The sequence below is a fragment of the Halomonas sp. KO116 genome, from assembly GCF_000734975.2.
Classification (GTDB): Bacteria; Pseudomonadota; Gammaproteobacteria; order Pseudomonadales; family Halomonadaceae; genus Vreelandella; species Vreelandella glaciei.
In genome coordinates this window covers 2,702,917-2,933,602 of record NZ_CP011052.1, presented here as the reverse complement: position 1 = coordinate 2,933,602, position 230,686 = coordinate 2,702,917, and the positions used below count along the sequence as shown (strand labels likewise).

Below are 230,686 nucleotides of genomic sequence, written 5' to 3'. Positions count from 1 at the left end.
CGTGGTGGCGGAAGGGCCAATCATTGCGGTCAAACAGACCGACAGTTTGCTGGCGCAAATGGATGACTGGAACCAGAAAACCCACGGCGATTCAGGCTTAGTTGCACGGGTGAAAGCCAGCCAAGTGGAAACCGCTGAAGCTGAGCAGCAAACCCTGGCATTTCTGCAGCAGTACGCGGTGGCGGGTTCGTCGCCCATGTGCGGCAATAGCATCCATCAGGATCGACGTTTTCTGGAGCGTGAGATGCCTGCGCTGCTCAATTTTTTCCACTACCGCAATCTCGATGTGTCGACATTGAAAGAGGTGGCCAAACGCTGGAACCCCGGCGCGTTGGCGGGCTTTAGTAAGCAGAATGTGCACTTGGCCATGGACGATATTAAAGAGTCGATTGCTGAGCTAGCCCACTACCGCAGTACGTTTTTGCGCGTTGAGCAGAGCAGTGACGAAGAAGAGTAGTTAAAAAGAGTCGTTAAGAAGGGTAGTTAAAAAGCGTCGTTAAGAAGCGCAGGTATCGGTAGCAATGCGCTCACCGCGCTTCCTGCGTTGCTCCTCAAGCGCCCAGGCAACATGTTCACGGACAAGAGGGCTTGGGTAAGCGCGGCGTGACCATAATGCGGCTTCTACGGCCTCACTCCAGGGTGCGTTGCCCAGGCCAATGGCTATATTGCGTAGCCAGCGCTGGTAGCCAATGCGCCTAATGGGGCTGCCAGCGGTTTTATCTAGAAACTCCGCTTCGCCCCAGCCAAACAGGCTAATAAGCGATGCGCGGTCTAGGTCATGGCGCGGCGCAAAGTCATCTTCCTGGGTGATATGGGTAAAGCGGGTGAAAGGGCAGACCAGTTGGCAGTCATCGCAGCCGTAAATACGGTTGCCCATGGCGCGGCGATACTCGACCGGAATCGCGCCGTGTAGTTCGATGGTGAGATACGAAATGCACTTGCGGGAGTCGACCACTTTATCGTCAACGATGGCGCCGGTAGGGCAGGCGGTGCGGCAAGCGCTGCAGCTACCGCAGTGTTCGTGCTCAAACGGTGCGTCAATGGGGAGCGGCAGGTCGGTATACAGTTCGCCCAGAAAGAACAGCGAGCCCGCTTTAGGGTTGAGCAGCATGGCGTTTTTGCCAAACCAGCCGAGCCCCGCTTTTTGGGCCAGGGCGCGCTCCATGACTGGCGCTGAGTCAACAAAAGCGCGGTAACCAAAGTCACCGACTTCTTGCTCAATTTTTTTTGCTAGTAGGGCTAACCGTTTGCGGATTAGCTTGTGATAATCACGCCCCAAGGCGTAGCGCGATACATAGGCGCGGCTGGGCTGACCGAGCACCTTGGTGCTCTCCACTTCGGCGGGGAGATAATCCATGCGTACGCTGATAATGCGTTGAGTGCCGGGTTCGAGTTCCGCAGGGCGAGTGCGCTTAGTGCCATGCTTGGCCATAAAGCCCATTTCGCCGTGGTAGTCCTTTTCTAGCCACGCCTCGAGATGGGCTTCATGAGCCGACAGCTCAGTATCGGTGATGCCCACCTGCTGAAAGCCCAGCTCTCGCCCCCAGGTTTTAATCAGGTCGGCAAGGCGAGCAAGTTTCTGGTCAGTCATTGCACCATCAGAACGTGCAAAGGCAGTGGAATTCGACATAGTCAATCAACAGCAAGGCATTAAGCGCGCTATGCTAACGCATTGGCAGCCATCAAAACATGTGAAAGGAGCGATCGTGACGGTCCCGAGTACTTCCATGCTACGCCCTCTATATAAATCCGCCCAGGTGCGGGAACTGGATCGTCGCACCATTGCCGGCGGCATTGATGGTTTTGCGCTAATGCAGCGCGCTGCTTCAAGTGCCTGGCACAGTTTCCGCTCCCGCTGGCCACAAGTGCGCAGTTTAACCGTGATGTGTGGGAGTGGTAATAACGGTGGCGATGGTCACGTGCTGGCAGCGCTGGCCATGCAGTCCGGCCTTAAGGTGCAGCGAATTACGCTGAAGCCCCTAGTCGAGCTAAGCGGTGATGCGGCCCGTGCAGCAGAATTGGCAACATCTGCGGGGGTGGGCTGCGAAGAGTGGCACGCTGGCATTGAGCTCACCGGCGAAGTGATTGTCGATGCGCTGTTGGGGACCGGTTTGACCGGTGAGGTAGAGGGACGCTTCAAGCGTGCTATCGAAATGATCAATGCCGCGCATCGGCCGGTACTGGCGATTGATACTCCCTCAGGATTAGTCGCAGACACCGGTGCTGTATTGGGTATTGCTGTTAAAGCCGCCTGCACGGTGACTTTTATTGGCGATAAGGTGGGGTTGCATACAGGGGAGGCGCCAGCCTATACCGGCGAGATCGATTTTCGCCCCTTGGGCGTCAAAGCCCAGCCCTATTTCGACATTCCCCCCACGGCTTGGCGTCTGGATGATTCGCTACTGGCCGATGCCTTTGCGCCACGCCTGCGCACTAACCACAAAGGTGATATGGGGCACGTACTGGTGATGGGCGGCGCACCCGGTTTCGGTGGCGCTGCGCTGCTGGCCTGCCAGGCCGCCGCGCGCTTGGGGGCAGGGAAAGTAAGCTTGGCGACGGCCCCAGAGCATATCACTGCGAGTTTGGTGCGTTGCCCGGAAGTGATGGCCCATGGCGTACGCGGTGGCGCCGAGGCCGCAGAGCTGCCTAATAACGCTGACGTTGTAGTAGTGGGGCCCGGGCTGGGTCAGGCTGCCTGGGGGCAGGCGGTGCTTCAGAGTGCGCTTCAGTCAGATGCGCCACTGGTGGTGGACGCTGATGGGCTTAACCTGTTGGCGCGTCAATGGCCGGATGTTCGCCGCGATAACTGGATATTGACCCCGCACCCTGGTGAAGCCGCACGACTGTTGGGCTGTGAGGTGGCCGATATTCAGGCAGATCGACCTGCCGCTGCCCAGGCACTGCAACGCGCCCGGGGTGGCGTGGTAATCCTAAAAGGCGCGGGCAGTTTAATCGCTGGCCCCAGTGGCTTGGTCGTGTGCCCTTACGGCAACCCGGGCATGGCCAGCGGCGGGATGGGCGATGTGCTTAGCGGCATGCTGGGAGCGCTGGTTGCGCAGCGCGGTGAGGTGGAGTTTAGCGCCTGGCTAGCCACGATGGTGCACGCGTTAGCGGCTGATCGAGCGGCAAAGCAAGAAGGTGAGCGTGGCCTGCTGGCCAGCGATCTGGCATCCTATGCGCGAAAATTGATTAATCCGTGAAGGCAGCCCACATGCAGGTGCAATTAGACAACGAAGAAGCCCAGGTCGCCTTTGGCGAAGCACTCGGGCAGGTGTTGCAAGGACGCGGGCTGGTGTATCTGGAAGGTGAGCTGGGAGCCGGTAAAACGACGCTAACCCGCGGTATCCTGCGTGCTTATGGCCATCGAGGGACGGTTAAAAGCCCCACTTACACGCTGGTCGAGCCTTACGAGCTGGGTGCCCAACGGGTTTATCATCTAGATTTGTACCGCTTGTCAGATCCAGAAGAGCTTGAGTTTATCGGTGGTCGAGACATGCTGGCCGACGATGCGCTTAGTATTGTTGAGTGGCCCAGCCGAGGGGAAGGGTGGCTGCCAGCTCCTGATATCGCGCTGGTGCTTGAAGTGGCCGCTCAAGGGCGCTTAGCCTCATTAACAGCGAGCAGTGATCGGGGCAGGCGTATGCTGGCATTATTGGAAAGTAAAGTAGGCAAGGTAAGTTCCGACCATTTGGGCAACGGTGTGATTCAATGGAAATAAAGGGCATAGCGGCACGTGTATCTTGTTTGTTAGCCGCCAGTTTTTTTGCCCTGGCGGCGGTTAATGTTCAAGCGTCCAGCGTGGAAAGTATGCGTCTTTGGGCGGCGCCGGATCATGCCCGGCTGGTATTTGATCTGTCCTCTGCCACGAATGCCAACGTGTTTTCACTAGAGAACCCTGCGCGGTTGGTGATTGATTTAGATGATACTCAAATGGACACCGATCCCAGTACGCTGCCTTTGCATGACAGTGCGATTACCTCGGTGCGTACTGGCACGCGAGAAAGCGGCGGCCTTCGGGTAGTGCTTGAGCTCAATCGAGAAATTGAGCCGCGTCACTTTACCCTGACACCTAACGACCAGTACGGCCACCGGCTGGTCGTTGATCTTGAGTATCCCGGTGAGAGCGCCGTCGAGAACCCGATCGATCCTATCGAGGCGATGATTCGAGATCAGGAAACTCAGGCCCAGCGAGCATCTGCTCAAAGCCAACTACCCAGCAGCGCAGCGTCGCCTAGTGACCCAGCCCCGGCAGAGGTCCAGGAAGCCAAACCGCATCCAAGGCGCGATATTATTATTGCCGTGGATGCCGGTCATGGTGGCGAAGACCCTGGGGCAATTGGCCCATCAGGTACCCGCGAAAAGGACGTAGTGCTGGAAATTGCCCGGCGCTTAGCCGCGCAAGTCAACGGCACCGAAGGCTTTAAGGCCGTGCTGGTGCGGGATGGAGACTACTATCTAGGACTTCGTCAGCGCACCACGTTGGCCCGTGAGCAGAAGGCTGACTTCTTTGTCTCCATACACGCCGACGCCTTTACCAGTCCAAGGCCACAAGGTAGTTCGGTCTATGCGCTCTCCCAGCGTGGTGCCACCTCGGAAACCGCTCAATGGCTGGCCGATAGCGAGAACCGTTCCGATCTGATCGGCGGTGTCGATGGCAACCTCTCTTTGCGCGATAAAGACCAGGTGCTGCGCGGCGTGCTCCTGGATTTGACCATGACCGCCACCTTAAACGATTCGCTGTCTATCGGCGGGCAGGTGTTAGAGCAACTAGGACGGATTAATCGGCTGCATAAGTCTCGCGTTGAACAGGCTGGGTTTATGGTACTGAAATCTCCGGATATACCCTCGCTGCTCATTGAGGTTGGCTTTATTTCCAACCCGGATGAAGAGCGTCGTCTGCGCGACCCAGTCCATCAATCGGGGCTTTCGCAGGCTATTTTCAGCGGCTTGCGTGAGCATTTTGAACGCTACCCGCCACCGGCCAGCCTGCTTGCTTGGCAGCGTGATAATCAGCGTCGCCCTGCGGGTAACGAATACCGTATTCAGTCGGGGGATACCCTCTCTGCGATTGCCGTACGTCACGGCGTGCCGGTTAATCAATTGAGGCAGGCCAATGAATTGAACGGTGACGTGATTCGCGTTGGCCAAGTGTTACAGATTCCCCGTTCATGACTAATCGTTCATGAGGTTTCAAGTTGACTGATATGACCGCTACCGCGCCGCGTATTCATGTGCTCGACCCACGGTTGGCCAACCAGATTGCCGCTGGTGAGGTGGTTGAGCGCCCTTCGTCGGTGACCAAAGAGCTGATTGAAAACGCCATTGATGCAGGTAGCCAGCGTATCGAAGTGGAGATCGAGCAGGGTGGCGCGCGACTGATTAAGGTGCGCGATGACGGGATTGGCATTGGCGAAGAGGATTTGCCGCTGGCCCTGGCCCGCCATGCCACCAGTAAGATTGGCAGCCTGGAAGACTTAGAGGGCGTTAGCTCGCTAGGCTTTCGCGGCGAGGCCTTGGCATCAATTAGCTCTGTCTCACGGCTGGAGCTGATCTCCAATGCCGAAGATGACCCCCGCCATGGCTGGCGGGTGGTCGCGGAAGGGCGGGGAATGGAAGCCAGGGTTACCCCCGCGCCACACCCACGGGGTACTAGCGTCGGCGTGCGCGACCTGTTTTTTAATACCCCCGCCCGGCGCAAGTTTCTGCGCACTGAAAAGACCGAATTTGCCCATGTGGAAGAGGCGTTTCGCCGTCAGGCGCTATCGCGTTACGACATCGCCTGGGTATTGCGCCATAACCAAAAAGTCATTCATCAACTACCCGCCGGCCATTCTGCAGCGGCCCGTGAGCGGCGTATCGCCTCGCTGCTGGGCAAAAATTTTATCGAGCACGCCCGCTATATCGAACGCGAAGCGGGCGGTTTGCGGCTAAGCGGCTGGGTGGGGCTGCCCACCCACTCCCGCTCCCAGGCCGACCAGCAGTACTTTTTTGTCAATGGACGCGTAGTGCGCGACCGCTTGGTGGCCCATGCGGTGCGTCAGGCGTATCGCGATGTGCTGTTTAACGGTCGGCATCCGGTGTTTGTGCTCTATCTGGAGCTTGATCCAGACGTTGTGGACGTAAACGTCCACCCCACCAAGCATGAAGTGCGCTTTCGTGATGGTCGTATGGTTCACGATTTTCTCTATTCGAGCCTCCACCACTCCCTGGCGTCCGCTAAACCCGCCGAGACCCCAGGGGAGGGGGGGGCGAGGTGGCTGACACGTCAGGCGCATTGGCACAGGGCGCGGCTTCAGAAGCGAACGCTGAACAGCCCCGTTGGCAGCAGCAGGGGATTGCGCTGACCCACTCGCCGGATCGTCACCCTGGTGCAGAGCGTGTGCGCCGCTTTATGCAGGGTTATCAGGCGCTCCATCCCAATCACGAAGAGACGCTGTTAACACCGCAGACGAGCGCTCCTGGTGAGCGAGGTAGCGAGGTGCGTGAAGCGCCCCTGTCCATGCCCGACAACGATCCCACTGCACCACCGCCGCTGGGGTTTGCGTTGGGACAGTTGCACGGCATTTATATTCTGGCTCAAAACGCTGAGGGGTTGGTGCTGGTGGATATGCATGCCGCTCATGAACGAATTGTCTATGAGCGTATGAAAACACAGCTAGCGGCTGCTAAAGGATTAGATGCCCAGCCGCTGCTAGTGCCGGTTTCTATCGCCGCTAGTCGGGCAGAAGTGGCGACGGCTGAGAGCGAGCAAGAGGCCATTGCCAAGCTGGGCATTGAGCTGGATGTTGCCGGACCGGAAACACTGCTGGTGCGCCAGTTGCCAGCGTTGCTCTCTCAGGCGGACCCTGAGGCTTTAGTGCGACAAATGCTAGAGGAGTTGGCGCGCTATGGGCGCACTCATCAGGTCGAGGCGCGGCTACATGAGCTACTCTCTACCATGGCGTGCCATGGCAGCGTACGTGCTAATCGGCGGCTTACGATCGACGAAATGAACGCGCTGTTGCGCGACATGGAGCGCACGGAGCGCAGTGATCAGTGCAATCACGGCCGACCCACCTGGACACAGATGGGGCTAAAAGCACTTGATCGGTTGTTCTTAAGAGGCCAATAGCAGCATGACGAACGACAATTTAATTTCTGAAAAATAGTGGAGCACTACCCGCGCATGGCTGATACGCGCCCTTGGGCAATTTTTTTGATGGGTCCGACTGCGGCCGGGAAAACCGATACCGCGATCGCGCTGCATGAGCGCTTAGGGCATGAACTGATCAGTGTTGATTCAGCTATGGTGTATCGCGGTATGGATATTGGTAGCGCCAAACCTAGTGCCGCTGAACTTGCTCGCGCACCCCATCACTTGATTGATATCCGCGATCCTGCAGAGCCCTATTCAGCGGCTGACTTCCGTGAAGATGCGATAGAGCTGATGCGACAAATCAGCGCGGCGGGCCGGGTTCCTCTATTGGTTGGCGGTACCATGCTTTATTACAAGCGGCTGATAGAGGGGGTGGCCAGTTTACCTTCTGCTGATCCGGTCATACGGCAACAACTTGAAACACAATGGCAATATGAGGGGCTGGAGTCGCTGCATAAACGGTTGTCCGAAGTGGATGCAGTTTCTGCTCAGCGTATCCATCCCAATGATCCTCAACGCTTAATACGTGCGCTAGAAGTGTATTATGCCAGCGGTCGGCCAATGAGTGAGTTATGGGCGGAGCAACAGCCTGAAACCTTTCCATGGCGCGTGTTGTCGATAGCGTTGGCACCTAGTGATCGTGCCCTTTTGCACCAACGTATCGCTAAGCGCTTTGAACTAATGATGGATGAGGGCTTGATAAATGAAGTCACTGCCCTCAAAAAGCGTAATGACTTACATTTAGGCCTACCGGCGATGAAGAGTGTTGGTTATCGTCAAGTGTGGGAGTATCTGGAAGGTGAGTATGATTACGCCACGCTTGTAGAGCGGGGTATAATCGCGACTCGCCAGCTCGCAAAGCGTCAGCTAACGTGGTTAAGAAGCTGGCCATCGCTTGAATGGGTGGATTCGCAGCACCCTGACGCGCTTGATAAGGTGTTGAAACTCGTGCGTGAAAGCGGTGCTTAGCGTAAGATAGTTCTTCAAGATAGTAATTTAGTAAGCGTATGTTTTCGAATGGCCACTTGGCCTTTTCGACAACATTAGGCCTTTCGGGCAAAAAGATTGCGGCGTAGCACTAGTAGGGCACGCCATTTGATAATTAACCCCAACGACAGTTTTAGGGAGAGCAACATGTCCAAAGGGCAGTCCCTTCAAGACCCGTACTTGAACATTCTGCGCAAAGAGCGCATTCCGGTCTCCATCTTTTTGGTCAACGGCATTAAGCTTCAGGGCCAGATCGAATCGTTTGACCAGTTTGTTATCTTGTTGCGCAATACCGTCAGTCAGATGGTTTATAAACACGCTATTTCTACGGTGGTTCCGTCTCGTAACGTACGCTTGCCTGCGCAAGACCCGGCAGAGCAAGACGCGGAGATTTAACACTGCTGGATAAGCAAGAGATTCCACGAGGTATTGATTGTTTTTCGAACGCCCAGACGCCGGTGAAACGGCAGTTCTTGTTCATGTCGATTTCCATGATGAGCAAAAACGTGAAGACCCGGGTGAGTTTCTAGAGCTCGTGCGCTCTGCGGGTGCAGAGCCTGCGACTCTACTCACTGCCAGCCGCCACCGGCCTGACTCACGTACATTTATTGGGTCAGGAAAGCTGGAAGAGTTGCGGGCACTGCTCGCGGCTCACGCGGCAGAATTGGTGATCTTCAATCACAGCTTAAGTCCCTCTCAAGAGCGCAATGTTGAGCAAGAGCTCAAGTGCCGAGTGCTTGACCGTACCGGTCTTATTCTCGATATTTTTGCGCAGCGGGCGAGAACGCATGAAGGTAAGCTGCAAGTAGAGCTTGCTCAGCTTGAATATATGTCGACTCGCCTAGTGCGCGGGTGGACGCACCTTGAGCGCCAAAAAGGCGGGATTGGCCTGCGCGGCCCGGGCGAAACTCAGCTTGAAACCGACCGACGCCTGCTGCGTGGACGGATTAAATCGATTCACAAGCGGCTGGATAAAGTGCGCAGCCAGCGCGACCAGAATCGTCGCGCCCGTGCTCGCGCTGAAATCCACAGTGTATCGCTGGTGGGCTATACCAACGCGGGTAAATCGACGTTGTTCAACGCGTTAACTAACTCTGATGTTTATGCCGCTGATCAGCTGTTTGCCACACTAGACCCAACGCTTCGGCGGCTTGAAATTGAAGACGTCGGACCTGTGGTAATGGCGGACACCGTCGGGTTTATCCGTCATTTACCGCACAAGCTGGTTGAGGCGTTTCAAGCAACCCTTCAAGAGGCTTCAGAAGCGTCGTTGCTGGTACACGTGATTGATGCAGCAGATCCTGACCGCGAATTAAATGTGGAGCAGGTGGAGCTAGTGCTAAAAGAGATTGGTGCAGATGATGTGCCAGTGCTCAAAGTCATGAATAAAATTGATAAGCTCGACAGCGTGCCGCGTATTGAACGTGATGGTCATGGTGTGCCAGAGGTGGTTTGGCTCTCAGCGCAGCAGGGCCAGGGGCTAGAATTGCTTCATGAAGCACTGACTGAACGCTTAGCAAACGATGTGATTGGCTTCTCGCTGACACTTAATCCTGAGCAAGGTAAGCTGCGTGCTGGTCTTCACGAACTGAATGCAGTTCGTGAGGAAGCTTTTGATGAGCAGGGACATTCGGTGCTGGATGTGCGCTTGCCGCGGCGCGATTTTAATCAGTTGATGGCTCAGTTAGGCGAGCGTGCCAATACTTATTTACCGGTAGCATTACGTGAATCCGATGAGTGGTAGGCTGCTTATTACGAATCTTAAAGCGCTGCTTGTATTCTGCTTTGTATAAAAATGGTACAAGGTTTATAGAGCAATAATATCAAAACGCAAATGCTATCGTTTAAAACGTTGGCATTTGCGTTAGCGAATACCTTAGTGGAGACGAAGTATGGCCTGGAATGAGCCTGGTGGTGGCAACCAGCACGACCCTTGGAGTAGTGGCGGCCGACGCGGTGGAAATGATAATGATGGAAACCGTGGCAGTAATAATGGTGGCAACAACGGCAATAAAGGAGGTAACAACCAAGGCCCTCCTGATCTGGATGAAGCGCTGAAAAAATTTCAGGATAAGCTCAACAGTATGCTGGGTGGCGGTAAAAAAGGCGGCAGCAAAAAAAGCGATGGTGGTGGCGGTGGCGGTAAAAGCCGTAACCCTTTCGCTTTGCCTGGCTTACTGATTATTGTTGCGCTGGCGATTTGGGCTGCGATGGGTTTTTACCTAGTCGACCAATCCGAGCGTGGTGTTGTGCTTCGTTTTGGCGAATTCCAGGGCATAGTAGAGCCCGGCCTGCAGTGGAATCCGCCATTGATTGACGAGGTGCGGATGGTGAATGTGACCCGCGTTCGCTCATTGACACAAACGCAGTCCATGCTGACCCGCGATGAAAACATTGTTGAAGTTGAAATTTCAGCACAGTACCAAGTTGCTAATCCCCGTGATTTCGTTCTAAACGTGCGTGATCCCGCTATCTCAATCGAGAATGCGTTGGATTCGGCGCTGCGTCACGTGGTGGGCGGTACTGATATGATCGATATTCTGACCTCGGGTCGTGAGATCCTGGGCAGCTCTGTCTCTAGTCGCCTGCAGTCCTATCTTGATAACTATGGTGCTGGTATTCGTTTGCAAACCATCAACATTGAGTCGACATCTGCGCCTGCGCCGGTAATTGATGCCTTTGATGACGTTATCCGTGCCCGTGAAGATCGTCAGCGTACGATCAACGAAGGTATGGCTTACGCCAATGCGATTATCCCTGCTGCCCAGGGTCAGGCCCAGCGTGTGGTTGAGCAGGGCCAGGGTTACCGTGAGTCGGTAGTGGCTGAAGCGCAGGGTCAAGCCAACCGCTTTAACTCGCTACTCTCCGAGTACGGTAATGCGCCGGATATCATGCGCGAGCGTATGTATCTAGACACAATGGAAGAAGTGTTTAGTAATTCGCCGAAAGTACTGCTGGATGTGAGCGAAAACGCCCCCTTAATGTATCTCCCGCTGGATCAAATGCGCGGCGGTACTAGTGGCAATCGCAGCAATTCATCGTCGAGCGATAGTGCGAACAACAGTGATGACTCGTTAGACCCTGATGTGTTGGAGCGTTTGCGTAGCACCCAGGGCAGTTCATCATCGAATACCAATAGTAGCTCCATCCGCAGGGAGGGCCGTTAAATGATTAATAATCGATCCCTGCTAATCGTTGGTGGTCTGGCTGCCGTTGCGTGGCTGGCGAGCAACACTCTGTACGTGGTAGACGAAACTGAACGCGCCGTTAAGCTGCGTTTTGGTGAAGTCATCGAAGAGAATATTCAGCCTGGTTTGCACGCAAAAGTGCCGATCGCGCAAACGATTCGTAAGTTTGATACGCGTTTGCTAACGCTGGATACCGATACTAGCCGTTATCTGACGCTTGAGCAGAAAGCGGTGATCGTTGACTCCTACGTTAAGTGGCAAGTTATTAACCCAACGCGCTACTACGAGGCGACGGCTGGCGATGAGCTGATGGCTATTCGCCTGATTCAACCGCGTGTGGATGAAAGCCTGCGTAATGAGTTTGGTCGTTTGAACCTGCAAGAGATTATTGCCGAGCGACGTGATGATCTGATGACAGGCCCCACCGCCGAACTCGACGAGTTGATGCGTGAGGAATTAGGTGTAGCTATCCGCGATATTCGTATTAAGCGGATCGACCTGCCTGAAGACGTCTCGGCAGCTGTTTTTGAACGTATGCGTTCCGAGCGTGAGCGTGAAGCTCGCGAGTGGCGTGCTCAAGGTCAGGAAGAGGCTGAGCGTATTCGGGCCAATGCAGATCGCCGCCGCCAGGTGTTGCTTGCGCAAGCCAATGAGCGCTCAGAAACCCTGCGCGGTGAAGGTGATGCCCAGGCGGCTGCGATCTTCTCTGAAGCGTATGGTCAGGATCAGGAGTTCTTTTCCTTCTGGCGCAGCCTAGAAGCTTATCGCGAAAGCTTTGCTGACGATGGCAATCTGATGGTGCTGGAGCCAAATAGCGATTTCTTCCGCTATTTGCGTAACCCAGAGCCGAAAGGAAGCGACAGCGACAGTGAGTAAGTAGCGTTTGACCGGTATTCCTCGTCTCGTCATTCATAGGGCTTGGCGGGGTTTATCCGGCCAATAAACGTGATAGAATTTATCAACCGGGCGTCGCCCGGTTTTTTTGTGGCCCTCATTTAACGCTGGCGTCGGCAATCATATTGCTTCGTTACTGCTTGAGTTTGTTGGGCCTTCATCGTCTTGCAGGATTGTTCACATGACCATCGCTGACCGCTGGCTACTGCCCGACGGCATGGATGAGGTACTTCCGCCTCAGGCAAGCCGCATGGAAGAGCTGCGCCGCGCGCTGCTCGATCTTTACCATTGCTGGGGCTATGACCAAGTAATGCCGCCGCCGGTTGAGTTTCTGGACTCCTTGTTAACAGGTACGGGTACAGATCTCGATCTACAGACTTTTAAGCTGACCGACCAGCTAACCGGCCGCATGATGGGCGCCTCCGCTGACGTAACGCCGCAAGTGGCGCGCATGGATGCCCATTCGCTTAAGCGACAGGGGCCAGTGCGCCTTTGTTATTGCACCAACGTATTGCGTGCAAAGGCGGATCAGCACCAAGGCGGGCGTAGTCCCGTGCAGGTAGGTGCTGAACTGTTTGGCCATGCTGGGCTTGAGGCTGACAGTGAAATTATTCACTTGGCGCTGGCCAGTATGAAAGCGGCCGGCGCTCAGGAGATCCACCTAGCGCTTGGGCACATCGGTATTTACCGCAGCCTAGTTGAAGCAGCAGCTCTCAGTGATGAGCAGGAAAGCGCGCTATTTGAAGCACTGGCGCTAAAATCGCCTACCCAATTAGCACAGCTTGTAGACGCTAGTGTTAGTGATCCGGCATTAGCGGATATGCTGTTGGCGCTTGGTGAGCTGCATGGCGGAGCGGATATTTTAAGCCAGGCGCGCGAGCGTTTTGCTGGCGCACCTGCCTCGGTCACGGCGGCATTGGATCAGTTGGATGCGCTCTATCAAGGCGTACTGGCACGCTTTGATGTGTCGCTCTACTTTGACTTGGCTGAGTTGCGTGGCTATCAATACCATACCGGTATGATGTTTGCCGCCTACGTGCCGGGCTATGGGCATGCGCTTGCTAAAGGCGGGCGTTATGACGATACAGGGCGTGCCTTTGGTCGCGCTCGCCCCGCTACCGGTTTCTCGATGGATCTTAAACAACTGGCGTCGTTGGCGCTGGCTGCCCCGAGTTGCGGTAGTATTTGGGCACCCGCCCAGCAGGATGAGTCGCTCAACGCTGCCATTGTTGCACTGCGTGAGCAAGGGGAACGCGTGATTCAAGCGCTGCCTGGGCAGCGTACTGGGCCGGCGGAGCATGAATGTGACCGCCGTCTTGAGCTTATCAATGGTCGTTGGCAGCCAACGGCCCTGACACAAGAGACGAGTGCATCATAATGGGTAAGAATGTCGTAGTGCTGGGCACCCAATGGGGTGACGAGGGCAAAGGTAAGATTGTTGACCTGTTGACTGAATCAGCATCCGCCGTGGTGCGTTTCCAAGGTGGTCACAATGCTGGCCATACGCTGGTCATTGACGGTGAAAAAACCGTTCTTCACCTGATTCCTTCCGGCGTTTTGCGTCCAGGCAAAACCTGCGTGATTGGTAATGGCGTGGTGCTTTCACCTGAAGCGCTGATCAAAGAGATCCGTGAGCTGGAAGCTAAAGGCGTACCGGTGCGTGAGCGCCTGCGTCTTTCACCCGCTTGCCCGCTGATCCTGCCTTATCATGTGCGCCTGGATCAGGCCCGTGAAAAGGCCCGTGGTATCGCTAAAATTGGCACCACCGGCCGGGGCATTGGTCCCGCCTACGAAGATAAAGTGGCACGCCGTGGCCTGCGCTTAGGCGATATGCTTCATCGCGAGCGCTTTGCTTCCAAGCTGGGTGAAGTGCTCGACTACCATAACTTCGTGTTGGTGAATTACCACGGCGAACCGGCAGTCGACTTCCAGGAAGTGCTGGATACCGCGATGCAAATGGCGGAAGAGCTTCGCCCAATGGTCTGCGACACCGTCAGCATGGTGCACGACCTGCGTAAAGCCGGTGAGAACATCCTATTTGAAGGTGCTCAAGGCTCGCTGCTGGATATCGACCATGGTACTTACCCTTACGTCACCAGCTCGAACACCACTGCAGGCGGCACCGCCACTGGTTCTGGCGTCGGTCCGCTCTATTTGGATTACGTGCTGGGTATTACCAAGGCATATACCACTCGCGTGGGTTCAGGCCCATTCCCCACTGAGCTATTTGACGTTGATGGCCGCCACCTCGCCGAGCGTGGCCATGAGTTTGGTGCCACTACTGGCCGTGCACGACGCTGCGGTTGGTTTGACGCCGTAGCACTGCGTCACGCGGTGCAGATCAACTCGGTCTCTGGCATCTGCTTGACCAAGCTGGATGTACTGGATGGACTGGAAAATATCCGCGTCTGCGTTGGCTATCGCAGTAAAGATGGCGACGTGCTGGATAATCCTGTGGATTCGGAAGGCTATGAAGCTGTCGAACCGCTTTATCAGGATTTACCAGGCTGGAAAGAGTCCACGTTGGGCGCTAAACGGGTCGAAGATTTGCCTGCCAATGCCCGCGCCTACATCAGCTTCCTCGAAGAGCAGGTGGGTACGAGTATTGACATCATTTCTACTGGTCCAGACCGTATGGAAACCATCGTGCTGCGTAACCCGTTCGATAGTTAATAACGGTTCAAGCTGGCTATTAATGAGCAGATGAGCAAAAGGGGCAACGGAGTTGCCCCTTTTCTGTATGTATCAGCTTATATTTAAAAGTCGATGCCACGGCGCGCTTGTAAGCCGTTATTGAAGGCATGACGAACTTCCTGCATTTCGGTCACCGTATCGGCCATGGCGACTAGCTCGCGATGGGCATTTCTTCCCGTAATAATCACCGTCTGTTCCATCGGGCGTTTCTCCAGCGCTTGTTTAACGGTTTCAATGTCCAAGTAACCAAACTTGAGCATATAGGTAATTTCATCAAGCACCACCAGATAGATCTCTGGGTCCGCTAGCATACGCTCGGCGTCTTGCCATACTGCGTGGCACGCCTCTGTATCCGCTTGGCGATTCTGGGTGTCCCAGGTAAAGCCGGTGGCCATTATCGCCACCTCAAGATTGGTGTCTTCCTCTAGACGGTTACGTTCGCCGCACTCCCAGAGACCTTTAATAAACTGCACCACGCCAACTTTATAGCCATAACCCAAGGCACGGGTGACCGTCCCCCAGGCTGCGGTGGTTTTGCCTTTGCCGTTACCGGTATTAACAATGATTAGGCCGCGCTGCTCGTCGGCACTGGCGACTTTCTCATCTACGCGTGCTTTCAACTTCTGCATGGAGGCTTTATGGCGGGTCTCGCGGTCACTCATGATGTCTCCTGGAGGTAACGTTTTTTAAGATGGCAAGAAGCTTGTCGCGCTAGCCTAAGTCATCTAACAGGGGTTGAACATCTTTTTGAAGGGCTTGAAGGATAACTTTTGTATAGATTTAGGTGAGTGATAATCAAGTTTTGGTTCAATAAAACAGGCTTCAACACCGAAAAGAACAAGAGATAAACAACAGAATTGGCCCCTAGGGGGCTGGCTGCTCTAGAATAGGTGGTCATGTCTTGTCAGGAATTACATCATGCCTTCATTTGATATTGTCTCAGAGTTCGATAAGCACGAAGGTGCTAACGCCGTTGACCAAGCTAACCGAGAAGTGCAGTCGCGTTTTGATTTTAAAGGCGTCGATGCAAGCTTCACTTTGGAAGGCGACAAAGTGCAGCTAGAGGCGGAAGTTGATTTCCAGCTTAAGCAAATGCTTGATGTGCTGCGAGCCCGTCTTATCGCCCGTGGCATCGATGCCCGCTGTATGGACGTTCAAGACCCGGTGCTCTCTGGCGTGAAAGCGCGCCAGGAAGTCGCTTTAAAGGAAGGGCTCGATGCGGCGGAAGCCAAAGATGTGGTTAAGCGCATCAAAGCTAGCAAGCTCAAAGTACAGGCACAAATTCAGGGTGAGAAGGTGCGGGTAACGGGTAAAAAGCGCGACGATTTACAGGCTGTTATGACACTGCTGCGGGGCGAAGAGGGACCGGATTTGCCGCTCCAGTTTGATAACTTCCGCGATTAGCAGGGCAGCGCCACTTGCCGCCGTCACCCGGTGTTAACTATATAAATATTCGTTTTATACAGGAGTCACGCACTATGTCTGATCCGCAGCCGGTTTATTTAAGCGACTACCAGCCACCCGCCTACCGGGTAACTCATACCGAGCTGACGTTTGATCTTGACCCCGCCGCGACCCGTGTGAAAGCGCGACTGTTGATGGAGCGACATGCGAAGGCTGACGCGAATGCGCCGCTGGTATTAAACGGCGAACATTTAAAGCTCATCTCCTTGTCAATGGATGCAACGCCGCTGAATGAATCCGCGTATCAAGTAGATGCAGAGACCCTAAGTATTGCCAATGTTCCAGAGCGGTTTGTGTTGGAGAGTGAGGTAGAGATCGCACCGCAAGAGAACACGGCGTTAGAGGGGCTTTATCAGTCCAACGGTATGTACTGTACTCAGTGCGAAGCCGAGGGTTTTCGACGTATTACCTTTTACCCCGACCGCCCGGACGTAATGGCGACCTTCAAGGTCACGGTGATCGGCGATCAGCAGCGTGAACCAGTATTACTGGCTAACGGTAACCCGTTAGAGCGCGGCGAGCTGGAAGGCGGTCGTCATTTCGTCACCTGGCAAGACCCGCATCCCAAGCCCTGTTACCTATTCGCGCTAGTGGCAGGCAACCTGCATCGCGTAGAAGATCACTTCACCACCATGAGCGGGCGCGAGGTCACGCTGCAACTTTGGGTGGAACAAGAGAACCTAGATAAAACTGAACATGCTATGGCCTCGTTGAAACGGGCCATGGAGTGGGATGAGCAGGCGTATGGTCGTGAGTACGACCTGGATCTATTTATGATCGTGGCCGTTAATGATTTCAATATGGGAGCGATGGAGAATAAAGGGCTTAATATCTTTAACTCCGCCGCGGTGCTGACGCATCCCCATACCGCTACCGATGCCGCCTTTCAGAATGTTGAAGGCATCGTTGCCCACGAATACTTTCATAATTGGTCGGGCAACCGTGTCACCTGTCGCGACTGGTTCCAGCTTTCGCTGAAAGAGGGCTTTACGGTCTTCCGTGATCAGTGCTTCTCGGCGGATACCAATTCTGCACCGGTTAAGCGCATCCAGGATGTCTCCTTTTTCCGCACGGCACAGTTTGCCGAAGATGCTGGTCCTACGGCGCATCCGATTCGTCCCGACCACTTTATTGAAATTACCAACTTCTACACCCTGACTATTTATGAGAAGGGGGCAGAAGTCGTACGCATGCTGCGTAATTTAGTGGGGGAAGAGAATTTCCGTCGCGGCTCAGATCTTTACTTTGAGCGATTCGATGGCCAAGCGGTGACGATTGAAGACTTTGTAGGCTGCATGGCGGAAACCTCCGGCGAAGAGTTAAGCCAGTTTATGCGTTGGTACTCCCAGGCAGGTACGCCGGATATTGATGCTCACGGCGAGTATGACTATGTGCATGGCGAATATCATTTAACGTTGCGACAGCGCACGCCCGCGACACCAGGCCAGCCGGATAAACTGCCGCTGCATATTCCAGTACGTATGGGGTTAGTCGGTACAAAATCAGGCCAAGACCTAACATTAACCCTCAATGGCGAAAAAATAGGCAAAGATGCCGTTATTCACCTACGTGATGATGAGCAGACCTTTGTCTTTACTGATGTCGCTGAAGCGCCGGTGCCGTCTTTACTGCGTGAATTTTCAGCGCCCGTTAAGTTGCACTTCCCCTATTCACGAGAAGATCTGGCCTTTTTGTTGACCCACGACAGCGATGGCTTCAACCGCTGGGATGCTGGCCAGCGCTTGGCGCTCTTGGCGTTGGATGACTTAATTGCTGCCCACCGTAATAGTGTCGAGAAGGTGATGGACAGCCGTGTTGTTGATGCCTTTAAAACACTTCTGAACGGCCCAATGAGCGATAAGGCGGTATTAGCTGAAATGCTGACACTTCCTTCAGAAGCCTATATTGCTGAGCAGCAGCCTATTGTGGATGTCGACGCCATACACGCGGCACGTGAATTTGTGCGCCAGTCGCTGGCGTTAGCCTTACGCGAAGAGTTTATGGCGGTCTATGAGGCCAATGTGACAGAGGAGCCCTACGCTCCGACGCCTGAGCAAATTGCCCAACGTAGTCTGAAAAATGTGGCGCTCTCCTATCTCATGTCGATCGAAGATGAGCAAGGTTTGGTACTATGTGAAGCGCAGTTTTCCGCTGATCATAATATGACCGATGTTCGTCAAGCGCTGACGTTACTGGTACACAGCGATCGCGATGATTTGGCCTCACCAGCATTGAAATCATTTGGCGAAAAATGGGCTCATGATCCGTTAGTGATGGATCAGTGGTTCACCATTCAAGTTTCACGCCCGCAGGAAGATGTGCTTGAGCGCGTGAAGTACCTGATGCAACATCCCGCTTTTTCACTTAAAAATCCCAACAAAGTGCGTGCCCTCATTGGGGCATTTGCCCAGAACCGAGTCAATTTCCACCGCTTAGATGGTCAGGGCTACCAGCTGCTGGCCGATGTGGTGATTGAGCTCAACCGGCTTAATCCAGAAATTGCCGCGCGGCTTATCACGCCGCTAACGCGCTGGCAGCGTTTTGATGAAACCCGCCAAGCATTAATGCGGTCTCAATTAGAGCGTATTAAGCAAGAGCCGCTATCTTCTAATGTATATGAGGTGGTCGAAAAAGCACTGGCATAATGGGCAACAGCAGTTAACCAAGGAAAGGAACAACAACGGTGACAGATTCGCAGCAACACTATTTACTTATTATTAATGGTAAATCTGCCGGTAACCCGGCATTGCGTGAAGCAGTCAATGAACAACGCCAAGCAGGGATGCAAATTACTGTTCGAGCTACCTGGGAAGGGGGCGACGCTGCTGATATTGCTGAGCTATCTGACGCCATGGGTATTACGCATGTGATTGCCTGCGGTGGCGATGGCACGGTTAGTGAAGTCATGAACGGGCTGATGCGTTTGCCCCATGATCGTCGGCCGGTATTAGGTATCGTGCCATTAGGCAGTGCCAATGATTTTGCCACTTCAGTTGGTTTGCCATTAGAGCCAGGTCCTGCTTTAGCCGCCGCAAGAGCGCTAAGTGCCTACCCCATTGACGTTGTGCGTGTGACGGCTGGTGCGGGTGGTGAGTCCGCAACCAGCTACTATATCAATATGACGACCGGGGGATTTGGCGCTGAAATTACCTCATCAACGCCGAAAACCCTAAAGCGACTATTGGGGGGCGGCGCCTATTCCCTGATGGGCGCGCTCAAAGCATGGCGACACCGTAGCTATCGCGGCACGCTGCATTGGGATGAAAAAGAGGAGAGTGCATCGCTACTGTTGCTAGCGCTAGGCAATGGCCGCCAATCAGGTGGAGGGCAGGTGCTGGGGCCACGGGCCAAGCTTGATGATGGTCGTCTGGATGTGCTTCTGGTCAAGGACTTTCGTTCGGTGACAGAACTGAGCAAGCTGATTAGCGAGCTGCAAAATTTTCCCTCTGAGGGGCGGTTTGTGCGCTATTTCACCACGACTCAACTAACGCTGACGACACAGGCAGGTGATCCGCCTTGGCCATTAACGCTGGATGGTGAGGCGCGCTGTTATGACCATTTTTGTGCCGAAGTAGTGCCTCTAGCGTTGCGTGTGCTGTTACCAGAGGAGTGCCCCTTACTCTCTTCCAGCAACCGGCCTTAACTGGTTTGACTCAGATTTTAAACGTTATAAAGGAGAAGTATCTAATGGCAAATCGCGTGTGGATACCTGCAGTTGCCGCAATGGCTCTACTGCTGAGTGCCTGCGGTGACTCCCAGGAAGATCCCACCATAACACCAGATGATAATTCTGAGGTGACGGATGATGAAGCAGTGCGCGAAGAGGAGTCCCCAGCAGCGGCTGAAAACGCGGCAGAAATGTCTAGCCCCGAAGAAGTAGAGGATGACATTGAGGCACAGCAAGCCGCTGAAGAACTTGAGCAAGCGGAAGCTCTACTTGAAGGTAGTGACAGCCAGAACGGTGATAATTCTGCTGCTGATGCTGCGACGGTAGAGGCCGAAGAAGATACGCTGGCAGCCGACCCTGACGATGTGCTCAATGAGGAAAGCGCAATGCCGGGGGAAGCAACCCGTTCTGATGTCGATGAGATGATTGCCGAAACTGAACGCCGCTTTGAAGAAGCGGAAAAACGCCTTGAAGAGCAGTTTCAAGAGGTAGATCAGCAGGCGCCCACGTTAGAGCCGATGGAAAATGAAGATTTCTCGTCTAGCTGGGACGAAGACAACAGCTTGCCAGAGCGAACGCCGCTGGAAGATAACCGTGAAGCTACCGACGTTGAGGCTTTGATTGAAGATACAGAGCGTCGCTTTGAAGAAGCGCAGCAGCGTCTTGAAGAGCAGTTTCAGGAACTGGAGAGTCGAGAGGCCGAGACTGGCCCAGCGATCGAGTCAGACGCGAGTGATAGTGATATAGGCGCTAGTGAGATGGATGAGCTTGATACCAGTGAAGATAGCCAATCAGCTAATCGCAATCGTGAGGAATAAACAGTTGCGGCTAAGCTGAGCCTTAAAAATCAGCCATAAAAAAGGCCCGCGTTAGCGGGCCTTTGTCCATCCGGTAGCAATTAAGCTGGGCGGATGTTGGAAGCCTGAAGGCCTTTTTTACCCTGAGTCACTTCAAAGCTGACTTTTTGACCGTCTTGCAGGGTCTTGAAGCCTTCAGCTTGAATTTCGGAGAAGTGGGCGAACAGATCGTCTCCGCCGTCATCAGGAGAGATGAAGCCGAAGCCTTTAGTATCGTTGAACCACTTAACTGTGCCAGTTGCCATTTTCTATTTCCTTAACGTGCTTAATATTCAAACGGGCAACTCAATTGTCCACCCGCTACAATTACTCTAGATGCAAACGCGGCTGTCGTCCAGCCACATACCTAAGATTTTTTATTTCTTTGCGAGCAAGCACAAATGATGCAGTTGGGTTTTGTTGATGCGCAGTTTATTTCCTTTCTGGTGGCGATCACGCTGCTCACGATTAGCCCAGGAGTCGACACGCTGCTAGTCATCCGTAACACGGCTCGCGGAGGCATTCGCGATGGTGTGACTACCAGTGTAGCTATCTGCTGTGGGCTGTTTATTCATGCCACCATCTCTGCGTTAGGCATCTCGCTTATTCTGCTGCAATCAGCCTGGGCGTTTCATATGTTGAAGCTGGTGGGGGCGGGGTATTTGATTTGGTTGGGGGTCACCAGTTTATTGGCAGCACGGCGAGGGCAGCCGCTGCCCGTTAATGGCGTACTAAAAGAGGCGCCTGCTGTTTCTCGCTGGCAGCCGGTTAAAGAGGGATTTTTGTCCAATGTGTTGAACCCCAAAACCGTGGTGTTCTACATGGCTTTTTTACCCCAGTTCATCGCTCCTGGAGACCCAGCGCTACTGAAGTCGCTATGGCTGGCGGGGGTGCACTTTATCATTGCCAATATTTGGCAAATCAGCGTGGTTATGATGGTGGGAAGTGCCGGCAAGTGGTTGGCTAACGCACGTTTTGCGCAAGTTCTAAATGCCGCTACGGGCAGTGTATTGGTGGTGTTTGGTATTCGGCTGGCATTAACACAGCGCCCGGTATAAACCGGGCGCTGGTAATGTGACGAGTAGAGAAGTGCTTAGCGGCGGGCGAGGAGGGCTCGGTCGTAGCGTACCTGCTGTTCGTTATCGCTTAGCAACGAAACGCCTTCGCTATTGCCGCCGTTGGCGAGACTCTCAAAAATCACCCGATAGCTAAGCACGGCCTGCACATAGTCGCGGGTTTCGCGGAAGGGGATGCTTTCCACAAATAGGTCAAATGCCTCTACGCCATCACCTAGCCATTGGTCAACGCGGCCAGGGCCAGCGTTATAAGCCGCAGCGGCTGCTAAGCGATTGCCCTGGTAGCGTTGCAGCTTGTCACGCAAGTAGGTGCTTCCCAAGCGGATATTTAGCTCTGGGTCGAGGACGCCGTAAGGGCCAGGATCACTAATGCCGAGTTCGCGGCTGACTTGGCTGGCGGTGCCAGGCATTAGCTGCATTAATCCACGCGCCCCTGCGGGTGAAAGAGCGTTAGGGTTGTAAGCGCTTTCACGCCGGGTAATGGCCATCAGCAGGTACGGGTCTACGCCAGTGAGGCGACCCCAGTGCTGAAAGCTGTCGTGATAGGCCTGGGGGAAACGCCAATCCAGGGCGTCCCACATTTCAGCGGCAATGGTGGTCTGCACCAGGCGTGCATGCCACTGCTGCTGAGCGGCGTAGTCGGCTAGCGCTCGTGCCTGTTGCGGCGAACCGCTCTGCACCGCGTGCAGCCACTCACTGTTGGCGAGCCCATCCTCGCCAATGCGTAGCAAGGCCTCGGTGCGCTGAACGGCGGGGAGTTGCGCTATACGCTGGCGCGACGCTTCGTCAAAATGATTGCGCTCAAGGTTCAACTGATAGGGTTGGCCGAGCTTTTCTGCTGCTGCAAAGCCGTAAAAACTGCGATCCTGCGCAGCCTGCTGGTAACGTGCCTCGGCGGCCGCCTGATTGCCAAGCTGCCCATTGGCGCGGCCCAGCCAATACTGCCAACGGCTATTTTCCTGCTGAATAGCGGGCATTTCGGCAATCCAGTAGAGCACGCCGTTCCAATCACGGCTAGCCAGCGCATGGCGGACACGCAGCTCTAACACGCGCTCGCTCTCAATACTCGGTAGTACGCCGTCAACCCAACTTAGCGTGCCCGGTACATCGCGCACCAGGGCGTAAAAAGCCAACTCTTCTTCAATGGCTGCACGGTCGCTGGGCAAAAGGTTTAAACGCGGCGAGAGCGACTGCCAAGCGGCAAGTGCTGCCGAGGTGTCCTCGCGGGTAAAGCGCTGCATGGCGGCCCTGTAGAAGCTTGCCGTGGCGGTACACTCCGGGCCCAGGCAGGCGGGCGCCTGGGTAATTGCGCTGCTGCGCGCGGTAACACTATCCACAGTGCCTAGTGCGGTTTGCCATTGGCCGCTTAATAGCCCGCCAAGATAGCTTGATAGGTTTGTTTCTCCCGCCTGCCAGGCGAGCATCTTGCGTTCCCAAATAGCCGTGGCATCGATAGTGCCGTTGGCCCGCAGGCGCTCAAATAGCGGGTCGCAAGCGTTGGGCTGCGAGCTGCCTACGCGCCATAAAGCTAACCCCGCCTGGCTCGCCTGCTGAGGCTGCTCATCCAGCAGCGCCGTGTAGTAGTAGCACTGGCGAGCGGTGCCTGCTGGTTCGCCATCGGCCACCGCGAGAAGGTCACTATAGCGCCCTGCGTGTCCATACTTTGCAATCGCTTGCCCACGCAGCCACCCCGCTAGGGGAGAGTCTGCGTGCTGGTCGATAAATTGATGCACGCGATTAGGGGAAACGTTAGGCAATTGCCCCCTCAAACGGTGGTATTCCACGTAGCCGCGCAGCGGGTGGTTTTCAATTGAGCGTTCATCAATCTGGGACCACTGCTGCTCCCTTGCGGCAGCGAGCGCATCGCGTAACTCACTATCGGATGCGGCCCACGAAAACGCAGGTAATCCCGCCAGCAGTGCTGTACACAGCACGCGGGCGGTATGGCGAAATGGCGAAACCAACATGGTGCTCTCTCTCTATAAATCGATGTCACTTAGTCTGGGTTCAAGTCAGCCCATTTAGTTTGCGGTGTACCCGCTATACTGAACGAATAGTCGCAATCATGATCTGACAGCCCAGATACTCAAAGGATTTAATGTTAATGGCTCCATTATCCACTTGGTGGTTGCTGCGTCGACTCAAATCCCGCGTTTGGGCGACAAAACGTATTGTGCGCGCTTTAAAGCTATTTATCCCTATGACGCGTGATGTGGTTCGCGGCGATTTTCGGCCGATTCCCTGGTCGGCCTTCGGCATGATGGCATTAGCGTTGGGCTATTTGGTAATGCCGTTCGACCTGATTCCCGATTTTTTGATGCTAATCGGCGTGGTAGATGACGTGCTGATTGTCGGCTGGTTGCTTAATCGTATTGATCAGCGCCTGGAAGGCTATCGGGCCTGGAAATATACCGATCCCGATATAACGCCTTCTTGACCCCCGCGGCTTGTTAACCCCTGTGGCTGGTTAACCAGGGTTGCTTGAAAAATCGCTGCCTATCCCCATATCTACTCCACGAAACCATTTTATCCCGCTGCATGTACACGCAGAGGGATGTGACTCAACGTGATTGATAAGGGCTAAGCGCATGACTACAGCTACCCACGAACAAGCAACTGATAAATCAACTAACCACGAAGAAACGCTCGGCTTCCAGACGGAAGTTAAGCAACTGCTTAATTTGATGATTCACTCCCTGTACTCCAACCGGGAGATCTTCTTACGCGAGCTTATCTCAAACGCCGCCGACGCCTGCGATAAGCTGCGCTACGCGGCCCTCGATAACGATGCGCTCTACGAAGGCGACAGCGAGCTACGTATCGAAATTGAGCACGATCGCGATGCCAACACCATCACTCTGCGTGATAACGGTGTCGGTATGAACCGCGAAGACGTAATCGCCAACTTGGGTACCATCGCCCGCTCTGGCACCGCCGAGTTTCTTAAGCAGCTCTCCGGTGAGCAGCAGAAAGACGCCAAGCTGATTGGTCAGTTCGGCGTTGGTTTCTACTCGGGGTTTATCGTTGCTGATGAAATTTCGGTGCGCACCCGCAAAGCGGGCACGCAAGCTTCCGAAGGGGTTGAGTGGCGCTCGAAAGGGGAAGGTGAGTTTACCGTTGCCGATATCGAGCGTGCTCAGCACGGTACGGAAATCACTCTGCACTTGAAAGAGGACGCCAAAGAGTTTGCTGACGACTATCGCCTGCAGGGCTTGGTTCGTAAGTACTCGGATCATATCGAAGTTCCGGTGCGCATGCCGAAAACCGAAACGGCGAAGGACGACGAGGGCAATAGCATCGAGGGTAGTGAAGTGACTACCTGGGAAACCGTTAACGAGGCGACAGCGCTGTGGTCGCGTCCCAAGAGTGAGGTTTCCGACGACGAGTACAAGGCGTTCTACAAGCACGTTGCCCACGATTTTTCTGACCCGCTGACCTGGAGTCACAACAAGGTCGAAGGCAAACTGGAGTACACCAGCCTGCTTTATGTGCCGGGCCGCGCGCCGTTTGATATGTTTGACCGCGACGGCGCCCGGGGCGTTAAGCTCTATGTGCAGCGCGTCTTTATTATGGACGACGCCGAACAATTCCTACCGCTCTATCTGCGCTTTATCAAAGGCGTGCTGGATACCCGCGAGCTGTCGCTAAACGTATCCCGTGAACTGCTCCAGCAAGACCCCAACGTCGATAAGATCAAATCGGCGCTTACCAAGCGCGGCTTGGACATGCTGAAAAAGCTCGCTAAGGATAAAGAGCAGTATCAAACCTTCTGGAATACCTTCGGCAGCGTACTGAAAGAAGGGCCGGGTGAAGATCCGTCTAACCGCGAGAAAATCGCTAGCTTGCTGCGCTTTGCCTCAACCCATACCGATACGGCTACCCAAGAGCACGCGCTGGCGGACTACGTAGAGCGTATGAAAGAGGGTCAGCAGAAAATTTACTACGTGGTGGCTGATAGCTTCAATGCGGCAAAAAATAGCCCGCATCTGGAGATCTTCCGCAAAAAAGGCATCGAAGTTCTGCTGCTGTCTGACCGTATCGATGACTGGCTGATGAGCCATCTGACTGAGTTCGATGGCAAAACCTTTGCCGATGTGGCCAAGGGTGAGCTTGACCTCGGCGATGTAGAAGACGAAGCAGAGAAGAAAGCCCAGGAAGAGACCGCTAAAGCCAAAGAGGATCTGGTGAAGCGCGTTAAAGAGGCGCTGGGCGATGGTGTGCAAGAGGTGAAAGTGACTCACCGCCTCACCGATTCGCCGGCCTGCGTCGTGCTTCCTGAGCATGAGATGGGCTACCAGATGCGCCGCATTATGGAAGCTGCCGGTCAGCCGCTGCCCGAGGTGAAGCCGATTCTTGAGCTTAACCCCAGTCATGCGCTGGTAGCACGTTTGGAAGGTGCTGAGGGCGATCTCTTTGCCCAGCTAGCTTATATCCTGCTGGATCAGGCTATCATCGCTGAGGGTGGCCACTTGGATGATCCGGCTGCCTACGTGAAGCGTTTGAATAGTGTGCTAACTGCTTAACAGGACACACTACGTAAATGACGGCCCGCTTGGTTACCCCAGCGGGCCGTCTGTTTTGGTAAAGTAAGGGTATACGTTCTGCAGGACTGACTAGGACATCATCATGGCTGAGCAGCAAACCAACGTCGCAGTGCCAATCAACGTAGCGGTACTGGGGGGCGGTAGTTTTGGTACGGCGCTAGCGAGCATTGCCGCCGATAATGGCGCCCGCGTTCGCCAGTGGATGCGTGACGAAACGCTGGTCACGCAAATTAACCAAGAACATCGTAACGGGCGCTATCTGCCCCACTACGCAATGAATCCGGCCGTGGAGGCCTCAACCGACCTTCAAGCCGTACTGGCTGACGCGGAGCTAGTACTCATCGCGATTCCCTCAAAGGCTTTTCGCAGCGTGGTGCAGGCGGCGAAAGCGTGGTTGAGGCCTGAGCAGATACTGGTTAGTACCACCAAAGGGATCGAACAGGAAGGCTTTTTACTGATGAGCCAAGTGCTTGAGCAGGAAACGGGCTTTAGTCACATTGGCGTGATTGCGGGGCCCAATTTGGCCTCTGAAATTGCCGATAAGCAGTTAACCGCGACTGTGATTGCCAGCGCGGATCCGCTCACGCGCACCCGCGTACAGCAGGTATTGGGCTGCCGTTACTTTCGTGTCTACGCCAGCGACGACCGCCATGGTGTTGAACTGGGCGGTGCACTGAAAAATATTTATGCGATTGCCGCCGGTATGGCGGCAGCGCTGGGCATGGGTGAAAACACCCGCAGTATGCTGATGACCCGCGCCTTGGCCGAGATGAGCCGCTTTGCCGTCGCCCGGGGGGCTAACCCGATGACCTTTTTAGGGCTGGCAGGAGTGGGTGATTTGATCGTTACCTGCTCGTCTAACCTGTCGCGCAATTACCGGGTCGGCTACGCTATGGGTGAAGGACGCACGCTGGAAGAGGCTGTCGATGCCCTTGGTCAGGTGGCTGAAGGGGTAAATACCGTTAAGCTGGTATGCGCTAAAGCAAGCGAGATGGGGGTTTATATGCCGCTGGCGGAAGGCCTCAATCACGTATTGTTTGACGGTGTGCCTGCCCAGGAGATGGCGCGTACCCTAATGATGGGTGAGCAGAGTAGCGATGTGGAGTTTATCCTGCCCCGTGAAGCCGTGCAGCAGGCCCATCGAGACCAAGCTCCTCACAACCAGGTTTCTAAGGACCAAGTTTCTAAAGACAATGGAAGCAGGAATGCCTGATGTGCTGATTATGCGCCATGGTGAGGCCGCGCCGGGCTATCCCGACCAAGCGCGCCGACTAACGCCCCACGGCGAGCAGGAGGCCGGAAAAATGGCGCGTTGGCTGACTGAGCGCGTGGCTGATGGGAAGCTGTTTATGCCGAGGATTTATGCCAGCCCCTATGCGCGCGCGCAGCAAACCGCGCAAAGGCTCTGTGAGGCGCTGGGAACCTCGCTGGAAACGCTGGATTTTATCACTCCAGATGGCTCGCCCCATGCAGTAAGCGACTGGCTGCTTGAACAGCCTGAGAGCACACCGATTATGCTGGTTAGCCATATGCCGCTGGTGGGCGATTTAGCGGGGCTGTTGGTAGAGGGTAGCCCTGCCCAAGGCATTGTTTTTCCTACCGCCGCCATTGCTGAGTTTGAAGCCGAGGTCTGGGCGGCAGGCTGTGCGCAGCTGAAGCGTTTTACCCAGCCGAGCCAGCTTTGATGGCCATAAAGACGAAAAAGCGGCTGCCGGGGCAGCCGCTAGTAGTTAGCAACTTTCAGATAAAATTACCGTTACAACAGCGCGTCGAGCTTCTCTTTTAGCAAGCCATTCACCTGTTGCGGATTGGCGGTGCCACGCGATGCTTTCATTACCTGACCGACAAAGTAACCGATCATTTTGCCGCGTTTTTCCGGCTCCGAATCACGATACTGGGCGACCTGGGCGGGACTGTCGGCGATCACTTGATCAATCATCGCTTCAATCGCGCCAGTATCCGTTACTTGTTTGAGCCCTTTAGCATCAATAATATCGTCGGCGGACTCGCCCTGGCCATTCCATAGCGCCTGGAAAACCTCTTTTGCCGCTTTGCCGTTGATGGTGTCGTCCAGCACGCGACTGATCAGCTCGCCTAGCTGGCGCGCCGAAATCGGGCTGTTGGCAATGCTCAGGTTTTCGCGATTAAGGGCGCCGGAAAGCTCGCCCTGTACCCAGTTAGCCGACTGTTTGGCATCGCCACACTCGTTATGCACGGCCTCAAAAAACTCGGCCATATCGCGGCTGGCTGAAATGACATTAGCGTCATAAGCAGAGAGGCCCAGCTCGTTTTGGAAGCGTTCGCGCTTATCGGCAGGCAGTTCAGGCAACTGGCTGCGTAAGTGATCCAAGTAGGCTTGATCAAGCACTACCGGCAGCAGGTCAGGGCAGGGGAAGTAGCGATAGTCGTTGGCTTCTTCCTTGGTGCGCATGCTGCGGGTTTCATCGCGATCTGGGTCGAATAGGCGCGTTTCTTGAATCACGCTGCCGCCATCTTCGATCAGTTCAATCTGCCGCTCAACTTCAAACGCAATCGCACGTTCGACGAAGCGGAAAGAGTTAACGTTTTTAATCTCTGCGCGCGTCCCAAAGGCTTCCTGGCCTGTGGGGCGTACTGAAACGTTAACGTCGCAACGCATTGAGCCTTCCGCCATATTGCCGTCAGAAATGCCCAGGTAGGTGACGATCGAGTGAATCGCCTTGAGATACGCCGCGGCCTCTTTCGCGCTACGCATATCGGGCTCTGAAACGATTTCCAGCAGCGGTGTGCCCGCCCGGTTCAGGTCAATGCCGGTCATGCCATGAAAATCTTCATGCAGCGACTTGCCGGCATCCTCTTCAAGATGAGCATGGTGAATGCGGATACACTTGGTGCTGCCATCTTCCAGGGTAATCTCAATGTCGCCAGGCCCCACGATGGGGTGGTGCATCTGGCTGGTCTGATAGCCCTTGGGTAGGTCGGGGTAAAAGTAATTCTTACGGTCAAACACCGACACTTCAGCGATATTCGCATGTACTGCCAAGCCGAACTGGACGGCCATCGCCACCGCCTGTTCGTTAAGCACCGGCAATGCGCCGGGCAGGCCTAAATCGACCGCGCACGCTTGGGTATTAGGCTCAGCACCAAACGCCGTTGAGGCACCGGAGAAAATTTTTGAACGCGTTGCGAGCTGAACGTGGACTTCAAGCCCAATCACGGTTTCCCATTGCATTAGGCGTACTCCTCGGCAAAGGCAGGACGTTGTAGGTGCCAATCGGTCGCTTTTTGAAACTGGTGAGCGACATTCAGCAACTGCGCTTCGGCAAAGTGGGTGCCAAGAATTTGCAGCCCCACCGGTCGACCATTGGAAAAGCCAGCCGGTACGCTGATGCCGGGGATGCCCGCCAGATTCACCGCGATGGTGTAGATGTCCTGAAGGTACATTGATACGGGATCTTTTTTAGCGCCTAGGTCGAAAGCTGGCGTGGGAGAGGCCGGGCCCATCAGCACATCCACATCTTCAAAGGCGTCTAGGAAGTCCTGGCGGATCAGGCGGCGTACTTTTTGCGCCTTGGTGTAGTAGGCGTCAAAGAAACCTTCCGACAGCGTGTGGGTGCCGATCAGGATGCGCCGCTTGACCTCTTCACCGAAGCCTTCAGCCCGCGAGCGGGTATACAGATCAATCAAATCGTGGGGATTGTCGCAGCGATGGCCAAAGCGCACACCGTCGTAGCGCGACAGGTTCGAAGAGGCTTCGGCAGGGGCGATAACGTAGTAAGCCGGAATCGCATAGTGGGTGTGCGGCAAGCTGACCTCGCGCACCGTCGCGCCCAGGGATTCGTACACTTTCACTGCTTCGCGGACGGCCTTTTCAACATCGGGATCTAAGCCATCGCCAAAATATTCTTTAGGTAGGCCAATCTTTAAGCCTGAGAGCGGGGCGTTAAGGCTTTCCACATAATCCGGTACGCCGCGGGTGACGCTGGTGGAGTCGCGTCCATCGTGACCGGCAATAACGCCCAGCAGGTGTGCGCAATCTTCGGCGCTGCGCGCCATGGGGCCTGCCTGATCAAGGCTTGAAGCGTAGGCAATAATGCCAAAGCGTGAAACACGGCCGTAAGTAGGCTTTAAACCAGTGATGCCGCAAAACGCCGCCGGTTGGCGGATGGAGCCGCCGGTATCGGTGCCCATGGCGGCAGGTACCAAGCCAGCCGCGACCGCTGCCGCGCTGCCGCCGGAGCTGCCGCCCGGCACCGCGGTCAAATCCCAAGGGTTTTTGACCGGGCCGTAGTAGCTGTTTTCGTTGGACGAGCCCATGGCGAACTCATCCATATTGGTTTTGCCCAGACTAATCGTGCCCGCTGCGTTCAGCTTTTCAACGACGGTGGCATTGTAGGGGGCGATAAAATTATCCAGCATTTTTGAGCCGCAACTGGTTTTTACATCGCGAGTACAAAAAATATCTTTAAGGGCCAGAGGAATGCCTACCAGCGGCCCTGCAGTGCCCGCCGCCCGGGCGTTATCGGCTATTTCAGCATGCTTCAGCGCTTGCTCAGCGGTCACGCTGATAAAACTGTTCAATTTGCCGTCAGCTTTTTCAATGCGCTGCAAATAGTGAGCGGTCAGCTCTCGGCTTGAGAACTCGCCGCTTTTTAAGGCAGCAGCGAGTTGCGTTAATGTTTTCTCATACATGACCCGGAAGCTCCGTTCAGGGGCGAAAAAAAGAGGCGGTGTGGGTGGCTCGGGTTAGCTCGGCAACGTTGTTATTCAACGACGCGAGGCACCAGATACAAGCCGTTTTCCACTGCCGGAGCACAGCGCTGAAAAGTGTCGCGCTGGTTAGATTCGGTGACTTCATCGGCGCGCAGTCGCTGGGTTGCATCTAAGGGATGGGCGAGCGGCTTAACGCCTTCAGTATCAAGGCTTTGTAGCTGGTCGACCATGTCCAGAATCCGGCTTAGGTCTTCTACAAAGCCGCTGGCTTGGTCATCGCTGACGGCGAGTCGGGCCAAGTGAGCGGCCCGGCGCACATGAGATTCTTCAAGCGCCATGATCGATATTCCTCGTAAACGTAATTGAACAATATCCGCTTTAAGCGGTATACATACCGATATCAAAAAAACGTCTTGTGTCGCAGACGTGGAAAATAGCCGCAAAAGGTACCACATATTGGCCTTAACGGGCAGTATTAGGCACGACTCGTGCTTGCTGCCAGGGGGTTGCGGTGATACCGTTTGCATCCGCACAGGGTTCCCGGTCTGCACTAGGTAACAACATCCATGTTTAAACGTTTAAGGGGGCTGTTTTCCAGCGATCTATCGATTGATCTGGGTACGGCCAACACACTGATTTATGTACGCGGTCGCGGCATCGTGCTTGATGAGCCGTCCGTGGTTGCTATCCGTCAGTCAGGCAATATGCGCAGCGTCGCGGCAGTCGGTACTGATGCCAAGCGAATGCTGGGGCGTACGCCTGGCAATATTACGGCAATTCGGCCGATGAAAGATGGTGTGATTGCCGACTTCACCGTCACCGAGCAGATGCTTCAGCACTTTATCCGCAAAGTGCACCAGAGCACCTTTTTAACCCCCAGCCCACGTGTGCTGGTATGCGTTCCTTGCATGTCAACGCAAGTCGAACGTCGGGCGATTCGTGAGTCAGCGGAAGGTGCTGGTGCTCGCGAGGTGTTCTTGATTGAAGAACCCATGGCCGCGGCTATTGGTGCGGGTCTTCCGGTTGATGAAGCGCAAGGGTCGATGGTGGTCGATATCGGTGGTGGTACCACTGAAATCGCGATTATTTCACTTAATGGCGTGGTCTATTCCGAGTCTATCCGGGTGGGCGGCGACCGCTTTGATGAAGCGATCACCGCTTACGTGCGTCGTCACTACGGTAGCTTGATTGGTGAAGCGACGGCTGAGCGCATCAAAGAAGAGATCGGCTGCGCCTACCCAGGGGGTGAGCTACGTGAAATTGATGTGCGTGGCCGTAATCTGGCTGAAGGTATCCCGCGTAGCTTTACGCTCAATTCCCACGAAATCCTGGAAGCCTTGCAGGAAACGCTGGGTTCCATTGTGGCAGCGATCAAAAGCGCGCTTGAACAGTCGCCCCCCGAGTTGGCGTCCGACATCGCCGAGCGTGGTTTGGTGTTAACGGGTGGCGGTGCTTTGTTGCGCGATCTGGATAAACTCATTGCTGAAGAGACAGGTTTGCCGGTGATTGTGGCGGAAGATCCGTTGACCTGCGTTGCTCGTGGCGGTGGTAAAGCGCTGGAAATGATTGATCAGCACACCTTTGAGTTGCTGTCGAGCGACTAATCGCAGCGGTTAATTGCAGGGGGGATTGCCTATTAAACCGCTGTTTTCGCACGGGCCACTGCCGGGCTATCGGCTGTTTTTTTGCGTGTTGGCTGCTAGTGCTTTGATGTTTGTCGATCAGCGTTTCACGCGTATGGAACAAGTGCGTGCGCAACTATCGACAGTTGTTGCCCCTGTCCAATGGGTGGTTAGCGTGCCTAGTGACCTGTTGAATTGGGGGTCGCTGGCGCTTTCTGATCAACAGGCACTGGTGGATGAAAACCGGCGTTTGCGTGAGCAGATTCTTACCCTTTCCCATCGTGGTCAGCGAATGGCGAATTTAACAGCGGAAAACAGTGAGCTGCGCGAATTGCTGAGGGCCGCTGAGCGTCGTGATATTCCTTATATCACGGCGGAGCTTTTATCGCTGGATAATGACCCTTTTAGTCATCAAATGGTGGTCAACCGTGGGCATCGTAACGGCGCCTACGTGGGGCAACCGGTTATCGATGCCTCTGGTTTGGTGGGGCAAATTACCGCTGTCTCTGCCTACTCCAGTCGCGTTCTGCTATTGGCGGATGCCAGTCATGCCTTGCCGGTCCAGCTAAACCGTAATGGGTTACGCTTTATTGTTCAGGGGGCTGGGCGTTACAGCAGTGTTAATGTGATGCATGTCCCCGATACGGCGGATATTCGTGAGGGTGACTTGCTAACCACTTCAGGGTTAGCGGGGCGTTTCCCGCCGGGGTACCCCGTCGCACGCGTAACAGAGGTTTTCCACGACCCTGGACAGCCCTTTGCGCGTGTAACGGCCGAGCCCATGGCGCAGTTACAACGCTCGCGCCACTTCTTGCTGCTTTTCCCGCCTCCGCGTGTGGAAGTGGAACAGCATGCATGGGATGAAACGCTGAATATCTCGGCAGAGGCGTTACGCTCCTCGCTACGGCTTGCTAATCCCGATCAAGAGGTGCCCTGATGGCGCGTGCACCGGTTGTGCCTATTTTAGCTATTTGGCTAAGCCTGCTATTGGCGTTATGTTTGCAAGTCATGCCGCTGGCCGATGGCTGGCAGGTATATCGGCCTGAATGGCTGGGACTTATGCTAATTTACTGGTGTATGCGAACTCCCGATAGAGTCGGCGTTTTTCATGGCTTTGTACTAGGCATTTTGATGGATTTAATTGAAGGCACCGCGCTGGGGCAGCATGCCCTCATCTATTCGCTCTTAGCGTTTCTTTGTGCATTGGTATACCCACGCTTCCGGGCTTATTCACTGGTACAACAGTCGGCTCTCGTGTTGGTGTTGCTCGGCTTAGTGCAGCTCGTCGCGCAGTGGCTGCGCACCATCGTGGGTGATTTTTCGATTCACCTGGCCTTTTTAATTCCCTCGCTGATCAGTGCACTTTTATGGCCGTGGCTGTCTACCATGTTCCAAGCATTTGAGCGTCGGTTGGCCGCTTCATGACTGCGCCTGTCTTATGCTTAGCGTCTGCCTCACCACGCCGTCGGGCCTTGCTGGAATCTATTGGTGTGTCTGTCACGGTTCACCCCTGTGGTATTGATGAGACACCGCTGGTTGGTGAGTCGGCTCAAGCGTATGTACAGCGCTTAGCGATTGCCAAAGCCAAGGCGGCAACCCCCCTTACTGACTTACCTACGTTAGGTTCAGACACCGCTGTCGTCGTTGATGGACGAATTCTAGGTAAACCGGTGGATGCCGAGCAGGGGGCTGATATGCTGCGGCTGCTTTCTGGTAGGCAGCATGAAGTGTTGACCGCCGTGGCGGTGAGTGGGCCTGAAGGTATGCTCTCCTGCGGCGTGACCACCCAGGTGACCATGCGAGAAATAGAAGCACATGAGATTGCTGCCTACTGGCGTACCGGCGAGCCCGCTGATAAGGCAGGTGGGTACGCAATACAGGGATTAGCAGCCATATTTGTAAAACAGATTCATGGCAGTCATTCGGCGGTGGTAGGGCTACCACTGTTTGAGACGACGCACTTGCTACGCCGACAGGGAGTCCCCATCTGGCAGCGCATTTAACTCCCCTTGGATGAGAGCGCCGCCTAGATCGCTGGCAAGGAATACGTCAACCAATAAGGAATTTTGCATGAGCGGTGAAGTTCTCATCAATTTAACGCCAATGGAAACCCGCGTCGCGCTGGTTGAAAATGGCGTTTTGCAAGAGGCACTGATCGAACGTTCCCGTCGGCGTGGTATCGTGGGCAATATCTACAAAGGCAAAGTAGTGCGTGTGCTGCCTGGAATGCAGGCTGCTTTTGTTGATATTGGCTTAGAGCGGGCGGCGTTTATTCATGCCCATGAGGTAATGCCGCCTGGTACGCCCCCAGATGAGCAGCAAACTATCGGTCAGCTGCTTCACGAGGGGCAGGCGCTGGTGGTCCAGGCCACTAAAGATCCTATTGGTAGCAAGGGAGCGCGCTTAACCACGCACCTGTCGATCCCTTCCCGTTATTTGGTCTACATGCCGGAATCGCCACACCATGGCGTATCGCAGCGTATTGAAGATGAGCGTGAACGCGAGCGCTTAAAGACACTACTGGATAGCAGTGTGGCAGAGCAAACGCTGGAAGTGACGGGCGGCTTTATTGTTCGCACCGCCGCTGAAGGGGTGGGCGATGAAGAACTGAAAGGCGATATGTATTTCTTGTTGCGTCTATGGCGCAAGGTGAGTGAGCGTAAAGTAACCGCGACGCCACAAAGCGTGATTTATGATGATTTACCGCTCTTTATGCGTACGCTACGTGACGTGATGCGCGACGATATCGAAAAAGTGCGTATCGACTCACGAGAAAACTTCGTCAAGTTGGTAGAGTTTGCTGAAGAGTTTATGCCCGATGCGGTCGAGCGTATTGAGTACTACCCCGGCGAGCGCCCCATCTTTGATCTCTACAGCGTCGAAGATGAGATCCAGAAAGCCTTGGGGCGTAAGGTACAGCTCAAGTCTGGTGGCTATTTGGTCATTGACCCCACTGAGGCCATGACCACCATTGATGTGAATACCGGTGGTTATGTGGGGCACCGCAATCTTGAAGAGACGATTTTCAAGACCAATCTTGAAGCAGCGACGGCGATTGCTCGCCAGCTTCGGCTGCGTAATCTGGGCGGCATTATCATTATCGACTTTATCGATATGAGCGATGTTGAGCATCAGCGCCAAGTGTTGCGGGTATTGGAAAAAGCCTTAGAGCGCGACCATGCTAAAACCAAGTGTACCGGCGTCACCGAGCTTGGCCTTGTTCAGCTTACCCGGAAACGCACCCGGGAGAGCCTAGAGCAAACGATGTGTGAAGCCTGTCCTACCTGCAGTGGACGGGGGACGCTGAAAACGCCAGAAACCGTCTGCTACGAAATCTTTCGTGAGATTCTGCGCGAAGAGCGTGCTTATAGCGCTGAAACTTATATGGTGCTTGCCTCGCAGTCAGTCGTTGATCGTCTATTAGATGAGGAGTCAGCTGCGGTAGCAGACCTGGAGACATTTATTAATAAAACGATCCGCTTCCAGGTTGAACAGCACTACTCCCAAGAGCAGTACGATATTGTGTTGATGTAATCATGCTGACTCGTTCGCTGGTGCGTTGGAGTTTGCTAATAGTGGCCTGGCTTCTGGGCAGCACGGCCGTGCTGCTGTTGCTGCTCCGTCTGGCGATCAGCCAATCCGATACCCTTACTCCCCGCATCGAAGCGCTCCTTGAAGCACGCATTGGCGTGCCGGTAACCATCGAACGCCTATCACTTGCTCTCGCCCGAAATGATCTGCTGCTACGCCTTGATGGGATAAACGCGGAAACTCCCGATGGGCAAGCGCTGTTTTCCCTTGAACATGCAGGACTGCGTTTGGATACCTGGGCGTCGCTTGTCAATATGGCGCCGATTTTTAGCGATGCGCGCATCAGCGGTATACAGTTTCACCTCTATCAAGGTTCGGGGGCGGCTTTGGCGTGGCCCGAGCCCGCGGAGTTACCGCTACTGATAGCGGCAGACCCTGACGTGGACCTGGCTACAATTGATAGCTGGGCGGGCTTGATTTTGCGCCAACGTCTGTGGGTGGATGACACTCGCGTAGTGCTGCATGGTAAGCAAGATACTGTGATGCTGCATGCTCAGACGCTGCTGCTGACAGGTGATGAGCGGCGAACGCGGTTAGAGGGTGCTATCAATATCGCTCAATCGATAGAGCAGGCTCGCGATAGAGACCTTCCTGCGGCGGAAATGAAGGTGGAGATGCAGCCCGGCCGACGTGGTTTTAGCGATTTTTCGGCAGCACTGCAGCTGGATATTCAGCTTGATCAATTAGTCGTGCTGGCGGATATGTTCCGACCTGATCATGCCGCTTATTTAGAACAGGCCGGGGGCAGTGCTCGACTATGGGGGCGTTGGAGCGCCGGGCGCATTGAGGAAGCCCGTGTTGCCGTCGACGTTCCACAGTTAACGCTACGCCACCAAGTCCAGTACGCGGTGTTAAGAGACATTAAGGCCAATGGCTTGTGGCAGCGCGACGGCGAAGGGGGCGAGGCGTGGCTAAGCGGCGACGCTGATAGCGTAGAGTGGGCACAGCCACCTGGTGGTAATGTAGGGCCCGCATTGCCTCGTTACTGGCACGCTACCCATCAGCCGGGACAATGGGAAGTGCGCACCAGTGCCTTTGAGCTCGCCTCACTGACCGCTTGGCGCGACTATGTATTGCTCCCTGAGTCCGTGACGCGAGTATTGCAAACCCTCGCCCCCCGAGGGCAGGTCGAGGGGTTGCACGTTGGGCAGCAGGATGGTCGCTGGGGAGTAGATGCAGCGCTCACGGGCGTGGAGGTGTCGCCTTGGCAGCAGGCCCCAGGCGGCGGCCCGTTGGACGCCTGGGTACAGGCGCGTGATTTTCGCGGCCGCGTTCTGTTTAGCAGTAATGGCGATAGTGCCCTCTATTTCCCCGAATTCTTTGCCGCTCCCATGCAGTTAAGGCGTGCCGAAGGGGAGGTAGAGTGGGTATACGATGGCCCTAATACCATGGTGAGTGGCAAGAACCTCAGCGTTGACTGGGATGGCGCTCAGGTGTCGGGTGGTTTTGGTTTAGTCACCGGTAATCAGCGTGGCCATTTTGGCTTAGATCTAGATTTTAGTGAGGTGGACGCGCTAGATCGACCACTGGCTCAGTGGCTGCCGCTTAGCGTGATGGGTGAAGGGCTACGCGATTGGCTGCTCAACGATATCGGTGGCTATGTCACCGAGGGGTCGTTACAGCTAAGCCAACCCTTAGGAAAAACGGTAACCACTGAGGATTTTACCGCCACACTTGCGCTGGCAATTACACAAGGCCATTTGCCGATTGCGCCAGGCTGGCCACGTCTTGATGACGTTGAAGGTCGTCTAAAATGGCAAAATAAGGTGTTAGAGGCTGAAGTTGAACATGCCCAAAGCCATGGCGTTACTGCTTCAGAGGGTGAAGTGGTGATGGAGAATAAGATACTTAATCTATCGGGTCAGCTGCAGGCGGATGGTTCAGCGTTAACGACCTTTTTACAGGCGATGCCCGATATTGACCTTTCCCCACTGAGTGATTTGCGCGTAACGGGCGATATTAATGGCGATATTGCCTTGTCGCTACCGCTGGAAACGCCTGATGCGCTGCAACTGGAAATCAATGCCTTGCCACGCTTCTCCGAAGTGGTTTACCAGCCGTTGGGTTTACGGCTTCAGTCGGTCCAGGGTGATCTCGCTTGGCTGCAGGACGGAGAGAGCAGCGGGCTGGTGGGTGACGCCAGTGGCCAACTGCTAGGCGGGCAAATAGCCGCCGATATTCACACCCAAAACGACAGGATACAGTTGCAGGGTAATGTAGCGACCTCTGCACTTTTTGAGCTTGCTGGATTAAATGACAGCCAAGGGCGTCTGCCGTTAGAAGGGCAGCTACAGTGGCAAGGCAATGTCAGCTTAATGCCCACGCCAATCCTGCGCCTGGAAAGCCGTTTACTCGGTGTCACCAGTTATTTACCGGCACCCTTTGCCAAGTCGGCCCAGCAGCCATGGCCCTGGAGCGTGACGGCTGACATTGAAGCGGGACAGATCGAAAGCCGTTTGGCTGATATTGCTTCCGCGCGACTTCAGCAGCGCAATGGCTCTCTTGCCGGGTCGCTATATCTAGGCAATGAGGCAACGCGCACGCACACTTGGCCTACGCAGGCCGGGTTAAGCATTGATGCCGATATACCGCGTATTGACCCGCTGGCTTGGCAGCAGTCGATTGCACCGTTAATGGCAAACGGTGCGTCTACGCCCAGCAGTGGTAACGGCCAGGTGCCCTTAACGGTAGCGTTAACGACACCCTGCGTGGTTTATCAAAATGAGTGTTTAGGCAGTCTTAGTGCCACCGGTGGCATGAACGATGACCTCATTGATATGGATTTAAGCGGAAATCTTGTGACCGGGCGCTTACAGTACAATGCACAATCGCCGCAGCCCTTGGATATGACGATTGAAGCGTTGTCACTTGATCGTTTGCTGGCGTTAGCTAACAAACAACATGACAGTGATGCGCCTACGCCGGACTCCTGGATGCAAGCGGTTAAAACCCAGCGCGAGGCGCCAGCCGCCATTCCCGATTGGCTGGCCGATGTGCCTAATGGGCGATTACGGTTAGCCGAAATTTCCATGGGACCACGCCGTTTCGGTCCGTTGACGGCCTACTGGCAAACCGATGGAGAGCGCTTTTCTCTCACTCCGGTTGGTTTGACCTTGGGCCAGCTCTCCGCGCGAGGCGAGCTGCACTGGGAAGGTAACGCCGCTTCCAGTCACACCCGTGCGGATATCTCAATTCAAGGCGGGGATATCGGCACCGCCCTTGAGCGCCTAGACCAGCCTGTGGTCATGCGCAGCCGCAGCACCGATGTGGTGGCCTCGCTGGATTGGCCGGGCGCCCCCTGGCAACTGGCGTTAAGACATGCCGATGGCTATATCAGCACCGACATTCGTGATGGCAGCTTCGTTACCCTGGAATCGGCACCGGCGCGCTTAATCGGCTTGCTCAATTTCGATAACATCTTACGACGGCTGCGCTTGGATTTTTCTGACGTTACCGGCGAGGGCACTGCATTTGACCGGGTCAACGGTACCGCCGATGTAACCGGTGGACTGCTAATACTTCGCGGCCCATTGCAAATTGACGCCCCGGCCACCACCCTAACGTTGACAGGCAACGTCGATCTTGTAACGCGTGAACTTGACCAGCGGCTTGGCGTCACACTGCCAGTAACACAAAGTTTGCCGATCGCGGCCATTGCCGTTGGTGCGCCCATCGTCGGCGGCGCGCTATTCCTCGCCGATCAACTGTTTGGCGACGCCCTAGATCGCGCCACAACGCTTCATTATCGCGTGCGAGGCCCTTGGACCTCGCCGCAGGTTACTTTAGAAGGCCCCCAATGACCGCATATAAAAGTGATGTAGATACCGCTGCAGCCATCCTGTTAACTCCCGGAGGGTTGGATTTAGACGCTCTGGAAACAGGGCTAGGCTACGCCATGGGCGCGGGTATTGACTACGCCGACCTTTATTTTCAGCGGACTTGGCAAGAGGGCTGGGTACTGGAAGATAGCGAGGTAAAAGAGGCCAGTTATAATATCGATGGTGGTGTCGGCGTGCGTTCGCTGGCGGGTGAAAAGACTGGTTTTGCCTATTCCAATCAAATTACCGCCGATGCATTAATGGATACCGGCCGCACCGCGGCTGGCATTGTGCGCAGTGGTAAGTGCTTGCCTGGGCAACTGGTTAGTCCGGTGTCCGCTATGTCGCGCTATGCAGGGATTGATCCCTTGGCTGGCCTGAGTGCTGAAGAAAAAGTCGCCATGCTGAAACAGGCTGACCGTGTGGCGCGTGCTGCCGATCCCAGTATCAGTCAGGTGAGTGCCTCCTTGTCGGGCACCTATGAAGTGGTGTTGGTGCGGGCGAGTGATGGCACGTTGGCAGCCGATATTCGTCCACTAGTGCGCTTCAATGTCAGCGTGATTGCAGTTAAGAATGGGCGTCGCGAACGCGGCAGCGCCGGTGGCGGCGGTCGTTACTCCATGGCTAAACTGCGCGATGATCAAGTGGCAGAGCATTACGCCATAGAGGCTGTGCGTCAGGCATTGGTCAACCTGGAAGCCGTCGATGCACCCGCAGGGCAAATGCCCGTGGTGTTGGCATCCGGCTGGCCGGGGATCTTGCTGCATGAAGCGGTAGGGCACGGCCTGGAAGGTGATTTTAATCGCAAGGGCAGTTCCGCCTTTGCCGGCAAAATGGGCGAGCGCGTGGCCGCTAAAGGCGTCACTATTGTCGACGATGCGACGATAGCGGATAGCCGTGGCTCCATGAGCGTGGATGACGAAGGGACGCCGGGTCAGTATACGCCGCTTATTGAAGACGGCATTTTAACGGGCTATATGCAGGATAAGCTCAATGCCCGATTAATGGGCATGGCACCCACAGGAAACGCGCGGCGTGAATCTTTCGCCCACTTGCCGATGCCACGCATGACCAATACGGTCATGCTGGCTGGTCAGGATGAGCCTAGCGATATTATTAAAAGCGTTAAGCGTGGCATTTATGCGGTCAGCTTTGGCGGCGGCCAGGTGGATATTACCTCGGGTAAATTCGTGTTCTCCGCCAGCGAAGCCTACCTCATTGAGGATGGCAAAGTGACGGCACCGGTGAAAGGAGCCACGTTAATTGGTAACGGCCCAGAAGCGATGCAGCGGGTATCCATGATTGGTCATGATATGGCGTTGGATACTGGTATCGGCGTGTGCGGTAAAGAGGGGCAGGGCGTGCCGGTGGGTGTCGGCCAGCCCACCCTGAAATTGGATGAGCTGACCGTTGGCGGCACGCAGTCTTAAAAAGCGTTTCTTAAAGCGCTAAGGTTTCGCGAAGGTGTTTGAAGAGCTTACGCGAGCTGGTCGGTGGTTTGCCCTGCTCGCGTTCCCGCTGGGCGTTGCGAATTAATTGACGCAGCGTTTGGCGGTCCGCATCGGGATGCTCCGCCATAAACAGGTCAACAGCATCATCGCCTTCGTCAATTAAGCGTTCACGCCATTTTTCGAGCCGGTGAAACGCGTGGTCGCGCTGTTCCTGCTCTTGATCAATAGAGTCGAACACGCCTTGGATGGCGGCGAGGTCCTCTTTACGGATAAGTTTTCCGACGTACTGCATATGGCGGCGGCGGCCTTCATGAGAACGAATGCGTGAGGTTTCCTCGATAGCGCGCAGCATATCGTCAGAAAGGGGAAAGCGGGCGCGCTCTGCCGGTCGCATGGCGATTAACGTTTCCCCAAGTGCCTGTAAGGCATGCATTTCGCGTTTGAGTTGCGACTTGCTTGGGCGTTCTTCCTGCTCTTCTACTTCAACGGGGTCGGGACGTTGCTTACGCATAGTGTGGCTCACAGATAAAATTCGTGGCGGCATTATACCAGCTGCGAGTACAACATTGATTCGCCGATGACACTCTCTTGAAAGACTTCGGTTGAGAGACATTCGGTTGAGAAAGGAGGCCATATGGCACAGGCATTTGATGCATCCGCGCAGCAGTCGTTACTGATCGCGCGGGCCGAAGAGGCACTAGCGCTGGCAAAGCGCTTGGGCGCGGATGCTGCCGAAGTAGGCGCAAGCGTCGATCAGGGAATGGGTGTTAGCGTACGCCAGGGTGAAGTTGAAACGGTTGAGTTATCCCGTGATCAGGGCATCGCCGTGACGCTTTACGTAGGCCAGCGTAAAGGTAGTGCCTCATCAACGGATGCTAGCAGTGCCTCGATCCAGGCTGCGGTAGAAAAAGCGCTGGCGATTGCCCGCTATACCGGAGAAGACCCGGCCGCCGGGTTAGCCGATGCATCGTTGATGGCCGCCGAGTTACCCGATCTGGAAGTGCACTACCCCTGGGCACTCACAACCGATGAGGCGATCGAGCTAGCGCTTGCTTGCGAGCAGGCGGGGCGTGATGTTGACGGTATCTCGCAGTCGGATGGCGCTTCACTTTCGAGTGGTGAAGGCGTGCGCGTTTATGCCAATAGCCACGGTTTCCTCGGGACGCAGAAAGGCAGCAGCCATTCGCTTTCATGCATGCTGATTGCCCAGGATGCGAGCGGTATGCAGCGCGACTACGACTACACTTCTGCACGCGATCCCAAGGCATTGCGTGGCCCCGCCGCAGTGGGGCGCGAAGCTGCCGAACGTACGCTGCGCAGGCTTGGTGCAAAACGTCCGCCCACGGGTACCTTTCCAGTGCTGTTTGACCCATCACTGTCCAGTGGTTTGATTGGTCATTTACTGAGTGGTTTAGCCGGTGGTGCTTTATATCGTCAAGCCTCGTTTCTGTGTGATCGGCTTGGCACGCCGCTGTTTCCCGATTGGTTTAGCCTTGAAGAACGTCCAATGGAAATCGGTGCCACAGCGAGTTCGCCGTTTGATGGCGAGGGTGTGCAAACCCGTAATAATCGTTTTATCGATCAGGGCAGCATTGCCAGCTATATGCTCTCTTCCTACAGCGCTCGTCGGCTGGGTATGCAAACCACGGGCAATGCTGGTGGGGCACGTAATGTGCGTTTAGTGGCGCCACTGCAATCCCGTGACAGTCTATTAAAAGAGATGGGCCGGGGTATTTGGGTAACCGAACTGATGGGGCAGGGCGTTAACGGCGTGACCGGTGATTACTCACGTGGCGCAGCAGGGTTTTGGGTAGAGGATGGAAAAGTACAGTACCCGATCGAGGAGTTTACGATTGCCGGGAACCTGGAGCGGATGTTTGCCGGGTTAGTGGGAATTGGCGATGACACCGATACCCGTGGCAGTGTTCACACGGGTAGCTGGTTAATTGATGCCATGACCGTAGCGGGAGATTAAAAGCTACTGATCTTCTTCAAAACGAGCATCGAACAGCGCTTGAATAGCATCAAGTGCCTGTTCGGCGTCATCGCCTTCAGCATTGATGGTTAGCTCGGTACCGCAAGGGGCGGCGAGCATCAGCAGTGACATGATGTTGGCGGCGTCAGCGACCTGTTGCTGTTTTTGAACACGTATTGTCGCCGTGAACTGTTGGCCGCATTTTACCAGTTTGGTCGCCGCGCGTGCATGCAGGCCGCGTTGATTGGTAAGTGTGAGAATTCTTTCTGGCACCCTGGTTCCTTTTCGCCGAGTGGTGTCATTAATGGATAGAAGCGCTTAAGACGTTGCTTGCTGCTCGTCGGTCTGGGAGGTGCTGGCAGGCGGAGCAGCTGGCTGCTCATTTAATGTATACTGCAAGCCTAACTCGCGATGACGTAATTGAATTTCGCCCATACTGTGTACTAATCGCTCTGCTAGCTGTTCAACCATATAGACCGAGCGGTGTTGCCCACCGGTGCAGCCAATCGCAATAGTCATGTAGCTACGCTGGCTATCTTGGTAAGCGGGTAGCCAGCGCTCAAGCCAAGCCTGAATATCGTTACTCATGGCGTCTACGATGGGATAACCGCTTAAGAAGGCCACTATGTTCGCATCGCGGCCTGTGAATTGGCGTAGCGTTGGGTCCCAATAAGGGTTTGGCAGGCAGCGCACGTCGAAAACCAAATCAGCATCCAGCGGTACACCGCGCTTATAACCAAACGACTCAAGCGTCAGCGTGAGCTTATCGCGCCGCTGATGGGCGACCTGGTCAGTAATGCGACGACGTAAATCGTGAACCGATAGCCGTGAAGTATCGATCAATAAATCAGCCAGATCACGTATATCGTGTAGCGTCTCTTCTTCTTTATTGATGGCTTCTTCAAGTGTCATTTCGCTGTCGCGCGTGAGCGGGTGGCGACGACGAGTGGCGGAGTAACGCTCAAGCAATATGCGGGCGTCTGTGGTCAAATAGATCACTTGAAAAGCAATATTGCGTTGCCGCAGCTCCTCTAACATAGAGGGCAGTCGCTCTAGCGCGCCAGGCAAGTTACGTGCGTCAATGCTGACCGCCAAATGGGCTCGGTCGCCCTGGTCGCGTAGTTCGTCCACCAACGAACCCAGCAGCATGGCAGGAAGGTTATCAATCGCATAATAGCCAAGGTCCTCGAGCGCTTGTAAGGCGATAGATTTACCTGACCCAGAGCGGCCGCTAATGATCACAAGTTGCATAGAGTCTCTCTTTGCTTTGATCAAGCTGCGTTAAGGGGGTGAGCGCAAATCAACCTGCCGTTGAGTACCGCTTGGCAGGCTTAGGCCTTCAGGAGATTGTTTGCTCACGAATTTTAGCGGTAAGCAACTCAAGTAGTTCGCGCTGGCTGCCTGCTTTACGCAGCTTCTGACGCGTATCTGCATCGTTCATGATGGTCGCTACCTGGCCGAGCAGAGAGAGATGTGTGTCATCAGCCTCTTCTGGAACTAGCAATACAAACACCAGATCCACCGGGTCGCCGTCGATAGCATCAAAATCAATTGCTTCTGCGAGTTTTAAAAAACCAGCGATTGGGGCAGAGCAGTGAGGGCTACGCGCGTGGGGAATAGCCACGCCGTTACCAATCCCGGTACTGCCTAAGCGTTCACGGCCAATTAAACGGCTAAACACTTCTTGACTGTCCAGACTGGGGATATTTTGGGCAATAAAGGTGCTGAAAAACTCCAGCACCCTTTTTTTGCTGCCCCCGGGGACGTCAAAGAGAACACGTTCCGGGGGGAGTATGGTTTCCAACGTCATTGAATTAACGCACGCCTGCGCCTTGGGCGCGAGCTTGTGCTTTTTCCTTATGTTTAACGAGTTGACGATCAATTTTGTCCGCTAATGCGTCAATTGCGGCGTACATATCACTGTCTAAGGCTTCCGCATGCAAATCTGCTCCTGCTGCGTGCAGTGTACAGGCTGCCTGTTGGCGCTCTTTCTCCACAGATAAGGTGACTTGCACCGTGGTTATATTGTCGTAATGGCGCTCTACACGTTCAAGCTTTTCATTGACATAGTCACGCAAGGCGTCAGTCAGTTCTACGTGATGACCAGTGATATTAACTTGCATTGACGTACTCCTTATCCATCGGACTGTACTTCGATTGTAACCCTTTTTGCCGCGTTGCAAAGCCCTTGTCGAGAGTTTCCCTAAAACGTTGATTTGTGCTAGCGCAAACGACGTCGCTCGCTAGAGGAGGGAATGCCCATGGCTTCACGGTATTTAGCCACCGTTCGACGCGCTACTTGAATTCCCCCCTCTCCTAATAGCGTGACTAAGCGGCTATCAGAAAGCGGCTTGCCTGGCGGCTCCTCTTGAACCAATTTCTTAAGCCGAGCGCGGATAGCGGTGCTTGAATGGCTGTCACCATCCTGGCCGCTGACTTGGCTTGAGAAAAAGTATTTGAGTTCAAATACGCCGCGAGGCGTATGAATAAATTTCTGAGTGGTCACCCTGGAAATAGTCGATTCGTGCATTTCCACGGCCTCGGCGATATCGGCCAATATGAGCGGCTTCATGGCTTCTTCGCCGTGTTCTAAAAAGCCAATTTGCCGGGTGATAATCTCGCGGCCAACGCGCAGTAGCGTATCGTTGCGGCTAGAGAGGCTCTTGATCAGCCAGCGCGCTTCCTGCAGGTGTTCTTTTAAAAACTGATTATCCTGACTTTTATCCGCACGCTTTATTAAGCTGGCGTAGTCGGGCTGAATGCGCAGTCTTGGCAATGCCTCAGGATTGAGCTCTAAGTGCCAGCCTTCGTGGTCATGGCGTACGACCAGGTCGGGCGTTACGTAACTATCATCGGTATCGCCATAGGCGCTGCCTGGGCGTGGATCAAGGCTACGAATAAGGAGAATGACATCAGCCAGCTGGTCATCATCGAGTCCCAGGCGGCGTTTAAGTAAGCGCATGTCATCTTTGCCTAGTGCTTCCAGAAACTGCCGTACTAAGCGGCGGGCAGGAACCAGCAACGGCGTGTCATCGGGAAGAGTGGCCAGCTGCAGCATCAGGCACTCACGCAGGTCGCGGGCGAATATTCCTGTTGGCTCAAATTGCTGAAGCTTAAGTAGAATGGTTTCTACTTCGCGCTGGCTAAGCCCATCGACGCCTTGGGCGCGAAGCCCTTCACGGATGTCGTTGAGCGGCTGGGTTAAATAGCCATTAGCATCTAGCGCGTCGATAAGACTTTCTGCGACAAGTTGCTCTCGCGCGCCAAAATCAGTCATGGCGAGCTGCCACTGCAAATGCCCATGAAGACTCTGGCCAGCCGCTTGGCGCTCAAAATCAGGTCCTTCGCTGCTGGTGCCGCCGTGACTGCCCATATCTTGGTAGGTATCAGACCAGTCACTATCTACCGAGAGCTCGGTGGGAATGCTCTCTGACCACTCTTCCTCTTTGGGCTCGCTGGCAGCCTGTTCGCCAAATTCATCCTCTTGTTCCAGCATGGGGTTGGCATCTAGGGCCTGCTGAATTTCTTGTCGTAAGTCCAGCGTTGATAGCTGTAACAGGGCAATGGCCTGCTGCAGCTGAGGTGTCATGGTCAGCTGTGTGCCGATGCGCAGTTGAAGAGAAGCTTTCATGACCATCTGAGAACCACTCGTTAATCAGAATGCTCCACCCTAGTGCGAGTAGGTCTCCGGTGCAAGTGCAATAAGCATGCCATTGGTAGTAAAGTTGTTGGAGAGCGCTAATTAGACGTGAAAAATAAGCTAGAGGCGGAAATCGGCGCCTAGATAAACCTCTCGCACTTTCTGGTTAGTGAGTATCGAGGCTGGAGAGCCGCTGGCGATGATTTGACCATCGCCTACGATGTAGGCGATGTCACAAATATCCAGGGTTTCGCGCACGTTGTGGTCGGTGATCAGTACGCCGATGTGGCGCTGCTTTAATGCCCGAATAATGGTTTTGATCTCGCCCACCGAAATGGGGTCTACGCCAGCAAAGGGTTCGTCCAGCAGAATGAATGCGGGTTCTGTCGCCAGTGAGCGAGCAATCTCCACACGCCTGCGTTCACCGCCTGAAAGGCTCATGCCCAGGTTGTCGCGAATATGGGTAATGTGAAAATCTTCAAGTAGCGCTTCCAGGCGCTGCTCGCGGTCGCTACGGCTGAGCTTTTTGCGCGTTTCGAGTATCGCCATAATATTATCGGCAACCGATAATTTACGAAAAATAGACGCTTCTTGCGGAAGGTAGCCGATACCCGCCGCAGCGCGTTCATGCATTGGGGCGCGGGTTAGATCTACATCGTCGATACCCACTTTGCCAGCATCGGATTTCACCAGCCCCACAATCATATAAAACGAGGTGGTTTTACCCGCGCCGTTAGGGCCCAGTAAGCCCACAACGCTACCTTGGGAGATCTCTAAATTGATGTCTTTAACGACTCGGCGTCGCTTATAGCTTTTGGCCAAGTGGTGGGCATATAGGGTTTTGATTGGCGTGGTGTCTGTAGTTGCCAAGGCTTGGCTCCCTATTGTTCGGGCTGAAGCGTCATACGTATGCGCTGGGTTTCGCTGCCGTCAACGTCAGAGCGGGCCTGAATGACTTCACGGTCAATAAAATACTCAAGGCGACCGCCGGTGAAGGTGTCTTCTTGTTGCGTTAATTCGGCTTGGTCGATCAGCTCAACGCGGCGTTCAGCGACATGATAAATAATGCGCCTTGCCCACCCTTCCGTAGGGCCTTCTTGCCCTTCAGCTTGATGACGTAAGTAGGCGCGCTCACCGGTGGAGGTCGCGCGGGAGAGCTCGCCTGCCTCGTTGCGTTCGATCTCTACTCGCTCGCCACGTAATTGCATTCCGCCTTGGCGAATATCGACATTGCCTGTATAGACAGCGGTTCCCGCTCGCTGGTCAAGGTCTAAGCGGTCGGCTTCGACTTCTACCGGGGCCTGGCTGTTTTGGGCCAGTGCCGAGAGCGGTACCGCAAGGGCAAAAAGGGCGCTATATAGCAGTGATTTCATGGCAAATCCTGTTAGCGTTGCGTGGCCGGAGGGTGCGTGCCACGCACATTATCAGTTAAGCGCACTTGGCTTTCGTTAAGCCAGACGTCCATGCGCGACGCGTTCATTTGCTGGGGTGGCTGTTGTAGCACTACCGGTGTTTCACTCCATGCATGCTGGTTTAGCCCGTCATAGTGCAATAATTCGGTATCTAACTGCCAACCTTCATCCGGTGCGATCAGGCGAGCAGAGCCTGACATCAGCAAGACCTGAGTGGACGTGTTAAGCGTGCCTACATCGGCGCTAGCCAGCCACTGGCGGTTTTCGCTGTCGTATAAAATAGCTTCGGGCTCTTCCGTCCAGGTTTCACTACGCTGCGGCGTATGGATCAGACGTGAGGTTTTAAGCGCCTGTAATACGCTGCCCTTATCACCGAAAAGGGTGATCTCAGCGTTTTCCAGGACGTGGCCTGGCTCCTGGGCCTGCGCTCCAGGGTCAATGGCCGTGTCTTGAGGCCCCTGTGGGTCAAGCCACACCAGTAAAGCCCCCAAGGCTACCACCAGCCCGGCTAACCAAACGCGTACTTTTATCTGCTTCACCATTAGGTGCGACCGTGAAGGTAGGTGTCTAGCACCGCGCCCCAGTGCCCTTGAGATTCAAGCAGTGTGTCACAGATTTCACGTACCGCGCCGTGGCCACCTAGTCGTTCCGTGGTCCAGTCGGCGTGGGTGTGCATGTAATCTGGCGCATTAGGGACGGTAATGCCGACGCCGCAACGCTTAATAGCGGCCAAGTCAGGCAGGTCGTCACCACAGTAGGCCACCTGCTCTAGCTCTATATCGAGACGCTGACAAAGCCCGCGCAGGGTAGCAAGCTTGTCTTCACAGCCTTGATGGACCAGGTTGATGCCCAGTGATGCGGCGCGCTGGCTCACCATGGGGGAATCGCGGCCCGTCACTAGCGCTACATGTATGCCCACTCGCTTAAGAAGCTTCAGCCCATGACCATCCTGAGTATGAAATGCTTTGATTTCGATGCCGTCAGCCTGAAAGTAGAGGCGGCCGTCGGTCAGTACGCCGTCAACATCCAACGCTAATAGGCGCACGCGGCGGAGTCGATCAAGTAGCGCATTAGGTAGGGTCATAGAACCTCCATATCATTAAATTCGTAAAGCGGGTCGGTAACATTGCTGAATGACGCCGCTGGCTTAAATAACGCCGCTGGCAAGCAGGTCATGCATATGTAGCGCCCCGATAGGACGCTGTTGTTCATCCACCACCGCTAGCGCCGTAATGCGGCTCTCTTCCATGATGCGTACCGCTTCCGCCGCCAGAATATCGGGGCCGATGCGCTTGCCCGGCCGGGTCATAACATCGTCAACGATGACATCGCGCAGGTTGTGGAACTGATCGAGCGTACGTCGAAGGTCACCGTCAGTGTATACCCCGGCTAGGCGGCCATCGCTATCCACTACGCAGGTAAAGCCTAACCCTTGACGGGTAATTTCCAATAACGCGTCGCGCAGTGGGCTACCCAGGGGGACTTGGGGCAGGCGCGCACCGTCATGCATAAGATCTCTAACGCGCAGCAACAAGCGTTTGCCTAAGCTGCCGCCAGGATGGGAAAGAGCAAAATCTTCAGCGGTAAAGCCACGCGCTTCCAGCAGCGCCACAGCCAGAGCGTCGCCCAGGGCGAGCGCCGCCGTTGTGGAACTGGTGGGTGCCAAGTCGAGCGGGCATGCCTCACGCTCTACGCCGCTGTTCAGGTGCGCATCAGCGTGTTTAGCCAGCGTGGAGTTGGGGCGGCCTGTCATACTGACTAGCGGCGTACCCAGGCGTTTAAGCAGCGGTAAGAGCGCAGTGACTTCGGCGGTTTCACCCGAATTAGACAGCGCCAATACCACATCGGAACGGGTGATCATGCCTAAATCGCCGTGGCTGGCTTCACCAGGGTGAACGAAAAAAGCTGGCGTGCCTGTGCTGGCTAGTGTGGCCGCCAGCTTACCAGCGATATGCCCCGACTTGCCCATGCCGGTCACCACCACGCGGCCTTGGCAGGCGAGAATTAGCTCGCAGGCACGGTCAAAACTTTCATCTAGTTTGGCTTGAAGGCCGCCAATGGCTGCCTGCTCAATTTGTAGCGTACGCAATGCACTTTCGCGTAGTAGGCTGGGTGGAGCGAGAGGCTGGCGCATAGCGTTTTCTCTTAATCATTGAACATATAAAAAGGAGTAACCACCAAGAATAACATCTCGGCACCCTTTATAGGCAGTAGTTGGGGACGTTAGCCCAGGCGCGTTTTGACGATAAGGCGGTCTGCTACGGGTTCGCTATCAATAAACGGGTAGGCCAGTGGAAACACTCAAGCGTTTCGTCGTGTCTTGTAGCGTTATAGTACAATGTTTGATAATGTTTTAGAAACACTGTTTTATAACCGCGGTAGCCGCAAGTAAGGTATGATGGCTGACCCAAGTGCGCCTCGTTAAGAGTCAACTGATCCATGATAGATGCTCCATTTATTGACATTCAAGACCTCCATTTTTCACGTGGCGATCACGAGATTTTTCGCGGCATAAATATGACGATTCCGCGCGGCAAAGTAACCGCGATTATGGGGCCAAGCGGTACTGGTAAAACCACGCTACTCAAGCTAATCGGCGGACAGTTGACCCCAGAGCGTGGGCGGATAGTGATTGATGGGCAGGATGTTCATCGGCTATCTCGTAAGGCGCTATTTACGTTACGTAAGCGGATGGGAATGCTATTTCAAAGTGGCGCGCTGTTTTCCGATTTAGATGTATTCGAAAACGTTGCTTTTCCGTTACGCGTACATACTGATCTGCCTGACACCATGGTGCGCGACCTAGTGCTGCTGAAGCTGCAGGCGGTCGGGCTGCGCGGCGCGCGTCACTTGACGCCCGCAGAACTGTCGGGAGGCATGGCGCGGCGGGTCGCTCTGGCTCGTGCCGTGGCGCTGGACCCGGAGTTGATCCTGTATGACGAACCTTTCGTTGGTCAGGACCCCATCTCTATGGGCGTTTTAGTGCAGCTTATTAAGCGCCTTAATCAAGCGCTGCAACTCACCTCTGTGGTGGTGTCTCACGATATTAAAGAGACTCTGAGCATTGCAGACTATCTCTACTTGATTGCTGATGGTCAGGTGGTTGCCCATGGTACGCCGCAAACCTTAGATACAAATCAAGACCCCAGAGTTAGCCAGTTTATTCATGGCGAGCCCGATGGCCCAGTGCCGTTTCACTATCCCGCGGAGGCGTTTTATCGCGATATTTTGGGCGAGCCCCCGATGACAAAGACAGGCTAATGGCTTCAATGCAGGGTAAATACAGGGCAAGGACAAATGCAGTCAAAACTTTCTAACGGCACCGCGCGTATTACCCGATTGGGGCGTCGAGGGTGCGATTTAATGGAAGCATTAGGCCGTGCGGGGGTGTTTCTGTTCCAGTCCGCTGTGGGCGTGCCATCCCGTGAGGGTTGGCGATTATGGTTGCATCAGATGCATTTTGTCGGCGTGCTTTCACTTGCCATCGTGTTGGTATCTGGGCTATTCATCGGCATGGTGCTGGCACTGCAGGGCTATACCATTCTGGTCGATTTCGGCGCTGAGCAGGCGCTTGGGCAGATGGTGGCGCTGTCACTGCTGCGTGAGCTTGCGCCTGTGGTGGCCGCGCTGCTGTTTGCAGGCCGTGCGGGCTCAGCATTGACCGCTGAGATTGGCTTGATGAAAGCCACCGAGCAGCTCACCAGCATGGAAATGATCGGGGTTGATCCGCTGCGTCGGGTGGTCGCTCCGAGGCTGTGGGCGGGCTTTGTGTCGCTACCCATTCTAACCGTAGGTTTTAGTGTGGTGGGTATCTGGGGTGGCTACTTGGTGGGCGTCGAGTGGTTGGGCGTTTTTGAGGGCTCTTACTGGAGCAACATGCAGGCCAATGTGGCTTTTGTCAGTGATATTGGTAACGGCATGATCAAAAGCGCTGTGTTTGCGTTGGTGGTGACCTGGATTGCTGTCTTTCAGGGCTACGACCTGGTGCCGACCTCAGAAGGCATATCTCGTGCTACCACACGCACGGTAGTGTATTCATCGCTTGCAGTACTGGGGCTTGATTTTGTGTTGACTGCCGTCATGTTTGGCGGCCTTTAATGGGTGGAGCAGTTTCATGAGACGCAGTAAAACCATGGAGTTCGGTGTTGGCCTGTTTATGATTGCTGGCATTTTGGGACTTGTATTCCTCGGCTTGCGTGTTAGTGGGCTGACACTCTCCGCGCCCGCTCAGTCGTTTCAGTTGGAGGCGAATTTTGCCAATATTGGCAGCTTAAAACCTCGCGCCCGGGTCACTATGGCGGGGGTGACGGTGGGGCGCGTTGAATCTATTGAGTTGGATACACAGTGGTTCGATGCACGGGTGGTGCTAAGCCTGGACAGCGAGCTGGAAGGCCAGCTCTCCAGAGACACGATAGCGTCTATTCTTACTGCCGGCTTGTTAGGCGAGCAGTATATCGGCCTTAGCGTAGGCGGTGACCCGGAGGTGCTGGAGGAGGGTGACACGATTCGTGATACCCAGTCGGCGTTGGTGCTGGAAGAACTTATCCAGCAATTTGTGTCCAACATGGCAAGTAATTAATGTTTCAAATAACGCGGCACGAACCCAGTGCATTAACGGGTCGGGAGATAATGGTTATGAAGGGAGTAAACGGGATGGTGAGTCGTTGGTTGCTGGTGGGTATGATCATGGTGGGATTAGTGGTGCCGCTACAGGCCCTAGCTCAGACCCAGTCCCCTGAAGCATTGGTTCGCGATAATGTTGAATCGCTAATGGAAGACCTTGAGGGTCGTAAAGATTATTACGCTAATAATCTGGGTGAGCTTGAGGCGTTAGTAGATAGAAATCTCGACCAAGTGGCTGATTTTCGCTATATCGGTGCCAGTGTGATGGGTAACTATTTCCGCAACGCCACCCCAGAGCAGCGCAGCCGTTTTGCCGATGTATTTCGTCAAACGTTGATTGATACCTATACCCGTGGACTGGTGACATTTGATTATGATGAGCTGCGAGTGCTGGATGCCCAGCAAGCACAGCGCTATGACGATCAAGCCAGTGTCGCGATGGAAGTGGTGGCGAATAGCGGGCAAGTATATCCCGTGAGCTATAGCTTAAGGCTTTCTAATGGCGATTGGCGGGTGGTCAATGTGATCGTAAATGGCATTAACCTGGGCTTGACGTTCCGCAATCAATTTGACCAAGCCATGCGCGATAACAATCGCGATTATGATGCTGTCATCGACGGTTGGTCGCCTGAGGTGGGTGTTGAAGAGCTTGAACAGGGAGGCGATGCGTGACAACGCTTTTTTCGGGTCCCGGTGTCACGGTGGATGCTGAAGACGCTACCTTGCAAGTAGTTGGTGATGTGGATGTGACGTTGGCGGCCGATTTGGCCGCCAGTGGCGTTGCTTGGCTCAAGCAAGCCGAGTTAACTTCACTAACACTGGATTTTAGCCGCGTTGAAAAAGCCAGCAGTGCTGCCATCAGCGTGCTGTTTGAATGGTTGCGCGCGTGTCGGCAGCGGGAAATCAAAGTTCAGGCTATCCGCTTTTCAGCCCCTCTACGCCGACTTGCCTCATTAGCCGAACTGGATGCATTGATTGATCATCCCTCAGCGACTTTGGCTGTTTAAAGCTACGCCATCGCCAAGCGCGCTGCTTTTCTTTATTATGTCGACCCAATTACGTTTATTGATATCGACGACCCCAAAGGAGTTTTTTGCGCCATGCAACCCAACGAGGTAAAAGCACTGCTTGAATCCCGTATTGACGGATGCCAGTTCCATATTCAGGGTGAAGGCTGTAATTTTCAGGTGATTGCGGTTGGCGATGCCTTTGAAGGTCTCTCTCCAGTCAAACGTCAGCAGCTCGTCTATGCTGCTCTCAGTGATGAGATCGCCTCTGGCGCGCTCCACGCCATCAGTATCAAAACGTTTACTCCGGCGCAGTGGCAAACTGCACCGGAAAACGTCCAGTAACGGTCGCTCCATGGATAAATTAATCATTACCGGCAATGGTTCGGTAGACGGTGAAGTGTGGGTGAGCGGTGCCAAAAATGCAGCGTTACCCATCTTGTGTGCCAGCCTGTTGGCCGACGGCCCCGTAGTGATTGGTAATTTGCCGCACCTGCAGGATATTACCACTACCTTAGAGCTGCTTGGTCGTATGGGGGTTGAGCCGGTAATGGGTGAGAAGCTGAGTATCCAGTTAGATGGGTCTCAGGTGACCCAATGCCACGCACCTTATGAGCTGGTCAAGAAGATGCGTGCTTCCATCTTGGTGTTAGGGCCGCTGCTTGCCCACTTCGGTAAAGCCGATGTGTCGCTGCCCGGTGGCTGCGCGATTGGTTCGCGCCCGGTGGATTTGCACATTCGTGGTTTAGAGGCCATGGGTGCTGAAATTCGCGTTGAAGCGGGCTACATCCGTGCGCGGGTCGATGGCCGCCTGAAAGGCGCGACGATTTACTTTGATACCGTGACAGTAACCGGTACCGAAAACCTGTTGATGGCAGCGACGTTGGCCGATGGCAAAACCATTCTAGAGAACGCTGCCCGCGAGCCAGAAATCGTCGACTTGGCAGAGTGTTTGATCAAGATGGGCGCTAAAATCAGCGGCCAAGGTACTGACACTATTACCATTGAAGGTGTTGAAAAGCTGCACGGCTGCGAACACGATGTCATGCCCGACCGTATTGAAACGGGCACGTTTCTGGTAGCCGCGGCCATGACCGGCGGACGAGTGAAGGTTAAGCGCACCCGGGCGGATATCCTGGATGCGGTCATCGCCAAGTTGGAAGAGGCGGGTGCTGAGATTACCAGCGGTGACGATTGGATTGCTCTGGATATGCACGGCAAACGCCCGAAGGCGGTGAATATTCGCACGGCGCCTTACCCTGCGTTTCCAACCGATATGCAGGCGCAGTTCGTGGCTATGAACGCAGTGGCCGTGGGGCACTCTCGAGTAGTCGAAACGATCTTCGAGAACCGCTTTATGCACGTTCAAGAGCTTAATCGCATGGGCGCCAATATAGTGCTGGAAGGTAATACCGCATTAATAGAAGGGGTCGAGAAGCTTTCCGGCGCACCTGTCATGGCGACCGATCTACGCGCTTCCGCTTCGCTGGTGATTGCAGCGATGATGGCCGAAGGCGAAACCCTGGTCGATCGTATCTATCACATTGACCGTGGCTACGAGTGCATCGAAGAAAAATTGCAGTTACTGGGCGCGCGCATTCGCCGTATTCCTGGCTAAGCCATGCAACTAAGCTCGCTTGCTACTAATTCTGCATGCTATTAACCACTGGCCTAAACGATGAGTAAGCAACTGATTTTAGCCCTCTCGAAGGGCCGCATTCTTGAAGAAACGCTGCCACTGCTGGCCGATGCGGGCATCACGCCCGCCGAGGATCTGAGCAAAAGCCGTAAGCTGCTGTTTGACACTAACTTGCCAGACGTCAAGCTGGTGATTATCCGCGCAACCGACGTGCCCACCTACGTTCAGTTGGGGGCAGCCGATGTCGGTATCGCTGGGAAAGATGTACTGCTTGAGCACGGCGCTGAAGGGCTTTACGAGCCGCTGGATTTGGAGATTGCTCGCTGTAAGTTGATGACAGCGGGCGTTACCGGCCAGTTGCCTGCGCGAGCCCGGCGCCGTGTAGCCACTAAGTTTGTGAATGTGGCCCGTCGCTATTACGCCGAGCAGGGCATTCAAGCCGAAGTGATCAAGCTTTATGGCGCCATGGAGCTTGCGCCCCTGATGAACCTGGCGGATGAAATTGTCGATATTGTTGATACCGGCAATACATTGCGGGCGAATGGTATGGAGCCGCGTGAGCTAATCGCCCATATCAGCACCCGACTAGTGGTGAATAAGGCGGCCATGACCATGAAGCATGAGCGCATTAAGCCGTTATTGGCTCGCCTAGACAGCGCGGTCAAAAAGCGTCAGGCACAGCTTGCCGAATGACATGAGGTGACCCATGAGCGAACCACGTAATGCCACCATTTCACGCCTGTCGACAAGCGATGCAGACTTTCACCATCAGCTGGATGCGCTGTTAGATTGGGAAGGGGTGTCAGACAAAGCAGTTCAGGCACGCGTAGAAGAAATTCTTGCTAGTGTTAAACAGCGAGGCGACGCCGCAGTAATTGAAGCTACCAACCGCTTTGATCGGCTTTCTGTTAGCTCAATGGACGAATTGCAACTCACACCGGAACAGTTGAAGAAGGCATTTGATCACCTGCCTTCTGAGCAGCGAGAGGCGCTTTCCAGTGCTGCCGAGCGCATTAAGCAGTACCACGAGCGCCAAAAGCCCAGCTCCTGGCAATACGAAGAGGCTGACGGCACGGTGCTGGGGCAGAAAGTCTCCCCACTGGATCGCGCCGGTATCTATGTGCCGGGTGGAAAGGCGGCTTACCCCTCTTCGGTGCTGATGAATGCGATTCCTGCCCATGTGGCCGGTGTACGTGAAATTGTCATGGTAGTGCCTACGCCGGATGGCGTGCTCAATGAGTTGGTATTGGCTGCGGCCCACCTGGCCGGGGTCGATTATGTATTCACCATCGGTGGGGCTCAGGCGGTGGCTGCGCTTGCTTATGGCACAGAAACGGTGCCTCGCGTCGACAAGATAGTTGGCCCAGGCAATATTTATGTGGCCACGGCTAAGCGTGCGGTATTTGGGCAGGTGGGTATTGACATGATTGCCGGCCCTTCGGAAATCATGGTGGTGTCCGATGGGCTGACTGATCCTGATTGGTTGGCAATGGATCTGTTCTCCCAGGCCGAACACGACGAAGATGCTCAGGCGATCTTGGTGAGCTGGGATAAAGCGCACTTAGCTGCTGTTGAGGCCGCGATTGAGCGTCTACTGCCGACTTTAGAGCGCGAAGAGATTGTGCGTGAATCGCTGCGCCGACGTGGAGCGCTAGTACACTGTCAGGACGCCCAAGAAGCGATTACGCTGATTAACCGGATCGCCCCTGAGCATCTGGAGCTTTCGGTGGCTGAGCCAGGCACTTGGTTGGACGATATTCGTCACGCCGGGGCGATCTTTATGGGGCGTTACACTGCCGAAGCGCTGGGAGATTATTGCGCGGGCCCCAATCACGTGCTGCCTACCTCTGGAACGGCACGTTTCTCGTCACCGCTGGGTGTCTATGATTTCCAGAAGCGCTCTTCGATTATTCACTGCTCGGCAGGCGGTGCGTCTGAGCTGGGTAAAATTGCTTCTGTATTGGCGCGGGGCGAGTCATTAACCGCCCACGCCCGCTCAGCTGAGTACCGTATTCGCGATTGATGCCCCCCCTAGACCTTATCAACGCGCTCAAGCTGTTACCGCTATGAGTCGCGTTGACCGGGCACCTCTTCATTAATCGGAATAGCAGGAAGCGGACGTTCGCCTACTTCCAGTGTCATTTCCATACGCTCGCCGCTGCGCACAATGGTTAACGGCAGCGACGTGCCGGGCGGTATTGAGGCGATCTCGCTCATCGTGGAGCGAGCATCCAGAATAGGCTCTCCGTCCACGGCGAGTAGTACATCGCCAGGCTCTAGGCCTGCTAGCGCAGCCGGGCCGCCGCTGACGACACCGGCAACAATAACGCCTTGAGGTGTTTGCAGCCCAAAGGAGGCCGCTAGCTCACGTGACAGCGCTTGTGCCTCTATGCCCAGCCAGCCACGAATCACACGCCCTTGCGTAACCAGTTCATCTAGGATGCTGTGGGCAAGGTTGGCGGGGATCGCAAACCCAATACCCTGGGAGCCACCTGAACGTGAGAAAATGGCGGTATTAATACCCACCATGGCACCGTCAGGGTTGACCAGCGCGCCGCCAGAATTGCCTGGATTGATCGCAGCATCTGTCTGAATAAAATCTTCATAGGCGTTGAGCCCCAGATGATTACGCCCCGTGGCGCTAATAATGCCCATGGTGACGGTCTGGCCGACCCCAAAAGGGTTACCAATGGCCAGTGCTACGTCGCCCACTGCTACATCGGCAGAATCGGTCAGTTCAATAACCGGCAAGTCGTCCAAATTAATGCGCAGCACGGCTAAATCACTTTCAGGGTCGGTGCCAATCACTTCGGCCAACGTTTCGCGACCATCACGTAACGCCACCTGAATTTCGTCGGCGCCATTGATTACGTGGTGATTGGTTAATACGTAGCCGTCTTCACTCACAATAACCCCAGAGCCTAGGCTGGAAAGCATTCGCTGGTGAGTCGTCGCATCATCGCCCTGGCTATCAAAAAATTGCTGGAAGAAGGGGTCCGACATCAGTGGGTGCTGATCGCGTTCCACAATACGTGATGAATAAATGTTAACCACGGCCGGCGCTGCTTGTTCGACTGCTCGTGAATAGCTCACCGGGCCCTTATTGCGGGATAGAGGGGCAGCCTGGTGTATTTCTGGAGCTGGGCGATTAGGGTTGGGTTCCACTGCCGCTGGGACCGTAGAAATAACCGGGGCCGGAGATTGAGGCGCCTGAGGCGTTGAATCACGAAATGGGTTGGGAAGTTGCTCGGGGAGCGCAAACAGGATCACCACAGCGAGCAGTACGCCAGTAACAACAGGCCATAGGTAAGACAGCATATAGCGTCGCATGTAATAAATTCCTTAACGAGTCAGTCTCACTGTTCGCGATAAAAAGCAGCGAGTTTTACAATGTTTTAATGGTAACACTTTCTTAGCAAGTTCCTCACGGGTGCATTTAAATCAATAAAAGGACGCAATATGATTCATCGTGACCAATTAGTGGCAGCCTGTGACCATCAGCTGCGCGCTGCCCAGTTTAAAGATTATACTGTTAATGGTTTGCAGGTGGCGGGTAGTGAGCACGTTAAACGTGTTATGACGGGAGTGACAGCCTGTCAGGCTTTGCTGGATGAAGCCGTTGCTTGGCAGGCGGATGTGGTGTTGGTGCATCATGGGTATTTCTGGAAAAACGAACCCGTTGCGATCACCGGTATGAAGCAGAAGCGGATTAAAACACTGCTTGATAACGATATCAGTCTGCTGGCGTACCACCTACCGTTGGATGCTCACGCCGAAATGGGCAATAACGCCGAATTGGCCAGGCGCCTAGGCTGGAAAGTGGAGGGGTGTATTGATGGCGAGCTTGGAGAAGGACTTTTATGGTCAGGACGTTTAGCGCAGCCACTTTCTGTACAGGATCTCGCCGTGCAAATTGCGCACACCCTTCAGCGTGAGCCTTTGGTTATTGAAGCCCCACAGGCGGGTGATATTGAGCGCATTGCCTGGTGCACCGGTGGGGCGCAAGACATGATTACGGCAGCCTTTGAGGCGCGGGCGCAAGCCTTCGTGTCGGGTGAAATATCCGAGCGAACCACCCACTTGGCGCGCGAAATGGGGATCCATTATATCGCTGCTGGTCATCATGCCACCGAGCGCTATGGGATCCAGGCCATGGGTGAGTGGTTAAGTAATGAGTACGATGTTGAGCATCGCTTTGTGGATATTGATAATCCTGCTTAACACATTAAGCGCCCCGAAAGTTTGTTGACGAGAATCGGGGCCGCTTATTGTTGTTTGGTTACTTAATATTGTCGTTTAGTCACTTAATAGCGGGGTGGTTGAGGCGTTGTCACCTCATTTCTTTTCAAGCCAAAATCCTCAGATAGCGTACCGCCTTTACCGTCGGCGTAGTCGCGCGGGGTAGCGGGAGCCGCTGTATCAGCCGGTGCCTGCTGTTCAGAGGTAGAATTGATGCCAGAAAGATCAAGGCTTGGCTGAATCGCCGCATCGCGAATATCCCACTCCTCAGCGTCCTCTTTTAGCTGAAGTTCTAGTTGGTTGGCTTCATCGCGAATATTGCTGAGTCGCTGATAGATCCCGGTCAAATGGCTGCCCACGCTGTTCTTCATTTCAGCGATTTGATGTTCGCGTTCGAGTAGCTTTTGACGCATGGAAGCAGCCTCACGCTGGCTTTTGCTGAAGAGGCGATAGCAGCCTAATCCAACGATTAAACCGACGATAAAACCGATAATGGCAAAGGTTAATGGTGAGCTTGCGTCCACAGTGTTCTCCCTGGCGCCTTGAATATAACCGCAGACTGCATTAGCCAGCAGCTTTTGAATTAAACAGGCTGCCATTATAGGCGTCAGTCTGCCGGTTGGGTCAATCCACTCATGCGCTTAGACGTCTCTACGGGTATAATTGCAGCCTTCTTAGGGTTGCCAGCCGTTGTGCTGGCTGCTGCCTTACATGCTGTGGGAGGCGATTGCATGTCATCAACATCTGCGGATAGGGCAATGTCCAAAACACGCCCAGCATCGCCTATTGAGCGCTACCGCGCGGATTTAGAGCGTGAGGATTTTCAATATGATGCGGCGCAGGAATCAGCAGTAAAACATTTGCAGCGGCTTTATGATGAGCTTGTAGCTGCACCTACGACCGTGCCAAAAACCTTGGTTGCCCATAAGGGCTTGAAAGCCAAAATGGCCGGCTTAATGGGTAAAAGATCTTCCTCTGCCGATAAACCGGTCTTGCCTCAGGTAAAAGGGCTCTATTTTTGGGGAGGGGTAGGGCGCGGTAAAACCTATTTAGTCGACACGTTTTACGAATCCCTCCCTTTTCCTGACAAAATGCGTACCCATTTCCATCGCTTTATGCAGCGCGTCCATAATGAGCTGACACACTACAAGGGTGAAAAAAATCCCCTCACGCTGATTGCGGGTAAATTTGCCACTGAGGCGCGCGTGATTTGCTTTGATGAATTTTTCGTCAAAGATATTACCGATGCTATGATACTTGCCAACCTGCTGGAGGCGCTTTTTGAGCGCGGGGTGGTGCTGGTGGCAACCTCAAATATCGTGCCTGATGACCTGTATAAAGAGGGTCTGCAGCGGGCCCGTTTTCTGCCTGCCATTGAGCTTGTCAATCGGCATTGCAACGTGGTAAACGTCGATTCAGGCGTTGACTATCGTCTGCGCGCACTTGAGCGGGCTGCTATTTTTCACTCACCGCTGGAAGAAGCGGCTGAGCATGAACTTTCGCGTAGCTTTCGTGAAATAGCGGGGCAGGAGGGCGAGGTAGATGCGTCGCTAGAAATTAACCATCGTGTGCTGAAAGCCCGCCGTTTGCATGATGATATTGCTTGGTTTGAATTTCTTGAGTTGTGTGACGGGCCGCGTAGTCAAAATGACTATATTGAACTGGCCCGTGAGTTTCACACCGTGTTGGTCTCCAATGTAATGCGAATGGATGCAAAAAAGGATGATCAGGCGCGCCGTTTCATCAATATGGTCGATGAATTTTATGACCGTGGCGTAAAGCTGCTGATGTCGGCGGAAGTGCCGATTGAGCAGCTTTACAGCGATGGCAGGCTGACGTTTGAGTTCCAGCGCACGCTTTCTCGGCTTCAGGAAATGCAGTCAAAAGAATACTTGGCGCTGGCGCATAAACCTTAGAAGGCAAAGAGTCCATCGGGCAAGTAAAAAAGTCACGGTTATGGCTTAACTTGTCGCTACCCTTGCTGTAGAATGCCGCCTCGCTACATGTTGCTTGCGTAAGGCTGGCAACCAAAAAGAATAGGGATGGTGCTTCGCCGTGAAACGGTGTAAGTCACCCAATACATTAAATCTGGTGATTTCATCCATGAAGACGTTCAGTGCTAAGCCGCAGTCCGTCCAGCGCGACTGGTATGTAGTCGACGCTAAGGACAAAACGCTCGGTCGTCTGGCAACCGAGATTGCTCGCCGCTTGCGTGGTAAGCATAAGCCCGAATTTACCCCTCACGTTGATACTGGCGACTACATCGTCGTCATCAACGCAGAGAAAGTCCATGTAACTGGTAATAAGGCGAAGGCTAAAACCTATTATCGCCACACCGGTTACCCGGGCGGTCTGCGCTCTATGACGTTCGACAAAATGCTTGATCATGCGCCCGAGCGCATTATTGAGTCTGCCGTTAAAGGCATGTTGCCGAAAGGCCCTTTGGGTCGCGCCATGTACACTAAATTGAAAGTGTACGCCGGTGCCGAGCATCCGCATGCTGCCCAACAGCCGCTTGAACTGAACATCTGAGGAAATCTTCGCCATGACACAGCAGTATTACGGTACCGGGCGCCGCAAGACTTCCACCGCTCGCGTGTTTATGAAGCCGGGCTCTGGCAAAATTACTGTCAACAACCAAGACCTAGACCTTTACTTTGGTCGTGTTACTGGTCGCATGGTTGTTCGCCAGCCGCTCGAGTTGACTGAAACGCTAAGCCAGTTTGACATCTTCGTGACTGTCGCTGGCGGCGGCGGCTCATCTCAAGCAGGTGCTATTCGTCACGGCATTACACGTGCCCTGATGAACTACAATGAAGACCTGCGTCCTTCGCTACGTGCCGCCGGTTACGTAACGCGTGATGCTCGTCAAGTTGAACGTAAGAAAGTCGGCCTGCGCAAAGCACGTCGTCGTCCGCAGTTCTCTAAGCGTTAATTCTTTACGCTATGCGGTAAAGCGCCCAGGTCACCGACCTGGGCGTTTTTTATTGAAATATCATAAAATTATACTGCTCGTACCACTATGGTCACGGGCGGTTGTTCTTGTGCACAGCGCTTTGTTTTTTTACCATAGAGCGTATTTGATATTCGTCGTCGCAAGACGCCTTTGCGGCGAAGCGGGTAAGCTGATGGGAGAAACCTGAAATGGCAGATAACGGCGTAAACAAAGGCCGACGCCGTTTCCTCGTAGGTGCCACCTCCGTTGTGGGTGCGGTAGGTGCTGTCGGGGTTGCGGTACCCTTTGTGGCTTCCTGGCAGCCTAGTGCCAGGGCAAGAGCGGCGGGTGCTCCTGTTCAAGCGGATATATCGAGGCTTGAACCAGGGCAGCGTATGACCGTTGAGTGGCGTGGTCGTCCTATATGGATTATCAACCGTACACCGGAGATGATTGAGCGCACTGAATCGCTGGGCAGTGACCAGTTAGCTGATCCTGATTCGGAAGTGCCACAACAACCTGCGTACATCGATGGTGGGTTGCGGTCGATTCGACCTGAGATTGGGGTGCTGATTGGTATCTGTACGCACTTAGGTTGCTCACCACTTTTTCGCCCTGAGCCTGATGCAGAGGGCGTGGGCGTCGATAATTGGCCGGGTGGTTTCTTCTGTCCTTGCCATGGTTCTCGCTTTGACTTAGCTGGTCGTGTGTTCAGTAACGTTCCTGCGCCGACTAACCTCGAGGTCCCACCCTACCGCTTTGAGAATGACGATATCATTGTCATCGGCGAAGATGAGGAGAGTGCCTAATGGGTAACCCGAATAAAGCCAAAGCGGAAAAGGGCATCATGCGGTGGGTAGATGATCGCTTTCCTGCTACGCAAATGTGGCAAGAGCATCTATCTAAATATTACGCGCCCAAAAACTTCAACTTCTGGTACTTCTTTGGCTCGTTGGCGCTGCTGGCGCTAGTTAACCAAATCCTAACCGGGGTTTGGCTGACGATGAGCTTTAATCCCTCGGCTGAAGGTGCGTTCGATTCTGTCGAATACATCATGCGCGATGTGGAGTGGGGCTGGTTGATTCGTTATATGCACACCACCGGCGCCTCTGCTTTCTTTCTCGTTGTTTACCTGCATATGTTCCGTGGCCTGTTATACGGTTCTTACAAAGCCCCCCGCGAGTTGGTGTGGGTCTTTGGCATGACGATTTACCTGGTGCTAATGGCGGAAGCCTTTATGGGCTACCTGCTTCCTTGGGGCCAAATGTCCTATTGGGGCGCGCAGGTTATCATTTCGCTATTCTCTGCCATTCCCGCTATTGGCCCTGATTTAGCGCAGTGGGTTCGCGGTGACTTCCTGATCTCAGGGATTACCCTTAACCGTTTCTTTGCGCTGCACGTGGTGGCCCTGCCCATCGTTATTTTGGCGCTTGTAGTGCTGCATATCATTGCCCTGCATGAAGTGGGTTCAAATAACCCCGACGGTATTGATATCAAGCAGAAGAAGGATGAGGCCGGTGTTCCGTTGGACGGGATTCCTTTCCATCCCTACTACACGGTTAAAGACCTGGTAGGTGTTGCGGTATTCCTGTTTGTTTTCTGTGTGGTGGTGTTCTACTTCCCAGAAGGCGGAGGCTACTTCATTGAGCGTCCTAACTTTGATCAGGCTAACCCGCTGCAAACACCTGACCACATTGCGCCCGTTTGGTACATGACGCCGTTCTACGCCATTCTTCGTGCTATAACTTTCTCGGTGTTTGGCTTAGACGCTAAGTTCCTGGGCGTTATATTCATGGGCGCAGCGATTGCAATATTGTTTGTTCTGCCCTGGCTGGATCGTAGTCCGGTACGCTCTATGCGTTACAAAGGCTGGATGTCGAAAGTGATGTTGCTGCTGTTTGCCATCAGCTTCGTTATTCTTGGTGTTTTAGGTGTGTTGCCATCAACGACAGGGCGAACCATTCTGGCGCAAACGTGCACCGTGATTTATTTCGCCTTCTTTGTCTTGATGCCTGTCTACACCAAGCTTGAGAAGACTAAACCCGTTCCAGAAAGGGTGACTGGCTAATGAAAAAGCATCTATTAGGACTCCTTTTCGCCTTAGTGCCAGTAACCGCGATGGCTGCAGGAGGCGCAAGTGTGCCTCATTCGATGGAGCCTGATCTTCACGATCAAGCCTCGTTGCAAAACGGCATGAAGCTCTACGTTAACTACTGCATGGGTTGTCACTCGCTTCAGTATCAGCGTTTTGCCCGTGCGGCTGACGACTTGGGGATGCCTCAGGATCTGGTGGAAGAGAATCTGATTTTTTCGCCTGAGTTGGCCTATAACGATCAAATGCACATTGCTATGGACAGTGGCGATGCAGAGGGTTGGTTTGGTGCGCCGCCGCCCGACCTATCGCTGAAAGCACGTGTGCGAGGAACCGATTGGATCTACTCCTATCTGCTCGGTTTTTATAAAGATCCCAGCCGTCCAACCGGCGTCAACAACACGGTATTCGATTTGGTAGCAATGCCTAACGTGTTGGAGCCTCTGCAGGGCGTGCAAGAGCTGGTGTGTGCTGAAACGGATCATCCGGTAGAAGGGCAAGAGCCGGATGCGTTATCAGGTAAGTATCAGTCTTGTGACGTGCTGCAAGTCACAGAGCCTGGTGAGCTCGAGCCTGCTGAGTTTGAGGAAGCGGTGTATGATCTTACTAACTTCTTGGCTTATGTAGGCGAGCCCTCCAAGCTTCAGGCCCAGGCACTGGCGCCTAAGGTGCTGATCTTTATTTTCATTTTTGGTGTGATTGCTTACCTGCTCAAGCGTGAGTATTGGCGAGATATCCACTAATTAGTAGTAGCTGATCGTCAGTAGGGCGCACGGCGTGAGCCGTGCGCCTTTTTCTTGTCAGCATGACAATAAAGCAAAGCAAGCTAGCTTCCCCTAAGGGTGTGCTGGCGTGTTATTATCCAAGATTGTTTTGAAGTGAGGATGCTTTCATGGGTGTTGTGGCCAAGCGGTCGTCGATGATCTTTTACTCAGGTGGTGATGATCATTTCAGTCATCGTGTGCGCATTGTGCTGGCCGAGAAGGGGGTCGCCGTTGATATCGTCGATGTTCTCGACGAAAAACCACCAGAAGAGCTGGCAGACCTCAATCCGTATAACAGTGTACCGACACTGTTAGATCGTGACCTAGTGCTTTATGAGTCCAAAGTCATGATGGAGTATCTGGATGAGCGTTTCCCGCATCCTCCGTTGTTGCCTGTTTACCCAGTGGCTCGGGCGCAAAGTCGTCTATGGATGCACCGCATTGAGCGTGAGTGGTGTCCAATGGTTGATCAGATTCGCAGCGGTGGAAAGAAAGAAGCGGATAAGGCGCGTAAAGAGCTACGCGAAAGCTTAATTGGTATATCGCCAATTTTTGAAGATATGCCTTATTTCATGAGCGAAGAGTTTACGCTAGTGGATTGCTGCTTAGCGCCTGTGTTGTGGCGCTTGCCGGATCTCAATATTGAACTGCCTGAAAAGCAGGTTAAGCCGTTGCTGGCATATATGTCACGTGTATTTGAGCGTGAAGCGTTTAAGGCATCTTTAAGTGAGCGTGAAAAAGAGATGCGCGCTTGAATTCATTCGGCTCCCGTTCGCTTGTTAGAGGCAGGGAGCCTTACTTGTAAGGAGGAGGGAGTCTAGATGAAATCGAGTCGGCCCTATCTCGCCAGAGCGCTTTATGAGTGGCTGCTGGATAATGAGCTAACACCTTATCTGGTGGTGGATGCTACCTTGCCAGGCGTCGAGGTGCCTCGCCAGTTTGTTCAGAATGGCCAGATCGTTTTGAATGTGGCGCCTACTGCCGTGCGCGATCTTTTTATGGAGAATCAAGCAATAGGCTTTAATGCCCGCTTTGGTGGGCAGCCGATGCAGGTGATGATTCCGACGCCGGCTTTAATTGCTATCTATGCCCGGGAAAATGGCGCTGGAATGGTCTTTGGCCATGAGCCTGAGTTGGGTGAAGGCACCGAATCTTTTGGGGATATTGAGGACGACGAGAAAGCCTCTGGTAAGCCTGAGCTTTCAGTCACTGAGCCAGTTCATGATGAACATGGCGATCCCAAAACTTCAGCCGAAACCTCTGATAAAGCTTCTAGCGCTAAGAAAAAACCAACGCTACGGGTTGTTAAATAACGCTAGTTAAATAACACCTGTGGTGTGAATTAAAAAGCCTCGCTTTTATCAAGCGAGGCTTTTTTATGCGAGCTGGCAATGAAAGGGTGTACAGCTTAGTCGAGGTAGTCAAACACCTTGACGATTCGTTGTACGCCGCCAACTGCGGAGGCTGCATTAACGATGCGGTCGGCTTCTGCACGCGTCACGCTGCCCATCAGGTAAACGCTGGCGTTTTCTGTAGTCACTTTTAGTTTAGAAGAATCGATGTGGTCATTAGTTGCTAGGTGGCTGATGACGTTGGTGGTTAGCCATGTGTCCGTCAGGCGCTGGCTGGCCGGTAGGCGAGCGGCAATGGTGAGTTCGTTATGAATTTCATTGACCCCGCGTAAGCTGGTGGTGACTTCGCCCGCCATAGCGCGAAGCTCTTCACTAGGCACTTGTCCCACCAATAGCACCACACCGTTATAGGCATGGGCGCGGATACGGGCGTCGCCGAGTCGCGCATCGGCGCGCTCAAGTGCGTCGTCAACTTCACGCTCTATAGTGGCATCAATGGCTTCAACGTCGTCGCTACGTTGGGCATAGTTTGACTGATTGGAAGCGGAGTTATTGGCACAGCCGCTGATAAACATTACCGCGCAAAGCGCAGCAGCGATAAAACCGCGAGAGGAGAGGTGCTGGGGCATCGGTATGACTCCTTGGTGCTAGCTAGCTGTTAAAAATTAATCGAAGTCCGTTTATGTTAACGCTATAAACAAGGACTACTGGTGTTTAAGCGCTGCCAAACAGTTGTTCGTCGATAAGGTCGCATAGGCAGTGAATTACCAAAAGATGAACCTCTTGGATGCGCGCCGTCGAGGTGGCAGGAACGCGGATTTCACAATCATCCTGGCCTAGCAGTGAGGCCATGTCGCCGCCATCGCGACCGGTAAGGGCGACAACGGTCATATCGCGATCATGCGCCGCCTGGATAGCTTGTACAATATTGCCTGAATTGCCGCTAGTTGAGATAGCCAGCAGTACGTCGCCCGGTTGGCCCAGAGCACGGATCTGCTTTGAAAATACCTCATTATAGCTATAGTCGTTGGCGATAGACGTTAGCGTGGATGTGTCGGTGGTGAGCGCTAACGCAGGCAGGCTTGGCCGTTCACGTTCGAAGCGGTTGAGCAGTTCAGAGGAGAAGTGCTGGCTGTCGCCTGCACTGCCGCCATTGCCGCAGCTAAGTATTTTTCCTTCGCTAACAAGGCACTGCACCATCATTTGGCTTGCCACTTCAATAAAGGGCGGAAGCACTTCGCTGGCATACGTTTTAGTGTCGATGCTGGCGTTAAAGTGGCCGAGTATCCGAGATTGAAAGTCCATCAGGGCTTCCTGGTTAAATTAAAGTGTAAAGACCGTTTTTAAAGACAGTCAAAAGGCATCAAAAGCAGCTTTCACCCAGTGAAAATCAAGATCGGGGGACTTGCCAGTAATCGCCAGGACATCAAAGCGGCATGGCGATGAAAGTCCACCGCGAGCGATATATAACCTGGCCGCACGAACCAATCGCTGCTGTTTCTGGTGGGTGACCGTTTCTAGAGGATGGCCATAGCGCGTCGTAGTGCGATGTTTAACTTCGACAAAGACGAGAATATCGCCATCTCGCATTACCAAGTCAAGCTCACCCCCTTTCACGTGATGATTTTGCGTGACGAGGGTGAGTCCCTGTTGGCGCAGCCATTGAGCAGCTATCTGCTCAATGGCGGCACCACGGGCACGAGCGGTATGGGCGTTATTCGTCACTGACGTTACGGTTAGGGATCAAAATAGGCGATGGAACACCGTTTTGGAATTTTGCCCAAGGCAGCTCACGGTAAATGCGGCCGTCGTCGTTTAAGTAAAGCATGCCGGTACTGCCGTTCAAGCCGTTGAGCTCGTTAAGATTTGAGAAGCGAATTGCCAGCTCGTAAGCATCAACACCCATGGCCATTAGGCGGAACATAGAGGCATCCGATTCATCGCGTAGGCTCTGATAGGTTGATGCAAAAGGAAGCGCTTCTTCACCACCAACCGCAGCATCGGGGATTTGCCAGGGGATATCCATAAACATGACATCGTTTAAATCTTGATCAAGGCGCGTTTGCAAGCGGCCTTCATGTAAATGCGATGTGGCATAAATTGGCAGATCAGGGGCGTAATAATAGTCCATGGTGGGCGGCACTTGGCGCGCATATTCCGGTAACGCGAGTAGGAAAAGTGCGTCAATATTGCTTAGGCGGGCGCGTTCGCCGCTGACATTGAGAGCGGTTTGTACCGCATTAGAGACTGAGCTATCAGGGTTGTAGCGTACGGCGTTGGCAACTTCACCGCCTTGGCTGTGCCACTCATTCCAAAAGGCTTCACCTACGCGGCGCCCCCAATCGTTATCAGGCACCATCATGGACATTTGGCGGTGGCCATCCTGCCACGCACGGCGAGCTGCTTGGCGTGCTTCATCTTCAGCGGAGAGGCCGTACTGGAATAGCCGCTGTGCTTGGTTGTTATCGCCACTGCCATAGTTGAGCGCCAGCGTAGGAAGGGGAACACTATCGCGTTGCTCTAGCTGGGTGACTTGGCTTTTATCTAATGGGCCAATCATTAGCTGCGCGTTCATTTGCTGGGCGCGGTCATAGAGCTCATCAAGTGAGTAGCGCGACGCGTCGAGAAAGCTGAGTTCGGTATTGCCCCCTTTAACATCATGGTGCTGACGCATGGCGGTGGCGATGGTGTTAGCGACGCTGCTAAGTGGGCCAGATTCGGGCAGTGCAACCACGATACGGCGTATTGCCTGACCTTCAAGCTCAGGCAGTGCGACCGTTACCGCGCCAGGTTGGTCAAGCGCTTCACGAGCCCAGCGCTGACGCTCTGCAAGCCTCTCTTGCTGGCTAGCCTGCATTGGCAGTTCGTCGTCGAGTACTTGTGTGGCGCGTAACACGGCGCGTGGTTCATCCAGGGCGCGGGCAAGTTCGGAAAATAGCAACGCCCAGCGCACACGGTCAGGTTCTGATAGCAGGCTTTCATCGATTCCGTCGGCGGTTTCAAAGGCTCTGTCGCGCTCACCCTGCCTCGCCAGAATGTTGGCTGCTTCCAAGCGCGTTTTAGCTGCTTGTTCGGGTGCCTGCTGTTCCGCTTGGTTGAGTAATTGACCTGGGTCTTCAACAGGCACGCGGTCTACCACGCTTGGCGACTGCATCGCACAGCCAGCAACGAGAAATGCCACAAGGGCAGCGGCGAGTAAGCCACGTAATGACTGTTTCATGTATCCTTCCTTAAGTTTCCATTTGCGCTGTCGCTGCTTGCCAGCGATTGCCGAGGCTACGGCACAAGCATAGCGCACCGATAGAGCAAGCCATCAACGAATTGAGAGTCAACAATGCCAGACCATAATCCGGGTACATTGTACGTGGTTGCCACGCCAATTGGGAATTTGGACGACTTAACCGCACGTGCCGCTCGGGTGTTAGGGCAAGTCGCGCGGGTTGCAGCTGAAGATACCCGCCATAGCGGCCGCCTGTTGGCGCACTTAGGCTTGAATAAGCCGATGATCTCCTTACACGAGCACAATGAAGCGCGTCGTGTGGATACCTTGGATAGCTATCTCGCCGCAGGAGAAGATATTGCCTTAATCAGCGATGCAGGAACACCGTTGATTAGCGATCCAGGTTTTGTGTTGGTTCGTGAGCTGCGGGCGCGAAACCGCCATATCGTGCCTATTCCTGGCCCTTGCGCGTTGATTACCGCTTTGTCGGGAGCGGGCTTGCCGACAGATCGCTTTGTATTTGCTGGCTTTCTACCTGCCAAGCCAGGCGCTCGCCGCCAAGCACTCGATGGCTGGAAAACCCGTGAAGAGACGTTGGTGTTTTACGAGTCGCCTCACCGTATTGTGCACACCCTTGAGGCGCTGCAGGAGCAAATGGCCGGGCGGGATGTGGTATTGGCACGTGAGCTAACCAAAACTTTTGAGACATTTTTGCACGGAACGCCTGAGAGTTTGCTTGAGCAGTTGGCGGCTGACCCTAATCAAGCTCGCGGCGAATTCGTCATTATTGTGGCTGGCGCTCCGCCGGTTGAGCAGAGTGAACATCAGAATATATCAGCGGAGGTCTTGCTAGAGGCACTGCTGGCAGAGGGCGTGGGCGTTAAGCAGAGCGCTGCGATTGCCTCGCGAATGCTCGGTGGTCGCAAGCAAACTTGGTACGCTCGTTTGCAAGCAATTAAAGGCGAGCATTGAGGCAAGTCGAGGGCGCTGGTATGCTTGCCGCCGGAGTTGGCCAGACAGTCGCCGCTAATACCCCTTAAAAGGTGTTGGGGGAGGAAAGTCCGGGCTCCATAGGGCAGAGTGCCAGGTAACGCCTGGGCGGTGTGAGCCGACGGAAAGTGCAGCAGAGAGTAGACCGCCTAAGCCCCTGAAATAAACCTCTGGGGCCGGTAAGGGTGAAAGGGTGCGGTAAGAGCGCACCGCGCGCCTGGTAACAGTGCGTGGCATGGTAAACCCCACTCGGAGCAAGACCAAATAGGGACCCAATGGCGTGGCCCGCGCTGGGTCCGGGTAGGTTGCTTGAGCGCTGTGGTAACGCAGCGCCTAGAGGAATGGCTGTCCACGACAGAACCCGGCTTATCGGCCGACTCCCCCATTTCCACATCAGGGCGTGCATGCACGCTCTTTATTACGTTGTCTCTAACATCTTGTGTGAGAAAAAAATGCCTTCTCCTGACGCTGAACAGGTTGCTTCCCGCTTTCGCCATACCAGCGTACTACTGGAAGGTGCTATTGATGCCCTGGTGCATGACGATCAAGGCGTCTATTTAGACGGTACTTTCGGGAGAGGCGGTCACTCACGGGTAATTCTTGACCGTCTGAGCGAGCAAGGTCAGTTGCTCGCCATGGATCGCGATCCTCAAGCCATTGCCGCAGCAGCTGACATTGATGATGCGCGTTTCCAGATTACTCAACGTGAATTTGCCCAGCTTGCCGAATTTGCCCGTGAACAAGGCGTGTTCGGTAAGCTTTCAGGGGTGCTGCTTGATGTAGGCGTTTCCTCCCCTCAGCTTGATGATCCCGAACGCGGTTTTAGTTTTATGCGTGATGGCCCGCTGGATATGCGCATGGATCCTACCCAGGGCCAAAGCGTTGCTGAATTCTTGGCGCGTGCCAGTGAAGCTGATATTGCCTACGTATTTAAAACCTACGGTGAAGAGCGTTATGCCAAGCGTTTAGCCCGGGCGGTGGTCACTCGTCGAGTCGAGAAGCCCTTTACCCATACGGTGGATTTGGCTGAAGTCCTTAAAGTTGCTCACCCCGCCTGGGAAAAAGGTCGTCACCCAGCCACCAAAGCGTTTCAAGGGCTGCGTATATTCGTCAACGGCGAGCTTGAGCAATTAGACAGTGCGCTTGATGCGGCGCTTGAGGCGCTTGCCCCCGGCGGTCACTTGGTGGTTATCAGTTTTCACTCGCTGGAAGATCGCCGTGTGAAGCGTTTTATCCGTCATCATGTGCGCGGTGACACTGACCTTCCGCGTGGGGTGCCTATTCGCGACGATCAAATGAATCGGCGTCTTGAGGCGTTAGGCAAAGGCGTGCGGCCAAGTGAGGAAGAAGTGGATGCTAATCCTCGCGCACGAAGTGCCGTCATGCGGGCTGCACGCAAACGGATGTCATCACGGATGTAATCATGAGCATGGATCGGATTGAGCAGTGGGCAACCACGCTACGCGCCGAATGGCCTTTCAAGCTACGCCTGCGCGCCTGGCCAGTGGTTATTAGCCTGTTATTTTTACTCTGCATGGCCTCTGGGTTAGCTGTTGTCATTACTACGCATATGACGCGGGTGCAATTTGCTCAGCTGCAACAGCTAGAGCAAGAAGAGAACCAATTGCAAACAGAGTGGGGGCAGCTACTGCTTGAAGAGGGCGCCTGGTCAACGCCTGCTCGTATAGAACAAATTGCCACTGAGCGCCTGGGCATGCGAATCCCCGATGTCCATGATGTTGAGGTGATTAGGCCATGAGTAGCGAGCGTCGCGGAGGCACCTCTCGTCAGGCTCCGATTGCACCTCCTCTTGGAGGTGGTCGGTTCGTATTTATTTTATTGGCGATTGGTTTGGCATCCGCTATTTTAATCGGCCGCATTACGCTGCTTCAGGTTATTGACCGCCCCTTTCTGCAAAGCCAGGGGGATGCACGTACCCTCCGCCATGAAGCGATTCCCGCCCACCGCGGCATGATTACCGACCGTAATGGAGAGCCACTGGCTATTTCTACGCCAGTCGTCACACTCTGGGCGAACCCCCAGGAGTTGCCCGAGGATGCCATACAGCGCGTTATGCTAGCCCAGGCGTTAGGGATGACGCTGGATGACTTTGAGTCGCGTGTAGCACGCTTTAGCGAGCGTGAATTTATGTATTTACGCCGCCAAATGACGCCCGCCGCGGCTCAGCAGATCCTTAATCTACGGACCCCCGGTGTCTATCCCCAGCGTGAATACAAGCGCTACTATCCTGCTGGTGAAGTGGCGGCGCAATTATTGGGCGTCACAAACGTTGATGACATTGGGCAAGAAGGTTTAGAGCTCTCCTATCAGCCCTATTTGGCCGGCCACCCTGGGCAACGGCGGGTGATTAAAGATCGCCGTGGGCGTCTGGTGCGTGAGCTTGGCGTGATTAACGAAGCCCAGCCGGGGGGCGAGCTCACCTTGGCTATCGATCAACGTATTCAGTATATGGCCTACCGCGAGCTGCGCGCGGCGGTTGCTGAGAATGAGGCTGATGGTGGCGTGCTGGTAATGATGGATGCGCGCACAGGGGAAGTGTTGGCAATGGCGAACTTGCCCTCCTATAACCCTAATAACCGGGCAGGACTCGATCCGCGTGGGTTGCGTAACCAAGCGCTGGTGGATGTATTTGAGCCTGGCTCGGTCATGAAGCCGCTGGCCATGGCAGCTATTTTGGAAAGCGGGGTGGTAGACCGCGATGCCATAGTGGATACATCGCCCGGCTGGATGCGGTTGGATCAGTTCACCATCCGCGATTTCCGTAATTATGGCGAATTGGATTTGGCTGGCATTCTGGAACACTCTTCAAATGTGGGTATGTCCCGCCTGGCGCTGCGGTTAAGCGATACGGCGATTTGGGACAAGTATAATCAGCTAGGTTTGGGCCAGGCGCCCGGAACCGGCTTTCCAGGCGAGTCTACGGGCAGCCTGCCGTCGCCGGTTCGCTGGTCGCGCAGCGAGCGAGCGACTCTCGCCTATGGTTACGGCTTGTCTGTGTCAGCGGTACAACTGGCCAGTGCTTACACGGCGTTAGCCAATGATGGCATGCGTTTGCCACCCTCGTTGCTGCGCCTTTCTGAGCCACCCCAGGGTATTCCTGCGATCGAACCGACGGTTGCCAATGATCTGCTGAATATTCTCGAAACGTCGGTGGCGGCCTATACCGGTGGGCGCAGAGCCCGTGTAGAGGGCTATCGCGTTGGCGGTAAAACGGGCACAGTGCGTAAAGTAGGCCTGCAAGGCTATACCACCGATGCTTACCGCAGCGTTTTTGCCGGGATAGCCCCCATCTCTGATCCGCGTATTGTCACTGTGGTAATGATTGATCACCCCAAGGCCGGTGAGTTTTATGGCGGTGCTGTCGCTGCCCCGGTTTTTTCCAGCGTAACGGGTAATGCTTTGCGCTTGTTGGATGTTCCGCCAGATCACGATGCCGAGTAGTTTTTCTAAGGAGTTTGCATGACACTGAGTTCAGTCGATGTGGTGTCGGCGCTTGCGCACGTATGGCCTAATTCACCACTGCCCGCCGACTTGCCTGAGCTGCCGGATCTAGTACGCATAGAAATGGATTCCCGCAAGCTACAAACGGGCGATGTTTTTGTGGCAGTGCCGGGCAGTCAGCGTGATGGTCGCGATTTTATCGAGCAAGCGCTCAAGGCGGGTGCTGTGCTTGTGTTAGCGCAAGGCGAGTCCGGTCAGTTGTTGCTTGAAGACCGCGTGCTGAAACTGCCGCATCTTTCGGTGCGCTTAGGTGAGTTAGGGCGCGCCATGTTTAAAGTGCCTAATGATCTTGAAGTGATTGGCGTGACCGGTACCAACGGTAAAAGCTCCGTCACTCATTATATCGCTGCGCTTAGCGAGGCATTAGGAACGCCCACCGGACTGATTGGTACGTTGGGTGTAGGACGCCCCGGTGAGTTGCGCGATAGTGGCTTAACCACGCCTGGCTCCTTAGCGCTGCAGGCGACGCTGGGTGAGCTTGCCAGCCAGGGTGTACGACGTGTGGCGCTTGAGGCCTCTTCCCATGCGCTGGATCAGTACCGCTTAGAGGCGCTAAACGTAAGCGTAGGCGTGTTTACCAATCTGACGCGCGACCATTTGGACTACCATGGCAGCATGGCCGCCTATGCGGCATCCAAAGCGAAGCTTTTCCGGCGCTCTGAGCTCCGTCTAGCGGTAGTCAATGGCGATGACCCCTTAGCACGCTTAATGCTGGCAGGTTGCAACAGTAATGTGCGGGTACTGGCGACGGGTAAAGATGAAGCCGTTACCTTGCGCGTGCTGGACTGGCAGGCATCTGAGCAGGGGCAGCAGGCAATGATTGCGACTCCCGATGGCGAGAAAATGCTCAGCTTAGGTTTAATGGGGCGTTTTAATTTAGATAACGTGCTGTTAGCGATGGCTGTGTTGTACGGATTAGGCGAATCACTTGACGACCTCTTCTCAGCCGCCTCTTCGCTGACGCCGGTGCCGGGCAGGATGGAGCGCTATGGTGATGACGGCACGCCTACCGTGGTGGTGGATTATGCGCACACGCCAGATGCACTTCATAGCGCGCTACAAGCGCTGCGTGCCCATCTGGGTGATGCTGGCAAATTGTGGTGTGTATTCGGCTGCGGGGGAGAGCGCGATACGGGTAAGCGAGCCGAAATGGCTAAAGCTGCCGAGACGTTGGCAGACCACATTATCGTTACCGATGACAATCCTAGGCACGAGTCTGCTGAGCAAATCCGCCAACAGATTTTGTCCGGGTTCTCTGATACCGCGCACCCTATTGAAATCGGGGAGCGCCGGAAGGCCGTGGCCACCGCTATTCAGCAGGCGGCTTTACAAGATGTCGTGCTTATCGCCGGAAAAGGCCATGAGGCGTATCAGGATATCCAAGGGGTTCGCCATGCCTATGCCGATAGCGAAGAGATCCAGCGTGCCTTCGCTGGGTGGAGAAGTCACTAATGCAGTGGACACTTGGCCAGCTCGCCTCATTGCTGGGTATTGAGACGCCTGTTGATAGGGCGCAGCTGCTAGTCAGTTCAGTCGTAACCGATAGCCGCAAGATCGAGCCTGGCTGCCTGTTTGTTGCCCTTAAAGGCCCCCGCTTTGACGGTCATGATTTTGTTGCGCTTGCCCACGAACTCGGTGCCGTAGCGGCATTGGTCGACGCCCCCGTTGCTGTCAACTTGCCCCAGCTGGTTTGTCCGGATACACGTTTGGCCCTGGGACTGATTGCTGGTGCGCACCGGCGCGCATGGCATGGCTCCGTGGTAGCCGTCACCGGCAATAGCGGTAAGACGACTGTTAAAGAGATGTGCGCTGCTCTGCTAGCGCCTTTAGGCGACGTATTAGCCACTCAAGGTAATCTGAATAACGACTTTGGCGCGCCGCTGACCTTATTGCGATTGCGGCCGCATCATCAAGCCGCCGTGATCGAGTTGGGCGCTAATCATTTAGGTGAAATTGCCTGGACAGCCCCGCTGACCAAGCCCGATGTGGCGATTATTACCAATGTCACCGGTGCCCATGTGGGCGAGTTCGGTGGCATGGGGCAAATTGCCCAGGCGAAAAGTGAACTGCTGGTCGGGCTGGGCGAGCAGGGTACTGCTGTTCTGAACAGGGATGATCACTATTTTACGTTCTGGGCTGCTCGTGCGGCTCCGCGGCGGGTTGTGAGCTTTGGTTTTCACCCCGAGGCGGATGTGAGCGCCGCAGCGCTTTCCTGTGATTCGCAAGGGCGGTATGCTTTCACGCTATTGCAGCATGGTCGAGCGCTGGGCCAGGTGCGTTTGCCGTTACTGGGCAAGCACAATGTCAGTAATGCGTTGGCCGCTGCAGCTGCGGCATTAATGCTAGGCGTGTCGGAAGAGCAAGTTATATCACGCCTGGAATCGCTGCAAGCGCTTGCCGGCAGGTTGGTCGTGGTGTCCGGATTGCGGGGTGTTACTGTGCTGGATGACACTTATAATGCCAATCCTGGCGCGGTCAAAGCGGCCCTGGATACCTTGGCCAGCTTTCCTCCGCCACGCTGGTGCGCGTTAGGGGCGATGGGCGAACTGGGGGAGGCATCGGCTGCGCTGCACGCCGATATCGGCCACTACGCCGCCGAGCTTGGTATTGATGAGCTATTGACGCTGGGCGAGGCCGCACGTGCCGCCAGTGAAGCCTTTGGTCGTGGGTTGCACTTTAACGATCACGAGACGCTAACGCGTTATGTCACTCATACTTTGCCGCCTGACACCACGTTGCTGGTGAAAGGGTCGCGCAGTGCGGGCATGGAACATGTTGTTAATGCACTGCGTTCGGATAAATAAGGTAAACGCCGTTCATGTTACTTCACTTGGCGAATTTTCTGTCGCAGTACCAATCTGATTTTCAGGTCGTTAATTATTTAACCTTGCGTGTGATTTTAGGCGCCCTCACGTCACTGATGCTCTGTTTATGGCTAGGGCCATGGATGATTCGACGTTTAGTCGAAGGCCAAATCGGTCAATCCGTGCGAGACGACGGCCCGCAATCCCATCTTTCCAAAGCCGGCACCCCGACCATGGGCGGGGCGATGATACTGTTGGCCATCGCCATGAGTACTTTGCTATGGGGTGACTTAACCAACCTCTATATCTGGGTGGTGTTGGGGGTCACGCTAGGTTTTGGTGCCATCGGTTGGGTTGATGATTACCGCAAGGTGGTGGAGAAAAATCCACGCGGTTTGCCTGCCCGCTGGAAGTATTTCTGGCAATCAGTCGTAGGCCTGGGGGCGGCTGTACTGCTCTATCTAACGGCCTCCACGCCGGTTGAAACCAGTTTGTTGGTGCCGCTGTTTAAAGAGGTGGCTCTACCGCTGGGTGTTTTCTATATCGTGCTTACTTACTTTGTCATTGTAGGCAGCTCCAATGCGGTTAATTTAACCGATGGTCTGGATGGTTTGGCCATTATGCCCACCGTATTGGTCGCCATGGGCCTGTCGGTGTTTGCATATGCGAGTGGCAATACCGTGTTTGCCGAGTACCTGCATATTCCGTTCATTGCAGGTACCGGTGAGCTTGCAGTGTTTTGTGCCACTATTGCTGGCGCTGGGCTGGGGTTTTTATGGTTTAACACTTATCCCGCCCAGGTCTTTATGGGCGACGTAGGTGCCTTGGCGTTAGGGGCTGCGCTGGGTGTGGTGGCCGTGATCGTACGCCAGGAGATTGTGCTGTTTATCATGGGCGGTGTTTTTGTCATGGAAACGGTTTCGGTCATCCTTCAGGTGGGATCCTACAAGCTCACCGGGCGTCGCATCTTCCGAATGGCGCCTTTGCATCATCATTATGAATTGAAAGGCTGGCCTGAGCCGCGGGTCATTGTCCGCTTTTGGATTATTACCGTGGTGCTGGTGCTGCTTGGCCTCGCAACACTCAAAGTTCGTTAATGATGGTTTGTTAATGACAGTTCGTTAATGCTTCTGACCATGAGTGCATCGACGGATCGTTGGCATGATGGGAGAGGGAGCTTGAAATGGTTCAAGTAGCTAAGGGAGTGACACTGGTTGTAGGGCTGGGGCTTTCCGGTCGAGCGATCTGCCGTCATTTAAGTCGCTTAGATGTACCTTACATGGTAGCGGACACACGGGCCGAACCGCCGGGGCTTGATGATTTTCGCACTGCGCATCCGGGGGTGGAAATTCACTGCGGCTCGCTGACCGCGCTGGATCTACGCAATGTGGAAGAGGTGGTGGTAAGCCCTGGGCTTGACCCGAGAATGCCGGGCTTAAAAGAGCTGGTGGATCAGCTAAATCCTCGCACTGGGGAGCCGATGGTGGTGGGTGAAATGGCTCTATTCGTGCGTGCCGCGAAGGCGCCTATTGCAGCGATCACTGGCTCTAATGCGAAGTCGACGGTGACCACACTGCTCGGTGAAATGGCAGCGGCGGCAGGCGTGAGTGCGGCAGTGGGCGGTAATTTGGGCACCCCCGCGTTGGACTTGTTGGCTAGCCATCCGGATGCCGCGCTCTATATCCTTGAACTCTCGAGCTTTCAGCTGGAGACGACTCCTTGTCTGGGTGCGAGCTGTGCCGCGTTCCTGAACCTGTCCGAAGATCACCTTGATCGCCACGGTGATATGTACGGTTATCGAGCTGCAAAACAGCGTATCTTTATCGGTGCCCAGCACGCGGTGGCGAATGGGGATGACCCTCTGACATGGCCTGAATATCCTGTTGACCAAGTGGCCTACTTTTTCCATGACGCTCCGGGTGAGGGGCAGTGGGGGCTGGCGCGTAATCAAGGTGAACTAATGCTGATGCAGGGTGACACGCCCTGGTTGTCCATTGATGAGTTACGCATGACTGGGCAGCACAATTACCTTAATGCACTGGCTGCGCTGGCAATGGGGCAGGCATTAGGGTTTGCAGCGGCGCCCATGTGTCGCGCACTGCGTGACTTTAAAGGACTGGCACACCGCAGCGAAATGATAGCGCGTATCAACGATGTTACTTGGGTTAACGACACCAAGGGCACCAATGTGGGCGCTACTCTGGCGGCCATCAATGGCATTGGCGCTACGCTGGAAGGGTGCTTGATTTTATTGGCCGGCGGGGTTGGTAAGGGCGCGGACTTTACCCCGTTGGCCGAGCCTTTAAAGAAGTGCGCGCGTCATGTGCTGCTGTTTGGGTTGGATGCTCCGCGATTGGCGGAGGCGTTGGATGGTCACGTAACGACTCAGCAAGTAGACGATCTAACTCAGGCCATGCAAGCAGCGTTTGAAATCGCTCAGCCTGGAGACTGCGTGCTGCTATCACCTGCCTGTGCAAGCCTGGATCAGTTTGCTAATTACCAAGAACGCGGCGAGGTATTTCGCCGCTGGGTGCACCAACAGGCAGAGTCCACTACTGGGGGAGCGTCATGAGCCGACTTCAGCGTCTGCGTACTGTTCTTTCCACGCGGGATTTGCCCTGTGATATCTGGCTGGTGATGGCGGCAGTAGCCTTAGCGGGTTTGGGCTGGGTAATGGTGAGTTCGGCATCAATTGGCTTACTGGAAGATACTTACCACTACTCCCGCCAGCACGGCGTTTTCCTAGTACTCGCTATCATGGCATGTGTATTTATGCTCTGTGTGCCGCTGGAAGCCTGGCGCCAGAATGCTGCGCTTATTCTGCTTGCCTCTATCTTTCTGTTGGTCCTAGTACTGATTATTGGCCAGGAAATTAACGGCAGTAAGCGCTGGATAGCATTGCCGGGGCCATTGCCTAGTTTGCAGGTCTCTGAATTTGCCAAAATCGGGCTGATTTTTTATATGGCGGCGTTCATGTCGCGTTTTACTTATGACCTGCGTCGCCGGGCGTTCAGTATGTGGCGCCCGCTTGCCGTGCTGGCAGTGCCTGTTGGGCTGCTTTTCTTAGCGCCTGATTTTGGCGGCATGGTGGTCTTTACCATTTGTGTGATTGGCATGCTGATGATGTGCGGTGCGTCGTTGGTGCTGTTAATGGGTAGCGGGTTGTTGCTAGGTTCTGGTGCGGTTGTGATGGTGTTGATTGAACCCTATCGGCTAGCGCGTTGGACCAGTTTTTTGGATCCCTGGGCCGATCAATTTGCGACTGGCTACCAATTAACCCAGGCGTTGATTGCTTTTGGGCGGGGTCATGTAACCGGTACCGGTCTGGGTAACAGCGTTCAGAAATTGCACTACTTGCCTGAGGCGCATACCGACTTTATCTTTGCGGTGATCGCCGAAGAGTTGGGTATGATCGGCGCGATTATTGTCGTGCTGCTGTTTACGCTATTTATTGCGCGCGCTATGTGGGTAGGGCGCAAAGCGGAGATGGCCGGGCATCTTTTTGGCGCTTATGTAAGTTACGGCATTGGGTTTGTTGTGGCTGCGCAGGCATTTATTAATATGGCGGTAAGTTCGGGGCTGTTGCCAACCAAAGGTTTAACATTGCCGCTAATGAGCTATGGCGGTTCTAGTCTATTGGTAACTGGCGTGATGGTGGGGCTGCTGCTGCGCACGGATGCCGAAACGCGTCATCGCCCCCGACGTGCGTCCACCCCGTATAAATCGCGCCATGAACCGCGTTTATCGTAACGTTATGCCGCTTGGTGCTATCAGGAGTTTGATGTGAAGACTAATGTTAGGCGACGAGTGCTGATAATGGCAGGTGGCACCGGCGGCCATGTGTTCCCAGCGCTTTCACTCGCTAAAGCACTGCAGGCGCAGCAGGTGGATGTTGAGTGGCTGGGCAGCCCCAGGGGGATTGAGAACCGACTGGTGCCTGAAGCGGGTATTAAATTACATACTATTGCCATTAGCGGGCTACGCGGCAACGGCATAGCCGGCTGGCTGAAGGCGCCGTTGAACCTCTCCCGTGCAGTCTTAGAAGCGCGGACGGTGATTCGAGAGTTCAAACCGCATGTTGTGGTTGGCCTGGGTGGTTTTGCCAGTGGCCCAGGCGGGTTAGCGGCTTGGTTGACACGTATCCCCTTGGTTATCCATGAGCAGAACGCTGTGGCAGGGCTGACAAATCGCGTTTTATCGCGACTGGCTAAGCGTACCTACGCCGCCTTCCCAGAAGCCTTTGGCTCGCGCGCCGAAGTGATTGGAAATCCCGTGCGTGACGATATCGCTGCCTTGGGTAGTACGCCAAGGAATGCTGAAATGCTCTCTGCACGACCCCTGCGTCTACTAGTGGTGGGGGGCTCGCTTGGCGCCGTTGCGCTAAACGAACGCTTGGCGCCAGCGCTTGTTGCATTGCCTGTTGAGCAGCGACCCGAGGTCCGCCATCAGGCAGGTAATGATCGTGATGTTGCGACTGCCGAAAATTATCAGCAGCACGGCGTAAACGCTGAGGTTAGTCCCTTTATTGATGATATGGCTGCTGCTTATGAGTGGGCCGATTTAGTGGTATGCCGCTCTGGTGCGCTCACCGTGGCAGAGCTGGCTGCCGCCGCCAAGCCTTCACTGCTGGTGCCTTTTCCCTTTGCGGTCGATGACCATCAGCGTATCAACGCGCAGGTGTTAGTTAAGGCGGGCGCCGCCAAGTGCGTTGTACAGTCTGAGTTGACGGTTGAGCGTTTAAGCGACTTTTTAAATGAATTGCTCGTCCCCAATACCCTGGCTGCGATGGCGGCGAACGCCCGTCAGGCCGCGCATTTGGATGCGACTCAGCGCTTGGCTGAAGGGTGTTTGGCGATGATAAAGCTAGGAGATTCTGCGTGATCGATAAAGACAAACCCACGGCACCCTCACGTGGCACTCCCGCTGGCCCAGGCATGCGTCGCATTCGACGCATTCATTTTGTGGGTATAGGTGGCGCCGGTATGTGCGGTATCGCAGAGGTGCTAGCCAACCAGGGCTACATCGTCAGCGGTAGTGATATGAAAAACTCTTCAGTCGTAGAGCGGCTTCGCCAATGCGGTGTATGCGTGGCGATCGGTCATGCTGAAGCCAATGTAGAAAACGCCGACGTGGTCGTTGTGTCTAGCGCAATCGATGAAACCAACCCTGAAATTCGCTGGGCCCATGAGCATCGTGTACCGGTCGTGCGCCGGGCTGAGATGCTCGCCGAGCTGATGCGCTTCCGTCACGGTATTGCCGTGGCGGGTACCCATGGCAAAACCACCACGACCAGTTTGACGGCGACACTGCTGGCAGAGGGAGGGTTAGACCCGACCTTTGTCATCGGCGGCAAGCTGACCAGCGCCGGTACTAATGCTCGCCTGGGCGAGGGCGATTATCTCGTTGCCGAAGCCGATGAGTCCGACGCCTCGTTTCTGCACCTGCAGCCAATGGTATCCATCGTTACCAATATCGATGCTGACCATATGGCCACCTATGGTGGTGACTTCGAGCGGCTGAAAAGTACCTTTATCGAATTCCTGCATAATCTACCGTTTTATGGCTTGGCGGTACTGTGTATCGATGACCCGCATGTCCGTGTGCTGTGCGAGCAGGTGAAGCGGCAGTTTGTAACCTATGGGTTTGATAGCGATGCTGACTATCGCATTGTTGACTTTGCCCAGCGAGAAGGAGAGGTCTCGTTTACTGCGTTACGCCCAGGCGGCGCTGAGCCCCTAGCGGTACGCTTGGCCATGCCAGGTCGCCACAATGCCTTGAATGCGATGGCGGCGATTGTTGTGGCCACTGACGCAGGCGTTAGCGATAGCGCGATTTTGAGTGGCTTGGCGAGCTTTGCAGGCGTGGGTCGGCGGTTTCAGGTGCATGGGCATTTCCCTGCACCCAAAGGCGGCGGCGACATCATGCTGGTGGATGACTATGGTCACCATCCACGTGAAGTCGACATGGTTATCCAGGCCGTTCGCGCTGGGTGGCCCGAGCGCCGCCTGGTGATGCTTTACCAACCCCATCGCTATAGCCGTACCCGCGATTTATATGAAGATTTTGTCCGCGTGCTTTCCCAAGTCGATACGTTGGTGTTGCTCGATGTTTACAGCGCCGGTGAAGCTATTATTCCTGGTGCCGAGGGAAGGACCCTGGCCGGGTCGATTCGCCAGCGGGGTGAGGTCGACCCACTCTTTGTCGAGCATAAGCACGAGTTACCGGTGCTGTTAGCCAATGTGTTACGGCCAGGCGATATTTTAATTACCCAGGGTGCTGGTGATGTGGGGGGGATTTCCCTGCGTCTGGCACAGGCACAGCTAGCGATGAACGAGGTAGATCTGTGAGCGTTGACGTAACAACCCCTGAGTCGCAAGGAAAAGTCGTTGTCGTTTACGGCGGTACGTCTGCCGAACGCGAGGTGTCGCTTAAAAGCGGGGCGGCAGTACTTGAGGCCCTTCAACGTAAGGGTGTCGATGTCTGTGGTTATGATCCTCGCGACAACGGCCTGGTGGGGCTAGAGCAGTTGGCTCCTTCAGTGGTCTTCGTTGCTTTGCATGGACGCGGCGGTGAAGACGGCACGCTGCAGGGGGCGTTGGAGTTGCTCAATATTCCTTACACCGGTAGCGGAGTGCTCGCTTCAGCGCTGGGCATGGATAAGCAGCGTACCAAGCAGGTATGGAGTGCGGTTGGCTTGCCGACGCCAGAGAGCATCATGCTGGATGCCGGTTCGGATTGGTCAGCCGTGGTCGCCCAGCTTGGCTTGCCGCTGATTGTGAAGCCCGTGCATGAAGGTTCAACGCTGGGTATTAGCATTGTCAAAAGTCAGGCGGCGCTTGAGGCTGCGTATCACGAGGCAGCACAGTTCGACGCCCGCGTCATGGCTGAGCGCTTTATCGTCGGCGACGAATACACGGTTGCGCTGCTAGGCGATCAAGTGTTGCCAGCGATTCGGGTTGAAGTCCCAGGCGGTTTCTATGATTACGAAGCCAAATATATCGCCAATACCACGCAGTACCATTTGCCATGTGGCCTAGCAACGGAGCAGGAAGCAGCGCTGGCGGATCTATGCCAGCAGGCATTTGCCGCCATCGGCGGGGTAGGCTGGGGGCGTGTTGATGTGATGCACGATAGCGAAGGACGTTTCTGGCTACTGGAAGTTAATACCGTGCCTGGGATGACCGACCATAGCTTGGTTCCCCAGGCAGCGGCACATGCGGGTATCTCTTTTGACGAGCTGGTGATGGAAATATTGAATACCGCTGGCAGGCAGTTATCGCTATGACGAGTTTGTTATGAAGGGTGCCTTATGAAAAGGCGTAATGCCTGGTTGGGCGTTATTCTATTAGCCTTGCTGATGGGCGCCGGTGGCCGGGCGCTTTGGCTGTGGTTAGATCGCCCTATTGAGCGGGTGTCTATTCGCGGTGAGTGGGAATACGTCAGCGCCGACTATCTGCGTACCCAGCTGGCGCCCCTGGTGGTCGATGCCACCTGGCTTTCGGCGGATCTGGGTGAGTTGCGTGACCGCGCCCTGCAAGTCGGCTGGCTAAATGAAGTGCGAATTACGCGCGAATGGCCGAATGCGTTAGTGTTTGAGCTCATTGAACAACAGCCCGTCGCACGCTGGAATGATGATTTCTTGCTTAATCCTGAGGGAGAGCCTTTCGCATTTGCACCATTAAACCCGCCGTCGGGTTTGCCTGATATGGCGGGTCCTGTCGGTAGCAGCGAGGAAGTGTTGCAATACTATCATCGGCTGTTGCCGCACTTTACTCAGTTATCACTTGATCTTACACAACTTCGTTTAGAGCCGCGTGGGGCTTGGCGGCTGCAATTAAATGACGGCGCTTGGGTGATGTTAGGGCGTCGTCAGCACGAAGTTCGATTGGCGCGTTTATCTGCTTCTTGGCAAAGGGAGTTGTACTCTCTTGGTGATCAGATCCGCTATATAGATCTCCGTTACCCTAATGGTGTCGCCGTAGCGTGGCATGGAGAAAGTGAATTTGCTGTGCAAGATGAGTAACTCTTCTATTACTTGATGCAAATAAGGTGTAAAAGTGAGTGGTTGCCATCGATGAAAAAGCCAATAATCGGCTTTAAATTGCTTTCAATGCCTATTATTGTGGGTTCGTACTAGTCGTATTACGACTATTGTTTCTATACTATGGGCCAGATGATGGTTAAGTGGTTTTAAATTCCAGCTATTTGTACTTAGTCAGTAACTGAGAAAACCACTGTTTATTTTGGGTAGTACGCCTTCAATGTTAAGCGTTGGATTAAGCGTCACCCTATTAATATTTATTTTTAACAATGACGCAAGGAGATTTCCCGACTCATGGCAGGCTCACCCAACGCATCCAATATGGTGGTCGGGCTGGACATTGGAACGTCCAAGGTCGTCGCGATAGTCGGTCAACCCACCGATGACGGCGGAATTGAAATTGCCGGTATTGGCTCGCACCCCTCGCGCGGAATGAAGCGCGGTGTTGTGATCAATATTGAATCAACGGTGCAGTCTATCCAGCGGGCCGTTGAAGAAGCCGAGTTGATGGCTGGCTGTGATATTCATTCGGTATATGTTGGCGTTGCCGGTAGTCATATCAGTTCAATGAACTCTGATGGTGTCGTGGCTATTAAAGAGCGAGAAGTGACTCCCTCTGATATTGAGCGCGTTATTGATTCTGCGCGTGCCCGCGCTATCTCGGAAGGTCAGCGCGTATTACATGTACTCCCGCAAGAGTTTTCAATTGATGCTCAGGGAGGAATCCGTGAGCCGCTGGGCATGTCCGGCGTGCGTTTGGAAGCTCAGGTGCATTTAGTCACGGCTGCGTTGAATGCTGTTCAGAATATTGAAAAGTGTGTTCGTCGCTGCGGATTAGAAGTAGATGCTATTATTTTAGAGCAGCTTGCCTCAAGCATGGCCGTACTGACGGAAGATGAGCGTGAGCTGGGCGTCTGTATGGTGGACATTGGTGGCGGCACCACCGACATGGCAATTTTTAGTGAAGGTGCCATACGTCACACGGCGGTTATACCTATTGCGGGTGACCAAGTCACTAACGATATTGCCATGGCCCTGCGAACGCCAACCCAACACGCTGAAGAGATTAAAGTTAAATATGCTTGCGCGCTAACTCACTTAGCGTCAAGCGATGAAATGATTAAAGTACCTAGCGTAGGTGATCGTCCTGCGCGTGATCTATCGCGTCAAGCGCTCGCTGAAGTGGTAGAGCCACGCTACGAAGAGCTATTTACGCTAGTAAGAGATGAATTGCGCCGAAGTGGCTATGAAGACATGGTGGCTGCTGGGATTGTGCTTACCGGTGGAACTTCGCGCATGGAAGGGGTTAGCGAATTGGCGGAAGAGATTTTCCACATGCCCGTTCGTATCGCATGTCCGCAGAATGTAAGAGGTTTGGCGGACGTCGTTTGTAACCCCATTTATGCGACGGGGGTTGGTCTGCTGCATTATGCCTTGCAGGAAACGCGTCATGGGCAAGGTCTAAGAAGCCACGGGGGAGTGGTTGCAGCCCATAAGGGTCGCAACGAGCTTGCCCGGCGTGATATCAAGGAAGACCATTCGGCGCTGGCAAGAATTAAAGGCTGGTTCAAAGGAAATTTCTGACAGGGCCGCAAGCGCGGTTCAGGAGACGGGGCTTATGTTCGAATTGGTAGATAACGCACCCTCGAGCAGTGCGGTCATCAAAGTGGTTGGTGTTGGCGGCGGTGGCGGCAATGCTGTTAACCACATGGTCGAAAGCAATATTGAAGGCGTTGAGTTTATCTGCGCTAACACTGACGCCCAGGCGCTTAAGCGCTGTTCAGCAAAAACCGTGTTGCAACTGGGTAGCGAAATCACTAAAGGATTAGGTGCAGGTGCCAATCCCGACGTGGGGCGGCAGGCGGCTATGGAAGACCGCGAGCGTATCGCGGAATTGCTGGTCGGCGCCGATATGGTGTTTATCACTGCTGGTATGGGCGGTGGCACCGGTACTGGTGGTGCGCCCGTGGTGGCTCAGGTCGCTAAAGAGCTTGGGATTCTTACCGTCGCGGTAGTGACGCGCCCCTTCCCCTTTGAAGGGCCGAAGCGAATGCGTGCCGCTGAGGAGGGCATGAAAGAGCTCTCCGAGCACGTTGATTCGTTGATCACGATTCCCAACGAAAAGCTGCTTTCCGTATTGGGCAAAAACGCCACGCTGCTAACAGCCTTCAGTGCGGCGAACGATGTGCTGCTAGGCGCTGTGCAAGGTATCGCAGAGCTGATTACCAGCCCAGGTATCATTAACGTCGATTTTGCTGATGTTCGCACCGTAATGTCTGAAATGGGCATGGCGATGATGGGTACCGGTGGGGCGACGGGCGAGAATCGTGCTCGTGAAGCTGCCGAAAAAGCTATTCGCAGTCCGCTGCTGGAAGATATCGACCTGCATGGCGCGCGCGGTATTTTGGTTAACATCACCGCTGGTCCCGATTTATCAATCGGTGAGTTCAATGATGTTGGCGCTACCGTTCAAGAGTTTGCTTCTCCAGATGCCACCATCGTCGTTGGCACCTCCATTGACATGGAGATGTCTGATGAGCTGCGCGTCACGGTTGTTGCCGCAGGCCTAGATGGCCAGAAAGCCAAAACCACCGCACGCGAACCGGCGCGCCGTTCAGCGGCGGAATCAACATCCGATTATCGCAAAATGCAGCAACCTACGGTGATGCGTCAGCAGGCGACAGCGCGTGCTGAAGCACCCGAAGCTGCCACTAAACCTCGTCCTGAGAAGCGTCGCTCTACTGAAGCTGATGACTATTTGGACATCCCCGCGTTTCTACGCCGCCAGGCGGATTGATTCTCGATAACAGTCTCACTGTAACAGCGGGCGAGCGTTTTATTGGCTAAAACGCTCGCTTGCTGTTAAAGTGAACACTGTTTGATAACTTTTTCCCCTGCGGTTATTACCGTCATCAGAGTTCGGCTACTATCCATGATCAGACAACGCACCCTACAAAACGTCATTCGTGCCACCGGAGTGGGCCTGCATTCAGGCAAAAAAGTTCATTTAGCTCTGCGTCCGGCGCCGGCCGATACTGGGATTGTGTTTGTCAGAACCGATCTGGACCCCGTTGTACACGTGCCAGCGCGAGCTGAGTTGGTTGAAGATACCAAGCTGTGCACGGCGCTTTCATTTAATGGGGTTAAAGTCGCTACTGTTGAGCACTTGATGTCAGCCTTTGCTGGATTGGGTATTGATAACGCCTACGTAGACGTTAGCGAACCTGAAGTTCCCATAATGGATGGTAGCGCTAGCCCGTTTGTCTTCTTGATTCAGTCAGCCGGTATTCTGGAACAGGATGCAGCAAAGAAATTTATTCGCATTAAACATCGTGTAGCTGTTAACGATGGTGATAAAGAGGCTGTTTTCTTGCCCCACCAAGGGTTTAAAGTCTCGTTTGCGATTGATTTTGACCACCCCGTTTTTGAACAGCAGAAACAGACGGCGTTGATCGATTTTTCGACCACATCATTTGTCAAAGAAGTGTCGCGCGCACGTACCTTTGGTTTTATGCGTGATTTAGAGTTTTTACGCTCTAACAATTTGGCATTGGGCGGCAGTTTAGACAATGCGATCGTGGTAGACGATTACCGCATTGTTAACGAAGGTGGTTTGCGCTACGAAGATGAGTTCGTCAAGCATAAAGTATTAGATGCCATCGGCGATTTATACCAGTTGGGTTACAGTCTGATTGGTGAGTTTCGTGGTGTTAAGTCAGGACATGCGTTGAATAATCAGCTGTGCCGTGAGCTGATGGCTCAGCCTGACGCTTATGAAATAGTGACGTTTGAAGAAGATAAGGCCGTGGCGCCGATCTCTTATGCTGCGCCCGCAATGGCATAATATAGCCGCTTATAGAAAAGCTGCTATTAGCTAATAAGGTAGTCCGAAGATTTATCGTAGCAGTGGTAATATCAATAAAGCATCGCTTAGGCGGTGCTTTATGCATTTTGTCGCCAGCATACGTTTTACGCCAAGAGCGTTATAGCCGGTAAATTTGTTTGCCATAGCCTTATGGCAACTGTTACTCGTTGGGTGGCTGAGCATGAGAGGCAAGCCGTTCAAGGGCGCGCTTTAACGTGGGATTTGTCGTGTCTTCAGCGCATTCAGCCAGTGTTTTGCCTGCATCTGCTGAAAGGCTGCGTGTATTACGTAGCGGGGCCACGATAGGGTGCACTGGGCGCACTTTAAAGGTAAAGCCGCTCACGCTTTCAAAGCCAGGCAACTGATGAAGCAGCTCTAATAGCCGACGCTGCTCAAAACGTAACCAGGTTAGCCAGCCTGCTTGACCACTGATCAGTGTTAAGCGACCTTCGCGAAAGCCACCGACAAAAATATGTTCACGCATCTCTTCGGGCAGATGCGCGCGAAGATGCTGCTGCGCCTGGTCAATTAAACGAGATAGGCGCATTAACTGACTAATATCGCCCGACTTTGAGAGTAGGCGGGCAATGGGCTGTGCGCGAGAACGCTTAACCTTTATACTCATACGCTTAATTCCTAGGGCACCGCTATCCTAGGGTGCCGCTAATGATGATGTCGGAGACATTAACCGATCTCACTTTAGCAGATTTTACCACGCTCAGGAGCCGGTCTACAGCATGTCACCTACGCTTGATGTTCAATCAGCTTTGCCGCGGCGCCATCGCCGGTATGGCTTAGCGCGTTGGTGGCTGGCCGGCTTATTAGTAAGTTGCCTATTACCCGCGAGTTTAAGCCCTGCGGATGCTTTTCGCAGTGGCGAACGCAGCGTTACTATCTGTTTATGGGTACCCGCGATTTTACGTGCGCAGTCGCACTGGATTGCTAAACGGCAGCGCGCTCTGCGCCGTTGGGCTCAACGCCCTAGGCGCTTTGCCCCGGTGCGGCGTCTCAGCAGTTGGCTTGCGCCGATGGCCCTGCTGGTGGCGGCGCGTGATGTTTTGACCCAGCGCGGACCTCCTGCCCATCAAGTATGCCGTTAAGATACTTACTTTGTCCCTACGCTGGTAGGTAGAAGACCTGCAGAAAAAGGTCTGCTGTATATAGGCAAAGTCCGATGGGTTGTTCGTGAATACTTGGATATTTCATGCTTAATAATTTATTACGTAAAGTCGTTGGTTCTAAAAATGACCGCGATGTAAAACGCATGCATAAAAATGTGCCTCAGATTAATGCCCTAGAAGCAGAATTTGAGGCATTAAGTGACGCTGATTTGCAGCAAAAAACAGCGCAATTGCGCGAACGTCTCGCGTCAGGTGAGTCCCTAGATGCGCTGTTAGCTCCCGCCTTTGCAATCGTCCGAGAGGCCAGTAAGCGCGTTATGGGCATGCGTCACTTTGACGTGCAGATGGTGGGTGGAATGACCCTGCACCGTGGCCGTATTGCAGAAATGAAAACCGGTGAAGGTAAAACCCTGGTGGCAACGCTGGCGGTGTATCTGAATGCGCTAACGGAGAAAGGCGTTCACGTGGTGACCGTGAACGACTATTTGGCCCGTCGTGATGCTGAGTGGATGCGCCCGCTGTATGAATTTCTAGGCCTTTCCATTGGTGTTATTTTCTCCGGTCAGTCTGGCGAAGAGAAGCGCCATGCCTATCAGTGCGATATTACCTACGGCACCAATAACGAGTTTGGCTTTGATTATCTACGCGATAACATGGCGTTTTCGTTAGAAGACAAAGTGCAGCGTGGCCTGCATTTTGCGATTGTCGATGAAGTTGACTCGATTCTTATCGATGAAGCGCGTACACCGCTGATTATTTCGGGCGCGGTAGACGAAAATACGGATCTCTATAAAGTCGTTAATCAGTTGGCCCAGCAGCTTGAGAAAGGCGAAGAGAGTGAAGATGAAGATGCTCCGGTGGTCGGCGACTTCTTAGTTGACGAAAAGCAGAAACAGGTAGAGCTAACGGAGCAGGGACATAACAAAGTTGAAGAGCTAATGCGCGGCGAGGGTTTATTGGGTGATGAAGAATCACTCTATGCAGCGCAAAACCTCAATTTGCTCCAGCATATGCATTCGGCCCTGCGCGCCCGCTACCTCTATAATCGTGATGTCGATTACATCGTTTCTGAAGGTCAGGTAGTCATCGTCGACGAACACACTGGCCGTTCGATGCCAGGGCGCCGCTGGTCGGAAGGCTTGCACCAGGCTGTAGAAGCCAAAGAGGGCGTTACAGTACAGCGCGAAAGCCAAACGCTTGCCTCCACCACCTTCCAGAACTATTTCCGTCTGTATGAGAAGTTAGCCGGTATGACCGGTACAGCGGATACTGAAGCCTTTGAATTTCGTCAAATTTATGGCCTCGACGTGGTGGTTATTCCTACCAACCGTCCATTGGCACGTAAAGACCTGAACGATCTGGTCTATTTGAGCGCTGAAGAAAAATACGAAGCGATCATTAAAGATGTCAAAACTGAGACGGAAGCTGGGCGCCCTGTGCTGGTTGGTACGGCCTCAATTGAAACATCAGAGTACCTTGCCAACCTGATGCAAGAGGCAGGCCTCGCGTTCAACGTGCTTAACGCCAAACAGCACCAGAGTGAAGCCGAAATTATCGCTCAGGCAGGCCGCCCAGGGGCTATTACCATCGCCACCAACATGGCTGGCCGGGGTACCGATATTGTGCTGGGGGGCAATTGGGAGGCTGAATCGGCCAAGCTGAAAAACCCAAGCCAAGCGCAGGTTGATGCGTTAAAAGCCGAGTGGCAGGCACGTCACGATGCTGTGTTGGCCGCTGGCGGCTTACATGTGGTAGGGTCTGAGCGCCATGAGTCTCGGCGTATCGACAATCAGCTGCGCGGACGTGCTGGTCGCCAGGGCGACCCCGGCTCCACGCGGTTCTTCTTGTCGCTTGAAGACAGCCTGATGCGTCTGTTTGGCTCTGATCGCGTTAAGCGCTTGATGCAGGCGTTAGGGCTTGAGCATGGTGAAGCCATTGAGCATAAAATGGTCTCCAATGCGGTTGAGCGTGCCCAGAAAAAAGTCGAAGGGCGTAACTTCGATATTCGTAAGCAGCTGCTTGAGTACGATGACGTTGCCAACGACCAGCGCCGGGTGATCTACGACCAGCGTAATGAAATTCTCGCCGCGGACGATGTGGCTGATGCCGTTATCGGTATTCGTGAAGAGGTAATGGAAACGGCAATTAGCAGCTATGTTCCTCCTCAGAGCCTGCCCGAGCAGTGGGATTTGCCCGGTTTGGAAGCGCACCTGAAAACGGAGTTTAATCTTGATGTGCCCGTGGTTAAGTGGGCTGCTGAGGATGATCGCTTTAGCGAGGAGCAGTTACGTGAGCGGCTGCAGACCATGCACCGTGAAGCCTATGCGGCAAAAGTGGCTGCAGCGGGCGAGAAACTGATTCGTCGCTTTGAGAAGCAAGTCATGCTGCAGGTGCTGGATACGCGCTGGAAAGAGCACCTTCAGTCAATGGATCATCTGCGCCGTGGTATTCACTTGCGTGGCTATGCCCAGAAAAATCCCAAGCAGGAGTACAAGCGTGAATCGTTTGAGCTCTTCCAACACCTGCTTGACCATATTAAAGAAGATGTAACGCGCATTCTGAGCCACGTTCAGGTTCGTCAGCCCGAGGAAGTAGATGCCCTTGAGCGTCAACGCCGCGAAGCGCTGGAGCGCGAAACCGCCACCGCCGCTAGTCGTCATGATGCCCCGACCCCTGAGCAAACTGAGAGCGAACAAGAAGCGCCTGGCAGTGAAGGGCGTCCGGTGCGTCGCGAAGGCCCCAAAGTGGGCCGTAACGACCCCTGTTTTTGTGGTTCAGGTAAAAAGTACAAGCAGTGCTGTGGAAAATTAAGCTAACGGCGATTGTGTCTTAGATAACGTCTGACCAAGGTTTGCCTAAAGGAGAGAATCATGGCGGTGGGAAACACTCCCTTTCCAGAGTTGCCACCCCTGCAAGGGGTGCGCCTTGGGGTTGCAATGGCGGGTATCAAAAAGCCGAATCGTCGTGATGTGGTGGTGATTGAATTGCCCGATACAGCGACGGTATCGGGGGTTTTTACCCGTAATGCCTTTTGTGCAGCGCCGGTAGTAGTGGCCAAGCAGCACCTTGAGCAGTGCCGTGCGGAGCACCGCTCGCCGCGTTATTGGTTGATCAATACCGGCAATGCGAACGCGGGCACTGGCGAGGCAGGCTTGCGCGATGCGCGGGCATGCTGTGCTGAGCTTGCCAAGCAGGTTGGGGTTGAGGCTGAAGATATAATGCCGTTCTCAACCGGCGTGATTGGTGAACCGCTGCCAATGGAGAAACTGCTAGCGGGATTGACACCGGCGCTTGAAAGTTTGTCCAGCGACAGTGCTGCCTGGGAACACGCAGGCCAAGGCATTTTAACCACCGACACGCGGGCCAAAGGGGCCAGTGTCACGGTTGAAATAGGTAATCAGCAGGTAACGATTAACGGCATCACGAAAGGGTCGGGCATGATCAAGCCCAACATGGCGACCATGTTGGGCTTTGTGGTGACCGATGCAGCTATCGAGGCACCGCTACTGGATCGGCTACTGCGTGAAACCGTCGATCGTTCGTTTAACTGCATCACGGTGGATAGCGATACCTCTACCAATGACGCCTGTATGTTGGCGGCGACCGGCACAGGCCCTCGAATCGCCGATGAAGCGCAGATAGCCGCGTTCAGTAACGCTTTACAGCGGGTAATGACCGAGCTGGCGCAAGCGATCATTCGCGATGCTGAAGGGGCGACCAAGTTCGTCACCCTGCAGGTTGGCGAAGCGCAAAGTCGGCAAGAAGCGCTTGATGTAGCCTTCACCGTTGCTCACTCGCCGCTGGTCAAAACAGCGCTGTACGCTTCTGATGCCAACTGGGGGCGAATTCTAGCAGCCGTCGGGCGGGCGCCGGTGAACGACTTTGACGTTAACCGCGTGGTGATTGACTTAGGCGATGTGCGTTTAGTCGAACAGGGTGGACGCGCGGCAGGTTACACCGAAGCGGCGGGAAGCGCTGTCATGGCGCAGTCAGAAATTACCATTCGCATTAACTTGGGGCGCGGCGAAGAGAGTGCCACGGTGTGGACCTCTGACCTCTCTCATGACTATGTGTCTATCAACGCGGATTACCGTAGCTAGTCGGTCGCTCTCAGCCGAGGGCATTGGTTGGCAGGGATAATGGACACACGCAGCGAGATAGCGCCGATGGCAGAAGCGTTGGTGCGCGCAGTGGATCAAGACGTAACGAGTATATGAGTATATGAGCATAAAGGTAAAACGACGGGTTCACGTCGCGGCAGCTGCGATTATCAGCGCCGATCAACAGCAAGTACTGATCGCTCGTCGACCGTCAAACGTTGATCATGGCGGACTGTGGGAGTTTCCGGGTGGCAAACTAGCACCTTATGAGACCGGTCTTGAAGGATTAAAGCGTGAACTGCATGAAGAGCTGGGCGTCGAGATTGTTTGTGCTCAGCCATTGATTCGCGTCCACCATGAGTATCCTGACAAGCATATCCTGCTGGATGTATGGCAGGTGCATGAGTTTGCCGGAGAGCCTTTTGGCCGTGAAGGACAGGCCGTGCGCTGGGTACCTATGAGCGAACTCTCCAACTATCCTTTCCCGGCGGCCAATTTACCGATTCTGCGAGCGGTAAGATTGCCTACCGAGTATTTGATTACCGGGGAAGAGGCTGACGAAGCGCGCTTCGATGCATTTTTGGAGCGTGCGTTGCGTGAAGACAAGATTCGCTTGGTGCAGCTGCGTGCCAAGCAGTTGGACGAAGCGGCTTATCTCGCCCGTGCTCAGCGAGCGCTGACTCTATGCCGTGAGCACGGCGCGCGGCTGCTGCTGAATGGTGAACCCACGCTGCTGGATCATATTGACGCTGATGGCATTCATTTGACCAGCGAGCGTTTGATGCAGCTTGAGCGTCGTCCGATTGCTGAAAATAAATGGCTTTCCGCATCGACGCACAACCAGAAGCAGCTGACCCAAGCAGCCGTATTAGGCTGTGACTTTGTCAGCCTGTCGCCGCTGCGCACCACGCCATCGCACCCTGAAGTCGCTCCGCTCGGTTGGCATGACTTTCAACAGTTGGTCGAGCGTGCTGGTATGCCGGTGTTTGCATTAGGCGGTATGACGCGCTTTGATGCCAATCACGCTCGTGCCGTAGGCGCTCAAGGGATCGCCTCAATTCGCGATTTCTGGAAGTAATCGGTCGCGCTAGCCCGTTCTGTATCATCAAAAACGCCTGCCGGGAATGAATACCCAAGCAGGCGTTTTGTTTTCTTAGGGGTTTGACACGGGGTTAGTCGCGGTAACGGCGAGTTAGATCCCCATACGCATCTACTCGACGATCCCTCAGGTAGGGCCAAATACGGCGTGTGTTTTCACTGCGCGCCATATCAAGCTCAACGACTAACTGTTCAGTCTCTTCCCCCGCATGGGCCAATAGTTCACCTTGCGGCCCACAGACAAAACTACCACCCCAGAACTGAATGCCATCGCCGACCTCGGAGTGATCCGCCTCAAAACCAACCCGGTTAGCGACCAGCACGGGTAAACCGTTGGCTACGCCGTGGGCGCGCTGAATCACTGTCCAGGCATCTTTCTGGCGTGCCTTCTCAGCGGCATCATCATTGGGGTCCCAGCCGATCGCAGTGGGGTAGAGCAGTAAGTCCGCACCGGCCAGGGCCATCAATCGGGCGGCTTCTGGATACCACTGATCCCAGCAGACCAGCACGCCAAGACGGCCTACGGATGTCTCAATGGGCGTAAAGCCTTCGCCGCGGGCGCTGTCATGATCGCCTGGCGTAAAATAAAACTTCTCATAAAACCCAGGGTCATCGGGAATGTGCATTTTACGGTACTGCCCAACGCGCCCTTTGGCGCGGTCATAGACCACCGCGGTATTGTGGTAAAGCCCTGGTGCGCGGCGCTCAAACAACGAACCGACCAGGACAATGTCCAGCTCCTTAGCGAGTGCTGCAAGACGCTGGCCGGTCGGGCCATCCAACGGCTCCGCTAGATCAAACAGCGAAGGGTCTTCGAACTGGCAAAAGTAATGAGTGGCATGCAGTTCTTGCAGCAGTACCAACTGAGCGCCTTGTTTAACGGCACTGCGAATACCTGCTTCACTGGCGGCCAGGCTTTGCGCTTTATCAGGCCACGCAGGTTGCTGCACAACAGCGACGGTTAGCGTCGTCGACATGGTGACTCCTTTAACAAATAGCGGTCGCGGGAAACGTACTCTGGGTAAGCGTGCCTTGTGGAAGCTGCATGGTTAAGCAGTGCAGGCTGCCATGTTGGCGAATAACGCTGACGCACTCAATCGGAATTAGGGTGTGTTCGGGAAATGCACTTGCCAGCGCGTGTAGCGCGGTAACATCCGCCGGGTCGCCGTAAGTAGGAACCAGTACGGCTTGATTGATGATCAGAAAATTAGCGTAAGTGGCTGGCAGGCGGTGGCCGTCATCAGGGTCGAAGCAGGCCTGGGGCCAAGGCAGCGCGATTAAACGGTAGCGCTCACCATTGCGTTGTCGAAACGCTTGTAACTCCTGCTCCATCGCCGCCAGCGCCGGATAATGAGGATCATTGGGATCATCGCAGCGTACATAGGCGATAGTGGTTGGATCGCAAAAACGGGCAAGCGTATCGATATGACTGTCGGTATCGTCGCCTTCTAAATGACCGTTGACCAGCCATAATACGCGGTCAATGCCAAAATCTTGGGCGAGCTGGGCTTCTACATCTTCTCGCGATAGCGTGGGGTTGCGGTTGGGGTTGAGCAGGCATGCTTCTGTAGTGAGCAGGGTGCCTTCTCCGTCGGTTTCGATACCGCCACCTTCCAGTACTAAATTCCGTGTCGCTAGCGGGCAAGCCCAAACGCCCGCCTCGGCAAGCCACTGGGTAAGCCGGTTATCACGCTCAGCGGGGAATTTTCCGCCCCAGCCGGTGAAGGTGTAATCAAGCATCAGCATCTGGCCCTGGGCGTCGATAACACTGATCGGCCCATGGTCTCGCGCCCAGGTATCATCAGTGGGTGCGACAATAAGCTGCAGCCGGGAAGCAGGCACGCCGTAAGCGTCAAATGTAGTGGTTATGCGTTGTTGCGTTAACTCATCGGGCACGCAAATCAGCACGCGCTGAAAGCGAGTCGTAGCGATCACAATACGTTCCAGGGTGGCTTCGATGCGAGCAAGCATGTGCGCCCAATCGCCGTCCGGCCGCGGCCAGGTCAATTGTATCCCGTCTTGGGGATACCATTCGGGTAGCAAACGATAAGTCATAAAAGCGCAGGCCCACGGTCAGCAGTAAATCGGCGCAATGTAGGCGGTGGCGGGGCAAGTTGCAAGCGTAACGTTTTTAATCTGAACGCTCGCAGGGCTGATCGCTCTAATGGCCGTTTGGAACATGCAGCGAGACTAAAAAAACCGTACCATGAGCGCTTATTGATAAGGAATGACGCCATGCTTGATCGTTTGCCTTTTCTGGTGGGGCTGCGCTACGTGCGCGCTAAACGCCGGAACCACTTTATTTCGTTTATTTCGCTTACCTCAATGCTGGGGTTAATGTTAGGGGTCGCCGTACTTATTCTGGTGTTGTCGGTAATGAACGGCTTTGACCATGAGCTGAGGACGCGCATTTTAGGCATGGTTCCCCACGCTAAAATTGAGTCCCGTGTGGGAATGGTCGAATGGGAGTCTCTGGCCGAAGAGTTGATGCAGCGAGAGCGGGTCATTGGCGCGGCGCCTTTTGTCGAGCAGCAGGGCATGTTCTCGGTCGGTGGCCACAATCAGGGTGCCATGGTGAATGGTATTAATCCCGCTTGGGAAGACCGTGTCTCCATTATTGGCGAACATATGAGTCAAGGGGCATTAGCCGATTTGGTGCCCGGTGAGTGGAATGTAGTGCTGGGGTCGATGCTGGCGCGCAGCCTGGGCGTTGGCGTTGGGGACCGAGTGACGCTGTTGGTGCCTGAGGCTTCGATTACCCCGGCTGGGGTGTTCCCGCGCTTAAAGCGCTTCACCGTTAGCGGTATTTTTAGCGTCGGTGCGGATTTAGACGCCAATCTGGCCTATGCCAATATTGAAGACATGCAGACGCTTGCCCGCTTGGGCGACGCTATTGGCGGGCTTCGCCTTCAGCTAGATGACCTGTTTGCTGCTAGTAGCGAAACCCAGGCCATTCTCAATGAACTTGGCCCTGAGTACCGCGGCAGCGACTGGACGTTCTCTCATGGCAATTTGTTCCAGGCGATACAGATGGAAAAGCGCATGATTGCGCTGCTCTTAACCGTCATCATCGCCGTGGCAGCGTTTAACATCGTCTCCACGCTGGTCATGGTGGTGACGGACAAGCGTGCCGATATTGCTATTTTGCGCACCATAGGGGCCACGCCGCGCTCTATCATGGGCATTTTTATTGTTCAGGGGTTGGCCATTGGCTCGATTGGCATTGCGATCGGTGTGGCGGTGGGCGTGCTGCTGGCACTCACTATCGCTGACCTGATTGGCTGGGTCGAAGGAACGCTGGGTATTCAGTTCTTGGATGCTGGGGTTTACTTCATTAGCGATTTACCTTCTCGCCTACAGTGGGACGATGTTAGTCGTATTGTATTGGCCGCCTTTGGTTTGACGTTCCTGTCGACGCTTTATCCTGCGTGGCGAGCGGCGAAGGTTCAGCCAGCGGATGTGTTGCGCTATGAATAATGGCTTCAGGAATAAGGATGACACGATGTCGATGAATTCGCTGTCTATGAACAAAGAGCAAGACGCCGCCATCATGCTTGACTGCCAAGCGCTGACACGTACCTACAGCGAAGGCCCCCAAGACCTAACGGTGCTGGATAAACTCAATCTGCAGGTTCGGGCTGGCGAGCGAGTTGCCATCGTTGGTAGCTCGGGGTCGGGTAAAACAACGTTACTGAATCTATTGGGCGGTCTTGATCGTCCTAATGACGGTCGCGTGGTGATCGCCGGTGAGCCGCTGTCGGGGTTAAATGAAGCCGCGTTGGGTAGTTTTCGTAATCGCTACATTGGGTTTGTGTATCAGTTTCACCACCTGCTGGCGGAGTTCACCGCCGTCGAAAATGCGGCGTTGCCGCTGATTATTCGCGGCCAGTCGAAAAAGGCGGCCGAGCAGCGGGCGATGCAGATATTGGAGCGAGTGGGCATGCAGCCGCGTGCCGATCATAAGCCAGGTGAACTTTCTGGTGGGGAGCGTCAACGCGTGGCGATTGCCCGGGCGCTGGTTACCGATCCTAGTCTGGTGCTAATGGATGAGCCTACGGGCAATCTTGATCAGACCACCGCAGCGACTATTTTGGCGCTGATGGATGAACTGGCCAAAGAGAGCGCCTGTGCGTTTGTGATTGTGACCCATGATGTGGGTCTCGCGGCCCATCAGGATCGTGTGCTAAAGCTTGATGCGGGCAAATTGGTCGAACAAACGCCAACGCTTTAAGGGTCGAGCTTGGCCAATGAACTGATGCATTAAGCTTATTGGTCAAGCTCAGCCATTAGCCTCACTATCAGGCTTAATCATCAAATTCTGCTTCAATCTGCGCACGCCGCTGCCGACGTTTTTGGCGGCGGCGTTTCCAATTATGGGAGACGTGCCAGCGCCAGATTAAGCGGATACCGACATTGACGACGATCGCTAATATCAACGCTGTCACCAGCGAGCCAACGATCAGGGGCGGCATAATGTCGTGCATCTGTTCGGCAATCCAGCGCGTTGAAATACGCGAGGGCGCTTCTCGTACAGGCGCACCGAGTATGAAAGTGCCAATCCGATAATTGCCGTAAAAAATGAGCGGCATTGTTAAAGGGTTAGTGATCCATACCAAACCGATCGAAAGGGCTAAGTTGCAGCGCGTTAAGCGAGCACCCAGCGCAGCGACCACCATCTGAAAAGGGATGGGGAGCATGGCGCAAAACACGCCCACGCTAAACGCATTGGCAACGCTTCGGCGAGTGAGGAGCCACAAACCCGGGTCTGCAATCAGCGGTGCCATAAAGCGTAGCGAGCGCTGTTTTCTGATGGTGTCGGGTTTGGGCATGTAGCGCTGCAGGAACCTGCGCGGCATGACGGATACTCTTACCTATCGATGCTGCCCATTATCCATATAGCGTTGCCCTTCGGCTATGCTAGGCCATCAATGAACATTCGCCAGGGAGAGTTCTATGCGGTTAGGGGTCGCCATGCCCGCTGCACTTGCAGCTCTTGCTGGAGGGATTTTGGCATGGTACAGCCATGCCGCAGGGATGACCTCCAATGCGTTCGGCTGGGTGCTGGTCGCCGCGTTGTTGATAGTGGCGTGGCAACCCCGCCGAGGTGTATGGCTACTGATGGGTCTATGGGTATTTGCTGGCGTTCAGCATGAATGGACGAGCCGTTTGCCAGCAGGGCTGAGTGGCGAGGATATAGCCGTTGAAGCCACTGTGCTGAACGCTCAGCCGTCGGGGGACGCAACGCGTCTGATGCTGCGTGTTGATAGCTGCCAAGGCCCGGCACAACGACCACGTTGCGTGGTGATAAACAAGGTGCGGGTAACGGCTTATAGCGATAAAGCGTTTTATCCCGGTGAGCAGTGGCGAATGACGCTCCGTTTGCGGCCTCCCAGTGGTTTTGCCAACCCCGGTACGTTTGATTATGAGCAATGGCTATGGCGTGAGGGAATTCACGCTACTGGGTATCTGCGCCAAGATCCACCGCCCGTTCGGCTAGCTTCCGCCGGGCCATCGCTGCGTCAGTTGGGGGTGGGTTTTTTAGCCCGGCAGGCGCTAGATGAGCGCACTAAACGCTGGTTGGCGGCACTGACATTGGGTGATAGCGAACAGCTTACCCAAGATGACTGGTCGTTGTTGAATGCGACCGGCACCACCCATCTGGTCGTTATTTCAGGCTTACACGTTGGGCTGGTGACGTCATTTGTATTGATGCTTGCCAAGCTCGGTGCGCGCTTAACGACGCCTACCAACTGGCGCATGCGCGCTTGGCCTTGGTGGGTGGCGGCGGTAGCCTGCATCAGTTACGCCACGCTTGCCGGGATGGCACCGCCCGCTATGCGTGCCATGGTGATGACGTTGATTGGCCTGTGGGTGCTTAGTGGTCGACATGCACCAAGCCCATGGCAAGGGTGGTGGCTGGCCATTGCGCTGGTGCTTCTCGTTGATCCGCTGGCTCTGTGGCGGCCCGGTATGTGGCTGTCATTTGTGGCGGTGGCATGGTTAATCGCTATTTGGCAGGGTCGGCGGCGCCCTCAGGGTATTAAAGGCTGGTGTTGGGCACTGGTCAGATCACAGTTGCTGCTTGCTCCGCTAATGGCCGCTGCTGTGCTGGTAGCATTTGGGCGCATAGCGCCCGCCGCCCCATTGATTAACCTAGTGGCCGTGCCGTGGGTGAGTTCCATCATGGTGCCTACGGCGTTATTGGGCTGGTTATTATCACCGGTGCCTTTTCTAGGCCATGCTTTATGGTGGCTGTTTGAGGCCGCACTTAATATTTTCCATTTACTGTTGAGCCTCTCTGTTCAGCACTGGCCGCTATGGGAGCCTGATCGGCCATTGACCTATCCACTGGCCTTTGCGCTGCTGCTGCTATCACTCTGCTGGGGATTGCCTGCGGTGCTACCGGGTATGCGGCTAGCCACTACGGCGTTGGTGGTGGCGCTGCCTTGGTGGTCGCTATTGTCAACGACTCCCCAGCAAGGGCTTCGAGTGAGCGTGCATGATGTGGGGCAAGGGCAGTTGATCGAGTTACGTAGCAAACATTATCGACTGCTTTATGATACCGGGCCGCGCTTTCGTGGCGGTTTTATGCCGCTGGAAACGCTGTGGTCTCCGGGTCAACGTTTTGATCAGGTGATCGTTAGTCACGCCGATAACGACCATGCGGGTGGTGTTAATGCGTTATTAGCCGAGCATCAGGTTAATCAGTGGATAGCGCCCGAGGGTGAGACCCTGTCAGTAGACAGCCGGGCGTGCCAGCGAGGTCAAACCTGGCAGCGCGATGGCGTTAATTATCGCTTTTTATGGCCGCCCGCGGGCGCTAATGCTTTGTCACCCAATGATCGATCCTGCGTATTGGAAGTCAGTGTAGGCGAGCACCGGCTGCTCATCACGGGGGATGTGAGTAGCGAGATAGAGCGACGCTTTTTGCTTGAAGTGGATTCGCCTGTCTCTATGCTTGTCGCGGGGCATCACGGCAGTGGAACAAGTTCGGGTATTCAGTTCGTACGTCATACCGCCCCTGAACATGTTGTTTTTAGCGCAGGACGTGATAACCCTTTTCAGCATCCGGGAGATGCCGTCGTGCGCCGTTTTCGTGATCAGGAAAGCTGTTTGTGGAGTACGGCCCAAGACGGCGCACTGCGTTTTTGGCTGGAAGCTGCTCGTCCTTTTGAGGTTAGAACGACGCGACCACGGTCAAGTCGACGCAATCGGTGTTGAACCACGTCGCCATCAGGTAGAATTCACCGCATTGCACACTATTGCCGGGAGCGCGTGTGGCTGATTCAAGCTGGGGTATTTACAAGCGGTTATTGGGCTATGTTAAGCCACATTGGCGCGCGTTTTTGCTGGCGCTGGTGGGGTTTGTGGTATACGCCGCGTCGAGTACCGCACTGGCGGAAATGATGAAGCGGCTGATTGATGGCATTCAAAACCCGGATGCTGCTTTCCGGTTCTTCTTGCCGCTGTTTGTCATTATTATGTTCTCCGCCCGCGGGGTAGGCACTTTTTTAAGTACTTACTTTATGGCTTATGTGGGGCGCTATGTGATTCATACCCTGCGCTGCGATGTATTTGCTCATCTTCTTCACCTGCCTGGCCGGTTTTTTGACCACCACTCCAGCGGTCAACTGGTATCGCGGGTGACCTACCACGTCGAGCAAGTGGCAGGGGCGGCCACCAAGGCGGTGACGATTATTCTACGTGAAGGCCTGTTCGTCGTCGGCCTAGTGCTTTATCTGCTCTGGACCAACTGGATGCTCACGCTACTGTTTTTAGGCGTGACGCCGATTATCGCCGTCGTAGTGAGTTACGTCAGTAAGCGGTTTAGGCGTATCTCCAAGCGCATTCAGCACTCTATGGGCGATGTGACCCATATTGCGTCGGAAGCGTTGTCTGGCTATCGCGTAGTGCGCACCCATGGCGCAGAAGATTATGAAAAGCAGCGCTTTGAGCGAGTGAGTGAAGAGAATCGTCGTCAAAGTATGAAAGAGGCCATGACCCGGGCGGTTAGCTCGCCGGTAATTCTGATGCTGGTGGCTATCTCTATGGCGCTGCTGGTATGGCTGGCGATGGCGCCCTCCCTGATGGAGAACATGACCCCCGGTGAGTTTGTCGCCTTTATTACGGCCGCCGCCCTGATGATCAAACCAGTGCGCCAATTGACTGAGATTAACGGTGAGATTCAGAAGGGGTTGGCGGCAGCGTCAGAGCTTTTTGGTCTACTGGATATGACGCCGGAGCAGGATAACGGTAAGCGTATTGCCAGCCGTTTAAGCGGTGAGGTCGTTATCGATAAGGTTAGCTTCCGCTATGCCGACGACCAACCCGAAGTGCTGCATGATATTAATCTACGGCTGGCGCCAGGTGAGCTGGTAGCGATAGTCGGTCGCTCGGGAAGTGGTAAATCTACGCTGGTGAGCCTATTGCCGCGCTTCTACCGGCCTAGCCAAGGCATTATCACCATTGATGGCGTCAATGTTGATGAGTACGCGCTTGGGCCGCTGCGCCAGCAGATTGCCTTGGTCTCCCAGCAGGTGACGCTATTTAATGCCTCAATTGCCGATAACATTGCCTATGGGGTGGCTAATCCTGACCCACAGGCTATTCAAGCGGCGGCTGAAGCGGCCTATGCCCACGAGTTTATCGACAAACTACCCGATGGTTATGCGACCACCGTAGGCGAAAATGGCGTGATGCTCTCGGGTGGGCAACGTCAGCGGCTGGCGATTGCCCGAGCTATCTTCAAGGATGCGCCACTGTTGGTGCTCGATGAGGCCACCTCGGCGTTGGATACGGAATCTGAGCGCTATATTCAGAAAGCGCTGGAGCGCGTTTGTGAGGGGCGCACTACATTGGTGATTGCCCACCGCCTGTCCACCATCGAACGGGCCGACCGGATCGTGGTGATGGATCAGGGGCGTATTATTGAAGAGGGCACCCATCAGGCCTTGTTGGATGCCGATGGCGCTTATGCAGCGCTGCATCAGTTGCAGTTTCAAGAAGCATTATGACCCTGCCTAAAAAAGCGCAAAAGACTCGGACACTGGCAGAGCGTTGGCTGCAAGGTGCCTATCAGGGCAGCCGTTGGCTTTGGCCGCTAAAGCCCTTAGGGGCGCTTTATCAATGGGGAATGGCCCGCCGTGAACAGGCCTACCAGCATGGTAAGAAGGCTATGTGGAAGGCCCCCGTGCCGGTGATTGTGGTCGGCAATATCACCTTAGGGGGAACCGGGAAATCACCGTTAGTGGCGTGGTTGGGCAATTGGCTGGTGGCGCAGGGCTGGTCACCAGGCATTGTTACCCGCGGCTATGGCGGAATATCATCGCACTATCCCTTGCTTGTCACCGCCGCCACTAATGTTGCCGAAAGCGGCGATGAACCCTTGATGCTCGCGCAGCAGACAGGGCTACCGGTAGTGGCAGACCCCAAACGGTCGCGCGGCGTGCAGGCGCTAGTGGCGGCGGGTTGCGATATTATTTTGAGCGACGATGGCTTGCAGCACTTGGCACTGGCGCGGGATATTGAGCTAGTCGTGGTTGATGGTGCCCGCGGTTTAGGTAATGGTCGCTGCTTACCCGCCGGGCCGCTGCGCGAATCGCCCAGCCGCTTGCAGCGCGTTGATGCCGTGATCGTCAATGGTGACTCACAGCAGGCGTTGCCGGTCGGCTCTGTGACCACTATGCAGTTAGCACCGCGTTATTGGCGCCGCTTAGATGACGGTGCTCGGTTTTCGCTAGCGCCGCTGCCGTTTACGCTGCCAGTGCACGCAGTAGCGGGGATTGGCAATCCCAGGCGTTTTTTTCGCACGCTTTCCAATTTGGGGGTCAGTGGTGACTGGCACCCGTTGGCCGATCATCAGCATTACAGCGCTGACGCGCTAAAATTTGCAGATATCCGCCCGATTATCATGACAGCCAAAGATGCCGTTAAATGTTATGCCCTGGCGCCGTCGAATAGTTGGGTATTAGATGTGGAAGCCACGCTTCCACCTGAATTTGAATACTGGCTGGCAGCACGGCTGTCGGCACTTTCCTAAAGGAGTCAAGCGCATGGATAAGGAACTGCTGGCAATGCTGGTCTGCCCGTTGTGTAACGGCAAGCTGAAATATGACCGTGAGGCTCAAGAGCTGCGTTGCCACTACGATGGCCTGGCCTATCCCATTCAAGAAGGGATTCCCGTCATGCTGCCGGAAGAAGCCCGTGCCATGGACGCCGATGAGAAGCTGCCTACTTCCCCTGGTCGCGCGTCAGGGAGCGCGTCAGGACGCGCTTCAGGACAATCCGGAGGCGTTTAATGGCTTCTCCTGACGTTGCCGTGCCAGACTTTACGGTTGTCGTACCCGCACGCTATGGCTCCACCCGCTTGCCCGGCAAGCCGCTGTTAGAAATTGCCGGAGAGCCGATGGTCGCCCACGTATGGCGGCGCGCATGCCAAAGCCATGCCTGCCGGGTTGTGGTGGCCACGGACGATAGCCGCATTCGGGATGCCATGCTGCCTTATGGTGCTGAGGTGATCATGACGCGCGACGATCATCCTTCGGGCACTGACCGCTTAGCCGAAGTGGCTGATATTTTAGCGCTAGCGGATGACGCTCTGTTGGTTAATGTGCAGGGCGATGAGCCTTTGATTCCGCCTGCCTTGATTGATCAAGTGGCCCTTCGCTTGGCCGATGACCCCGAGGCATCGATTGCCACGCTGGCGGAGCCTATCAACGATGTCGACACGCTGTTTAATCCCAACGTGGTTAAGGTGGTGCGCACCTTGCAGGGTCGAGCGCTGTATTTCTCACGTGCGCCCATTCCCTGGGATCGGGAGCATTTCAAACAGGCGCCCACGCTACTGGCGACCGACGCTTGGCTGCGCCATATTGGCCTCTATGCATACCGCGCGGGTTTTCTAGCGGCTTACCGTGACTGGCCCGCCTCTAGCCTGGAGCAACTTGAACAGCTTGAGCAACTGCGTGCATTACAAAACGGCCACGCGATACAGGTAGCCTTAGCCTGTGAGGTAAATCCCACGGGTGTTGATACTGTCGAGGATTTAGCCCGTGTGCGTGCGCTGCTTGCCTAGCGCCTAAGGAGAGTTGTTGTGAAAGTGTTATTTGTGTGTCTAGGCAATATTTGCCGTTCGCCCACCGCAGAAGGTGTTTTTCGCCGTGCCCTTGAGCAAGCAGGGCTAGCCGACGAGGTTGAAATAGACTCCTGCGGGGTCGGCAGTTGGCATGTGGGCAAAGCGCCGGACTCACGCGCCCAGCAAGCAGCCTTGTGCCGTGGTATCGATTTAAGTGGTCTGCGTGCCCGCCAGTTAAATGTGCAGGATTTTGCTGAATTTGATTACGTGCTGGGTATGGATCAGGACAATTTGCGCGCCATATGTGACCTGAAACCCGCCAATAGCCAGGCTCATGTCGGCCTGTTTTTAGATTTTGCCGGTACGCCTGGTGCAGAAGTACCTGATCCTTATTATGGTGGGGATGAGGGCTTTGAAAACGTTCTAAATATGATTGAAGCCGCTTCAAACGGGCTCATTCAACACCTCAAGCGTGAGCACTGAGGTGGCGGCTTTTAATCTGCAGTCCAATATTGATTTAACTCTTGCCAATACGCTGCGGCTACCTTGTCACGCCGAGCACTATGCAGCGCCGGGTACGCTGTCAGCACTGCGCGCTGCACTCGCTTATGCCCACGCTCAGGACTGGCCCGTTACGTTGCTGGGCGGTGGCAGCAATGTACTGTTACCTGAGCAGGTGCCGGGCCTGGTGCTACGCCCAGCCTTAAAGCAATGGTGGCTGAGACAACCAAAAGGCGCTCAACAAGGGGAGGTGTTTACCCAAGTGGGCGCTGGGGTTAATTGGCACGCCTTAGTCATGGCGACTGCCGCACGGGGTTTGTGGGGAATCGAAAACTTGGCGCTAATTCCCGGTAGTTGCGGGGCGGCACCGGTGCAAAATATTGGCGCCTACGGCGTTGAGCTTGCTGACACGCTGCAAGCGGTGCAGGTCATGGAGCTCGCCACTGGACGCTGTTATTGGTTAAGTACTCAAGAGTGCGCGTTTGCTTACCGGGACAGCATCTTTAAAGGCGAGTTAGCCGATAGTGTTGTGATTACCCAGCTAATATTGCGTTTATCACGTATGCCAGCGCCGCAACTGAATTATGGCGATCTTGCCGCGCGGTTATCTGCCACACCCTCGCCGCTTGAGGTTGCTGAAGCCGTTTGTGCTATTCGCCGCGAGAAGCTACCCGACCCTGAGGTGCTTGCCAACGCGGGAAGTTTCTTCAAAAATCCGCTAGTAAGTGATGAGCAGGCAGCGCAGCTGTCGCGTCAGTATCCTGCGATGCCCCATTTTCCCCAGGCGGGAGGGCAAACAAAGTTAGCGGCAGGTTGGTTGATCGACCAGTGCGGTTTAAAAGGGATGCGCGACGGCGCCTTTGGCGTACACCAGCATCAAGCGCTGGTGCTGGTGCATTTTGGTGGCGGTGATCGCCTCGGCTTGATGAAAATCGCCAGCTATATCGCCGCTCAAGTAAAAACACGCTTTGGTGTGCTGTTAGAACCCGAACCACGTTTTATTAATCCTTAACGCCCTTTTCCAGCGAATCCTTCTGCCGTTTTTAAAAGGCGCCTCCTAGACAACAAAATCCCCGCTTAAGCGGGGATTTTGCTGTTGCAACACGCGTCCGATTTTACTCGGAGTGGGTGTCCTGTTGCGCCTGTTTACGCTTTTCACGCGGATCGTTGTGAGCCCGTGTGCGGCGACGTGGTTTAGGCGTTTCTTCAGTTGCTGCATCTTCAGCGGGAGCTTCGCTAGCCACCGGCTGAGCAGGCTGAGGCTCTACTTCAGTCGTTTCTAGTTCGCCGCTATGTTCGACGCTCTTTTCTTCCTCGCCTTGCTTTTGCTCGCTGCTGGATGGCTCTTCAACTGAAGAGGCCGCGTCGTCACGCTCAGAAGCGCTCTCAGAAATGCTTGGTGTTACTGCTTCCTGGCGAATTTCCTGGGCGTTAGTTGACGCTTCAGGCTGGCGCTGTTCGCTGCTTTGATCCGTGTCAGCGCTACTGAGAGGCTCAGCGGCAGCTTCTTCAATAGTGGCCGCCGGATCGACCGCGTTGGCCGCAGGCGGTTCGATAGCTTCAGGTGCTACCGATTCGCTAGCACTTGGCTGGTTATCAGCAGTTTGCTCAGTTTCAGAAGGCTCCGAGTTGGTTTCGATTGCTTCTGAGTTCACCTCAGGTGGCACTGACGTAGTCTTACTCTCTTCAGAATGAGGTTCAGTCGTTTCAGAGGCAGCAGCAGGTGCGGGCTCTTCGCTGGTGACGGGCTTGACAGCGGCTTCCTGCTCAGCGGTGTCAGAAGCAGGTTGAGTGGCTTCATCGGCAGATGCGGCGACGTCAGCATTCTGAGTCTCGGCAGTTGGTGCTTCTGAAGCCGGTCTCTCTGAAGCTGGTGCTTCTACTTCCGGTGCCGAAGTTTTCGCGTCTGACGCTTCGGTTGTTGGCGCGACAGGCGCTTCATCCGCAGGTTCAGCGGTTTCTGGCGCTTCATCTACCACTTCTGCCTGCAGCTTTAACTGCTCGGCTTCTGCCTGTGGGTTGATCGCCTGGGTACGTGTGCGGTTACGCGGGTTGTTACGCGTACGCTTCGGCTTGCCGTCATCCTGCTTGGCTTCTGGCTGTTTGGCAGTTTCATCGGGTTGGCTGTCTTGGCCAGCCTCGCGACGTGGCTCTTTCGGCGCTGCGCTTTTGCCGTTATTGCTCTTTTTAGAGCTGTCTTTGCCAGAGCTATCCGACTGGCTCTCTTTACGAGGCGCTTTGTTGGCCGACTCTTCGGTGGCATCGTCTTGCTGGGGATGACGACGACGATTGCGGGTGCGGCTGGGGCCGCTGCGCTTGTCGCTGTTATCGTCACCGGCAGGACGCGGAGCAGTGGTGCGTTGCTCGCTTTTTTGCTCGGCTTTTTGTTCAGTTTTTGGCTCAGACCGGGCGCTGTTATCACTGCGCGACTCGCTACGGCTAGTGTTGTCGCCGCGCTCATTGCGTGAGGGCTTCTGTCGCGACTCACTGCTGCGCTGATTGGTTTTACGCTCGCTTGGCTTGCGCGGCGCCGGGGTTTCAGTCTTGGGCTCTGGCGCAGCTTCAGCATTACTTTCGTCGCTGCCTAGCAACTTGGCGAAGCCACGGATAAAGCGGCCAATGACGCTGGGTTGCTCGCTGGTCGCCGGTGCTGCTTTCACCGCCGGGGCAGCAGCAGGCGCTTTCTCTTCGCTTTGCAGCGATGCCGGCGCGGGGGCGTTATGCGTAACGCTTTTTACCGCTGCTTCTGCGCGTTGAGCGGGCGGTACGAAGCTGGGTGTCGGTTCCTTACCTACTTCGGTATCCGTGGAGAGCTCAAAGCTCGAAAGGCTTTGAGTGTCATCCTCGTCTAAATGATCATCGCGCAGGCGCTGTACGTCGTAGTGGGGCGTATCCATGTCAGGGTTAGGCAGCAGCACTACGCGAACATTTTGGCGGGACTCTAAATCGGCCAGCACACTGCGTTTTTCATTGAGCAGATACGTAGCGACGGGTACCGGCAGAATAGCGCGAATCTGCGCGCTGTTCTCTTTCATGGCCTCTTCTTCAATCAGGCGCATGATTGACAGCGACAGCGAACGCACATCGCGAATGGTGCCTTGACCATTACAGCGCGGGCAAACCACGCCGCTGGTTTCACCCAGCGAAGGACGCAGGCGCTGTCGGGACATTTCCATTAGGCCAAAGCGTGAGATGCGACCAATCTGCACCCGCGCGCGGTCTAGCTTAAGCGCATCGCGCATACGGTTTTCAACTTCACGCTGGTTGCGCGCTGGCCCCATGTCGATGAAGTCGATTACCACCAAGCCGCCGATATCGCGCAGGCGTAGCTGGCGGGCGATCTCATCGGCGGCTTCGGAGTTGGTTTGTAGGGCGGTTTCTTCGATATCGCTACCGCGGGTAGCACGCGCGGAGTTGATATCGATAGAAACCAGCGCTTCCGTGTGGTCGATCACGATCGACCCGCCAGATGGGAGTTTTACTTCACGCTGATAGGCCGTTTCGATTTGCGATTCGATCTGAAAGCGCGAGAACAGCGGTACCTCGTCAGCGTAAAGCTTGATCTTCTGCTGATACGAGGGCATTACCTGGCGAATAAAGCCTAGCGCTTCGGCGTGAATCTCGGGGCTGTCGATCAATACTTCGCCGATGTCCTGGCGCAAGTAGTCGCGCATAGCGCGAATGATGACGTTGGATTCACGGTAGATTAGGAATGGGGCAGGGCGCTTGGCGGCTTCAGTGGTGATCGATTCCCACACCTGAACCAGATAGTCCAAATCCCACTGCAGCTCTTCCGGGTTACGGCCAATGCCAGCGGTGCGCACGATCAGGCCCATTTTGTCCGGCACGGTCAATTGACCCATGGCATCTTTGAGCTGACTACGCTCATCGCCTTCGATACGGCGAGAAATGCCACCCGCACGCGGGTTGTTGGGCATCAATACCAAAAAGCGGCCCGCCAGGCTGACAAAGGTGGTAAGCGCGGCGCCTTTATTGCCACGCTCTTCCTTGTCGACCTGAACGATGACTTCTTGGCCCTCTTTAAGCACTTCTTTAATGCTGGGACGGCCGGAAACGTCTTTTACAAAGTACTCTTTAGAGATCTCTTTGAGCGGCAAAAAGCCGTGGCGGTCAGCGCCATAATCGACAAAGGCAGCTTCAAGTGAGGGCTCTACGCGGGTGATTTTACCGCGATAGATATTGGCTTTTTTCTGTTCTCGAGCGCCGGATTCGATGTCTAAATCGTACAGGCGTTGTCCATCGACTAAGGCGACGCGCAGCTCTTCAGGCTGTGTCGCATTAATAAGCATCCGTTTCATGTTGTCTCGCATAGCGTTGCGTGCCGGCGAACTGCCTATGGGGTGACGTAGGCGAACCGCTGGGTGCTGCGTGCTTGTGCTCGGCGCATTGCAATGCTGACGCGTCAAGCCGGGAAGGCATCATTGCCAACCCGGCCAGTAGGGCGTTGAGTACGTGGCGGAGGCAGGACATATTCCGGTGGTTGTCACATCCATCCGGCCCTGCTGACACCGCCAACACCTGGCATTCATCGATTCACCAACGCCGGCCACCGGCACAGCGTTGAACTTGTCGCCCGGAGCCAGCCAGCGCCTTGTGACGAGAAAGGAGGGGCTGCTCGGGGCGTGGCGTTGTTTCGTTGCTGCCTGCCGTTGAGGGCGAGGCTTACTTTTCTCTGCCAGCATAAAAACGGGCGGCAGAGTTACTGCATTTTTTTAGATCAGATATTGGTACTGAAAAACGGGCAATGCGTACACTGGTGCCGTTTTTGTGTTCAGGCCTGCGTGTTAGTCGGGCAGGCGCATTAACCGAGCTCAGCGTAGACGTCTTCTGCTAACAAATTTAACCAATTAGCTATTTAGCTGCTAGCCGCGAGCGTTAGACAAGAAAGCTTTATGCGCTTGGCTGGTGAACGTTTTGGAATATAACAGTAAAGACAACGACCAGCAATTGACGCAATGCCCTTGGGTCTACGCTAGAATGCCGTTTTTTAGCTGATGTTAGCGAACTACAGCAGGAGCAAGCGGCAATGTCCGAAGGGCGCGAAGTACAGTGGGTGGATATTGCCCCAGAGCAAGCTGGGCAGCGAATTGATAATTTCCTCATGACGCGGCTCAAAGGAGCGCCAAGGGCGCTGATTTATCGCATCGTACGTAAAGGCGAAGTGCGCGTTAATAAAAAGCGCGTCAAAGTGGATTACCGTTTGCAGGCGGGCGATTTAGTGCGCGTGCCACCGCTGCGCTTGGCGCCCCGTGAGGCGGTCAAGGAAGTGAGCGATAATTTACGCGACCTGTTGGTGGGCAGCGTTATTATGGAAGGCCCTGATTGGATGGTGCTGAACAAGCCTTCGGGCTTGGCGGTGCACGGTGGTAGCGGGGTTAAAATAGGTTTGATTGAAGCGCTGCGCCAGGTGCGCGATGATTTGAGTTTTTTGGAATTAGTACACCGTCTGGATCGTGATACTTCGGGCTGTTTGTTACTAGCCAAGTCCCGGGATGCGTTGGTAACCCTCAATGAGTCACTGAAAAAGCACGGTATGGATAAGCGCTATCTAGCCTTGGTTAGCGGGCGCTGGCCGGCGCGTAAAACGTATGAGAGTGCCCGCCTGGATCGTTTTGATGCGGGCAATGGCGAGCGCCGGGTGAGAGTCGACCCCAATGGCAAAGTGTCGCGCACTCATTTTTCAGTGGTCGAGACGTTTGAAAAAGTCACGCTGATCGAAGCCGAACCGGTGACGGGGCGTACGCATCAAATTCGCGTGCATGCAGCTCATGCAGGCCATGCGTTGTTGGGCGATGATAAATACGCCACCCGGGAGAGCGGTCTGCTCACTAAGCAGTTGGGACTGGGGCGGCTGTTTCTGCATGCGCGTGCATTAACATTTCCAGAGCCCGGCAATGGACGCCCGGTGACCGTTAAAGCACCGCTGCCAGAGGCGCTGGAAGCTACCCTCACGCGTGCTCGTCAATAACCCGCCCCCTCAATACGGAGCTGTCATGCAGTATGAGCTAATTATATTTGATTGGGACGGTACCTTGATGGATTCGGTGCCGCGTATTGTCTCCTGCATGCAGGCCGCTGCCCTGGAAGCTGAGTGGGGCGAGCTTTCGACCGCTGAAGTGGAAGATATTATTGGTTTGGGATTACCCGAAGCCATTGCCCAGCTATGCCCGGGTATTTTGCCTGCGCAGGCCGAGCGCCTTCGTGAGCGTTACTCGCACCATTTTGTCACCGCGGATGCGACGCCGATGCTGTTTTTTGCCGGGGTTGAGGCACAAATTGCCCGCTTGCGTGGCCGTGAGCAGCAGCGGTTGGCGGTAGCGACCGGTAAAAGTCGCCGCGGCCTTGACCGCATTTTTGCTGAGACCAACAGCGGCGGCTGGTTTCACGCCAGCCGCACCGCCGATGAAACTCGCTCGAAACCCCATCCGCAAATGCTTTCGGAACTATTGGCCGAGTTAGAGGTGCCCGTCGAGCGAGCCGTGATGGTTGGCGATACGGCTTACGACCTTGAAATGGCCCGGGCCATTGGCATGGATCGCGTCGGCGTCACCTACGGCGTACATACGCCAGAGCGTTTGGCGCTCAGCCAGCCCAAGTGGATTGCCCATAGCATTAATGAGCTTTTTGATCGGCTGTAAGGTGAATAGCCAGCATTTACATAAGGACATTTTATGAGCGATGACCCAAACCGCCCCAGTGGCACAAACGACGGACGTGACGGCCCGACCAATGATGATCGCAATGAGGTGAGGGAGGATCGTTGGACACAGGGATCAGAGGTGCCACCTAGTAAGGGCGCTAAGCCTATGTCGGGTGCGCCAGACGATGATGCCGAAACCCTGCGCGAACGCCAGCGGCTGGCGCAGCTGGAAATGATGGATCACTGGATAGGCGGCGTGTTAACGGAACAGCGACGCACTCGCCGCTGGAAGCTGTTTTTCCGCCTGATGATGCTTACTATTGTGTTGGTGGCGCTATTTACCACCCTTTATAGTCTGTTTTGGGATTCGTCTAGTGCTACCGCGCCCACACAGCGACACTTAGGGATTGTGGAGGTCAGTGGGGTAATTGCCAGCGATTCGCCTGCCAATGCCGAGCGTATCATTGAGGGGCTGAATAACGCCTGGGAGGCGGAAGGCGCTGCTGCTGTGGTGCTGCACATTAATAGCCCGGGTGGTAGCCCGGTGCAGTCTCAGCGTATCTATGCAGAAATTATGCGTCTACGCGAGCAGGGCGATAAGCCGATTATCGCAGTGATCGAAGATGTCGGTGCCAGCGGCGCTTATTATATTGCGGCGGCGGCGAATGAGATCATTGCGTCGCCGGTGAGCCTGGTGGGTTCTATTGGCGTTATTTACGCGGGCTTTGGTTTTGAAGAGGCAATAGCGCGCATTGGTGTGGAGCGCCGCGTACTGACGGCTGGTGAAAATAAAGCCTTTCTTGACCCGTTTCAGCCACTGGATGAAGAGGCGGAGCAGTTTTGGCAGGAAGTGCTCAGCCAAACTCACCGTCAGTTTATTGATGATGTGCGTGCGGGAAGAGGTGGAAGGCTTAGCGACAGCCCCGATATATTTTCAGGCCTGGTCTGGAGTGGTGAGCAGAGCCTTGATCTAGGCTTGGTTGACCAGTTAGGCAGCCTTGAGCAAGTGGCGCGTGACCGAGTGGGTGACACCAATTGGGTCGATTATACGCCGAGTCTTGATCCATTTGAGCGCCTGACGCGCCGCTTTACCCAGGTCGTCGCCGAGGTGTTGGGCGTCAGTGCGCCCGCTACCCCGCTGCGCTTCTAAGCGCTTAGTTGTCAGGCCCTTGGTTGTCGGCTCTACTGATGATCAGGAGGCGCCAAGCGGGTCTAAACCCGCTTGGCGCAGCATGTCACAAAGCGCAATCAGTGATAACCCAATCAATGCGTTGGGGTCGCGGCCTTCAAGCTTCTCAAACAGCGCTATACCTAAGCCTTCCATGCGAAAGCTGCCAGCGCTGTCGAGTGGCTGTTCTTTGGCGACATAGTTTTCAATTTCCTGGGTGCTCAAGTGGCGGAAAACCACCTCGAATGGCTCGACGTGCACCTGATGACGCTGGTGGCGTGTATCCAACAGCGCTAAACCGGTCAAAAAAGTGACACGCTGGCCGGAAAAGCGGCTCAGGTTGGCGCGTGCCTTGGCTTCCGTATGCGGTTTGCCAAGAATGTCGCCTTCAAATACTGCTACTTGGTCAGAGCCGATAATGCAGTGGTGGGGGAAATGGTGCGCAACGGCGTTAGCTTTGCTGAGCGCTAGTCGATGGACCAGAGCGTGGGGTGTTTCGCCACTATGGGGCATTTCATCAATATTCGGCGAATAGCATTGGTAGGGGAGCTGCAGTCGATCCAGCAGCTCGCGCCGCCAACGCGAGCTGGAGGCCAGTACCAGCTCGGTCGTTGATGCCTGACTGCTTGATGGCTCGGTCATTGCGGATGAAGTCACAAATAGCTCCTGGCTGGGTAGTGGCGCAACGTGGCGCAAATGCAATTTCAAAGCAGTAGAGTGTAGCGAAAGCAGCTAAACCTGCCTATGTTGGCTGTTTATTGAGGCCACGGTTGGTTATTGATTGAGGAAGGCATGAAGAAATATACCGACAGCTTTGACACCAGCAGGGGGAGTGCCTATCATTGCGCGCCTATGTTGACCTCACAACTCCCCAGTCGGGTGGAGCCTTATAAGCTCGCAGCCCGCCACGAACGAATCGAAGGCTTGGTAGCGCTGGATAAACTGCCACGTCTTGCCGAAGAAGCGGGTGTCCAAACCGGCGACTGTCATGTCGTGCTTGAGTTTGGCGTCGATGCTCAAGGTCGTCGTGAAATTCGTGGCCACTTGCAAGCGACGTTGGCGCTTGCCTGCCGACGCTGCCTGGTGCCGCTGCCTCAAGAGGTGAGCAGTGACTTTCTGCTTGGAATGGTCACTGACGAAGCCTTAGCGGCCGAGTTGCCTGCTAGTCATGAACCGGTGCTGGTGGAAAAGGAACAGCTGGATCTTCTGACGGTGGTTGAGGATGAGTTAATTCTCAGCCTGCCCCAGGTGGTCTATCACGATGAAGCCGAATGTCATGTCTCGGCGGAGCAGCTGGTCAGCAAAACAGAAGGCGCGGCGGCAGAAACAACGCCAGCGACGAATCCATTTGCGGTGCTCAATGTCTTAAAAGGCAAAAAATAAGCACCCTTTAACTTAAATACCTTGGAGTAAACACCCATGGCAGTTCAGCAGAACCGTAAAACTCGTTCCAAGCGCGGCATGCGTCGTAGCCACGATGCACTGACCGCTCCGACGCTGTCTCAAGACAAAGAAACGGGTACGACTCACCTGCGTCACCACATTTCTCCAGACGGTTTCTACCGTGGTCGTAAAGTGATTGAAGTATAAACCTCAATTGCGTTATTAAGCGGCTAAACGGACTCAGTGCGGTATGCGCCTAGCGATTGATGTGATGGGGGGTGACCAAGGCCCTCATGCGATTATCACAGGTGCTGCAAAGGCAGTGGTGGAACACCCAGACCTTGAGCTGATTCTGTTTGGCCCGCGTCAGCAGATTCTTGCTGAGCTTTCACGCTTGCCGCAGCCTCTGGTTGCGGCAGCGTCACGTTTGGTGGCGCGTGAAGCACCTGACTGCATTATGCCATCGACAACCGCTGCCTGGGCGCTGCGCAAGGGGCAGGCGACCAGTATGATGCACATGCTGCGAAGTGTCGCTCAGGGCGAGGCGGTTGCCGGTGTAAGTGCGGGTAATACGGCAGCACTTGTGGCATTAGCAAGGCGCGAGCTGGGGATGGTCGAGGGTATTTCTCGGCCAGCGATCAGTACCGCGATTCCAGCGCGCCAAGGGCGTCGCTGTTATTTGCTGGACTTAGGTGCCAATGTGGACTCTCCCGCTCATCGGCTGGTGGATTTTGCGCTAATGGGCGCGGCGATGGCGCAGTGCGTTGATGGCACGGCTATGCCACGTGTCGCGCTGCTCAATGTTGGTGCTGAGGCCACTAAAGGATGTGCCAGCGTTCGCGAAGCTGATCGTTTGCTGCGCGAGCATGCCAATAGAGGTGCTTTTGACTATCAAGGTTATGCCGAGGGTGGTGACCTGTTTAAAGGCCAGCTTGACGTAGTGGTATGCGATGGCTTTGTGGGTAACGCTGTGCTCAAGGCAAGCGAAGGTTTGACAAGTATGTTGGTTGAACGCGTGCAGATGGCGTTTGAATCGCGCTTAAGTGGTCGTTTAGCAAGCCTACTGGCCAAACCTGTGTTGAGGCGTTTAAAGCAGGAGTTAGATCCTGTGCGCTATAACGGGGCCAGTTTATTGGGGTTGCGCGGTATCGTGGTGAAAAGTCACGGCAGTACCCATGCCGATGGTTTCTACTACGCTATTCAGCGTGCTCTTCAGGAAGTAGAACATAATTTGCCTGCGCGGATCGCAGGCCGTTGGCAGGCGCCATTACGTGAAGCAGTGGCACCTGCGAGCCATGATTAGATAATAAATAATTTATTTTTTGCGAGCTTATAGGTGGCATCAGGATGTGCCAATAATCTCGCCTATCGCTCATATGAGCAAATGCCTACAAGTGCAAAGGTGAACGACATGTCTCAACCCCTTGCCCTCATTTTCCCCGGGCAAGGCTCTCAGCAGCTTGGAATGCTGCGAGAGCTGGCCGAGCGCTATAGTGTGGTGGGAACGACATTTGAGGAAGCGTCGGATGCTTTGGGCTACGACTTATGGAAAGTCGTCCAAGAGGGTCCTGAAGCATCGCTTAATGCAACCGCGTGCACCCAGCCCGCATTACTCTCTGCCAGCGTCGCTATTTGGCGCGTTTGGCAGGAGCTAGAAGGGCCTCGGCCTACTGTAATGGCGGGCCATAGCTTGGGCGAATACAGCGCGATGGTGTGCGCTGGCGTCATGAGCTTTGCCGAGGGCGTTAACTTAGTGCGTCTGCGCGGTGAGGCCATGCAGGAGGCCGTTCCCGCGGGTGAAGGTGGTATGGCGGCCATCCTTGGCTTGGCAGACGACGCGGTTGAAGCCGCCTGTGAAAAAGCCGCCCAGGGCGACGTGGTGTCTGCTGTCAACTACAACTCCCCTGGGCAGGTCGTAGTGGCAGGCTCCAAAGCAGCCGTTGAGCGGGCTATCGTTGCCTGCCAAGAAGCGGGGGCCAAGCGCGCCATGTCATTACCCGTTTCCGTTCCTTCGCATTGTGCGTTAATGCGCCCGGCCGCCGAGCGCCTAGCGGAGGCTATGCAGGCAATTGAATTGCGAACGCCACGCTATACCGTGATTCAAAATGTCGACGCCAAGGCGCATGCTGATACCGCGACACTTCGCACACGTCTCATCGAACAGCTTTATCAGCCAGTGCGCTGGAGCGCCTGCGTTGAGGCAATGGCTAGTCAAGATGTTGAAGTATTTATTGAGTGCGGGCCTGGAAAGGTGTTGACCGGCCTCAATAAGCGTATCGTGAAGGGTAGCAAGGGGTTGGCAGTGAATGACCCTGACAGCCTGAATGCTGCGCTTGAGCTGGCGCGTGAAACGTTGGCTGATAAAGCGTGACCAAGGGTTGTGTTATTCCGCTATCCTTGCTTGATTACACGGTTAGAGGCAGAACGTTATGACCCAAGAAAGTAGAGTTGCCCTGGTAACAGGGGCCAGTCGCGGTATTGGCCAGGCCATTGCTCGTGAGTTAGGTCGTCAAGGCCGTATCGTCATTGGCACAGCGACTAGCGAGTCCGGTGCTGAAAAAATTGATGCTGATTTAAAAGAGAATGGCATTGAAGGCGCAGGTCTGTGTCTTAACGTGACGAACCAGGCCAGCATTGACAGCGTATTGAAAACCATCACTGAGCGCTTTGGTGCGCCGACCATTTTGGTTAACAATGCCGGTATCACGCGAGACAATTTGCTGATGCGTATGAAGGAGGATGAGTGGGACTCCGTGATGGATACCAACTTAAAATCTGTCTATCGTGTTAGTAAGGCGTGTTTGCGGGGTATGACCAAGGCGCGTTTTGGGCGTATTGTGTCGATCAGCTCTGTAGTGGCAACCATGGGCAACCTGGGCCAAACTAACTATGCTGCAGCCAAAGCGGGTATGGAAGGTTTTAGTCGTGCTTTAGCGCGTGAGGTGTCTTCTCGCGCCATTACGGTTAACGCGGTGGCGCCGGGCTTTATTGCCACCGATATGACCGAGGCGTTGCCCGAAGCCCAGCATGAAATGTTACTTAAGCAAATTCCGTTGGCTCGCTTAGGGGCACCGGAAGAGATCGCCGCAGCGGTTGGCTTTCTGACCAGTGATGCAGCCGGTTACATCACCGGTGAGACGCTTCACGTGAATGGCGGCATGAATATGCGTTGATGGCCTTGGGGATGGCGGTTGCGTCGACCCGAGGGCGTCTATAAACTACCCCGCAGCTTTTGGCTTGCGGTTTCCAAATAGCTGGTTATCAAAAACGGCTAATGTGAACGACTGGAGTACGTTAATGAGTACTATTGAAGAGCGCGTTAAGAAAGTGGTAGCAGAGCGCCTGAACGTTAAAGAAGAAGACATCCAAAACAGCTCTTCTTTTACAGAAGACTTGGGTGCTGATTCGCTCGACACCGTTGAGCTGGTCATGGCTTTGGAAGAGGAATTCGATACTGAAATTCCTGATGAAGAAGCTGAGAAAATCACCACGGTTCAAGAAGCCATCGATTACGTGAACGCCCACCAGTAAGGGCTGCGTCGATGCATCGAACCAGGGTGGGGTGCTAGTCACCCGCCTTAAGAGCCGTCCTTTCGCAGGGCGGCTTTTTTGCTTTGCTGCCACAATGCTTATAACGTTCAATCTCCGTTATACTGTTGACCAAATTTAAGCAGCGAATGACCCAAGTGGGTCGCGTCACCATGGATGCCTGGAGGAAAGCTGATGGCACGGAAAAGGGTAGTGGTAACTGGGTTAGGCCTGGTGACCCCAGTGGGTAATAACGTTGATGAGTCGTGGGCCAACATTGTGGCCGGTAAAAGCGGTATTACGCCTATTGAGCATTTTGACACCAGTGGCTTTAACACGCGTTTTAGTGGGTCGATCAAGAACTTTGATATTAGTCCGTACCTGAATCCTAAAGATGCTCGCAAGATGGATCTCTTCATTCAGTACGGTATGGCGGCGGGCGCCCAAGCGGTTGAAGATTCCGGTATCGAGTGCACGGAAGAGAATGCGGATCGTATCGGTGTGGCTATCGGTTCAGGCATTGGTGGCCTACCAATGATTGAACATAACCACAACGCGCTTAACAAGGGTGGGGCCCGGAAGGTGTCGCCGTTCTTTGTGCCGGGCTCCATCATTAATATGATTTCGGGCAATATGGCGATTCAGCACGGCTTTAGAGGGCCGAATATCGCGATTACCACTGCCTGTACCACCGGTACCCATAATATTGGTTACAGCGCGCGCACGATCGCCTATGGCGATGCGGATGTCATGGTCTGTGGTGGTGCCGAGATGGCGACGACCCCGCTAGGTCTTGGCGGCTTTTCAGCGGCTCGCGCGCTTTCAACGCGTAATGATGACCCTCAGGCGGCCAGCCGCCCGTGGGATACTGATCGCGATGGCTTTGTCTTATCCGACGGTGCGGGTGTGTTGGTGCTTGAAGAGTATGAGCATGCCAAAACGCGAGGAGCTCACATCTATGCCGAGCTGGTCGGCTTTGGCATGAGCGATGATGCTTACCACATGACATCGCCACCGGAAGATGGTCGCGGCGCGGCGCTCTCTATGCGCAATGCCATCAAAGATGCCCAGGTTGACGTTTCTGAAGTGCACTATATCAATGCCCATGGCACTTCAACCGCGGCAGGTGACCTAGCAGAAAGTCGAGCCATTGAGAACGTACTGGGTGATGCAGCCAATAATGTGGCCGTGAGCTCTACCAAGTCGATGATCGGCCACCTGTTGGGTGCCGCTGGTGCGGTAGAGGCAGTGTTCAGCATTCTGGCTATTCGTGACCAGATCGCACCGCCGACCATCAACCTGGATAACCCACAGCCGGGTTGCAATCTGGATTATGTACCGCATACCGCACGGAACATGCGGATTGATATGGCGCTTTCCAACTCCTTTGGCTTTGGTGGTACTAACGGTTCGCTGTTATTCAAGAAGGTGTAATTGACGATGTTGCCGCCCGCGTTATCTGACGAACAAACTGTGCCGTTTGATGATCGCGGGCTTGCGTATGGTGATGGCCTCTTTGAAACGGTGCTGTTGCGGGCGGGAAAACCGGTGCTATGGCGTTATCACACAGACCGCCTAGCGAAAGGATGCCAGTGCCTAAATATACCGTTACCTTGTCAAGCAACACTGGATGCCACGTGGCAGGGTGACTGCACCGCTGAGCTGGAAGTACTCAAGCTTATCTTGACGCGTGGCAGTGGTGGGCGGGGTTATGCGCAGCCGGATGAAGTAACACCGCGTTTACTTAGTCGCCGTACGCCATTTCAACCCTCAATTCAGCGCTGGCAGCAGGGTGTCACAGTCAGGCTTTGTAATTTGCGTCTTAGCCGCCAGCCACGGTTGGCCGGTATTAAGCACCTTAATCGTCTGGAGAACGTACTGGCCCGCCAGGAATGGAGCGATACCGCGATCGCCGAAGGTCTGCTCGCTGATAGCGAAGGCCGGGTCATAGAAGCCACCAGTATGAATATTTTTTGGCTGCAGGCAGGGCAAGTGTTCACGCCTTTTGTTGACCAATGCGGAGTAGCAGGCACGTTGCGCGCTGGATTAATTGATCAAGGTGTCGTTGCTCTGGGGGCGCTGTCGCTGGATTGCCTTGCAGAGGTCGAGCGGCTATGGGTAGCAAACTCTGTTCAGGGAGTGTGGCCTGTGACGACACTGCTAGCAGCGGATGGTTCGTTGCTGCAGCGCTGGGCTGTGAGTGAGTCTGATCCCTTTCAGCGTTTGGCCCATCAGTTGTTAGGCTTTGTCTAAACGTCAGCCTTCTTATCAATATCGCCCTGCAATTATTTTGAGGTGTCATGGTGAAACGGTTATTAACCGCTTTGTTAGTCGTAGTCATAATCGGGGCTGCCGGTGCAGCAGGCGGTTATTTTTATTGGCAGAGCCGCTTAGAGGCACCGCTAGCGCTTGATGAGCCAACGCTTTACCAAGTGCCTTCTGGTGCGGGGTTTAATCAGGTGGTGGCGGAGTTGGAATCCCAGGGCATACTGGAAGATGCTTGGGCGTTTCGCTTATTAGCGCGGGTGGAGCCGGAGCGCGTGCCGCGGCTGCGTACTGGCGAATATCAGCTTTTGCCGGATATGAGCGGGCTGGAAATGATGGCGCTGCTAGGCAGTAATAACGTTGTCACCTATCCGCTGACGATTCCTGAGGGGTGGACCTTTCGTCAAATGCGCGACTTGCTCAATGCCGCACCAAAACTTGACCATCGCACGGCTGATTTGAGCGACGAAGAGGTGATGACGCTACTTGATCGTGAAGGCACCTTTCCTGAGGGATGGTTCTTTCCCGATACCTATCGTTACCACCTGGGGATGAGCGACGTCGATCTACTACAGCAGTCGCTTGAGCGTATGGAGCGAATTCTGGACAGTGTCTGGGAAGAGCGTGCCGACGACCTGACCATTGAGTCGCCCTACGAGGCGCTTATTATGGCCTCTTTGATTGAGCGCGAAACGGGGGCGCCGGAGGAGCGGCGCGAGATTGCCGGGGTGTTTAAGCGCCGCATGGAGCAGGGTATGCGCTTACAAACCGACCCGACGATTATTTATGGCATGGGCGAGCGCTATGAAGGACGCATCACCCGCGCTGATCTGCGTGAAGCGACGCCCTATAACACTTATGTGATTGATGGCATGCCGCCCACGCCGATCGCTTTGCCGGGGCGTGCGTCATTGGAAGCGGCGGTAAACCCGCTACCCGGCGAAACGCTCTATTTTGTTTCCCGGGGCGATGGCACACATCACTTCTCGCGTACATTGCGGGAGCATAATAATGCCGTTAATCGCTATATTCGCAATCGGTAATAGCTATGACCTATCATCAAAGTCATCATCACATTGATCACCACAGTAAGGGAGCATGATGAGCAAGCGGGGACGCTTCATTACGCTGGAAGGCGGCGAAGGCGTGGGAAAGTCTACCAATGTGGGCTTTGTCGCCGAGTGGCTGGAAGCCCAGGGGCTGGAAGTGGTGTGCACACGTGAGCCGGGGGGAACTGAGCGAGGCGAAGCTATTCGAGCACTGCTGCTGGACCCGGCCCCCCAAGAGCCGCTGCATGTGGACGCAGAACTGCTGCTTATGTTTGCCGCTAGGGCGCAGCATTTAGCGGAGAAAATTCTGCCTGCCCTGGCAAGAGGCGCATGGGTAGTGTGTGATCGCTTTACTGACGCTACCTTTGCCTATCAGGGCGGCGGCCGAGGTATTGCCAAGGAGCGTATCGCCGTGCTGGAAAATTTTGTTCAGCAGGGGCTCTCGCCCGATTTAACGCTTTTGCTCGATATGCCTAAAGAGGCGGCAAAGCAGCGTTTAGAAGTACGCCTGCGCGATCGTCACGAGCAGCTTGACCGTTTTGAGCAAGAGCAGGCCGATTTTTTCCAAGCTGTACGCGACGCCTATTTGGCACGAGCAGAAGAAGCCCCCGAACGTTTTGCAGTGATTGAAGCTCAACACTCCCTAGAAGAAGTACAGACGCAGCTTCGTAAGACCCTTTCGGCGCGAGTAACAGCATGGCGTTAACCGGTGTTATGCCGTGGCACCTTGCCACCTGGCATCAGTTAACCCGTCTGGCCGATGGAGGGCGGATGCCCCATGCGCTGCTCATTCATGGCGCCCATGGGGTAGGTAAGCAACAGTTGGCGGAGGCGTTAATCGCCCGGACACTTTGCGCCACTCCTGCCGACCAGGCCTGTGGTCATTGCCATAGCTGCGCTATGTTGGCATCGGGATATCATCCTGATTTGCTGCGGGTCTCGCCGGAAGAGGGCAAACGCCAGATTCGTATTGACCCTATTCGCGAGGTTAACCGCTTTGTTTCTCAAACGGCTCAGCAGGGGGGATACCGGGTCATCGTCATTTCACCGGCTGAGGCAATGAACGTTGCCGCTGCTAATGCGCTGCTTAAAAGCCTGGAAGAGCCCGGCAATAAGACGCTGTTTATCCTGCTCTCTGACGTGCCTTCACGGATGCTGCCAACGATCCGCTCGCGCTGTCAGCAGTGGTCCCTGCCCAGTGTTGCCTTTGAAGCGTGTCGTGGTTGGCTGATCGAGAAACTCAACAGTGCCGACGAAGCCTACTTCTGGTGGCAGGTAGCGGGAGGCCTGCCGCTACTGGCGGTGGAGTTGGCCGCGCCCGAAGAGCGCGCTTTGCGCCACCAAATTCACGACAGTTTTGAGCAGTTGGTGCGCGGCGCAGAGCCAGTATCAGAGGCCGCGCGGCTGGATCGCCAGGCGATTGATGCCATTTTGTGGTACGGTATTGCCTGGCTGGAAGACCTGATTCGTCTCGGTTTATCCGGTGAAGCAGCCGTGCTGCACAATCCCGATCTTGAGCCGCTTTATCGTCAGGCGGTCAAAAATGGCCGGGTGCAGGATTGGTTTCGCCTGCTGGATTATGCCCGTGAACAGCGGCGGCTGTTGGCGGTGGGGGCTAACCCAAATCCCCAGTTGGTGCTTGAGGCGTGGTTGGTTCGCTGGGCGGCTCTGCTACGCTCCTAGCGGAGAGTGTTCTCCCTATTTCACAGCAATCTAGCGAGGTTGTTATGGCAGCCCAAAAAGCGCTCTCTCTTAACATTCCTGATGTGCCGACACTGCTCTCCGCTTATATGCCATTTCTGGATCGAGGGGGGATTTTTGTGCCCACTCAGACTCCCTATGCACTGGGTCAGCAGGTGTTTTTACTGCTGACGCTGCCGGGTGAAAGCGAACGTCTTTCAATCACCGGCCACGTGGTATGGGTCTCGCCCGAGGGTGTCAGCGGCCGGCGCATTCCTGGTATTGGTCTACATTTCAGCCAGCAAGATTACCCTGTGCGTGATCGCATTGAGACGCTGCTTGCCGGACAGTTGGATAAGGCAGCCCCGTCGTTCACGCTCTGATTAAATCGCCGTTGATACCTTGAAAGTAAGCACCATGGTGTTAACGCCCTATCCGTTGTCGAGACCTGCATGTTTGTTGATTCGCACTGTCACCTAGATCGTTTATCTGACCAGACGCACGGGGGCGACCTCGCTGCCACACTGGCAACTGCGCGCGCGGCCCACGTTAGCCAATTTCTTGCGGTCGCCGTTACCTTGGAGGAGTTGCCGCAACTTGCAGCCATTGCTCGTGAGCATCACGATGTGGCGATCTCTGCTGGCTTGCATCCTTTGCATCACAGTGAGAACGAGCCCAACGTTGAGGATATAAAAGAAGCTGCCGAGCAGTATGGCGCGGTAGCCATCGGCGAAACCGGGCTGGATTATCACTACCGCGACAGCGTGCCGCTAGATGTGCAACACGAGCGGTTCAAGCGTCATTTGATTGCCGCGCGTGAGTTAGAACTGCCAGTGATTGTGCATACCCGTGAAGCCAAAGAAGAAACGTTGGCTCTGCTGCGTGAATATAGCGACCCTCGCGTGGGCGGTGTATTACACTGTTTTACTGAAGACTTAGCGATGGCCCGTGAAGCTGTAAGGTTGGGCTTTTACATTTCGTTATCAGGGATTATCACCTTTCGTAACGCTGCACTGCTGCGAGAGCTAGCCCGCCAGCTGCCGCTGGATCGCCTGCTAATCGAAACCGATAGCCCCTATCTTGCCCCTGTTCCTTATCGCGGCAAGCCCAACGAGCCGGCCTGGGTAGTGGAAGTGGCGGAGTGTATCGCTAGTGAGCGGGGGGTCAGTGTTGACGAGGTCGCCATGCAGACCACAGCCAACTTTTATCAGCTCTTTCGTGCCGCTGCGCCTGATGCTCCGCACCATGTCAAAGAGGCGTTAGAACAGTCTGGGCTTCTATAGCCCTGTGTGTTGAATGCGCTTAAGCAAGGAGGGCGAGATGAATATCGATAGATTGCTGCTGCAGCGTGACGAAGTGGGAGGCACTATTCCTCCCCTTGACCACTGGCAGCCTCCGCTCTCTGGAGACATGAACCTGCGTATTCACGCCGATGGCAGCTGGTGGCACGAAGGACAGACCTTTGCCCGTCCCAAGGTGGCGCGTTTATTGGCCACGCTGCTACGTCTTGACGAAGATGGTTACTGCTTAGTCACGCCGGTAGAGCGTTGGCGGATAGAGGTAGAAGACCTACCGCTGGTCGCGGTAGAGGCCGACTTTCACGACGATGCTTGGTGGTTCACCACCCAGTTTGACGATGTCGTTCGCTTGGATGCCGAGCACCCGCTTTCCGTCACTTTAACGCCTCAAGGCGAGGCAGTCCCGCAACTGCCGGTACGTTTTGGGCTGGCCGCCAGGCTGCACCGTAATGTGTATTACCAGCTTGTTGACGCAACAGAAGCCCGTGAAAACGACGATGGCACTACTGAGATTGGGTTAATGAGTGCCGGTCAGTGGTTTGCGCTCGGTCAGCTTGACGATGAACCATCAGGCGAGGCGCCGTGAAGTTAACCGCTGAACAGCAGGCCGTTGTGAATCATACCGCCGGTCATGCGCGGGTGGCGGCCGTCGCAGGCGCAGGTAAAACCACTACCATGGCCGCTCGGGTGCTACACCTGTTGGCCCGTGGTGTGCCGCAAAAGCGCATTCTGGTGTTGATGTTTAACCGTTCCGCCAAGGATGATTTTCAGCGCCGTTTAGCGTCAATGGCGCCTGCCGGGCAGGCGCTGCCGGATGTGCGCACGTTTCACTCACTAGGCCACCGCCTAACCCAAAGCCTATGTCGCTGGGGCGCGCTTGCGCCTCGTCAGCTATTATCCGCCGATTGGCAATTAGAGAGGCTGCTTCGTCAAGCGAGCCTTAATGTGCTGCGCGACGCAGTTGAGCGCCGTGATGCTGCGCTAGAAGGAGATCGGCTTGAAACCTTGGCCCACTTCTGCGGCTTGGTTAAAGCAGAGATGATTACCCCTGAATCGCTCTATGAACGACTCAATGTTGACCCGGATACCGACTATTTTCCGGCTGCTTTTGCCGAGGCGGAGCGGCTACTAGAGTCGGAAGGGGTGATGACCTACGCTGATTTACTTTATCGCCCTTTGCAGGCGTTAGAGGAAGATAGCGCCCTGCGTGGTCGCGTCGAGGGGTTTTTGGATCATGTCATTATTGACGAGTATCAAGATATTAATGCCGCTCAGCAGCGCCTTTTATCCGTGCTGGTGGGCAGCCGTGCCGAGGTAATGGCGGTCGGCGATGCTAACCAATGCATCTATGAGTGGCGTGGCGCCAAACCCGATACGATGCTGGAAAATTTTACCGCCACCTTTGGCGAGGCCACCGACTACCCGCTATCTACCACGTTCCGTCATGGCCATGCCTTGGCGCTTACCGCTAATCATGCCATTGCCGCCAATCAGCGCCGCCCCAATCAGCTGTGTCTGGCCGCGCCCAATAACCCTGAGACGCGCGTCTCGGTAGGGCAGGGCAGTCGGCTGTTACTGGATGCCTTGATGGATTGGAAGGCCCAAGGGCGTGCGTTTAACGAGGCCAGTTTGCTGGTGCGTAGTTGGGCGCTGTCAGTACCTTTCCAGCTGGCGCTTTTGCAGGCGGGAATTCCGTTTCGGCTTCAGCGCGAGGATCGTTTTGTCTTTCGTCTGCCGTTGGTACAGGCACTCGCTGGGTACTTGAAGCTGTCGCGTCGTCCCGATCTGCTGCGCGATCCGCAGCAACTATTACTGCTGCTTTCCCAACCGACTCCCTTTGTTGCTCGTGAGCGACTGCAGCGATTAGCCCATCAGCTGGCGACTACCCAGCAGTGGCCTGAGCGGCATGACCCTATGTTGACGGCATTAAAGCCGATCCAGCGGCGTACGCTTAAAAAACGCTGGTTGCTGCTATGTGAATTGCCTCAGCTGAGTGCATGGCCGCCCGCCAAGCTGTTAAGGCATGTAGTGGAAACCATTGAGGCGGAAAAAACACTTAAACGGGCAGCGGCGCGGCGCGATAAAGGTGAAGAGGATGTACGCTTACTCGATGTCTTAATTGAGCAGGCGCAAAGCGTTCAAGACCCAGATGCCTTTATCGAGCTACTGGAACGCCCGGTTGAAAATCAGGCGGGCGGCGTGCTGATTAGCACAGTGCACGGTGCCAAAGGGCTTGAGTGGCCATTGGTAGCTGTGGTGGGTGTCAATGAAGAGGATTTTCCCCACTACAGCCGCGATAATCCGCTTAGCGATGAGCGCTTGGAGGAGGAGCGGCGGTTGTTCTACGTAGCCATCACGCGCGCCCAAGAACAGCTATTAGTGCTCCATGATGGGGGCGTACACCGTCCCAGCCGCTTTATCGCCGAAAGTGCCTGGCAAGACAGTATGCGTGTGGCCTCTTGTCTAGCTAACCCCTGTGCGCCAGAAGCATCGCTGCAAGTGACATCGGTGGGGCTGGTTGAGCGTTATCTGACGCGTTTAGGGCGAGACGACATTGTGCTCGCAGCGGCACACGTTGAAGAGCACAAGGCAACTTATTCGGCCGATACTCGCTTTTATCCCGGTCAGCGTCTGCACCATGCGGTATTTGGTGAGGGTGAAGTGGCGGCAGTAGAGGGAAATGCGAGCGACCCGGTGATTGATGTGCGCTTTGACCAAGCTGGCCGACGCAGGCTTATTGCCCGCCGAGCGCCCATTCAGCTATTGGAAGGCTCGCAAAGCGCTATTCTCTCTTAGCGTGTAAGTTGAATGTGAAAGGGAGGGGCTACGGCTAGTAGGGACGCGTGCTCCCTTCTAGCCGTAACCTTCATGCGGCTGTCTTACATATTAGGGTGATTGGCTTACATATTAGGATAGTTGGGGCCGCCGCCACCTTCCGGTGCTACCCACGTGATATTTTGCGCTGGGTCTTTAATATCACAGGTTTTGCAGTGTACGCAGTTCTGGAAGTTAATCTGAAAACGCGGCTGTCCTTCGCTATCTTCAACCACTTCGTACACACCGGCCGGGCAGTAGCGCTGTGCTGGCTCTGCATACTTAGGCAGGTTCTCTCGGATCGGTAGCTCCGGATCCTCCAGGCGTAAATGGCACGGCTGGTTTTCTTCATGATTGGTATTCGACAGAAACACTGACGATGGTTTATCGAAGGAAAGCTTTCCATCCGGCTTGGGGTAGTTAATCTTTTCAAACTCGTCCGCAGGCTTCAGGGCGCCGTGATCGGTAGTGGTGTCATGGACGTTGGGTAACTTGTTGCCCAGCAACTGGTGGGCAAAGTTATACGCGCCGCCACCGATGGTGCCGTATTTATGGATAGCCGGGCCGAAGCTGGCGCTCTCTTTAAGCTCTTGATACGCCCAGCTGGCTTCCCATTTCTGAGTAAAGCTCGTCAGTTCCTGAGCGCCCTCATCACCGCCTTTAATTGCCTCAAACACGCTCTCGGCAGCCACTAAGCCCGACTTCATGGCGGTGTGTAAGCCTTTAATTTTGGAAAAGTTGAGCGTGCCAGCATCGCAGCCGACCAGCAGGCCGCCGGGGAACGTCATTTTTGGCAGGCAGTTGAAGCCCCCTTTGGTAATGGCCCGGGCGCCGTAAGCAACGCGTTTGCCTTCCTTAAGGTATTGGCCAATAGCCGGATGATGTTTCATACGCTGAAATTCATCAAACGGTGAAAGCCATGGGTTTTGGTAGCCAAGATCCATAATCAGACCTACCACCACCTGCTGATTTTCCGCATGGTACAAAAACCACCCGCCGTGGGTGTTGTTATCTAAAGGCCAGCCTGAACCGTGAACTACCAGGCCAGGCTCATGCTGCTCGGCAGGTACATCCCACAGCTCTTTGAGGCCAATACCGTAGTGCTGGGGGTCGCGACCCTCATCCAGCGAGAAGTCTTTAATTAAGCGCTTCCCAATATGGCCGCGTGAACCCTCAGCAAATAGCGTGTATTTGGCGCGCAGTTCCATACCCGGCATGTAGCCATCTTTGGGTGTACCATCGGCGGCGACACCCATATCACCAATCAGAATGCCGCGCACAGCGTTGTCTTCAATGATAACGTCCTGGGCGGCAAAGCCTGGAAAGATTTCAACGCCGAGCGCTTCTGCCTGCTCGGCCAGCCAGCGGCAGAGGTTGCCGGCACTGATAACGTAACGTTGCTGATCGCCGCCGGTGTTATGCATACTTTTCGGCACCAGTGCGTTAGGCACTTTTTGCGCTTTCTCGGCGTCCTTAAGCAAAACAACGTCATCGCGAATGGCGGGCGTATTGAGCGGCGCGCCGCGTTCTTTCCAGTCTGGAAAGAGTTCAGTCAGTGCGCGGGGCTCAAAAACCGCTCCTGACAAAATATGAGCGCCAACTTCTGAGCCTTTCTCAACCACACAGACCGTTAATTCTTGCTCCGCCTCGTTAGCTTGCTGCATGAGTCGGCAGGCGGCGGAAAGCCCGGATGGGCCAGCGCCGACAATGACGACATCAAAGTCCATTACATCGCGTTCAACAGTTTCCACCCGGCTTCTCCTTATTCTCTTTAAGCGCCAATATCTGCAAAAGCTAGTGAATGCCTACGTTTTAGGTACTAGCTTATAAATAGATGGCCTTAATTTAAAACGGTCGTTTGCTTCTGGTTATGCCCCATGATAGGCATAATACCTGTGTCAGGTCACGCCTACGATGGTGCAAACCGCATTTCTTGGCTGTATGTGTTGCTAGCGATAGATCAATGATAAGACCAAGGCAGTAGCTAGCAAGTATTGTCACTAACTGGCAGGCTATGGCAAATTAATAGGGTTTTTCAATCATGTATCTATCAAACGCTTGAATGAATTTGACGGCACTGCCATTTTTGGCAGTGCCCAAGCAAGACGTTATTGCTAATAACGTATGCAGTAACTCTATTACTAGTCACTATTTAATAAGGGGTACTCGCGAAGCGGGTACCGTCCCAGGTTAACGGCTTTTATTACAAGCCAAGCGAGGAACCTATGAAAGTACTCGTCGCGGTGAAACGCGTCATCGACTACAACGTCAAAATCCGCGTGAAAGCGGACCACTCTGATGTGGACTTGACCAACGTCAAAATGGCCATGAACCCTTTCTGCGAAATTGCCGTGGAAGAAGCCGTGCGCCTGAAAGAGAAGGGTGTGGCGACCGAAGTCGTCGCCGTCACGGTAGGCCCCAAGGCCGCCCAAGAGCAGCTGCGCACCGCGCTGGCGCTGGGTGCCGACCGCGCCATCCATATTGAAACCGACGAGCGCGTAGAATCGCTGGCCGTGGCCAAACTGCTGGCGAAGGTAGTGGATGAAGAGCAGCCCGGTCTGGTGATTCTCGGCAAACAAGCCATCGACACCGACAACAACCAGACCGGCCAGATGCTCGCTGCGCTGACGGGGCTGCCGCAAGGCACTTTCGCCTCGGAAGTGGCGGTGGACGGGGACAAGGTTAACGTCACCCGTGAAATCGATGGCGGGCTGCAAACCATCGCCCTCACGCTCCCGGCGATTGTCACCACCGACCTGCGCCTGAACGAGCCGCGCTACGCTAAGCTGCCCGACATCATGAAGGCCAAGAAAAAGCCGTTGGATGTGAAAACTCCTGCTGACTACGGCGTGGAAGTGGCCTCTAAGGTGAGCCTGCTCAAGGTGGAATCCCCTGCCGAGCGCAAAGGCGGTGTCAAAGTGGCCTCGGTCGACGAGCTGATCGACAAACTGAAAAACGAAGCCAAAGTTCTTTAAGGTCGGTTCTTGACTCTCCGTACTTTGAGATAAACGCTTTGAAAGGAGCTGATGCTATGAGCATTTTGGTACTTGCCGACCTACATGAAGGCCAACTGGCTGGCGCCACCGCCCACGTCGTGGCGGCCGCCCAGGCCATTGGTGGCGATATTGATATCCTGGTCGCCGGTGAAGGCGTTCAAGCGGCAGCAGACGCTGCGGCGAAACTCGACGGCATTAATAAAGTACGCGTGGCGGACAACGCTGTTTACGCCCATCAGCTTGCTGAGCCCATGGGCGCGCTGCTGGTTGAACTGGCCGATGGCTACAGCCACGTACTGGCCAGCGCTTCAACCACCGGCAAGAACGTTCTACCGCGCCTGGCCGCGCTGAAAGACGTCAGCCAGCTATCGGATGTGCTGGGTGTCGAGAGTGCCGATACCTTCCTGCGTCCGATTTACGCTGGTAACGCCATTGCCACGGTGAAAAGCGACGACGCGCTGAAAGTGATCACCATTCGTACCACCGGTTTCGATGCCGTCGGTACCAGTGGTAGCGCCACGATTGAAGCGGTGGATTTTGTCGCCGACAACAGCCAATCCAGCTTCGTCAAAGAAGAGCTGGCCCAGAGCGACCGTCCAGAACTCGGCGGCGCCAAGGTCGTCATCTCTGGCGGCCGCGGCATGGGCAACGGCGAGAACTTTAAGCTGCTGAATGGCATTGCTGACAAGCTGGGCGCCGCCATTGGTGCTTCCCGCGCGGCGGTCGACGCTGGCTTTGTGCCCAATGACATGCAGGTCGGTCAGACCGGCAAAATAGTCGCACCGGACCTGTACATTGCCGTGGGCATCTCTGGTGCCATTCAACACCTGGCGGGCATGAAAGACTCCAAAGTCATCGTCGCCATCAACAAGGACGACGAAGCACCAATCTTTCAGGTGGCCGACTACGGCTTGGTGGGGGATCTGTTCGAGATCCTGCCAGAGCTTGAGAGCAAGCTGTAAGCATTTGAATGATCTATAAACATTGAGCCGACTTCGCCAGAAGTCGGCTTTTTTGTGATGGGTACATTAGGTAAACTGCCAATAGTTGACTAAAGTACTGGGGCAAAGGGTAAGAAAAACCACCCCGGTGGTTGAAAAAGCTGCGGGCTGACCGCACATAGGTAAATGAACTCAACGAAAGCCACTCAAGGAGATGATGATATGGCACATACACTACCTGAACTGCCGTACGCATATGACGCTCTCGAACCACATATTGATGCAATGACGATGGAAATTCACCATTCTCGTCACCATCAAACCTACATCAACAACCTGAATGCCGCGTTGGAAGGCACAGGTCTTGAAGATGTACCTGTTGAAGAGCTCGTCGCTAATCTGGATCGTGTTCCGGAAGCCAAGCGTCAAGCCGTTATCAACAACGGCGGCGGTCACGCCAACCACTCCATGTTCTGGCAGATGATGTCGCCCAACGGCGGTGGTAATGCTCAAGGTGATGTTGCAAAAGCGATTGATGCCGAGCTCGGCGGCCTTGAAGCTTTTAAAGAAGAATTCAAAAAAGCGGCCGTTGGTCGTTTTGGTAGCGGTTGGGCATGGCTCTCCGTTACACCTGAGAAAAAACTGGTAGTCGAAAATACCCTGAACCAAGACAGCCCGCTGATGCACGGTAATACGCCGCTACTCGGTTTGGATGTTTGGGAGCATGCGTACTACCTGAAGTATCAAAACAAGCGTCCTGACTATATTGCTGCGTTCTTCAACGTGGTTAATTGGGAAGACGTAGAGCGTCGTTATCAGGCAGCGATTAGCTAATACGGCTATGACCCGCTAATGGTGCCCGTTCTGGCGCTGTGAAAAAAACCGCCCGCTTTTTTTAGTGGGCGGTTTTTTTATTGTCTGGTATAGCCTTGGGTATTAGCTGTCAATATCCTGTGGGTAAAAAAATACCACATATGCTTGAATTGATTTTCCAATGGTCTATATATAGTATGCGTTGTGTCTTTTAGTCAGGGCGGGCACTAGATGTGCTCTACCCGAAAAATGCCGCTATGAAAAGGGGATTACCCATGGAAATTCAGATTTATAGCAAGCCAGCTTGTGTTCAATGTACCGCTACTTACCGCGCGCTAGACAAGCAAGGGCTCGATTATACTGTCATCGATATCACCGCAGAGTCCGGTGCTCAAGAAGAAGTTGAGGCGCTGGGTTATCGCCAGCTTCCTGTCGTGGTAGTCGGCGAAGATCACTGGTCGGGTTTCCGTCCGGATCGCATTCAAGCCCTGGCGTAAGCCGACAACATGCTGGCAAGTTGCTCACACACATCTATGGCCGGCAATTTGGTGTACTTCTCTACTAAATCAGGTAACACCCATCGTTTTGTAGAAAAGCTGGGTTTTGTCGCCACGCGGCTACCGCTAAATCGAGATGAACCTGCGCTACGTGTTTCCCAGCCTTATATCTTAGTTACCCCTACATATGGAGGGGGAAGTTCACAGGGTGCCGTACCCAAGCAGGTCATTCATTTTCTCAACGACACGCATAACCGGAACCTCCTGCGGGGAGTCATTGCTGCGGGGAACACCAATTTTGGCGAAGCATATGGTCTAGCTGGCCGCATCATTGCGAAAAAATGCCACGTACCGCTGCTGTATCGATTTGAATTATTTGGCACTGACGATGACGTGGTCAACGTGCGTAAAGGAGTAGAAGAGTTTTGGAAACGACTAACGTAGCTACCCAGAATGTGGCAGGAACAAAACGGCCTGCGGCGGCTCCTGAGGCGCGCACGCTGGATTACCACGCCCTCAATGCCATGCTCAATCTATACGGGGTCAACGGCGAATTACAGCTGGATAAAGATCGCGAAGCGGCTCGCCAGTACTTTTTACAGCACGTTAACCAGAACACGGTATTCTTCCACTCGTTGGAAGAGAAGCTCGATTACCTCGTGGAAGAGCAGTACTACGAAGCGGAAATGCTGAGCCAGTACAGCTTTGCTTTTATTAAAGCGCTGTTCGAGCAGGCTTATGCGTATAAATTTCGCTTCCCAAGCTTTTTGGGCGCTTTCAAGTACTACACCAGCTATACGCTGAAGACGTTTGACGGCAAGCGCTATTTAGAGCGCTATGAAGACCGTGTCTGCATGGTCGCGCTGACCCTGGCGCGGGGCGATGAAGCGCTGGCCAAGTCACTGGTCGATGAAATCATCTCCGGCCGTTTTCAGCCCGCGACACCCACCTTCTTGAACTGCGGCAAACAGCAGCGCGGCGAACTGGTGTCGTGCTTCCTGCTACGCATCGAAGACAATATGGAGTCGATTGGCCGCTCCATTAACTCGGCGCTGCAGCTTTCCAAGCGCGGCGGCGGCGTGGCTTTCCTGCTTAGCAATATTCGCGAATCCGGCGCGCCGATCAAGCGCATCGAAAACCAGTCGTCGGGCATCATCCCGATTATGAAGCTGCTGGAAGATGCGTTCTCCTACGCTAACCAGTTGGGGGCTCGCCAAGGTGCCGGCGCGGTATACTTAAACGCTCACCACCCGGACATCCTGCGCTTTCTCGACACCAAGCGGGAAAATGCCGACGAGAAAATTCGTATCAAAACGCTCTCATTGGGCGTGACGATTCCGGATATTACCTTTGAGCTCGCCAAGCGCAATGACGACATGTACCTGTTTTCGCCCTACGATGTGGAGCGGGTTTATGGTGTTCCGTTTGGTGATATCAGCGTTACCGAGAAGTATCAGGAGATGGTCGCGGATGCGCGCATCCGTAAGCATAAGATCAATGCACGCGCCTTCTTTCAAACGTTGGCAGAGCTGCAGTTTGAATCGGGTTACCCGTATATCATGTTTGAAGATACGGTAAATCGCGCTAACCCGATTGCTGGCCGTATCAATATGAGCAACCTGTGCTCGGAAATCCTCCAGGTCAACACACCGACTGAGTATGACGATGACCTCGGTTATCGCCATATCGGCCAGGATATCTCCTGCAACCTGGGCTCCATGAACATTGCCAAGGTGATGGATGCAGGGGATATCGGTACCAGCGTGGAAATTGCCATCCGCGGTCTTACCGCCGTTTCGGAAATGAGCAACCTGCGCAGTGTGCCTTCTATTGCCGAAGGCAATGCCCAGTCGCGGGCGATTGGCCTTGGCCAGATGAACCTGCACGGCTATCTGGCGCGTGAGCACATCTACTACGGCTCCGACGAGGGGTTGGACTTTACCAACCTCTACTTCTACTGCGTGGCTTTCCATGCCATACGTGCGTCCAACCGGTTAGCGATTGAGCACAAGGATACGTTTGCAGATTTTGCCAACTCCACCTACGCCTCGGGAACCTTCTTCGATAAGTACACTGATCAGGCGTGGCTGCCGCGGACCGACAAAGTACGTGAGCTGTTCGAGCGTAGCGGTATTGCGTTGCCGACCCAAGATGATTGGCAGGAGTTGAAAGCGTCGGTCATGGCCCACGGTTTATACAACCGTAACCTGCAGGCGGTACCGCCCACCGGCTCAATCTCTTACATCAATAACTCCACCTCCAGTATTCACCCGGTGGCGGCGAGAATCGAGATTCGTAAAGAGGGCAAGCTAGGCCGTGTTTATTACCCGGCGCCGTTCCTGGATGAAGCCAATTTTGACTATTTCCAGGACGCTTATGAAATCGGCCCGGAAAAAATTATCGATACCTACGCGGAAGCCTCGCAGCACGTCGACCAAGGGCTATCGCTAACGCTATTCTTCCCGGATACCGCTAGCACGCGCGATATCAATAAAGCGCAGATTTACGCCTGGCGCAAAGGCATCAAGACGCTTTACTACATTCGCCTGCGTCAAAGTGCTTTAGAAGGCACCGAGGTAGAAGGCTGCGTTTCTTGCACGCTGTAATCAGCAAGCGCTTTGTATCTGTTATTGAATGCCCGGTGTTGATCGCCGGGCATTGAACGCTACGTTTTGAGAGCAATGCCATGAACACCATGCAACGTTTATCGCGAGTTGATGCGATTAACTGGAACCGACTCCAGGATGATAAAGACCTGGAAGTGTGGAACCGTCTGACCAGTAATTTTTGGCTACCCGAAAAGGTGCCCTTGTCTAATGATATTCAGTCCTGGAACACCCTGACTGAAAAAGAAAAGCAGCTGACGATCCGCGTATTCACCGGCCTCACACTGCTGGACACCATCCAAAGCAGCGTGGGGGCACCGGTATTAATGGAAGATGCGCGCACTCCCCACGAAGAGGCGGTTTACACCAACATCGCCTTTATGGAGTCGGTGCACGCTCGCTCTTATAGCTCGATTTTCTCCACGCTCTGCACCACGCGTGATGTGGATGACGCGTTTCGCTGGAGCGAAGAGAATCCTACGCTGCAAGCAAAATCGCAGCTGATCTTAGAGCGCTACCGCTCGGATGATCCGCTGATGCGCAAAGTGGCCAGCGTTTTCCTTGAGTCGTTTCTGTTCTATTCCGGCTTCTACCTGCCGATGTACTGGTCAAGCCATGCCAAGTTGACTAACACCGCCGACCTGATTCGCTTGATCATTCGTGACGAAGCCGTGCACGGCTACTATATTGGCTACAAGTTCCAACAGGCACTGGCGGAAGCGACGCCAGAACGGCAGCAGGAAGTCAAAGATTACGCCTACGAGCTGCTACTGGAGCTTTACGACAACGAAGTGCGCTACACCGAGTCACTGTATGACGAAGTTGGCCTAAGTGAAGACGTGAAGAAATTCCTTCACTACAACGCCAACAAAGCGCTGATGAACCTTGGCTACGAGCCACTATTTCCCAGCAGTGTTACCGATGTGGATCCGACTATCATGGCGGCGCTTTCACCCAATGCCGACGAGAATCACGACTTCTTCTCCGGCTCGGGCTCTTCCTACGTGATCGGAAAAGCCGTCGCCACCGAAGACGACGACTGGGCGTTTTGATAGGGTTTAGGTGTTAATGGTTTAGAGTGGTGAGCGAAGGAGAGGGGTATGACAGGGAATGCTGGTAGTGTACTGAAAATTGCCGCTGCCGTGGTGAGTGACCCAGATGGGCGCTTGCTATTGGTGCGTAAGCACAATACCTCTTTCTATATGCAGCCAGGCGGCAAAATCGATGCAGGTGAGAGCGCGCTAGAGGCGTTGTGCCGCGAGCTGCAAGAGGAGCTTGGCTTGCATATTAGCGAGGATCAGCTGATACCGCTCGGAATGTATTCCGTGCCAGCGGCTAATGAGCCGGGCGTGATGCTTGAAGCGCATCTGTTTGGGCTTGTTATTGACGAGCCTGTCGAGGCGGCCGCTGAAATTGCCGAAGCAAAATGGGTGACCCGTGAAGAGGCTTGGCAGCTTCCGCTAGCGCCGCTGACGAAAGAGTATGTAGCAGTAGAGCACACCTAGTGATGTTTGTGATGAAAGGGCGCTGATAGGCGCCTTTTTTATGCGCGCTCGATGAGCGATAACGCCTGATTGCTAATGATAAATATTGTCATTTATTATATTAGTGGTAGGCTAGGCGCGTGAAAGTTAAACGCAAATCGTTCTAATACCTAATTAGTTTTTAGCCGGGCGGTGACAGCCGCTGGCTACTCAGTGACGGAGAGTCGACGTGCTGAACAGGCCTTTTTTTGCCTTACGTGGATGGTGGCTAGCGGGGGTGCTGGCCAGTGGCACGCTGCTGGCAAGTGAACAAGCAGTGGCTCAAGCGGCCGAAAGTGTAGAAGCCCAGCAAACCCAGGCAGCACTTCAGGCGCAAATTGATGCTGCCGATGAACAAACGCGTGAGCAACTACAAGAGCTACGCCGCTTAGAGCGCGAAACACGCCAGTTAGACGCTGAAAATGCCTCACTGACCGGGCGTTTAGCGGAAGAAGCCGAACGCCAGCAGCGTCTGGCGACTGCTTTGGATACGCTTGAAGAGACGCGTGCAGCGCTGCCTGTGATTGAACAAAATATGTCTGTTCAGCTCAGCCAATGGATTGAACGTGACCTGCCGTTTCTACGCGAGGAGCGGCTGGCACGGGTTGAGCGTCAGCCTGATGAACAGGGCGAAAATACCATTGAACGCATTAATGGGCTACTCGAAGCCTGGCGCGTCGAGCTCGATTATGGCCGTGAGATGGATAGCTGGCGGGGTCGTTTAAGCCAGGATGGCCGCGAACGTGAAGTGGATTTTTTACGTGTTGGTCGTATCGGTTTTTATTATCTAACCCCTGATGGGCGCGAAGGCGGGGTGTGGAATGCTGAAAGCGGTGGATGGCAGCCGCTTGATGACGAGTACCTGCGTGAAGTGCGCAATGGGCTGCGAATGGCGAAAGATCAGCGCGCTCCGGATTTATTAACCTTGCCGCTCTCAATCAGTGCGAATGACCAGCAGGGAGAGCAACCATGAGTCGACCAACTCTCCGTCAACTTTTTTATGCCTGCTTGATATTAGGGCTGGTAGCGATCAGTGGCGCATCAATGGCACAAACTGAAAGCGCAACGTCGCTGCGTGAAGCACGAGAAGCGGCTGAAGCGCGTGACCAGCAGCGTTTAGTGGGATTTTTAGACGACCAGCAAGCATTAGAGTCTGCGCTGGAGCAAGCCCGGACTGAGCACGAAGAGGCTCAGCAGCAGCATGAAGCGTTAGAGATCCAGCAGGCAGAGCAAACCGATCAAGCCAGGGAGTTAAGCGAGCGTCAGGCGGAGCAGGGCGAGGCACTGACAGGGCTGCTGTCTAACCTTGCCCGGCATAGCTCAGAAATTCGCAATGCATTGGGTGACGAGAGTTTGCTTTCCCTAGAAGAAGGGACGCTGCCGCCACGTTTGGATGAAGTCGAAGTGCTCGAACGCCATCAATTGGAAGAGGTAGTGGATCGCTTGGCGGCATTAACGGCGCGTACGGGCCTCGCTGAGCGCCTTTCACTGCCTGTCGCCGATGCTAACGGCGAAGTAACCACCCGTGAGTTGGTGCGGCTTGGAGATTTCGCAGCCTTTACCGAAAACGAGCTTTTAGAGCGGGGAGAAAATGACGGCAACCTAGTGGTATTGCCGCGGACACCTGATGTCGTTGGCGGGTTACTAGCGGATTACTACCAGGGCGAGAGCCATGTCTTCGCTGTTGATCCTACTCAGGGCAGCGTGCTGGAAGCCCTAGCCCAGCAGCCCAGCCTGTGGGAGCGTTTCCAGCAAGGCGGTTATGTTGGTTATGTGGTCGTTGCATTAGGTATTTTAGGTCTGATCATTGGGTTAGGGCAGTACCTCTATTTAGTGCTTGTTAGCCTGCGTGTTAATCGACAGCGTCAGTCGCTTAACCAGTTAAAACCTAACAACCCACTGGGGCGTGTATTGCTGCGTTTTGAAGGTATGGACAAACACCAGACCCCTGAAGCGCTGGAAGCACGTTTGGATGAGGCGGTGCTGGCTGAGCTGCCAAAACTGGAGCGAAGCCAGCCAATGGTCAAATTGCTGGCCGCGATTGCGCCGTTACTTGGTTTGCTGGGTACGGTCACCGGCATGATCGTAACTTTCCAGGCGATTACCGTGTTTGGCACCGGCGACCCGCAACTGATGGCGGGCGGTATTAGCCAAGCACTGGTAACCACTGTACTCGGTTTGATTACCGCCGTGCCGCTGCTGTTCGTGCAGACAGCCTTGTCGGGTCGTAGCCGCTATTTAACCCATGTGATTGAAGGGCAGGCGAGCGCGACATTGGCAGATCATCTCGAATCTCACACGCCCGCGGTGAACTGATATGTCCACTCTTCCTCTCTGGCTCGAACCCGTTGAGCGCTTAGTGGAGGCGGGCGGCGCGGTATTGGTCGTGCTGGCAGTGGTGGCTGTGTTGGTATTTGCCATGGCCATGGAGCGCTGGTGGTACTACCGAATTACCTGGCGTATCGCGCGGCGTCAGTTACTGCGCCGTTGGACGGCGCGCAGCGACCATACCAGTTGGAGCGCTCGTACGTTACGTCATGTGTGGGCAGAGGCACTGGTCGCTAGACTGCGTAAACCCTTGCCATGGCTGAAACTGCTGGTCGCGCTGTGCCCTTTATTGGGCTTGTTAGGCACGGTGACCGGCATGATTAGCGTGTTCGATAGCCTTTCCCTAAGCGAAACGCATCAAGCGCGTGCCATGGCGGACGGTGTCGCCCGTGCGACGCTGCCGACCCTAACCGGTATGGCCATTGCGGTGGTGGGGCTTTTATTTATTAGTCGTTTAGAGCACGTCATTCGTCGTGAAGACCAGCGGCTGCAAGATCGCTTGGCGCGGGCACTGGAGGAAAGTGATGCGTAGACGCCGTTCTATAGAAACCACTGCAGAGAGTAATGAGGTGAATCTTACCCCCATGCTCGACGTGGTATTTATCATGCTGATTTTCTTTATCGTCACTACTAGCTTTGTTAAAGAGAGCGGTGTGGAGATTGATCGCCCTGAATCCAGCGCTGCGACGCCGCGCCCAGACGCCCAGGTGCTTGTAGCGATTTCACCGGAAGGCGCCGTATGGGTAGATGGCAGTCCGGTGGATGTTCACCGGGTCGGCCAGCAGGTCGCTGATATGCTGAGTGACGATGGCTCGGTGGTTATTCAGGCGGATCGCGAATCCACCACGGGCTTGCTGATCGAGGTAATGGATCGTTTGCGTGAGGCGGGCGTTGACCAAGTGGCGGTGGCGGCGAGTCGGAGTGGGTCATGATGCGGCACCTGCTGTCGTTATTAGGGGGTGTCGTGCTGGCGGTGGGGCTGTTCTGGCTGCTGGCACAGTTGGTAGCTCCACCTGAGCGTGAGCCTGAGGAGCTAACCATGAGCATGGCAATGACCATGGTTGAAGCGCCGGAAGTAGCTCCTGAGCAGGAGGCACCTACGCCTCAACCTGTAGAAGCCGCGCCACAGCAAGCGCCGTCGCCCATGCCCGCACCCGAGCCGCCTCCGGTAGCGGAAAGCACGATTAGTTTGCCGGAAGTAGAGCTACCGGATGAGCCCGTTGAGCCGGTTGAGATGGACAGCGAACTCCCGGAGCTAACGGAAGTGAAACCGGAACCCCGGCCCGAACCTACTCCTGAGCCGAGACCAGAGCCGACCCCGCAACAGCAACCTGTCGAGGCAGCTCCTAGGGCAGCCCCTGCCCCTGCGTCAGTGGATTCTGCACCCGCCGTGCGTGAGGCCGCCCCGGAAGCTCAGCCAGTGCCCTCTAATGAGCCGGTGAATGTGGGCCAGGTGACACCGACGAACCAAGTTGGTCCAAATTACCCGCCCCGTGCCCAGCGCCGAGGTATGGAAGGCTTTGTAGAAGTGGCCTTTACGATTCGGCGTGATGGCAGTGTCGACAGCTCTTCTATACGGGTTACCAGCGCGCAGCCGCGTCGGGTGTTTGATGATGCCGCGCGGGACGCGATTGCTAAGTGGCAATTTGAGCCCAGTGATCGGTTACGCAATGCCACCCAGCGGATCGAGTTTCAGTTGAGGTAGCAACATGAAGCGTCTTTTAATTTTATTGCTAAGCGTCTGGTCGCTTTCAGCGCAGGCGAGTCCCGCATTGCCTGGGGATATTATTGCCGACCTCAACGCGCTGCAGAGCCAATTGCAAGAGGGAGCGCTAAGCAGCGTTGTCGAGCGTGCCACCGCCCAGGCGGAGCGGTTAGCCTCGGGTAATCAATCGGATCAATGGGCTAGTGCGCTCTATCAACAGCTGGCTGCAAGCGCCTTGGCGCGACAGGATCAGCCTGCTGCGGCAGCGGATCGGTTGGCAATTGCGCGTGGGTTAAGTGGTGTTGATGACGATCAGGCTACCCGCTGGCTCCGTGAAGAAGCTTCACTGCGTCGTGCTGCCGGGCAGCGCGATCAAGCTATTGAGCTTCTCACTGAGTGGTTAGCCAATCAGCAAGATAGTAATGCCGTTTGGCAGCTAACCCGCCTGCTGGCGCAGCAGGAGCGCTGGGAGGAGGCCGCCAACTGGCTTGAACAGGCACTTAGTGAGACAGCCGAGTTAACTGAAGCGCAGCAGGCTTTAACATTGGCGATTTATCGCAATGCTGGGCAAAGTGAGCAGGCTTTGGGTTGGCTGTTGGATGGATTGGATTCGCAAAGCGATCTCTCTGATTGGCGCCAAGCGGCAGGTCTTGCACAGCAGGCAGGTCAGCCTGGTGTGGCCGCTGGTCTGTGGGAGATGGCGTGGCAGTTAGGTAAATTAACCGAGCCGGAAGATCGCTGGCTGTTGATCCAGCTCCATTTGGCAGGCGGCACTCCCGCCCGAGCAGCCGAGCACCTTGAGGAGGCGCTAAAAGAGGGTGATGTTGTCCGCGATGAGTCAAATTTGCGTTTATTGGCGAACGCTTGGCAGCAGGCTAAAGACGTTGAGAAAGCCCTGGATGCTTGGCAAACCTTGGCTCAGTACACCCAAACAGCCACCGACTGGCGATCTTATGGGCAGCTTGCTTACGCTTGGGGTGAAAATAAGCAAGCGCAGCAAGCATTTGTCCGCGCCGCAGAGCTAGGCGATGAAGAAGCCGCCCAGTGGCTGGCCAGCTTCAACTAGTTTTTTGTCTTAAAGGCTACGGCTTAAGCGTAAGAGCGAAGTCACTCCAGGTGGGGGCGTGATCAGAGGGGCGTTCCATGCCGCGCAGGTCGTAGTCAATGCCTGCGCCGGTGGCCTGCTCGGCTAGCGCCTTGGTGACGAGAATATAGTCGATGCGCAGGCCACGCTTGGGCTCCTGGTTAAACCCTTTTGAGCGGTAGTCAAACCAGCTAAAGCGGTCATCGCTTTGCGGATAGCTGATGCGATAGCTGTCGGTAAGCCCCCACGCTTTGATGCCTTCGAGCCATTTGCGCTCAATGGGTTGAAAGCTGGTTTTGCCTTCACGCAGCCAGCGCTTGCGGTTGGCCTCGCCGATGCCAATGTCCTGGTCTTCCGGCGATATATTAAAATCGCCCATGATGGCTAGCCGCTCGTCAGGGCGGTACCGCTCGTTGAGCAGCCGTGCTAGCTGGCCATAAAAGCGCTCTTTGTTGGGAAACTTAGTGGGATGGGTAACGTTTTCGCCCTGAGGGAAATAGCCGTTCCATACCGTCACGGCTTCCCCATCTTCCGCGACTAGGCGAACGCCGATCATGCGGCACTGGGCGTCTTCATCATCATCGGGAAAGCCATAAAACACTTCTTGAGGTGCCTGACGGCACAGTAAGGCAACCCCGTAGTGGCCTTTTTGGCCGTGATAAAAGACGTGGTAACCCATGGCTTCCACGTCGGCGATCGGGAACTCGCTATTCTGCACCTTGGTTTCCTGAAGTCCAATTACGTCCGGCTGCTGAGTATCGATCAACGCCTGTAATTGGTGAAGCCGTGCTCGGATGCCATTAATGTTGAACGAAACCAGGCGCATTATGAATCGCTCCCCTTGGGATTGTCGGATTCACTGCCTTTGTCAGGGTGAATAGCGATATCCTGCCCACTCTGCTGGCGAGCAAGTTTTCTCACTGCCTGAAGTTTGCGCTGCTGCTGCTTTTTTGCCACAAAGCGGCGCGATGGAGCCACTTGGTCAGGGTTGTCGTGGCGCCATTTTTTATAATCTTTACGCCGGCCGGTACGAATAGTTACCTTGTCGGCCAGTGAACGAGTTTTTTTCTTACGCGTCATGTCGCGCTCCTTACGTCGATTTGACGGCTATTCTAACAGGCCTTGGGACTCCTTCGACAGCAGGGCGCGCTCTTATCGCCAAGCCCTGGTACAATGCGCACGTCAAGAAGCCAACTTCCACAGCAATGGACAGATAGACAGCCTATGAGCGAGTCGGAACAGACCACAGCCCCGGCCCAGAATCGCAAGCCAAAGCGCCGCCGCCGTAAACCGCGTCGTCGCCAGTCGAACTGGGATCTTCGTCAGTTTCAGGTGCCCGCCGTGGCCGGTAAGTGGCGCTTTCATGACTTTGATCTGCCGCTGACATTAATGCGCGCTATTCACGCCCAAGGGTTTGAATACTGCACACCTATTCAAGCCGAGGCCCTGCGCCAAACGCTATTGGGTGGTGACATTGTCGGTAAGGCGCAAACGGGAACCGGTAAAACCGCGGCCTTTTTGATCTCTGTGATGGCTTACTTTCTTGAAGAGCCAACACCCAATGGTCAAAAGCCAGGTGCGCCGCGCGCCTTGATTATTGCGCCTACTCGCGAGCTGGCGTTGCAGATCGAAAAAGATGCTAAAGCGTTAGCACGATTTACCCAGCTCAATGTGGCCAGTGTGGTCGGCGGTATGGACTACCAGAAGCAGCGTGAAAGCCTGGGCAGCAAGATCGATATCCTGGTGGCAACACCTGGGCGCCTGTTGGATTTCCATCAGAAGCGCGATATCGACCTCAGTGAGGTCGAAGTATTGGTGTTAGATGAAGCCGACCGCATGTTGTCGATGGGCTTTATTCCCGACGTGAAGCGGATTATTCGCTACACGCCGAAGAAAGAGGAGCGCCAGACCTTCCTCTTCTCGGCCACCTTTACCGACGACATCTTGAATCTCGCCAGCCAGTGGACGCTTGATCCTGCACACGTCGAGATCGAAGTGACCGTTGAGAACCAGGCGGATATCGACCAGCGTGTGTATTTGGTGTCTGATGACGACAAGCAGCGCTTGCTGGTCAATCTGCTTCAGCAAGAAAGCTTTGAGCGCGTCATGGTCTTTGGTAACCGCCGCGACTTGGTACGCAAGCTTGACGATCTGCTCAAAAAAGCGGGCGTAAGCGTGGCGATGCTGTCAGGTGATGTACCTCAGAATCAGCGTATCAAAACGCTGGAAAGCTTCCGCGAAGGCGAAATTCAGGTGTTGGTTGCGACCGACGTTGCTGGTCGTGGTATTCACATTGAAGACGTCAGCCACGTTATCAATTACACCCTGCCCGAAGACCCGGAAGACTACGTACACCGTATCGGTCGTACCGGTCGCGCCGGTGCCAAGGGTGTCTCGATTAGCTTCGTTGGCGAAGAGGATGCGTTCTCATTGCCGGAAATCGAACGCTATATCAACGACAAGCTTCCCTGCGTGCATCCGCCGGAAGGTATGCTCTAAGCCGCATGCTGGATAATGCCCTCAAAAGCGAGATTCAAGACGCTTACCGTCGCGTGGTGGATACCCTTGAGCTAACACCACGCTACGGCCAGCGTATGATGATCGCCGAAATCGCCCGGACGCTGGGCAATATAGAAAGCGACAGCGAAGGTAAGCGTACAAGCGATACTCATGTGTGTGTGCTTGAAGCGGGCACCGGCACTGGAAAAACGCTGGCCTATCTAATCGCCGCCTTGCCCATCGCGAAAGCGCGCGGCAAGCGGCTGATTATTTCCACGGCCACGGTCGCTCTCCAAGAGCAGGTGCTTAATCAGGACTTGCCTTCACTCGCTAGCCACAGCGGTATCGCCTTTCGCTACGCATTAGCCAAAGGGCGTGGTCGCTATGTGTGCGTGGCGCGTTTGGATCAGGCGCTCGAAGGCACTGAACCCAACCCAACGCTCTCTCTGTTTGAGCAATCGCTGCAAACGCAAAGTAGTGACTTTACGGTCATTGCCAGCGATATGGCGCAAGCTTATGGACAGGGCGAATGGGAAGGGGATCGTGATAATTGGCCAGAAGCAATTGAGGATGCCCACTGGCGGCGGCTGACGGTGGATCATCGCCAGTGTACGGGCAGGCGCTGTGGGCACTTTGGTGCCTGCGCGTTTTTTCGTTCCCGTCGTGAGCTTGAAAACGCGGATGTGATCGTCGCCAATCACGACCTCGTGCTGGCCGATCTAGCCTTGGGTGGTGGCGCTATTTTGCCAGACCCGGCGGACTGCATTTTTGTTTTCGATGAAGGCCACCACCTGCCCGAGAAGGCGCTTTCCCATTTCGCCCACCGCTTTGCAGTACATGGCTGCTTGCGCTGGCTGAAAACGCTGAAAAGCAGTTTGACCGATCTGCACCAGGCGTTAGCCATTCAACCAACGGTGTCGCGGCTGTTAGTGAGCTTGCCGGAGCTGATTCATAACCTGGAACCCGCGCTGGGCGATGTGTTTAGCATGGGGCATCAACTGGCGGAGCGGCCAAACGGCTTGGCCGACGAAGAAGCCACTCATCAATCGCGTTTTGAGAAGGGTCAAGTACCCGACGCTCTGCGGGAACAGGCGCAGCAATTGTTGGTGATGTTCGCCTCGCTATCGCGATGTTTGGAAAGCATCAGCGATATTCTGCGCGAAAGCCTTGATCCCGATAAGCAGACCGGCCTCGATCGAGAGCAGGCAGAAACCTGGCTGCCGCTCGTCGCGTTGCTTCATGGCCGAGCGCTAGAAGCGCATGCTTTGTGGCAGGCGTTTAGCGAGCAGGATGTGGCTAACGAGGCGCCCAGCGCCCGTTGGATTACCCTAAGCCGGGTAGCGGGGGAGCCGGAAATTGAGTTTTCGGCCAGCCCCGTTTCAGCCGCGCATACCCTGGCCAAGCATTTATGGGGACGCTGTCATGGGGCGGTGGTCACTTCGGCAACGCTGACCGCATTGGGGCGCTTTGAACGCCTGCAGGAGCGTGCAGGCTTGGCGAATCGCTACCGCTATCAGACGCTGCCGAGCCCCTTTGATTACGCCAATGCGGTCCTGCGCGTGCCTAAAGAGGCTACTGACCCTGGTGACAGAGAAGCCCATGAGCGGGCGATTGTGACGTTTGTCTCGCAGTTGGCCGACAAAGAGGCGGCGCTAGTGCTGTTCTCTTCCCGTGCCCAACTGCGTGCGGTGGATAAAGCACTGCCCGTGAGTGTGAAAGAGCGAGTGCTAGCTCAGGATGCACTGCCAAAACGCGAGTTAATCGAGCGCCATCGGGCGGCGGTGGATAGGGGGGAGGGGAGTATCATCTTTGGCTTGGCGAGCTTTGCCGAGGGGATCGATCTTCCCGGCGACTATTTGACGCACGTGGTGATTACGCGGCTACCCTTTGCGGTACCCGACGATCCGGTGGGCGCTACATTAGCGGAGTGGATAGAGAGTCAGGGTGGCAATGCATTTATGCGCATTAGCGTGCCTGATGCGTCTATTAAGCTGGTGCAGGCCTGCGGGCGTTTGATTCGCAAAGAGAGTGATCGTGGGACAATCACTTTGCTGGATAAGCGGGTGATTACCCGCCGTTACGGGCAAGCACTGCTGGATGCACTGCCGCCATTTCGGCGCGAAATTAGTCGCTAGCCGCTTATTCAATATTCTAGGAAACAATCAAAAATCCCCGCCGCGGCGGGGGATTTGATAGCAGCTTAATACAGCTACAACGGTGTTGGTGTTACTTAGCAATGCGCTTGGCCAGGGTGGCGGCCAGTTTGTCGTTCATGCGGTTGAAGGTTTCCACCGTGGTGTCCCAGTCGATGCAGGCATCGGTGATGGAAACGCCATACTGTAGTTGGCTAAGGTCTTGGGTCAGTTTTTGATTGCCCCAGCCAATGTTGGATTCAACCATCAGGCCGATAATGGAGGTGTTGCCTTCCAGGATTTGGTTGGTAACGTTTTCCAATACTAACGGCTGTAGCGCTGCGTCCTTGTTGGAGTTGGCGTGGGAGCAGTCAATCATGATGTTGGGTGATAGTTTGGCTTTCTCGAGCTCTTTTTCCGCCAGGGTAACGCTTACGCTATCGTAATTGGGCTTGCCGTTGCCGCCACGTAGAACAACGTGGCCGTAGGCATTGCCTCGGGTGCGAATAATGGCCACCTGGCCTGCTTGGTTAATACCCAGGAAATTGTGCGGGCTGGCCACGGACTGAAGCGCGTTAATCGCCACATCCAGGCTGCCGTCGGTACCGTTTTTAAAGCCGACCGGACAGGAGAGGCCGGAAGCCATTTCCCGGTGGGTCTGAGACTCGGTGGTGCGAGCGCCAATCGCTGACCAGCTAATGCAGTCTTGCATATACTGGGGAGAGATAGGGTCGAGAGCTTCGGTCGCGAGCGGTAAGCCCATTTCAGCGAGATCGACCAGCAGTTTTCGAGCGATATGTAGCCCCTCATCGATCTCAAAAGAGTCGTTGAGGTGCGGGTCGTTTATCAGGCCTTTCCAGCCCACCGTAGTGCGCGGTTTTTCAAAATAGACGCGCATCACGATATACAGGCTGTCGCTGACTTGATCGGCAAGTTTGCGAAGGCGGCGGGCATAATCAAGCGCCGCCTCCACGTCGTGAATTGAGCAAGGGCCGACCACTACCAATAATCTTGGGTCGGTGCCATCCAGGATGTTCTGGATGGTTTTACGTCCTTCTATTACGGTGCGCTCAGCCGCATCGGTTAATGGTACGGCTTTTTTGAGCGCTTCTGGCGTGGTGAGAACGTCTTGAGCGAGGACGTTAAGGTTATTAACCTGCTGTTCTGACATCTTGCTACCTGTGCTTGCGTAATGGCTGAAAAAGTGAAGGGACGATAAAAGTGGCGTCTACTATCGCTTGCCGGGGAGGTAAAAATCAATTGTTGTGGAACTATAGCAGCATTAAAAGTGTCAGCCACAGGGTTTTGTGAAAGGAGCTAAGTGCTTGATGCCCTGCACGGAACGCGCAACACTGAGGCTCTGTTTTAACTGGGCCCTGTCTTTAAAATTCGGTACCGTTATAAAATGCAACAACATATACGGGCGATGTATTCGCTCTTTTATTCACTCTATTATTAATCAATGCCCAAGGGACGCTATGCTGCTTGCTGTGAACGCCCACTTGTCAGGGCTAATAGGAATGGGGCTCGGCGCACGCCGTACGAGCTGGAGGAGCGTGTGAATGGGCACTCGGGAAACAGACCAACAGCTTGTGGAACGTGCCCAAAAAGGCGATACGCGCGCTTTCGATTTGCTGGTAAAAAAGTACCAGCACAAAATTATCGGCCTGATCGGTCGTTACGTTCATGATCACTCTGAAGTTCAGGATGTCGCTCAGGAGGCATTTATCAAGGCGTATCGCGCCTTGGGCAAGTTTCGCGCCGAAAGCGCGTTTTATACCTGGATGTACCGTATTGCTATCAATACTGCCAAAAATTATTTGGTCTCGCGGGGCAGGCGTCCTCCGGGCAGCGATCTAGATATTGTTGATGCTGAAATGATCGATCAAAGTGGACGATTGGCCGATTCGGAATCGCCGGAAGCGGCCATTGCTAGAGACCAGCTTGAAGCAGCGGTTTACCAAGCTATTGCCAACTTACCTGATGATCTGCGCACAGCGATTACCTTGCGAGAGCTTGATGGTCTTGCTTACGAAGATATCGCTCAGGTAATGCAGTGTCCGGTGGGTACCGTTCGTTCACGAATTTTCCGCGCTCGGGAAGCGGTGGATGAGCATATTCGTCCGTTAGTATCGACGGCCAGGAACAGTCGCGATGAATAACGGTCACTAGTAGAAGGGCTAAGTGATCGCTTTGAGTCGCCATCACAAAAAATGAAGGTTTTACTTTTTTTGTGAACTGTCTGGCACGTTTAGCGTCATAAAGCATGACTATCTTGATGAGCACAATGGCTGTATCAATGTGCAAAGCGTCATGAGCTTAGCGTTGTAACCTAGTTAGGTGGATATCCTAAGTAGCTTGTAACGGAGCCTTGGCCTTGGAAGTCGTCGGCGTGATGGCGCCTGTTCAGAGTGACCGCCATGCCAGTACTTCTTTTAAACAGTGTGAGGGTGTGAAGTATGAGTCAAAACACACGGGAATCACTTTCGGTGTTGATGGATGGCGAAAGTGATGAGCTAGAGCTTCGCCGAGTGTTGAAGGCGCTGCCTAACGATGATGACGCCGCCGATACTTGGCGCCGCTACCATCTTGCGCGCAGCATGATGCAGCGTGAGCAGGGTGTCGATGTAAGCGTTGATCTTTCTGCTGGCATCATGGCCCGATTGCGCGACGAGCCTGCTCCTATAACGCAAGGCTCAGACCAAGTGGCCCATCGCGCTGGCGGGATTTCGTTTGCCCGTGGTGCTGGCGTTGCTGCTGCTGTCTCCTTGATGGTCATTACAGGTGTGCAGTTCTTTGGCAATGATTCGCCGGTTGGTCAAGGTGGCGACATTGCAACGACTGCTTCTAATACCAATGGGGGTACTCAAGTGCAACCCGTTAGTTTGGCGTCTCAGTCGGCAGTTGCTGGGCGTGCAGATATGCCGATGTTTGAACCTACGCCGTTTAGGCTTAGCGGGCAGTCAGGTCAAAGCGGCTTGATGAATATTAGTGAAGCTGGCTTCTCAGCGCAGACTCCTCGGGGAGTAACCGCTTCACAAGGCACAAACATTGATGTTGATCAGATTGGCTTACTGCAATCTTACTTAAAACAGCACACCCAAAGTGCTGCTTACGGTAGTGGTGACAGCTGGATGCCGCTGATGCGTTCTTCTGCAGTAACTGAGCCACTAGGGCAGCGTTAAGCCTCAATGACGGGCTTTTTCATAGCGCCTATTAGGTGAGCGGGGAGTGCGCGAGATGGAAGTGCGCAATATGATGGTTGCCCTGCGGACTAAGCGAGCATGGGGGCTAGCAGCTGTAGCTTGTATGCTCTCTTTTGATGTCTATGCAGATAGCATAAATAAACAATCAGAAAGCCACGCTGGTTATGAATGTGCAGTGGCTTCGCTGCAGGCGCCTAGCAGCGCAACACAGTGGCTTGAGCGTGGTTTGTGGGCCAGCCACTGTTATGCCTTCCAAGCAAGGGCCGTCGCTATTGATCCAATCGGGGTGCGCACTCTTGCGCTTTCACACCGAATTCAAGACGGTATCCGACAGCAGGTAGTTCAGTATTTAGATGGTCCTTCTGTCAGTATCGAGCGACGCTCGCCAGTCGGGCGATTAGCCTGGACAGAAGAGGACAGCACTGGTGAGCTGCCTTCGCCAGCGCGGTGGGCCGCCCACCTCGAGCAGTTCTATTCCGTTGAGCTTGAAGATAACGCGCGTGTTGCTGGTCGTGAAGCGGTTAAACTAATGTTTGAGCCTCGCGATCAATGGCGTTTTTCCCATGAGTGGTGGCTAGATCAAGACACCGGCCTATTGCTAAAGCATGTGCTCATTGATCAGCAGGGTCGAATCATTGAAACTTTTCAAATCACTCAGCTTCAATCCCCTCAAAAGTATACTGGGATCGTTAGGGTAGATGATTCTAAGGTCGTGTTGGGTACTCCCTGGCAAGTTACCTGGTTGCCCGAAGGGTTTGTTACACAACCGATTAATTTTACCGGCAATGATCGGCGTCAACGAGTCTATAGCGACGGTTTAGCGACGGTAAGTATCTTTGTGGAGCCTCTTTCCTCTGATGCTACTACCGCTTTAAAAGAAGGCGTCCAGCAACTGGGTGTTTCTGCTGTCGCCATTGAGCATACAATGAGCGCTGAAGGCCGTTGGCAAATGGTGGCTATTGGTGAGCTGCCTGTAGTAACACTCCAACGGATCGTCCGTTCCATCAACTTTGACTCGCTTCAATCTCAGGCCAGTAGTGATAGCCAAGATGAGGGCAAACCTTAGTGTTTTCGTTTTACGCCTGTCGAGAAATGAAATGATGGCCCCTACTGCATGCTCCTCTCTATTGCGCACTGGCACCGTTGTAGGGTTTAAGCCCCAGCATCTTATTGTAGAAATGTCTGCCCGAGGGAACTGTGAGCAGTGTGCACAGGGAAGAGGTTGCGGTTTGGGGTTGTTAGCACGTCGGCGCAACCAGCACATTGCTATAGCAATTCCTGAGTCAGCCCGAGATATTGAGCAGCGCTATCCGTTAGGGGATTTGGTCACCATAAGCTTGCCAAGTGCGTCCGTCACGTTGCTCGCTTTTTTTGTTTATGGGCTGCCTTTACTGTTAGCGCTGTTGCTATCCGGCTTAGTCTCGCGTGTTAGTGCCTCAATTTGGCTGCCGCCACTGATCTTTTTTATCGCCTTGGTAGGCGGTGCGTTAAGTATTAACTACCTAATGCGTGGACGAGGGGAACGCTTTCGTCCTCGCTTGGTCAATTAGAAGGTTAATTTAGTTCTCCGGCACTTTTTTATAAACTGTTTCTATTAACTGTTTCTATGAACGTTGCTGTGAGTTATTGATCTGCCTTCGATTACTATCACCTTAAGTAGGAGCTCTTGCATGAAGCGCTTGATTCTCCCCTCCACCCTCTGGGTATGCGTGGTGGCGTTGCTAACCTTTGGCCAAGCGGCCAGCGCTCAGGGTTTGCCTGATTTTACCGAGCTGGTAGAGGATGCCGCCCCTGGGGTGGTCAATATTTCTACCAGTAGAACGGTTCAGCGTAGCAGCGTCCCGGGTTTTGAAGGGTTCGGCGGTCAGGAAATCCCGGAAATTTTCCGCCATTTCTTTGGTGATAACTTTGGCGATAGCTTCCCCGCGCCGCCTAGCAATGGACAAGGACGTAGTGAGGAGCGTCAATCCTTAGGTTCTGGATTCGTTATTAGTGAAGATGGCTACGTGATGACTAACGCACACGTTGTTCAAGACGCTGATGAGATTCTCGTGCGGCTCAATGATCGACGTGAGTTGAGTGCCCAAGTGATTGGCAGTGACCCACAAACCGATGTGGCACTCCTTAAAATAGAGGCCAATGACCTACCAACACTGACGCTGGGCGATTCTGACGAACTCAAAGTTGGCGAATGGGTAGCTGCGATTGGCTCGCCTTTCGGTTTTGATCACTCCGTCACGGCGGGTATCGTCAGTGCAATCAATCGTACCTTGCCGCGTGATGCGTATGTTCCCTTTATTCAAACGGATGTGGCGATCAACCCCGGTAACTCCGGTGGTCCGCTGTTTAATCTTGAGGGCGAAGTGGTCGGCATCAACTCACAAATCTTTACTCGTAGCGGCGGTTTCATGGGTGTCTCATTCGCGATCCCCATCAACGTAGCCATGGATGTGGCCGAGCAACTTCGTGAAGATGGCCGAGTTAATCGCGGCTGGTTAGGTGTCATGATCCAGCCGGTCTCCGAAGATTTGGCTGAGTCGTTTGGCATGGAGAGTGCGATTGGTGCGCTGATTGCTGACCTTGATCCCGAAGGCCCCGCCGCGCAGGGTGGCCTCCAGGCTGGTGATGTCATTCTTGAAGTCAATGGTGAAGAGGTTGAGCGCTCAAGCTCACTGCCGCGTCTAATTGGCAAAGGTGCGCCCGGTACCGAGGTAGAGCTTACCTTGATGCGTGATGGTGAACAGCTGACCGAATCAGTAGAGCTGGGCAGTTGGCCGGACGCCGAGCAGCAAACTGCTCAAGCCACTAGCAACAACCAAACACGTCTTGGCGTAATGGTGGCTGAAATTGATGATGCTATGCGTGAGCAGCTGAATATCTCAGGTGGCGTGGTAGTTCGCCAAGTTGAGTCAGATAGCGTGGCAGCTAAAGCGGGGATTCGGCCTGGGGATGTACTGGTAAGTATCGATCATCGCAGCGTCTCTTCTTCAGAGGAGTTAGTGAGCATTGTCGAAGAGTTGCCCACTGATCGTGCCATTCCGTTGCGCCTGTTCCGCGAGGGTCGTTCGCTGTTTGTAGCGCTTCGCCTAGAATAATCCGTCTGTTGTTACCCATAGTCCGGCGGTTCTCGCCGGACTATGGCTGCTAACCTGCCTCACTCGATAATTAAGCTCGCTAGACTGTATTTCCGTTGACCTCTATTTCTCCCCGACCACTTTATTGCCCCTTGCCTCTTTTGATCACTCCTCGTTCCTTTTTCTACGTTCTTTATTATTACCTTTTTTATCAACAAGGTTCTCTATCATGTCGTGCTCGAAACGGCCTAACAACACCATGATGATTAATCCCAAAATGGTGACCATAACGGCTAATGGGAAATTATTGATGCCCGCGGCGACGCCGACAGCACCAGCCAGCCAAATCGAGGCGCCAGTGGTAATCCCTTCAATGTGGGCGCCACTGCGGATGATACTGCCAGCACCCAAAAAACCTATGCCACCAATCACGCCCTCAACAACACGATTAGGATCAATACTTGCCGCGTGATCCCCTTCACCCGTGGCAAACAGCACGCTCATGCCAACAATGATGAACGCAGACGAGCCAAGTGACACCAGCATATGAGAACGAAGCCCCGCGGGTTTGCCACGAAGCTCCCGTTCCAAGCCAAGACACAGGGCCAGGCCAGAGGCAACAAGCAGGCGGGCTAGCATATCCAGGATGGAGATTTCGGTTTCCATGGCATTCCTTTTTAAAGCTCATCCAATAAAAAACCTAGTATAGGAACAAGCCAACACTATGAAATAGGTAAAGCTGGCTTGCCTTTATGCCTGCACAAGGGTTGATAAGGAGTACGTGTAGAACATTAGCAAGGTGTTTAGGTAGCGGTTATTTTTGGCATTTTTTGATGAACATAGCACCGGAACCCCGCTAACGGTACAATGACACCAAATTTCGACTGCGCATTTCAAGGTACTTTTTTTAATCGTACTCGATTGCCTACATACCCGGATTAAATTGGCAAATGACCCAAGAAAACGATAGTAAAATCAAGCATATACGAAATTTCTCTATCATCGCACATATTGATCATGGTAAGTCGACGCTCTCTGATCGTTTGATTCAGACCTGTGAAGGATTAACGGAACGTGAGCTTAAAGAGCAAGTGCTCGATTCCATGGACATTGAGCGCGAGCGTGGTATTACCATCAAGGCGCAGTCGGTGACGCTGGATTATACGGCTGCCGATGGCCAGGTTTACCAGCTCAACTTTATCGATACGCCGGGGCACGTTGATTTCTCTTACGAAGTGTCGCGTTCGCTCTACGCCTGCGAAGGTGCACTGCTGGTGGTAGATGCAGCGCAAGGCGTGGAAGCCCAGTCGGTGGCCAACTGCTATACCGCGATTGAACAAGGCCTGGAAGTCCTGCCGGTGCTTAACAAAATCGATTTGCCGCAGGCTGATTGTGACAAGGTTTCTCAGGAAATCGAGGAGATCATCGGGCTTGATGCGACCGATGCCTGCCGGGTGTCGGCTAAAAGCGGTATTGGCATCGATGCCCTGCTTGAACGCTTGGTGCGTGATATTCCGCCACCCAAAGGCGATCCCGATGCACCCCTACAAGCGCTCATTATCGACTCCTGGTTTGATAACTATCTCGGCGTAGTCTCACTGGTGCGTCTATTTGATGGAACGCTGCGCAAAGGCGATAAGATCCGTATTAAATCGACGGGCCGCGATTGGGGCACGACGGAAGTAGGTATTTTTACCCCGCAGCGTAAACAGACTAATATCCTGCGTGCCGGTGAAGTTGGTTTTATTGTCGCGGGCATCAAGGAGATTCACGGGGCACCGGTGGGCGATACGATTACCCATACTAAAACCCCTGACGTCGCGCGCTTACCTGGTTTCCAAAAAGTGAAGCCACAGGTTTATGCCGGTATGTTCCCGGTCAGCGCGGATGATTACGAAGATTTCCGCGATGCGCTAGAAAAACTGGCCCTTAATGATGCCTCGCTTGAATATGTGCCAGAGAACTCCGATGCTCTTGGCTTCGGTTTCCGGGTGGGCTTTCTTGGCACGCTACACATGGAGATTGTTCAAGAGCGCCTGGAGCGTGAGTATAATATTGATCTGCTCACCACGGCGCCAACGGTTGTTTATGAACTAGCGATGAAAAATGGCGACGTTAACTACGTCTCCAACCCCTCCAAGCTGCCCGATATGGCCGACGTAGATGAAATGCGCGAGCCAGTTGTCCGCGCCAGCATCCTGGTTCCCCAGGAGTATGTGGGCAACGTGATTACCGAGTGTGAACAGCGCCGGGGTACACAGCGGGATATGCAGTTCTTAGGCAACCAGATTCAATTGGCCTACGAACTGCCGATGTCAGAAGTGGTCATGGACTTCTTTGATCGCCTGAAATCTATTTCGAAAGGGTATGCATCGCTTGAGTACAACTTCGAACGCTTTGAAGAAGCCAAGTTGGTACGTTTAGACGTACTCATTAACGGTGATAAAGTCGATGCATTAGCCGTCATTATTCACCGTGACCATGCCCATCATCGCGGTCGTTTGCTAGTGGAAAAAATGAAAGAGCTTATACCGCGGCAAATGTTTGATGTGGCCATCCAGGCCGCTATCGGTGGCCAGGTAGTCGCTCGCTCGACGGTCAAGGCACTACGCAAAAACGTGACCGCCAAGTGTTACGGTGGCGATGTCAGCCGTAAGAAGAAACTGCTCGAGAAACAGAAAGCGGGTAAGAAACGCATGAAACAAGTGGGGCGTGTGGAAATTCCCCAGGATGCCTTCCTTGCTGTGCTCAAGGTAAACGACTAGGAAAGAACACCACCCATGGATTTTTCATTACTTTTGGTACTTGCCGTTGCGCTTTCGGGCGTTGTTTACCTGTTGGACGTGCTGGTATTAAAACCCAAGCGCCGCCAACGTTTCGCCACAGCAGAGGCCAATACCAAGGAAGGGCTTGATCCTGCTACCAGTGAAAAACTGCTTAAAGAACCCTGGCCGGTCGACTACGCACGTTCATTTTTTCCGGTGCTATTGGTTGTGCTGGTGGTGCGTAGTTTTGTCATTGAGCCCTTCCAAATTCCCTCGGGTTCGATGCGACCAACACTCGAAGTGGGCGACTTTATTCTGGTCAACAAATTTGCTTACGGACTACGGTTACCCGTGGTGAATACGCGCTTTATCGAAGTAGATGATCCCGAGCGTGGCGACGTGATGGTGTTTCGTTTCCCAGGTGAACCGTCGGTGAATTTCATCAAGCGGGTGGTCGGTATGCCAGGGGATCGTATTCGCTATGAAGGTAAGCAGCTCTTTATCAACGGGGAGGCGGTGGCTAAAGAGTTGATTGAAGAGGGCCCCGAAGGTTCTCCCCAGCAGCTATTATTAGCTGAACGACTTGGCGACGCTGAGCACTTTATTTATAACAACCCACGAGACCCAGGCCCGCAGATGCGTGAAGTAGAAGTGCCGGAAGGGCACTATTTCATGATGGGTGATAACCGAGACCACTCCAACGACAGCCGCTATTGGGGCTTTGTGCCGGAAGAGAATATTGTTGGCCGTGCGTTTGGAGTCTGGATGCATTGGGATGGCGGGTTGCCGAGTTTTACCAGCGTGCGGCGTATTGAATGAAGCACCTGCTTAGATTGTGGTTAGTCAGTTATGTCCCTTTAGTTAACGTCAATGACGTAGGAGAGCTGTGAGTAATTCCCTGAACGCTTTTTGCCGACGAATCGGCCATACCTTTGGCGACGATACGCTATTGGAATTGGCCTTGACCCACCGAAGCTTCGGTGGTCGTAACAATGAGCGCCTGGAATTCCTGGGTGACTCCATTGTCAATTTCGTGATCGCCGAGGCGCTGTTTCAACGCTTCCCCCAGGCTCGTGAAGGTCAGCTCTCACGCCTGCGTGCGCGGTTGGTGAAAGGCCAAACGCTGGCGGAGCTTGCCCGGGAAATGGAGTTCGGTGAGTGCTTGCGGCTAGGCTCTGGTGAGATGAAAAGCGGTGGACATCGCCGTGAATCGATCCTGGCGGATGCGGTTGAAGCCATCATTGGTGCTATCTATCTGGATGCCGGTATGGATGTGGTGCGTGACCGTGTATTGGATTGGTATGCAGAGCGATTGGAAAATATCTCGTTGCAAGATACCCAAAAGGACCCCAAAACGCGGTTGCAGGAGTTTTTGCAGTCGCGTCAAGCCGCCTTGCCGCGCTATGAAGTTGTCTGCGTGAAGGGCGAGGCGCATGCCCAGACCTTTACCGTGGAGTGCTACATTGACCTGCTGGTTGAGCATACCACTGGTAAAGGTCCTAGCCGCCGTCATGCTGAACAGCAAGCAGCAGAAGAAGCACTGTCGTACCTCGAAAAAAGCCCTGGAGAAAAATCATGAGCCAAACCTGCGGATTCGTTGCCATCGTCGGCCGACCCAACGTGGGCAAATCGACCCTCATGAACCGTATTTTGGGGCAGAAAATATCGATTACCTCACGGCGCCCACAAACCACGCGCCACAAGGTAATGGGTATTAAAACGGAGAATGAGACCCAGTTCATCTACGTCGATACGCCGGGCATGCACATCATGTCCAAGGACCGTAATAAGGCGATCAACCGCTTTATGAACCAGGCGGCTACCCAGGCACTGCGTGACGTAGATTGTGTGGTGTTTATTATCGACCGCACTCGCTGGACCGAAGAAGACCAAGCGGTATTGAAGCGTCTGGAACACGTCAAAGCGCCGGTTATTTTGGCGGTCAATAAAGTCGACCGTCTCGGCGAGAAAGGTGATCTTTTACCGTGGTTGGCTGAGGTGGGTGCTCGACGCGACTTCGCCGCCATCGTGCCAATTTCAGCTAAACATGGCACCCAGGTGGATACCTTGGAAGAGGAGGTGGCCAAGCATCTCCCTGAAAGCGTTCACTTCTTCCCTGAAGACCAGATTACCGATAAAAGTCTGCGCTTTATGGCCGCTGAACTGGTACGTGAAAAAGTAATGCGCCAGTTGGGTGATGAGTTGCCTTACCAGATGACCGTTGAGATTGAAGAGTTCCGCGAGACCGAGCGTGTGACACATATCAGCGCACTCATCCTGGTTGAGCGGCAGGGTCAAAAAGTTATTTTGATTGGCGAAAACGGCGATCGACTCAAGAGTATTGGTCGTGAAGCACGCCTTGATATGGAGCGCGCGCTGGGCACCAAAGTCATGCTGAATCTCTGGGTGAAAGTGAAGCGTGGCTGGTCGGATGACGAGCGCGCCTTGAAAAGCCTGGGTTACGACCTCGATTGAGTGTAGCGATGGCGCCTGAGCCGGCTTTCTTACTTCATCGCCGGCCTTACCGTGAAACCAGTGCGCTGGTAGATCTACTAACCCTTGACCACGGCAGAGTGCGTGCTGTAGCCCATGGTGGGCAACGGCCCGGATCAAAATCGCGACAACGTTTGCAGCCTTTTACACCGCTATTCGTGACGTGGCAGGGCAGCCGTGATTTAAAGCGGCTGACGCTGATGGAATCACGCGGCCAAACGGCATTATTAGCGGGTGAAGGCTTGCTATGTGGGCTTTACGCCAATGAGATCGCCACCCGACTATTGCCGCTAGAGTTGCCAGCCCCTGATGTGTTCGCCTTTTATACGGCGCTGCTGGAAGCATTGCCAGCGCCCGCTGAGAGGGCGTTGGCGTTGCGCCGTTATGAGTGGGCGCTATTGGAAGCGCTGGAAGCAACGCCGCAGTTTACAACACCGGAGGGTAGCGTTTTGGATCCCCAGCTGCGCTATCGTTTTGATGCAGCGACGCGCGCTTTTTCCCCGGCCGAACGCGGTTTAGATGGCCGCACGCTGCGCTATATTGAACAGGGTGACTGGCAGCATGATGGGCTCGCTAACGCTTTGAAGGCGGTGATGCGTGCCGCACTGGCACCGCACCTGGGTTCCACCGTCTTACGCTCGCGGGAATTAATGCTCGATTTAGCGCGCCGCCGCCATCGTCCCTAATGGTTGAATTTCTTACTCACAATCTCTTTCTTATCGCTGCGCTGGAGGCATTATGCACCCCCCTCGGATACTGTTAGGCGTCAATATTGACCACATTGCGACACTTCGCCAGGCTCGAGGTACCCGCTACCCTGACCCTGTTCAAGCCGCGCTAGTGGCTGAAGAGGCGGGGGCTGATGGTATTACGGTGCATTTGCGTGAGGACCGTCGTCATATTCAGCCTCGGGATATACGCATTCTGGCTGAAGTGCTTAATACCCGCATGAATCTGGAAATGGCGGTTACCGAAGAGATGCTGGCGCTGGCTGAAGAAGTGCGCCCAGCCCACGTTTGTTTGGTACCTGAGAAGCGTGAAGAACTGACTACTGAAGGTGGCCTGGATGTGGTCGGCGGCTTTGAATCCATTGCCAGTGCCTGCCAGCGGCTGAGCGCAGCGGGCTGCGACGTCTCTTTGTTTATCGACCCTGACGTAGCGCAAATTGACGCTGCCCAGCGCGCTGGAGCTCCTACCATCGAGCTGCACACGGGCGCTTATGCTGAAGCTCGGCCAGGCAGCGAAGCGGCAAATGCGGAGTATCACCGCTTAACAGCTGCCGCCACGCATGCTGTTTCACTAGGATTGGTGGTCAATGCTGGTCACGGCTTGCACTACCATAACGTTGAAGCTATTGCGGCATTGCCAGGCGTCAACGAGCTTAATATTGGTCATGCCATTATTGCCCGTGCGCTGTTTGTTGGCCTGAAAGAGGCCGTGCAAGAAATGAAACGCTTGACTATCGCAGGCCAAGAGGCGGGATTAATGGCAGCTCTCGATGCCCACGATCATGAGCACGACCATGAACATGAACATACAGAAGATCATGTGCATCACGGTTGCTGCGGGCATTGATCAGAGATTGACTCTCCAGAGATTGGCTATTCAGGAGTCCCTACTAAGAGGTTTTTTAGGCGATGATTGTGGGTATTGGCTCCGATATAGCGCGTATAGAGCGCTTTACGCGGGCCGTGCAGCGGCACGGCCCGCGCTTTGCGCAGCGAATTTTAGGGCCTGAAGAGCATACGCTTTGGCTGCAGAAATCCCAGCCTGCCGCTTTCCTCGCCAAACGTTTTGCTGCCAAGGAGGCGTTTGTTAAAGCGCTAGGGCTTGGCCTGCGCCACGGAATGCAGTGGTGTGATATCCAGGTGCTTAATGATGCCTTGGGTAAGCCTTACTTCGTGCTTGACGGTAAAGCAGAGCGGCTACTCCAGGCGGCAGGCGTCACGGCGAGTCATATCACCTTGAGTGACGAAGCCGAGTACGCGGTTGCTTTTGTGGTGTTGGAACGCTCATAGCCAGCCAAGACCGGGCGAAGCTTTTGTCTTTGGTTTTTGGTCTTTAGGCATTATTTATTGGCTTAGGGCCTGAGTAAAAACGGGCGGTGTGCTCTTAGTCGTGCCATTGCCTGATATAGGTCCTCCAGTAGCTCTTCTACATGGTCTAAGCCGCTGGTCCGCAGCCGTGTTTCCAGCGTCTCTACCAGCAATGCCAGCTCCGGTGCGCCGCAGTAACGGCTGGCGCCATTCAAGCCGTGGACCCAATCGAGCAGCATCGGCAAATTTTGTTGCGCAAAAGCGCTACGCATGTGTTGTTCACTTTCGTCCAAGCTGTCGATCAAACGTTTTAGCTGCTCCCGTGCGAGGTACTCTTTACCGCCTGCTAGGCGTGCGCCTATCTCAAGATCCACAACGAGTAGTTTGGCGGGCGTCGTGTGGCTAAATGACTTAATAGCGGTTTTGCTACTGCTCGTTGAAGGAGGCGTTGCATTACTGTCGGCTAGCCGATGAGTAACCCCCAAAAAGCGATGAAGCAGTTGATGTAATTGTGCCTCATCAATGGGTTTTATCAGGACGTCATCAAGGCCTTCGGCGAGCCACTTTTGGCGTTCACTGCTGAGGACATGAGCGGTGACCGCTATAATGGGGCAGCGAGCCCAAGTGCTGCTAAGCCTGCGCAACGCTTGGGTGGTTTGTACACCATCCATGCCAGGCATGCGGATATCCATCAGCACCATGTCCACATTGCTGGTTCGCGCAAACTCTAGTGCTTGGTGGCCACTTTCTAATGCCGTGATATGCAGGGCGGGATCTTCAAGCATATTTTTGAGCAACTCACGGTTCGGCGCATTGTCATCCACAATCAGCAACTTGACCGGTTGAGTCGACGCTGGCAGAGCAGCTAACGGCTCAGGCTTGTCATAGGAAACAAGCACCGGTAGCAGTAATTGCTTAAGCGATGCCACCAATTGAGCGCGTGAAAAGGGTTTGTAAAGCGTTTCACCGCCCTGGGGTAATCGCAAAGGGGGCAGGTCAAGACTGTTGCCGTTGGCTAAAATCAATACAGGGCAAGGCGTTTGATCAATGACTTTTTGCCAGTAGCGGTGGCGTTCGGGCGTATAATCACTGTGTTCCAACCCCAATATAAGCAGTTGTGCCGGTTCAGAGGCATCAAACGCAATCGGTTGCGCTTCCCAGCGTTGCAGCAAATGCTCCAACACATGTCGGGTAGGCGCATGGGTTTCATAGAGGCAAATAGTGGGGTTGGCTAGGCTAATCTCCGCCGGCCGTTCGATTGCTTTGTGAGCCAGTAGGGGCAGTGTAAAGGAGAAAGTGGTGCCTTGGCCCAGTACACTCTCCAGCTCAATCTCGCCGCCCATGCGCTCAATAAGCTGGCGGCAGATAGTAAGCCCCAGGCCACTGCCGCCAAACTGGCGTGAATGGCTGGGTTCAGCTTGGGAAAAGGCGCTAAATAAGGCCTTCTGATGGGCATCGCTAAGACCAATCCCGGTGTCACTAACGCTGAGGTTAAGCACGACATGCTGGCCTTCCTGGTTATCCAGCATGACACGCACAATCACGTCACCTTCATGAGTGAACTTGAGCGCATTACCAATCAAGTTATTTAACACTTGATGAATACGCAACGGATCACCGCTCAGCGGTGTAGGGACATCGTCATACACCATCGCCACTAAGTGTAACTGCTTGCGCTGGGCTTCAGGCGCGTGAAGCCCAATCACTTCATCAACCAGCGCGACGATATCGATATCCGTTTCTTCAAGAGTAAGGCGATTGGCCTCAAGCTTGGAAAAGTCGAGCACGTCGTTAACCAACATAAGCAGGTTGTCGCAAGCGCGATGGACGTGCTGCAACCATTCCTGCTGGCGCGTATCCAGCGATGAACGGCCCAGCAGCCGACAAAACCCAATAATGCCGTTGAGTGGGGTGCGAATCTCATGGCTCATGTTGGCTAAGAATTCGGATTTCACCGCATTCGCCCGCAAAGCGCTGCGGTGTGCCAAATCGAGCTTTATATTCTGCTCCTCAATGGTTTCCATGGATTCTTGCAGTTCGCTGGTGGCCTGCTCAATTTGCGTTTGCATATCCCGCTGGGCCTGCTGAAAGTGTTCAGCGAGGGTATTAATGTGGCTAGTCAGGTGGTTAAGTTCCGCCGCATTAGAAGGCATCAGATGTAGCCGATAGTCACCGCGGGATAGGCGATAAAGCGCTTGGTTAGCTTCTTCGATAGGGCGGGTGGCATAGCGACTGATGGCGAAGGCGATTAAAAACATCAGCAGGCCCAGCAACATACCGCCTAAGCTAAGACTAGCGATCAATTTATAACGCCCCAGGGTGAGCGCTCGGGTGTCCATCTCGATAACCAGCCAGCCTGCGCTATCACTGACCGCACTGGCTGGACTTGTATTAGGCTGGGTAACCTCTAACGGTAAGCGCAGTCGCCAAGCCTCTTCTTCCATGAGCAGTTGGCTGTTAGCGGGCGCTTCCAGAGTGGGTCGTGCAGCGTTGCCCAGTAATAAAAGACGATCGCCTTGCGCATCAAAGAGCGCTACCGCCCGTAATCCTCTCATGGTGAGAAGTTGGCGGGCCAGGGCCTCAAGGCGTTGAGAATCACCCTGTGCGACTGCGTCAGCAACACTGGGTGACAACAGCTCGCCAGCATTTTCCAAGCGTTCTTGCTGTGCCGCCCGAGCTTCCGTACCACTCTGTATGACCAGCAGTACGGCCATTATGGCGTACACCAGGAGCGGGAAACCGAGTAGGGCAAACAGAAGACGGGTGTTCAATGACATGAAAAGAAGCTCGCTGATTCAATGAGGTTGCCTGTCCAGGTCAAGACAGCACCGATATAATGCAGCATAACGGTTACGATAAGGAATTTTCATGAACGATCTTAAGGGCTATCCCACGTTAGAGGATGTGGTTGGCAACACGCCATTAGTGCGCATGACGCGCATTAGCGCCGGTCGCAACAATACGCTGCTGGCTAAGCTTGAAGGCAATAACCCGGCGGGTTCGGTCAAGGATCGTCCCGCACTCTCCATGATCAGCGAGGCGGAAGCCCGTGGTGATATTACCCCCGGTGATACGCTGATTGAGGCAACGTCAGGTAATACCGGCATTGCACTGGCCATGGCGGCGGCGATCAAAGGCTACAAAATGGTACTCGTGATGCCGGAAAACGCCTCGGAAGAGCGTAAGCAGGCGATGGCAGCCTATGGGGCCAAACTCATTTCTGCCAGTAAAGCCGGCGGCATGGAGGAAGCTCGGGATATAGCGGATGACATGATCGCCAGTGGAGAGGGAAAACCGCTCAATCAGTTCGCCAACCCAGACAACCCGTTGGCGCACTATCGCACCACCGGCCCTGAAGTATGGCAACAAACCGGTGGCGAAGTGACTCACTTTGTAAGCTCAATGGGCACCACGGGCACTATCATGGGCGTGTCACGCTATTTAAAAGAGCAAAACCCGGCTATCCAAATTGTCGGTTTGCAGCCCGCCGATGGCGCCAGCATTCCTGGTATTCGCCGCTGGCCAAAAGAGTACCTCCCCGCCATCTTTGAAGCGCCCCGGGTGGATGTCACACTTGATATCGGCCAACAAGAAGCCGAAGAGCATATGCGTCGTCTAGCCCGTGAAGAGGGCATTCTGGCTGGAGTTTCATCAGGTGGTAGTTTGGCAGGCGCGCTGCGCATTGCCGAGCAAACAGAAAATGCGGTGATTGTGTTTATTGTCTGTGACCGCGGTGACCGCTATCTCTCTACTGGCCTATTTGCCCCAGGAGTATAACCATGGCCATGTTGGGAAAAAGGCGGCCGTCTAGGCCCGCGTCAGGTCATTCTGGGCTTGCTGGCACGCCAGGCGGCAAAACGCGTCATACGGCTACCGATGGTGATACGTCGCCCTTGGTGATTGAGCGCTTAGCGCACGATGGCCGTGGCGTCGCCCACTCAGCCAACGGTAAAACCGTGTTTGTTGATCAGGCGTTGCCCGGTGAACAGGTAGAGGTGGCGATTCATCTGACGCGCAAACGTTTTGATGAAGCGCATGTTAAATCACTGCTAACGTCCTCTGATCAGCGTGTTACGCCCCCATGCCCGCATTTTGGCCACTGTGGCGGCTGCGATTTACAACATTTAAATATTGATGCCCAGCGCGTTCACAAGCGTGAGGTGGTGCGCGACCTGTTTGCGCGTCAAGGCATCACGCTAGGCGAGATTGGCTCGATTCAGGGCGATGACCAGGGCTATCGGCGTCGTGCACGGCTAGGCGTCAAGGTAGATAGCCAGGGCAACACGCGCCTTGGCTTTCGTGCTGCCCATAGCCATCGCTTAGTCGACATCGAGCGCTGTCCGGTATTGGTTGACTCTTTGCAGCAGTTGTTAACACCACTACGCGAGTTGCTCCAACGCTTAGATGCGCCGCGCCATGTGGGTCACATAGAATTGCTGGCAACGGCGACCACCCAAGTAGTACTGGTTCGTCAACTCAAAGAGCACCTTCAGGATGCCGAGCGCTGGCAAGCCTATGCCCAGCACCGTCAGGTGGCTTTAGGCACCTGGTTGGGTCGTGAAACACCCACGCTGCACTGGCATGGCGCACCCCCGGTGCTGGAGGAGTCGCTAATACTCAACGACCAGCCATCGCTAAAACTGAGTTTTGCCCCAGGCGATTTTTTACAGGTCAACGCCCAGGTTAATCAGCAAATGGTTGCCCAAGTGATGCAATGGTTGGTGCCCAAGCCAGGGCAAAAACTGCTCGATCTGTTTGCAGGTATCGGGAATTTCAGCCTGCCCATCGCCGCGGCGGGTGCTGAAGTGCACGCGGTGGAAGGCAACCCTGCCATGGTGGCGCGGATTGCGATAAATGCTAAACACAACGCGCTGATGGTCAGCGGCCAACAGGCCGATTTGAACGACCCCGCCAGCGTTAAAGAGCTGCTATCTGCTCATCGCGATAGTGATGCACTCGTACTTGATCCGCCGCGTAGCGGTGGGGAAGCAATTTGTCAGGCGCTGGCGCGCCACCCGGTGCCCAGAGTGGTCTATATTTCTTGTGACCCCGCAACGCTTGCCCGGGATGCGGCACATCTTGTGCATGCGGGTTACCGGGTTAAGCAAGTAGCAGTGGCAGATATGTTCCTTCACACTGCGCATATGGAAACACTAATGTTGTTTGAAACTAATGTTGTTTGAAACTGATGCTGTGTGAAGCTGATGCAGCTAAATGCGTCAAGCCACGGTGACAGCCGTGTGGAGATCGTCCCCCAGAATGGATGAGTGATAGTCATGGTAAAAGTGCGTGAAGACCAGCCGCTAACCGCTAGCGGAAAGGTGGATATACAACAATGGTTAACGCGCCTGCAAGAAGATGTGCGCCTACGTGATCCCGAGCGTTTAGTCGAGGCCTGTGAGCTTGCTGAAACGTTAGAGCTAGAAGCTCCTCGCACGCATCGTGTATGGCTTTCGCCGGGGTCCAGCTTCCGCATGGGCCTGGAAATGGCCGATATCCTTGGCGATTTGAAGCTGGATCAGGCTACGCTGGAAGCCGCCGTTCTCTACCGTGCGGTGCGGGAAGGTCTACTGAGCCTTGAAGCGGTGACAAAACGCTTTGGAGAAGAAGTTGCTAGCCTGATCGATGGCGTGCTGCAAATGGCCGCTATCAGCTACCCACTGGCGCCTGACCACGGCATGGGCCAACACAATCAGCAGGAAAACCTGCGCAAGATGCTGGTTAATATGGTCGGCGATGTGCGCGTGGCGCTGATAAAAATTGCTGAGCGCACCTGCGCACTACGCCAGGTAAAAGACGCTCCCCGGGAAAAAAGTTTACAGGTGGCTCGGGAAGTCGCCGATATTTACGCGCCGCTGGCCCACCGCCTGGGCATCGGTCAGCTTAAGTGGGAGCTGGAAGACCTCTCGTTTCGTTACTTGCATGAAGATGAGTACAAAGCGATTGCCAAGCTGTTGGCGGAGAAGCGCCTTGACCGCGACCGCTATATTCACGATGTGGTGGAAACCATCAAGGGCTTGATGGAAGCCCAACATATTCACCGCTACGACGTGGATGGGCGGGCCAAGCATATCTACTCGATCTGGCGCAAAATGAAGCGCAAACGGATCGATTTTTCGCAAGTTCATGACGTGCGTGCGGTGCGCATTCTGGTGCCGGAAGTGTCGGACTGCTACACCGTACTGGGGATTATTCACTCGCGTTGGCACCACGTGCCCAACGAGTTTGACGACTATATCGCCAACCCCAAAAAGAACGGCTATCAGTCGCTGCATACCGCCGTCATGGGGCCGGAGAACAAGGTACTCGAAATCCAGATTCGCACCTTCGCCATGCACGACGAAGCGGAGCTGGGCGTGTGTGCCCACTGGCGTTACAAAGGCCACGATACCAACGCCAAAAGCCGTAGCTACGAAGAGAAAATTGCCTGGCTGCGTCAGGTACTGGAGTGGCAGGACGAAGTGGGCGGCTTTGGCGATCTGCGCGAAGGACTCTCCAGCGACGTGGCCCCTGACCGCATATACGTCTTCACTCCTGACGGTCACGTGATTGATCTGCCGCGGATTGCCACGCCTATCGATTTTGCCTATCGAGTGCATACCGAAATTGGCCACCGCTGCCGAGGTGCTAAGATCAATGGGCGCATTGTGCCGCTCACTTATAAACTCAAAACCGGTCAGCAGATCGAGATACTGACGGCCACCAAAGGCGGGCCTAGCCGCGACTGGTTAAATCCCAGTTTGGGCTATGTGCGTACCTCCCGGGCTCGGGCCAAAATCCAGGCGTGGTTCAAGCACCAGGCACGGGGTCAAAACCTGGATGAAGGGCGCGCGCTGTTTGACCGCGAAATGCGCCGCCTGGATGTCGAAGGGCTCGACCTGCCCAAGCTGGCCAAGGCGGTTAACTACCTCAATGCTGACGATATGTACGCCGCCATTGGTGCCGGTGATCTGCGTATTGGCCAAGTGTTGCATCAGGCCCAACAGCTGTTCGGCGAGACCGACGATCAGGAGCAGCTTAATCGCCTGCTTGCCAAGCCTCAGCGGCAATCCAGCAAAGCCACCAAAAGTGATATCACCGTGCTCGGCGTCGGCAACCTGAAAACCAGCATGGCGAACTGCTGTCGGCCAGTGCCTGGCGAACCGATCATCGGCTTTATCACCCAGGGGCGTGGCGTCACTGTGCATCGCCAGGATTGTAGCAATATTCTGCAATTGCGCCTGGACGAACCCCAGCGCATTATCGAGGTAGAGTGGGGCGAACGCGCCCAGACCCGCTATCCGGTGACCATTGAGATTCAAGCCTGGGATCGCTCTGGGCTACTGCGCGATGTGACAGGGCTGCTCGGCAATGAAAAAGTCAACGTACTCGCCGTGAACACATTAACCGATACCGACGAGGGCATTGCCCGTCTGCGCATTACCTTGGAAGTCGACGGCCTGGAATCCCTGGGGCGTCTGTTCTCCCGTATCCAGCAGTTGCCAAACGTTACCGAAGTGCGCCGTTTGCGCAATGCAGACCCGGAAAAGCAAACGCGTAAGGGAGGGGAATGATGCGCCATGGTATGGACGACCTGCTGACCCTGATGCAAGTGCTGCGTGACGCCGAGCAGGGCTGCCCATGGGACTTACAGCAGGACTGGGACAGCATTGTGCCCCATACGCTGGAAGAGGCCTACGAGGTCGCCGACGCCATTGAGCGACGCGCTTTTGACGAGCTACCCGGTGAGCTAGGCGATCTGCTTTTTCAGGTGGTTTACTACGCCCAGTTCGGGGCGGAGGAGCAGCGCTTCGACTTTGCTGATATCGTCGATACCCTGACCGCCAAGATGTTGCGTCGACATCCCCACGTATTTCCGGAGGGCACCCTGGCTTCTCGGCGCCCGCCAGGAGTGAGCGCCGCAGAGGTGCAAACTCAGCAGGTCAACAGCCGCTGGGAATCACTCAAAGCTGCAGAACGTGACACAAGGGCACGCGCCGAAAGGGCTGATGCCACGCCCTCTGTGCTGGACGATGTACCGCGCACGCTGCCCGCCCTTAGCCGCGCTGCCAAGCTGTCCAAGCGCGCCGCGCGGGTAGGCTTTGACTGGCCTGATGCCCGCGGTGTGGTGGCGAAAATTCGTGAAGAATTGGCGGAAGTGGAAGAGGCGCTCGCCGCGGGTGATCAACAGCATGCTCAGGAAGAAGTGGGCGATTTGCTGTTTGCAGTGACCAACCTTGCCCGCACGCTGAATGCCGACCCTGAACAGTGCCTGCGCGCTACCAATGCCAAGTTCGAACGCCGTTTTCGTTTTGTTGAGCGTGAGCTTAGCGCTGCCCAGCGGCCATTAACAGAGGCTTCCCTAGACGAGATGGAAGCCCACTGGCAGGCAGCCAAAGCAGAAGAAAAACAATCTACCCATTCCTGATCTAATAATGATGCGACCCCTGCAAGGAGGCCATGCCAATGAGTCACGACCTACACGAATCTCTGCGCGATAACGTACGTATTCTGGGCGACAGCCTGGGGCGAACCATTGCCGACGATTTGGGCCAGGCATTTGTCGATAAAATTGAAACCATTCGCGCCCATGCCAAACGCGGGCGGCAGGGCGACTCGCTGCAGCAGCGTGAATTGATCGAGTACCTGCGTGAGCTGCCCGAGCGGGATCTGCTACCGGTCACCCGTGCGTTTAACCAGTTCTTAAACCTCGCGAACATTGCCGAACAGCACTATCGGGCGCGCTTTCGCCGGGTAGAGGACTACAAGCCCGGCTCCCAGCCGGTACTGGGGGAGCTGCTTGCGCGTGCCGAACAGGCCGGCAACTCACCGCGCAAATTGGTCGAGACCCTTGCCAACATGCGCGTTGAGCTGGTACTAACCGCTCACCCCACCGAAGTTATCCGGCGTACGCTGATTCAAAAATATGACGCCATTGATGAGTGCTTAACCGCTATTGAGAGCTCCGAGGATTATCCGGAGCGTGGCACTCGTGCCCAGGGGCGCCTGGAAGAGCTGATTAGCCAGGCGTGGCATACCGACGAGATCCGCCACGAGCGGCCCACCCCGGTGGATGAAGCCAAGTGGGGCTTTGCGGTCATTGAAAACTCGCTATGGCAGGCGGTGCCAGATTTCCATCGGGATTTGGATAATCTGCTGTTGGATACCGCCGGTGAGCGGTTGCCCCTGGATGCCGCGCCCATCCGCTATGCTTCCTGGATGGGCGGTGACCGCGATGGCAATCCCAATGTGACCGCCCGGGTCACCCGCGAGGTATTGCTACTGGGCCGCTGGATGGCCGCCGACCTTTACCTGCGCGATCTTGAGCAGTTGAAGACCGAGCTCTCCATGTGGAAGGCCAACAGTGCGCTTAAAGCCGAGGCGGGCGATGTGGCCGAACCGTATCGCGAAGTGCTAAAGCGCCTGCTGACAAGAATGGAGTCAACCCGGGATTGGGCCAAGGCCGAGCTTGAGGGGCGTAACTATGACGGCGGGCCGATTATTGAAACCCGTGATCAGCTCTATTCACCGCTGCTCGGCTGCTACCGCTCACTGTGCGATGTTGGTCTCGATACTATCGCTAACGGGGCGCTGCTGGATACCTTGCGCCGGGTCGCCGTATTCGGCGTTACGCTGACCAAACTCGATTTGCGCCAGGAGGCCAGCCGCCACGCACAGGTAATTGAAGAGCTTACCAGCACGCTGGGACTTGGTCACTACCGCGAATGGGACGAAGCCCAGCGCCAGGAGTTTCTGCTCGCCGAACTGGCCTCACGTCGCCCGCTGATCCCACGCCGCTGGGAGTGCTCCGCCGAGTCCCGTGAAGTACTGGATACCTTCAAAGTCATCGCCCAGGAGCATTCAGAAGCGCTGGGAACTTACATCATTTCCATGGCCGCTGAGCCCTCGGACGTGCTTACCGTAGCACTGCTAATGAAAGAGGTGGGAGGGCAGGTAACGCTACCTATCGCACCGCTGTTTGAAACCCTTAATGACCTGGATCACGCAGGCGATGTGGTGGATCAGCTGCTGGCGATACCGGGCTACCGTTCGCTGATCGATGACCGTCAGGAGGTCATGATTGGTTACTCGGATTCGGCAAAAGATGCCGGCCAGCTGGCCGCTGCCTGGGCGCAGTATCGCGCTCAGGAGTCGCTGGTCAATGTGTGTAACCGGCACGGCGTTGATTTAACCCTGTTCCACGGCCGTGGTGGCACTGTTGGTCGTGGTGGTGGCCCGGCCCATGCGGCGATTCTTTCCCAGCCTCCCGGCTCGGTGAACGGCAGCCTGCGAGTGACCGAGCAGGGCGAAATGATTCGCTTCAAGTTCGGCCAGCCCGATATTGCGCTACGTTCCATGGAGATTTATGCCTGCGCGGTACTGGAAGCCACGCTGTTGCCGCCTCGCGCGCCGGAACCGCATTGGCGTGAAGAGATGGATCAACTCGCCAAGGTAGCGCATGGTGCTTATGTCGGCGTGGTGCGGGAAGACCCCGATTTTGTCCCTTACTTCCGGGCGGTAACGCCGGAGGGCGCTTTAGGAAGGCTGCCGCTAGGCTCACGCCCCACCAAGCGACGCCAGGATGGCGGCGTAGAGACCTTGCGCGCCATTCCATGGATCTTTGCCTGGACGCAGATTCGCCTGATGCTGCCGGCCTGGCTGGGCAGTGGTGAAGCCTTCTCAACCCGCTTAGAGCAGCCCGGCGGCCGCGATGTGCTGCAAGAAATGCGCACTGAGTGGCCCTTCTTCGGCACTTATCTCGACATGCTTGAGATGTTGTTGGCCAAAGCCGACGTGGCCATTGCCGCCTACTACGAGCATCGCCTTGTCGATGAGCCATCGCTAAAGGCGCTGGGCAAAAAGCTACGTGAGCGTTTTGCGCGGCTTGAGGAGGCGGTGCTCGATATTCTCCAACAGGATAAGCTGCTGGAGAACACGCCGTTGATTCGCCAGGCGATCGATGTACGCAATCCGTACATCGACCCACTGCATGGCCTTCAAGCGGAACTGCTGCAGCGCAACCGCGATGCGGATGGGGCGATCAGCGCCGATCTGTCGCGCGCGTTAATGGTGACCATGGCGGGGATCGCAGCTGGACTACGCAATACTGGCTAGTTTTTTTATAACCGCAGTTTTTACCACGACGTTTTATAGGAAGTTTTATTAGAACGTCCTATCACGACAAAGAGGTGTCAATGTCTTCAGATGCTCAAGCGGTACTCGACTTTTGGTTTGACGCGTTGACGCCTGCTCAGTGGTTTAAAAAAGACCTTGAGATGGATCGCAAGATCCTGGCGCGTTTTGGCGAAGTGCATGCCCAGGCCGCCCGGTGTGAGTGCTACCCATGGCGGCAAACGGCTGAAGGGCGGCTGGCGGAAATCATTGTGCTGGATCAGTTCTCGCGCAATATCTACCGCGATGATGCCCGTGCCTTTGCCACCGACACCTTGGCGCTAGCGCTGGCTCAGGAGGCGGTGGCAGCGGGGGCAGACGCCGAGCTATCCAGCCAGCAGCGGGCATTTTTGTATATGCCCTATATGCATAGCGAGTCGACCGCCATTCATGAGGTGGCGATGCAACTGTTCGACCAGCCGGGGTTAGCGAATAACTACGATTTTGAAGTGCGCCACAAGGCTATCATCGATCGCTTCGGGCGTTACCCGCACCGTAATGCACTGTTGGGGCGGGGCTCTACCGACGAGGAGCTGGCTTTTCTAAAGCAGCCCGGCTCCTCTTTTTAACTTTTTTGTTCACTCCTTTTAGCCACATGGCGTTTTATGTCGTTACGAAAATCTACCCGTATCAATAAATACATTAGTGAAAGTGGAATGTGCTCTCGCCGTGAAGCAGATCGCTTTGTGGAACAGGGCAACGTGTGGATTAACGGCCGTCGTGCCACTACCGGCGACCAGGTGGTGGCGGGTGATCTGGTCAAGGTCAATGGCCAGGAGATCGAGCCACAGGAAGAGGAGGATCTGGTTCTTATTGCGCTGAACAAGCCGGTGGGCATCGTTAGCACCACCGAGTCCAGCGAAAAAGACAATATCGTTGAGTTTGTAAAACACGGCACGCGCGTTTTTCCCATCGGCCGGCTCGATAAAGACTCCCAAGGGCTGATTTTTTTAACCAATAACGGCGATTTGGTTAATAAGATTCTGCGCGCCAATAACAACCACGAAAAAGAGTATCAGGTGACGGTGAACAAGCCGATCACCGACGAGTTTGTCGAGGGCATGCAAGGCGGTGTGCCGATTCTTGGCAAGGTGACCAAGCGCTGCAAGGTGCAAAAAGAGTCCACCTGTGTATTCACCATTACCTTGGTTCAGGGGCTCAATCGGCAAATTCGCCGTATGTGCGAGTACTTCGGCTATGAAGTTACCCAGCTAATTCGCACGCGCATTATGAATGTGCCCCTTAAAGGCTTGGCCCTGGGGGATTGGCGCGATCTCACCCCTAAAGAGATCGACACCATTATCGCGCTGACCGAAAAATCAGAAGCCGTGCCGGAGAAGAAGAGTAAAGCTAAGCCGGAAAGGCCCAACTACAGCTCAGGCGCAGGAAAGGCAAAGCCGCCTTCCGCAAAAGGGCGACCGGCCAAAGCGGGCGCGAAGGCTGCTGGGCCTAAACCGTCTCCCAAAGGTAAAAAAGCCGCCAGCGGAAAAGTCAGTGGAAAAACAGGTGCCGGCCCGAAAGGCGGCGTGTCAGGTAAGCCGCAACCCAAGGGCAAAGCCCCCGGCAAGCCTGGTGCTAAAGGTAAGCCCGTTGGTAAAGGCCGCGGTAAGCCAGCGGTGGGCGGCAAACCTTCTCAGCGACGTAAGTAGCTCCTCCTTCTTCAAGAGTCCCCACTGTGATCCCAATCGTCGCTTTTTACGCTGTGGTTAGCATGCTCGCTTACATTACCTACGCCATCGACAAAAAGTCGGCTATCAATAACCGCCGTCGAGTGAGCGAGAAAACGTTACATCTGCTTGGGGTAGTGGGTGGCTGGCCGGGTGCGTTCCTGGCTCAACAGCGGCTGCAGCATAAAACCCAGAAAACCGTCTTCCAGGTTACGTTCTGGCTGACGGTTGTCGTGAATCTGGTTTGTGCGGGGTGGCTAACGGTTTCATTGAACCTCATTTAGCCACCCTATGCTGCGTGCCTACGCTCTGGCTTGATCGTTGGGCGCGAAAAGAAAGTTGGCTATCAACTCCTTACCGCCTTCGGTCGCGAACGATTCAGGGTGGAATTGAATGCCGTGAATCGGGTACTCCCGGTGCTTAACGCCCATTAGTTCGAATTCACCCATTGCCTGCCAGCGGCTGCGCTGTTCAAAGCTATCAGCTGCAAGTGCGCCCACGGTGGCGGTTACTTCCAGGCACTCGGGTAAAGTGGTCGCATCGGCAATCAGTGAGTGATAACGCATCACTTCAAGCTGGTCAGGCACGCCGTTAAACACCGAGCGATTGTCGTGATTGATCGGGCTAATCTTACCGTGCATAGGTAGCGGCGCTTTAACTACCTTGCCGCCGAACACATGCACGATGCCCTGCATGCCCAGGCAAACCCCCAGCAGCGGGGTGGTCTTACCCAGTTTCTCTATTACCTCGGCGCACACGCCAAAGTAGCGTGGGTCATCCGGCGAGCCGGGGCCGGGGGAAATAATGATGCGATCCGGCGCCAGCGCCTCAATGGCGTGGAAATCGATCTGGTCGTTGCGTTTAACGATGATCTCAAAATAAGGCAACCCGCCGCGATTCTTCTCAGTGGTTAAGATTTCACCAATAAACTGGTAAAGGTTATAGGTGAAGGAGTCGTAGTTATCGATGATCAGCACCTTCATGCGGGGCTCTCCATATCCGTGCTCATAAAAGGGGCCAGGGCCTTGCGAGTGCCAGCGAACTTGCGGCGAATCTCTTCGTACTCATCCTCGGCGTTGCTATCGAACACATTGCCGCCGCAGGTTTGCACGTAGGCGCGCTCGCCGTTCATAAACACGGTGCGAATGGGTATCGCAAAGGTGCAGTCGCCGTTAAACGAGAACTGGCCCACCGCACCGCCGTAGGGGCCGCGCCCGTCGGTTTCCAGATCATCGATAATCTTCATTGCCTCAATCTTGGGCGCGCCGGTGAGCGTGCCTGCCGGGAAGTTGCTCGCCAGGGCGGTGAACATGTCTTCGCCTTCGGCAATAATCCCGACAATTTCGCTGGAGATATGCTGAACGTGGCTAAAGCGCTTGATATCCATCAGGCTGCGCACTTTTACCGTGCCAAACTGGGCCACCCGGCCAATATCGTTGCGGTGCAGATCCACAATCATATTGTGCTCGGCGATCTCCTTGGGGTCGTTGAGCAGCGCCCGGGCGAGCTGGGTGTCTTCCTGGGGCGTTTGGCCGCGAAGGGTGGTACCCGCCAGCGGGAAGGTTTCCATCTCACCCTGGCGCAGGCGGAACAGCAGCTCCGGGCTTGCGCCGATCAGCTTCTGCTCGCCGAATTTGACGTAGTACATTTGGGGTGACGGATTGATGGTGCGCAGTTGGTCATAAAGGGCCAGGGTGTCGCCCTCAATCTGAAAGCGCTTTTTAAAGCCGACCTCGCACTGAAACACCTTGCCGTCGATGATGTCTTGCTTCACCTTGGCGACCGCCTCGGCGTGCTCAGCTTTGCTCATCGTGTCGCCCAGCGCGGTAATGTGCAGCGGGCCTGCGGGTTCTTCGTCGGCGTCTATCAGGGTTTGCAGGAAGTCGTAACGGCTATTGTCATAGTAGAAGTAGGTAACCTCCCCGGTCATCTTGTCGAGGATCAGACCATCCTTGTAGAGCCCAAAGCGGAAGGTATCGAAGTCGTCGCTGGCTTTTAGGGTCAGCGAGGGCTCGAAGTACTGCATCGCGTCGTAACCGAGGTAGCCGCTTAAGCCACCCGCGTACTTACGTGAAATAATATTTTGGGGGATCAGGCTACGCAGTAGTTCATAAGGGTTATCGCTTGGGTACTCGTTTGCATTGCCGTCACGGTCTTCGATAGTTAGCGTGTTGCCATTGGCATACAGCGTGTATTCGGGGTCGAAGCCGATGATCGAATGGCGTGCAATATGGCTATCTTCGCCAAGCGACTCCAGCATGTAGCAGGTATCAAACTGCCGCTCGATTTTTTGAAACAGGGCAAAGAAATCGCAGTCCGCCGCCAGCGTCACGTAGTGAGGTTTGCGTGGCAGCGTAAACGGCTGCGGGCTCGAGGCATGCGTATTGGCAATGGTCATGGTGCATCGTTCCGTGAAGAAGCTTGTGAAGAGGGTAGCGGTGTTGAAGCGTGCAAGGTGGACAACGCGCGCGAACCCCGGGAAACCGTGGCGATACCCACCCCTAGGGTTTCGGCAATTTTGCGGTGCGGCACCCCTTCGCGCAGCAGCTTAAAAATCTGTAGGCGTTTACTGATTTCTTGATACTCTGCGGGAGTCAGCAGGTCGGCCAGTGCTGCGTCCATTGCCTCGGGTGAGTCTATGGCGAGCAAGTGGCGAATAAGCTCAGCCTGGTAGTGATCGTTTGTCGTCATGTTGTAAAGGTAAGTTGTGAAACCATCGAAGAATGCCATCGGTTAATAAGTAATGTACTAGCGTACTAGTACGCTACATTATTGCTCAGGGAAGTCAAGCAGCTCGTTCTATTTTGAGGAAACACGATGACCGGCTATTTTATTCAAGCCTTTATTTATCTTGTCGCCGCGGTAATTGCGGTTCCCCTTGCCAAACGGTTTGGGCTGGGCTCGGTACTGGGTTATTTGGTCGCCGGGGTAGTGATTGGCCCGATCCTGGGGCTGGTGGGCCAGGAAACCACCACTATTCAGCATTTTGCGGAATTTGGCGTAGTGATGATGCTGTTTTTGGTCGGCATGGAGCTCGACCCGAAAGGGTTATGGGCGATGCGCGTTCGACTGCTGGGGCTAGGGGGGCTTCAGGTAGTGCTAACCGCTGCTGCAGGCACCGCTATTGCTTTGTGGCTAGGGCTAGTGATGCAAACTGCCCTGGCGGTGGGGCTCATTTTTGCGCTCTCTTCCACGGCGATTGTGCTGCAAACGTTGAACGAGAAGGGGCTTGCCAAAACCGAAGGGGGCCGCAGCGCCTTTTCGGTGCTGCTGTTCCAGGATATTGCCGTTATTCCCATGCTGGCGCTAATTCCGCTGCTGGCACTTCCCGAGTTAATGGGCGACGTTAGCGATGATGGACACGCCAGCTTAAGCCTGGTCGCACACTTGCCCGGCTGGGCCCATGCCTTGGTGGTCGTGGCGGCCATCGCGAGCGTGATAGCGGCAGGCTACTATTTAGTGCCCCTGCTGTTTCGCTATGTGATTAGTTCTGGCCTGCGCGAAGTATTTACCGCCACGGCCCTGATGCTGGTCATCGGCATTGCCGCGCTAATGAGTTTGGTTAATTTATCGCCCGCCCTCGGCGCGTTCCTGGCCGGGGTGGTACTTGCCAACAGCGAATTTAAACACGAGTTGGAAGCCAATATTGAGCCCTTCAAAGGCCTACTGTTGGGGTTGTTCTTTATTACCGTGGGGGCAGGTATTAATTTCTCGGTGCTGGCGGCCGAGTGGGGCACGGTTCTCTCGTTAGGCGTGGCCGTGATCGTGGTAAAAGGCGTGATTCTGCTCGGCTTAGCACTGCTGTTTCGAGTGCGTGGCAGCAATGGCTGGCTATTCACCCTGGGCCTTGCCCAGGCAGGTGAATTTGGTTTTGTGCTGCTGACCTATAGCGTACAGAACAGTGTCATTCCAACCGACATCTCCCAGATTCTCTCCCTAGTGGTGGCGCTCTCAATGTTTTTGACACCGCTACTGTTTATTGCTTACGACCGGTTGGTTCTGCCGCGCTACCGCAGTGCCAAGAACGACAGTCGGGAAGCTGACGCAATAGAAGAGCAGGCCCCGGTGATCGTTGCGGGCGTAGGGCGGTTTGGACAAATTATTTGTCGCCTGCTGCGCGCCAATAATATTCCTATTGTGGCGCTGGACCATGAGATCGAACAGATTGAAAACCTGCGCAAAATTAACATCAAAAGCTACTTTGGCGACGCTAGCCGCTCCGATTTGCTCGAAACCGCTGGTATCGAGCATGCCCGGTTAATCGTTATTGCCTTGGACGACCGCGACCGCGCTGTGCACATGGTCAAGCATGTGAAGCAGTACTATCCGCATGTCTGGGTGCTAGCCCGCGCCTTTGATCGCGGCCATGGCTATCAACTGCGAGAAGCAGGGGCTGATGACGTTGTCAGTGAAACCTATCATTCCGCTCTGGAGCTGGGCGGCCACGCACTAACGGCGATGGGTGTCCACCCCATGCGGGCCAAGCAAATGACCTGGGCGTTTGTGCAAAATGAGGATGCCCATGAGGACGAGCTGTTTGAAGCCTGGAAGGAGATCGAGGGGAGTATTAGCTTCAGCCCCCGCTACGGCGAGCTGTTTATGAAGCTGGAAGAAGCGCTGAACAGTGCAATGCAACAAGAGTGGCACGAGCCCCAGCGCGAAGACGTGCCGATCTGGACGCCACCTGAAGAGGGTAAGCAATGAAACAAAAAAGTTAACAACAAGAAGGTAACTGCCAAACTTTTAAAATAGGCGGGTCGTGGGAAAACCTCCATTGTTGACTTACTAAGACAAGCATCGACGACTTGAACAACGCCTGACAATCGATGAGGTGATGCCCCGATTAATCGCTATCCGAGGTCATTGGACAGTCTAACAACCCGCAATTAGACGCTACTAGAGACAAGCTATAGATACCTCCTTGTTGTGGGGACAGTAGAGCGGACAGCTTCCATTACTGAATTATTCAGTAGGCATTGAGCGCGCATTTGCCGCTGATGAAAACAAGCGCAAATATTGAGGCGATATTACCCTGCCGGGCGTCGCATAACGGTCATCAATAACCCGGCACCAAACAAGCTACCGGCGCCGCAGCGGTGTAGCAGTCGCCGAAACTTGGCGGTCATTAGTTGTCGGCTAGTCGTCGACAACAGTGTGTAGCCGAGATCCGAGATAACACCCATTATAAGAAACGTAGCAAATAAAATTGCCAACTGCGGCGCTAAGGGCTGAGTTTGGTTAATAAACTGCGGCATGAACGCCATGAAAAACAGAATGCTTTTGGGATTTAGGAGTGTCACCCAAAATGCTTTCGCGGTGCCTTGTTTGACGTTGGCTTCCGAGGTTTCCAGGTCGTTCAATTGGCCGGATTCATGCCACATTTTAATACCCAAATAAAGCAGATAGAGAACCCCTAGCCATTTAACGATGGCGAATAGATTCGCCGATGCCATCAGCAGAGCGCCGACGCCTGCAAACGAGAGTGACATGGCCACCAGATCACCTAAGAAAAAGCCGGGCAACATTGCCAATGCGGCTTTGCGGCCTTGATTGATACCGGTCGTTACCAACAGGGCAACGGCGGGGCCGGGAGATGCGATGATCAAAAACGACGCCAGCACAAATGATAACCAAAGCTCAATCGACATAGCGTTAAACTTCCAATTGTTGAATTATTGACTATATCTTGCGTCACTAGCGGCTCAGCTTGAGCGTTCGTGCCCCTGGAGCGACAAAATGCCAACCGTCTATGCAATGACGCGATAGTCTGGGAGGAATAGCCGCAGCTATTTTTAATGTAATCATTAACGCATTTTTTTTGAAAAAAATGAAATTCAAAACGGCAAGTGCAACGAGGCGCTTAGCATAGTGAGGTGTTCAAGTGTGGGGGAGTTGATACGTTCGTATTCCAGTCGGCTAACAAGCCGATTGACCGTTACGGTGGCACCGAAGCCTTGCAGCATCGCGGTGCCACTTTCATCGGCACCTTCCACATCGCTTTCACCGCGCCATTCGGTGATGCCGGACTTCGCATAGACGCTAAAGGCGCCCATGCGAACACCGGCGACAATGGCGCCGCCTAAACTTAAGGTATCCATGATCAGCGGATTAACACTGGACGAGGTGGAGATTTCTTCGCTTTCCCGGTAGGCGATTTCCGCGCCAATATCCAGTTGAGGAAGCCGCCAGGGGCTGAAGCCAGCTGTTACGCGGAAGCCGCTGGAGTAGTTGTCCAGGCTTTGCAGGTCGCTACCTTCCAGGATAACGCCGTTTTCAAGCTGCATAAGTTCGCTGTCGGGGGCGGTATAAGCCATCACCGGCGGGTTATCGTCGGCGTAGCTGCTAAACCAGGGAACAGAACAGCACAGCAGAGTAATTGCCAAGCGTTTCATTGGCATTTCTCGTACACCTATTGTCGTATACGTATGGGTAGAGAAAGAAAAGCTATTCCTAATCAGGTTAGCAACTGACTTGGATTTCCACCACTTTAATTGCGCCGTTGGCTAGGTTATCGACTAAATTTTTACCCATGGTGATAAAGCGCTCGCCGAACACCCATTGAGGGGAGAGCACCGCTTGGCGTGGCGTCTGCTCTTTTTGGCGCTGACGTTGGCGCCACTCCAAGGCTATTTCGCTCCAATCTTCAACATGTTCAAGCACAAAGCCGCCCGTTTCGAGCAAATGGGTTAATGACGTTAAGGTCAGTAGGTGCGAGTGCTCAGGAGAAGCCGCCCATGGCACTGGATAGCGAAGCTGTGCCACGTAGGGGCCGCTGACAACCTCGTGCATGACCAACTGGCCGCCAGGGCGTAGAACTCGCCGACTTTCTGCGAGTACCCTGGCAGCGTCAGGCATATTCATCAGGCTGTGCTGAAACAGTACGGCGTCAAAACTGCTTTTAGCAAATGGCAGGGCGCTCGCGTTACCGGTCACCCAGGCAATAGGGGGTGATTCAGGCTGGTTTATTCGTAAGCTCAATGCTTTGTTTAATGCACTGAACCTATGGGTGATATCCAGCCCGGTCATTTGAAACCCTAGCGCCGCGCCTTGGCGCATTAATCCACCTAGCCCAGCGCCAATATCCAGTACTTTGCCATGGGTGTTAGGACTGAGCAGTTCAAGCAGCCGAGTAGAGGCCGCTACGCCGCCAATATGCAGCTGATCCAGCGGGGCGAGTTGGTGGAGTGTGGGGCCGTCGGGGTAGTGGGCATCTATTTGTGTCAGAATTTCATCAGCGCGCAGGGCGCGCTGATAGTGATCCGCTAAACGGTTGGGGTTGGTCATTGCGCGTTATGACTCTTGATCCAAGCCTGATTCTTGATCTAAACCTAGTTCCTGAATCGAAATTTCGCGCATTTTGAATTTCTGAATCTTGCCGGTGACGGTCATCGGGAATTCATCAACGAACTTGAAGTAGCGTGGAATTTTGAAGTGAGTGATTTTGCCTTTGCAGTACTCGCGCAGCTCTTCACCGGTGACTTCGCCCGCAGTACTGTTGAGTTTCACCCAAGCAATCAGCTCTTCGCCGTACTTCTTATCCGGTACGCCGGTGACCTGTACTTCGGAAATCGCAGGGTGGGCATAAAGGAACTCCTCAATCTCTTTGGGATAAACGTTCTCGCCGCCGCGGATGACCATATCTTTAATGCGGCCCACGATCTGGATATAACCCTCTTCATCCATGGTGGCCAGGTCGCCGGTGTGCATCCAGCCTGCTTCGTCAATCGCTTCGGCGGTGGCTTTATCGTTGTTCCAATACTTCAACATCACGCTATAGCCGCGGGTACATAGTTCGCCAATTTCACCGCGGGGGAGAATGCCGCCGTTGCCGGGGTCGACAATTTTATTTTCCAGATGCGGTTGGGTGCGACCCACGGTGGAGACGCGCTTCTCGATGCTGTCATTGGCGCCGGTCTGGGTAGATACCGGGCTGGTTTCCGTCATGCCGTAGGCGATCTGCACGCCTTTCATGTTCATCTTGCTGATGACCTGCTTCATGATTTCAGCGGGGCAGATAGAGCCTGCCATAATGCCGGTGCGCAGGGATGAGAGATCGGTGCCAGGGAAATCCGGGTGATCAAGCTCGGCGATAAACATGGTTGGCACGCCGTAAAGCGCGGTAGCTTTTTGCTCGTGCACCGCCTTGAGCACCTTACCGGGATCAAAGCCTTCATCCGGGTAGATCATGGTGGCGCCGTGGGTCATACAACCCAGGTTGCCCATTACCATGCCAAAGCAGTGGTAGAGCGGCACTGGGATCACCAAACGGTCTTCGCTGGTAAAGCCCATGCTTTCCGCCACGAAAAAACCGTTATTGAGAATATTGTGGTGAGAAAGGGTCGCGCCTTTAGGGAAGCCCGTGGTGCCTGAGGTGTACTGAATATTAATGGCGTCATCAAATTGCAGCGTTGCTTGCAAGTCATCAACGTCGGTTTGGCTAACCTTGCTGGCTTCGTTCATCAGGTCAGACCAGCGCCACATACCGCTCAGTTTTTCGCTGCTTAAATTAATAATGCACTCAAGGTTAGGCAGTTTTTGCGACTTGAGTTGGCCTTCAGTGCACGTGTTGAGTTCTGGTGCTAATTCATACAGCATGGCGCTGTAGTCAGAGCTTTTGAAGCTGTTAGCGGTGACCAGAAAACGCGCGCCGGATTGATTCAGCGCGTACTCCAGTTCATGGGTGCGGTAAGAGGGATTGATGTTGACCAGAATGGCGCCAATTTTGGCGGTGGCAAACTGTGTTAACGTCCATTCGCTGCAGTTAGGTGCCCAAATGGCCACCCGGTCACCCTTATTGACACCGATAGAGAGCAGGGCGCGGGCGCAGCGATTGACCTCTTCCTGAAGCTGGCGGTAGCTCCAGTGAATATTCTGGTGTAGCACAATCAGCGCATCGTTATCTGCATGTAGGGTGGCGATTTGATCGAATTTGTCGCCAATAGTCATGCCCAGAAGGGGCTTGTCCGCCATGCTGCTGGAGTAGCTGGGTTGGGTAAGAGCAGGTGATGCCATGTTAAATCTCTCCGATGTCTTTTTTTTATCTAAACGGGAAGGCAGAGAATCGTTAGCCGTACTGTTTTTTTATTATTAATGACTAATATTAACTTCTAGGGCCTTTAGCCAGGGCGACTCTGGAGCTGGGTTTACGGCCGAGCTCATGAGTAATCCAGAAACCGGTATCAATCACGGCCTGTAGGTCGATACCCGTTTCTATGTTCAGCCCTTCAAGCAAATAGAGCACATCTTCAGTAGCCACATTGCCTAATGCCCCTTTTGCGTAAGGGCAGCCACCAAGCCCAGCAGCGGCTGAATCAATAACGCTAACACCCTCTTCAAGGACGGCATAAAGATTTGCCAGTGCCATGCCGTAGGTGTCATGGAAGTGGGCCGCCAGAAACTCAATGGGCACCTGCTGGCGTGTCGCCTCAATCATGCGTTTAGCGGCCAGCGGCGTGCCGACGCCAATGGTGTCGCCTAACGACACCTCGTAGCAGCCCATCTCATAAAGCGCCTTGGCTACTTCAGCCACTTTGGCGGGAGCGATCTCGCCTTCGTAGGGGCAGCCCAATACACATGAAACGTAGCCGCGTACGCGAACGCCCGCATCGCGGGCGCGCTCTAGTACGGGTTCAAAGCGCTCCAGCGACTCGGCAATGGAGCAGTTAATGTTCTTTTGCGAGAACGCTTCTGACGCCGCACCAAATACCGCGACCTCTTCAACACCCACGGTTAAGGCGTTTTCAAGCCCTTTTAAATTGGGCGTAAGCGCGGAGTAAACCACGCCTGGCTGGCGTGTGATGCCCGCCATCACCTCAACGGCGTCGCCCATTTGTGGCACCCACTTGGGTGATACAAAGCTGGCGGCTTCGATGTGCGTGATACCTGCTTTAGCAAGCCGCTCAATCAGAGCAATCTTAGTCCCGGTGGGCACAATGGCCCCCGGCTCATTTTGCAGGCCGTCACGGGGCGACATTTCAAACAGCTTCACAGAAGTAGGCAGTGGCATCAGTGACTCCTATTCGTTGGCCGCAAAGTCGAGTAGCACAGCGCCTTGGCTAACCGTGTCGCCCGCTTGGAAATGGAACGCATCCACGCTGCCATCGGCGGGGGCAGTCATGGTGTGCTCCATTTTCATGGCCTCCATGACCATTAGCGGCATGCCTTTTTCAACCGCCACGCCGGGCGCCACAAGCAGAGCCACCACCGTGCCATTCATGGGCGCAGTCAGCGTGGACTCCGCTTCGTGGTGACCGTGGTCGATGGCATCAATGCGCCGCCAGAACAGGCGGGTTTCACCGCCGGGATCGGCCATCACGACCACATGACCATCTCGGCACGCCTGCAAGCGGCGGCGGTGACCATTCAAGGTAACGGCAACCGCGTCACCGGTGAGCGGCTGCAGGCTCGCGGTTAGCGTTTCATCGCCGATGGTGAGGTTCCACAGCGATTCGCCCGCATTGCGTTTACCTTCGACGATCACTACCGCGTCATCACTGTCAGCGGCTTGAACATTCGTAGGATCACACAGCGCAATGCGAATGGTGTGTGGCGCATTCAAGCGGAAGCCGTCGTGGCGATCCCAGGGCGAGTCGCTTTCGCACTCTTGAGCAAGTTGATTCAGACCAATCAGCGCCGCGCTGGCGTAGGCCTCCATGCTGTAAGTGCGGGGAGCAAACAGCGTCGCTTCGTTGCGTTCTATAAAGCGGGTATCCAGCTCCACGTTCTTAAAGCCGGGGTGGGTCGCCAAGCGCATTAAGAAGGCACGGTTGGTCACGACACCTTGTACATCCAGCGCCGCCAATGCGCGGTTGAGTGTAGCCAGCGCCGCATCACGATCGGCGCCGTGAACAATCAGCTTGGCGAGCATGGGGTCGTAGTGCATTGACACTGCATCGCCGCTCTCCACACCGCTGTCCAAACGCACCTGATCTACGCTTAGACCAGCACCTTCTAAATCCAGCGCGAAACGGTTGAGCAGGCCGGTAGCGGGCAGGAAATCCTGATCCGGGTCTTCGGCGTAGATACGCGCTTCAAAGCTATGGCCGGTAATCGTCAGCTCATCTTGAGAGCAGGGCAGTGGTTCGCCCATGGCGACGCGCAACTGCCACTCGACCAGATCCTGGCCGGTGATCATCTCAGTGACGGGGTGTTCGACCTGGAGGCGAGTGTTCATCTCCATAAAGTAGAACGAACCATCAATGTCTAGTAAAAATTCGACGGTACCTGCGCCCACATAGCCGATTTCCTGGGCGGCGCGTACGGCAGCATCGCCCATGGCGCTACGCAGCTCCGCCGTCATGCCGGGGGCGGGGGCTTCTTCGATCACTTTTTGGTGGCGCCGCTGAACGCTACAGTCCCGCTCGAACAGGTAAATGCCGTTGCCGTGGCGGTCGCAAAATACCTGCACTTCCACATGGCGGGGCTGCACCAGATACTTCTCGATCAGCATCCGGTCATCACTAAAAGCAGCTTTGGATTCACGGCGGCAGCCATCTAACGCGGCTTGAAATCCATCACCGCTTTCCACTACGCGCATGCCTTTACCACCGCCACCGGCGCTGGCTTTGAGCATCACCGGGTAGCCGATTTTGTCGGCTTCGCCGCGCAGCAGAGCGTCGTCCTGATCGTCACCATGGTAGCCCGGCACCAGCGGCACGCCCGCATTGGCCATACGCGCTTTGGCGGCGGATTTGTCGCCCATGGCGGCAATCGCCGAGGCGGGCGGGCCAACAAAGGTAATGCCCGCTTCTTCAAGGGCTTTAACGAAGGTACCGTTTTCGGAAAGAAAACCGTAGCCGGGGTGAATCGCGCCAGTGCCGGTGCGCTTGGCAGCTTCGATCACCGCATCGATATTGAGATAGCTTTCCCGGGCGGCGGCAGGCCCCAGGCGAACGGCCTCGTCAGCCTCGCGTACGTGGCGTGCGCTGGCATCGGCGTCGGAGTAAACCGCAACGGTTTTCAGGCCCATCCGGCGGGCAGTACGCATCACCCGGCAGGCGATTTCACCGCGGTTGGCGACCAGAAGCGTGTCAAAAGGCGTCGTGCGAGCGGCTTTTTCGGCTCTTTCGTTTTTTTCAATAGGGGGTGAATGACTCATGAGCGACGCTCCGAAGCGTGGGGTGTGTTATTAGAATCGGCCCAGGCGGGGCGGCGCTTTTCAAAGAAACTGGATAAACCCTCTTGCCCTTCTTGGCTTACCCGCAGTTTGGCGATCACCTGACAGGTATGTTCGCGGGTGGCGTCACTGTCAGGCGCTTGAGCGACCTTGGCCATCAGCGCTTTGGTGGCGCGCTGGGCTTGGGGCGAGCCGGCTAACAGAGTGGCCAGCAGGGCGTCCACTTCGTCGTCTAGCTTATCGTGCTCCACCACTAGATGGACTAAACCCAGCGCGAGCGCTATTTCGGCGTCCACGACTTCTGCGGTTAACGCATAGCGGCGCATCTGGCGCTCGCCTAGGGCTCGCTGCACGTAAGGGCTGATGACTGCGGGCGATAGGCCTATTTTGACTTCCGAAAGGCAGAATTTGGCTTTACCCGAGGCGATCACCACATCGCAGCAAGCGGCCAAACCCACCGCGCCGCCAAAGGCGGCGCCTTGCACACGGCAGACGGTAGGGCAGGGCAGCGTATCCAGGCCGTGCATAAGTGCTGCCAGCTTGCGGGAATCGGCGACGTTATCTTCCAGGTCGTAATCGACCATGCGCTTCATCCAATTTAAATCGGCACCTGCGGAGAAGCTTTTGCCTTCTGAACCCAGCACTACCGCGCGCACATCGCCTGCTTCAGCCAACGTATGCAACTGGTCAAGGTGCGCGTTTAGCTCAGCGATCAGGCTGTCGTCAAAAGCGTTATGCACCTCGGGGCGGTTTAAGGTCAGGCGCGCCACACCCTTTTCTATAGTCAGCGTTGAGTAAGCCATGGTAAGACCCCCTTACATCCGGAACACGCCGAAGCGTGTCTCTTCGATTTCTGCGTTCATCGCGGCAGCTAAAGAAAGCCCTAACACATCGCGGGTTTGCAGCGGATCAATCACGCCGTCGTCCCATAAGCGGGCGCTGGCGTAGTAGGGGTGGCCCTGATGCTCGTACTGGTCGCGGGTGGGCTGCTTAAAGGCTTCTTCATCCGCTTTGCTCCACTCGCGGCCTTCGCGCTCATGCTGTTCGCGCTTAACCTGGGCCAGGACACCCGCTGCCTGCTCGCCGCCCATCACTGAAATGCGCGCGTTGGGCCACATAAACAGCAGGTTGGGGTCGTAAGCGCGGCCACACATACCGTAGTTACCGGCGCCGAAGCTGCCGCCAATCAGAACGGTGTATTTGGGCACCTTGGCGCAGGCCACGGCAGTCACCAGCTTGGCGCCGTGCTTGGCGATGCCCTCGTGCTCGTACTTGGAGCCGACCATAAAGCCGGTGATGTTCTGCAGGAAGATCAGCGGAATCTTGCGCTGAGCGCAGAGCTCGATAAAGTGCGCGCCTTTCACCGCGCTTTCGGAAAACAGCACGCCGTTATTGGCCACGATGCCCACCGGGTAGCCGTGAATATGGGCAAAGCCGGTGACCAGGGTTTCACCGTAGTAGCGCTTGAACTCATCAAAGTCGGAGTCATCGACGATGCGGCCAATCACTTCGCGCACGTCGTAGGGCTTTTTTAGGTCGGTGCCGACAATTCCATACAACTCAGCAGGGTCAAGCTTGGGTGGCTTGGGTGCCTGCATGGCAAGCTGGCCACGCTTTTGCCAGTTCAGGCGAGAGACACAGGCGCGGGCAAGCTGGAGCGCATGGGCGTCGTTTTCGGCGTAGTGGTCGGCCACCCCGCTGACCTTGGCGTGAACATCTGCCCCGCCCAGATCTTCAGCGCTAATGCTTTCACCGGTGGCGGCTTTTACCAAGGGCGGGCCACCGAGGAAAATCGTGCCTTGCTCTTTGACGATAATCGATTCGTCTGCCATGGCTGGCACGTAAGCGCCGCCCGCCGTGCAGGAACCCATTACCACAGCGATTTGCGGAATGCCTTCAGCCGACATGGTCGCCTGGTTATAGAAGATGCGCCCGAAGTGGTCGCGGTCGGGGAAGACTTCGTCCTGACGGGGCAGAAAAGCGCCGCCGGAATCGACCAGATAGATGCACGGCAGACGATGCTTGCGGGCGATCTCCTGGGCGCGAATATGCTTTTTCACCGTGAGCGGAAAGTAGGTGCCGCCTTTCACCGTGGCATCGTTAGCGACAATCACACATTCGACGCCGGCAACACGGCCAATGCCGGTGACCACGCCAGCGGCGGGAATTTCGCTATCGTAAATGTTGTGCGCTGCCAGGGCGGAAAACTCTAAAAACGGCGAACCTTCATCGATCAAGTGATCGATGCGGTCGCGGACAAACAGCTTGCCGCGGCTTTCGTGGCGCTCTCGGGCTTTGGCACCGCCACCCTGGGCGACGGCGGCGGTCAGTTCCCGCAGTTTGTTCACTTCACCGAGCATTGAGGCTTCGTTGGCTTGAAACACGTCGCTGCGCGGGTTGATCTGAGTAGAAATGGAACTCATGACAGGGCCCTTACTTACTTTCGGTGAAGAGTTCGCGACCAATTAGCATCCGCCGAATCTCGCTGGTGCCCGCGCCGATTTCATACAGTTTGGCGTCGCGCAGTAGGCGCCCGGTGGGGTACTCGTTGATATAGCCGTTGCCGCCGAGTAGCTGAATGGAATCCAGTGCGACCTGAGTGGCCTTTTCGGCACAGTAGAGAATCACACCGGCGGCGTCTTTGCGGGACGTTTGGCCACGGTCGCAGGCACCGGCTACGGCGTATAAATAGGCGCGGCAGGCGTTCAGGGTGGTGTACATATCCGCCACTTTGCCCTGCACCAGCTGGAACTCACCGATTGACTGGTTGAACTGTTTGCGCTCGTGGATATAGGGCATCACCACATCCATGGCGGCCTGCATAATGCCGATCGGGCCAGCGGCCAGTACGGTACGCTCATAGTCCAACCCGCTCATGAGTACGCGTACGCCTTTGCCTTCTTCACCGAGAATGTTTTCAGCGGGAACGGCGCAGTCCTGGAATACCAGTTCACAGGTGTTGGAACCGCGCATGCCCAGCTTGTCGAGCTTCTGGGCGGTAGAGAAACCGGGCATGCCTTTTTCGATAATAAACGCGGTGATGCCTTTGGAGCCGGCGTCTGGATCTGTTTTGGCGTACACCACCAGCACATCGGCATCCGGACCGTTGGTGATCCACATTTTATTGCCGTTAAGGATGTAGTGATCGCCATTCTGCTTGGCACGTAGCTGCATCGAGACCACATCCGAGCCTGCGCCGGGTTCCGACATGGCCAAAGCGCCCACGTGGTCGCCGCTGATCAGCTTGGGGAGGTACTTGGCTTTCTGTTCGGGGGAGGCGTTGATCTTGATCTGGTTCACGCACAGGTTGGAGTGGGCGCCGTAAGAGAGCGCGACCGATGCGCTGGCCCGGGAGATCTCTTCCATGGCGATACAGTGGGCGAGGTAGCCCATGCCGCTGCCGCCATCTTCCTCTGAGACGGTGATGCCCAACAGGCCCATGTCGCCAAACTTCTTCCATAGGTCGTTAGGGAATTCGTTATTGCGGTCGATTTCGGCAGCGCGTGGAGCAATCTCGCTGGCAGCAAAGGCGTTGACCTGCTCGCGTAACATGTTCAGTTCGTCTTCGAGGCCAAAATTGAGTTCTGAGTAGTGTGAAAACATGGTCAATCACCTGTGCTGATTATTTGTGTTTGCTATCTGTAATTAGCCATCTGGGCTGGCGTAGCTTTGTCGGCTAATCGAGCTGGCGGACGCGTCAGTGCATAGTGGCGGAAGAGGGGGCTGAGGCTTTATCGGCCGAACTCGCGTGCTCTTCTTCGTTTTGTGTTTCTTGAGGCTCTTTTTCGAGTAGTTCTTCGAGCGCTTGGCGGCAGCGGATCTCAGCGCTTTCAAGCTCTAGCTGAACCATGGTGATGTCTTTCATTTGTTGATCCAGCGCCGCACGGCGCTCGCCTATTTTGCTAAGCATTAGATGCAGCTGTTTTTTACTGCCGCTGCGGGTTTCGTCCCAAAGCTCGAACAGTTCGCGTATCTCTGCCAATGAAAACCCTAGCCGCTTACCGCGAATGGTGAGCTTCAGCCGTACACGGTCTTTGCTGCTGTAAACCCGGGTTTGGCCACGGCGCGTGGGGTGAAGCAATTCCTGGTCTTCGTAAAAACGGATGCTGCGGGTGGTCAAGTCAAACTCGCTGGCCAGTTCACTAATCGAGTAGGTTTTGCTCATGGTGACGTTCTCTTAAAAAGACGTTTTTCCTAAAGGTTGTCACCTATGGAACACTGACAATGAGGCTAAAACAAGTTTACGTTAACGTAAAGCGATTGTTGCAGGCAGTTGAAAAGCGTTGAAATGTAGTAAGTCATTGATATAACTGTTTTGAAAGCGCTTGTTAATTCAGAGAAATTCCCGCAATAGACCAAAGTTGTAATTGTATTGCTATAGCGACAGTTGCTAGTTTGCACATACACCTTACGTTCAGGTAAGGCAGTAGCAGCCGCTTTTGCCATGCCTGTAAAGATTTAGCACAACAACAATAAGAGGCTTGCCACTCTATGAGTGCAAACGATGTCCTTCAGGGACCTGTCCTCGAAACCCGAGGGCTGACCAAAGAGTTTCGCGGCTTCACCGCCGTGGACGATGTCAATCTCCAGGTACAGGAAGGGCATATTCACGCACTGATTGGCCCCAATGGGGCTGGTAAAACCACCGTATTTAACTTATTGACCAAATTTCTGCCGCCTACCCGCGGCGATATTTTGTATCGCGGCAACTCAATCACCAGTAAAAAATCCAACGAAATCGCCCAGCTAGGCTTGGTGCGTTCCTTTCAGATCTCGGCGGTGTTTGCGCACATGACCGCGCTTGAGAATGTGCGGGTGGCGCTGCAGCGCAAGCTGGGCACGTCGTTTCATTTCTGGAAATCTGAAAAATCCCTGGATCACCTCAATGAGCGCGCCCTAGAGCTTCTGGAAGAGGTGGGGCTGCGTGAATACGCCGATACCTTGACGGTAGAAATGCCCTACGGCCGTAAACGAGCGCTGGAGCTCGCCACCACGCTAGCGCTCGACCCCACCATGATGCTGCTCGATGAACCGACCCAAGGTATGGGCGCTGAAGACGTTGATCGCATCGTTGCGCTGATCAAGCGCGTCTCTCAGGGCCGGACAGTGCTGATGGTAGAGCATAACTTAAGCGTTGTTAGCCGCCTGTGTGACCGCATCACGGTATTGGCGCGGGGCGCGGTACTGGCCGAGGGCGATTACGACAGCGTGTCGCGCAACCCGCTGGTGCGTGAAGCCTATATGGGCAGCGATGCCGCTGAGGAAGAGGGAGCCACGGTATGATGACTGCCGAAGCACAAGCACCGATCGAAAACATGCAAAACCTGGAGATGTTGCGGGTTCAGGATCTGCACGCCTTTTATGGCGAATCGCATATCCTGCACGGCGTCAATTTTGATGTGAAGCGAGGCGAGCTGGTGACGCTGCTGGGCCGCAACGGCGCTGGGCGCAGTACCACGCTGAAATCGATCATGAACATGGTAGGGCGACGCACCGGCTCCATCGTGATTAATGGTAATGAAACGCTGACCATGAAGCCGCACCATATTCCGCGTCTGGGGGTGGGCTACTGCCCGGAAGAGCGGGGTATCTTCGCTAGTTTGGATGTTCACGAAAATCTTTTATTACCGCCCACGGTGCGTTCCGGCGGCATGAGCCTCGATGAAATTTACGCCATGTTCCCCAACCTTTATGAGCGGCGTAGAAGCCAGGGCACCCGGCTTTCCGGGGGTGAGCAGCAGATGCTGGCCATGGCGCGCATTTTACGCACTGGGGCAAGGATGCTGCTGCTGGATGAAATTACCGAAGGGCTTGCCCCGGTCATCGTGCAGAAATTGGCCGAGGTACTGGTTCAGCTTAAGGAACGCGGCATGACCATCGTCCTCGTAGAGCAGAATTTCCGCTTTGCGGCGCCGCTGGCAGATCGCCACTTCGTGATGGATCACGGTCAGATTGTCGAAGAAATCAGCGCCGCGCAGCTACCATCGCGCCGGGAACATCTCAATTCGATGCTAGGGGTATAACGCACTGATGATTAATCATTAAACGCTCTTTACGCCAAGGGCACGCCGCTCACCAATAATAATAGTAACCATTAATGAGCAGTTCGCACTTCCAAGACAGCTCAACGACAACTCAAAGCGACACCATCATCTCACAACAACAAAGGCCCCAGGGCCAGGAGAAGAACATGACCTTCATCAAAAAAACGCTGGCTGCCAGCATCGCCGTGGCGGCAGCTTCAAGCCTTGCTGTGTCTACCGCTCAGGCGGATATGAGCGACGGCGAAGTGCGCATTGGTTACCTGGCCGATATGTCCGGTACCTACCGTGACCTGGCAGGCCCAGGCGGCCTGACCGCCATGGAAATGGCGGTAGCTGATTTTGGTGGCAGCGTTGATGGGGCGCCTGTCGTGATTTCCAGTGCCGATGATCGCAACAGCGCCGACGTAGGCGCCAATACCGTGCGTGGCTGGATCGACCAGGATAACGTCGACATGGTAGGCGGTCTGGTCGCTTCCTCGGTCTCGATCGCCGTTACCAAGGTGCTCGAAGAGAATAACGGCCTGGGCATCGTTTCCGGCTCAGCGGCCTCTAGCATTACCAACGAACACTGCACGCCTAACCATATTCACTGGGTGTACGACACCTATCCGCTAGCTAACGGTACCGCCAAAGCAGTCGTAGAGCAGGGCGGCGACAGCTGGTTCATGCTGACCGCGGATTACGCTTTCGGTCATGCGCTTGAAGCCGATGTCACCAAGGTAGTGGAAGAGAGCGGCGGTGAGATTGTCGGTGGCGTGCGTCACCCCTTCCCAACGAGCGACTTCTCCTCTTATATTCTTCAAGCCCAAGGCTCGGGTGCCAAGATCGTGGGCCTGGCCAACGCGGGCGCGGATACCGTTAACGCGATCACCACGGCCAGCCAGTTTGGTTTGACGCAATCCGGCCAGCAGCTCGCGGGTCTATTGATCTTCCTGAATGACGTTCACGCCCTTGGCCTGGAAGCCACGCAGAACCTGCTGCTGACGACCGGTTGGTACTGGGATATGGACGAGCAGTCTCGTGAATGGGCGCAGCGCTACTTCGATGAAGTGGGCCGTATGCCGACCATGGTACAAGCCGGTATCTACTCAAGCACGATGCATTATCTGAAAGCCGTAGAAGCCGCGGGCACCGACGACCCTGAAACCGTGCGTGCGCAGATGGCTGACATGCCCATCGAGGACTTCTTTGCCCGCAACGGCAGCATTCGTGAAGATGGCCGCATGATTCACGATATGTACCTGGCTCAGGTGAAAACGCCTGAAGAGTCCACCGGTGAGTGGGACCTTTACGAAATTCTCAGCACCATTCCCGCCGCAGAAGCCTACCGCCCGCTTTCTGAGAGCCAGTGCAAACTGGTACAGAACTAATCCCAGGCAGCACTTGCGCTAGGAAGTCATCGCAAGAGATGTGCAAAACCGGTTGGCGGCAAGTTGCCGCCAACTGTTTGATGGCGAGGAGAGTCGCGTTATGACGATGATATTCGGCGTGCCATTGGCCGTCTTCATGGGCCAGCTGACGCTAGGTCTTGTGAACGGCGCCTTTTACGCACTGCTTAGCCTGGGCCTGGCGGTCATCTTCGGCCTGTTGAAGATCGTCAACTTTGCCCATGGGGCGCAATACATGCTGGGGGCCTTCGCCGCGCTATTAGGCTTTCGCTATTTAGGGATTAATTACTGGCTGGCGCTGCTGTTAGTGCCGCTAGTGGTTGGTGGTTTTGGGGTGCTGCTGGAGCGTTTTTTGCTGCGCCGTATTGCCCATTTGGACCACCTTTATGGGCTGTTGCTCACCTTCGGCTTAGCGCTCATTTTTGAGGGCACGCTGGTCAACTTCTTCGGTGTTTCCGGGGCGCGCTACGCGACACCGGAAATCTTCCAGGGCGGTTTGAACCTGGGCTTTATGTTCCTACCGACATATCGCGCCTGGGTGCTGGTAGCAGCGCTGGCGATGTGCCTGTTTACCTGGTTTATGATCGAGCGTACCCGTTTGGGTGCTTACCTTCGCGCGGGTACTGAGAACTCGCAGCTGATGCAAGCCTTTGGCGTTAATGTGCCGCTGCTGATTACGCTCACCTATGGATTTGGGGTGGGTCTGGCTGCCTTTGCCGGCGTGTTGGCAGCGCCGCTCTATCCGGTATCGCCGACCATGGGCTCAAGCTTGCTGATCGTGGTGTTTGCAGTGGTAGTCATTGGCGGTATGGGCTCGATTCTAGGCGCCATTATTACCGGTCTCGGTATGGGCATTATCGAAGGGCTGACCAAGGTCTACTATCCGGAAGCCGCTAACACGGTGATCTTTCTTGTCATGATCCTCGTGCTCATGTTGCGCCCCGTTGGGCTGTTCGGTAAGGAGGCATGAACATGGCAGAATCTCAATCAATGGCGGCGCCATCCGCGGTACTGGAACGTCAGAAGCGGGCCAAGTTTCGCCGCAATATGTTCTATCTGGCGCTAATCGTGGTGGGGTTGATAGCGCCGTTTTTGGCCTACCCCGTGTTCTTGATGAAAGTGCTCTGTTTCGCACTGTTTGCCTGCGCGTTCAACCTGCTGCTGGGCTATGCGGGGCTGTTGTCTTTCGGCCATGCGGCTTTCTTGGCAACAGGCGGTTACGTAACCGGCTACCTGTTGGCGAGCTACCCAGGGCTGACGCCTGAGCTGGGTATTATCGCCGGGACTGTTCTAGCCACGCTGCTTGGGGTGGTGTTTGGGGTGCTCTCCATCAGGCGTCAGGGCATCTATTTTGCCATGGTGACGTTGGCGATCGCCCAGCTGGTCTACTTCATGTTTGTGCAGGCGCCGTTTACCGGCGGTGAGGATGGCTTGCACGGCGTGCCCCGTGGCGAACTGTTTGGGTTTATCAGCCTGAGCAGCAACCTGGCGATGTACTACTTTGTGTTCGCGATTTTCATCTTCGGCTTCGCGCTGATTCAGCGCACGGTGCACTCGCCGTTTGGCCAGGTGCTAAAAGCGATTCGTGAAAACGAGCCCCGCGCGGTATCGCTGGGTTACAACACCGATGCCTACAAGCTAGTGGCGTTCGTGATCTCTGCAGGTTTAGCGGGCTTGGCGGGTTCCACCAAAACCGTGGTCTTCCAGCTGGCTTCGTTGACCGATGCGCACTGGCATATGTCCGGTGAGGTAATACTGATGACCCTGCTGGGCGGTGTGGGCACCTTGCTGGGCCCGTTAATGGGCGCAGGCATTGTGGTCAGCTTGCAGCATATCCTGGCGCAGTCGCCGCTGGGGAATTGGGTTAGCGTTATTCTCGGCATCATCTTTGTGGTCTGTGTACTCAGTTTCCGTAGCGGAATAATCGGTGAACTGGACAAGATGTATCGCAAAAACTTTAAGTAGCACCCTCCCTCTCTGTCCGATGTTGGGCGCTGTTTGGCGCCCTTTTTTTATTCATTTATTTAGGCCTACACCTAAGGTCGCAAGCGCTGTTATGTTGCTTGTAGTCGGCTAAATAGATAAGTTAACGTAAACGTCAATTACAACGACAACAGCCTGTGTGTACGCACATTTGCGGAGATAGCCATGAATTTTGAGCTCAATGAAGACCAGGTCGCCTTTGCCGATATGGCGCGGGCGTTTGCCCAGAACGAACTAGAGCCTCACGCCGCCGAATGGGATCAAACCTCCTTCTTCCCCGTCGATGTGATTCGCAAAGCGGGCGAGCTGGGCTTCTGCTCTCTTTATGCACCGGAAAGCGTGGGGGGGTTAGGGCTTTCGCGGCTGGATGCCAGCATCATTTTTGAACAACTCTCCATGGGCTGCACCTCTACCACGGCCTATCTAACCATTCACAATATGGTCACCTGGATGCTGGCGGATTTCGGCACGCCGGAAGCGGTCGAGCAGTGGGGCGCAAAACTGGCCACAGGCGAGCTGCTGGGTTCTTACTGTTTAACCGAGCCTAACTCAGGCTCCGACGCTGCCTCGCTGAAAACCACTGCCAAGCGCGACGGCGACCATTACGTATTGACCGGCAGCAAGATGTTTATTTCCGGTGCCGGGAGCACCGATTTTCTCGTGGTGATGGCGCGCACCGGCGGTGAGGGCGCCAGCGGCGTCTCGGCGTTTGCGGTTGATGCCAAGAGTGATGGCATTAGCTACGGGCGCAAGGAAGAAAAAATGGGCTGGAACAGCCAGCCAACCCGCATGATCACCTTTGAAGATGTGCGAGTACCCGCCAATCATCTGCTCGGCAATGAAGGCGACGGTTTTAAAATCGCCATGAAGGGCCTCGACGGCGGGCGTATCAATATTGCTACCTGCTCTATCGGCACCGCCCAGCAGGCAATCAACAAGGCGCGGGAGTATATGCTGGAGCGCAAACAGTTCGGTAAGCGTTTAGCCGAGTTCCAGGCACTGCAGTTCCGACTGGCCGACATGGTCACTGAGCTGGTGGCTGCACGGCAGCTGGTGCGCATGGCCGCTACCAAGCTAGATGCAGGCCACGCCGATGCACCGACCTACTGTGCCATGGCTAAACGCTTTGCTACCGATGTGGGCTTCAAGGTGTGCGACGAAGCGCTTCAACTTTACGGCGGCAATGGCTATATCAAGGAGTACCCCATGGAGCGCTACGTGCGCGATACCCGGGTACACCGGATTCTTGAAGGCACCAACGAAATCATGCGGCTGATCATCTCCCGCCGGGTGCTGGCAGACGGCGCCACCGAGCTGTAAAGGATAAGGAATGCCCATGAGCAGTGTACTGTTTACCGAACACCCCGCCCAAGACGGCCACGTCATCGCTGAAATAAAGTTGGATGCCGAGCGCTCGCTGAACGCGTTAACGCTCGAAATGTGCGAAGCGATGTTGCCGCGCCTGCGCGAATGGGCCACTGATGAACGTGTGGTGGCGATATTGCTGGATAGCGCAGGCGAGAAAGCGTTCTGTGCCGGTGGTGATGTCGTCAACCTGTATAAAACAATTACCGGCGAGGGCGACCCCAGCTTCCCCGAGCGCTTTTTCGAGACCGAGTATCGGCTCGATTTTCTGCTCCATACCTACCCCAAACCGGTGATCTGTTGGGGCAATGGTATTGTGATGGGCGGCGGCATGGGGCTGTTAAGCGCCAGTAGCCACCGTGTCGTGACCGAGACATCGCGTTTGGCAATGCCGGAAGTCACCATTGGGCTTTACCCGGATGTTGGTGCCAGCTGGTTTTTAAACCGGCTTCCCAACGGCGCAGGGCGCTTTCTAGCCATGACCGGCTGCCAGATCAATGCGCCAGATGCCGTGCATCTAGGTTTGGCTGACCGCTGTATCGCCAGCCACCACCGTGATGCCATGCTGCAGCAACTGACCGACGCACAATGGGGAGCCGGTGAGCATACCGATGCCAACGGGGTGGTTAACCGCATCATGCGTGAGCTTGAGCAAACATCCCAGCCTGTATTTGCTGAGATGGAAGCGCCCGTATACCAGCACTCACCGCTGATTCGCGAGTTGATGGATCACGACAGCGTGGAGCAAATTGTCGCCGCTATTACGGCGGTAAAAAGCGACAATAAGTGGTTTGGCAAGGCACAGAAAACGCTGGCCCACGGTAGCCCGGTGTCAGTGAAATTGATTGATGAGCAGCTAAAGCGGGCTAAACATATGTCGCTGGCAGAGGTGTTCCAATCCGAAATGTCCCTCTCGGTACAGTGCTGCCGACACCGTGAGTTCCCCGAGGGCGTGCGCGCACTGCTGGTCGATAAAGACGGGCAACCGAACTGGACGTATCCCGATGTGGCCTCGGTAGAGGAGAGCTTTATCAACGAGCTACTATCTTCCGCATGGTCGCAAAATCCGCTGGCGGATCTACGCTAATATAATCTTCCCATTACCGGCTAATAAGGATAATAAAATGAACACCATCGCATTTATCGGCCTGGGCAATATGGGTGGCCCGATGGCCGCCAATCTAGCCAAAGCAGGCTTCAGCGTTCGCGCTTTTGACCTTTTAGAAGACGCGCTGGAGATCGCCAAATCCAACGGCTGCGAAGTGGCTTTTTCGGCCCAGGAAGCCGCCACTGATGCCGACTTTATCATTTCAATGTTGCCCGCAGGAAAGCATGTACGCGGGCTATATATTGAAGACGACGCGCCGCTATTTGAAGTGATCAAGCAGGGGGCGCTGGTCATCGACTGCTCTACCATTGACGGGGCCACTGCCCGAGGCGTTGCAGAAGAGGGCGAGAAGCTGGGGATCGGCTTTGTAGATGCGCCGGTTTCCGGTGGGGTAGGCGGCGCTCAAGCGGGTACCTTGACCTTTATCGTGGGCGGCAGCGAGGCCGAGTTCAGGCAGGCCAAGCCGGTGCTGGAAGCCATGGGCAAAAACATCTTCCACGCCGGTGACCATGGCGCAGGGCAGGTGGCCAAAGCCTGCAACAACATGCTGCTCTCTATCCTGATGGCGGGCACCTGCGAAGCGATCAATATGGGCGTCAAAAACGGCCTGGATCCCGCGGTGCTTTCAGAGATCATGAAGCAGAGCTCCGGCGGTAACTGGGCGCTCAATGTTTACAATCCCTACCCAGGCGTCATGGAAAACGCACCGGCCTCCAAAAACTACCAAGGCGGCTTCCAAGTCGACCTAATGATCAAAGACTTAGGCCTCGCCATGGATGTCAGCCAGCAAAGCGCCTCCGCAGTCCCCATGGGCTCCGCCGCCCGCTCACTGTTCACCCTGCATAAAGCCAAAGGCAACGGTAAACTCGACTTCTCAAGCCTGATGCAGTTCTATCAGGATAAAGAGGGTGAATCGTGAGGGGGAAATGGTAAATGGAGAGTGGTGAATAGGTTTTGTAGCGCGTGGTAACGAGTAGCGAGCGCAGCGAGAAACGAGGCACCCGCGAGAGGGCGGCGAAGCCGCCCCTGAGTCGCCACCAAGCCCGCTCCAACTTGCCACTCCAACCTGTGCGAGGCAAACTCAACTTCCTCTCTTTGCTCATATACAAGGACTACCATGATCACGCTTTGGGGCCGTAACAACTCCACCAACGTCAAAAAAGTGCGCTGGGTGCTAGAAGAGCTGGAACTACCGTTCGAGCAGATCCAAGCGGGGCTTGAGCACGGGGTTAACGATACGCCGGAATACTTGGCTATGAACCCCACCGGGCTAGTGCCGCTACTCAAAGATGACGCCACCAACAGCGTGCTGTGGGAATCCAATACGATTATTCGCTACCTTGCCGCGCAGTACGGGCAAAGCAAGCTATGGATCGAAGCCCCCGCCGAACGGGCGCAGGCTGAAAAGTGGATGGATTGGTCGAACAGCACCCTATCACCCAGGCACCGCACGATCCTGATGGGCTACGTCAGAACCCCACCCGAAAAACGCGACAATGCTGCCCTTGAAGCAGGTATGCAGGCGTGTGAAGAACTGTTTGAGTTGATGGATAACGTGCTGGCCAAGCAAGCGTTCTTCTCGGGCAATGAGTTTGGCCTGGGCGATATTGCCGTTGCACCGTTTATCTACAACTTATGGCATATCGGCTTAACCTGGCAGCCGCGCCCCCATTTAGAACGCTGGTACCAACAAATCGCTGAACGCCCCGCCTACCAAAAAGTGGTCGTGATTCCTGTAACGTGAAAGATGCACTGATCTCACTCATGCATTTTGTGGGAGGGCGCTTCAGCGCGCGAATAGGTAGCGCAGCTGCCTAAAAACTATCCTCTAGCACAGCTAACTCATCATCCAACCCCTTCAACACCTCGCACACTAACCCATGGCGCTGGGCACTCTCAATCAACGGCCCCAATATCGCCCCGCGCTCGGTGGGGCGTTTGGCCTCCACGTCCTGCAACATCGAAGCCTTATTGTTCGCGGTGTTCTCCACCACCTGCCACACCAACGCTAACCACGCACCTTCACCGTTGCTATCATTGGGCGGCGCAATGCCCTCGGCTAACATAATCGCTGCGACTTCCTTTACCACAGCCACCACACGGCCCGCATAAGCTTCACCACGCAACTCGCCATTACGCACACCATTTAACGCCACCAGTGGGTTAATCGCCGCGTTCACCGCTAGCTTCTGCCACAAGCGCTGGCGAATATCATCCACCTTTGTGGCGGCAAGCCCTGCCTGGGTTAATGTTTGCGCCAGTTCTTCCGCTAGCGCACCGTGCTGGTTATGCAAATCACCCACAAAGGTATGCCCACGCCCCGCATGCACCACGCCATCATCACCGGTTAGATAAGCCCCTTCGGTTGTTGTCCCGCACAACACCGGCCCCGGCCACGCCTGAGTAATACGCGGTTGCGCCAAAAAACCGTTCTGCCACAGCACTAGCGGAGTAGAAGGGGAAATACAGTCAGTAATGCCAGCCAGCGCCGACTCAGCCACCATGGCTTTGGTAGTGATATGCACAAAAGCGGGCGGTTCAGGCGTGTTTGATGCCAGTTGAGCTATCGTCAACGAGTTTAACGGCACCACACGCTGTTCGCCCTCCGGCGTGGTCAGCATCTGCCGCGCAGGCAGCCCACTGCGGCCAACTAGCGTGGTGGCTGCTATGGGTGAAAGCGAATGGGCTAGCAGGCGGCCAATGGCGCCTGGGCCGAGTATCCAGTGGGTAGTCATATTAAGTACGTACTCAACAGCGGCGTTGCCGCCAAGCTTACCGCGTTTGTTTTAGGGGAGCGAAGGTGAAAAAAGCCGAGCAAAGGGGACTAATGGCTAGTGACGGTGGTAAATAATGTCTGATACGTTTGAGGCTAAGTGAATTTGGTGGGTGAAGTGGCCAATGACTGACAGCGTGTTATACCTGATGTGGTTATGAGGCATTATTAGATGGCTGCTTTCGACCCAAAGCGGCCCTTCCGGCGAAAGCGGCATGCTGATTCAGCCGTGTTATGCAGCCGGTACGATAATCTCTGTTAGGGCGAGTGGGGCTATCGACATGCCATAAATTAAAACGAAGGATACAGGTGCAATAATAGAGAGAGTGATATGTCTGGTTTGAACTACCAAAAACAAGCTCAGGACTTCTATGGAAAAGCACCTGTCATCATTTTGGGCAGTGGTGCCTCGGCTGCACATGGTATGTCTGGAATGTGGGCGCTGGGTAACCATCTTGTCGAAAATACTGACATTTCGGGGCTGAATGCTTCCGAGAACGATACGTGGGACGAATTCTGCCAGTTGTTAAAGGATAGTGTTGATTTGGAAGCCGCCTTATATTGCGTGACGGCTTCTGAAGAACTGACATTCAGAATCGTCAAGTCTACCTGGGCACTGATTAACTCTGAAGATAACGGAATATTTAGAAGTAGCCTTGAAGATAATTCGATGTTTCCAATGACTCGCCTTCTTCAGCATATGTTCAAAAGCAGCCTTAAAACTGTGAACATTGTCACTACAAACTATGATCGCCTAGCAGAGTATGCATGCGATCAAGGGCGGATTCACCATTTTACCGGATTCACCCATGGTTTCTTCCGTCAGTTGGCAGGCCCTGCAGAAATAACCTCGGCGCGTAGGGCTAACATTTGGAAAGTCCATGGGTCTCTGGATTGGTTCCAGTCCCCTCTGGAAGATACTGTCGCCCTTTCAAATATCAATGATATACCTGATAACTACCAACCGCAGATCGTGACTCCTGGAACACAAAAGTACCAAAAAACGCATCTTGAGCCATTCCGTTCCATTATTCATAACGCTGACCAAGCTCTCAATGAAGCGGGTTCTTATCTTTGTGTCGGGTACGGTTTTAATGACGAGCATATTCAGCCGAAACTGATGGTTAAGTGCCTCCGGCAGAATACTCCTATCACCATTATCACTTACGCGCTTTCTGATTCCGCCAAGAGGCTAATTCTTGATGGCAAAGCACAGAACTACTTGGCGATAGAGCGGGGTGAAACAGACGATCAATCCATCGTCTATTCCTCTCTCGATATGAATCCGCTTAAGGTAGAAGAAAATCTCTGGACTCTTGACGGTTACCTGTCACTCATCATGTAGGAAGAAGATATGCCGATTTTTAACTTTAACGATGAGGCGGCACTTGGGAAGGTGGCTTCCGTCGACACAACCAATGTGATTGTAGAAGTGGAGAATGTTGACCAGCTCAAAAGGTTGCAGGTTAACCATCTGGCCGTGCTCCAAAGTAGCAAGCCGGGGCAACATCTCATCGGTCTTATCACGCAGGTGACCCGTAAGCGCGGTATTGAAGAGGTTGTTGGTGACGGTATAAACGACCACCCATCCGAGCTAAATATGTGTCGTATAGCCCTCATTGGCACGATGCTGGATCGTGATGGTGAAAAGGAGAATGTGTTCCGCCGCACTCTCGAAAGCGTTCCTGAAATCGACGCGAACTGCTTCTCGCTCGAAGGCGAAAACCTCACTGGGTTTATGCGAACCCTCTCCAGTATCTCAGCCGATGGGAATACCTTGACCCTCGGCAAATACACTCTGGATGAAAACGCGGTTGCCTACCTCAACGGTAACAAGTTTTTCCAGCGCCATGCCTTTATTGGTGGAAGCACCGGCTCGGGTAAGTCTTGGACAACTGCCAAAATCATCGAGCAGATGTCGGCGCTTTCTTCGGCCAACGCCATCGTCTTCGACCTCCACGGAGAATACTCGCCCCTGGCAGAAGAAGGCATCCAGCACTTTAAGGTCGCTGGACCAGCAGACATTGAGGCTAAGAAAACCATAGCCGACGGAGTGCTCTACCTACCATACTGGCTGCTTTCGTATGAAGCACTTGTATCCATGTTCGTTGACCGCAGCGACCAAAATGCTCCGAACCAGGCCATGATTATGGCGCGGGAAATCAATCAGGCGAAGCAAAAGTACCTCGAAGAAAACAGTCAGGAAGATGTGTTAAGGCACTTTACGGTCGATAGCCCGGTCCCGTTTGATCTGGATGTCTTGATGGCGTGCTTGAATGAAATCAACGTCGAAATGGTTGCTGGAGCAAAGGCTGGTAGCGAGAAACAAGGTGAATTTTTCGGAAAACTTGCCCGTATGATTTCCCGCCTTGAGAACAAAGTCTCCGATAGACGCCTTGGCTTTATGTTCAACGGTGGTGACGATGTTCTGGACTTCACTTGGCTCGATAAATTCGTCACTGCGGTACTTGGGAGCACCGACGAGAATGACAAGGCTGGCATAAAAATCATTAACTTCTCTGAAGTGCCTTCCGACGTTCTGCCCCTGATCGTATCTCTGGTTGCGGGAGTCACGTTCTCGGTCCAACAGTGGACGCCATCGGAGCTACGTCATCCTATTGCGCTGCTGTGTGATGAGGCGCACCTCTACATGCCTCAGCGCAACATGGCTGACTCTGCTGACGACATCTCACTCGATATTTTCGAGCGAATCGCGAAGGAGGGCCGTAAATACGGCGTGAGTTTGGTGGTGATAAGCCAACGTCCGTCCGAGGTAAATAAAACTATGCTCAGCCAATGCAACAACTTTGTATCCATGCGGTTGACCAACGCCGAGGATCAGGGCGTTATCAAGCGTCTCCTTCCGGATAGTTTGGGCGGATTCAGCGATATCTTGCCCACGCTCGATACAGGCGAAGCACTTGTTGTTGGTGATGCTAGTCTGCTACCAAGCCGGATCAGAGTCGACGAGCCCCAGAATAAACCAAACAGCGGCACGGTCGATTTTTGGGATGAATGGCAAAAGCCCGCCAAGGATAAACGTTTGGCAATTGCCGTAGGTAACTGGCGTAAGCAGAATATTTAAAAGACGCTAAAGAACCGACTACGCTGATTGAGCCCTAACAAAAGCATTTTGTCGGACTGGTTTTTCGCTACGCTTCAAACCAGCCGCAAATGCAGGCGTTATGCTGTAAGGAGGTAAAGATTGCAGGAAACACTCGCAGATATTGAGGCGCTTACCCTACGGTGCCGCTCTGATCAGTCGAAGAGCTATATAGCAGAGGCTAACCAATGCTATCGCGCCGGTGCCTACCGAGCAGCGATAGTAAGTACTTGGGTCGCGGTGGTCTTCGATCTTATCGACAAGATCCGAGACTTATCGGTGAGTGGTGACGCCAACGCGATAGCCCTTGAGCATAAGCTCACCACCTATATCGGCCAGATAAACTCAGGTAATCAACAGGGAACCTCAAAGGCTCTCGAGTTTGAGCGAAACATCCTTGCTACTTGTCGAGACAAATTGCAGTTTTTTGATCAGCAACAGTTCGTAGATCTTGAGCGTCTACGAGAAGATCGACATCGATGTGCTCATCCTTCTTTTCAGCAGGTCGGTGTTCCTTATAGGCCATCCGCAGAGCAAGCTAGGCTCCATATTAGAAATGCTGTGGTTCATGTGCTTTCACAGCCTCCGGTTCAGGGCAGGGCGGCACTCGCTGGGATTAAGACCACTATTGCCTCTCAGTATTTTCCTGCATCTGTAGATAAGGCAGTAGCTGAACTTCGGAAGGCTGGCTTGGTCAGTCCAACGGATGCACTTGTGCGCTCCGTTTTGGATGCCCTCGTTTTCGGTTTTCTGACGCCTGACGACGAGTTGTACGAGAAGGATCAAGCTGTCACGGCCCTCAATGCATTGCACGAGATTTCTCCTGGTCTAGTAGAAGAGCGGCTCGGTCTTCAGTTGAGCAAAGCAATCAATGATGTGGGAGACGACAGGTTTTTGAGCGTTTTCTACCTCGTCGCGTCAGTCACGCGTGCTTGGGACCTTATTGATCAGCCATCTAAAGCTCGAATCGAGCGGTTTGTAGAGGTCGCGCCGTATGACGACCTGTCACCTGCCATAGGTGCGCTTGCCGATATTGATGAACTGCGGCCTGAATTGCAGACAAGAATCCGAGGGTTCAACCTTGACGAGCTTGCGGGAGTTGTAGAATTTCCTCAAGTTCATGATGCATGCAAGGGAAGAGCTTTTGAGCTTTTAGCGGAATCAGGCTCGTGGGATAGAACAAACGCGGTCATAACTCGAGTAATCCTGCCACTGTTTGAGGCGCTTACAGCCGAGGACGTTACAACGATCGTGAGGCTTCCCAAAGAGAGAAGGGCTGACCTTCTTGGGGCTCATACATACAAGCTCTTCGTCGATCGCGTCCGAGATGCTGAACTAATGGAAGGGTCTGAGCTTGACGATCTCCTTACCAATAATGGGGCGGAATACCTTGTGGCCCAAGCATAAGCGCATGACCAGAAGTTGCAGTCGACGGCTCCGCCGCGGCTGAGCTTTCGCATTATATCAGTGTCGACTAGTAGGCTGCTTCTGGCCGGACAACGACGGCCCCAAATAGGCCGTCGTTAACCCTCATCAAACTTCAGTATGTTCTGCCATTCCAACGCGCCATCTACCTCTATCCCTAGATACCTGACAGTACTTCCCAGCTTCGTGTGACACAGGCGCAGTTACACTGCATCTCCCAGTGCTGAGAAGGTGCCCTAAATTTGACTGAAGGTACGGTACTAAAAGATTACTTAGATAATACTTTGCCAGGTGGCTCGGTAGAGTACACAGTGGATGATAAAGTGCATTCTTCCGCCCGTGCAGGGAAGAGGATTACCGCGTGGCGTGGTGGATCTTCCGCCGTCAAACGAATTACCTGGAGCTCGTGGAGCGCCAGCATAAAAAAAGTGAATAGGGTTAAATATGTTCGACTTGATCAGTCATTTATGGCCACAGTTCGCGTTGGTACTCACGCCAGGTCTGGAAATGGAGGAAATTGCAGTCTGGATCTGGTTGCTCATGATGGTAATCATGGCCATATCAGTGATGTCTGTAATTCGGCATCGGTTGCATTTCTCACGGCGCTTGAAAAGGGTTCAGCAGCTTATCCAAGGGGAGGATCGCAACAGCCTGGCTCAGAATCGGTTTGTCACGTTGGAAAAGGCGCTTGAACAGGATCCGGTTGTTACTGGCCCTTTGTGGCGGGAATTTGATGAAAGCCTAGTTTATTCAGCAGACAAGTCCCGACTGTCCAATACGTTGGAAGCCGAGCATTTCTTCAATAACTACACCCTGGCCTATGGTCTGACTTCAAGTCGTTTGCTTGCGGCCGCGCCTGCCTTTCTAACTGCTATCGGGGTGCTGGGTACCTTTCTTGGGCTGACACTCGGACTCAAGGGCTTGCAGATTAATGCCGGAGATGTCGAGACTCTGAAAGATGGCATTTCAGTGATGATCAACGGTGCGGCTGTTGCCTTCATGACCTCGATTTGGGGTGTGGCCCTCAGCTTATTGCTTAACCTGTTTGAGAAGCTGGTAGAACGGGGGGCACTGGCAAAAATCCGTGACCTGCAGCAACGTATCGACTTTCTGTACCCACGATTACCAGCGGAGCATTCGCTGGTTCAGATTGCAGCTGCCACCGATGAAAGCAAGGAGGCGCTGCAGGAGCTGCATGAACGTATCGGCGATCGTTTACAGGAAACTGTATCTGGCATGAGTGACTCAATGCAGCAGGCCTTTACTGATGCGATCAATACCGTGATGGCACCCGCCATTCAGTCCTTGGTGAATAATACTAACCAGCAGTCAACGGATGTACTGGAGAAGCTGGTATCTGGTTTTATGGATGGCATGAAAACGGCAGGTTCAGATCAGAGTCATCTGATGAAGAATGCCGCTGAAGAAGTGCAACAGGCTGTGTCCGGTATGGCCGGCCAAATGGAGGCGCTATTCAAGCAATTGGACGAGCAGCAGAGTAGGGCAAGAGAACAGACTGAGGGCACCTCCAGAGAATTTGCACAACTGCTTGAACAGCATGTCGCAGATGCCGCGCAGCGTCAGCAGCAAATGGAGCAACGCTTCAATCAGCTCATGGAACAGATGGAACAGAAAGTCAGCACGCAGTTCGACAAGGCGGCGGAGGATGAGCGCAAACGGGCAGCCGCCCAGGAGCATTTGCATACGCAGATGGTGTCTGGATTCCAGAGTCAGCTGGAGCAATTCAATAGCGCTTCGAGCGGCCAGATCCAGGCCATTAACGAAGCCTCGGCGAAACAGCAGAGCGAAATGGGTCAGACCTTTGAATCGGCACTGGGCGGTCTGCAAACGCTTATAAGCAGCCAGGCTGCAGCAGCCAGTGAACGTGAGAGTGTTATCGAGTCCCGCTTCAATAGCCAGCTTGAGCGGCTTGCGGCAGAACAGCAGCAGTTATTGTCTGCCGTGACGCAGGGGGCCCAGCATACTCAACAGCAGATGCTTGAATTGACCAAACAGCACCAGAAGTTGATGACTAAAATGGGCGAGGTCAGTCGTTCGGTTGAGGTTAGCAGTCAGCATATGAACAACAGCTCCACTCAATTGGGTCTGCTGTCGGCTAACCTAAAGCAGGCAGCGGACGTACTAGATTCGCGCTTGCAGGCTGTAACAGAAACACTGGCGGGGGCCTCTGATCAGAACCGCGAGCTGGCCGAACAGGTGAGCTTGCAGGCGGATACGCTCAGACAATTGCAGGCAGAACTGACCACGGCGACCCAGCATTTCGAGAAGGCTGCGGTGGCTGCAGAGCAAGGCTTTGAAGTGTTTGCCAACCATCAACAGCAGTTCCTGCAGGGCATCAATACTGAGTTTCAAGGGCTTGGCCAGGCGCTCAAGGAGCAGGTCGGCGGGATCGAGCAACAGGCTGATGAGTGGCTACGCAGCTACTCCACTGAGGTGCGTACTCAGGTTGGCGAGAGGATGGAGCACTGGAACAAGAACACGCTGGAGTTTGCTGATCAGATGCGGCGCACGGTGAGTGCGATCAGTGGGATAGTGGATGATCTGGAGCAGAAGGTCTGATGCGCTTTTTAAAAAAGGGTCCCGCTAATGTGGATGAGGAAAATCCCTATTGGATGTCCTTTTCCGATGTAATGTCTGCGCTTTTGATCATATTCATCCTAGCGTCTGTTGTGCTGATCATCCAACTAATGGAAATTCAAGAAGAATTGAGAAAGCAGCAACAGGAGTTCAATCAGGAAATACAGGAGTTGCGGCAAGCAGAGCAGGTGCGTAGAACTATCCTGCATGAGGCAGCTGATTTGTTGCAACAACGTGGCATACGCGTCACGGTAAGTGAAAATGACACTGTTCTGAGTATTCCTAACGATATTCTGGGGTTTGGTACCGGTGCGCATGAAATTGGGACAGCCTATCAGGGCACAGCAGTAGAGATTGGCAGGGTGCTTAGTGATGTCATAAATAAGGATAATCGAGTTGATTACCTGGATACGATTTTTGTTGAGGGCCACACAGATAACCGCCCACTGAACGGCTTTATGGGCAAGGGAAACTGGGGGCTGTCGGCTTTTCGAGCCATCTCGCTCTGGCAGCTATGGGATGAGCTGCTGCCCGAGCAATTCTCTTTGGATGACATAGAGAATAAAGACAATCAGCCGCTGTTCTCAGTCAGTGGCTATGGGCCAACCCGACCGGCTACCAGACGACAGGATACAGAAGAAGAGCTTAGCCAGAATCGACGAATCGATATCCGCTTTACCATCAGGCGACCGAGCAGTGCAGAGTACCGTAGGGTCAGTGAGAATCTTGAGGAAGCTATACGATGAATCTTCCGCCACCTGAACTGCTGGTAATAGATTGGCCTGAGGGTACTCTGGAAAGCTGGCCGATACTGACAGAACGCCTGAAAAGGGTGGCCGGAGCTGCTGGCAAAAACGATTTGTTTTACGAAACATCCGAGGATTTGAAGCGGCTGTCGAGGGGCATGGATGGTCGGGCACTCGCTAACTTGATGCGCAAACGCATTACGGCTAGGGCCATTACTCAGCTTTGGCTGGAAGATGCCGAGTTCCGCCGCAGAATGCTGAGCCCGAAAATCCTTGCTATCTTGGTGAAGCAACAGCTTGGGCAGTTAGGCGTGGTTCCGTTGCAGAACCTGATTGCTTTGTACTTCCGCATGTTCGATGAGCTAAATCAGCATGGGGAAAACCTCAGAGAAGAACTGCAACACCTCTTAGAGCAACAGCTGTCTACACGCTTTGCACATAATTCCAAATGCTCTGGTCACCAACGGGACTTATTGTCCATTCTGTATTCCGAAGCGAAATGGCTTCTTTCAATTAATGGGCCGAAACACTTGGTGGATTACGTCTATGAGGAAGGTTTGGAGCTTGACCGGGCCTTTCTGTACTTCGAGCTACGGGGGCTCGATGATGGCCGGTATGCGAGTATCTGTCGGGCGCATTATTATTTGAATACCTTGAGGGAGTTGCCGGTTGGTCAATATCACGAGGTACTGGCTGAGCTACTCAAGCCAGCGGTCAGCCAAGCCCCCTTTGAGGACGGCAACCGTATCGGCCATGTTGCTCTGGAAATTCTTATTGATCGGGCAGGTGATGCACCGGGTGATGAGTGGCAGAATTTCATTATGGATCTGGCTGGTGATCCACGTATCGCAAGTACTGCACAGAACTATCGTGAATGGTGGCAGCCGCTGGGCGAAGATCGAATTGAAAAGGTGAGACGTTGGCTTTACAAGGAGGATTTGCGTTTATTTCTTAGCGCGTTGGAGCAATTTGGCAAGGAAAGCGGTGATGCTGCCATGCAGCGCATGTTTCCGGCTCGTAAGCGGTTTATCGAGGGACTCGACAGACTCAAGTTGGTACGCAAAACACGCCTGATGCTTGGAGCCAAAGCCGCGTTCGCGGTGAAGAGTATTCTTGGTGATGAATTAAAAACAAACTTCGTAAGACTCTCCAATGCCAACGGCATGTCTGACAAAGCGGTTATCTATATTGATTGCGGTGATTTTTGTCTGATTGAAGGCTCCCATAACTTCAAACTGTGGGTATACCTGCGGCCACCGTGGGAGAGATTGTATAGTTATAATACTAAAGAACTATCACATTCCGAACTGACGATACGTGCCCCAAGTGGATATAAGGGACTTTACGGTGTAGATGCGCCATACGAAGCCATCACCCATAGTCCCTCTACGTGGCACAACCGTTTTTTCGGCTTTTTGGCCGACCATGGGGTGTCTATTGATATCGAACAGTTGATGTTCCCAGATGACTACAGGAACTATCTCAGGCGGTTTGGCGTACCCTATGTAAAGCCGCTGAAAACGCGGCTTGATCCGTTGTCAGCTGCTAGCCCAAGAAACGATAACACTGACAGACATGGCCTGGGTTAAACCAAGACGATGAATGGCTTGAAAACATGAAAAATCATCTCAAGGATCTGTTCGGCTCGTTGATGTTTGGTCGGCAAGCAACTGGAATAGATGGCGAGCCGCTGCAGACGCAGGTTGATTCCAGCGGTTTGCTCTTTTTTGCCTCTCCCCAGACCATTGCTGAGCTTAAGGCAGGTAAGGGCTCGCCTATTGCGTTATTGCAAATGGTTGTGCTGCAGATGCTGCTTGAACAAGGCGATGCCGAGTCGTTGCCAAACGGCTATCTGGTAAGTTCGCGAGTTGCTGCCGCGCTTGATGATGAACAGGCGGATTTGCTGAATCTGCCTGGTCGCTTTACCCATGGCTTTGTCGCGAATGTGAAAGGGCATACCCGAAATTCTGGCTTCAGAGTGCAGCTTTTTGCCTCCATTGATGGGAAGGAGTATCCGATCCTCATCAAGGGCCCTTACTTACATGTTGGCCAGAGCCAGCCGTACCGTCTGAATCCGGCTGAAATGTCGGCATTTTCGGCGCTTGCAGGTCATAGTAGCCTGTCTCCTGATGAGACCGGTGAAGCCGCAAATTTGAGGTTGATGGCGCAGCTGCAGGCCGCCCGGCGCAGTGGTATGGATCTTGCCCTTGGCGCATTCAGTAATCTCGACGTGGTGGTACCTGAAGGGATTGGTGTTGTGGCAACGCGGATGCCGGATGGCAGCCTTGAGCTTTGTCCTTCACTGGGTGATGGTTCGACTCCGGATCAACTCGACAAGCGCTGGAGCCAGTTGGATCTGACCCGCGATGGTGGCGTGTTGAGGGTAGAGGAAAGACTGGTACTGCTGGAACCGGAGAAGATCGCTGCGGTACGAGAGGTGCTGGGCAGTCGGCTTATACCAGCTAACAAGGTGGAGGAGTTCATCAAGACACCCTCCGCGTTCCTTGATGCTTCTCTGATCAATCTAGATATGGGATTTTCGGTTCGCGTGCTGGGTATTGGCAAAATGCTGCACGTGGACTTCGGCCCACTGGATGACAAGAAACGGGATTGGTTTGCGACTTCATCGCGTCCCCAGCCTCCTGAATCGTTGCATAAACATGTTACTTGTAATGAAGATCTTGATGCCTTCAAGGAACGCTTGCACGCCGCCCAGGCACAGGGTGCCCAGATCGTTGAGTTTGAAGGAGAGCAGTTTGATATCAGTGAACCTGCCAATGTCTCAAGTGTCCTTAGGAACATAGAAGCAGACCTTCAGCATAAACCTGTAAAACAGGAACAGGAAGGTAACGACCAGCTCGCAACCGAGCGGGTCACGCTTCTTTTAAAGGATGCGGACGAACTCAACCGTGAATTGCTGATCAAAGCGCAGCAGCAGGACAGAGCGCCGGGAGTCGATGCCTCGAATCTGCTTCGATCGCCCTACCCGCATCAGGCCCAAGGGATCAGTTGGATGCTTGATCTGTTGCTCAAGGCTTTGGCCGACGATCATGAAAACATGTATCGGTTGCAGGGGGCTTTGCTAGCCGACGATATGGGTCTGGGCAAGACCTTCATGACTCTGGTGATGGTTGCCGAATATCTGGCCATCCAGACGGCGGCGGGTAAAACACAGAAGCCCATATTGGTGGTAGCACCGCTCAGTTTGCTGGAAAACTGGGAAGATGAGATAAGCAAGACCTTCAAGACTTCTCCGTTCCGGGATGTGAAGGTGCTGCAGGCCGGCAGGGATCTGTCGGAGTTCCGTATCAAAGGAGCCCAACGAGAGTCGCTTCAATTGGCTGATTTGCTGGATGAAAGCGATGCGATGAGCGAAGCGGATATCCGTTACTCGCTACAAATTGGATGGGAAGCCGGTACCCAGCGTCTCGATATGGGTGGCCGGGTAGTGTTGACTACTTACCAGACCTTGCGCGATTACCAGTTTTCACTCTGTGTCATTGATTGGGGTGTGGTGATTTTTGACGAAGCGCAGAATATCAAGAACCCGAATACACTGCAGACCCGCGCGGCAAAGGGGCTGAAGGCGGATTTCAAACTACTGGCAACCGGCACTCCTGTTGAAAACAGTCTGGGTGATTTCTGGTGTCTAATGGATACGGCTCAGCCGGGTTTGCTCGGCAACTGGGCAGAGTTCCGGAGTAAATGGATCACTCCGGTTACTCAGGCTACGGAAGAAACACGGGATCAGATGCGCATCGAGATCGGCTCTTCCCTGCGAGAAGCGGTTGGCCCTTTCATGCTGCGGCGAATTAAAGAGCAGCAGCTTGAAGGCTTGCCGAACAAATATATACGCTCAGGGCTACTCCAGAGCGAAGCTGGGAATCTTCATAGGGCACCCGAACTGGCAGTAGCGATGAAAGGTGGTCAGTTACAGGCTTATGACGGTGTGCTGGATAGTTACCGGCGACAGCGTGTAGAGGAAGATATGCGTGGGCAGGCACTTTCAGCGTTGCAGCAGTTGCGTTCTATCTCGCTGCATCCACGAATGGGTGATACGGGCTTGCTCCGAGTTACCGGAGCAGAAGCTGCGCGCAATGCGATTGCAGAGTCGGCAAAATTGTCGGTGGTGCTGGAGCAGCTTGACTGCATCAAGGCTAAAGGGGAGAAGGTGATTCTTTTCATGGTCACCAAACAGTTACAGATAGCGCTCAAGATGTGGCTGAGCCAGATCTATGGCCTGGACATTCACATCATCAACGGCGATACCGCAGCTGTGCAGAAAAAGCGGGACGTGCTGACTCGCAAGAAGATGATTGAGCAATTCGAATCAGTTGCCGGGTTCAATATTATCATCATGTCACCGATTGCTGCAGGTGTGGGCTTGACGGTGGTAGGCGCCAACCATGTTATCCACGTAGAGCGTCACTGGAACCCGGCGAAAGAAGCCCAGGCAACTGATCGAGTGTACCGGATCGGGCAGGCAAAGGACGTATACGTTCATTTGCCCGCTGCGCTACATCCGCAGTTCGATTCCTTCGATGTACACCTAGATCGGCTGTTGAGCGGAAAGCTGATGATCAAGGATGCGGTGGTGACGCCGGAGCCTGTGGACGAAAAAAGTATGGTTACATCCATGGGGCTTTGAATCGTGGGAGTTGGGATGGTTAGTCAAGAGTAGTAGCTGACTACTAAGGAGGCGTAAGCGATATTCCCCCTCCCCGAATTTGCGTCGCTTGTGACAACACCGTCGCATTACTGGTAGCGTTAACCAACGCGTTGATCGGTGCTCCTTCAGCAGTCTTCGGGCTACCCCCTTTTTTTGGTGTCTCACCGCGAACCAACGATCCCCAGTGCACTGGGGGAAAGCGCTTTCGATGGAGTAGCGGCCTATGCCAGCGCGCTCAGGCCCCACAGAAATGCTACCCATGAACTCCAGGGGCCCTAAGGTGTTTGTAAGTATCTTTGGAGACGAAAATACAGACGAAAATTCGCGAACAAAAGCTATTACTATGGCATTTCTGCAGGGCTTTAATAGGTCTGTGAAGTTCTATCAAGCTGCATCAGCTAACAATCGCAGGCACACGGGCAAAGTCTCTGCTGTGCTTCAACTTTGCCCGTGTTGAGGGCGTTACATCAGCACTGCCTAAAAGACCGCTTTTGGCCGATAGCGGCCAAGCCAACTTTGGTGATGCAGAGTTGCATATCCGAGAATCATGGCACTGAATGCATCTGTTGCCAGGGATAGAATTGCTTAGCCTGTGCTGTTTAGGTGTGTTGTTATTATCTGTATCAACCTGATGGTCGAGAGGAAATTGAACTGACGCCTGATAGCGCCATCGAAGGAAATATCAGATAAAGGTCGGCTTTTGCTGACAAGCTATTACTACCCGTTCTTGCAGGATGGGGTCTTCGCGGAGAACTTTATGGACTACGAACATGCAATTGTGAAATTCGAAGACGGGATTGGCACCCTGTTCTGCAACGGCTGCGGCATTATCCTCGCTGAGGGTACCCAGCATGAGGATAGAGAGCACTACTGTACCATGTGCATGAGCGGCAATTGTAAAGCAAAATTCAAGGACGGAAACTGACATTCCCAGCCCGCCACGCTCCGCGTTTTAGGGAAGGGGGCGTGTGAACATCATTAATCTGAAAACTCTTTAACATCCGCATTTGGCCGGATGCTGAATTTTAGGCGACGCTGATGGATAGAAGCTGGCAGTAAATGACCCAAAAGCAGGCAGGCTACATTGCCTGTTAAAGTTTGATACCACTTTCCTTTCACCACGGAGCTGGGCGTCTACATTTTTCGTTAAATCCTTTCAAATAAACTGGTTGTTGAAAGTGGTTTTCGGGTTGCGGGTGTTCATCATCTTCAAGGTCAGCTTTCAGGATGTCAGATGCGGCTTTGCATAACCTAAACGTATCTTGGTTGATGAAGGTGAGCATAGTAACCAGAGTAATTCGACGATTATTTTTGGCATGTTAACATGATCGAACACGGTCGTGATCGCAGTTACGATACACTCGCCGCGAAGGCTGGCGTCCGAACATTCAGGAGCCTTAAACACTGCAAATGCTGTGCTTGTGACTTGATTTCAAAGAACTAAAGCTCGGCATGAAGGTAACTCTTAGCAGCCATGAATGGGCTGACGATTTATAGCGGACACCGACTCATTTTGACTAAAACTCACTAAGTTCGCAGAGTATTGACGTGAGTCACACTCAACACGTGTAGAAAATGAATTGAGTCTAAGGGTTCCTGCTATACGCAGCTCTCTGCTTTTGTGTTCACTTTCAGAACCAAACAGGCGTATATATAATTCATCCGTATTTAGTAAGGATATCTGGTTTAAGCTTCCAGCGTAAAATCCAGAAATCACCTCTGGAAATAAAGATGTCTGATTTGGGGCAGGAATAAAATCTACAAATAATGGTTCGCCATATTCTGTTTCTGACAACATATCCAATCTAAACACTATTGTTCCAGAAACTTCGACTTCTCCAGAAAAGCGAACTACGCTTTGGGTGTTATCTATTTCTATAACGCGAAGATTGCTTGTGTAGTCAGAAAATCTTAATGTGTTGTCCGCCATTGTGGATTGAGAAAATGATATAAGTATCAATGTGATGATATATTTCATGGTGTGCCTGTTGGTTTCTTAAGGATTGAGTTGCGAATATTGCTTTATAGTGCTGGTTTCTGATGGCAGTTAAGACTCTAAGTTTTTTGCTTTGTAAGATCTCATGACTGAAATAACCACAAAATAAAGTACACTCCCGATTAAAAAGCTATACAAACAAGCTTTATGTAGTGATTTAACAGATATTAAGGAAAGTAACGAGTTTTCTGCTGCGAATGGAAAGAATGGGGCAACATCAGCATGCATTATACTATCTAATAGCACATGGCTAAATGTACCTATGAATGCTGAGAAAAAGCATACCCACCATTTGATATTGACCTGCCACTTGCTGTTTAAACCTAATAAAAACAAGCCAGTTTCAGCCAGGTATTTCCCTGACAAGGCTGAAAATATAGCCAAGATTGTGGCTCCGACATACGTATGACTAAAGCCGTGAAGATGCCCGTCGCCGGAGATTAAGACGATCAAGGGCTGAATATCCATTACAATCTGTGCCCAGCCAAAAATCATTAAGCTGAAACTACCTTGGAGCAGAGATTTAACCACTACTCCTGGCCCCATGTGAAAAGGAGTGAATGGCATACACTCTCCGTGTGATGTAATCGTTGCGTGCACGTGCGGAAGTTTACGAGCCTCCTACGATTGCACGTTGGCTGCGTAGCACTGCGCATTATGCAGTTTCAGTTAGATTATGCCAGCACCATTGCAACGACACCGATGTGCCAAGGCAGCAATGCGATCACTCAGAGCCTTTGCTATCAGGGGGCGCTTGTTAGCGAAACGCATGAGCACTCACCCGTTTTTTCTAATTGGCCTGGTGAGTGACCTCTATTTCTAGTAGTGATTCGGTGAGCAGCTTTTCTAGTGTACATTCTCGGCTTCGCCCAGGAAGCCCATAATCTGTTCTTCACTGAAACGCTTCTTCATGTCCAATCTCCTTATCCATAAGACCAGGTTCTAAAGTATAGCGCTTCGATCTGGGGGTGACGTCGGTGCTGAATTATAAACCCCCGCTTTATTTGATGAGGTTTTTCATATTGACTCAGCATTTAAATAAACGAACCTTATCACTATATTTTCGACTAAAAATAGCTTCTGCAACGCACCGTTATACTCGCGGCAGCGTTGGGTTGCTGAACCGCTCCCTCCCATAATTAGCTTCACGCTGAGATGCGTTGATCTAAAAATTAAGATCTCTAAATGACTGTTTTCTAATAAGTTGGCGTGAGGAGTGGTGCAGTGAATAATGTCTCAATAAATTATTTGCGATTAGGCGCAACCATTGCATTTATGATGACGGGGGCTCTCTTGGGATTTCCCGCCTTGTCACAAGAGACAGCTTTTACTTGCAGTGTGGAGGTGCAGGGCGAAGAAAGTAAACTGACATGTTTGAATGAAAACGGCACACCCGCCAGTTTCCATTATCAAGCGGCCCTACAAAACCGGATTTACCTGGAATATGGTCTGACACTGTTAGGGTGTGCTGTGCCGAAGATAGACGGCGACTTGAACGATGGAGACGATTCTATTGCGTGTGTGCAGAACATGTTCGGTCTTCCGCCAGGAGAGCTTTCGCGGGATGACGCACATTACATTAGTGCCGCAGCCGGAAATTCACACAGCCGGGAGCGTGCATTAGATTACTTGGCAACCCGTGGCTATCATCTCGTCAATGCTCACGGAGCGCTCACCGAGGTACCTCAGCTTGTAGGCCGTGTCCCTCTGAGCTTTCCGGCGCTCGAAGAGCCCCCCTCTGGCAAGAGGTCGATCATTAGTGACTACCGGTTTTACAACTTCGTTTATGACGCCAAAAACTCGTTCGTACAAGAAATGTCGCTGACGAATCCTGCTGTCTTCTTAAGGAATTTTTTTAAACCGGTCGCCACGCTTCTCGACCCCTCCGATGCACCGCAGGGCGGGGCACTAAACCAGGCTTGGCAAAACGTTCTCTATGAAGAAAGTCGGTACGCGAGGCTCTTCACTGATCCTGTGATGACGGCGATCGCGGAGGCTCCCCCGGTGCTTCGATGTATATATGATCAATATTCGGCCGCTCCGGCTGACGACCGGGATTACCTCACGTCTGCGCGGAGCATTAACCTTGCATTCTGGTCTGGCGCTGTTCCCGCGGCAATCGGGCCTGAAGCACTGCGTGCATTTCAGGTGCCGGAGTCAGGGTTGCATCCATTACTTGTCATCGGGCCGCCCGTCAACGCTTGTCCAGAGACCCTCGGCTTGGCGCTTGAGGTGATGGCGACGCAGTTTCCTGGGCAGGTGGCTGCCACTGTGGCGCCTGCCTCGGTTGATTCAGAAGACGCTGTCTTGGTGGTAGCAGAGGCGGGGCCGGAGCTAGGCTATCTGCCCCGTAGCCAGAGACGCTACTTTACGCGGATAATTGAAGGTGACAAATCGGCCGGCAATTCGGCTGCCAACAAGATTGGTATCTATATCGCATTTCACCGGGCATACGACGCAACCTGTCATGCCGAGATGACGGATGATTGGGAGGAATATACTTTCACGCGCGAAAGTGACCGCCTCGCTCTTCGCGAGGATGAGAAAATTAGGCTATCTCCTTCGGAATTCGAGGAGTTCTATCTTGCCGCTTCGTCGTTGGTGCCGGTTGTTATTGCAGAGTATGAGGAGGATCCAATAAAGGATTTCGGGAGCAGGGATCCGAATGCTGCCGTTCCTGAGGTTTACGCGATCCGTACTCAGACCGATGAGGAGAACGAGGCCGCCTTCGCCGAGATCCTTGCGCGCGAAGGATGCCGCTCTGAACTGGCTGGAGCGCTTCGCGCTGCATTGTCTGAGCATCTTCCCCAGATGACGATCAGCGAGGGTGAATCCACCGTTGCGATCTATTTTCAGGGCGTCACCGGCGCGCGAAGTATGAATGTGATGCTCGACGCACCCTACGATCCGGACAGCATGCAAAGGTCGAGAGTTGTTAGCAGCTCTGACGCAGGGTTGTTTCCTCTGGGGAGCGATTATGGCGGCAGGATGCTGTCATACATCGCCCGCGGAGACTTCGGCGCTGCACGCCGAGAGCATCGCAAGTCGGCCGACGAAGCGGTAAGGCAAATTCGGGCGATGGGGCCGTCGGGCTTCAACCCGGTCGCAGATTTCTACGAATGGGGCTTTCGAACCAGCGACAACTTCAGCCCGATGAATGCCTTAATCACGTCCTACATCATCCGTCGGGTTCAGGTTCTGGGCTCCTGCGGAGATCGATTGATCCCCATCTCACGCACCTATATCGAAACCGAGACGACACGAAACGGCTATGGCACCGAAATCATGTCCCGGGAAATCGGACGCTACAACGAGCAAGTGACGGTTCCAGCTGCCTTTTATCATATCGTAGACCAAGCCGAGGATATCACACCCGGCGTCTACTCACGTGACCTTGTCGATGGCGCAATTGAGGAGCTTTCATGCGCTTCCGAGATGCGCAAGCATCTCGAAGCCAATATGATCGCCTTCAATAGTGGTGGGGATCCCGCCTGGGTCAGCCCAGAAAACGAACGGCTTTTCAGCTCCAGTGATCAATCCGTTGGAACGGGAGAGAGTGCGTACGTTTACGCCGGTGCCGATGCAACCGTGATGCTTATAGAGGAGGCTGCCAAAGGTACCGATCCCAGGCTGTCGTTTCTTTACGACGTTCCGGATGACGCCGACAGGTCGCCGGGAGAATTGAATCTCCTCCTTATCGACGACATGCCGGCTGTTGTTTTCGACTCCAGCTATTTTGGCTTAAAGCCCGGCGAACGAGTTCCAGGCCGCATTGTGCGATTGATGATGACCTGCGCCGAAAACGGAGAACTCGACGTCAGTCAGTTTCTGTCCAGCACACAGTCCAACGATCTCGATCCGGATGCGACCTATGTAATGACCTATAGCGCCTACGGAATGGATGGGGAGTGGACGCTTCCCGTTCGCCTGGAGAGCCAGATCAATGGCGATGAGGGATTTACCTTCGCACGGTTCCGTGGGCGGATGGCCGTCGACGAAAGCACCTTTGCAGGACTTCGACCGACATCCAATTTCATCAGCGCAGTGCCAATGCCAAATGGGAATTATCATCTGGATGCTGGAGTCGACGGGGGACGCGTCAACACGACACTTGCGCCGCTGCTTGACCATTGCAGAGCAATCGGAACACCTTGATTCATGAGGCTGATGCTCTATCCATTACGCGGCTTTATTGAGCACTTATCGATTTCCTCGGCGCGTCGCTCCATGTGGCTAAAATGCTAAGTGCTAGAGCGCAGTTTTGCATGGCCCCGAGGCAGCAGGCGTAAACATAGGCCTGCTGGCAACGGCTGAGTAGACTTGCCGACCCTTTTAAGCCGGCTTTGTCGTGCAAGGCCCCTAAGATTAGGGAGCGATGCGGTTACTGGCGTCGGTAAAGCCGATCAGCGAAATATCTATGTCCATGCGTTCACCGCGTGGACTAATCATGCTGAGGGTTGCTGTATTGCCACTGCGGAGCTGCTGCAACATCGACGACTCAATGGGCACGTCAGCACGGCACCCTTGCTCCTGGCAGACCTGATAGGGGAATTGGACTGGCTCACCGTTATCCACACTAAATTGCAAGCCCGGGGCCAGACGTACCCCCAGTGGCACGAAGAAGCTCATCACCGGATCATCGATCTGGGGCGGGTAGTCGAGAATTACCTGCATCAAGGGCTGGTCGCTGTCAGGTTGAGTGATCAATTGCGACATCGCACAAGGGCTCGGGCCCTCGGCATTACTCTGGCAACGGACTTCCCAGTCCTGGAACGACTCGGTAGTGACATCATTACCGGACGCTGCCCCAGGTTGTTGTTGGCTGAAGGCATTGGGGGATAACGCCAAGAGCGATAATAGCCCCATCCTGCATAGGTTTTGAGACAGGTTTTGAGTAAGAGAGTTCGGCATTGGCGTAACCTCCTGTTGGTTCGCTGATGGTGGATAATAATACTCACCATGCCTGCTTGTTCGCTTGAGGTCGAGCCCTTGATTTACGAGAGCGTGGTTGGGCGGTTTACCTTCCTAGTCACCCGGTTATCCTGAGCGCTTAAGTGTTTAAGGTAAATGTAGATTTTATGTGTGAAATCATTCGCTATCTAGGTGAGCTCCGGAGTGGCGATTAAGGCTTACACAGGGCGCTAGGCAGGCGTGTAGTGGTGCAACTGCTGTGGAGTCTCTCTAAGCTAAAAAGCACCGTCAGATATCCTGCCGATATAAATCTGGCATTATACCCTGAGCAATATTCTGATATACCCAGGCATATATTTATATGCCCGCTTACCTTTGCAGTTTTTATTGGCGTGGTTTATGCAGTGGGCAATTAAAAGTGAAAGGCAAGAGTGTGAAGGAGCTGTTTGAAATTATGTAAGGAAACAAAGTTGCGTTCTATCATAAGCTAAGCCTAACACTACTGCATTTTGCTATTAGTCTTAGCAGGAGGCGGTAGTGCTTAGTTAGGTTCGCTTAGTTACCTAGTACGTTGGTTTCGCTTTTCTTTGATGATTTAGCAGCTTTCTTTTCTTTGGCTGTTAGAAGGGGGTTCTTTTTAGTGTCTTTTCCTTTGCTCATACTATTTGCCTCTATTAATTCATTAGTGACCCGTTAAGCTGTATGAAACCAGCTTCCGTGAGCTGATGTTAGCGCATAAAGTGTCGACGCGCATTGTATATAGTTAATACCCTACTAAAACGTAAAAGTTGGCCTCACCCTGGCCTTATGGAATCTTCAGGAAGTAGCAAGGTGACTGGCAGACAGCACCTTGTTTCGCTTCAAGCCAAATATTCGTTCTTCCAGGTGGCTGGGCAACACCCTCTGTGTTGCCCAGCGCTATTTGAGCCACGTTATTCGGTGCCGGAGCTGCTTTCTTCCGGCTCTAACTGCCCATGCCGCTGCATCCAGCGCATCACGATCCAGCACAGTGCTGCCCAGCTCGCCCCGGCCGTCCAGCCGGCAAGTACATCGGTCGGCCAATGAACCCCAAGGTAAACGCGGCTTATGCCCACCAGCAGGGTCAACAATATCGCCAGTATCAAAAGGTAAGCCTTTAGCCTCAGCGCGGGCTGTACGCGAATGAGTAGCGCTGCCAGGGTGAGGTAGGTCACGGCTGACATCATTGAGTGACCGCTGGGAAAGCTCGCGGTGTAGACCATGGCTTCATGAGGCACGAGATCGGGGCGAGGGCGGTCAAAGCCCAGCTTCATCACGGTGCTGAGAAGTATGCCACCGGGCACCGCGATTGAGGCGAAGAGGGCCGCGCGATAGTGTCTGGCAAGTAACAGGTAGCCCAGGGCGCCCAAGGTGATGAGTACCAGCACGCCGACACCGCCCAGTGCGGTGAAGTCTCGGCCCATTTCCTCAACCCAGCCCGGCCCGATTGGGTCGCTAAGATCTGCGGGGTTGCGAAGGGCGAGCAGCAGGCTCTCATCGATGCTATGGGTGTCCCCCTCGATAACTTCTTCGGCCAGCGCGACGAACCCCCAAATCCCACCGGAAAGTACCGCGACGCATAGCAGCATCGCCAGTTCGTAGCGGCCGAGCCGAGCCAGTAGGGAAAAGCTTTTGCGCCCAACTTGTCCAAGTTTTTCATGGTGCTTCATTTGCAACTCCTTTGCTTTGAGAAGGGGTACTCAGCGCCAATTCTGACGTTTTGACAGGAGAAGTTTGGCAGGATAGTCAGGCATTGTCGCCGAAGGTCTTGCGCCAGTCCCGGGGGCTGACCTGATGGCGCTGCCTGAAATGTTGCCGAAACGAAGTCGCCGTGTGAAAGCCGCTCTTTTCCGCAATGGCTTCTACCGACAAGGAGGTGGTTTCCAACAGCTCGCGCCCGCGCCGTAAGCGCTCGTTTACCAGCCACTCCACGACCGTCATGCCGGTGGCCTTATGAAAATGGCGCGTGAAAGTTCGCCGACTCATGGCCGTTCGGGCGGCGAGTTCGTCGATAGTGTGCGATGACGCCAGATGTTCGCGCAGGTAGTCGAGCAGGCGATTGATATGGGCATCCTGGGTGGAGACGGCAACCGGCTGTTCAATGAACTGCGCCTGCCCACCTTCCCGATGCGGTGGAACCACCATGACGCGGGCAATCTTGTTGGCGATCTGCGCGCCGTAATACTTGCGCACCAGGAACAAGCAGCAATCCAGGCCAGCGGCCGTGCCCGCCGAGGTCACCAGCCGATCCTCCTCAACGTAGAGCGCATTGGTGTCCAGCTTGACCTGGGGGAAACGGGTAATGAAGTCCTGCTCAGCAATCCAGTGCGTTGATGCCCGCCTGCCATCAAGCAGCCCGGCATAGGCTAGGGCATAGGTGCCGTAACAGAGCCCCACCACATGGGCGCCCCGTTCATGACAGCGGACGAGCGCTTCAACCAACTCGGGCGGCGGGGCTTCGTTCAGGTCATGCCAGCCAGGCACCACCGCAATATCCACGCTATCCAGCAGTTCCAGACCGCCGTCGGGTCTTACCGTCACTACTTGCTCGCTTTCCGGCGGTTCCCCCGGCATTGCCACGATGGAAAGATCGAACAAAGGGTGCTCGGGTAAGGCCATACCGAACACCGTATAAGGCACCGAGAAATGGAATGGAGTGATGCGGGGGTGGAGGATTACTCCGACACGGGGCACGGACAAGGCTTGGCTCCTAACGTTTTCTTCGCTCAATACTACTATGCTGCCCCAAAAAATGTTGGCCCAAAAGTGTCGATCTATGGCTTTCAGGCCAATTTTTTAGTTATTTGAAGCCCTCTAAACTGCTTGCTATCAACCCAACACTGTATTGAAGGAGTAGGTAGATGCTATTTAAAACCTTAGCCAGTTCCCTTGGTCTTACCACTGCACTTGTTACCGGTAGCGCCTCTGCGGCTTCGAACGCTCAAGAAGCAACGCATCAGGTGCAGCAAATTCGTAACGCTACGGTGAAGATCACCTACGGCGACACCACCTTTCTGATCGATCCTATGCTGGCCGAACAGGGAGCTTATCCCGGCTTTGAGGGTACCTACCGTAGCGAGCTACGTAATCCGCTGGTTGGATTGCCCATGTCGGCAGAGGCGGTGATCGACGGTACTGACGCCGTCATCGTCACTCACACCCACCTTGATCACTGGGACGATGCCGCTCAAGCGTTGCTACCGAAGGATATCCCCCTGTTTGTTCAGAATGCCGCCGATGCCGAGCTGATTCGCTCACAGGGTTTCAGCGATGTGCGCATCCTTGATGGTAGCGCTGAGTTCGGCGGAGTGAAGCTTCACAGGACAGGCGGCCAGCATGGCTCCGATACCCTCTATGCGGTTCCTGAATTGGCGAAATTGCTAGGTGACGTCATGGGCGTGGTCTTTGAAGTGCCAGGAGAAAATACTACCTATGTGGTCGGCGATAGCGTATGGCGTGACGAGGTCGAGCGGGCGCTGGAGCAATATAATCCGCAGGTGATCGTGTTGAATACAGGTGCTGCCGAGGTCACCGGCTTTGAAGGTGACCCCATTATTATGGGTAAGGAGGACACGCTGCGAACGCATCGGGCGGCCCCAGATGCCACCATCATCGCGGTGCATATGGATGCCGTGAACCATATAACGTTAAGCCGTGATGAGCTCGCCGATTACGTGCGGGAAGAGGGAATTCAAGATCACGTATTGATTCCTTCCGATGGCGAAGTCATCTCCTTTTAATTCCTAGGGCCGCTTCTTTTGTGACGGCACGCTGCCGCTAGTAGGTATCGAAAAGGCAGTAACGAATGCAGCCAAAGTCATTGAGTATGCTCGATCGGCAAACGAGCTCGTTGTTTATATGCAGCATGAGTCTGCAGATCCAGAGATCCCTTTTGCCGAATGCGATCCAACACGGTTCTTTTTTGACAGAAATCAGTAAAGATTGACGCAACTGATTGATAATGCGGATTATTCATAACATATGTTAAGTTAGAAATGTAAGCATATGTTTTAGAATGCTGTTAATAAATCATTTGCCTGCGAGGTAGCGTAGTGGCTCTCATCGACACAGTGGTGATGCGGGGCCTAAGTACCCAAGGTGCTCTGTCGCCTGAAGACAAAGCGCTATTGCTGGGTCTTGAACTCAGCACTAGATACATGTCAGCAAGCGAGGTGCTCTGGCAGGAGAGCGAGGAGGCTGATCTGTTCTGCGTGGTTAAGGAAGGGTGGGCATATTCTTATCGCAACTTGAAAAATGGCTCAAAGCAGATCCTCAAGTTCTACCTTCCTGGTGATATCATCGGCATTCGCGATTTTGGCTTCACTCGACGCCTGGCAAGTGCGGCGATGATTAATGAAGGTGTGATCTATCCGTTCTCCTATCAGCAGCTTTTTGAACTTTTTGGGCGTTCAAACCTAGCCGTCGGTATCATGGCGACTGCGATGCGTCAGCAGGCGCAACTCTCCGAGCGGCTGATCTACCTCGGCAAGTACTCAGCCCACGAGCAGCTGGCTCACTTTCTCTACGAAATCTATCTGCGACTGAAACGGATCAATGCCGTTGAGGACAATAGCTTCCTCATGCCGCTCACGCAGGAGCTGATTAGCGACGCGCTGGGGATGAGCCCGGTACACGTGAGCCGGACTTTCTCGATGCTGCGTGATGAGGGCTTGGTGATCCGAAACCGCCAGCACGTGAAGCTGCCCGACCCCGAAGCGTTGGCGCGGTTTGTCGAATTCAATGATAGCTATATCGATGAGTTCCTACCTCCCTCGTTTTCTGAACTTTTAAAAGCAAGCCCGTAAAGCGCTGGCAGCCTCTATTGGCTGATCACAGTCCCCCACCAAAGCCCCCAGCTTCCACGAGAAGCTGGTTGCACCAAAAGCTAATCTTCCTCCATCACTTCATCGACCCATTCCACCCAGGTTTCAGTAAGGCGTTGTCCAAGTCGCAATGTGTGCCAGGGCGCAAGCTGGGAGGGCGTCAACGTCTCTGGGTTGCTAAACCACTCCTGTTCGATGGCAGCGTAAGTCGTTAGGCGTTCCTGGAGTTGCTTCCTGAAGGCAGCGAGCTCTTCGCGGCGGGCCTCCTCAGGCCAGCGTTCCCAGGCGAAAAACTTGGCAAACAATGGCTGGCGCACAGGGCCGGTAGACAAGGGCTCGGCGAGCCAGGTGTCCAACGCCTGTCGCCCCGCTTCGGTGAGTTGGTAAACCTTGCGGTCGGGGCGTTCGGTTTGCGGCAGTGTCTCGCACGTTAGTAGGTCATCGTCGCGCATTCGGTCAAGTTCGCGGTAGAGCTGCTGGTGGCTCGCCTGCCAAACATGGGCGAGACCCGCTTTGAAGCGCTGAAGAATATCGTAGCCAGTGCCGGGCTCACGCTGAAGAGTGATTAATAAAACGGCGCGTAGGGACATGAGTAACCGTGTGTTTCGAACGTTATGCACATAGTTGCATAATAAAATGGCAGGGGCTAGCCTTATGCAACAAGTTGCATTTGCCAGGCGATTGACTTAGCTCTCGGAGGTTCCATGGCGTTTACCCTGCATCTCTACGCGTCTCTTCTGGCCCTGGGGCTTGGGGCTATTCTGCTGCTTTCGCCAAAGGGCACTATGCTCCATCGACTAATGGGCAGTACCTGGGTGCTCGCCATGGCATCCTCTGCTTTGAGCTCCTTCTGGTTTGGCGGCGGCGTTCTGCCGCTGATAGGTCACTTTGGGCCGATACATCTGCTTTCGTTGTGGGTGCTAGTGGCTCTTGCCGTTGCAGTGGTGGCTATCCTCAAGGGGAGGGTAGAGCAGCATCGCGGTTGGATGGTTGGCGCCTATCTAGGGCTAGTCGGTGCCTTTGTTGGTTCCCTGGCACCGGGGCGCTGGGTCGCCGTTCAGTTGGGCTTGTGGTAATGGTTAAAAGCAAGCGGGATAGATAGATTCACTGAGCTTCTAGCAGAGCACTCCAATCATTGTTGAGCTTATGCTAACTTAGCATTAACAACCTGTGAGGTAGCTTTCCATGTCTATTGAAATCTGGTTCGCCTTTGCTCTTGCGTCCTTGGCGTTGCTCGCTATCCCTGGGCCAACGATTTTGACCGTGGTTAGCTACTCCATTGCACAAGGCAGGCGCGCCAATATTCCGCTTGTCGCTGCGGTAGCATTGGGTGACTCAACGGCGCTGCTCTTTTCACTGCTTGGCTTGGGAGCGGTGTTAGCCACCTCGGCATTCTGGTTCACCGTGATCAAGTGGATCGGCGGTTTATACTTGCTCTATATGGGCATCAAGCTGTTGCGAGCCGGTATTTCGTCGGTGCAGCCAGTAACACCGGCGGTATCGGGTTCGCGCTGGAAGCTCTTCACCAATACCTATCTCGTTACTGCGCTTAACCCGAAGGGCATTATCTTCTTCGTCGCCTTTTTGCCGCAGTTTGTCAGCCCGAACGCCGATGCCGGGCAGCAGCTATGGATACTTGCGGTCACGTTCGTGGTGTTGGCAATGCTGAATGCCACTCTCTACGCCGTATTCGCAACGTCGGTGCGCAAGATACTGGCATCGCGTCGTGCCCAGCGCCGTTTTAACTTGGTTGGCGGAACGTTGCTCTCTTCAGCGGGTGTCTGGGCGCTGCTTGCCAAGCGGCCTGCGTAAGCCAAGGCCGGTAAATTTGATGATGGAAATGCTGTGCCTAGCGGGAGACAACTGTGAGTGAAACCATTAAAGAACTGCTAACGGAACTTGAGAAATTTGGCCAACAAAATGATGCTGCCATTTCTGAACGCCCAAAACGAATGCTCAATATCACCCGCGATACGGGGGAGTTCCTATCGGTACTTGTTCAAGCAACCAATGCCCAACGAGTGCTGGAAATTGGTACCTCGAATGGGTACTCCACCTTGTGGCTGGCCCAGGCAGTGCAGAGGATTGGTGGGCACGTCACTACCGTTGAGCTCTCCGAATTCAAGCTTGAGATGGCCGTGAGGAATTTTGAGCGCTCAGGCCTCTCTGATGTCATCACTCAGCATCGGGGTGAGGCGGGTGGTTTTCTTGAGAGGCTGGACGATGCCTGTTTCGATCTGCTCTTTTTAGACTCAAAACGCTCGGATTATGTGCAGTGGTGGCCGAATATCCAGCGAGTTTTACGCAAGGGCGGACTGCTTGTGGTGGATAACGCCACTTCCCATGCAGATGAAATGGCTGATTTTATGGCGCTGGTATCGGCAGATCCCGATTTCACCACGTGCACCGTCCCCGTTGGTAATGGCGAGTTTCTGGCAACGCGGTGTGGGTGACGCCTGGCTTAGTGTTAAAGGCGCCTTAGCTGACCAAGAAAGCGTCAGTCGAATTTTGTTACTCGTTGAACTTAACCCCTAGAATATAAATGGAATAAACCATGATCAGAGATGCGGTCAAAGGTGATTCGGAAGCCATCGCGCAAATTTATAACCACTACATCGAAAATACCGCTATTTCCTTTGAAGAAAAGCCGGTTTCTGGAGCAGTGATTCAAGCAAGGATAGAAAGCGTGCAGAGCGCAGGTTTACCTTGGATCGTCTTAGTGGAAGGCGACACGGTGATGGGCTACGCCTATGCGACGAAATGGAAGGAGAGAAGCGCCTACCGATTTGCAGTGGAAACCAGCGTCTACCTTTCCAACCAAGCGCACGGCAGGGGCTTGGGTGCAAAACTGTACGAAACGCTCTTTTCCAAACTCAAAGAGAGTGGCATTCAGACGGTGATTGGCGGCATCACGCTTCCCAACCCAGCCAGTGTTGCGCTACACGAGAAAATGGGGATGAAAAAAGTAGCCCAATTTGAAAAGGTTGGGTTTAAGTTCAATCAGTGGCAAGACGTTGGGTACTGGCAGTTAAGCTTGGGGGAAAGGTCAGGAGCTGAGCAAGCGGTATCCAGTCGATGATAGCGACGCGAGTTTGCTCGGTAATTTCGAACGGGACAGGTCGGTGTGTCTTTTGCTTCATCACCATGGCTCGTGGAGATATGCGCGTACCATGGGCTATATCCCGTACTTATCAATTGACGAGGTCGCAGCTTTGCTATCGATGATTAAATTGAAGAGGGCAATATCTCTCGTCTTTTTTGCAAGTTGTAGCTGTACACGGATGGCCCAGATATCTCGAAGACGCAGAGGTGCCTTCTGCCCAACCAATTTGCTTTATTCCAAGGTATAAAGGAGATTTCAGTCGCTGAGGACGCATTTCTCGCTAACGAGAAACGCCTGGACAAACTCACTAAATTCAAAGTCGATTGAGAGACTAAGGGCTTAATCATGGCTCTGTCGCGCTTGTAAAAGCTGGTAGGACTCCTTAGTAGGTGTATCTTAGGCGTTACCCGATTAATTCCAGGTGTTGGCATAATGAGTGAGGATATTGTGATTTGCCTTGCTGGCCGTAAATGGTGCCAATACGGCTGAGCTCTGTAATCGCCAATAGTTTTCGGGTTTTCACACAGCCTCGCCCTTTATTGGGCACATTACGCTACTTTGTCGTGTTGTGAATTTGAAAAAATGGTCTTTGGCTAATAGCAAAAATACACCGCTGAAAAATCACAGTAATGGGAAAGTTCCTTTTCATCGGGTGAGTTCTCAGAGTAGTTAATTTAAGTAACCTTTATTTTTGATAATCCTTCGCCGCTATGTGCGTAAGCGCACGGTGAGTGCTTTCTGTAAGCGTCATCCTAAGAGAGAGTTTGGCAAAGGACATGCCTAAACAAGGAAGTTGCGCTATGCGCTGTAAGGATGCAGCGCCCCTTTTCCATAGTAATAATAGTATTCCATTCTTCGTTCTGCTGTTGTCCTTGGCATTAGGTATCGTCACCTGACATTGTTTTTGACGAATAATCTCTACTCTCGCCCCGGCAGATGCTAACAGCATGGCCCATCAACTTTCATTACTAATGATGAGTAACCATATCTGTAGTGCTGCGATGGGTATTTACGAGCAATGGTTCGAGTAAGAGCACCGAGATGAGGGGGGGCAACTCCTTCTCCATGGCATGAAGGCTTAGCATTAACGTGATCCGCTGTAAGGAAAATGTCATGAAAATCATTTTTGTGCTAACGCTTGGAACGATAGCCTTGCTTTTGGCTTTCACTGGCCAGGATTCGCTTAGTGCGAGAATCTTCCCTGCTACGGTGGGCCTTGTGTTATTCGCGCTGGCGCTGAGTCCGAGATCTGCTCAGGGTGAAGAGAAGGCATCCAGGCCCTGAATTCTAGCTAACCAAAGGTGAGCGATTCCAGCGATCGTTCTGAGGTGGCAGGGCCCTTGGAGGGCATCCTAGCAATCACATAGATAACTACACATCATTGTTCAGCTGCAATCGAAGAGAAGGATTCAGCTTAAAATTCAGAAAGAACTACCCTGAGTAAGGCTTTCCAGAGCGGTCTTTCTTTGCGGGTAGCCTTATG

General features: G+C 54.4%; 210 protein-coding genes, 1 other RNA gene and 1 pseudogene (1 of these 212 cut by a window edge). 156 read left to right on the top strand and 56 right to left on the bottom strand.

The genetic code is table 11. The features are described 5' to 3' along the window. Window positions 1-457 carry the 3' portion of an oligoribonuclease gene (orn, locus tag KO116_RS13575; protein ID WP_144408589.1) on the top strand. The gene continues 149 nt to the left of window position 1, outside the view, so the window shows 457 of its 606 coding nt (coding positions 150-606); its start codon lies beyond the left edge, outside the window; the stop codon is at window positions 455-457. A gap of 39 nt (window positions 458-496) precedes the next feature. Here orn and queG read toward each other — a convergent pair whose 3' ends face one another. After that, the gene (gene queG, locus KO116_RS13570) at window positions 497-1,630 is read right to left on the bottom strand and encodes a tRNA epoxyqueuosine(34) reductase QueG (RefSeq protein WP_374730586.1); all 1,134 of its coding nucleotides are present in this window, start codon (window positions 1,628-1,630) and stop codon (window positions 497-499) included. Window positions 1,631-1,727: 97 nt separating this feature from the next. On the opposite strand from queG, the gene KO116_RS13565 reads away from it, so the two are divergent. From KO116_RS13565 to KO116_RS13515, 11 genes and pseudogenes are all read left to right on the top strand, one after another. Continuing rightward, a complete protein-coding gene (locus KO116_RS13565; protein ID WP_035566424.1) occupies window positions 1,728-3,200 on the top strand; it encodes an NAD(P)H-hydrate dehydratase in 1,473 nt (490 codons plus the stop codon). Between the two features lie 11 nt (window positions 3,201-3,211). Next, on the top strand, window positions 3,212-3,718 hold the full coding sequence (gene tsaE / locus KO116_RS13560; protein ID WP_035566422.1) for a tRNA (adenosine(37)-N6)-threonylcarbamoyltransferase complex ATPase subunit type 1 TsaE: 507 nt from the start codon (window positions 3,212-3,214) through the stop codon (window positions 3,716-3,718). After that, window positions 3,709-5,172, top strand: a complete 1,464-nt coding sequence (locus KO116_RS13555; RefSeq protein ID WP_035566419.1) for an N-acetylmuramoyl-L-alanine amidase — start codon at window positions 3,709-3,711, stop codon at window positions 5,170-5,172. The genes tsaE and KO116_RS13555 overlap by 10 nt, the downstream gene beginning before the upstream one ends. Before the next feature lie 32 nt (window positions 5,173-5,204). Then, a pseudogene (mutL, locus tag KO116_RS13550) lies at window positions 5,205-7,111 on the top strand (DNA mismatch repair endonuclease MutL). 54 nt (window positions 7,112-7,165) lie between these two features. Next, window positions 7,166-8,104 (top strand): tRNA (adenosine(37)-N6)-dimethylallyltransferase MiaA, encoded by a 939-nt coding sequence (miaA, locus tag KO116_RS13545; RefSeq protein WP_035566416.1) that lies wholly within the window; start codon window positions 7,166-7,168, stop codon window positions 8,102-8,104. Window positions 8,105-8,269: 165 nt separating this feature from the next. Next, window positions 8,270-8,518, top strand: a complete 249-nt coding sequence (gene hfq, locus KO116_RS13540) for an RNA chaperone Hfq (RefSeq protein WP_007114649.1) — start codon at window positions 8,270-8,272, stop codon at window positions 8,516-8,518. Between the two features lie 37 nt (window positions 8,519-8,555). Then, window positions 8,556-9,866, top strand: coding sequence for a ribosome rescue GTPase HflX (gene hflX, locus KO116_RS13535; RefSeq protein ID WP_035566413.1), 1,311 nt, complete (start codon window positions 8,556-8,558; stop codon window positions 9,864-9,866). Window positions 9,867-10,014: 148 nt separating this feature from the next. Then, the gene (hflK, locus tag KO116_RS13530; protein WP_035566412.1) at window positions 10,015-11,289 is read left to right on the top strand and encodes an FtsH protease activity modulator HflK; all 1,275 of its coding nucleotides are present in this window, start codon (window positions 10,015-10,017) and stop codon (window positions 11,287-11,289) included. Continuing rightward, window positions 11,290-12,186 carry a protease modulator HflC gene (hflC, locus tag KO116_RS13525; RefSeq protein WP_035566410.1) on the top strand — a complete coding sequence of 299 codons (897 nt, stop codon included), beginning with the start codon at window positions 11,290-11,292 and terminating at the stop codon, window positions 12,184-12,186. 199 nt (window positions 12,187-12,385) lie between these two features. Next, a complete protein-coding gene (locus KO116_RS13520; protein ID WP_035566408.1) occupies window positions 12,386-13,582 on the top strand; it encodes an ATP phosphoribosyltransferase regulatory subunit in 1,197 nt (398 codons plus the stop codon). After that, on the top strand, window positions 13,582-14,877 hold the full coding sequence (locus KO116_RS13515) for an adenylosuccinate synthase (protein ID WP_008958623.1): 1,296 nt from the start codon (window positions 13,582-13,584) through the stop codon (window positions 14,875-14,877). Before KO116_RS13520 ends, KO116_RS13515 begins: the two co-directional genes overlap by 1 nt. Before the next feature lie 83 nt (window positions 14,878-14,960). Here the strand turns inward: KO116_RS13515 and cobO are convergent, their stop codons facing one another. Then, a complete protein-coding gene (cobO, locus tag KO116_RS13510; RefSeq protein ID WP_035566406.1) occupies window positions 14,961-15,560 on the bottom strand; it encodes a cob(I)yrinic acid a,c-diamide adenosyltransferase in 600 nt (199 codons plus the stop codon). 256 nt (window positions 15,561-15,816) lie between these two features. Here cobO and KO116_RS13505 point away from each other — a divergent pair, with 256 nt between their 5' ends. From KO116_RS13505 to KO116_RS13490, 4 genes are all read left to right on the top strand, one after another. Next, window positions 15,817-16,302 carry a YajQ family cyclic di-GMP-binding protein gene (locus tag KO116_RS13505; RefSeq protein ID WP_035566403.1) on the top strand — a complete coding sequence of 162 codons (486 nt, stop codon included), beginning with the start codon at window positions 15,817-15,819 and terminating at the stop codon, window positions 16,300-16,302. Window positions 16,303-16,376: 74 nt separating this feature from the next. Then, complete coding sequence (gene pepN, locus KO116_RS13500) at window positions 16,377-19,007, top strand: aminopeptidase N (protein WP_035566402.1); 2,631 nt, start codon at window positions 16,377-16,379, stop codon at window positions 19,005-19,007. A gap of 38 nt (window positions 19,008-19,045) precedes the next feature. Next, on the top strand, window positions 19,046-20,005 hold the full coding sequence (yegS, locus tag KO116_RS13495; protein ID WP_035566400.1) for a lipid kinase YegS: 960 nt from the start codon (window positions 19,046-19,048) through the stop codon (window positions 20,003-20,005). Between the two features lie 44 nt (window positions 20,006-20,049). Continuing rightward, entirely contained in the window at window positions 20,050-20,847 is a 798-nt protein-coding gene (locus tag KO116_RS13490) for a hypothetical protein (RefSeq protein WP_035566398.1), read from the top strand. Window positions 20,848-20,927: 80 nt separating this feature from the next. Here the strand turns inward: KO116_RS13490 and KO116_RS13485 are convergent, their stop codons facing one another. Beyond that, window positions 20,928-21,131 (bottom strand): cold-shock protein, encoded by a 204-nt coding sequence (locus KO116_RS13485; protein ID WP_007114660.1) that lies wholly within the window; start codon window positions 21,129-21,131, stop codon window positions 20,928-20,930. Window positions 21,132-21,266: 135 nt separating this feature from the next. Here KO116_RS13485 and KO116_RS13480 point away from each other — a divergent pair, with 135 nt between their 5' ends. Next, window positions 21,267-21,923: a LysE family translocator gene (locus tag KO116_RS13480; protein WP_035566396.1), complete on the top strand. Its 657-nt coding sequence runs from the start codon at window positions 21,267-21,269 to the stop codon at window positions 21,921-21,923. Window positions 21,924-21,958: 35 nt separating this feature from the next. Here KO116_RS13480 and KO116_RS13475 read toward each other — a convergent pair whose 3' ends face one another. Beyond that, window positions 21,959-23,908 carry a transglycosylase SLT domain-containing protein gene (locus KO116_RS13475; RefSeq protein ID WP_035566394.1) on the bottom strand — a complete coding sequence of 650 codons (1,950 nt, stop codon included), beginning with the start codon at window positions 23,906-23,908 and terminating at the stop codon, window positions 21,959-21,961. Window positions 23,909-24,045: 137 nt separating this feature from the next. Between KO116_RS13475 and KO116_RS13470 the strand changes: the two genes are divergently transcribed. The 4 genes from KO116_RS13470 (at window position 24,046) to sixA (ending at window position 28,170) form a co-directional block, all read left to right on the top strand. Next, entirely contained in the window at window positions 24,046-24,378 is a 333-nt protein-coding gene (locus tag KO116_RS13470; protein WP_035566392.1) for a YkvA family protein, read from the top strand. A gap of 151 nt (window positions 24,379-24,529) precedes the next feature. Beyond that, entirely contained in the window at window positions 24,530-26,464 is a 1,935-nt protein-coding gene (gene htpG / locus KO116_RS13465; protein WP_035566390.1) for a molecular chaperone HtpG, read from the top strand. Between the two features lie 103 nt (window positions 26,465-26,567). Further along, entirely contained in the window at window positions 26,568-27,698 is a 1,131-nt protein-coding gene (locus KO116_RS13460) for an NAD(P)H-dependent glycerol-3-phosphate dehydrogenase (RefSeq protein ID WP_035566389.1), read from the top strand. After that, window positions 27,691-28,170, top strand: coding sequence for a phosphohistidine phosphatase SixA (sixA, locus tag KO116_RS13455; protein WP_035566386.1), 480 nt, complete (start codon window positions 27,691-27,693; stop codon window positions 28,168-28,170). Before KO116_RS13460 ends, sixA begins: the two co-directional genes overlap by 8 nt. A 71-nt stretch (window positions 28,171-28,241) precedes the next feature. On the opposite strand, the gene gatB is transcribed toward sixA, so the two are convergent. The 3 genes from gatB to gatC form a co-directional block, all read right to left on the bottom strand. Continuing rightward, on the bottom strand, window positions 28,242-29,696 hold the full coding sequence (gene gatB, locus KO116_RS13450; protein ID WP_035566383.1) for an Asp-tRNA(Asn)/Glu-tRNA(Gln) amidotransferase subunit GatB: 1,455 nt from the start codon (window positions 29,694-29,696) through the stop codon (window positions 28,242-28,244). Next, on the bottom strand, window positions 29,696-31,156 hold the full coding sequence (gene gatA, locus KO116_RS13445; protein ID WP_035566380.1) for an Asp-tRNA(Asn)/Glu-tRNA(Gln) amidotransferase subunit GatA: 1,461 nt from the start codon (window positions 31,154-31,156) through the stop codon (window positions 29,696-29,698). Before gatA ends, gatB begins: the two co-directional genes overlap by 1 nt. 71 nt (window positions 31,157-31,227) lie before the next feature. Continuing rightward, window positions 31,228-31,515 (bottom strand): Asp-tRNA(Asn)/Glu-tRNA(Gln) amidotransferase subunit GatC, encoded by a 288-nt coding sequence (gene gatC, locus KO116_RS13440; protein ID WP_008958637.1) that lies wholly within the window; start codon window positions 31,513-31,515, stop codon window positions 31,228-31,230. 228 nt (window positions 31,516-31,743) lie between these two features. Between gatC and KO116_RS13435 the strand changes: the two genes are divergently transcribed. The 7 genes from KO116_RS13435 (at window position 31,744) to tldD (ending at window position 41,638) form a co-directional block, all read left to right on the top strand. Next, entirely contained in the window at window positions 31,744-32,781 is a 1,038-nt protein-coding gene (locus KO116_RS13435; RefSeq protein ID WP_008958638.1) for a rod shape-determining protein, read from the top strand. A 25-nt stretch (window positions 32,782-32,806) separates the two neighbouring features. Continuing rightward, complete coding sequence (mreC, locus tag KO116_RS13430; protein ID WP_035566376.1) at window positions 32,807-33,736, top strand: rod shape-determining protein MreC; 930 nt, start codon at window positions 32,807-32,809, stop codon at window positions 33,734-33,736. Then, on the top strand, window positions 33,736-34,224 hold the full coding sequence (gene mreD, locus KO116_RS13425) for a rod shape-determining protein MreD (RefSeq protein ID WP_035566373.1): 489 nt from the start codon (window positions 33,736-33,738) through the stop codon (window positions 34,222-34,224). The genes mreC and mreD overlap by 1 nt, the downstream gene beginning before the upstream one ends. Further along, a complete protein-coding gene (locus tag KO116_RS13420) occupies window positions 34,221-34,802 on the top strand; it encodes a Maf family protein (RefSeq protein ID WP_035566370.1) in 582 nt (193 codons plus the stop codon). Before mreD ends, KO116_RS13420 begins: the two co-directional genes overlap by 4 nt. Window positions 34,803-34,869: 67 nt before the next feature. Next, the gene (gene rng, locus KO116_RS13415; RefSeq protein ID WP_035566367.1) at window positions 34,870-36,333 is read left to right on the top strand and encodes a ribonuclease G; all 1,464 of its coding nucleotides are present in this window, start codon (window positions 34,870-34,872) and stop codon (window positions 36,331-36,333) included. A gap of 2 nt (window positions 36,334-36,335) precedes the next feature. Next, window positions 36,336-40,190, top strand: a complete 3,855-nt coding sequence (locus KO116_RS13410; RefSeq protein ID WP_035566365.1) for a YhdP family phospholipid transporter — start codon at window positions 36,336-36,338, stop codon at window positions 40,188-40,190. Beyond that, entirely contained in the window at window positions 40,187-41,638 is a 1,452-nt protein-coding gene (gene tldD / locus KO116_RS13405; RefSeq protein ID WP_035566364.1) for a metalloprotease TldD, read from the top strand. The genes KO116_RS13410 and tldD overlap by 4 nt, the downstream gene beginning before the upstream one ends. Window positions 41,639-41,648: 10 nt before the next feature. Here the strand turns inward: tldD and yjgA are convergent, their stop codons facing one another. Further along, window positions 41,649-42,170, bottom strand: a complete 522-nt coding sequence (yjgA, locus tag KO116_RS13400; protein WP_008958645.1) for a ribosome biogenesis factor YjgA — start codon at window positions 42,168-42,170, stop codon at window positions 41,649-41,651. Between the two features lie 123 nt (window positions 42,171-42,293). On the opposite strand from yjgA, the gene pmbA reads away from it, so the two are divergent. After that, the gene (pmbA, locus tag KO116_RS13395) at window positions 42,294-43,634 is read left to right on the top strand and encodes a metalloprotease PmbA (protein WP_035566358.1); all 1,341 of its coding nucleotides are present in this window, start codon (window positions 42,294-42,296) and stop codon (window positions 43,632-43,634) included. Between the two features lie 3 nt (window positions 43,635-43,637). Here pmbA and KO116_RS13390 read toward each other — a convergent pair whose 3' ends face one another. From KO116_RS13390 to KO116_RS13345, 10 genes are all read right to left on the bottom strand, one after another. Continuing rightward, the gene (locus KO116_RS13390) at window positions 43,638-43,907 is read right to left on the bottom strand and encodes an HPr family phosphocarrier protein (protein WP_008958647.1); all 270 of its coding nucleotides are present in this window, start codon (window positions 43,905-43,907) and stop codon (window positions 43,638-43,640) included. Window positions 43,908-43,952: 45 nt separating this feature from the next. Continuing rightward, the gene (gene rapZ / locus KO116_RS13385; RefSeq protein ID WP_035566356.1) at window positions 43,953-44,885 is read right to left on the bottom strand and encodes an RNase adapter RapZ; all 933 of its coding nucleotides are present in this window, start codon (window positions 44,883-44,885) and stop codon (window positions 43,953-43,955) included. 88 nt (window positions 44,886-44,973) lie between these two features. Continuing rightward, window positions 44,974-45,444 carry a PTS sugar transporter subunit IIA gene (locus KO116_RS13380; protein WP_035566353.1) on the bottom strand — a complete coding sequence of 157 codons (471 nt, stop codon included), beginning with the start codon at window positions 45,442-45,444 and terminating at the stop codon, window positions 44,974-44,976. 4 nt (window positions 45,445-45,448) lie between these two features. Beyond that, window positions 45,449-45,757, bottom strand: coding sequence for a ribosome hibernation-promoting factor, HPF/YfiA family (gene hpf, locus KO116_RS13375; protein ID WP_007114683.1), 309 nt, complete (start codon window positions 45,755-45,757; stop codon window positions 45,449-45,451). Between the two features lie 98 nt (window positions 45,758-45,855). Then, on the bottom strand, window positions 45,856-47,271 hold the full coding sequence (locus KO116_RS13370; RefSeq protein WP_035566348.1) for an RNA polymerase factor sigma-54: 1,416 nt from the start codon (window positions 47,269-47,271) through the stop codon (window positions 45,856-45,858). 123 nt (window positions 47,272-47,394) lie between these two features. Then, window positions 47,395-48,144 carry an LPS export ABC transporter ATP-binding protein gene (gene lptB, locus KO116_RS13365; RefSeq protein ID WP_082072595.1) on the bottom strand — a complete coding sequence of 250 codons (750 nt, stop codon included), beginning with the start codon at window positions 48,142-48,144 and terminating at the stop codon, window positions 47,395-47,397. Between the two features lie 11 nt (window positions 48,145-48,155). Beyond that, a complete protein-coding gene (gene lptA / locus KO116_RS13360; protein WP_035566346.1) occupies window positions 48,156-48,647 on the bottom strand; it encodes a lipopolysaccharide transport periplasmic protein LptA in 492 nt (163 codons plus the stop codon). An 11-nt stretch (window positions 48,648-48,658) separates the two neighbouring features. Then, window positions 48,659-49,228, bottom strand: coding sequence for an LPS export ABC transporter periplasmic protein LptC (gene lptC, locus KO116_RS13355; RefSeq protein WP_035566343.1), 570 nt, complete (start codon window positions 49,226-49,228; stop codon window positions 48,659-48,661). Beyond that, window positions 49,228-49,770, bottom strand: a complete 543-nt coding sequence (locus tag KO116_RS13350; protein WP_035566341.1) for a KdsC family phosphatase — start codon at window positions 49,768-49,770, stop codon at window positions 49,228-49,230. Before KO116_RS13350 ends, lptC begins: the two co-directional genes overlap by 1 nt. Window positions 49,771-49,833: 63 nt before the next feature. Further along, window positions 49,834-50,820, bottom strand: a complete 987-nt coding sequence (locus KO116_RS13345; RefSeq protein WP_035566338.1) for a KpsF/GutQ family sugar-phosphate isomerase — start codon at window positions 50,818-50,820, stop codon at window positions 49,834-49,836. A 305-nt stretch (window positions 50,821-51,125) separates the two neighbouring features. Between KO116_RS13345 and KO116_RS13340 the strand changes: the two genes are divergently transcribed. The 9 genes from KO116_RS13340 to hisD all read left to right on the top strand — a co-directional run bounded on the left by KO116_RS13340 (window position 51,126) and on the right by hisD (window position 57,978). Further along, window positions 51,126-51,947 carry an ATP-binding cassette domain-containing protein gene (locus tag KO116_RS13340; RefSeq protein ID WP_035566335.1) on the top strand — a complete coding sequence of 274 codons (822 nt, stop codon included), beginning with the start codon at window positions 51,126-51,128 and terminating at the stop codon, window positions 51,945-51,947. Between the two features lie 36 nt (window positions 51,948-51,983). Continuing rightward, window positions 51,984-52,784, top strand: coding sequence for a lipid asymmetry maintenance ABC transporter permease subunit MlaE (mlaE, locus tag KO116_RS13335; RefSeq protein ID WP_035566332.1), 801 nt, complete (start codon window positions 51,984-51,986; stop codon window positions 52,782-52,784). A gap of 16 nt (window positions 52,785-52,800) precedes the next feature. Then, window positions 52,801-53,265 carry an outer membrane lipid asymmetry maintenance protein MlaD gene (gene mlaD / locus KO116_RS13330; protein WP_008958658.1) on the top strand — a complete coding sequence of 155 codons (465 nt, stop codon included), beginning with the start codon at window positions 52,801-52,803 and terminating at the stop codon, window positions 53,263-53,265. Between the two features lie 74 nt (window positions 53,266-53,339). Further along, window positions 53,340-53,981, top strand: a complete 642-nt coding sequence (locus KO116_RS13325) for a Tgt2/MlaC family protein (protein WP_082072594.1) — start codon at window positions 53,340-53,342, stop codon at window positions 53,979-53,981. Continuing rightward, window positions 53,978-54,316, top strand: coding sequence for an STAS domain-containing protein (locus tag KO116_RS13320; protein ID WP_035566325.1), 339 nt, complete (start codon window positions 53,978-53,980; stop codon window positions 54,314-54,316). The genes KO116_RS13325 and KO116_RS13320 overlap by 4 nt, the downstream gene beginning before the upstream one ends. Window positions 54,317-54,409: 93 nt before the next feature. Further along, window positions 54,410-54,661 carry a BolA family protein gene (locus KO116_RS13315; RefSeq protein ID WP_007114696.1) on the top strand — a complete coding sequence of 84 codons (252 nt, stop codon included), beginning with the start codon at window positions 54,410-54,412 and terminating at the stop codon, window positions 54,659-54,661. 10 nt (window positions 54,662-54,671) lie between these two features. Further along, complete coding sequence (gene murA, locus KO116_RS13310) at window positions 54,672-55,934, top strand: UDP-N-acetylglucosamine 1-carboxyvinyltransferase (RefSeq protein WP_035566319.1); 1,263 nt, start codon at window positions 54,672-54,674, stop codon at window positions 55,932-55,934. A 60-nt stretch (window positions 55,935-55,994) separates the two neighbouring features. Then, a complete protein-coding gene (gene hisG, locus KO116_RS13305) occupies window positions 55,995-56,648 on the top strand; it encodes an ATP phosphoribosyltransferase (RefSeq protein ID WP_035566316.1) in 654 nt (217 codons plus the stop codon). Window positions 56,649-56,661: 13 nt separating this feature from the next. Next, window positions 56,662-57,978 (top strand): histidinol dehydrogenase, encoded by a 1,317-nt coding sequence (gene hisD / locus KO116_RS13300; protein WP_035566313.1) that lies wholly within the window; start codon window positions 56,662-56,664, stop codon window positions 57,976-57,978. A gap of 41 nt (window positions 57,979-58,019) precedes the next feature. Here the strand turns inward: hisD and KO116_RS13295 are convergent, their stop codons facing one another. Continuing rightward, a complete protein-coding gene (locus KO116_RS13295) occupies window positions 58,020-59,285 on the bottom strand; it encodes a Do family serine endopeptidase (protein WP_035566310.1) in 1,266 nt (421 codons plus the stop codon). A gap of 129 nt (window positions 59,286-59,414) precedes the next feature. Between KO116_RS13295 and KO116_RS13290 the strand changes: the two genes are divergently transcribed. Next, window positions 59,415-60,176 carry a Nif3-like dinuclear metal center hexameric protein gene (locus KO116_RS13290; protein WP_035566306.1) on the top strand — a complete coding sequence of 254 codons (762 nt, stop codon included), beginning with the start codon at window positions 59,415-59,417 and terminating at the stop codon, window positions 60,174-60,176. Window positions 60,177-60,259: 83 nt separating this feature from the next. Here the strand turns inward: KO116_RS13290 and KO116_RS13285 are convergent, their stop codons facing one another. Further along, window positions 60,260-60,718, bottom strand: coding sequence for a ZapG family protein (locus KO116_RS13285; RefSeq protein ID WP_035566857.1), 459 nt, complete (start codon window positions 60,716-60,718; stop codon window positions 60,260-60,262). 207 nt (window positions 60,719-60,925) lie between these two features. Between KO116_RS13285 and zapE the strand changes: the two genes are divergently transcribed. From zapE to KO116_RS13245, 8 genes are all read left to right on the top strand, one after another. Further along, window positions 60,926-62,110, top strand: coding sequence for a cell division protein ZapE (gene zapE / locus KO116_RS13280; protein WP_035566303.1), 1,185 nt, complete (start codon window positions 60,926-60,928; stop codon window positions 62,108-62,110). A 187-nt stretch (window positions 62,111-62,297) separates the two neighbouring features. Further along, on the top strand, window positions 62,298-62,726 hold the full coding sequence (gene rplM / locus KO116_RS13275; RefSeq protein WP_035566296.1) for a 50S ribosomal protein L13: 429 nt from the start codon (window positions 62,298-62,300) through the stop codon (window positions 62,724-62,726). A gap of 13 nt (window positions 62,727-62,739) precedes the next feature. After that, on the top strand, window positions 62,740-63,129 hold the full coding sequence (gene rpsI, locus KO116_RS13270) for a 30S ribosomal protein S9 (protein ID WP_008958669.1): 390 nt from the start codon (window positions 62,740-62,742) through the stop codon (window positions 63,127-63,129). Window positions 63,130-63,338: 209 nt separating this feature from the next. Then, window positions 63,339-63,938, top strand: coding sequence for a ubiquinol-cytochrome c reductase iron-sulfur subunit (gene petA / locus KO116_RS13265; protein WP_008958670.1), 600 nt, complete (start codon window positions 63,339-63,341; stop codon window positions 63,936-63,938). Further along, a complete protein-coding gene (locus tag KO116_RS13260; RefSeq protein ID WP_035566295.1) occupies window positions 63,938-65,197 on the top strand; it encodes a cytochrome b in 1,260 nt (419 codons plus the stop codon). Before petA ends, KO116_RS13260 begins: the two co-directional genes overlap by 1 nt. Continuing rightward, a complete protein-coding gene (locus tag KO116_RS13255; RefSeq protein ID WP_035566294.1) occupies window positions 65,197-65,964 on the top strand; it encodes a cytochrome c1 in 768 nt (255 codons plus the stop codon). Before KO116_RS13260 ends, KO116_RS13255 begins: the two co-directional genes overlap by 1 nt. 149 nt (window positions 65,965-66,113) lie before the next feature. Continuing rightward, the gene (gene sspA, locus KO116_RS13250; RefSeq protein ID WP_008958673.1) at window positions 66,114-66,740 is read left to right on the top strand and encodes a stringent starvation protein SspA; all 627 of its coding nucleotides are present in this window, start codon (window positions 66,114-66,116) and stop codon (window positions 66,738-66,740) included. Window positions 66,741-66,806: 66 nt separating this feature from the next. Further along, window positions 66,807-67,298 (top strand): ClpXP protease specificity-enhancing factor, encoded by a 492-nt coding sequence (locus KO116_RS13245; protein ID WP_035566293.1) that lies wholly within the window; start codon window positions 66,807-66,809, stop codon window positions 67,296-67,298. 95 nt (window positions 67,299-67,393) lie between these two features. Here the strand turns inward: KO116_RS13245 and KO116_RS13240 are convergent, their stop codons facing one another. The 4 genes from KO116_RS13240 to KO116_RS13225 form a co-directional block, all read right to left on the bottom strand. Beyond that, window positions 67,394-67,966, bottom strand: a complete 573-nt coding sequence (locus tag KO116_RS13240) for a BON domain-containing protein (RefSeq protein WP_035566292.1) — start codon at window positions 67,964-67,966, stop codon at window positions 67,394-67,396. An 85-nt stretch (window positions 67,967-68,051) separates the two neighbouring features. Beyond that, window positions 68,052-68,642, bottom strand: coding sequence for a phosphoheptose isomerase (locus KO116_RS13235; RefSeq protein WP_008958676.1), 591 nt, complete (start codon window positions 68,640-68,642; stop codon window positions 68,052-68,054). A gap of 48 nt (window positions 68,643-68,690) precedes the next feature. Continuing rightward, entirely contained in the window at window positions 68,691-69,062 is a 372-nt protein-coding gene (locus tag KO116_RS24690; protein ID WP_082072592.1) for a YraN family protein, read from the bottom strand. Then, on the bottom strand, window positions 69,052-70,557 hold the full coding sequence (locus tag KO116_RS13225; RefSeq protein WP_008958678.1) for a penicillin-binding protein activator: 1,506 nt from the start codon (window positions 70,555-70,557) through the stop codon (window positions 69,052-69,054). The genes KO116_RS24690 and KO116_RS13225 overlap by 11 nt, the downstream gene beginning before the upstream one ends. Window positions 70,558-70,671: 114 nt before the next feature. On the opposite strand from KO116_RS13225, the gene rsmI reads away from it, so the two are divergent. The 17 genes from rsmI (at window position 70,672) to lpxC (ending at window position 89,758) form a co-directional block, all read left to right on the top strand. Further along, window positions 70,672-71,529 carry a 16S rRNA (cytidine(1402)-2'-O)-methyltransferase gene (gene rsmI / locus KO116_RS13220; protein ID WP_035566289.1) on the top strand — a complete coding sequence of 286 codons (858 nt, stop codon included), beginning with the start codon at window positions 70,672-70,674 and terminating at the stop codon, window positions 71,527-71,529. Window positions 71,530-71,561: 32 nt separating this feature from the next. Next, window positions 71,562-71,932: RNase P RNA component class A (gene rnpB / locus KO116_RS24240), an RNA gene on the top strand. A 67-nt stretch (window positions 71,933-71,999) separates the two neighbouring features. Continuing rightward, a complete protein-coding gene (rsmH, locus tag KO116_RS13215; protein ID WP_035566285.1) occupies window positions 72,000-72,968 on the top strand; it encodes a 16S rRNA (cytosine(1402)-N(4))-methyltransferase RsmH in 969 nt (322 codons plus the stop codon). 2 nt (window positions 72,969-72,970) lie between these two features. Next, window positions 72,971-73,306 carry a cell division protein FtsL gene (gene ftsL / locus KO116_RS13210; protein ID WP_035566282.1) on the top strand — a complete coding sequence of 112 codons (336 nt, stop codon included), beginning with the start codon at window positions 72,971-72,973 and terminating at the stop codon, window positions 73,304-73,306. After that, window positions 73,303-75,009, top strand: coding sequence for a peptidoglycan D,D-transpeptidase FtsI family protein (locus tag KO116_RS13205; protein WP_035566280.1), 1,707 nt, complete (start codon window positions 73,303-73,305; stop codon window positions 75,007-75,009). The genes ftsL and KO116_RS13205 overlap by 4 nt, the downstream gene beginning before the upstream one ends. Window positions 75,010-75,027: 18 nt before the next feature. Further along, window positions 75,028-76,521, top strand: a complete 1,494-nt coding sequence (locus KO116_RS13200; protein WP_035566278.1) for a UDP-N-acetylmuramoyl-L-alanyl-D-glutamate--2,6-diaminopimelate ligase — start codon at window positions 75,028-75,030, stop codon at window positions 76,519-76,521. Continuing rightward, window positions 76,521-77,873, top strand: a complete 1,353-nt coding sequence (locus KO116_RS13195) for a UDP-N-acetylmuramoyl-tripeptide--D-alanyl-D-alanine ligase (RefSeq protein ID WP_035566276.1) — start codon at window positions 76,521-76,523, stop codon at window positions 77,871-77,873. Before KO116_RS13200 ends, KO116_RS13195 begins: the two co-directional genes overlap by 1 nt. 14 nt (window positions 77,874-77,887) lie before the next feature. Continuing rightward, window positions 77,888-78,970: a phospho-N-acetylmuramoyl-pentapeptide-transferase gene (gene mraY, locus KO116_RS13190; protein ID WP_035566273.1), complete on the top strand. Its 1,083-nt coding sequence runs from the start codon at window positions 77,888-77,890 to the stop codon at window positions 78,968-78,970. An 86-nt stretch (window positions 78,971-79,056) separates the two neighbouring features. After that, window positions 79,057-80,445, top strand: a complete 1,389-nt coding sequence (murD, locus tag KO116_RS13185) for a UDP-N-acetylmuramoyl-L-alanine--D-glutamate ligase (protein WP_035566271.1) — start codon at window positions 79,057-79,059, stop codon at window positions 80,443-80,445. Continuing rightward, the gene (gene ftsW, locus KO116_RS13180) at window positions 80,442-81,623 is read left to right on the top strand and encodes a putative lipid II flippase FtsW (RefSeq protein WP_008958687.1); all 1,182 of its coding nucleotides are present in this window, start codon (window positions 80,442-80,444) and stop codon (window positions 81,621-81,623) included. The genes murD and ftsW overlap by 4 nt, the downstream gene beginning before the upstream one ends. A gap of 66 nt (window positions 81,624-81,689) precedes the next feature. Then, window positions 81,690-82,754, top strand: coding sequence for an undecaprenyldiphospho-muramoylpentapeptide beta-N-acetylglucosaminyltransferase (murG, locus tag KO116_RS13175; protein ID WP_035566269.1), 1,065 nt, complete (start codon window positions 81,690-81,692; stop codon window positions 82,752-82,754). Between the two features lie 53 nt (window positions 82,755-82,807). Next, window positions 82,808-84,220, top strand: a complete 1,413-nt coding sequence (gene murC / locus KO116_RS13170; protein ID WP_045812265.1) for a UDP-N-acetylmuramate--L-alanine ligase — start codon at window positions 82,808-82,810, stop codon at window positions 84,218-84,220. Next, on the top strand, window positions 84,217-85,158 hold the full coding sequence (locus KO116_RS13165) for a D-alanine--D-alanine ligase (protein ID WP_035566265.1): 942 nt from the start codon (window positions 84,217-84,219) through the stop codon (window positions 85,156-85,158). Before murC ends, KO116_RS13165 begins: the two co-directional genes overlap by 4 nt. A gap of 24 nt (window positions 85,159-85,182) precedes the next feature. Next, window positions 85,183-85,896, top strand: a complete 714-nt coding sequence (locus KO116_RS13160) for a cell division protein FtsQ/DivIB (protein WP_035566262.1) — start codon at window positions 85,183-85,185, stop codon at window positions 85,894-85,896. Between the two features lie 312 nt (window positions 85,897-86,208). Next, window positions 86,209-87,498, top strand: a complete 1,290-nt coding sequence (gene ftsA / locus KO116_RS13155) for a cell division protein FtsA (protein WP_035566259.1) — start codon at window positions 86,209-86,211, stop codon at window positions 87,496-87,498. Window positions 87,499-87,532: 34 nt separating this feature from the next. Next, window positions 87,533-88,711, top strand: a complete 1,179-nt coding sequence (gene ftsZ, locus KO116_RS13150; protein WP_035566257.1) for a cell division protein FtsZ — start codon at window positions 87,533-87,535, stop codon at window positions 88,709-88,711. A gap of 135 nt (window positions 88,712-88,846) precedes the next feature. Then, window positions 88,847-89,758 (top strand): UDP-3-O-acyl-N-acetylglucosamine deacetylase, encoded by a 912-nt coding sequence (gene lpxC / locus KO116_RS13145; protein WP_035566253.1) that lies wholly within the window; start codon window positions 88,847-88,849, stop codon window positions 89,756-89,758. A gap of 181 nt (window positions 89,759-89,939) precedes the next feature. On the opposite strand, the gene KO116_RS13140 is transcribed toward lpxC, so the two are convergent. Beyond that, window positions 89,940-90,404, bottom strand: coding sequence for a DUF721 domain-containing protein (locus KO116_RS13140; protein ID WP_035566250.1), 465 nt, complete (start codon window positions 90,402-90,404; stop codon window positions 89,940-89,942). A gap of 112 nt (window positions 90,405-90,516) precedes the next feature. On the opposite strand from KO116_RS13140, the gene KO116_RS13135 reads away from it, so the two are divergent. The 4 genes from KO116_RS13135 to KO116_RS13120 all read left to right on the top strand — a co-directional run bounded on the left by KO116_RS13135 (window position 90,517) and on the right by KO116_RS13120 (window position 96,078). Then, window positions 90,517-90,879 carry a hypothetical protein gene (locus KO116_RS13135; RefSeq protein ID WP_035566248.1) on the top strand — a complete coding sequence of 121 codons (363 nt, stop codon included), beginning with the start codon at window positions 90,517-90,519 and terminating at the stop codon, window positions 90,877-90,879. A gap of 104 nt (window positions 90,880-90,983) precedes the next feature. Continuing rightward, window positions 90,984-93,716, top strand: a complete 2,733-nt coding sequence (gene secA / locus KO116_RS13130; protein WP_035566246.1) for a preprotein translocase subunit SecA — start codon at window positions 90,984-90,986, stop codon at window positions 93,714-93,716. 54 nt (window positions 93,717-93,770) lie between these two features. Next, window positions 93,771-95,000, top strand: a complete 1,230-nt coding sequence (argJ, locus tag KO116_RS13125) for a bifunctional glutamate N-acetyltransferase/amino-acid acetyltransferase ArgJ (protein ID WP_035566241.1) — start codon at window positions 93,771-93,773, stop codon at window positions 94,998-95,000. 121 nt (window positions 95,001-95,121) lie between these two features. Beyond that, window positions 95,122-96,078: a Nudix family hydrolase gene (locus KO116_RS13120; RefSeq protein ID WP_035566239.1), complete on the top strand. Its 957-nt coding sequence runs from the start codon at window positions 95,122-95,124 to the stop codon at window positions 96,076-96,078. 94 nt (window positions 96,079-96,172) lie between these two features. On the opposite strand, the gene KO116_RS13115 is transcribed toward KO116_RS13120, so the two are convergent. Further along, a complete protein-coding gene (locus tag KO116_RS13115; protein WP_035566237.1) occupies window positions 96,173-97,075 on the bottom strand; it encodes a carbon-nitrogen hydrolase in 903 nt (300 codons plus the stop codon). 10 nt (window positions 97,076-97,085) lie between these two features. Continuing rightward, window positions 97,086-98,153 carry an agmatine deiminase family protein gene (locus KO116_RS13110; protein WP_035566235.1) on the bottom strand — a complete coding sequence of 356 codons (1,068 nt, stop codon included), beginning with the start codon at window positions 98,151-98,153 and terminating at the stop codon, window positions 97,086-97,088. A 180-nt stretch (window positions 98,154-98,333) separates the two neighbouring features. On the opposite strand from KO116_RS13110, the gene KO116_RS13105 reads away from it, so the two are divergent. Further along, window positions 98,334-99,575 (top strand): lipoprotein-releasing ABC transporter permease subunit, encoded by a 1,242-nt coding sequence (locus KO116_RS13105; RefSeq protein WP_035566233.1) that lies wholly within the window; start codon window positions 98,334-98,336, stop codon window positions 99,573-99,575. 31 nt (window positions 99,576-99,606) lie between these two features. Beyond that, the gene (locus tag KO116_RS13100) at window positions 99,607-100,329 is read left to right on the top strand and encodes an ABC transporter ATP-binding protein (protein ID WP_144408634.1); all 723 of its coding nucleotides are present in this window, start codon (window positions 99,607-99,609) and stop codon (window positions 100,327-100,329) included. Between the two features lie 73 nt (window positions 100,330-100,402). On the opposite strand, the gene KO116_RS13095 is transcribed toward KO116_RS13100, so the two are convergent. Next, the gene (locus KO116_RS13095; protein WP_035566228.1) at window positions 100,403-100,954 is read right to left on the bottom strand and encodes a DUF2062 domain-containing protein; all 552 of its coding nucleotides are present in this window, start codon (window positions 100,952-100,954) and stop codon (window positions 100,403-100,405) included. 97 nt (window positions 100,955-101,051) lie between these two features. Here KO116_RS13095 and KO116_RS13090 point away from each other — a divergent pair, with 97 nt between their 5' ends. Genes KO116_RS13090 through murB form a run of 7 tightly spaced genes read left to right on the top strand, consistent with a single transcriptional unit; the run spans window position 101,052 to window position 108,685 of the window. After that, a complete protein-coding gene (locus tag KO116_RS13090; RefSeq protein WP_035566225.1) occupies window positions 101,052-103,319 on the top strand; it encodes a DNA internalization-related competence protein ComEC/Rec2 in 2,268 nt (755 codons plus the stop codon). A gap of 56 nt (window positions 103,320-103,375) precedes the next feature. After that, the gene (gene msbA / locus KO116_RS13085; protein WP_035566223.1) at window positions 103,376-105,112 is read left to right on the top strand and encodes a lipid A export permease/ATP-binding protein MsbA; all 1,737 of its coding nucleotides are present in this window, start codon (window positions 103,376-103,378) and stop codon (window positions 105,110-105,112) included. Then, on the top strand, window positions 105,109-106,137 hold the full coding sequence (gene lpxK / locus KO116_RS13080; RefSeq protein ID WP_035566222.1) for a tetraacyldisaccharide 4'-kinase: 1,029 nt from the start codon (window positions 105,109-105,111) through the stop codon (window positions 106,135-106,137). Before msbA ends, lpxK begins: the two co-directional genes overlap by 4 nt. A gap of 13 nt (window positions 106,138-106,150) precedes the next feature. Continuing rightward, a complete protein-coding gene (locus tag KO116_RS13075) occupies window positions 106,151-106,396 on the top strand; it encodes a Trm112 family protein (RefSeq protein WP_035566220.1) in 246 nt (81 codons plus the stop codon). Continuing rightward, a complete protein-coding gene (gene kdsB, locus KO116_RS13070; RefSeq protein ID WP_035566218.1) occupies window positions 106,396-107,172 on the top strand; it encodes a 3-deoxy-manno-octulosonate cytidylyltransferase in 777 nt (258 codons plus the stop codon). The genes KO116_RS13075 and kdsB overlap by 1 nt, the downstream gene beginning before the upstream one ends. An 18-nt stretch (window positions 107,173-107,190) precedes the next feature. Then, window positions 107,191-107,655 (top strand): low molecular weight protein-tyrosine-phosphatase, encoded by a 465-nt coding sequence (locus tag KO116_RS13065; RefSeq protein WP_035566216.1) that lies wholly within the window; start codon window positions 107,191-107,193, stop codon window positions 107,653-107,655. A gap of 1 nt (window position 107,656) precedes the next feature. Continuing rightward, window positions 107,657-108,685 carry a UDP-N-acetylmuramate dehydrogenase gene (gene murB / locus KO116_RS13060; RefSeq protein WP_235272389.1) on the top strand — a complete coding sequence of 343 codons (1,029 nt, stop codon included), beginning with the start codon at window positions 107,657-107,659 and terminating at the stop codon, window positions 108,683-108,685. A gap of 103 nt (window positions 108,686-108,788) precedes the next feature. Here the strand turns inward: murB and rne are convergent, their stop codons facing one another. Then, window positions 108,789-111,992 (bottom strand): ribonuclease E, encoded by a 3,204-nt coding sequence (rne, locus tag KO116_RS13055; RefSeq protein WP_035566210.1) that lies wholly within the window; start codon window positions 111,990-111,992, stop codon window positions 108,789-108,791. A gap of 728 nt (window positions 111,993-112,720) precedes the next feature. Here rne and KO116_RS13050 point away from each other — a divergent pair. From KO116_RS13050 to sppA, 3 genes are read left to right on the top strand one after another with little or no spacing between them, the layout of a single operon-like run. Continuing rightward, window positions 112,721-113,662 (top strand): RluA family pseudouridine synthase, encoded by a 942-nt coding sequence (locus KO116_RS13050; protein WP_035566208.1) that lies wholly within the window; start codon window positions 112,721-112,723, stop codon window positions 113,660-113,662. A 25-nt stretch (window positions 113,663-113,687) separates the two neighbouring features. After that, window positions 113,688-114,332 carry an HAD family hydrolase gene (locus tag KO116_RS13045; protein WP_035566205.1) on the top strand — a complete coding sequence of 215 codons (645 nt, stop codon included), beginning with the start codon at window positions 113,688-113,690 and terminating at the stop codon, window positions 114,330-114,332. A 33-nt stretch (window positions 114,333-114,365) separates the two neighbouring features. Further along, the gene (sppA, locus tag KO116_RS13040; protein WP_035566202.1) at window positions 114,366-115,484 is read left to right on the top strand and encodes a signal peptide peptidase SppA; all 1,119 of its coding nucleotides are present in this window, start codon (window positions 114,366-114,368) and stop codon (window positions 115,482-115,484) included. 42 nt (window positions 115,485-115,526) lie between these two features. Here the strand turns inward: sppA and KO116_RS13035 are convergent, their stop codons facing one another. Further along, complete coding sequence (locus KO116_RS13035; RefSeq protein WP_035566199.1) at window positions 115,527-116,144, bottom strand: Maf family protein; 618 nt, start codon at window positions 116,142-116,144, stop codon at window positions 115,527-115,529. Window positions 116,145-116,354: 210 nt separating this feature from the next. Here KO116_RS13035 and KO116_RS13030 point away from each other — a divergent pair, with 210 nt between their 5' ends. The 15 genes from KO116_RS13030 to KO116_RS12960 all read left to right on the top strand — a co-directional run bounded on the left by KO116_RS13030 (window position 116,355) and on the right by KO116_RS12960 (window position 129,501). Continuing rightward, the gene (locus tag KO116_RS13030; RefSeq protein ID WP_008956806.1) at window positions 116,355-116,885 is read left to right on the top strand and encodes a YceD family protein; all 531 of its coding nucleotides are present in this window, start codon (window positions 116,355-116,357) and stop codon (window positions 116,883-116,885) included. 36 nt (window positions 116,886-116,921) lie between these two features. Further along, window positions 116,922-117,092: a 50S ribosomal protein L32 gene (rpmF, locus tag KO116_RS13025; RefSeq protein ID WP_008956805.1), complete on the top strand. Its 171-nt coding sequence runs from the start codon at window positions 116,922-116,924 to the stop codon at window positions 117,090-117,092. A 43-nt stretch (window positions 117,093-117,135) separates the two neighbouring features. After that, window positions 117,136-118,188 carry a phosphate acyltransferase PlsX gene (plsX, locus tag KO116_RS13020; protein ID WP_035566197.1) on the top strand — a complete coding sequence of 351 codons (1,053 nt, stop codon included), beginning with the start codon at window positions 117,136-117,138 and terminating at the stop codon, window positions 118,186-118,188. A gap of 108 nt (window positions 118,189-118,296) precedes the next feature. Then, complete coding sequence (gene fabD, locus KO116_RS13015; RefSeq protein WP_035566194.1) at window positions 118,297-119,256, top strand: ACP S-malonyltransferase; 960 nt, start codon at window positions 118,297-118,299, stop codon at window positions 119,254-119,256. Between the two features lie 58 nt (window positions 119,257-119,314). Beyond that, window positions 119,315-120,058 carry a 3-oxoacyl-ACP reductase FabG gene (fabG, locus tag KO116_RS13010; protein WP_035566191.1) on the top strand — a complete coding sequence of 248 codons (744 nt, stop codon included), beginning with the start codon at window positions 119,315-119,317 and terminating at the stop codon, window positions 120,056-120,058. Between the two features lie 124 nt (window positions 120,059-120,182). After that, a complete protein-coding gene (gene acpP, locus KO116_RS13005) occupies window positions 120,183-120,416 on the top strand; it encodes an acyl carrier protein (protein WP_008956801.1) in 234 nt (77 codons plus the stop codon). Between the two features lie 192 nt (window positions 120,417-120,608). Continuing rightward, a complete protein-coding gene (gene fabF, locus KO116_RS13000) occupies window positions 120,609-121,847 on the top strand; it encodes a beta-ketoacyl-ACP synthase II (protein ID WP_035566189.1) in 1,239 nt (412 codons plus the stop codon). A 6-nt stretch (window positions 121,848-121,853) separates the two neighbouring features. Next, a complete protein-coding gene (gene pabC, locus KO116_RS12995) occupies window positions 121,854-122,666 on the top strand; it encodes an aminodeoxychorismate lyase (RefSeq protein WP_035566186.1) in 813 nt (270 codons plus the stop codon). A gap of 47 nt (window positions 122,667-122,713) precedes the next feature. Beyond that, window positions 122,714-123,721: an endolytic transglycosylase MltG gene (gene mltG / locus KO116_RS12990; protein ID WP_035566183.1), complete on the top strand. Its 1,008-nt coding sequence runs from the start codon at window positions 122,714-122,716 to the stop codon at window positions 123,719-123,721. 58 nt (window positions 123,722-123,779) lie between these two features. Beyond that, a complete protein-coding gene (gene tmk, locus KO116_RS12985; protein WP_179914850.1) occupies window positions 123,780-124,433 on the top strand; it encodes a dTMP kinase in 654 nt (217 codons plus the stop codon). After that, window positions 124,424-125,410: a DNA polymerase III subunit delta' gene (locus KO116_RS12980; protein ID WP_035566178.1), complete on the top strand. Its 987-nt coding sequence runs from the start codon at window positions 124,424-124,426 to the stop codon at window positions 125,408-125,410. Before tmk ends, KO116_RS12980 begins: the two co-directional genes overlap by 10 nt. 44 nt (window positions 125,411-125,454) lie before the next feature. Beyond that, the gene (locus KO116_RS12975) at window positions 125,455-125,790 is read left to right on the top strand and encodes a PilZ domain-containing protein (protein WP_008956795.1); all 336 of its coding nucleotides are present in this window, start codon (window positions 125,455-125,457) and stop codon (window positions 125,788-125,790) included. 69 nt (window positions 125,791-125,859) lie between these two features. After that, on the top strand, window positions 125,860-126,690 hold the full coding sequence (locus KO116_RS12970; RefSeq protein ID WP_035566176.1) for a TatD family hydrolase: 831 nt from the start codon (window positions 125,860-125,862) through the stop codon (window positions 126,688-126,690). Window positions 126,691-126,727: 37 nt separating this feature from the next. After that, window positions 126,728-127,291 carry a DUF1285 domain-containing protein gene (locus KO116_RS12965; protein WP_035566175.1) on the top strand — a complete coding sequence of 188 codons (564 nt, stop codon included), beginning with the start codon at window positions 126,728-126,730 and terminating at the stop codon, window positions 127,289-127,291. Beyond that, entirely contained in the window at window positions 127,288-129,501 is a 2,214-nt protein-coding gene (locus KO116_RS12960) for an ATP-dependent helicase (protein ID WP_035566174.1), read from the top strand. The genes KO116_RS12965 and KO116_RS12960 overlap by 4 nt, the downstream gene beginning before the upstream one ends. Before the next feature lie 104 nt (window positions 129,502-129,605). Here KO116_RS12960 and KO116_RS12955 read toward each other — a convergent pair whose 3' ends face one another. Then, on the bottom strand, window positions 129,606-131,270 hold the full coding sequence (locus tag KO116_RS12955) for an electron transfer flavoprotein-ubiquinone oxidoreductase (protein ID WP_035566171.1): 1,665 nt from the start codon (window positions 131,268-131,270) through the stop codon (window positions 129,606-129,608). A gap of 474 nt (window positions 131,271-131,744) precedes the next feature. On the opposite strand from KO116_RS12955, the gene KO116_RS12950 reads away from it, so the two are divergent. The 14 genes from KO116_RS12950 to KO116_RS12885 all read left to right on the top strand — a co-directional run bounded on the left by KO116_RS12950 (window position 131,745) and on the right by KO116_RS12885 (window position 143,994). Then, window positions 131,745-132,494, top strand: a complete 750-nt coding sequence (locus KO116_RS12950) for an electron transfer flavoprotein subunit beta/FixA family protein (protein ID WP_035566169.1) — start codon at window positions 131,745-131,747, stop codon at window positions 132,492-132,494. Between the two features lie 56 nt (window positions 132,495-132,550). Beyond that, window positions 132,551-133,477, top strand: coding sequence for an electron transfer flavoprotein subunit alpha/FixB family protein (locus KO116_RS12945; protein WP_035566167.1), 927 nt, complete (start codon window positions 132,551-132,553; stop codon window positions 133,475-133,477). A 201-nt stretch (window positions 133,478-133,678) separates the two neighbouring features. Further along, window positions 133,679-134,290 carry a superoxide dismutase gene (locus tag KO116_RS12940; RefSeq protein ID WP_035566166.1) on the top strand — a complete coding sequence of 204 codons (612 nt, stop codon included), beginning with the start codon at window positions 133,679-133,681 and terminating at the stop codon, window positions 134,288-134,290. A 254-nt stretch (window positions 134,291-134,544) separates the two neighbouring features. Next, window positions 134,545-134,766, top strand: a complete 222-nt coding sequence (gene nrdH / locus KO116_RS12935) for a glutaredoxin-like protein NrdH (RefSeq protein WP_008956787.1) — start codon at window positions 134,545-134,547, stop codon at window positions 134,764-134,766. A gap of 9 nt (window positions 134,767-134,775) precedes the next feature. Further along, window positions 134,776-135,210 (top strand): class Ib ribonucleoside-diphosphate reductase assembly flavoprotein NrdI, encoded by a 435-nt coding sequence (gene nrdI / locus KO116_RS12930; protein WP_082072590.1) that lies wholly within the window; start codon window positions 134,776-134,778, stop codon window positions 135,208-135,210. After that, a complete protein-coding gene (gene nrdE, locus KO116_RS12925; protein WP_268762325.1) occupies window positions 135,192-137,372 on the top strand; it encodes a class 1b ribonucleoside-diphosphate reductase subunit alpha in 2,181 nt (726 codons plus the stop codon). Before nrdI ends, nrdE begins: the two co-directional genes overlap by 19 nt. An 80-nt stretch (window positions 137,373-137,452) precedes the next feature. Then, window positions 137,453-138,424, top strand: a complete 972-nt coding sequence (gene nrdF, locus KO116_RS12920; protein WP_035566164.1) for a class 1b ribonucleoside-diphosphate reductase subunit beta — start codon at window positions 137,453-137,455, stop codon at window positions 138,422-138,424. Window positions 138,425-138,472: 48 nt separating this feature from the next. Beyond that, window positions 138,473-138,877 carry an NUDIX hydrolase gene (locus KO116_RS12915; protein WP_035566161.1) on the top strand — a complete coding sequence of 135 codons (405 nt, stop codon included), beginning with the start codon at window positions 138,473-138,475 and terminating at the stop codon, window positions 138,875-138,877. A gap of 208 nt (window positions 138,878-139,085) precedes the next feature. Continuing rightward, window positions 139,086-139,868, top strand: coding sequence for a DUF3450 domain-containing protein (locus tag KO116_RS12910; protein WP_035566160.1), 783 nt, complete (start codon window positions 139,086-139,088; stop codon window positions 139,866-139,868). Then, a complete protein-coding gene (locus KO116_RS12905; RefSeq protein ID WP_035566158.1) occupies window positions 139,865-141,211 on the top strand; it encodes a MotA/TolQ/ExbB proton channel family protein in 1,347 nt (448 codons plus the stop codon). Before KO116_RS12910 ends, KO116_RS12905 begins: the two co-directional genes overlap by 4 nt. Window position 141,212: 1 nt before the next feature. Continuing rightward, window positions 141,213-141,755, top strand: a complete 543-nt coding sequence (locus tag KO116_RS12900) for a MotA/TolQ/ExbB proton channel family protein (RefSeq protein WP_035566155.1) — start codon at window positions 141,213-141,215, stop codon at window positions 141,753-141,755. Beyond that, window positions 141,748-142,155 (top strand): ExbD/TolR family protein, encoded by a 408-nt coding sequence (locus KO116_RS12895; RefSeq protein ID WP_035566153.1) that lies wholly within the window; start codon window positions 141,748-141,750, stop codon window positions 142,153-142,155. Before KO116_RS12900 ends, KO116_RS12895 begins: the two co-directional genes overlap by 8 nt. Then, entirely contained in the window at window positions 142,152-142,928 is a 777-nt protein-coding gene (locus KO116_RS12890; RefSeq protein ID WP_035566151.1) for an energy transducer TonB, read from the top strand. The genes KO116_RS12895 and KO116_RS12890 overlap by 4 nt, the downstream gene beginning before the upstream one ends. Before the next feature lie 4 nt (window positions 142,929-142,932). Beyond that, on the top strand, window positions 142,933-143,994 hold the full coding sequence (locus KO116_RS12885) for a tetratricopeptide repeat protein (protein WP_035566149.1): 1,062 nt from the start codon (window positions 142,933-142,935) through the stop codon (window positions 143,992-143,994). Window positions 143,995-144,010: 16 nt separating this feature from the next. On the opposite strand, the gene xthA is transcribed toward KO116_RS12885, so the two are convergent. Continuing rightward, window positions 144,011-144,838 carry an exodeoxyribonuclease III gene (xthA, locus tag KO116_RS12880; protein ID WP_035566147.1) on the bottom strand — a complete coding sequence of 276 codons (828 nt, stop codon included), beginning with the start codon at window positions 144,836-144,838 and terminating at the stop codon, window positions 144,011-144,013. After that, entirely contained in the window at window positions 144,838-145,092 is a 255-nt protein-coding gene (locus tag KO116_RS12875; protein WP_035566145.1) for a hypothetical protein, read from the bottom strand. Before KO116_RS12875 ends, xthA begins: the two co-directional genes overlap by 1 nt. A 144-nt stretch (window positions 145,093-145,236) precedes the next feature. Between KO116_RS12875 and rhlB the strand changes: the two genes are divergently transcribed. Both rhlB and dinG read left to right on the top strand, forming a co-directional pair. Beyond that, entirely contained in the window at window positions 145,237-146,511 is a 1,275-nt protein-coding gene (gene rhlB, locus KO116_RS12870; RefSeq protein ID WP_035566143.1) for an ATP-dependent RNA helicase RhlB, read from the top strand. Between the two features lie 5 nt (window positions 146,512-146,516). Continuing rightward, on the top strand, window positions 146,517-148,646 hold the full coding sequence (dinG, locus tag KO116_RS12865; RefSeq protein WP_035566141.1) for an ATP-dependent DNA helicase DinG: 2,130 nt from the start codon (window positions 146,517-146,519) through the stop codon (window positions 148,644-148,646). Window positions 148,647-148,737: 91 nt separating this feature from the next. On the opposite strand, the gene KO116_RS12860 is transcribed toward dinG, so the two are convergent. After that, window positions 148,738-149,814 carry a 3-deoxy-7-phosphoheptulonate synthase gene (locus tag KO116_RS12860; protein WP_035566139.1) on the bottom strand — a complete coding sequence of 359 codons (1,077 nt, stop codon included), beginning with the start codon at window positions 149,812-149,814 and terminating at the stop codon, window positions 148,738-148,740. Window positions 149,815-150,205: 391 nt separating this feature from the next. On the opposite strand from KO116_RS12860, the gene rpoE reads away from it, so the two are divergent. The 5 genes from rpoE (at window position 150,206) to KO116_RS12835 (ending at window position 154,944) form a co-directional block, all read left to right on the top strand. Continuing rightward, window positions 150,206-150,805, top strand: coding sequence for an RNA polymerase sigma factor RpoE (gene rpoE / locus KO116_RS12855; protein ID WP_035566137.1), 600 nt, complete (start codon window positions 150,206-150,208; stop codon window positions 150,803-150,805). 297 nt (window positions 150,806-151,102) lie between these two features. Further along, window positions 151,103-151,828, top strand: a complete 726-nt coding sequence (locus KO116_RS12850) for a sigma-E factor negative regulatory protein (protein ID WP_035566135.1) — start codon at window positions 151,103-151,105, stop codon at window positions 151,826-151,828. 55 nt (window positions 151,829-151,883) lie between these two features. Next, window positions 151,884-152,915, top strand: coding sequence for a MucB/RseB C-terminal domain-containing protein (locus KO116_RS12845; protein ID WP_082072588.1), 1,032 nt, complete (start codon window positions 151,884-151,886; stop codon window positions 152,913-152,915). Window positions 152,916-152,946: 31 nt separating this feature from the next. Next, window positions 152,947-153,399 (top strand): SoxR reducing system RseC family protein, encoded by a 453-nt coding sequence (locus tag KO116_RS12840; RefSeq protein ID WP_035566133.1) that lies wholly within the window; start codon window positions 152,947-152,949, stop codon window positions 153,397-153,399. 120 nt (window positions 153,400-153,519) lie between these two features. Continuing rightward, on the top strand, window positions 153,520-154,944 hold the full coding sequence (locus KO116_RS12835) for a DegQ family serine endoprotease (RefSeq protein ID WP_035566131.1): 1,425 nt from the start codon (window positions 153,520-153,522) through the stop codon (window positions 154,942-154,944). A 144-nt stretch (window positions 154,945-155,088) separates the two neighbouring features. On the opposite strand, the gene KO116_RS12830 is transcribed toward KO116_RS12835, so the two are convergent. Further along, window positions 155,089-155,589 carry an MgtC/SapB family protein gene (locus KO116_RS12830; RefSeq protein WP_035566129.1) on the bottom strand — a complete coding sequence of 167 codons (501 nt, stop codon included), beginning with the start codon at window positions 155,587-155,589 and terminating at the stop codon, window positions 155,089-155,091. A 284-nt stretch (window positions 155,590-155,873) separates the two neighbouring features. Here KO116_RS12830 and lepA point away from each other — a divergent pair, with 284 nt between their 5' ends. The 7 genes from lepA to acpS all read left to right on the top strand — a co-directional run bounded on the left by lepA (window position 155,874) and on the right by acpS (window position 162,199). After that, a complete protein-coding gene (gene lepA / locus KO116_RS12825) occupies window positions 155,874-157,688 on the top strand; it encodes a translation elongation factor 4 (RefSeq protein WP_035566127.1) in 1,815 nt (604 codons plus the stop codon). Between the two features lie 15 nt (window positions 157,689-157,703). Then, window positions 157,704-158,507 (top strand): signal peptidase I, encoded by an 804-nt coding sequence (gene lepB / locus KO116_RS12820; protein WP_008956764.1) that lies wholly within the window; start codon window positions 157,704-157,706, stop codon window positions 158,505-158,507. Window positions 158,508-158,574: 67 nt separating this feature from the next. Continuing rightward, complete coding sequence (gene rnc, locus KO116_RS12815; protein ID WP_035566125.1) at window positions 158,575-159,267, top strand: ribonuclease III; 693 nt, start codon at window positions 158,575-158,577, stop codon at window positions 159,265-159,267. Continuing rightward, the gene (gene era / locus KO116_RS12810) at window positions 159,264-160,163 is read left to right on the top strand and encodes a GTPase Era (protein ID WP_008956762.1); all 900 of its coding nucleotides are present in this window, start codon (window positions 159,264-159,266) and stop codon (window positions 160,161-160,163) included. Before rnc ends, era begins: the two co-directional genes overlap by 4 nt. Window positions 160,164-160,171: 8 nt before the next feature. Then, on the top strand, window positions 160,172-160,867 hold the full coding sequence (gene recO, locus KO116_RS12805) for a DNA repair protein RecO (RefSeq protein WP_035566121.1): 696 nt from the start codon (window positions 160,172-160,174) through the stop codon (window positions 160,865-160,867). A 52-nt stretch (window positions 160,868-160,919) separates the two neighbouring features. Continuing rightward, a complete protein-coding gene (gene pdxJ, locus KO116_RS12800; RefSeq protein ID WP_035566118.1) occupies window positions 160,920-161,756 on the top strand; it encodes a pyridoxine 5'-phosphate synthase in 837 nt (278 codons plus the stop codon). A gap of 62 nt (window positions 161,757-161,818) precedes the next feature. Further along, window positions 161,819-162,199: a holo-ACP synthase gene (acpS, locus tag KO116_RS12795; protein ID WP_008956759.1), complete on the top strand. Its 381-nt coding sequence runs from the start codon at window positions 161,819-161,821 to the stop codon at window positions 162,197-162,199. Between the two features lie 62 nt (window positions 162,200-162,261). Here the strand turns inward: acpS and KO116_RS12790 are convergent, their stop codons facing one another. Continuing rightward, window positions 162,262-164,994, bottom strand: coding sequence for an ATP-binding protein (locus KO116_RS12790; RefSeq protein WP_035566116.1), 2,733 nt, complete (start codon window positions 164,992-164,994; stop codon window positions 162,262-162,264). Window positions 164,995-165,085: 91 nt separating this feature from the next. Between KO116_RS12790 and cysM the strand changes: the two genes are divergently transcribed. From cysM to KO116_RS12750, 8 genes are all read left to right on the top strand, one after another. After that, window positions 165,086-165,994, top strand: coding sequence for a cysteine synthase CysM (gene cysM, locus KO116_RS12785; RefSeq protein ID WP_035566113.1), 909 nt, complete (start codon window positions 165,086-165,088; stop codon window positions 165,992-165,994). 2 nt (window positions 165,995-165,996) lie between these two features. Continuing rightward, on the top strand, window positions 165,997-167,400 hold the full coding sequence (rlmD, locus tag KO116_RS12780; protein ID WP_035566108.1) for a 23S rRNA (uracil(1939)-C(5))-methyltransferase RlmD: 1,404 nt from the start codon (window positions 165,997-165,999) through the stop codon (window positions 167,398-167,400). Window positions 167,401-167,493: 93 nt separating this feature from the next. Then, the gene (gene relA, locus KO116_RS12775; protein WP_035566106.1) at window positions 167,494-169,770 is read left to right on the top strand and encodes a GTP diphosphokinase; all 2,277 of its coding nucleotides are present in this window, start codon (window positions 167,494-167,496) and stop codon (window positions 169,768-169,770) included. Continuing rightward, window positions 169,770-170,624, top strand: a complete 855-nt coding sequence (mazG, locus tag KO116_RS12770; protein ID WP_035566104.1) for a nucleoside triphosphate pyrophosphohydrolase — start codon at window positions 169,770-169,772, stop codon at window positions 170,622-170,624. The genes relA and mazG overlap by 1 nt, the downstream gene beginning before the upstream one ends. Before the next feature lie 38 nt (window positions 170,625-170,662). Then, window positions 170,663-173,311 carry a phosphoenolpyruvate carboxylase gene (gene ppc / locus KO116_RS12765; protein ID WP_035566101.1) on the top strand — a complete coding sequence of 883 codons (2,649 nt, stop codon included), beginning with the start codon at window positions 170,663-170,665 and terminating at the stop codon, window positions 173,309-173,311. Window positions 173,312-173,391: 80 nt separating this feature from the next. Continuing rightward, window positions 173,392-173,937 carry a DUF924 family protein gene (locus KO116_RS12760; protein ID WP_035566098.1) on the top strand — a complete coding sequence of 182 codons (546 nt, stop codon included), beginning with the start codon at window positions 173,392-173,394 and terminating at the stop codon, window positions 173,935-173,937. Window positions 173,938-173,973: 36 nt separating this feature from the next. Beyond that, window positions 173,974-175,017 carry a 23S rRNA pseudouridine(2604) synthase RluF gene (gene rluF / locus KO116_RS12755; protein ID WP_035566096.1) on the top strand — a complete coding sequence of 348 codons (1,044 nt, stop codon included), beginning with the start codon at window positions 173,974-173,976 and terminating at the stop codon, window positions 175,015-175,017. 26 nt (window positions 175,018-175,043) lie between these two features. Beyond that, a complete protein-coding gene (locus KO116_RS12750; RefSeq protein WP_035566093.1) occupies window positions 175,044-175,319 on the top strand; it encodes a DUF1294 domain-containing protein in 276 nt (91 codons plus the stop codon). An 18-nt stretch (window positions 175,320-175,337) separates the two neighbouring features. On the opposite strand, the gene KO116_RS12745 is transcribed toward KO116_RS12750, so the two are convergent. The 3 genes from KO116_RS12745 to KO116_RS12735 are packed head-to-tail and all read right to left on the bottom strand — an operon-like array spanning window position 175,338 to window position 177,726. Next, window positions 175,338-176,018: an anthranilate synthase component II gene (locus KO116_RS12745; protein WP_035566090.1), complete on the bottom strand. Its 681-nt coding sequence runs from the start codon at window positions 176,016-176,018 to the stop codon at window positions 175,338-175,340. Then, a complete protein-coding gene (locus tag KO116_RS12740; protein ID WP_035566087.1) occupies window positions 176,015-177,433 on the bottom strand; it encodes an anthranilate synthase component I family protein in 1,419 nt (472 codons plus the stop codon). Before KO116_RS12740 ends, KO116_RS12745 begins: the two co-directional genes overlap by 4 nt. Then, window positions 177,430-177,726, bottom strand: a complete 297-nt coding sequence (locus KO116_RS12735; RefSeq protein WP_008956747.1) for a Trp family transcriptional regulator — start codon at window positions 177,724-177,726, stop codon at window positions 177,430-177,432. The genes KO116_RS12740 and KO116_RS12735 overlap by 4 nt, the downstream gene beginning before the upstream one ends. A 126-nt stretch (window positions 177,727-177,852) precedes the next feature. On the opposite strand from KO116_RS12735, the gene KO116_RS12730 reads away from it, so the two are divergent. Further along, window positions 177,853-179,739 (top strand): monovalent cation:proton antiporter-2 (CPA2) family protein, encoded by a 1,887-nt coding sequence (locus tag KO116_RS12730; RefSeq protein WP_035566084.1) that lies wholly within the window; start codon window positions 177,853-177,855, stop codon window positions 179,737-179,739. 323 nt (window positions 179,740-180,062) lie between these two features. Here the strand turns inward: KO116_RS12730 and KO116_RS12725 are convergent, their stop codons facing one another. The 10 genes from KO116_RS12725 to KO116_RS12680 all read right to left on the bottom strand — a co-directional run bounded on the left by KO116_RS12725 (window position 180,063) and on the right by KO116_RS12680 (window position 191,315). After that, the gene (locus KO116_RS12725) at window positions 180,063-180,683 is read right to left on the bottom strand and encodes a LysE family translocator (protein WP_008956745.1); all 621 of its coding nucleotides are present in this window, start codon (window positions 180,681-180,683) and stop codon (window positions 180,063-180,065) included. 186 nt (window positions 180,684-180,869) lie between these two features. Then, the gene (locus tag KO116_RS12720) at window positions 180,870-181,433 is read right to left on the bottom strand and encodes a hypothetical protein (RefSeq protein WP_035566081.1); all 564 of its coding nucleotides are present in this window, start codon (window positions 181,431-181,433) and stop codon (window positions 180,870-180,872) included. 61 nt (window positions 181,434-181,494) lie between these two features. Further along, a complete protein-coding gene (locus KO116_RS12715; protein WP_035566079.1) occupies window positions 181,495-182,319 on the bottom strand; it encodes a class I SAM-dependent methyltransferase in 825 nt (274 codons plus the stop codon). A gap of 6 nt (window positions 182,320-182,325) precedes the next feature. Continuing rightward, complete coding sequence (locus KO116_RS12710) at window positions 182,326-184,047, bottom strand: AMP-binding protein (RefSeq protein ID WP_035566076.1); 1,722 nt, start codon at window positions 184,045-184,047, stop codon at window positions 182,326-182,328. An 88-nt stretch (window positions 184,048-184,135) separates the two neighbouring features. Beyond that, the gene (locus KO116_RS12705; RefSeq protein ID WP_035566073.1) at window positions 184,136-185,041 is read right to left on the bottom strand and encodes a hydroxymethylglutaryl-CoA lyase; all 906 of its coding nucleotides are present in this window, start codon (window positions 185,039-185,041) and stop codon (window positions 184,136-184,138) included. A gap of 9 nt (window positions 185,042-185,050) precedes the next feature. Continuing rightward, complete coding sequence (locus KO116_RS12700; RefSeq protein ID WP_045812131.1) at window positions 185,051-187,132, bottom strand: acetyl/propionyl/methylcrotonyl-CoA carboxylase subunit alpha; 2,082 nt, start codon at window positions 187,130-187,132, stop codon at window positions 185,051-185,053. Next, the gene (locus tag KO116_RS12695; protein WP_035566071.1) at window positions 187,129-187,953 is read right to left on the bottom strand and encodes an enoyl-CoA hydratase/isomerase family protein; all 825 of its coding nucleotides are present in this window, start codon (window positions 187,951-187,953) and stop codon (window positions 187,129-187,131) included. Before KO116_RS12695 ends, KO116_RS12700 begins: the two co-directional genes overlap by 4 nt. A gap of 12 nt (window positions 187,954-187,965) precedes the next feature. Beyond that, window positions 187,966-189,573, bottom strand: a complete 1,608-nt coding sequence (locus KO116_RS12690) for a carboxyl transferase domain-containing protein (RefSeq protein WP_035566068.1) — start codon at window positions 189,571-189,573, stop codon at window positions 187,966-187,968. A 10-nt stretch (window positions 189,574-189,583) separates the two neighbouring features. Beyond that, entirely contained in the window at window positions 189,584-190,753 is a 1,170-nt protein-coding gene (locus KO116_RS12685) for an isovaleryl-CoA dehydrogenase (protein WP_035566066.1), read from the bottom strand. 94 nt (window positions 190,754-190,847) lie between these two features. After that, a complete protein-coding gene (locus KO116_RS12680) occupies window positions 190,848-191,315 on the bottom strand; it encodes a MerR family transcriptional regulator (protein ID WP_035566063.1) in 468 nt (155 codons plus the stop codon). 326 nt (window positions 191,316-191,641) lie between these two features. Between KO116_RS12680 and KO116_RS12675 the strand changes: the two genes are divergently transcribed. The 9 genes from KO116_RS12675 (at window position 191,642) to KO116_RS12635 (ending at window position 200,782) form a co-directional block, all read left to right on the top strand. Next, the gene (locus tag KO116_RS12675; RefSeq protein ID WP_035566060.1) at window positions 191,642-192,433 is read left to right on the top strand and encodes an ABC transporter ATP-binding protein; all 792 of its coding nucleotides are present in this window, start codon (window positions 191,642-191,644) and stop codon (window positions 192,431-192,433) included. Continuing rightward, window positions 192,430-193,173: an ABC transporter ATP-binding protein gene (locus KO116_RS12670; protein WP_035566056.1), complete on the top strand. Its 744-nt coding sequence runs from the start codon at window positions 192,430-192,432 to the stop codon at window positions 193,171-193,173. Before KO116_RS12675 ends, KO116_RS12670 begins: the two co-directional genes overlap by 4 nt. Before the next feature lie 167 nt (window positions 193,174-193,340). Next, the gene (locus tag KO116_RS12665; protein ID WP_035566055.1) at window positions 193,341-194,564 is read left to right on the top strand and encodes an ABC transporter substrate-binding protein; all 1,224 of its coding nucleotides are present in this window, start codon (window positions 193,341-193,343) and stop codon (window positions 194,562-194,564) included. Between the two features lie 100 nt (window positions 194,565-194,664). Beyond that, entirely contained in the window at window positions 194,665-195,552 is an 888-nt protein-coding gene (locus tag KO116_RS12660; protein WP_035566052.1) for a branched-chain amino acid ABC transporter permease, read from the top strand. A 2-nt stretch (window positions 195,553-195,554) separates the two neighbouring features. Next, complete coding sequence (locus KO116_RS12655; RefSeq protein WP_035566049.1) at window positions 195,555-196,547, top strand: branched-chain amino acid ABC transporter permease; 993 nt, start codon at window positions 195,555-195,557, stop codon at window positions 196,545-196,547. 183 nt (window positions 196,548-196,730) lie between these two features. Beyond that, the gene (locus KO116_RS12650; protein WP_035566047.1) at window positions 196,731-197,885 is read left to right on the top strand and encodes an acyl-CoA dehydrogenase family protein; all 1,155 of its coding nucleotides are present in this window, start codon (window positions 196,731-196,733) and stop codon (window positions 197,883-197,885) included. A 16-nt stretch (window positions 197,886-197,901) separates the two neighbouring features. After that, on the top strand, window positions 197,902-199,017 hold the full coding sequence (locus tag KO116_RS12645; protein WP_035566045.1) for an enoyl-CoA hydratase/isomerase family protein: 1,116 nt from the start codon (window positions 197,902-197,904) through the stop codon (window positions 199,015-199,017). 37 nt (window positions 199,018-199,054) lie between these two features. Further along, on the top strand, window positions 199,055-199,957 hold the full coding sequence (gene mmsB, locus KO116_RS12640; RefSeq protein WP_035566043.1) for a 3-hydroxyisobutyrate dehydrogenase: 903 nt from the start codon (window positions 199,055-199,057) through the stop codon (window positions 199,955-199,957). A gap of 198 nt (window positions 199,958-200,155) precedes the next feature. Then, window positions 200,156-200,782, top strand: a complete 627-nt coding sequence (locus KO116_RS12635; protein WP_035566041.1) for a glutathione S-transferase family protein — start codon at window positions 200,156-200,158, stop codon at window positions 200,780-200,782. A gap of 70 nt (window positions 200,783-200,852) precedes the next feature. Here the strand turns inward: KO116_RS12635 and KO116_RS12630 are convergent, their stop codons facing one another. Then, window positions 200,853-201,773 carry a ketopantoate reductase family protein gene (locus KO116_RS12630; RefSeq protein ID WP_035566039.1) on the bottom strand — a complete coding sequence of 307 codons (921 nt, stop codon included), beginning with the start codon at window positions 201,771-201,773 and terminating at the stop codon, window positions 200,853-200,855. 369 nt (window positions 201,774-202,142) lie between these two features. Between KO116_RS12630 and KO116_RS12625 the strand changes: the two genes are divergently transcribed. From KO116_RS12625 to KO116_RS25480, 8 genes are all read left to right on the top strand, one after another. Next, window positions 202,143-203,156 carry an SIR2 family protein gene (locus KO116_RS12625; protein WP_035566037.1) on the top strand — a complete coding sequence of 338 codons (1,014 nt, stop codon included), beginning with the start codon at window positions 202,143-202,145 and terminating at the stop codon, window positions 203,154-203,156. Between the two features lie 9 nt (window positions 203,157-203,165). Further along, the gene (locus tag KO116_RS12620; protein WP_035566034.1) at window positions 203,166-204,896 is read left to right on the top strand and encodes an ATP-binding protein; all 1,731 of its coding nucleotides are present in this window, start codon (window positions 203,166-203,168) and stop codon (window positions 204,894-204,896) included. A gap of 120 nt (window positions 204,897-205,016) precedes the next feature. After that, entirely contained in the window at window positions 205,017-206,321 is a 1,305-nt protein-coding gene (locus KO116_RS24145) for a hypothetical protein (RefSeq protein ID WP_052703768.1), read from the top strand. A gap of 462 nt (window positions 206,322-206,783) precedes the next feature. Further along, on the top strand, window positions 206,784-208,919 hold the full coding sequence (gene zorA, locus KO116_RS12610; protein ID WP_035566032.1) for an anti-phage ZorAB system protein ZorA: 2,136 nt from the start codon (window positions 206,784-206,786) through the stop codon (window positions 208,917-208,919). Continuing rightward, entirely contained in the window at window positions 208,919-209,683 is a 765-nt protein-coding gene (locus KO116_RS12605; protein WP_035566029.1) for an OmpA/MotB family protein, read from the top strand. The genes zorA and KO116_RS12605 overlap by 1 nt, the downstream gene beginning before the upstream one ends. Continuing rightward, window positions 209,680-211,272 (top strand): EH signature domain-containing protein, encoded by a 1,593-nt coding sequence (locus KO116_RS12600; RefSeq protein ID WP_052703767.1) that lies wholly within the window; start codon window positions 209,680-209,682, stop codon window positions 211,270-211,272. Before KO116_RS12605 ends, KO116_RS12600 begins: the two co-directional genes overlap by 4 nt. 26 nt (window positions 211,273-211,298) lie before the next feature. Beyond that, complete coding sequence (locus KO116_RS12595) at window positions 211,299-214,331, top strand: DEAD/DEAH box helicase (RefSeq protein WP_035566027.1); 3,033 nt, start codon at window positions 211,299-211,301, stop codon at window positions 214,329-214,331. A gap of 778 nt (window positions 214,332-215,109) precedes the next feature. Further along, window positions 215,110-215,277, top strand: coding sequence for a hypothetical protein (locus KO116_RS25480; protein ID WP_200897100.1), 168 nt, complete (start codon window positions 215,110-215,112; stop codon window positions 215,275-215,277). 540 nt (window positions 215,278-215,817) lie between these two features. On the opposite strand, the gene KO116_RS25075 is transcribed toward KO116_RS25480, so the two are convergent. Beyond that, window positions 215,818-216,330, bottom strand: a complete 513-nt coding sequence (locus KO116_RS25075; RefSeq protein WP_144408588.1) for a hypothetical protein — start codon at window positions 216,328-216,330, stop codon at window positions 215,818-215,820. Window positions 216,331-216,399: 69 nt separating this feature from the next. Then, window positions 216,400-216,915: a metal-dependent hydrolase gene (locus tag KO116_RS12585; RefSeq protein ID WP_035566021.1), complete on the bottom strand. Its 516-nt coding sequence runs from the start codon at window positions 216,913-216,915 to the stop codon at window positions 216,400-216,402. A 657-nt stretch (window positions 216,916-217,572) separates the two neighbouring features. On the opposite strand from KO116_RS12585, the gene KO116_RS12575 reads away from it, so the two are divergent. After that, window positions 217,573-220,503 carry a hypothetical protein gene (locus tag KO116_RS12575; protein WP_035566014.1) on the top strand — a complete coding sequence of 977 codons (2,931 nt, stop codon included), beginning with the start codon at window positions 217,573-217,575 and terminating at the stop codon, window positions 220,501-220,503. 210 nt (window positions 220,504-220,713) lie between these two features. Here the strand turns inward: KO116_RS12575 and KO116_RS12570 are convergent, their stop codons facing one another. From KO116_RS12570 to KO116_RS12560, 3 genes are all read right to left on the bottom strand, one after another. Continuing rightward, window positions 220,714-221,259, bottom strand: coding sequence for an invasion associated locus B family protein (locus KO116_RS12570; RefSeq protein WP_035566012.1), 546 nt, complete (start codon window positions 221,257-221,259; stop codon window positions 220,714-220,716). 932 nt (window positions 221,260-222,191) lie between these two features. Continuing rightward, window positions 222,192-222,947, bottom strand: coding sequence for a phosphatase PAP2 family protein (locus KO116_RS12565; protein WP_035566010.1), 756 nt, complete (start codon window positions 222,945-222,947; stop codon window positions 222,192-222,194). Window positions 222,948-223,023: 76 nt separating this feature from the next. Beyond that, window positions 223,024-223,971, bottom strand: a complete 948-nt coding sequence (locus KO116_RS12560; protein WP_235272563.1) for a GlxA family transcriptional regulator — start codon at window positions 223,969-223,971, stop codon at window positions 223,024-223,026. A 167-nt stretch (window positions 223,972-224,138) separates the two neighbouring features. On the opposite strand from KO116_RS12560, the gene KO116_RS12555 reads away from it, so the two are divergent. Continuing rightward, window positions 224,139-225,017, top strand: coding sequence for an MBL fold metallo-hydrolase (locus tag KO116_RS12555; RefSeq protein ID WP_035566006.1), 879 nt, complete (start codon window positions 224,139-224,141; stop codon window positions 225,015-225,017). 417 nt (window positions 225,018-225,434) lie between these two features. Beyond that, window positions 225,435-226,082, top strand: a complete 648-nt coding sequence (locus KO116_RS12550) for a Crp/Fnr family transcriptional regulator (RefSeq protein WP_235272386.1) — start codon at window positions 225,435-225,437, stop codon at window positions 226,080-226,082. Between the two features lie 80 nt (window positions 226,083-226,162). Here the strand turns inward: KO116_RS12550 and KO116_RS12545 are convergent, their stop codons facing one another. Then, the gene (locus tag KO116_RS12545) at window positions 226,163-226,690 is read right to left on the bottom strand and encodes a PadR family transcriptional regulator (RefSeq protein ID WP_035566003.1); all 528 of its coding nucleotides are present in this window, start codon (window positions 226,688-226,690) and stop codon (window positions 226,163-226,165) included. A gap of 114 nt (window positions 226,691-226,804) precedes the next feature. Between KO116_RS12545 and KO116_RS12540 the strand changes: the two genes are divergently transcribed. From KO116_RS12540 to KO116_RS12525, 4 genes are all read left to right on the top strand, one after another. Beyond that, window positions 226,805-227,176 (top strand): DUF2306 domain-containing protein, encoded by a 372-nt coding sequence (locus KO116_RS12540; protein WP_035565994.1) that lies wholly within the window; start codon window positions 226,805-226,807, stop codon window positions 227,174-227,176. A gap of 109 nt (window positions 227,177-227,285) precedes the next feature. Next, window positions 227,286-227,912, top strand: coding sequence for a LysE family translocator (locus tag KO116_RS12535; RefSeq protein WP_035565993.1), 627 nt, complete (start codon window positions 227,286-227,288; stop codon window positions 227,910-227,912). Between the two features lie 53 nt (window positions 227,913-227,965). Further along, window positions 227,966-228,553 carry an O-methyltransferase gene (locus tag KO116_RS12530; RefSeq protein ID WP_035565990.1) on the top strand — a complete coding sequence of 196 codons (588 nt, stop codon included), beginning with the start codon at window positions 227,966-227,968 and terminating at the stop codon, window positions 228,551-228,553. Between the two features lie 101 nt (window positions 228,554-228,654). After that, window positions 228,655-229,179 carry an arsinothricin resistance N-acetyltransferase ArsN1 family B gene (locus KO116_RS12525; protein WP_035565987.1) on the top strand — a complete coding sequence of 175 codons (525 nt, stop codon included), beginning with the start codon at window positions 228,655-228,657 and terminating at the stop codon, window positions 229,177-229,179. Window positions 229,180-230,686 lie beyond the last annotated feature (1,507 nt).

Excerpts from the sequence above, each read along its gene's own strand:
- tmk (WP_179914850.1), top strand. The coding sequence starts at position 123,780 with ATGAGCAAGCGGGGACGCTTCATTACGCTGGAAGGCGGCGAAGGCGTG.
- hpf (WP_007114683.1), bottom strand. The coding sequence starts at position 45,757 with ATGCAAGTTAATATCACTGGTCATCACGTAGAACTGACTGACGCCTTG.
- KO116_RS13420 (WP_035566370.1), top strand. The coding sequence starts at position 34,221 with ATGACTGCGCCTGTCTTATGCTTAGCGTCTGCCTCACCACGCCGTCGG.
- era (WP_008956762.1), top strand. The coding sequence starts at position 159,264 with ATGAGCCAAACCTGCGGATTCGTTGCCATCGTCGGCCGACCCAACGTG.
- pabC (WP_035566186.1), top strand. The coding sequence starts at position 121,854 with ATGTTGCCGCCCGCGTTATCTGACGAACAAACTGTGCCGTTTGATGAT.
- gatA (WP_035566380.1), bottom strand. The coding sequence starts at position 31,156 with ATGTATGAGAAAACATTAACGCAACTCGCTGCTGCCTTAAAAAGCGGC.
- KO116_RS13160 (WP_035566262.1), top strand. The coding sequence starts at position 85,183 with ATGAAAAGGCGTAATGCCTGGTTGGGCGTTATTCTATTAGCCTTGCTG.
- KO116_RS12940 (WP_035566166.1), top strand. The coding sequence starts at position 133,679 with ATGGCACATACACTACCTGAACTGCCGTACGCATATGACGCTCTCGAA.
- KO116_RS12695 (WP_035566071.1), bottom strand. The coding sequence starts at position 187,953 with ATGGCTTACTCAACGCTGACTATAGAAAAGGGTGTGGCGCGCCTGACC.
- KO116_RS12860 (WP_035566139.1), bottom strand. The coding sequence starts at position 149,814 with ATGTCAGAACAGCAGGTTAATAACCTTAACGTCCTCGCTCAAGACGTT.
- KO116_RS13505 (WP_035566403.1), top strand. The coding sequence starts at position 15,817 with ATGCCTTCATTTGATATTGTCTCAGAGTTCGATAAGCACGAAGGTGCT.
- KO116_RS13470 (WP_035566392.1), top strand. The coding sequence starts at position 24,046 with ATGGCTCCATTATCCACTTGGTGGTTGCTGCGTCGACTCAAATCCCGC.
- KO116_RS12645 (WP_035566045.1), top strand. The coding sequence starts at position 197,902 with ATGAGCAGTGTACTGTTTACCGAACACCCCGCCCAAGACGGCCACGTC.
- KO116_RS12840 (WP_035566133.1), top strand. The coding sequence starts at position 152,947 with ATGATGGCCCCTACTGCATGCTCCTCTCTATTGCGCACTGGCACCGTT.
- KO116_RS25480 (WP_200897100.1), top strand. The coding sequence starts at position 215,110 with ATGGACTACGAACATGCAATTGTGAAATTCGAAGACGGGATTGGCACC.
- lpxC (WP_035566253.1), top strand. The coding sequence starts at position 88,847 with ATGATCAGACAACGCACCCTACAAAACGTCATTCGTGCCACCGGAGTG.
- miaA (WP_035566416.1), top strand. The coding sequence starts at position 7,166 with ATGGCTGATACGCGCCCTTGGGCAATTTTTTTGATGGGTCCGACTGCG.
- KO116_RS12760 (WP_035566098.1), top strand. The coding sequence starts at position 173,392 with ATGTCTTCAGATGCTCAAGCGGTACTCGACTTTTGGTTTGACGCGTTG.
- KO116_RS12630 (WP_035566039.1), bottom strand. The coding sequence starts at position 201,773 with ATGACTACCCACTGGATACTCGGCCCAGGCGCCATTGGCCGCCTGCTA.
- KO116_RS13095 (WP_035566228.1), bottom strand. The coding sequence starts at position 100,954 with ATGCCGCGCAGGTTCCTGCAGCGCTACATGCCCAAACCCGACACCATC.
- pepN (WP_035566402.1), top strand. The coding sequence starts at position 16,377 with ATGTCTGATCCGCAGCCGGTTTATTTAAGCGACTACCAGCCACCCGCC.
- dinG (WP_035566141.1), top strand. The coding sequence starts at position 146,517 with ATGCTGGATAATGCCCTCAAAAGCGAGATTCAAGACGCTTACCGTCGC.
- nrdH (WP_008956787.1), top strand. The coding sequence starts at position 134,545 with ATGGAAATTCAGATTTATAGCAAGCCAGCTTGTGTTCAATGTACCGCT.
- KO116_RS13295 (WP_035566310.1), bottom strand. The coding sequence starts at position 59,285 with ATGCGACGCTATATGCTGTCTTACCTATGGCCTGTTGTTACTGGCGTA.
- fabF (WP_035566189.1), top strand. The coding sequence starts at position 120,609 with ATGGCACGGAAAAGGGTAGTGGTAACTGGGTTAGGCCTGGTGACCCCA.
- KO116_RS12740 (WP_035566087.1), bottom strand. The coding sequence starts at position 177,433 with ATGACCATTGCCAATACGCATGCCTCGAGCCCGCAGCCGTTTACGCTG.
- mlaE (WP_035566332.1), top strand. The coding sequence starts at position 51,984 with ATGCAGTCAAAACTTTCTAACGGCACCGCGCGTATTACCCGATTGGGG.
- KO116_RS13555 (WP_035566419.1), top strand. The coding sequence starts at position 3,709 with ATGGAAATAAAGGGCATAGCGGCACGTGTATCTTGTTTGTTAGCCGCC.
- KO116_RS12665 (WP_035566055.1), top strand. The coding sequence starts at position 193,341 with ATGACCTTCATCAAAAAAACGCTGGCTGCCAGCATCGCCGTGGCGGCA.
- KO116_RS12660 (WP_035566052.1), top strand. The coding sequence starts at position 194,665 with ATGACGATGATATTCGGCGTGCCATTGGCCGTCTTCATGGGCCAGCTG.
- KO116_RS12725 (WP_008956745.1), bottom strand. The coding sequence starts at position 180,683 with ATGTCGATTGAGCTTTGGTTATCATTTGTGCTGGCGTCGTTTTTGATC.
- KO116_RS13490 (WP_035566398.1), top strand. The coding sequence starts at position 20,050 with ATGGCAAATCGCGTGTGGATACCTGCAGTTGCCGCAATGGCTCTACTG.
- kdsB (WP_035566218.1), top strand. The coding sequence starts at position 106,396 with ATGGCTTCTCCTGACGTTGCCGTGCCAGACTTTACGGTTGTCGTACCC.
- ftsW (WP_008958687.1), top strand. The coding sequence starts at position 80,442 with ATGAGCCGACTTCAGCGTCTGCGTACTGTTCTTTCCACGCGGGATTTG.
- KO116_RS12720 (WP_035566081.1), bottom strand. The coding sequence starts at position 181,433 with ATGCCAATGAAACGCTTGGCAATTACTCTGCTGTGCTGTTCTGTTCCC.
- KO116_RS12650 (WP_035566047.1), top strand. The coding sequence starts at position 196,731 with ATGAATTTTGAGCTCAATGAAGACCAGGTCGCCTTTGCCGATATGGCG.
- rplM (WP_035566296.1), top strand. The coding sequence starts at position 62,298 with ATGAAGACGTTCAGTGCTAAGCCGCAGTCCGTCCAGCGCGACTGGTAT.
- KO116_RS13325 (WP_082072594.1), top strand. The coding sequence starts at position 53,340 with ATGGTGAGTCGTTGGTTGCTGGTGGGTATGATCATGGTGGGATTAGTG.
- KO116_RS12835 (WP_035566131.1), top strand. The coding sequence starts at position 153,520 with ATGAAGCGCTTGATTCTCCCCTCCACCCTCTGGGTATGCGTGGTGGCG.
- KO116_RS12945 (WP_035566167.1), top strand. The coding sequence starts at position 132,551 with ATGAGCATTTTGGTACTTGCCGACCTACATGAAGGCCAACTGGCTGGC.
- lptC (WP_035566343.1), bottom strand. The coding sequence starts at position 49,228 with ATGGTGAAGCAGATAAAAGTACGCGTTTGGTTAGCCGGGCTGGTGGTA.
- KO116_RS12735 (WP_008956747.1), bottom strand. The coding sequence starts at position 177,726 with ATGACGACAAACGATCACTACCAGGCTGAGCTTATTCGCCACTTGCTC.
- KO116_RS12545 (WP_035566003.1), bottom strand. The coding sequence starts at position 226,690 with ATGTCCCTACGCGCCGTTTTATTAATCACTCTTCAGCGTGAGCCCGGC.
- pmbA (WP_035566358.1), top strand. The coding sequence starts at position 42,294 with ATGGCACAGGCATTTGATGCATCCGCGCAGCAGTCGTTACTGATCGCG.
- KO116_RS12540 (WP_035565994.1), top strand. The coding sequence starts at position 226,805 with ATGGCGTTTACCCTGCATCTCTACGCGTCTCTTCTGGCCCTGGGGCTT.
- KO116_RS13515 (WP_008958623.1), top strand. The coding sequence starts at position 13,582 with ATGGGTAAGAATGTCGTAGTGCTGGGCACCCAATGGGGTGACGAGGGC.
- KO116_RS13035 (WP_035566199.1), bottom strand. The coding sequence starts at position 116,144 with ATGACCGAGCCATCAAGCAGTCAGGCATCAACGACCGAGCTGGTACTG.
- KO116_RS13245 (WP_035566293.1), top strand. The coding sequence starts at position 66,807 with ATGAAATCGAGTCGGCCCTATCTCGCCAGAGCGCTTTATGAGTGGCTG.
- rsmH (WP_035566285.1), top strand. The coding sequence starts at position 72,000 with ATGCCTTCTCCTGACGCTGAACAGGTTGCTTCCCGCTTTCGCCATACC.
- KO116_RS12625 (WP_035566037.1), top strand. The coding sequence starts at position 202,143 with ATGTCTGGTTTGAACTACCAAAAACAAGCTCAGGACTTCTATGGAAAA.
- KO116_RS13050 (WP_035566208.1), top strand. The coding sequence starts at position 112,721 with ATGTCCGAAGGGCGCGAAGTACAGTGGGTGGATATTGCCCCAGAGCAA.
- gatC (WP_008958637.1), bottom strand. The coding sequence starts at position 31,515 with ATGGCGCTTGAAGAATCTCATGTGCGCCGGGCCGCTCACTTGGCCCGA.
- mreD (WP_035566373.1), top strand. The coding sequence starts at position 33,736 with ATGGCGCGTGCACCGGTTGTGCCTATTTTAGCTATTTGGCTAAGCCTG.
- mmsB (WP_035566043.1), top strand. The coding sequence starts at position 199,055 with ATGAACACCATCGCATTTATCGGCCTGGGCAATATGGGTGGCCCGATG.
- KO116_RS12875 (WP_035566145.1), bottom strand. The coding sequence starts at position 145,092 with ATGACGCGTAAGAAAAAAACTCGTTCACTGGCCGACAAGGTAACTATT.
- xthA (WP_035566147.1), bottom strand. The coding sequence starts at position 144,838 with ATGCGCCTGGTTTCGTTCAACATTAATGGCATCCGAGCACGGCTTCAC.
- acpP (WP_008956801.1), top strand. The coding sequence starts at position 120,183 with ATGAGTACTATTGAAGAGCGCGTTAAGAAAGTGGTAGCAGAGCGCCTG.
- murG (WP_035566269.1), top strand. The coding sequence starts at position 81,690 with ATGGCAGGTGGCACCGGCGGCCATGTGTTCCCAGCGCTTTCACTCGCT.
- KO116_RS12675 (WP_035566060.1), top strand. The coding sequence starts at position 191,642 with ATGAGTGCAAACGATGTCCTTCAGGGACCTGTCCTCGAAACCCGAGGG.
- KO116_RS12565 (WP_035566010.1), bottom strand. The coding sequence starts at position 222,947 with ATGAAGCACCATGAAAAACTTGGACAAGTTGGGCGCAAAAGCTTTTCC.
- fabD (WP_035566194.1), top strand. The coding sequence starts at position 118,297 with ATGTCTCAACCCCTTGCCCTCATTTTCCCCGGGCAAGGCTCTCAGCAG.
- acpS (WP_008956759.1), top strand. The coding sequence starts at position 161,819 with ATGATTGTGGGTATTGGCTCCGATATAGCGCGTATAGAGCGCTTTACG.
- KO116_RS13075 (WP_035566220.1), top strand. The coding sequence starts at position 106,151 with ATGGATAAGGAACTGCTGGCAATGCTGGTCTGCCCGTTGTGTAACGGC.
- KO116_RS13030 (WP_008956806.1), top strand. The coding sequence starts at position 116,355 with ATGTTGACCTCACAACTCCCCAGTCGGGTGGAGCCTTATAAGCTCGCA.
- pdxJ (WP_035566118.1), top strand. The coding sequence starts at position 160,920 with ATGCACCCCCCTCGGATACTGTTAGGCGTCAATATTGACCACATTGCG.
- KO116_RS12705 (WP_035566073.1), bottom strand. The coding sequence starts at position 185,041 with ATGCCACTGCCTACTTCTGTGAAGCTGTTTGAAATGTCGCCCCGTGAC.
- secA (WP_035566246.1), top strand. The coding sequence starts at position 90,984 with ATGCTTAATAATTTATTACGTAAAGTCGTTGGTTCTAAAAATGACCGC.
- hflC (WP_035566410.1), top strand. The coding sequence starts at position 11,290 with ATGATTAATAATCGATCCCTGCTAATCGTTGGTGGTCTGGCTGCCGTT.
- tsaE (WP_035566422.1), top strand. The coding sequence starts at position 3,212 with ATGCAGGTGCAATTAGACAACGAAGAAGCCCAGGTCGCCTTTGGCGAA.
- KO116_RS13235 (WP_008958676.1), bottom strand. The coding sequence starts at position 68,642 with ATGGACTTTCAATCTCGGATACTCGGCCACTTTAACGCCAGCATCGAC.
- rluF (WP_035566096.1), top strand. The coding sequence starts at position 173,974 with ATGTCGTTACGAAAATCTACCCGTATCAATAAATACATTAGTGAAAGT.
- KO116_RS12700 (WP_045812131.1), bottom strand. The coding sequence starts at position 187,132 with ATGAGTCATTCACCCCCTATTGAAAAAAACGAAAGAGCCGAAAAAGCC.
- KO116_RS12745 (WP_035566090.1), bottom strand. The coding sequence starts at position 176,018 with ATGAAGGTGCTGATCATCGATAACTACGACTCCTTCACCTATAACCTT.
- recO (WP_035566121.1), top strand. The coding sequence starts at position 160,172 with ATGGCGCCTGAGCCGGCTTTCTTACTTCATCGCCGGCCTTACCGTGAA.
- mlaD (WP_008958658.1), top strand. The coding sequence starts at position 52,801 with ATGAGACGCAGTAAAACCATGGAGTTCGGTGTTGGCCTGTTTATGATT.
- KO116_RS12525 (WP_035565987.1), top strand. The coding sequence starts at position 228,655 with ATGATCAGAGATGCGGTCAAAGGTGATTCGGAAGCCATCGCGCAAATT.
- KO116_RS12535 (WP_035565993.1), top strand. The coding sequence starts at position 227,286 with ATGTCTATTGAAATCTGGTTCGCCTTTGCTCTTGCGTCCTTGGCGTTG.
- queG (WP_374730586.1), bottom strand. The coding sequence starts at position 1,630 with ATGTCGAATTCCACTGCCTTTGCACGTTCTGATGGTGCAATGACTGAC.
- KO116_RS12680 (WP_035566063.1), bottom strand. The coding sequence starts at position 191,315 with ATGAGCAAAACCTACTCGATTAGTGAACTGGCCAGCGAGTTTGACTTG.
- hisD (WP_035566313.1), top strand. The coding sequence starts at position 56,662 with ATGAGCGAACCACGTAATGCCACCATTTCACGCCTGTCGACAAGCGAT.
- KO116_RS13350 (WP_035566341.1), bottom strand. The coding sequence starts at position 49,770 with ATGACCCTACCTAATGCGCTACTTGATCGACTCCGCCGCGTGCGCCTA.
- lptA (WP_035566346.1), bottom strand. The coding sequence starts at position 48,647 with ATGAAATCACTGCTATATAGCGCCCTTTTTGCCCTTGCGGTACCGCTC.
- KO116_RS12655 (WP_035566049.1), top strand. The coding sequence starts at position 195,555 with ATGGCAGAATCTCAATCAATGGCGGCGCCATCCGCGGTACTGGAACGT.
- KO116_RS13200 (WP_035566278.1), top strand. The coding sequence starts at position 75,028 with ATGACACTGAGTTCAGTCGATGTGGTGTCGGCGCTTGCGCACGTATGG.
- rpoE (WP_035566137.1), top strand. The coding sequence starts at position 150,206 with ATGGGCACTCGGGAAACAGACCAACAGCTTGTGGAACGTGCCCAAAAA.
- KO116_RS13240 (WP_035566292.1), bottom strand. The coding sequence starts at position 67,966 with ATGCCCCAGCACCTCTCCTCTCGCGGTTTTATCGCTGCTGCGCTTTGC.
- lepB (WP_008956764.1), top strand. The coding sequence starts at position 157,704 with ATGGATTTTTCATTACTTTTGGTACTTGCCGTTGCGCTTTCGGGCGTT.
- rne (WP_035566210.1), bottom strand. The coding sequence starts at position 111,992 with ATGAAACGGATGCTTATTAATGCGACACAGCCTGAAGAGCTGCGCGTC.
- mazG (WP_035566104.1), top strand. The coding sequence starts at position 169,770 with ATGCGCCATGGTATGGACGACCTGCTGACCCTGATGCAAGTGCTGCGT.
- htpG (WP_035566390.1), top strand. The coding sequence starts at position 24,530 with ATGACTACAGCTACCCACGAACAAGCAACTGATAAATCAACTAACCAC.
- petA (WP_008958670.1), top strand. The coding sequence starts at position 63,339 with ATGGCAGATAACGGCGTAAACAAAGGCCGACGCCGTTTCCTCGTAGGT.
- KO116_RS13225 (WP_008958678.1), bottom strand. The coding sequence starts at position 70,557 with ATGAAACAGTCATTACGTGGCTTACTCGCCGCTGCCCTTGTGGCATTT.
- KO116_RS12595 (WP_035566027.1), top strand. The coding sequence starts at position 211,299 with ATGAAAAATCATCTCAAGGATCTGTTCGGCTCGTTGATGTTTGGTCGG.
- KO116_RS12730 (WP_035566084.1), top strand. The coding sequence starts at position 177,853 with ATGACCGGCTATTTTATTCAAGCCTTTATTTATCTTGTCGCCGCGGTA.
- KO116_RS12890 (WP_035566151.1), top strand. The coding sequence starts at position 142,152 with ATGATGCGGCACCTGCTGTCGTTATTAGGGGGTGTCGTGCTGGCGGTG.
- argJ (WP_035566241.1), top strand. The coding sequence starts at position 93,771 with ATGGCGGTGGGAAACACTCCCTTTCCAGAGTTGCCACCCCTGCAAGGG.
- KO116_RS12895 (WP_035566153.1), top strand. The coding sequence starts at position 141,748 with ATGCGTAGACGCCGTTCTATAGAAACCACTGCAGAGAGTAATGAGGTG.
- KO116_RS12600 (WP_052703767.1), top strand. The coding sequence starts at position 209,680 with ATGAATCTTCCGCCACCTGAACTGCTGGTAATAGATTGGCCTGAGGGT.
- KO116_RS12715 (WP_035566079.1), bottom strand. The coding sequence starts at position 182,319 with ATGACCAACCCCAACCGTTTAGCGGATCACTATCAGCGCGCCCTGCGC.
- KO116_RS13105 (WP_035566233.1), top strand. The coding sequence starts at position 98,334 with ATGCTTGATCGTTTGCCTTTTCTGGTGGGGCTGCGCTACGTGCGCGCT.
- cysM (WP_035566113.1), top strand. The coding sequence starts at position 165,086 with ATGAACGATCTTAAGGGCTATCCCACGTTAGAGGATGTGGTTGGCAAC.
- rpsI (WP_008958669.1), top strand. The coding sequence starts at position 62,740 with ATGACACAGCAGTATTACGGTACCGGGCGCCGCAAGACTTCCACCGCT.
- KO116_RS25075 (WP_144408588.1), bottom strand. The coding sequence starts at position 216,330 with ATGAAATATATCATCACATTGATACTTATATCATTTTCTCAATCCACA.
- KO116_RS12790 (WP_035566116.1), bottom strand. The coding sequence starts at position 164,994 with ATGTCATTGAACACCCGTCTTCTGTTTGCCCTACTCGGTTTCCCGCTC.
- KO116_RS13565 (WP_035566424.1), top strand. The coding sequence starts at position 1,728 with ATGCTACGCCCTCTATATAAATCCGCCCAGGTGCGGGAACTGGATCGT.
- sixA (WP_035566386.1), top strand. The coding sequence starts at position 27,691 with ATGCCTGATGTGCTGATTATGCGCCATGGTGAGGCCGCGCCGGGCTAT.
- sppA (WP_035566202.1), top strand. The coding sequence starts at position 114,366 with ATGAGCGATGACCCAAACCGCCCCAGTGGCACAAACGACGGACGTGAC.
- KO116_RS12685 (WP_035566066.1), bottom strand. The coding sequence starts at position 190,753 with ATGTTTTCACACTACTCAGAACTCAATTTTGGCCTCGAAGACGAACTG.
- KO116_RS13380 (WP_035566353.1), bottom strand. The coding sequence starts at position 45,444 with ATGACGTTGGAAACCATACTCCCCCCGGAACGTGTTCTCTTTGACGTC.
- ppc (WP_035566101.1), top strand. The coding sequence starts at position 170,663 with ATGAGTCACGACCTACACGAATCTCTGCGCGATAACGTACGTATTCTG.
- sspA (WP_008958673.1), top strand. The coding sequence starts at position 66,114 with ATGGGTGTTGTGGCCAAGCGGTCGTCGATGATCTTTTACTCAGGTGGT.
- KO116_RS13205 (WP_035566280.1), top strand. The coding sequence starts at position 73,303 with ATGAGTAGCGAGCGTCGCGGAGGCACCTCTCGTCAGGCTCCGATTGCA.
- zorA (WP_035566032.1), top strand. The coding sequence starts at position 206,784 with ATGTTCGACTTGATCAGTCATTTATGGCCACAGTTCGCGTTGGTACTC.
- KO116_RS13475 (WP_035566394.1), bottom strand. The coding sequence starts at position 23,908 with ATGTTGGTTTCGCCATTTCGCCATACCGCCCGCGTGCTGTGTACAGCA.
- mraY (WP_035566273.1), top strand. The coding sequence starts at position 77,888 with ATGTTACTTCACTTGGCGAATTTTCTGTCGCAGTACCAATCTGATTTT.
- rng (WP_035566367.1), top strand. The coding sequence starts at position 34,870 with ATGAGCGGTGAAGTTCTCATCAATTTAACGCCAATGGAAACCCGCGTC.
- KO116_RS12975 (WP_008956795.1), top strand. The coding sequence starts at position 125,455 with ATGGCAGCCCAAAAAGCGCTCTCTCTTAACATTCCTGATGTGCCGACA.
- KO116_RS12915 (WP_035566161.1), top strand. The coding sequence starts at position 138,473 with ATGACAGGGAATGCTGGTAGTGTACTGAAAATTGCCGCTGCCGTGGTG.
- nrdF (WP_035566164.1), top strand. The coding sequence starts at position 137,453 with ATGAACACCATGCAACGTTTATCGCGAGTTGATGCGATTAACTGGAAC.
- KO116_RS12830 (WP_035566129.1), bottom strand. The coding sequence starts at position 155,589 with ATGGAAACCGAAATCTCCATCCTGGATATGCTAGCCCGCCTGCTTGTT.
- rlmD (WP_035566108.1), top strand. The coding sequence starts at position 165,997 with ATGGCCATGTTGGGAAAAAGGCGGCCGTCTAGGCCCGCGTCAGGTCAT.
- KO116_RS13100 (WP_144408634.1), top strand. The coding sequence starts at position 99,607 with ATGAATTCGCTGTCTATGAACAAAGAGCAAGACGCCGCCATCATGCTT.
- rhlB (WP_035566143.1), top strand. The coding sequence starts at position 145,237 with ATGAGCGAGTCGGAACAGACCACAGCCCCGGCCCAGAATCGCAAGCCA.
- KO116_RS13315 (WP_007114696.1), top strand. The coding sequence starts at position 54,410 with ATGCAACCCAACGAGGTAAAAGCACTGCTTGAATCCCGTATTGACGGA.
- KO116_RS12905 (WP_035566158.1), top strand. The coding sequence starts at position 139,865 with ATGAGTCGACCAACTCTCCGTCAACTTTTTTATGCCTGCTTGATATTA.
- tldD (WP_035566364.1), top strand. The coding sequence starts at position 40,187 with ATGACCGCATATAAAAGTGATGTAGATACCGCTGCAGCCATCCTGTTA.
- yjgA (WP_008958645.1), bottom strand. The coding sequence starts at position 42,170 with ATGCGTAAGCAACGTCCCGACCCCGTTGAAGTAGAAGAGCAGGAAGAA.
- nrdI (WP_082072590.1), top strand. The coding sequence starts at position 134,776 with ATGCTGGCAAGTTGCTCACACACATCTATGGCCGGCAATTTGGTGTAC.
- KO116_RS12845 (WP_082072588.1), top strand. The coding sequence starts at position 151,884 with ATGGAAGTGCGCAATATGATGGTTGCCCTGCGGACTAAGCGAGCATGG.
- KO116_RS13460 (WP_035566389.1), top strand. The coding sequence starts at position 26,568 with ATGGCTGAGCAGCAAACCAACGTCGCAGTGCCAATCAACGTAGCGGTA.
- KO116_RS13090 (WP_035566225.1), top strand. The coding sequence starts at position 101,052 with ATGCGGTTAGGGGTCGCCATGCCCGCTGCACTTGCAGCTCTTGCTGGA.
- lpxK (WP_035566222.1), top strand. The coding sequence starts at position 105,109 with ATGACCCTGCCTAAAAAAGCGCAAAAGACTCGGACACTGGCAGAGCGT.
- KO116_RS13435 (WP_008958638.1), top strand. The coding sequence starts at position 31,744 with ATGTTTAAACGTTTAAGGGGGCTGTTTTCCAGCGATCTATCGATTGAT.
- lepA (WP_035566127.1), top strand. The coding sequence starts at position 155,874 with ATGACCCAAGAAAACGATAGTAAAATCAAGCATATACGAAATTTCTCT.
- KO116_RS12885 (WP_035566149.1), top strand. The coding sequence starts at position 142,933 with ATGAAGCGTCTTTTAATTTTATTGCTAAGCGTCTGGTCGCTTTCAGCG.
- rsmI (WP_035566289.1), top strand. The coding sequence starts at position 70,672 with ATGCCAGACCATAATCCGGGTACATTGTACGTGGTTGCCACGCCAATT.
- KO116_RS12980 (WP_035566178.1), top strand. The coding sequence starts at position 124,424 with ATGGCGTTAACCGGTGTTATGCCGTGGCACCTTGCCACCTGGCATCAG.
- murD (WP_035566271.1), top strand. The coding sequence starts at position 79,057 with ATGGTTCAAGTAGCTAAGGGAGTGACACTGGTTGTAGGGCTGGGGCTT.
- KO116_RS12550 (WP_235272386.1), top strand. The coding sequence starts at position 225,435 with ATGTCAGCAAGCGAGGTGCTCTGGCAGGAGAGCGAGGAGGCTGATCTG.
- KO116_RS13110 (WP_035566235.1), bottom strand. The coding sequence starts at position 98,153 with ATGACTTATCGTTTGCTACCCGAATGGTATCCCCAAGACGGGATACAA.
- KO116_RS13135 (WP_035566248.1), top strand. The coding sequence starts at position 90,517 with ATGTCACCTACGCTTGATGTTCAATCAGCTTTGCCGCGGCGCCATCGC.
- hfq (WP_007114649.1), top strand. The coding sequence starts at position 8,270 with ATGTCCAAAGGGCAGTCCCTTCAAGACCCGTACTTGAACATTCTGCGC.
- KO116_RS12635 (WP_035566041.1), top strand. The coding sequence starts at position 200,156 with ATGATCACGCTTTGGGGCCGTAACAACTCCACCAACGTCAAAAAAGTG.
- KO116_RS12710 (WP_035566076.1), bottom strand. The coding sequence starts at position 184,047 with ATGGCATCACCTGCTCTTACCCAACCCAGCTACTCCAGCAGCATGGCG.
- KO116_RS12965 (WP_035566175.1), top strand. The coding sequence starts at position 126,728 with ATGAATATCGATAGATTGCTGCTGCAGCGTGACGAAGTGGGAGGCACT.
- KO116_RS12970 (WP_035566176.1), top strand. The coding sequence starts at position 125,860 with ATGTTTGTTGATTCGCACTGTCACCTAGATCGTTTATCTGACCAGACG.
- rapZ (WP_035566356.1), bottom strand. The coding sequence starts at position 44,885 with ATGCAACTTGTGATCATTAGCGGCCGCTCTGGGTCAGGTAAATCTATC.
- KO116_RS13370 (WP_035566348.1), bottom strand. The coding sequence starts at position 47,271 with ATGGTCATGAAAGCTTCTCTTCAACTGCGCATCGGCACACAGCTGACC.
- murA (WP_035566319.1), top strand. The coding sequence starts at position 54,672 with ATGGATAAATTAATCATTACCGGCAATGGTTCGGTAGACGGTGAAGTG.
- KO116_RS13480 (WP_035566396.1), top strand. The coding sequence starts at position 21,267 with ATGATGCAGTTGGGTTTTGTTGATGCGCAGTTTATTTCCTTTCTGGTG.
- KO116_RS12670 (WP_035566056.1), top strand. The coding sequence starts at position 192,430 with ATGATGACTGCCGAAGCACAAGCACCGATCGAAAACATGCAAAACCTG.
- plsX (WP_035566197.1), top strand. The coding sequence starts at position 117,136 with ATGCGCCTAGCGATTGATGTGATGGGGGGTGACCAAGGCCCTCATGCG.
- KO116_RS13520 (WP_035566408.1), top strand. The coding sequence starts at position 12,386 with ATGACCATCGCTGACCGCTGGCTACTGCCCGACGGCATGGATGAGGTA.
- KO116_RS12570 (WP_035566012.1), bottom strand. The coding sequence starts at position 221,259 with ATGCCGAACTCTCTTACTCAAAACCTGTCTCAAAACCTATGCAGGATG.
- mltG (WP_035566183.1), top strand. The coding sequence starts at position 122,714 with ATGGTGAAACGGTTATTAACCGCTTTGTTAGTCGTAGTCATAATCGGG.
- KO116_RS12555 (WP_035566006.1), top strand. The coding sequence starts at position 224,139 with ATGCTATTTAAAACCTTAGCCAGTTCCCTTGGTCTTACCACTGCACTT.
- KO116_RS13120 (WP_035566239.1), top strand. The coding sequence starts at position 95,122 with ATGAGCATAAAGGTAAAACGACGGGTTCACGTCGCGGCAGCTGCGATT.
- relA (WP_035566106.1), top strand. The coding sequence starts at position 167,494 with ATGGTAAAAGTGCGTGAAGACCAGCCGCTAACCGCTAGCGGAAAGGTG.
- KO116_RS12585 (WP_035566021.1), bottom strand. The coding sequence starts at position 216,915 with ATGCCATTCACTCCTTTTCACATGGGGCCAGGAGTAGTGGTTAAATCT.
- KO116_RS12605 (WP_035566029.1), top strand. The coding sequence starts at position 208,919 with ATGCGCTTTTTAAAAAAGGGTCCCGCTAATGTGGATGAGGAAAATCCC.
- KO116_RS13410 (WP_035566365.1), top strand. The coding sequence starts at position 36,336 with ATGCTGACTCGTTCGCTGGTGCGTTGGAGTTTGCTAATAGTGGCCTGG.
- KO116_RS13340 (WP_035566335.1), top strand. The coding sequence starts at position 51,126 with ATGATAGATGCTCCATTTATTGACATTCAAGACCTCCATTTTTCACGT.
- cobO (WP_035566406.1), bottom strand. The coding sequence starts at position 15,560 with ATGAGTGACCGCGAGACCCGCCATAAAGCCTCCATGCAGAAGTTGAAA.
- gatB (WP_035566383.1), bottom strand. The coding sequence starts at position 29,696 with ATGCAATGGGAAACCGTGATTGGGCTTGAAGTCCACGTTCAGCTCGCA.
- ftsL (WP_035566282.1), top strand. The coding sequence starts at position 72,971 with ATGAGCATGGATCGGATTGAGCAGTGGGCAACCACGCTACGCGCCGAA.
- KO116_RS13115 (WP_035566237.1), bottom strand. The coding sequence starts at position 97,075 with ATGTCGACGACGCTAACCGTCGCTGTTGTGCAGCAACCTGCGTGGCCT.
- rpmF (WP_008956805.1), top strand. The coding sequence starts at position 116,922 with ATGGCAGTTCAGCAGAACCGTAAAACTCGTTCCAAGCGCGGCATGCGT.
- murC (WP_045812265.1), top strand. The coding sequence starts at position 82,808 with ATGCGTCGCATTCGACGCATTCATTTTGTGGGTATAGGTGGCGCCGGT.
- hflK (WP_035566412.1), top strand. The coding sequence starts at position 10,015 with ATGGCCTGGAATGAGCCTGGTGGTGGCAACCAGCACGACCCTTGGAGT.
- KO116_RS13255 (WP_035566294.1), top strand. The coding sequence starts at position 65,197 with ATGAAAAAGCATCTATTAGGACTCCTTTTCGCCTTAGTGCCAGTAACC.
- KO116_RS12950 (WP_035566169.1), top strand. The coding sequence starts at position 131,745 with ATGAAAGTACTCGTCGCGGTGAAACGCGTCATCGACTACAACGTCAAA.
- KO116_RS13195 (WP_035566276.1), top strand. The coding sequence starts at position 76,521 with ATGCAGTGGACACTTGGCCAGCTCGCCTCATTGCTGGGTATTGAGACG.
- KO116_RS13140 (WP_035566250.1), bottom strand. The coding sequence starts at position 90,404 with ATGAGTATAAAGGTTAAGCGTTCTCGCGCACAGCCCATTGCCCGCCTA.
- zapE (WP_035566303.1), top strand. The coding sequence starts at position 60,926 with ATGTCATCAACATCTGCGGATAGGGCAATGTCCAAAACACGCCCAGCA.
- KO116_RS13260 (WP_035566295.1), top strand. The coding sequence starts at position 63,938 with ATGGGTAACCCGAATAAAGCCAAAGCGGAAAAGGGCATCATGCGGTGG.
- KO116_RS12850 (WP_035566135.1), top strand. The coding sequence starts at position 151,103 with ATGAGTCAAAACACACGGGAATCACTTTCGGTGTTGATGGATGGCGAA.
- KO116_RS13290 (WP_035566306.1), top strand. The coding sequence starts at position 59,415 with ATGATTCATCGTGACCAATTAGTGGCAGCCTGTGACCATCAGCTGCGC.
- KO116_RS12690 (WP_035566068.1), bottom strand. The coding sequence starts at position 189,573 with ATGAGTTCCATTTCTACTCAGATCAACCCGCGCAGCGACGTGTTTCAA.
- KO116_RS12620 (WP_035566034.1), top strand. The coding sequence starts at position 203,166 with ATGCCGATTTTTAACTTTAACGATGAGGCGGCACTTGGGAAGGTGGCT.
- KO116_RS13345 (WP_035566338.1), bottom strand. The coding sequence starts at position 50,820 with ATGCGCCAGCCTCTCGCTCCACCCAGCCTACTACGCGAAAGTGCATTG.
- ftsA (WP_035566259.1), top strand. The coding sequence starts at position 86,209 with ATGGCAGGCTCACCCAACGCATCCAATATGGTGGTCGGGCTGGACATT.
- KO116_RS13045 (WP_035566205.1), top strand. The coding sequence starts at position 113,688 with ATGCAGTATGAGCTAATTATATTTGATTGGGACGGTACCTTGATGGAT.
- KO116_RS12900 (WP_035566155.1), top strand. The coding sequence starts at position 141,213 with ATGTCCACTCTTCCTCTCTGGCTCGAACCCGTTGAGCGCTTAGTGGAG.
- ftsZ (WP_035566257.1), top strand. The coding sequence starts at position 87,533 with ATGTTCGAATTGGTAGATAACGCACCCTCGAGCAGTGCGGTCATCAAA.
- fabG (WP_035566191.1), top strand. The coding sequence starts at position 119,315 with ATGACCCAAGAAAGTAGAGTTGCCCTGGTAACAGGGGCCAGTCGCGGT.
- hisG (WP_035566316.1), top strand. The coding sequence starts at position 55,995 with ATGAGTAAGCAACTGATTTTAGCCCTCTCGAAGGGCCGCATTCTTGAA.
- KO116_RS13485 (WP_007114660.1), bottom strand. The coding sequence starts at position 21,131 with ATGGCAACTGGCACAGTTAAGTGGTTCAACGATACTAAAGGCTTCGGC.